Origin of the sequence: Bacillus cereus group sp. BfR-BA-01350 (assembly GCF_022663775.1) — a bacterium.
GTDB classification, from domain to species: Bacteria; Bacillota; Bacilli; order Bacillales; family Bacillaceae_G; genus Bacillus_A; species Bacillus_A paranthracis.
Genome location: NZ_JAKUGD010000004.1, coordinates 173,015 through 403,700 on the forward strand (window position 1 = coordinate 173,015; position 230,686 = coordinate 403,700).

Here is a 230,686-nt window from a genome sequence, read left to right on the forward strand (position 1 = left end):
TCATTCGTGCCAAGAAAAACTGTTACGAAATCTGGTTTATGTGATAATACATCTTCTTTAATCCTTTTTAACGCATCAAACGTATTATCACCTGGAACACCTGCATTCACTACGTTCCAATTCGGAAACATCTCTCGCAAACGTGGTGTTAACCTCGGCGTTCCATTGAAAAACATTTCATCAGCTGTAATACTATCCCCAAAGCATACTAACGTTTTCATAAAACTAACTCTCCTTTTACGTATGAAACAACTTTCCTTCTACCGCCTTAATATATCTTTCAGCAGAACGTTCCACTGCCTCATTTGCATGTTCTTTTACTACTCGATGAAAAGCGTTGTATAAACGATTAAACTGTAACGGCTTCACTCGATTCACCATTTCTTCCACTTTTCTCGCTGGTAATGGAATTAAGTTTGGATAGCTGTACATAAAGCTTACCCATCGTTCATCCGCTACAACTTGAATAATATCACCTGTTAACAAAATTCCTTTCCCATCATCACCTTCTTCCCAATGTAAGACAGATCCACCTTTAAAATGACCACCTAAACGATGAATAACCAATCCATCCGCTAATTGTAAAGACTCACCAGACCAATAAATAATACGACTACTCGGGCGCATCACCCACTCTTTATCATCTTCGTGTATATAAATCGGTACATCAAATGTCTCCGCCCATTCTACTTGTGTTGAATAATAATGAGGATGAGACAATGCAATTGCATCTAGTCCACCAAGCTCTTTTATTTTCGCAATTGTCGTTTCATCTAAATAAGTAATACAGTCCCACAGTAAACGATATGACTCTGTTTTCACTACATATGCCGTTTGACCGATCGCAAATCCTGGTTTTGTCGTAATACTAAAAAGCCCATTTTCCTCTTCGATTATTTCATTTTTATATGTATCACTTGTTTGTAAGCTTTCTAGCGTCGTCCAAGACTGCCCTTTCGGATTCACATATTGTCTCTCTTCATCACAAATATGACAACTCACTGGTTCTTCTACACTCGCTGCATACTGCACGCCACACGTTGTACAAACGAAATTTTTCATCATAATTTCCCCTATCCCTCTATTTTTATTAAGCTGATTTTTGTTGATAATGATCTGCTTTTTTATTTTCAATTAATAAACTGATAAAAGTAAGTAAATAAACAGCTGTAACGGATAATGGAATGACAGTAAATCCTTTTTCCGCAAAAAGAATCCCGCAAACTGACGTTACGAATACAGTCCCTACTGACAATAAACCGTAACTTTTGCTTTCATAAATCCATACGTACGGGATAAAATGAACACCTATTAACATCGCTACTACAAAAGGTAACCATTCTGGAAATTGAAAATAGGCAAGTAATACAAGCGGAATATTCAATACATTTATCCCACCAATTAATCCTGCCAAAACCCCTAACGGATTTCCTTTCGCAAACATATCAATTTTCAATATAGCAGCTATCATTAAGCCGAAAGGAAACACACATCCCATGCCAATTAAATATACCCACACCACTTGTTTTTCAGAAAGAACAAAGCCCATTATACTCATAACTATCCAAAATAAAACACCAGCTAATATAATCGGTAATCCTCGCTTCGTTTTGATTGCTAAATCCTTTTTCGCTTCTGAAACATTCATTTCACGATCCCCCCAAAAATATTTGTACTATAAAGTCACCTCAACCTCGTCCATCCAATAACGCCAAGCTACTAAATAATCTTCTAAATCTTTCGGGTGATGTCTTAAACACGTATCTATACGCAAATATAAGCCTATGACTATTTCTTCATATAAATTACGGTCTTTTTTATGAAACACACACTGTTTCATCGCATAATCAATCGTTTCTTTCGTTACATCTTCCGGGGTTGAACAGAACGCATAAATTAAATCGTATATAGGATCTCCTAACACTGGTAAAGGATCAATTACACCATGCAGCTTATTCTCTTGAAATATAAAATTATGGAATCCAAGATCACCATGTAATAAAAACGGCCGATTTATTCCAGCGTCCCTATTTGCTAACTTAAGAACCGTTCTATACTCTTCTTCACTTATGTAACGTTTTACATTTTCATGAGCTTCCATCACATTTGTCGTTAAAAATTCATTCCAAGATTGAACCGGACTTTCTTTCCATCCCCAGACATCTACATCTGAAACTATTTCATACTTATTAATAACTTCTTTTACGAGTGTACGAAGCGTACTTCGTTTATGCCCTTGTTCGCAAGAAGTACTACCTTCAAGAAAAGAATACACAATATACGTATGGAAAGGTTCCTTATACAAAAGCTTTGAAAACAAAGTATTCCCCTCATAAAAAGAAAGAAAATGAGCTTCTTCCCGTATTACTTCCGCTTCATTCAGCTTTACAACATATTTTCCGTCCAACAAATATACTGTACTTGTCGTTCCTCCGTTCAACACTTTTATGCTATTTGGATAATGTGAAATCACGTTCTCCTTAACTAGTTGTGCAGCAATTATTGAAATGTCCATTCCCTCACCCTTCAATTCCCAAGATTCCCTCAATTCAAAAGACAACTTTACTATCATTTGACACACGAATAGGAAACCCCTTCCAAAATCATAATATAACAAAAATTCATTCATTTTTACATTTCAAAAATAAGGAAATACTAACAACAACGTTACATACATATAGGAGGACAATATGAAACCTGAATTTTTAAAAGCTGTACATGATGCCATCGGAAATGTCGAACACATTCATATAGAGGAAAGCGGTGCTGACAGCTTGCTTATCCATCATGATGATGCACAGCAGTTACAACAAGTCGCTAAAACGCTAGAAAATAACAATTTTCGCTCTGCTTTAAGAACAACTGGAGATGCTTCGTATATTGAAGTATTGAACAGATAATGAAAGTCCGGATGTATGCCGGGCTTTCTTTTTTATATTGAAACTTCAAATTCTTTCACATACACCGCTGTTCCAGCAATATCAATTTGTAAATTCGCATTCCCTTCAACTTTCGTTACATACACCGTTACACGACCATCTTTATGTATTTCCTGTCCTTGTTCAACAATTAACTCCATTTCATGGTCAAAATCTTTTTCCAAATACATCGCATAATACGCCCCCATTACACCTGAAGCTGTTCCTGTCACTGGATCTTCAATCGTTCCAGCATAAGCTGATGAGAAATGACGCCCATGCATATGTACCTTTTCGTCATAAGTTTCTAGACAAATTGGGTGAATAGAAGCGTTAGGTATTTCTTTTAATACCGATGGAAACATCTCATTGTTAGGCTTCATTCTCTCACACGCATCTAGATTTTTAATCGGTACAATTACAGTCCAGTTCCCCGTACTTCCATATACAATCGGTAAACTTACATCTAAATCATTTACTTCTAAACCGATACTATGAGCTAATTCTTCTGTTGAACCTGTAAATTCTTTAAACTGAGGTGCTGCCTGCCTCATTTTAATAAAGGCTTCTCCATTTTCTTTTACACCTATTTGTATCGGTAAAATCCCAGCCTTCGTTTCAATCGTAAGGTTACTTTTCTCTTCTAATAAACCTCTTTCACGCAAAGCAAATATTGTCCCAACTGTCCCATGACCACATAAATCCATTTCAAAACCAGGTGTAAAGTAGCGCATTCTTATATCTCCTACTTCTGAGGAAAGAACAAAAGTTGTTTCGTTAAATCCAACTTTTTCAGCAATACGCTGCATTTCCTCTTCTGTTAATCCATCTGCATCTAATACAATACCTGCTGGATTACCCATATTCGGTTTATTCGTAAATGCGTCATAATGAAATACGTTTATAGTCTTCATTTTCTTTTCTCCTAACCTTCTTTAAAAATTTTATAATAAAGCTCTATCTCCGTTTTCAACGAACAATTATTTCTCCAAAATATTCTCTGCATCTTTTCATTTGAAGTATGTGTGCTTCCGATGTAATAAGTAGCCCCTATTTCCTTTAACATATGTAAAGATTGAAGATGCAGCCGGGAAGCAATTCCTTTCCCGCAATAATAAGGCATTACCCCAAAATAAAATAATCGTCCTTCACTTTCTGTTCCAGTTTCTATATGCGGTATGGACATACCAATCGGCTCATTTTTATCATAAAAAACAATACATGACTTTTCCCAACCCTTACCTAACTCTGTTTGTACAGAATAAAAATGTTCATCGATAGTTAAAATTGAAGTTTGATTCCCTGAACCCGACATACATTGTTCCCAAATATATTTAAAATCTTTTTCCGATAACGTTCCTTCTGCTATTGATCGATATGTATATTGTCTTTCAAGTTCTTCTATATTGTTCAATTCTCTACATACTTCTATCTTTGCTGCGTGCAAAGAAAAACCGGCATCAAGTAACACTCTCACACTTGAGTTATAACTACTAAACCTTTTGTTTAATACAATACTCGCTCTTTTTAACTCCCAATTAAAACAAACCTCTTCAAATCTACTTATCTTTGCTTTATATGTTTGTACGTTATACAAAACGTCTTCTTCGATTTCTTCAATCGTTACTGCATGTGGTAAGCCATTTAATACTTTTTTAGAAGGGCCAAACAGATTCTGAATGATTGCAAGATCGTATATCACCACTTTAATTCACCTACACCTGGCTCAATAAACTTCCCTGAAACATCCTCGTTTGAATCTATTATCCAATCATATATATTTTTTGCTCCTTCAGCCGGGGTCATATTCGCATCAAAAGCACCAATTTCAGTCTTTAATTTTCCAGGATGAATAGCAGTTACACGAATTCCTTTATCCTCAAACTCTTGTTGTAAACAGAGCGTTAACATATTTTGTGCAGCTTTAGCAATTCGATATGAATATGAGAAATGGCCTTGCGGAAACTCTTTGTTGGCCATTTTATGCAATGAACCTAACCGAGAGGACACATTTATGATTCTCGGATAATACGATTTAGCTAAAGCCACATATGTACCTTTTACAGCTCGAATTACACCTAAGCAATGAATATTAAATAAGTCCGTTAACTCTTCTGAATTCGTATGTAAAACCTCAGTCTCCTTTCCAGTAATTCCTGCGTTATTTATAACTAGATCAATATACTCTGTATATTCCTCAAGCTGTTTCTTAATTTGTTCTGTACTCTCATCAGCCGATAAGTCTGCTAATATAGGAAAACATCTACAACTAAACATTTGCTTCAATTGCATTACCGCAACCTCAGTTTTAACTAATGGATAAACAATATGTCCATTTTCATGAAACACTTTTACTAACTGTAACCCTAATCCACGATTTCCACCTGTAATTAGAACTCTCATATATTCATCTCCTTATTTTTAAAATAAATAAGAAAATCCATCCACTTACCATTCTCTAATGAAAACGCCTCTCTCTTGCATTCAAAAGAAAAACCTGCTCTTTCCGCAAGACGAACGGATGGCTCATTATCAACACGTATATGTAATTCGATTCTATGAAAATGAAGACAATTAAAAAATAACGGTAACGCAGCTTTTACGCTTTCTGCCCCATATCCATTTTTCCAATATTGATTATGAATAGAGTAGCCCATCATTGCCCACTGATAATCCATACGTAAAATTTTAATCAGCTCTAGCTTACCAATATTAGCTCCGTCTTCTTTACGAAAAATACCTAATACGTACATTTCATCTCGATGTGCTGCTTCATCAAAACCTCTTATCCATTCCGTGAACCATTCTTTCGTTGATGATGCCATAACTTGATAACCATCGTCATATTTATACTGCGATGGTAACCTCTTATGAAATCCATCTAACCAATTTTCATAATCATCATTTTGGAACGGACGGATCATCAGTCTCTCTGTCTCTACCTGTAATAGCGGTAGCTTCATTTACATCTCTTCCCTTAATTAATATTTGAATATTCTTTATTATCTTACACAAAATACAAAATCTAGTAAATTATTATGTTTTGATAGACAAAAACCCAGTCATGCTTTATACATAACTGGGTTCTTCATCGTTTAATAACATTTTTATTTCACAAGAACTACATCCCTTAATTCTCTCTTCAACACTTTCCCTAAAGCATTTTTCGGTAACTCTTCTAAGAATACCACTTCTGGAATTTTGTAACTTGCTAACTTCTCCTTACAATACTGAATAATACTTTCTTCTGTTACTGTTGTTTCGCCATCCTTCACAATGTAAGCTCTTGGAACCTCTCCCCAAAATTCATCTGGAAGTCCAACTACTGCAACTTCTAAAACACCATGTATTTCATGAATAACATCTTCTACTTGGTCTGGATATACATTGTCACCACCGCGTATAATAACGTCTTTATATCTTCCCATAATATGCAAGAATCCGTCGTCATCTATCATGCCAGCATCGCCCATGTTAAACCAATTATCTTTTACTACCTTCTTTGTCGCCTTTTCATTATTCCAATACCCTTTAAACATATATGGACTTCTTACATGAATCTCTCCAACTTCATTTGCTTTAAGTTCATGTCCTGTTTCTGGATGAACAATTTTCACCTCTACATTTTTCAAGGCTTTTCCAACAGAAGACATCTTTTCTTTTCCCATCATTGGATGCCATGATGTTACAACCCAACCTTCTGTACTACCATAGCCTTGCACCATATAGATTCCTTTTTCCATATATTTTTGGATGAGTGTTTCTGGCACTTTTGTTCCACCGCTTTGTGCTACTTTAAAAGTAGAGATGTTACGTTCTTTTTTATTTAGTTCATCAAGCATATAGCTATAAACAGCTGGGAATGCAAGCATCGTAGTAATTTTCTCTTCTTCAATCTTATCCCAAATAAGAGTAGGATTCGAATCAGCTAAGAAGATCATCGTAACACCATGATAAATACAATTTAAAATAGAAAGCACGCCACTCATATGAAATAATGGATGCACGGATAAAAAGCGTTCACCTGCTGGAATTTCTCTTTGTCCTGCAATCTCAGCAAAATAATGATGTAAGTTTTTATGTCCAATTACGCATGCTTTTGCCTGTCCAGTCGTTCCTGAAGTAAATAAGTAAATGGCATCGTCTTCTTCATGAACTTCTACGTTCGGTTCTGTCATTGGCTGTTTTTGCAACTCTAATTCAAATGAACCAAAGCCTTCTTTTGTCGTTTGAATTACATAAGGAATTTCTTTAACAGCATTAACATTTAATAACACTTCACTAAATTCTTCATCAATAACTAACACTTTTAATTTCGCTTCTTTTACAATCGTTTCTAATTCATATACAGTAAGCTGATGATTTAGCGGAATAAATACCGCTCCAATTCTTAAACTTGCCATCATAACGCTTGGAAATGGGTGATTATTTTTGCATAGTATTCCTATACGATCTCCTCTTTGCACACCATTATGTAATAAATAATGTGCAAGCTGATTTACTCGTTCATTATATTGCTGAAACGAATATCTTTTCTCCCCCCCTACAAGCGCTTCCAAATTTGGTGATTGCATTGCTCTTTTTTGTAGTAATTTTTGCATCGTTCTCAAGTAAAACTCCCCTTTATATATGTTAGGTTTTTTATTTTATCAGATTAACTATTAATTTACTAAAGATTACACTTAGTGAATATAATAAGAATATAAAATAGCCATTTACTTCACAAGTAAATGGCTGTTTCTTCTTATATATTAGAATACTTCTTATTCATTACATATCGCACATACTCAGGTGCACTTTTATCAATCTCTTCATCACTTAGTTTATATTCGGCACCATATAAATAAAATGAAGGTATAAATTCCATACCTGTATATAGGCATGTAGCTTGGAATGGTTTCGTCAACTCATCCATCTTAATTCCGCTATTTTCATAATCTTTTTCTAATCCACCTATAGAAACTGCTACACCAAACTCTTTTCCCTTCACTTTATCCCCTTTTGATCCGTATGCAAATCCATATGTTAATACATCATCAAACCATTTTTTTAATAATGGCGGTGTGCTGTACCAGTATAGCGGGAATTGAAATATATATCTGTCATGTTCTACTAATAACTTTTGCTCTTCTTCAATATTAAACTCCCAGTTTGGTGCCACTTTATATAATTCATGCACCGTAATTTCATCTGAATGTTTCTCAAGTTCTTCTGTCCATCTTTTATTAATTTTTGATTTTTCAATATGAGGGTGTGCTACAATTACAAGTGTTCTCATCATTTTCCATCCCCTTTATAAATGAATCAATCCTTTACATATTAGTATGAATGCATTACATATAATTGAAAAGTACGTACTTTCAGGTGCTATAGGAACCTTGAGGTACCTTTGGAGGTGTTATATGAATCAAAATGATAACTGTCCAATTGCAACGACGCTCGATGTAATCGGTGGAAAATGGAAAGTTCATATTTTATGTGTTTTGATGGATGGAAAAATGCGAACAAATGAAATCCGACGAGAAATCCCAAACATTACGCAAAAAGTTCTGACTCAACAACTTCGGCAACTTGAAGCTGATGGGATTATCCATCGTACTGTATATCAAGAAGTACCACCAAAGGTTGAGTACACAATAAGCGAATACGGGAAATCTTTAATGCAAATTATGAATGAACTATTTGAATGGGGAAAAGATCATCAGCTCAAAAGATTACATGACTAAAAAGGCACTATATACTTTGTTTAATCCTCAATGTTTATATTTTGTGTTTTTATAAATTTTATTTTTATCGTTTTTGGGCTAACTTGTTTTCTTAGATTGATGGACGTGACCCCACATCCATCAATCTAAAAAGATATAATTAGAAACATGAGATTTCTATACAATTTCGCATATAAACACTACTTCTACCTCATTAAACACTTGCCCGACTTTTTCTAATCTCAATTGTACGTAAACTATAAAGGAGCACACCTAAACCGAGAATTTTTTCGTTATTAGACGCATTAGAACCTAAGGTAATAGTAGGCACATTTAAACCCATAAACCTTTCACTCCATTCTATAGGCATATATCCCTGCTTACCAATTACTAATGTACGTCCATCTATTGTACGGAGAGTACTTTGAATAAAATCAAACTCAACTTCTACATCTGACAATTTTGTGGCTTTATCTGTCATCAAAGTACCTCGTATCATAGTAAATCCTTGTATCATTTTTTCTTTAAACATACCAATCTGATTATAATTTGAGTCATAGACTACCCAATCATATCCGTCCACTTCAGTATGAAAATAAGCTAGAATTTCCCCGCTACTCGTTTCTAATCCGTAAACATCTTTATTATGTAAAAAGGGTATTACTGAAAAAAGAATATTTGATGAAACCATCTTTGTTCCTGCTATATACTTACCATCAGGATGATATAAACCAAATTGCTTGTTTCGTTTTGGTAATTCTAATACAACCAAAGTATCAACATCCCAAAATGTTGCATTACTTTTTATCATATTCTTTTGTATCAACTTTCCTTTTCTTAACTGCCAAAATCCAATCCCAAAAAAGATAGAAGCAGCGATAACAAAAAAGATAAACTGCCCCCAATTAATATGTCCCCAATCTTCATATACAGCGCATAAAGCAAGAATAAAAATACCCGTCCCAATTAACAGTTTCAACTTTCCTTTTCGTTTATAGTAATCAAATAATTCCATTTCTATATCTTCACCCCTTATTTGTGGTTCCTAACTATTAATATATCAAAAACATATAATTCCCTCTATTCAAAAATATAAGTTCTTCCACTGTCCACTGCATTGGAAACAAAGTGATAGTCGGCCTTTTGAGCTCAAACTCCTGAGAAAGAATAAAAGCGAAATCAATATTTTTTTATTTTAGAGATAATACCATATCACCATCAAGCTAATAAAAAGATAATCCTTAAAAATGTTAAAAACGCTATTCTCTCTATAAAAACATAGGAAAGAATAGCGTTTCTTATTTTGAAATAGACGTCAGCATTTAAACTAAACATGCTAATATTGATTTTGTACGATTGTCAGTTACTTCATAGTAAATTTCTAATCCTTTCCGAGTACCTGTAACCATTTTAGCAGCTTTTAATTTAGATAAATGTTGACTAATTGTACTTTGAGGCATTTCCAAATCACCATACATTGTTGTTACATTAGTAGGACCTTTTGCAAGCATTATTTTTACTAATGATAAACGAACAGGATGCGCCAATACCTTTAGTACCTCAGAGATTTCTTCAAACATTTCTTTTTGTTCTTTCATCTTATTGCTCCCCTTTTATATACATATTTATGTTATCCATATATATAATTCGAAGGTATATTTGATTTTATGTCCGTCATTTTAAAAAAATATAAAAAAACTTTTTTCCGAAACTAAAGGAGTCTCTTCACATAATGTCTCACTATTAGAACTCTTATAGATACAGATGTATGTACTCTACACTCAGCTCACTACAATCAATGAAAAAGAGAGCAGATAACCTGCTCTCTTAAGATGCCTCCTTATGTTCCGTGGAATGTTTTACACTTCCTATTCTCTTTAGCTTATTCCAACCTACCGCTACTCCTCGAATCGATGAGAATATAGATTTAACGACAACATAAGTCATAAATTGACGATAAATAAACCGTTGTAAAATTAACCATACTAGTGGTTTCGGATTCTCTTCCTCTAATTTAAATGCAAATAGAGATGCGAGAAGATCCATTAAAAAGAATACAAAATAAAATCCTAAAACTTTTAGCGGATCACTACTAAATAACCCCATAATCATTAATATATCTGCAAAAGGAGCAATGAATTGCAGAACATATTGGAATAACCACATGTTAGGAAATGCAATAAACCCTAACGTTTTATGCTTTGAATTACATAACGCTTTTCGATGTTTCCAAAGACATTGAAGTGTACCATATGACCAACGATATCGCTGTTTAATGAGACTTTTCACATCTTCAGGTGACTCCGTAAAAGCATACGCTTTTTCTTCATATACAATTCTATGTCCTTGACGTAAAAATGTAATAGTAAGATCCGTATCTTCTGCTAATGTATCTTCACTTAAATATCCAGATTCAACAACATTCTTCTTACGCCATGCCCCGATAGCTCCTGGAACGACTGTAATACAATTTAACTCATCAAAAGCTCTGCGTTCTAAATTAAACCCTGTAATATATTCAACATGTTGCCAAGTAGTTAACAAGTTTCGTCTATTCCCCACTTTGACATTACCTGAAACTGCTGCTACATTTTGATTTTCAAAGTGTCTAACCATGAGAGAAATGGCGTCTTGCGCAATAATAGTATCCGCATCTAAAGTGACAATGATCTCTCCTCGCGATTGTTGAAACCCTAAGTTCATTGCCGATGATTTCCCGCCGTTTTCTTTCTGAATGAAACGAACTTTAGGATGTTTATAAAATGTTTCTTGCATTACTTTTGACGTACCATCTGTCGATCCGTCATCCACAACAATAACTTCAAATTCTCCATACTTACTATCCAAAATTGAGCGAATCGTCTTAGCTATCACCTTTTCTTCATTATATGCTGCTATGACAACACTAACAAAAGGTTGATAGGACAAATGAATAGAGCGAGATAGCGTTTTTCTTTTCTGCTTCCATGCAAAATAAATTAAGAATAAGAATCGAAAAATCCCTAATCCAATAGCGATATAAAAAATAGTTTTTAATATATGTTTAAAGTATCCCGCCCCTGAAAAGACAGCTTTATTGTAAAGTAAATATTGCTCACCCTCAGAAGAAACTGGGGGCATAATTTCATCACGTTCTTTATTCATTAAATCTGAAATTGTTACAAAACTATATCCATGCTTTTTAAGCTCTTTAATAATGATCGGCAACGCCTCTACCGTATGGGTACGATTCCCTCCCGCATCATGGAGAAGAATAATATTTCCCTCTCCCTTATAAACGGGATTAAGAGCACGCTTTACTAATTCATTTGTTGATGGTGTTGCCCAGTCCTCAGGATCCACTTTTTCTGCTACCATTGTATAGTTCATATTTTGTGCTCGTAAAATAGGCAATATTTCATTTGAGGAATCCGGGTTAGCATCCGCTTCGTATGGTGGCCTAAACAAAACTGTAGAATGCCCAGTTATTTCCTGGATCAGACGTTGCGTCGTATTAAGTTCTACTTTTGTTCGTAGTAAAGACGTATCAGCTACGTTAGGATGCTTGAAAGTATGATTGCCAATTTCATGCCCTTCATCGTATATTCTTTTTACAATACTAGGATTTAGTTGCGCGTTTTCACCAAGTACAAAAAAAGCAGCTTTTATTTTATTCTCTTTTAATATATCTAAGATTTCCGGCGTATATTTCGGGTCTGGTCCATCATCAAATGTTAGTACTACTTGTTTCCCTTTCGGTTTTCCATATCGTTGCACTTCGTATGCAGATGGTAAGGTTTGATATACTTCATCTGTAAGATAACCATCTTTACCTACTTTAAAATCTCTCAATCCATTTTGCTTTTCATTCTCAATCTGTAAAATTTCACCTTGTCCAGAATAATTCACTTCATCTAAACTAGTGATTTTATGTAATACATCAGGATTTTTTTGTGCCTCAATCGGATTTTTTAAAACTTTCCATATTGTAGGATCTTCTGCTCCTAATCTCCATAACGCAAACCCCTTTGCATTGTTGTCCATTGCGATTTTCACTTGATTATAGAGAGTAACACCGTCTAAGAACCAAGCAGTATGTTCTTTATCTCCTGTTTTATATCTAAAATAAGGATTTCCACTCATCTTATCCCATTGAATATTCATATCTGAATTATGAGCCATTGCCATAACTTCTGAAAAAGTTAAAGATTTCGCCGGTTCCTTACTATTCACTTTCCAATCATATCCATAGTTACCGAAAGCAACTATAAGTTTATTAGACGGAATATTCAGTTCTTTTAACGTATGTTGAAACCATTTATTTGAAGCAATTGGTCCTGGCTCTCCCGCTCCATAGTGCTCATCATACATCATTACAATCATTCGATCTATTATTTTTGCTAACACACTATAATCAAAAGCCTTATCATTAGCTGGAACATCTTGTGTAACGAGCAAATCATGTTTATGAAAGACCGTAGTAAGTTCTTTCATAAAATTTGTTAAGTTTTCTCTATCACTTTCAGGTACGGCCTCAAAGTCAATATTAATACCCGCAAATCGATTCTTTTCAACTTGCTTTACTAAATCATTTATAAACTTTGTCTTTACATCATTTGAGGAATTCAGCAACTTATGAATTAGCCCACTATCCGGACCAGAAGCTTCCTCAGTATAGTTAGTTAGTAAAGGCATAATTTTCACTTGATTTTTTTCTGCTAACTTTACTATCTCAGGTTTTATCTCACTTCTAATCGTTAAATCTGCTTTTAAATGATACCACTCTGGTACTAGCGTGGTTAATGAATCGATATTTTCTTTTAAAGAAGCGGTACTATTTTCATCCCAGTTTACATAAAAACCATACACTTCTTTACGTTGTTTACTATCCTTCGGCGAATTCACCAAATTTTTATTATCCTTCGTTTCGGTATTTGGTTTAAACTCTTCCTTCTTTAACTGCTGATCACTAAGTTTTTGATTAATTGGTACAAGTTTATTATCTTGTTGTACAGCGGTATTCATATTTGGAATTTCTGGTGTTGAAAAAATACTTTGAAAGAAAAAATAAAATACAACACTTACGCTAACGATTGAGATACATAGAAACGAAATAAAAGCTATGTTTCTTCTTCCTTTCGGATCATAAAAAACAGGTTTTACTTTATCTTTTTCTTGTTGAATGTTTTTCTCCATTATATTTTTCACATACTCCTTCTTAATAGAACTATAAAATAATAAAGTGCAACTTTAAGCAGCCCAACTCCCACCTAACTTCTTTTCCCTAGCCAAATTTTGAGATGGGAGTTTTACTGCCCGCAATAGTGAGATAACTCCTTTTCACTTTAAAATGAATCTCCCACTTCTATATTTCTATTGATTCTTCTTTTCATTCCCTTGCTGGTGGCCTCTATTCTCTTGTTGAGACCCCCTACCATTGTTTCCTTGCTCGTTTCCAACATTTTCTTTTTGGGACCCTCTTCCATTGTCACCTTGCTGATTCCCATTATTTCCTTGTTGAGATCCCCTACCATTGTCACCTTGTTGATTCCCATTATTTCCTTGGGATCCTCTTCCGTTGTTCTCTTGCTGGTACCCGTTATTTCCTTGGGACCCTCTTCCGTTGTTTCCTTGCTGATTCCCATTATTTCCTTGGGACCCTCTTCCGTTATTTCCTTGCTGATTCCCATTATTCCCTTGCGATCCTCTTCCATTGTTCTCTTGCTGGTGCCCATTATTCCCTTGCGATCCTCTTCCGTTGTTTCCTTGCTGATTTCCATTATTCCCTTGTTGGGATTCTCGACCGTTGTTTCCTTGCTGATTCCCATTATTTCCTTGTTGGGATTCCCTACCGTTATTCTCCTGCTGATTCCCTCTATTTTCTTGCTGAGATCCTCTACCATTGTTTTCTTTTATTTGCTTCGTTGGCTGTTCCTCTATTTTCTTTTGTTCTTTATGCTCTGGCTTCTCATATTTTTTGTCTTTTACAGAAGACAAATCTGGCACTACATCAGGAGATGAATCCAGCTGCGATTGCCTCTCTTCTTCGTTTTCCACCGGATTAGACGGCGTGGCGGGCGGCGTAACCGATTTGTTCTTCTCATTCTCTTGCTTTATATAGACACCTGTGCCCATTCCAGCTTTTCTAGCATTCTCTCGTACTTGCATCGTGCTATTTTGATATTCGACTGTAATATGTTTTAGCTCATATTCTTTCTTTAATTCTTTCATTACCTTTTCCAACTTTGGTTCTAGCAACTTATCCTTTGCAATAGCGGTTAGCATAACTTGCTTATCATTCGTTAAATACTTATCCTCTTGACTCTGCTTTATAATTGTACGTATTACTTCTTGCAATTGTTTATTTTCCCATTCCTTCAATTCTTTTAAAATACGCCTTCCATCATCATTACAAGCTTGTAAATCTATAACGCGAAGATCCTTCGTTACGCTCACTTCTAAACTTGGATTTATATCAACTGAGACGTAAGCGAATACTTTTTCTTCCGGTTGGTTGTAGAAAAATAACAGCGCACATAGAAAACAAGCAACAAGTAATGATGCCGGCTTTAAGAAATAAGGGATTGAAAAACGCGATGCTTTTTGTTCTTGCTCATCAAATGAAATTTCCTCTCCAATCATGCAAGAATCCCCTTTTCTTTTACACGTAATAAACTCTCCATTTGCCGTTAAAACAACTACGCTATGTTTTTTTATATCCATCACAATTCCTTTATTCATCATGCTTCCCTCCCCTTATATAATCAAGAATGTATGTATAGTTGTTTGCGAAGATAATACACATTGCAATGATATATTTTCTATGCCGCTCCAACGTTTTACGACTTACCCTAACACGCGGTTCAATATGTTTAAGCGGTAACTTTTTCTTCCGGAACAGCTCCTCCATCATTTCCTCTTCTTTTATAATCATCTTTACAATTTCTATTAAGTGCTCACGCGTATCACGATGCTTAGGAGATTCTTTAGCAAGCTCTGAAAATGTGATTTTAAACTCAGCTAACACACTTTGAAAATGGAGAATTTCTTCCTTACGGTTACCATTCTCTATTTCTTTCATATACTCCGTAAGCGATACTTGCATTTCTAACATTTCCTCTTGCTCATCTTCTTTTAAAAAGACAAGGTTATGCTTAGACTCCTTGCGTATATAGTCAATTACATCTCTTTTTATAAGAAGATCAGCAAACGCTAGAAAAGATTTCCCTTTTTTATATGAATACTGTTCAATTGCTTCGTTAAACGCAAACAATCCAATACTATATTCATCATCCTGTTCTGTAATATATCGGCGGCAGACAGACGATATCGATTTTCTAATAAACGGCTGATACTGTACGATAAAAGCTTCTTTATCTTCTTCATTATTTTGTATGTTACATACGATATCTTCTATTTTCGGTTTTCTTAAGATCTTCATTACTAAACTCAACACGGGTAATCTCTCTCCCTCCTTCTGCTTGAAATAGAAAAATGGTCACTAAACAAGTGACCATTCAACCACATTTTCTTTAGACTTGTCTTCTTGTTGTTCATATTTTTCAAAGCCAACTTTTCTATCGTTCTTACAGTTAAGCTTACATTTTACTCTACTTTCTTATTTTCTTCCGCTTGTTTTGCTTGCCCTGTTTCTATTTTATCTGCAATCCTTGCATAACTCTTCTCTATATCATTGGTAATTTCACCCTTTTATTTCGGATGCCCCACTTAATCTAGTAATTTTATTAATACGTCAGTATTCTTTCATAATCAGTTTTCTTCTATTTATTTTCTTCACTATACATATTCGGAGGAATACAAAGTTTTATGGGGGTCAAAAAATATTTTTATAAAAAAATAGATATTTATTTCAAAAATAAAAACCATTGATTTGAAAAAGGACTAATCAAATTGATGGTTTTCTTATCATATCTATTAAATTAAGTTAGGCTCTCATTATGTATAAGAAAATCTGCTGTTCTCACTATTTCCTACCGCTTTTCTCCATCGTTATCTTTCTTGATTATCATAATATGTCTTATCTGCATACTTTTGATCATTTCCTTTTAGATACGCTAATATTACTTTTGGATTTTTAAGTAAGGCCCAGTCTCCATATGTATCAAATCTTCTGCATGAAGTTATCATTCCATTTTTAATGGTACCGAATTTCTTATTATTTCGTTTTCCCCATTCTTTTAACCGTTTCGCGAAATCTGCATCTTCTGCCATAAGCATGTTTTCATTAAATCCGTTAATTGCCATAAAATCTTTTCTATAACACCAAAAAATCCCTACAGATATAGCTCCGTACTTAAAAAGTAAGGGAATTATAATTAGAATTGCAGAAAAGAATATTCCAAAAGACATTCTTTCGAACTTCCCATTCACCCCACCACCAATATATTTACCTGAAGATAAATATTTATCTACATTAGATAACAAAGACTCTGTCATTATCGTATCAGCATCTATAGTAACGATTATTTCTCCACTAGCTATTTCTGCCCCTGCATTTCGGATTTTAGATAAGTTTTTATCTTCATTTTTTAATGTAATACAATTATAAGATTTTGCTATTTCCTCTGTTTGATCTGTGCAACGATTTAAAACAACTATAACTTCCGTCTGCTCTTTATATGCCTCTGATGCCTTTGCAATTGAATCTAAACATTTTCTAATGTACTTTTCTTCATTATGTGCAGGGATAATAATAGAAAACTTCACATCTTTTTGTAAATCGCTTCCTGAAGATTCGTTTATTTCAGTCATGATATTCCCCCTTATTTTAGATAAATATATGTTATACATAACATATATTAAAATTGATTAAGTTTTATTATAAAAAGAGTACTTAAAACAATATAGACATATTATTTTAATTGTAATAGGGCTACTATTAAGCTCACAAAACAAAAATTGATGTTGTATGGGCTTAACTTGTTTGCGAAGTGTTGGTCCCCTATAAAAAAAACCACAGTTTACACCCAAACTGTAGTTTTTTGAAGTACAAGGAATTACATGAATCATAAGTCACTGTCTAAATTGTACTCCTCATTTATTAATATCTGTATCTAGTCTTCAACTTCGTAACAGAGCTAAGTTTAATTTCTTACAAAATGAAACCAAGGCAATTATTTAATATATGTATCCCCATGACATATGCAAGGGATCTGTTAGAAATAAGATAAGCTGCAGTAAGTATCACTGCACCAGGTAAATAAATAGCAATATCCGAAAGCTGGTTCGTATGCATAAATGTAAAAATTATAATCGAAATGGTAGATGCAATAGCAGTACCAATATAATGCGAAAAACGATTTAATATTATATAACGAAATATAATTTCTTCAAGTATTGGACCGAGAATACCAAATACAAGCAATGTAAATATAAGAGGTATCTCCGCGCCCGTTTCAAGGAGCTGTTCTTGGTTCTCTGGCTGACCAGTTGCTAGAAAACGCATAACAATCTGTTCTACAATTACAGTAAATAAAACCACCATAGGAATACTTACTATTTTCAAAATTGTCTTCTCTTTAAAATAAGTAAAACTTTCAATAATTTCTTTCCTAAAGAAAATTATTCCCACAATAGCAGGTACAGTCAAACCGATGGCACTAAGAACAAATTCTGATTCAACTAAGTTGCTGTTAGTTAAAAGGGATATGCCAAATAATATGAACAAGCCAATTTGAAGTAGTGCAAACAGTATATAAACTATTAGCATAATAAGTTCTTTTGTATTCGTTTTTATAAAGCTCACTTTATTACCCCCATAATGAAATTACTTAGAATCTTTGATTTTTCTTTCTGCATAACGTTCTCCTTCTAAATATACTTATATAAATTTCAAGACCGGACGGTTCGGTCCGGAAACTAATGATACTATAAGTTTCTAGTTTTTTAAACCCCCTTTATAAATTATTTACAAAATCAAAACGGTAAAAAGCAAATACATTTATATCTCAACTTCTTATTTACAATCAAATTCCAGTACTCATTCAATATTAACGATTTATCTTTTATAGTGTGACGTGATACGGCTTTTAACCGCAAGATCTCCTAATTAAACGAAGTGAAAATGAGAGTAGTTCAAACATTTTAGCTAAACATATTAATTAAAATTATATATAATACTCATATGTCGATACGGTAAAATTAGTTGCATGATATGACTGAATTAACCAACTGGTCATATTGTTTTTGACAGAAAATTCATTCGAATAGTATGGATAATACAGTTTGAGGTTTCCATCCGATAGGAATTGATAAGATATTTTTTGTTCCAAACTTATTTCTACTTACAAAAAAATCAAGAAAATAGAGGGTAAACATTACCTAGAATATTAGGATCGTTTTCATTAGGAGGACAAAGCATGACTAAAGTTGATACAGTAAAAGAAAAGATTATTGAAACATCTTTATATTTATTTAATACTAATGGGATAACTCGCACATCCATTCAGGATATAATGACAGCCACTGAACTACCGAAAGGATCTATTTATCGTAGATTCAAAAATAAAGAAGAAATTGTTCTTGCTGCCTACGACAAAAGTGGTGAGATTATGTGGAGTCATTTTCATAAAGCAATGGAAAATAAAAAGACAGCAATCGATAAAATCCTTGCAATTTTCCTTGTATATCAAGATGCAGCTAATAACCCCCCTATCGCCGGAGGCTGTCCATTGCTTAATAGCGCAATTGAAAGTACTGGCGTATTTCCAGAATTACAAAAAGCAGCAGCAAAAGGCTATGATGATACAGTAATGTTAATGGCTTCTCTCATAAAAGAAGGAATAGAGAAACAAGAACTTAAAGAAGAGATAAACATTATTTCGCTCGCTTCTTTCCTTGCCTCTTCAATGGAGGGCGCTATTATGGCAAGTCGTGTATCTAACGATAATATACACCATCATTATTTTATTGAACAAATAAAACATCATCTTTTCTCTTATTCTAAATAAGTAAGAACTTGCATTTCCTTTTTATAGACTTAAATTGAATACCCTTCCCATAAAAAGTATTTACTGTTTATGAGAAGGGTATTAGTTTTTTTGACGTTGTATATTATACATACTACCAATCTCTTTTTCACATACCTCTTCTTTTTACTTTAAAAAATATCCACTTTGATTTCTCCATTTAAAGCATTACCTATCTCCTTTTCCCTATAGATGGACAAAATATTGGGCACTAAATGAACTTTCCCAGAAGTAAAGTTCTAAAAGTAACCTATCCATAAAGCTACTAAAACTACTACTAACAAAGCAAAACAAAATGTGATATTTCGAATCCACTTTTGTATATCATGAAAATACTTTTCTATAAATGCGGTATAAGTAGAAAGCATAAGAAATAGCACAATGAAAGTAAAGGATCCCAATTTATCGTTAAATTTTTCATTAGTAAATGTGCTTACATGGAGGAAAAGAAAAACAAATGTTACTATGGATAGCTCAAATAATCTTTTTTTATTCACTCCGCCACCACCTTACAATAATTACCTTTCATTCCAGTTTATCAGAACATAATGTGTAGTAGTATATGAATATTATACTCACGTCAAAAAGGCCAACAATTCAAGATTGTTAGCCTCCATATTCCATAATCGTGCATTTTAAAATACTACAAACGACTGGATTCTTCAACTTACACTATATTCTCCTTTAATTACAAAAAACGAACCCCGAATTGTTCCAGCTAATTTAGACTTCTGCCTAGCAAACTTAAATTTCTCTGCCAATTCTGTTGGTACCTCCATTCCATCAGAAAGCTTAAATCCAACAGCCCTCTTCTTCGGGTTATCCAATGTATACATGACGTTAATCACAAGACCATCTTCATAAAAGACGTATGCAAACTTAATATTTTCCACTTGAAAATACGATGTTTCTAAAGGTTTCGCCGCAAATTCAATATCACGTTCTTCCTTCAAAATGCGGTTCACATAATCAAGAGTCTTCTGGCTTGCACTAGCTGGTACAACTATAAATTCATGCTTGTATTTATTCATAAAGTAACGGGCTTCATGAGCACGTAAACCAGCTAGCGCTTCTACTATAGGTGAAGACTCTAAACCAACTGTAGTTACATTTTTAAAATCAACGATACAGGACAATTTCATCTCTCCTTTTAACGATTTACTTCCTAACAACCGGAATCCACATTTCACCAAACACTAAACCGTTTCTTTTCCCCATCTCAACCGTTGTATTTGGTCCACCAACATAAGCAAAATCTGTTGCTTCTCGTAAAGCCTGACCGAAGGCGATACCAGTAAGCTTATTACTTAGCTCTTCAGCTGTCTTATCTTCCCCTTTTACTACTAAGTATTCTCCCTTAGGAAACTGGATCACTCTAGATTCTTCTTCTATTTGTGCTTCTGTCATAACACCCGCATAATACATCATCTTGTTATTCACTGCTTCGCTCACAGAAAAAATGTAATCATTTGTAGCTAGAGCTTTTAAAGTATCCAGCCTTCCATCTTCTTTAACAGCCGACCAAAAGTCTTCCTTTTCTTTTGTTATTCCAACAAAATCTGTATATTCACTCTTAATTTCAGTTCCAATACCTAACACAATAAAGCTATCTTTTTCTTCAATCGTATAATTTTTCATATTCAAAACCTTCCTTCTTTTAAAATGAATCAAATGATTTATCTTTTCATCTGATGAGTTTATAATAACTTTAAATCATGTCAAAAAATGATACTGTTTAGGAGAACCAAATGAAAAAAGTTGAACGGATTAATACAATTATGCGGTATATCAACAACCGCTCCCACTTTACAATTTCAGAAATCATACGAGAATTTAACATATCACGATCAACAGCTATTAGGGACATTAGAGAAATAGAAGCTATGGGCATGCCACTTGTTGCTGAAGTTGGGAGGACTGGGGGATATTTTGTTATGCATAACTCTATCCTGCCCGTTGTTCGCTTTACTGATAACGAAGTGAAAGCTCTTTTTATTGCCTTTATGGCTACAAGAAATCAACAACTTCCCTATTTAAAAAGTCGTCAATCTTTAGCCGAAAAACTGTTAGGACTCATCTCAGAAACCCAGCAAGATGATATCGTTCTTTTAAATCAACTCTTGCTGTTTGAAGGGACCAACCCTCATAATCCTGATTTACTTGAGCTTTCTGACCTCCCTCACCCTATGTTAGAAAAACTCATCCAAATCCTTCTTTTGGATAGACATTTATTGATTTCCATTAAAGAAGAGAAAGAAATCAAGTCTTATTCCATTTATCTATTACACCTGTATCAAGAAAAAAGTCAATGGATCATTGAAGGGTTTGACTTAAAAGAAGAAAAGAAGAGAATGTTTCCTGTCGATCATCTCATCCATATCGAACCATACACGACGAAAAAAAAGCTAAATAAGAAAAAGATTTTAGAAAAACTAAGTAAGAAGGATGAAGTGATTAACCTTATACTTGAACTTGGTCCAAAAGCAATTGCCCAGTTCAAAAAATACCACCCTTTCAAAATTTCAATATCTTATACAAATCCTTACCAATCCACAGCCATTTTAAAAACATTTATCGATGTTCACAATTCTGATGAAGTGACAGAGATGACAAATTGGCTGCTTTTCTTAGGGGATGATATTACAATTAGGGAAATGCCTGAAGAAATACTAGAGAATTTACAAAAGCAATTGTGCTTTTACACTCCATAAGCAGTGAGCCATTGTCACTGGGTAGATATCCTTTTTTTAATATCATTTTATTTACTACAACGAGAGCACAACAAATAATAAAAGCACGGAAAATCTTCCCGTGCTTTTTCAAAGATATATATTATTTCGGAGGATTTGATTTACTTACCCTAACTGACGTTTAAATGCTTTACTAGCGAAAAAGTAAGAGATGATCATGATCCCTACGCACCAAGCGAGCGCAATCCAAATATCGTTTCCAACAGTTCCTTCATATAAAAGAACACGAATCGCATTCACGATTGAAGTTACAGGCTGGTTTTCAGCAAATGCACGAACAATTTTCGGCATCGTTTCGGTAGGTACGAAGGCCGAACTAATAAATGGAAGAAAAACGAGTGGGTACGAATATGCTGTCGCCCCTTCCATAGACTTCGCTTTCAGCCCTGGAATGATAGCCAACCATGTTAGCGCTAACGTAAACATCCCTAGTATCCCAGCTACTCCAAGCCAATCTAGCATATTCGCACTGGAACGGAAACCCATTAAGAGCGCAACAAGAATAACAACTAAGATAGTAAGTACATTCGCAACAAGAGAGGTTAAAACGTGAGCCCACAATATCGATGAGCGCTTAATAGGCATCGTAATGAAACGTGCCATAAGCCCACTCTTTACATCCGTAAATAATCGTACAGAAGTGTAAGCGACACCAGATGCGATAGCCATTAGCAAAATTCCTGGCAATAAATAATTGACGTAGTTATCTGTTCCTGTTTGTATAGCCCCACCAAATACGTATACAAACAATAGCATCATCATAATCGGTGTAATCGCTACCGTAATAATTGTATCTGGACTACGCATAATATTGCGCATTAAGCGCCCAAGTAATACCCCTGTTTTGCTTTTCATTTACATCTCCTCCTTTTTGCCAATGATCGCAAGGAATATTTCTTCCAATGTAGGCTGCTTCTCGATATACTCCACTTTTGCTGGCGGGAACATCTCTTTCAGTTCAGTAAGAGTACCTGTCGTAATAATTTTTCCACCATGTAAAATAGCGATACGGTCAGCTAATTGTTCTGCTTCCTCTAAATACTGGGTTGTTAGTAAGATAGTTGTTCCTCCACCAGCAAGCTCTTTAACTGTATCCCGCACTTCAATGCGCGCTTCAGGATCAAGCCCAGTCGTTGGTTCGTCAAGAAAAATAACTGCTGGCGCCCCGATCAAACTCATCGCGATATCAAGCCGGCGCTTCATCCCGCCTGAATACTGATCTGCCCTTTGGTTGGCCGCATCTGTCAGGCTAAATCTATCAAGCAAATCGTCAGCAACTTGAGCAGGATTGGAAACACCACGTAACTTGGCAATCATGATCAAGTTTTCCCTCCCGGTAAGCATGCCGTCTAAAGCTGCAAACTGTCCTGTCAAACTGATACTTTGACGAACATGATCTGGTTGGCGCTTAATATCAAATCCGCAAATACTTCCTTCACCGCCATCTTGTTTCAGTAGCGTCGAAAGGATGTTAACCGTTGTCGTCTTTCCAGCTCCATTTGAGCCTAGCAGCGCGAAAATTTCTCCACGCTGCACCTCAAAATCCACTCCCTTTAAGACTTCTTTATCTCTAAAAGCTTTTTTTAACCCTTTTACAGAAATCGCTGCATTACTCATACTTTTTCCCCCTTATAAAATTAAATTACCTGCACCCTCTATTTAGTACCACTGATAATCTGTATTACTTAGTAGTGGTTTAAAAATATAACTGAATAGCGATGGCGTTAGTTCACATTTATGACCAGCTAATCAGTCGGTATTACTTGTTGCATTTATTTTTTTCTCAATTTCTTCATAATACTTTCATTCAAATCTTCACGATACTTAGAAACATACGTTTTAGCGTTTGCCACTAGTTCGTCAGCAAAAGATGCCACATCTTCCCCAGTAATATCTAGCACTTGTCTGCCTTCCGCTGCACCAGCTTCAAACAAATCGATTAATTCGTACTGAATGTGCAGCATATCCATCCCGTTTCCGGTCGAAAAATTCCACATGTAGTTTTGAATTTTCTTAAACACAAACTGATAGTCCTCTGGCAGTGCTGCAACACGTGCCATCATCATTCTGTACTCTTTTTTATCACCAATTAATTTTTTGAATATTTCCAACATCTTATTTTCCTCCTTTTTTATAAAGCAGAACCAGAAACTCTCCAAATATGAGCCGAAACATTTTATATTATGAGGCTAGTTTGACTTCAAGACGTTAATTTTTGACGATACAAAATCCCATTTTTTCCAAAACAATTCAAGTTCCTGACGTCCAGCTTCATTTAATGAATAAAACTTACGAGGCGGTCCCATATCTGATGGTTTCTTTTCAATATTCACAAGCTTTTTCTTCTCTAATCGTACGAGGATGGTATAGACCGTTCCTTCCACCACTTCGGTAAACCCAAGATCATTCAGGTGGCGAGTAATCTCATAACCATACGTTTCACGGCGACTAATGATTTCCAGCACACACCCTTCCAGTGAACCTTTCAACATTTCAGTTAAATTTTCCATGTTCTGATCCTCCTTTACCCCCTATTCTGTCTGACTTATATTCAGTATTACAGAGTACTAAGGCGAATTTTTACTGAATAGCTTTTGAGTAAAACTACACTATTCAGTATTACTTATTACAACTAAATTGTATGACTAAGTAGCGATACATGTCAACTGATTTTCAAATTTCTTCTAAAATCCGCTATTACCTATTATTTAGTGAAAAGTTTTTTAAGAAACAACACTACTCAGTATCACCTATTACAACTACATTGTATGACTGAGTAGTTGTAAATGTCAACTCGATTTTTATATTTTTCTAAAATCAACTATTACCTACCCCGCTAAGAAAAGAAAATACCCCAAAACAATAATTCTACATTTTTGTTTTGGGGCGCTATAAGCTAGCTCTTCTTCTGAATAAGACCAATCATCCTCTTGTTACGATAACATCATATCCATATCTTCTGCTGCAGTTGTAATTAATTTTAAACCGAATGTTTCTTGTAATACATCGAGCACGCCAGCTGAAATAAATTCAGGCGCCTTTGGACCGATGCGAATATCTTGAATTCCAAGACTAAATAGCCCAAGCAAAATAGCAACCGCTTTTTGTTCAAACCAAGATAAGACAATGCTTACTGGCAATTCATTCACTTCGCATTGGAAAGCATCAGCTAAAGCAGCCGCTATTTTCACTGTAGAAATGGAATTATTACATTGTCCTAAGTCGATGTAGCGCGGAATCTCGGTACCAGGTACAACGCCGTAATCCACATCATTGAAGCGGAACTTTCCGCAAGAAGTCGTTAAAATCACTGTTTCAGGCGGAAGTGACGTTGCTAATTCACGATAGTATTCCCCGCCTTTTCCTGGTGCATCACAACCTGCGATGACAAAGAAACGCTTAATCTTTCCTTCTTTTACTGCCTCAATAATTTCTGGAGCTAATGATAAGACTGTATTATGATGAAACCCTGTTACTAACTGTTCCTCCGACTCCATATGTACTTCTGGAAGTTCTAGCGCTTTTTGAATCAATGGTGCAAAATTATCATTTTCAATTTTTTGTACACCCTCTAAGCCGGCAATATCATATGAAAAGAATCGATCAGAGTATGATCCTTTAATTGGCATAACACAGTTCGTTGTCGCTAATATGGCACCTGTAAATTTTTCAAAAAGGCGTCTTTGATCATACCATGCCTTACCGATGTTTCCTTTTAAATGTTTATATTTTTTCAGCTGCGGATACCCGTGTGCTGGTAACATTTCCGAATGCGTATAAATATTAATTTCTTTTCCTTCTGTTTGTTTTAATAATTCTTCTAACGCAAATAAATTATGGCCTGTAACTACAATAGCTTTACCTTCTACACGGTTTTGTGTAATTTGAACAGGCTCTGGAACACCAAAATGATTCGTATGTGCCTCATCTAGCAACTCCATTACCCGTAAAGCTGATTTCCCAACTTTCATAGCCATATCAACATGTTCTTGTTCATTAAAGTTAGAATTGGTTAATGTCATATACAATGCTTCTTGCGTTGTAGCATCTACAAATGCATCCGTATACCCTAGCTGAGCAGCATGCGTACGATACGCCGCAATTCCTTTTAACCCAAACACAATCGTATCTTGTAAACTCGCAATCGTTTCATTCTTGCCACAAACACCCATTACTTTACATCCGCCTGTTGGTGTTTGTTCACATTGATAACAAAACATATCATCCCACCCTCTCCCAATCATTAATTACACCCTAAGCATAATATCCATTGAAAAAAAGTGATGTGATATCAATCACAATAATATATAAAGATTTGTGACAGTTCATATTGTTGACATAATATTTTTACTGTATCCTGATATTCATACTTGCACATGATTTATTTGCATCATATATCGGTGCACTTTTAAGGAATACAAATATCATATCCACCTAACATTTCACAAAATTTCCCTTACTGATGGTACAATTAAAGTTATGGAGGGATAATATGATGGTTTACTACGGAACACTGTTTCTTATACTCGGTATTGCAGTATTTCTGTTTATTATGGCTGGGTCACGAAAAATTAGAAATAAAAATCTTTCATTCGTATTGATCGCTTTAGGGATAAATATACTTGTAAGCCCAATGGCACTTTTTATAGGTGGGATGGCAACGGATTCTCCATATAGTACTGCACTTGATTTTTGGAAAGGATTTTTCTTTATTCAAGGAATACCTCTTTTCTTACTACTTATAACTTTCGTTTGGTGGCTTATTCGCCCGCCAAAAGTAATAGCTCCAACGAGTATTGAAAAAGACCTTGAACAAAATAGTAAAAGCACTAAGAAAAAAAGGACACGAGGTCGTCCAATTACTGCCTTACGTATTGTAATTCCAATTATTTTAGTAGTAGGCTGTTTGTCTTACATTTTGTATTTACAGGACATTACACTTAAAAAAAGTCATTCTCCAAATAATAAAAATACGATTAAAGTAGTGAAAATAGATTCAGACTCTTCTCATGGTTCCTCTCCCGTCAGAATTAAATACGGCTTATGGGAACATTTTGACATAAGTATTGCAAATGAGGGAGAACGTCTCGATTCCTCAAACGTTTTCGTAGATTGGAAAAACGATTATGAAGCAACAATAACACTACGAGGCAAAGAATCCGTACCTGAAGTTGTGGAATTTAATGTATCAAATAAATCTAATGGTCCTGTTTTTAAGAAGGTACAAAAAGTGGTCAGTTCCTTTACCTTTCAAAAAAGTGAATCTCCAAATTTAATAAATATTATCGAGCTTAGAGAAACAATAAAATCAAAAGGACCAAGTCCCAGTTCAACTGTAAGAATCTATTATGGGAAAAGAGGTAGCATTTTAGAAAAATATAAAGAGGTCACTCTTAAGGAAATGTATACGACAGACAACTTCAATATCAATTGGAGAAACGATGAACAAGTACAGGTAGAAGTAATAGAGGAAAATGTAGTAACAACTAGCATCGTGATTGATTTGTCAAAATGAATTTATTTTTCACATGTTATAACTGTGTTCTATCCGGCACACGAGAGATACATAGCATTTATAAATGAATAGATTTACAGACATGATGAACCGCCCCTTTCTTTACAATACATTTACATTACCTTAACATTGTTTACATTATTTATATGATATATTTATATAGAATCTACTTAATAAATTTCATGTACATTGTTATCTTTATAATCTCTGATTTAATTGATAAGAGATTATGTTATATTTTTTATACCAGGGGTGAATGAGGATGACTGAAACTTTAAAAACACTTATTATGCTTGATGCTACTTACGTTGTTATCGCAATTATGACGGTACTGGTATTTGTATACTTGGAATTAAAATCTCAGTAACGTATGCGGACTTCGCATTTAAATATAGTTAGAAGAAAGCGAGGAGAAAATTGTTTCTCCTCGCTTTTTTTATTTCAACAAATCCAATGTATGTAAAAGTAATCCTCTATCCCCTACTTCTCCATGACCAGGCACTACTAAATTTATATTTCCATATCGCTTCAGCACATTTTCAATCGATGTGGACCATTCATTTACATAAGCATCAGCAACGTTTCCTAAATCTTTCGAGGACGCAGATTTAACTAAACAGCCTCCAGCTAAAATTTGATATTGTGGCAACCAGACAACAATATTATCTTCTGTATGTCCCTTTCCTGGATAAAATGTTTCTATTTTCATATTTCCAAACTTCAAATTTGTAACGGTTTGTAAGTCTCCAAGTGGTTCTTCATATCCATTTTTCTTTGCTAATTCCGCAGTTAACGCTGTACTATGCGCTTTAATGCCTCTTTCTTTCAATGTTTTCATTCCACCAATTCGATCAGCGTGTGCATGTGTAATAATGACATCTGTTACGCGCTTCTTAAATTTCTTTTCTACTCCTAATGTCAAAATCTTAGTTCCTATCATTATAATTGGACACGTTATAATCGCTGCTTATGTAAACACACGTATGGTGCATTGAAAAAAGATCACCCACATGGATGATCTTTTTTATAATTTATCAACATATTGCTTTGCTTCTAGTAAAGAAAAGCCAAAAGCTTCTCTTACTCTCTTAACTGCTGTAACTGTTTTTCCTTCTTCCATAAGCTGACGCAACTCTTTATTAATCTCAGGTTCTCTATCTATAATTCCCATTTCTTTCGTAATTAGCTGTAATCTATCTTCCATCCTCTTTAAACGTGCATCCGTCTTCTTTTCAATTTTATTTAACTTTTCAACGATATAAATAAACCCAAAGATCGCTATCGGTATGATCATCCAAAATTCCATGACTATTCCTCCTCATTAGCTTTCATTTGTTTTATTTAACTAACTTATGTAAATTTTACCACGAAACACATTTAATGTATAATAGTAATATACAACACTGTTGATAAACCTTTTATTTCAGGGGGACACTTAATGAAAAGATTTTTAAATACGCTACTACAATTTGTAGTTCTTTCAATTGCACTACATGTATTATTTGATATCGTTGGCTGGCTTGTTTTCAATGCTCCAATTCAAAACAAAGTAAGTATTATTTCCTTACTAACAGCCACATGGCTTATGTACATGTACCGAGACAAATTTTTTAAAGCATTCACTTCGAATTAACTAAAAAAACTTCATCGATAAAAGATGAAGTTTTTTCTTTTCTATCATTCTCTCTATTAAATACCATATAATAGAACTAATATTCTGTCTCTTATAAGAAAGGAGTCACTATGAAATTAAAAAGTAACAATATATACGAGAAAATGAACCAATATTCCGTTGCATGTTTAAGTCTTGCCGTTATACGCAACAGCAAACTAGACGAAGCGATTGCTTTCGGAACACTTGAATCCGGAACAACTAGAACGGTAACTACGAATTCTATATTCAATTCTTGCTCAATTAGTAAATTCATCACTACAATGCTCGTAATGACATTGTCAGATCAAGAAATCGTGCATTTAGATGAAGACATAAATGATAGACTCACATCTTGGAACATACCTACCAATCTACTTACCTCACAGAAAAAAGTCACATTGCGAAACTTATTAAGTCATCAATCTGGAATTATTGATCCTCCTAATAGTTTTGAACATTATACACTTGCACATGGGCAACCAAACATGTCTGAACTCCTTGCCGGTAAAACACCATATTGCCCAGTACCGATAGAAGTAACTTATAAACCAGAAAGCGAATTTCACTACTCGGATGCAAACTTTTGTATAATCGAAATACTACTTGAAGATATAACTGGAAAGCCATTCAACCTTTTACTAGAAGAATATATATTTCAACCACTGCAAATGAAGAATAGTACAATCTTCTCTCCTGAAGACATAGATAAAACCGATGCTTTTGCTTGCGGACATAATAAAGATGGCACCGTTACAAATGAGAAGTATCCATTTTATCCATTCGCAGCTGCTTCAGGTATTTGGACAACACCAACTGACTTATCAACTTTAGTAATTGAAATCATTCATTCCTTACAAGGAAAAGGCAAACTAAAACTTTCTCAAAAAACAGTTCAAGATATGATTTCTCCTCAAGGTTGCTCAAAATGGACTGGCTTAGGTGTTTTTCTAGATGATTCGAATGAAGACTTACAAATTTATTCACTCGGATGGGGCGTTGGATTTCAATGTATGATGATATGCTATCCATACCGAGGTAATGGCGCTATTATAATGACGAACGCTGACTTAGGTGTTCATCAAATGGAAGGGATTATTGGTGACGTTTTAAAAACGTTATCCTTATAATGAAAAGAAAGAAGCTGTTCCTTTCAGCTTCTTTCTTATATAACATTTTTCGCAACAATTTTTATCTGTTCCGGTGCGATAATCTCCGTTATACTTTCTTGGAAATCTTCCCGCAACATTTCTTCAATATGTTCTAGCTGCACTTCAACATGTGTGCATTCTAAATTATGTATATTTAATAATGCATAATGATCTTTTTTCTTTATTACTAAATATTGATTTTCTTCTGTTACAAGTACAGAACCTAATCGTACTCCTAGTAGGCGTTGATCATCAAACTTCACAATCGCTTCCCCTTTCTACTTTAAAAATGTAAAGGCTATAAAAACCCAATTAAAGGAAATAATTCCTATATAGACTATATCACACTTTAGTAAAATATAAATATCATATTTCCTTTTACTAAAAACCCTTATTCTTTTATATATTTCGATACAAAAAACTTTCTCAACATAAAATTAGAATTTTCAGTTTTTATTCTTTTGAAAGTCTATTATAATAAAGTTAATAAATGTTTGACCTCTCCTAATTCATGTACATATGGATGATCAGTAGTCGCTGCTACTGATCTATTTTTTTGATTTCAGAAAGTAAATACGCCGCATCCTTTCCTACACCACAAATAAGTGCAGAACCCCTTTGAGATTGCCATGGCAAGCCGATATAATATAATCCTCTTACTGGACTTATTCCCTTTATATGATTAGGCAATCCATTCTCATTTACCGCCTTTTCTATTTCAATCCAATTATAATTCTGAATAAAACCTGTTGACCATATAATACTCCCTGCACTATACGTGCTACCATTTTGAAACATAATGCTATCTTCTGATGCACCCACCACTTTTCCCTCTAGTTTAATTGCTCCACTACGAATAAGTTCCTTACCTTCAAATCCAAAAATGGGATCCTTTCTTTTCTGAAACCATTTTCCCCTCTTTGTATTTACTTCAGCGTACAATAAACCCAATTTGTCTAACCAATTGAAAATACTTTTTCTAAAAAGATGTAATGGTAAAAACGTTAAAGGATGACTAATAGACATTGTAACTTCATGAGTCTTTGCAAATTCTACTGCAATTTGCATACCTGAATTCCCGCCACCTACTACTAGTACTTTCCCCTGTGGAATTTGCGATGGTGATTTATATTGTGATGAATGTATTTGAAAAACATGTGATGATAGATTTGCTGAAACTGAGGGAATAAATGGTTGCTGAAAACCACCTGTTGCGATAATAACTTTTTTCGTTTGTAGAATTTCTGTAGGAGTATGTAATTCGAATATATCTTTTTCTTTATTTATTTTAAAAACTTCGGTTTGCAATTGAATCGGTAATTGAAAATGCCTTGCATATTCTTCTAAATATGTTGCAATTTCATCTTTATATGGAAATTCATTTTTTTCATCTATTAACGCCATACCTGGTAAACTACTGTAAGACCGCGGAGTAAAAAGCTGTAAAGAATCATATCGATTTCTCCATGAATCACCAACTCGGTTTCCTGCCTCAAGTAATAAAAAATTATACCCTTCTTGTTTCAAGTAATATCCCATTGTTAATCCAGCTTGACCCGCTCCAATAATAATTAGGTCTTTCATTCTAATCCCTCCTCTTTTCAAATATATGAATACTTGTTCATATATTCATACGTTTCCATAATCATAACATTTTATTTTTATATAATTCAATATGTACTCAAAATAAAAAAGAGCAGTTTACCATAAAGTAAGCTCCCCTTCATTCTATCTTCCCAGTCTTTATCGCCTGTGCCCAATCATGCCTTTCAAGTTGAGTAGCTAACCGAGCAGCTTCTTCCCAATTATACGGAACTGAAATTTGTTCAATTATCCATTCTCCCAAAACCTCTTCTATCACTACATATTTTGCATGCGGAGTTCCTGATTCCATTTTATGCACAATGGGTAATTCATCTTTGTACGCTGGAAGTCCTACACTCCCCGGATTTATAACGATTTTTTCGTTTGCTAAATACACAACTCTAGGAATATGTGTATGACCACATACTATTATTTTTTGTTCTATATTTTGGAGTTGATCCATTATATTTTTTTCATTCTTTAATATCGCACCATTCTCGTCCATCTCCTCTAGTAAATACACCTCATCTGAAGTTGGTGTACCATGACAGCATAACATATCGTCTACAATAAATTGTGCAGAATGTTGTTTTAACCAATCTATATGATTTTTTGTTAATTGATTTTGTACAAAAGTTAGTGTAGCAGACTGCTGTTGTATAGGTTCCCAGAGCATGCGGTCACAATTGCCCTTAATATGTATCATCTCGTTATTCATTAATAATTCAATTGTCCCTAAAGGATCTAACGGCCCATACACACTATCTCCTAAATTTATTATCATTTCGACCTTGCGACGTTCCAAATCTTTTAATACTGCTTGTAAAGCGTGACTATTTCCATGAACATCTGAAATGATTGCTATTTTCATCTAAACCCCCACTTTACTATATTATTTATAAACATCTGCCGCCAATTCTCTCAAAACTTCCACGTTTACTACTTCAAAACAACCATCATTCTTCTTTATTATCTCTTTATCACAAAAAATATTTAATGTGCGCAATAAATGCCGATAACTTGTCCCTAACAATTCCGCTGTTTCCGTTAAATTCCCACTAAATACAATTCGATTCCCATGCTGCACAGCTCGTTCTCCCGCTGCTAACATGTAACTCGCAAGTCTGTTTTCAAGTGGATATAGCAAATTAATTGTACTATTTTTTGAAAGTCGGTTTAATTTATGAGCTAACGATCCACAAATACATCGTAAAAATTTCGCATCATGAAATAGTTGATTTCTCACTTTTCCTAAAGGCAAACCAACACAATATGAATCTGCCATTACTTGTACGTTTGAAGCCGTCTTTTGAGAATGAATTAACTCCACATCTCCTAACAGCTGCAAACTATCATAAAAGCATAATAATACAGATTTCCCGTTACTTAATGTATTAAACGCTTTTGCTTTTCCTTCAACGAAGAAAAACAAATAATCTATCTCTTCATTTTCTCTACAAATAAACTCATTCTTTTTAAAAAATATAAGTTCCATATACGGTTTCATATCATGACTAAAAAAGGAGTCAATGTTATTTTGTTTCATATACTCTGCTAATTTAATTGAATTACATATTTTCTTCATAGTCCCCCACCTTTACAACTCATCCCCATTGTAATCAAAATTTTCTTCCTCCACTATGACATATGTCATAGTAATACACAATTCCAGCATGATACAGTCATTACAAATATGAAATACAAAGGGGATATTACATTGTATAACTTTCTTTCTGTCTTTATTGGCGTGCTTATCGCCGTTATGCTTCCATTGAATGGGATTTTATCTGAGTTAATTGGCAAGTATACAGCAAGTGTTGTCATTCACTTTGTCGGTTTAATTGCAGTTATTTTCGTTTTAATCATAAACAAACATAAAATCCATTTTGATAAAAGTATTTCACTTTTTTTATATAGCGCTGGAGCGATTGGAGTATTCACTGTTCTTTTTAACAATATAAGCTTCTCCGTCCTTGGTGCCTCTATTACGATCGCATTAAGTTTACTCGGTCAATCCATTGCTTCCATCGTTATTGATCATTTCGGTTTATTAGGAATGAAAGTTGCAAAGTTTGAAAAGAAAAAACTAATTGGATTATGTTTCATCTCTTCTGGAATTATAATCATGACAATTTATTAATGGAGGCAAGAAAATGTTATATGTTACGATCGCTATTTTAGCTGGTGTTTCTATCGTCGTTGCTAGAATTATTAACGCGAATTTAGCAAAGAAAATTGGGAATTGGGAAGGCACGTTTTTTAATTATATTACTGGCTTATTTTTCTCTATGTTATTTTTAATTTTCAGTTCAGATTCAATGTATATTCCAATGCATACGTTACAATCCATACCTATCGCTGTATATTTAGGCGGATTAGTAGGCGTTATCGTTATTTCATTATCGAACTATATCACTCCTAAAATATCAGCATTTTATTTAACGTTACTCATCTTTATCGGACAGTTATTTGCAGGGACTATCATTGATTTCTTCCTGACAAATGAACTCTCAACTGGAAAAATTATCGGCGGTGTTTTCGTATTAATTGGGCTTACTTACAATTTACTCGTTGATCGCCCTCTTAAAACTGTTAAGAATAGCCACGTTCAACTATAATACTTTACGCTTACCTATCATATATTAATAGAAAAACTCTTCATACGAAGTAATAGAGAGGAGAATATTCTATTAAGAAAATTATTTTACTGCTTTGTAGCACATTGATTATTTGTGGAATCGTATGGTTTATAAACTCTGGAAAATCTATTCAAGATCTCTATACAGCAAATAAGCCCAAGAAAAAAGCTACTATTATTTCCACTCAAAGGGATTCAAATGAGCCCCCTGTCTTTTTAGGAAAACAGGAAATAAAAGATATACATGTCGAATCCATTAAAACAAAAAAAGATCTCTTCCTCACAAAAACAGATGAATTAAAAACGTTTATTAATAGTATGGATACCGCAAAAAAAGGAAAATTAACATTAGATGAAGAAGGATCAGATTTAATAGATTGTGATATGTGGATTACTTTCGAAGATGGAACTTATAAAAAATATTTCATATGGGTAGTTGATCATCACAGTAGCGAAGTGATGATTGCTCAGCAAGATACTCCTGATGATGTAAACCTCAAGTACTATCAATTAAATGAAGATAGCTCAAAAAAGGTTTATAACTTATTCAAAAAAATTATTTAACCGAAAAAGTCATGAGCACGTAAGCTCATGACTTTTTGCACTATATATATTCCGGGAACACTTTACAACCCTTTTCCTGCTCTATATCATGGCCAAAGAAAATAATTGGTTTCTCTTTCGCCACAACTTCTTTTAAACGTTTAATTGAAGATAAAGCTAATTCCGAATCAAATCCCGCAAACGGCACTTCATCTTCAAAATTCTCTTTCGTATAAGATGCATCAATCGTTAATAGTACAGGACCGTTTTTTTCCGTCTCAATTAATAATGACTGATGTCCTGGAGAATGTCCTGGTGTATACAATAACCGAACACCAGGTACCACTTCATAATCACCTTCAATAATTTTGTAGTTTAAATTTGGCAGATATGCTATTGTTTTTCCACTGTAATATTTCCGTTATGTGTGTTTAATTTAATTACATTTTCTCCTTTTCCAATAACCGTATTTCCATTATATTTATCAAGGATATTCGCTCTGCCATTGTCAACAGAAACATTAAATTGAACATTAGTTGGTTCTTTTTCAGTTTCAATATTAATTTTTCCATTGTGAGTCGTAAAATTGAGATTTCGATCCAGTTCATTCGTTTTCAGAGTAAGACTTCCATTTTTAGTTTGCCCCTCTATTTCACCTTCAACATGGTCTAGCATTATTCGTCCGTTGTTCGATTTCACATGAATATTTTGTGCCAATACATCTTTGAAATCCATAATTCCATTGTTTGTTTCCGCAATAATTTTTGGCGAATTGATTTCTCTTAATTCAACACGTCCATTGCTTGTATTGATATTAAAATTTGTTGCGTTTAGTTTTTTAGCAGAAACGTAGCCATTATTATTGGAAACTTTTAATGATTCATATTGTTTTTCAGGTAGATACACATTTAATGTTAATGGCGCCAACACTTCAGAAATATTAAAGTTGAACCAACTCTGTTGTTTTTCTTTATAAGAAATAAGAAGCGTTGAATCTTTCTCATCCGTAGCTAATGTTCTTTTTACGTTTGGATTAACCTCACCATCTAATTTTATTTTCACGTTACTACCTGTTGTAGGGTTGATGTTAACACGAACATTATTCGTATCGATAATGACGCTTGACACATTATTATTAATGACCTTTTCTTCTGAAATTGGTACCGCAGCAATTGAACGATAAGTGAATAAACTTCCGATAATACCAATAATGAAAATAATACCTGCAATGATTGAGAAACTCTTCTTATTTATCATGCTTCAAACCACCTTTTACTAGTGCTATATTGAACTTTAAATAACGAACAAATCCTTTCGTTGCTAGCTTCGTTAAAAATAACATAGCAATAACAATGAAATATCCAAGTCCACAAAGTGCTAAAGAAATGAAAAGATTAAATAACAAGAATGTATTTGGATGTATAATCGTATCAACTAAAACAAGTAATGGTGCACCTAAAAATGAGATACCTAGAACCCAACCTGAAAAAATCAATGCCGCTAATGTAATTGCAGGTGCAAGTACGATTAACAAATTGAAAAAACCTAATCCAATTACTGCCCAAATTGCACGAAAAACATTTCCTGTTGTTGCACTTGTTGTTACTTTCTCAATATGATAATCTGCTAATAACTCTTTGGCGATTTGAGCTGGAGAACCTAATGAAGCTACAATTTCTTCTTCACTTTTCCCTTCCTCTAATCCGAAAGTAAAATGTTCTTCATAATCTTTTAAAATATCTGCACGCTCTTTTTCAGATAATCTTTTTAGAGATGCATTTAATTGTTGTAAAAATTCATTTTTCGTCATTACTTACACCTTCTTTTATTAATTGATTGACACCTTGTGAGAACTCATTCCATTCCCTCAAAAGTTGGTACAAATACGTTCTACCTTTATCCGTCAGCGTATAATACTTCCTTGAGGGACCTTCTGAAGACTCCTGTAAATACGTTGTAAAATATTCTTCTTTAGTTAATCTACGCAATAGAGGATAAACAGACCCTTCTGATATTTCAATTCGATTGGAAATACTTCGAACTAATTCATACCCATAACGGTCTTGCTTATCAAGTAAGACAAGAACACAAAGTTCTAAAACTCCTTTTTTAAATTGTACATTCAATATTCATTCACCCTATTCTAATTGATGTTCACTACTATTTATTGTTCAGTACTGTTTTATAATAAGTAACCATAAGTATAATATAACACTTGGTATTGTTCATTGCAAGGTACACTGGAAAAATAAGTATAACTTTCATCCAACGCCTATAAAATCAAAACGATGGCGGATCCTCTCCAGTTACACGGTACTACATGATGCTGAAACAGGCCTTTTACAAAATAGAAGGGACTTAACTTTTTTACATAATGACACTCCACCTACTATAATAAAAGAGTAAATGACTCTTACTTTAATGGAGGGAATACAAATGAAAGCAATTGGTTTACATGAATACTTACCTATTGAAGAAGAAAACAGTTTAATTGATATGGAAGTTGAAAAACCTGTTGCCACAGGAAGAGATATACTCGTTAAAATTAACGCTATTTCCGTTAATCCAGTTGATACAAAAGTTCGATCTCCAAAAGAGAAAAAAGAAGATGTAGCGAAAATACTTGGCTGGGATGCGAGTGGTGTTGTTGTACAAACTGGCGAAAGTTGTACGTTATTTAAAGAAGGCGATGAAGTGTTTTACGCTGGAAGCATTACGAGACAAGGTACATATAGTGAATACCACCTCGTTGATGAAAGAATCGTTGGTAAAAAACCAAAAACGTTAAGTGATGCTGAATCTGCAGCACTTCCGTTAACAGCTATTACAGCTTGGGAAGGTTTATTCGAACGTTTAGGTATTGATTATAATAAGAAAGATACGAACTCCTTTAAAAACATTTTAATTATAGGCGGTGCTGGTGGTGTAGGTTCAATTGCCATTCAACTTGCGAAATGGGCCGGACTAAATGTTATCACAACTGCATCCCGCAATGAAACGATACACTGGGTTGAAAAATTCGGTGCCGATTATATCATTAACCATCACCAACCTTTACAAGAACAAATATTAGAGTTTGGGCTAAAAGATGTAGATTATATTTTCTGCCTAAACAATACAGATCAACATTGGCAAGCAATATGTGACCTCATTAAACCACAAGGAAAAATTTGCTCTATCGTAGAAAATGAACACCCTCTTGAGATGGGCATTTTAAAAAGTAAAAGTGCTACACTCGTTTGGGAATTTATGTTTACAAAAGCGATGTATGAAACTGGAGACATGATTACGCAACACGAACTATTAAATAAAGTAAGCGAACTACTAGATGAAGGCATTTTAAAGACTACTTTAAATGAAACATTCACACCAATTAACGCTGAAAATGTAAAAAAAGCACATGCCCTGCTTGAAAGCGGAAGTACAATTGGGAAGATCGTTTTAGAAAAGTTTTAATAACAAAAAGTCCGATTTCCAAATAAGAAATCGGACTTTTTACTATCTTTATTTACTTGAAATCTCTTGATCATTTTGAACGTCTAACGGAGTTCGCTTCCCTATTCCGAAAGCATAGAAACTAATTGTAACGATAGCTAAGAAAATAATACCTACAACTAGTGAAATGCGCGTATCATCGTTAAACCACATTCCGATTAATACCATAATTAAAAAGGCAATTGTTAAATAGTTTGTAACAGGAGCAAACGGCATTTTGAACGGATGATCTTTCATCTCTGCTCCCTTTTCTTTTCTAAAATTAATTTGGCTAATTAAAATGACAAACCATGGTACCATACCAGGAAGTACACTCGCACTATATACATATACGAATAAGTTTTTTGGTGCAATATAACTTAGAACTACACCGACCGCTAAACCGATAATTACGCCAACTGTACCGAATAAAGGTACACCATTTCCAGAAAGTTTCGTGAAATATTTCGGTGCTTGTCCATTTACACCTAACGTATATAGCATACGACCAGCACTATAAATACCACTATTACAACCAGACATTGCCGCTGTAATAACAACGAAGTTAATCAGTCCAGCTGCTGCCGTAATACCAACCTTCGCAAAAGTTGCTACAAACGGGCTACCAATTGTACTTAATTGATCCCATGGATATACAGTTACAATAACGAAAATCGCACCAATGTAGAAAATTAAAATACGCCAAATTGTACTTTGAATCGCTCTTGTAAGTGTCTTCTTCGGATCTTTCGCTTCACCAGCAGTAATACCAATTAATTCCACACCTTGATAGGCTCCAACTACAAGTGATAATGCAAAGAAGAATCCAGAAAAACCACCTGTAAAGAAACCGCCATTTGACCAAAGATTTGATATGCCAATCGCTTCTCCGCCGTTACCAATTCCAAAGAAAATAAGTCCAAATCCCGCAATAATCATTAATAGAATCGTAACAATTTTAATCATCGCAAACCAAAATTCAAATTCACCAAATGACTTAACAGAAATTAAGTTAGCTGCGCCAAGAATAACCATTGCAATTACACCTGGTATCCAAGCTGGTAAGTCAGGGAACCAATATTGCATATACGCCCCAACCGCGATAATCTCTGACATCCCAACGATAACCCACTGGAACCAGTTACTCCACGCTGTCATATAACCAGCTAGCGGATGAATATACTTATGACCGAATGTCGCAAATGAACCTGTACTTGGCTCCATATACAACATTTCTCCCATGGCACGCATGATGAAGAAGATAAAAATACCTGCAATTGCATAAGCAAGCATAACCGACGGACCTGTCCATTTAATCGTGCTGGCTGACCCCATAAACAAACCAACACCAATTGTTCCGCCTAAAGCTATCATTTGAATATGACGTGCTTCTAAACCTCTTTTCAATTCTTTGTTTGTCACTTCACTTCCCCCTCTTAGATGATTCATAGCCGCATTTTAAAACAAGATGCTTTCCCCTAATTCTTTTCGGCCCTGAAAATGATGAAGCAAACGTCATTTTACACTAGCTTTAAAGCTATCCTAAAATCGTTTTTATTGCTTCTTATAAAATTCTCAAAACCTTTCATCTTCCAATATTCTATAAATCTTAAAATTACTTACCTTATATTAATTCATTAATCTGAAAAATTCAATTATTTTTTCAATAAATTAATATGCATGATTACGTTTGAATTTCAACTGAATTAACAATAAAATACATCTATTCAATATGATTCCGGTATGAATATTATTACAGTATAAATAACCGAGGAGAGCATTTTTTCCTCGGTTTCACATCTCATGTACTTCAATCGTTATAGTTGATAACGTAATTTCCCACGCGTCCGATTCATATACCAACCAGAAATTTAATATATTAATAAACTACTAACTTTTTTAATCTAATTTTGAGGCAGAAATCTTACTGCCTCAAAACAGCGGGATAAAATATAAAAGGGTCTCATTTTTAATGAGACCCTTTTACCATTACATATTTAAATCGTTTTTGAAGTTTGTTTACCTAAAATAAACACTTTAGTAAACACTGTCATGATAACGACTATAGCTAGAAAATAAAGTGGCATCACTAGTAACGAGCCCGTATGCAGCTGACTCATTCCCCAAATTGTCATCGTTACAATTACATAGTACCCTAAGCTAAACAATGCACCTGCTGTACCAATAACATCTTGAAAATCTACTAATGCTAAACTTAAACAGTTAGGTAGCGCTACTCCGATTCCTAATAGCAATATAAACATCGCTACTAAAAATACAACCATATATATTACATTCGGATTTGATCCAACAAACGTAATAACAGATAAAAGGATAGCTCCTCCTGTCATTACGAGACAACCGATATATATAATTTTCTCTGGTTTATAAGTAGCAAGCAATCGTTTTGAAACTTTCGCTCCAATAATAGAAGCAGAAGCAACAACAATTCCTAAAAATCCATACATACTAGGCGATAATTGAAAGTATTCAATAAAGATAAACGGTGCTTCTGCATAATAGCTAAATAAAACACCATTTGCTCCTCCAACTAATAGCCCATACGTTACTACTTTCGGATTTGTAATTAACTTCTTTAAGACTGAAAACACATTTATTTTATTCGTTACTGAGTCCGTCTTTGTTTCTGGAAGAGAAACAAACGTATACAGAAAAATACCGATACTCATAACTACTAAACTTAAAAATACTATTTTAAATCCAAACATTTGATCAAGAAAGCCACCAATTAACGGTCCTATCGCTGGTGTAAAAGCAATAACTGCCGAAATTTGAGCAAACATAACGTGGCGCTTATGCCCTTCTACACTTTCACGTAGAATCGTTTGTGTCACAACTGATCCTGCACTTGCTCCAAACGCTTGAATAAAACGACTTACCAATAAAACTTCAATGGAATTTGCAATAAAGCATAAGAAACTCCCAACGCCATATACAACAATTCCAAATAACATCGCTGGGCGACGACCAATTATATCTGATAGCCATCCAATAAAAAATACACCTAAAGCAAATCCAGCAAAATACACACTAAGTGTTAACTGTACCTCATTATTACTTACATGTAACGCCTTTGAAATATCCGGTAAAGACGGTGTGTAGATTGTTTCACTAATTTGCGGAAATGCGACAAGAATAATCATTAACAAAAGTGATGGTACTGAGACTTTTTTCATTTTTCATACCCTCCTATAACTTTGAAAATCTCAGAAATAAAAAGACTTTCTTTAGCTACGGAACAGGAGGGGCCATTATAGAAATTCGATCATAAAACAACAAAGAAAACACCTCAATTACGTATGTTAATACTTATAGGAGGGTAATATTAACATTGATTTTTAAAATATACTTTTTCAATTATATTACATATTGTGTTTCTTTTTCTAGTACTCGGCCTTGGCAGATTTATTAAAGAGATAACTTGAAGTAACCACCTTTTTTATGGAATAATTAGAAATAGTTTGAATCAATAGATCTAATTATTAAACGATAGACTAGCATATTTCTAATTTCGCCAAGCTTACAAACAGGAGGCCTTTCGTAATGATTGAAATTTTAAGGACAATATTAAACTTCCTAATCTCTCTATTCTCAGGAGAATTACCAATTGTATATTATGTATGGATTATTACCCTATTCCTGATTCAAATAATCCAATCTACTCTGAACTACAACTTCTTTAACAAGAAAGACAATTTCAGCACTTATATATCGGAAGGATTACTTGCTTTTATTATTTTATTGTTTGGAGGAATATTAGTATCTAAGTTACTTGCTTACATAATAGACGACCCTACTATTAGTATGACGAATGTAACACATTATTTTGTTTCTCTTATCATATTAACTATATTTGTCGTAATAACCTGTATTAAAGACTTTATAGAGACATCTATAAAGAATAAAAATATATCTCTTTTTAGCTTGTTAGTAATTTCCTTACTAACAAGTATACTTTCATTCAAGTTTTTATCACCTTTAATTGAAGGTTCTTTTTCTCTTTCTAAATCTTTTATCACCACTTTAATCATTCTTGTAACTATATCAATCCCTCTATTAATTTCCTTAGAGGATAAGTATGCAGATGAAAAAGAAACGGAAAATGTATAGCTTCTTATTTACATAAAAGAAAGAGGGAGCTCCCCTCTTTCTTTTAAATCATCCCTTTTAATATCAATCCTAAAACTGACATTATTATCGTACTAATAATAATACGCAAAATCCAAGTTGTATTTGTACTTATTTTTTCTAATTGCTTATTAATTGTTGCTATGTCTTTCTCATTAATAGTGGTACGCGTTTCTAAAGCACGAATGTCTCTCATCATTTCTTTTTGCTCCGTCTTGAGACTGTCAATTTTAGCATAAACATCTTCCATATATTCACACCCTCTGTTCATCTTAATAGAAAAATCTATATATATTATGAGACAACCCTTTTACCGGTGAATACATTTCGTATATGTGCGCACCAAATTATTTGTACAATCTAATTATGTTTCCATGCTTCTATATTAAAATTAGCGTTAGGATAAATTAAATATAGAAAAGGAATCCCTTGTTTATGTAACAGCAAACAAGGTGCTCTCCAGCATACGAGAGCACCTAAGATAATTTCTATTGTTTTCATCACCATTTTCATGTTTACTAACTCAATATAGTCAGTATGATTTTATGAAGAGTCTACTTTGTTAGCTGCTTACTGTATACTAATAGTAATACGAAATAGTTCCATTGATAAACTCTCTAGAACAATAAATATACTGGCGGAAACAGACCTATACCCAATATTTTTTCCAGTAACATAAATGGTTATTTCTAATAAATGCGTTTGTATACCATTGTTTTCAAAAATTCCATCCTCAACCTTTACAATATCTGCTTCACAATCTACTTCTTTAAAAGTTTTCATTAATTTTCTTTCCAATAAACTACAATCAAAGTTCTCATCTTTTATTACAGCAAATTTAACCTTCATATCGATTTCCCCATTTTAAAAAAACTAAAATCATTAAATCGATATAAATATATATTATTTTATTAATTAATTCAAAATATATGTTTCTTATAAACCATTACTAAATTCCAGTTCTAAGGCTTTATATAAAAAAGAAAACAAATAAAGTGAAATTCTAATCATTAAGAGGGGTATCTATCCCCCACTAATTGTTTAGTTGAACTAACCAGACATTTACAAGATTAAAAAATTACTCTTTCAATCGCTAAACTAATTAATATATAATCCCCCTGTTTTCAGTGGCTCAAATTTTTTCATTTTTAATTCATGGATTCTGAGAACTTTTTGCTTTAATATTAATTAGTCGCTTCTTAAATTCTGTAATATTGGAAATAACTATATAGTGAAACAAATTAACTATTAGGAGTGCTATTGATGTTTGATATACTTCGTCTCTTAATTTTTTTTCTCATTGCTATCTTTTTATTTTTCTCCATAATAATGGAATTTAAAAAACCTCAAAAAAGTGTATTTTGGTTTTCGATTGAAGTCTTATCTCTTCTAGGAATTGTAATGCTTTTTAAAGATTTTTTATCAAAAATATAACTTAACCCACGAATAATCACGTGTTTCAAATACGATATCTTTATCTGTTGAACAACCTTATCTCTCCTTAAAAGCTCTTGTTTTCACCCTATTTCTTAACAAGAGTTCTAACCTTAAGTTGTCTTTTCTTTATAAAAAATAGCCTACCTATTTCTGTAGGCGGGCTATATCTTTATTACACCATACAAAAAGTATACTCTCTTCTCCACTCTAACTTTATGTAATGATATAGATTACAAATACACTATTATCTTTTCTATATTCTTATCATTGATTTTTCGTTCATAAATTCGTAACACATATATATAAGTTTTCATGCTAAAATTAGTTTATTCAAAAGAAATTATTCTTAATGAACCGATAATTTTTAATACCCTGTTTTAAAGCCTCGCCCCCCTGCGAGGCTTTTTCCTATTTAACTTGAATAGTAGTTATCAACCGTTACTATGCTGCTACACATTCCTATCTTTAGTTATTCAGCATCAGCACACGAAAATTTCTTTCCTGCATCATTTGATTTACAAATTTTATTTATCGATTTTTCGGTTATCTTTTCACTTTCACTAGAAACTTGATCTAAATCCATTCGAAATATTTGTTTTGGATTCTCTTTTGAATTCCCTTCAATATGAATTGTACGATCGAACATCTCAGCCGTGAAGCTGCTAGATGTAGTTATCATTTTCACTCCATTATTTTCACCTACATAGCGTTCAACTACTTTTTCAGCTTCTTTAAGTTGCTGAGATGTAGGATACGGGATCGATTCCGCTAAAGTGACTACACCTACTAAATAAGTAATATACAAACCACCTGCAATTAAGATAACTTTCTTTACTGTTTTATGAATCATGCTCTAACTTCCTTTTCTTATTTCATTATTAAAATATATAATTTTACTAATTTCTATCAATTTCTTTTTAATACATAACATTCGTTTTACATTTCATAAAAAGCAACTCTCTTACTAATTTTCAATTTGATAATACCATGTTGTTTATCGTTTTTCAATAAATAATTATTATATTACATTATTTATTTGCTGTTTTTGTTTAAAATAATGATAAAACCAAATAACTTTCTTATAAAATTCTTATTCTAGTAAGAAAGTAGCTAAAGCTCTCCTATCTTTTACAAAGGATGATGCTAATGTTGTTAATGGCACAAAAAAGCACCGTCACAAGTGACGGCGCTTTTTCTATGTAAGAGCTACTAGAAGGTTCCCTTCTAGTCTACTCCCATTTATAAGTCCAAAATTGTTCCAGTTGCAGCCATTTTAATGTTGCTGCATCTTTGTTTTTGATTTTTACATGCGTTTCTTCAAGCATCGCTTCTGTTTGCGAACGGTGCGCACCTAGTGCAGCTAATTTATGCTCGAATACTTCACTAATATTATTTACAACATCCGGCTCACCTAGTACAGCTTCGCGATTTTTCGTAATCGCAACCGCATGAATAACTGGACGTTCTTCTTTTGACATACGTGATACAGCGCGAACGACAGCGCGGCCAAATGCATCATGATCTGGATGTACGCCGTGCTCTGGATAAAATGTAATAATTCGAGATGGATTTACTTCTTGAATGATCGCTTCAATTTTATCTGCTACGAAATCAACATCTTCAAATTCTAACGTTTTATCATGGAAACCAAGCATTCTTAAGTCTTGAATCCCCATCGCTTCACATGCATCTTTCAATTCTTTTTTACGGATATTTGGAATCGTTTCACGGTTAGCGAACACGTTTTTTCCCATGTTACGTCCCATTTGTCCTAAAGTACCACACGCATACGTTACAGGTACTCCTTGATCTGTTAATAAGCGAATTGTTCCTCCCGCCGCAAATGCTTCATCATCTGGATGCGGAAATACAACAAGTACATGTCTCTCCATAAGTTTCCCTCCTTCTTACTTAAATGGCGTTAAGCTTAACTCAAGCGCTACTGCTAAACGGCCTTGATTATCATGCCCTGCTAGTAATAAACGATCTTTATCGTCTACTTCCCAGTGCGTAATACCTTCAGCATATACCCAGCCGTGATCCATCTTTAAACCAACTCGGTATGGGTTTGTTCCAGTTATTTTCCCGCGCTCAAAGCGAATAATTGCATTTCGAATGAATGCTCCAACTGTCATCATCTTTTCATTAAAGTGTGACGCGTACGCTCCGTTCGTCGTTTCTAAATGAATATATACATCTTTATTTACAAAACGTTCAATTTCATTTTGAATAAGAGAACTATCTTTTACTATTTCCATCGGAATTCACCTCTTTAAACCATTTTACGCAAAAATAATGTAAATTGCTATCTCTATATTAGAGGACAACGCCCACTTTTCCTAATAATTTGCACTGTGTTTCTTCATTTTTTTATATCATATTTGACACTCCCACGGCTAAAGCCGCAAGCTGACTAACGTCAATGGGATTCTTGCTACCAAAGGCGACGTCTATTTCTAGTATCGCTGACGTGCAAGATTGCGGTGTGCCATCACCACTCCGTATCCAGTGCATCTAGCAGATACGGCACTCGTTCTATTACCAAACGAGTCAGATTGTGAGTTCTCAAATGTGTTTTAGCGTCTTGTACTTGACGACTCAATACATTTTACGGAGCAGAAGAATTTGTTACTCCAACCTCATATGTATTCTGTTTTCAGAGAACAAGATTGTTTTAGAGACTTTTACTTGTCTGTTATGAAAATTATACCATTTCAAATACTTGATGTACAGAACATACTTTCGGTATTTTATCTGTACATCGCATTTGAACTCACTATCATCCACCCCTAAAGGGGGTACTATCGCACCGTAGTGGGCTTTCCTATTCGGAAAATCTGTAAAATCATCATTTTTTCCTTCACTTTGTTAAATAGTTTTCTTTCTTTTTTGAATTTGCTACAATATAAATTATGCAGAAGGATGCATGTTTACAATTGAATACATACTTTAAAGAAGGTGACATGATTGGAACAATCAGCACATGAAGTAGCAAATTGGCAATATTATTTTGCAATTGCCGTATTTTTAGTCACGTACGGATTTATTATTTCTGAGAAATTGAATCGTGCTGTAATTGCACTATTCGGTGCTGCTATTATGATTATTTTTGGAATTGTAGATTTACACGCTGCTTTCACATCACATATTCAATGGGAAACGATCACCCTCTTAATTGGGATGATGATTCTCGTACATATTACAAGTCAATCAGGCGTATTTGAATTTGTGGCTATTAAAGCAGCTAAGGCAGCTGGCGGCAAACCAATCCGCATTTTACTATTACTATCCCTATTAACCGCTGTCGGTTCTGCATTTTTGGACAACGTAACGACCGTCTTATTAATCGTACCTGTTACGCTATCCATTACACGTATTTTAAAAGTAAATCCTGTTCCTTATTTACTTTCAGAAGTACTATTTTCAAATATAGGCGGAACAGCAACATTAATCGGTGACCCACCGAATATTATGATTGGATCAGCAAATAAGCATTTAGACTTTAATGCCTTTTTACTTAACTTAGCTCCTATCGTAATTATTATTTCTATCGTGACACTTGGCATTATTTACTTCATGTATCGTAACAAACTAAAGACAACACCTGAGCAAATCGAAAAATTAATGGCATTAAATGAAAGAGATTATATTAAAGATCAAAGCCTCCTTTTAAAATCAATCACGATTTTGGGACTAACTATTTTAGGCTTTGTACTTCATTCGATTATTCACGTAGACGCTGCCGTTATCGCGATGACAGGCGCTACACTTCTTATGCTAATCGGCGTGAAAGAACATGATATTGAAGATGTATTTGCCCACGTTGAATGGGTAACTATTTTCTTCTTCGCTGGACTATTCGTTCTCGTTGGCGGATTAATTGATATCGGACTTATTTCTTCACTCGCAAAAGAAGTACTCGACGTAACAAACGGGGATATCGGTTTCGCTGCCGTACTTATATTATGGGTATCAGGCATCGCCTCTGCGACAATTGACAATATCCCATTTGTCGCAACGATGATCCCACTTATTCAAGATTTAGCTACAGGGCTCGGACTATCTGTCGATTCTCCGCAAATCGAAGTACTATGGTGGGCATTATCACTTGGAGCTTGCTTAGGAGGAAACGGAACGTTAATCGGAGCATCAGCAAACGTAGTCGTTGCTGGTATTGCAAAACGTGAAGGACATGCCTTCTCTTATATGGACTTCTTAAAAATTGGTTTGCCGTTAACAATCATTGCATTACTATTATCACATGCTTATATATATTTACGTTATTTAATGTAAAAGCTATAGTGCGTGAAATTATATCGACGATTTTTAAAATATATCGATCGTTTCTTTGAATATATCAACGATTTTCTAAGTATATCGACGATTCGACAGAGAATATCGATTTACCGACAAATAACGACAACAAAAAAGGTATGCAGCGCTAAACTGCATACCTTTTTTCGTTCACCAAAATATACCGATAATTGCTAACCCACCTAATATCATACCGCCAATTTGTCCGATAATTGTTGGTGATAATTGAACACCTTTTCGCACTTCAACAACCGGTCTTTCGTGCCTTAGTTGCTGCACTTCGCTTTGCAATTGATGTACACTTCCGTGCAATTCTTTAATTAACTCCTTTAATTCAGCGACCTCTTCATTTACTGGTTTTGCTTTTTCTAAGTTCATTTTGCATAACTCCTTATAAGTTCAATCAGTACATTGTAAATTTTCGCCAATTACCGTTTTATCTCCTGCATATTACACATATAAGAATGCATTTTTAATCTTGCAGCTCTATCCATTCATCCCGCAATATCCCCATAATGATACGATCAAAACACTTTCCATCTCTTTGAACCGCTTCTCTCATACAGCCTTCCATCTGAAAACCCATTTTTTTATACAACTCAATAGCAGCTTTGTTATAAGAAATAACATCCAGACCGACACGGTGTAAATTCAATTCATAGAAAGCATATTTTAAGATAAGGTGGATCGCTTCTCTTCCATATCCCTTCCCTCTATCATTTGCATTTCCTATACCAATTGCTAATAAACCCGTCCTGTTATTCCACTCTATGCCATGAATTGCAACAAAACCAATTAAGCGATCATCTTGAACTGTCCTCAACATGAAAGATACACTATTCGATCTCCGTCCCTTTAATAGCCCATCACTTACTATTTCTTGTAACGATTGTGGAAACGCTACATCTGTATCGACATTTCTTAAATACTCACTATCTTCTTGCCATTTAGCCATTACTTCAGCATCGTTTTCTCTCATAGCTGTTAATTTCATCGTTTTATTTTGAAAAAGTTTCATTGTCATTTCAAACTCCCCCTTTTTTAATAACGGGGATACTTATTTTAGCCTATTTATCCCCTTGTTCCATAAACTGCGTTATAAACGGGATACATACAATAAGCGCTGACATTGGCACATCTCCTCTACACGAAATTAACTTTATTGTATAATTTCCTGTTTATTCTAACAACAATAAAAAAGCCCTCCAAATTTAGAGGGCCTTTCCTAATAGCAAAACTATATTATTTCGTAAACATTTTCTCCGCTTCATCCATTGCCATTTTGTTACCTAAAGCAGAATAGTCAAGCCATGGCTGGTCATTGATAATATATACGTGTTTGCCTTTAACAGCTTTTAAGTCTTTCCAAATTGGTGTTTCTTGAAGTTGCTTAAATGCAGCTTTTGCCTTATCATCTCTGTTTACAACAACGAAAATAGCATCTGCATCAAAGTCAGGTAATACTTCTTGTGAAATGACTTCGAAAGGACGGTTTCCATCGATTTTCTCTACACCATTTGCAGGTTGTAATCCTAAGTCTTGGAATAAAATTGGTCCCATCGGTCTTTTCGTACTAAATACACGTAATTCTTTTGCAGTAACGCGAATTGCCATTACTTTTTCGTTATTACCTAGCTCTTTATCTATTAAACCTTTTACTCGTTTTGATTGCTCTTCGTAATCTTGAATATATTGATCCGCTTCTTTCTCACGGTTTACAAGTTTACCAACTTGTTTTAAATGGTCTCTCCACGTACCTTCATCTAAATTGAAAGTATGTGTTTTTGCAATTTTTTCGTATTTCGCTACATCTTTACCCGCGTATTTTTCATCCACATAAATGTCAGTAGGCTTTAATTGAAGTAATGCTTCCATATTCGGATCAGTTACAACACCAAGTTTTTTCGTATCTTTCAGTTGTTCTTTTGCATGTGGTAAGAAATCTTTTAAATCTCCACCAATTACAGAACCTACTGGTGTAATTCCTAATGCAAGTAAATCATTTGTTAAATGAATAGACATTGAAGCAATTTTTGGGTCATTACTTTTTTCCGTTTTTTTCGTTGCCTCTTCATTAGATTTCGTTTGACCACATGCTGCTAATACTAAAATACACATGATGCTAAATAAAATAGTAAGTTTCTTTTTCATATGTTCTCCTCTTTGAAGTATTTATTTTGTTTTTGTAAGTAAATAAAGAAAATACGGTGCTCCTAATGCGGCCACTACTACACCAGCTGGAATAGAATTTGGCTCAAATATAGAACGACCTATCGTATCTGCTAGTACTAAAATAATCATTCCGATAATACCAGCCAGTGGAAGGAAATGTTGATAGGTAGTACCTACTAACTTTCTTGCAATATGCGGAGCAACTAAACCGATAAAACCAATCCCTCCTGCCATTGATACACTCGCGCAAGATAATCCTACCGCTGTAGCTAAAAGGAATAACCGTTCTTTTTGAACAGAAACACCAAGTCCTGCTGCCACACTATCACCTAGTGACAATGCATTTAACGTTTTAGATTTTAGCCATGCATACGGAGTTAGTATGAAAATCCAAGGTAATAATGCAAGGACATGAATCCAATCCCTTCCCCACACGTTACCAACTAACCATCTGGAAGCGAATGTATATGTCTCATCATTTAACTTGAGAGAGAAAAATAACGAAATCGCACTAAATCCAGCTGAAATAGCAATACCAACGAGAATAAGTCTAATAGGAAGTAGACCTTGTGACCGATCATTCGCAAGTATAATAATTAAAAATGCAGCTAGCACTCCCCCGCCAAATGTAAATAACGGTATTAAAATCGATGCATTCTCATTAATAGAATGAAAGAAAGTAACGAATATAATTAGCCCGAAAGATGCACCTGAATGCAATCCAAGAATACCAGGATCGGCCAACGCATTCCTTGATAACCCTTGCAAAATTGCACCGGAAATCCCAAGGCCAATACCAGCTAACATTGTGATTATAATTCTTGGCATACGATAATCGTATAGCACGGTTGCACTCTCAAAATCACCATAACCGAAAAGCGTTTGAATTACTTTGAGCGGTGCAATGCTAAGTGTCCCCGTATTTAAGCTAAGCAAAATGACAGCGATACCAATACAACCAAATATTGTAGTTACAGTAATAACTCTCTTCTTATCTGTGTTTAAAATCTTCTTCACTTACAACTCCCTCCCAACTTTACGTGCTATATAGAGGAAAAACGGAACTCCAATGAGAGCTACCATAATCCCTATCGCAAGTTCTTTAGGAGGGTTTACTGTTCTTGCCCCTAGGTCAGCTAAAACTAATAACATAGCTCCTAATAATGCTGACATAGGAATAATGAGTCGATAATTCACACCAACTATTTTTCTAGCAATATGCGGGATAACGAGTCCTACAAATCCAATAGAACCAACAGCTGAAACAGAAACACCTGCTAGAATAACTACTATAATCATTCCAAGTATCCTCGTTCGATTCGTTTTCACACCTAAATTCGTAGCAACATCATCCCCCATTGATATGAGTGAAATAGACCGCCCTAACACTGTCGCAAAAACAATCGTTATAAAAATAATAGGAACTAAAAATTTCAAGTGTTCCCACTTAACTCCTGCAACACCACCAGCGTACCAAAACGCTAAATCTTGACTTAAGTCATAATAAATTGCAACACCTGAACTTAATGAATGTAAAAGTGCTGCCATAACTGCCCCAGCGATCGTTAACCTCATCGGTGTTAATCCGCCTGCTGTTGCTGATCCGATAATAAAAATGAGTACTGTACTTAAAACCGCTCCAATAAAGGAAACAACCATCAAAGAGGAATACGGCATATGCGGGAAAAAGGCAAAACTAAGTGCTACTACAAACATCGCACCTGCATTTATGCCAAGCACACCTGCATCAGCTAAAGGATTTCGTGTTACTCCTTGCATAACAGCGCCAGCTACTGCAAAAGCCGCTCCTACAACTGCTGCGCCAATTACCCTTGGGAGCCTTAATTCGTAAATGATTTGATGCTGTGTTAATTTCGGATTGTAATCAAAAACCGCTGCCCACACCGTTTGCAAATGAATATCCTTTGCACCAAATGCAACGGCCAAAAATATAGATCCAATTAAACATATAATTGTTAAGCTCATAAAACATATAAACTTAAGATGCATCCAGCGGTTATTGCCAGCACGTATAGTAGACTTATGTAACATGTTTCATTTCATCCTTTATATCCAGTTGTTTTTTATAATTATTTTTTATTTATAATTAATATTGATAATAATTATCATTTTCATTTAGATATTATATCCCCACTTTTTTTAAATAGCAAACTATTTTTTACTTTGTTACATATTAAAATATTTATTACAATTCCCCTCTAAAACTTACAAATACATGCAAAATAAACTACTGGTTTATTTTTTAAATTGTAGTATACTTAGTCATTATTTTTCGTTTTCAAACAAAAAACATCGAAGGAGACACAATGTTCTATATAAAACAACTACTACATTTCACTTACGAGCAAGCATTATCTTGCTTATTCCCAGTCGTCATTTTTTTAACACTAGCTCTTTCAAAACTCATAATGATTCCAGGTTTATATCGGTATGATTTCATACTCATCGTATGTCTTCTTATGCAGTGGTTTATGTATAAGACTGGACTTGAGACGAAAGACGAATTAAAAGTAATTACTGTCTTCCATCTCATCGGTCTTTTACTTGAAATATATAAAGTACATTTCGGTTCATGGAGTTATCCTGAAGAGGCGTATTCAAAGGTTTTTGGAGTTCCACTTTACAGCGGTTTTATGTATGCGAGTGTCGCGAGTTACATATGCCAAGCATGGAGAAGAATGCATTTACAAATGTATCATTGGCCGAAAGCTATTTTTGCAATACCTCTAGGAGCAATGATTTACTTCAATTTTTTCACCCACCATTTCATATACGATTTTAGATGGGTATTAACTTTACTTTTATTCATCGTTTTCTTTCGCACATTTGTGGAATTTTCATTACGAGGCGTTACATATAAAATGCCACTCGTTCTCTCCTTTTTCCTTATCGGATTCTTTATTTGGATTGCCGAAAACATCGCAACATTTTTCGGAGCATGGCAATATCCAAATCAACGAGAAGTATGGAATCTCGTTCACTTAAGCAAAATTAGCTCATGGTTTTTACTCGTTGTTATTAGCATTATGATTGTTACACAACTTAAACATTTGAAGCAGTTGAAAAAATAATGCTGATTATGTAAAAACAAAAAAACACTCTCATTATCTGTCGTACTTACTTTCGTCTTTTTTACTTTTAAATCACTTCCTTTTTTTCTTTTTAAGGACTTTTCCAATCATTTTTCTCTATCCTGCTCAACCTCTTCTTGTAAGCTTGTAATTTTCTTCTGTTACATCTGTGCCCTCATATTACAAAGAAAAAAGACAAAGCATCGAATAATCAAATACTTTGTCTACAGTCCGAGGTTGAGAAAGTATTTTCTCAACCTTTTTATTCGTTGTTTTTATTTTCACTCCATATTTTCTACATTTAAACACTTAGTTTCACAGTAATAGCCTTTGCCGCCAACATAAACCTTTTCTATTTCATTCTTGCTATTGGTTGCTAATTTAACTAATATTTCAGAAGGCGATTCCAAAGAATAACCTTGTTCAAATACATAGACTTCTTTTTGCAAGTTGTGCTGTTCATGAAGGTAGCAAGCTAATGCACCATTTGAAGTTCCAGTCGCTGCTTCTTCATTAATGTCGTATAGTGGCGCAAAATTCCTGCATATAATTCGATCGTCATTAAAAGTATATAGATGCATCCCAACAACATTATAATACTTGCTGATTTCTTTAATTTTTTCAAAACTAGGTTGCAGTGCATGTAATCGTGTTTCGCTTTTTATAGGAATTAAAATATCTTTTAAGCCCGTGGAGACAATTTGAATTGGATATTTATTATCTATAGCTTTCATGTCAAAACAGTCGATGAACTCGTTTGGAGATACAACATCATAGAATATCGGATTGTTTTGTTCCATGAATATGCTGTCATCTTTTATGGTAATAGTAAGAACACCGCTGTTTGTTTCAATTGTATAGCGATTCCTGAAGAGTTTATTTAAATGCATCAGTATCGCGAAAGAGCCAATTGTAGCATGACCACATAAATCAACTTCTTCTTTTGGTGTAAAATACTCAAATTTATAATCAGCAATTTCAGATTCTGATATAAATGCGGTTTCCGCATAACCCAGTTGTTTGGCTATTGCCATTTTTTGAGTAGTGGTCAATGAATTCTCAATAAATACCACTCCTGCTTTATTTCCGCCTTTATGATCCTTACTAAATGCACTTGCAACATAAACAGATATTTTCATAAGATACCTTCCTCACTTATAGTAAGTTGTAGCATAGAAAGCACTACGTATAAATCTTGCATAAAGCAAAAGACAAACTATTTTTTAGCATCTGGACTCTCCAAAATAGCTTATCTACAGTCTGAGCCCATCACTCATTAGAAAGTGACGGACTTTTTTTAGTAATATTTTTTAAACCATCCTTATCAAAGGACTTATAATTTACAAAAGCATAAGCAGTTACACATCATGAACTACTACTAGCAGAAGAAGTTGCTACAGATGAAGCGGCAATCGTGGCCACCATAGCTGCCTGTTGTGCTTGTATGAGGACTTCTATCATTGTTTGTAAACCTGTGTTGGTAGCTTTACTTTCCTCACCTTTTTGACTTACGAATAGTTGAATAGCAATAAGAATATTCGTATCTGTATGCCAACGGAACAATTTCTCTCCCTGCAATTTTTCAATCAACGCTTTAACAGAATGAATCTCTTTTTCTCCATCCTCAAGTAACGCTAGTAGCCCGATAGCTGGATAATGCATCTGTTTCACTTTTACCTTCTCTTGCTTTAATAACTTCCATATGTTTGTACATGTTGCAACTAACATTTCTTCACGGACATCCTTCTTTAGTGAAAGGATATGACTTAGAAATTGAAGATCATTCCCTTTACGCAGACCAGCTTCCGCTAGTTTTTTATAAAGACGTTCCACTCGGTCCATAAGCTTGTCTACATTCTCTGATTGTCCTGCTAGTAAAACCGCGAGCGGGTAATCATTTGTACCTGTAAGAAAAAGATGATCCTCTTTCATGCGTTTATATACTTGCATCGAACGCTGAATGTGCGTGCTATGCTGTTCATTTTCTTCTGTTAAAAGCACAGCTGCTGCAAGATAAGTAAATATACTGCGGCTAAAGCCACCAGCGACCAATTGTTCATATAAGTCTAAAAACTCTCGAAAAGCTTTCTTATAATCTGTAAAGTGAATATCTAATGTTGCGGCCACTACAAAGCGATGATAAGACTTTAAGTATGAAAACATCCCTACCTCATTCTTAATATAACTACTAATTTCTAAAAAACGTCCGAGATCAAGCAATTTATCACTACTTGCATACATAGCAGCAATCATCATTCCTGTTCGAGAATCACTCGTTTTCCATTTTAGTTCTCCCTTTAACTGTGAATATGCATGTATATATTGCTCTAGCTTTTGTTCTAATGTAATCATAGTATTCACCCCTATTTCTAGTTCCTCTCTATTATTATACGTATATTCCATATTTAGGAATACTATATTTCATAATCACACCATAAAAATTAGAAGGTTTCTTTATCCTAATAGATTGGTTTCTTGTCCTTCTTCATCAGTAGCACGATGATAATCCCTAATCCTTCAAGAAGTTATACAAAAAAGGTAGATAATAATTTATCTACCTTTTTTGTAAAAAATAAGAGTGTAACTATTTACAACTCAATTTTGACAAAACTACTGTCATTTCGTTTGTTATATGCAATTCAAACTAAAGAGCCTTAATAATACGTTCCATTGCTTTCATCTGACCAATATGATCTGCTTCATGATAAAGCATCATACCGTAAAGCTCTCCTACTGTTTCCAATCCTAGGAATGGCTCTGGCAGTTTATTCTCAAATGCTTCTGCTGGAATTTCGTTAATACGTTTTGCTTGTTCTTGTAATTGGGCTGTTAATACTTCTAATGATGGTCCTTCTGTTTTCCATTTAGATGGTCTTGATCCATATCCAAACATACCTGGATATTCCGTTGGTAATTGTTTGAATTCTTTTCCAAACATGAAAACTTCTGCTGCCGTTAACACATGACCGATATGCCAGCGAATTGTATTGTTAAAACCCTCTGGCTGCGTATCCGCAGTTTTATCATCTAACGTTTCCATAAATTTAAGTAACGCCCCGCGCGTTATTTCAAATTGTTTTAAACCAATTATTCTATTCATTTTATCGTTCCCTTTCTCCATGTTCAATTTATTATGAACTAAAAATGTTCAATTTATTAAACTTTCACCTTGTTTAATCTATCAGAAACAATGAAGAAATACATCTAATATGCTTAGTAAAAATAATAAAAAGGTTCCACCCTCGTAAATATAGAATTACTTACTACACAAATAGTTTAGTAAGTAAAAGAGGAGTGTTAATTTCATGTTACATGTTTTAAAACAGCAATATAATCTTATTAGCGCTACAAGAGAAACTCTATTCACATTTTTAGAAGAAATCCCATTAGAAAAATTACATAGCACTGTTCCGAATTTCGGGAGCGGTAGCATTATAAAGACACATATTCATGTAGCCGATTGCTATCGATACTGGCTTGGATCATTCGCATTTAAACAAAAGCGAGCAGATTTTTCATTCGCTAGTAATTATGAAATTGAGCATGCAGATGTCACGAAAGTACGTGCTAGATTTAAGTTAGTAGATGAAACTGTACAACGTTTTTTAGATGAATACAATGACCGTTGGCTCGAAAATATAGCAAATGAAGTGAAATGGCAAAAAGAACCTTGGAGTACAACACCGCTATGGCTTTTAACTCATACAGAGACGCATGAGTTTCACCATAAAGGACAAATTGTATCTATGGCTAGACACCTTGGATATGTTCCTCCTGATACAGACCTGATTAGTTAATATCAAAAAGCTTAGGATGAATACAAATCGAGCATGTTTTGAAAACCAATCAAAACATGCTCTTAAAATATTCTACCTTACAATCTCCATATCCCCATCAATACCAAATAGTCTCAGCATAATTATATGCATCACTATTCGGAATTGCATGTTTCCCCTGCGCTTGCGCTTTTCTTGGGTCTAAATCATATACCATCGGCGTATAGCATGATGTTTGCCCTTTATTCACAACACCATTTCCTCCAGCACTCCCGCAAGTATATGCTTTTCCATCGGTTTTTCTGACTATCCTTGCATCAGCTTCGTTATTATAAACTGCCGGGCGGGTTACAGTAACTTTTGCCCATGCTGTCTTACACGTCGTGCTAAATTTTAATTCCACATAAGAATTTGAATCAATCCACTTCTTCTCTTTCGTTACTGCTGATTGATCACAACTATTGTAATACGGACTTTTCCCATCATACGTATGGTCTTCCGCATATGCTTTATTATTATTGGTCGTACTAAACACACTAGTTACAACGAGCAACGCCAGACAAAGACATGCACTTACTTTTTTAAAAAGTTTCATAGAATTCCACTCCTTTATTAATAACGTCCAGTTTTCCCATAACCATTATTAAACGTAACCGCTTCAGCATCTGCTGTGTATCCAAAATCTGCAGTTAAATCAAATACCATTCCTGTATACGTGCTCGTTTGACCTGTTTTTATTGTGCCGTTACCCTGATTGGAAGTGACTGATTTTTGGAATACACCATTTTTATATTTATTCACAACAGCGTACGCATACACTCCTCCAGAAACAGCTGGTGCTGGTTGATCTAATACAAACTTAGCCCATGCTGCATGACATCTATTGCTATAACGTAAATACACTGTCCCAACCTTTTTACTCCCTTCATACACCGCTGTAGACTTTGCATTAAATCCATCTGTATCACATGTTGTACTGCCTCCGTATACTTTCGTTGTTGCTGGATTTTTCCCGTCATAATAACTACTCAGATCGGTAGCTGCAAATGTGCTTCCTTGAAAACTAAATAATACCCCTACACTCGCTACACTTAACACACATACTTTCATTAACTTTTTAAACATTTTAAATCTCCTCCCTCAAAATAAGTACATATAATAAAGACAATATCCCCCTATGTACGCCCCTCCTTTCATGCTTCCTAGAGGCATCTTACAGAAACGAAAAAACATTGTAAATTCCCTTATGATTATTGGAATATACGAAGAAATTTACTTATCCTTTTAAGAAAAAAAGTTGAGAAATACACATTTTATAGCATCCTTTATTTCAAACATAAAAGAACCGATACTTGTTACATGCAAGCATCGGTTCTTTATACAAAATTGCTATTTTTTCTTTTATAGAAAACAAATATTTCTCCACTTAATCCGTTGTAAAAAACTCTCTTGTTACATCAATAAATTGCTGCAGTGGCACTGTCATCCATTTGTCTTTATGCCAAGCGATTTGCGTATAAATCGGAGGAATTGTTTCTTTTAAAACTAACTCCTTTATTGTCCCTTCTCGCATATCTTTTTCTACTACTATAGCTGGTAACACAGCAACACCTAAATCTGCAATGACGCATTGTTTAATTGCCTCGACACTAACAAACTCAATCTTATTTGCTGGATATATGTCTTTCGCACGAAATAACTCCTCAAATAAAGTCCGATATGAGCACCCTAGTTCTGTTAATAAAAGTGTTTCCTTCTCTAAATCTTTTATAGAAACGGAAGTTTGCTGGAGTATATGATGGCCTGGAGCAGCTACTACTTTTAATTCTTCTTTCATAAGCGGCTCCACATGTAAAGCATCTTCTGTTTTACATTCATCCAAAATAAATGCAAGATCGACTTTTCCCTTCATCAATTGTTCCTTCGCATCTTTATTAGAATGTGCTGGTTTAAATATAAGTTTTATTTGAGGAAATTGTGCTTTAAATCTCTTTAATATAGATGGAAGCCTATATGTACACTGACTTTCTTGTGCACCAATCGTTAACGTACCAGCTATTTCTTCATCATCTTTCACAGCCATTTTCGCTTCGTTACTAAGCACAATCATCTTATCAGCATATAATTGAAACTTCCTCCCTGCTTCAGTTAAGAAAAGACGTTTTCCTAATCTTTCAAATAACGGCGTACCTAGCTCAGCTTCTAACGTTTTAATTTGCGCCGTTACGCTCGATTGAGCAAAGTTTAATTTCTTCGCAGTTTGTGTAAAGTTCAAAGTATCCGCGGCTATTTTAAAGGTAATTAATTGTTTTATCTCCATTTATCATCCCTCTTTTCAATCGGAATTTCCGATTGATTTCATCAAAATAATCCTCTTTGTCTATTGATATTTGTATTGTATGATAAAGAGCATCGACAAACAATATAAATGGAGGTATTCCATATGAAAGCACTTTGTTTCGAAACATTCGGAAATGCTGATGTACTTCAATATAAAGAAATCCCCGATCCAATCATTAATCCAAATGAAATTCTTGTCCGTACGAAAGCAATTGGCTTAAATTTCGCTGATATTTATAGACGCCGAGGCGATTATCATCTCGCTGGTAACCCGCCTTATATATTAGGTTATGAAGGGGCTGGTATTGTTGAAGAAATAGGAACTAACGTTACTACCATCAAGCCTGGAGACCGTATTGCATTTGCTGACGTTCCATTCGCAAATGCAGAACTAGTTGCTGTTCCATCTGAAAAAACAATTCAGCTTCCAAATTCTATTTCTTTTGAAACAGCCACTTCTGTCTTATTACAAGGTCTAACGGCACATTATTTAACGAAAGATAGCTATCAAATAAAACAAGGTGATATAGCTTTAGTACACGCAGCAGCTGGTGGCGTTGGTCAACTTCTTATTCAAATAATTAAACTACTTGGCGGAACAGCAATTGGTCTTACGTCATCAAACGAGAAAGCAAAAGTTGCCACGTTAGCTGGAGCTGATCACGTATTTTTATATAGTGAAAAATGGCATTCAAAAGTACTTGAAATAACAAACAGCACTGGAGTAAATGTTGTATATGAATCAGTAGGTTCTACATTAGAGGAAAGTTTTAATGCTACTAAAATTAGTGGTACTGTTGTATTTTACGGAATGGCCGGCGGTAATCCTGCTCCCGTTGATCCGCGCATGCTTATGGATACTTCAAAAACTTTAACTGGCGGAGACCTTTGGAACGTGCTTACTACCTTTGAAGAACGTAAGCAGCGCTCTACTCAATTATTTGATTGGATTGCTAGTGGAAAATTAAACATTGCGAGTCCTACTACATTCTCTTTACAAGACGGTGCTCGCGCCCATGAATTATTAGAGAGCAGAAAAAGTACAGGGAAGATTTTATTGATTCCATAATTCATAAAATGAAAAGGAATCTAGGTTAAGTTTTATGAAAACCTATAGTGAAAAAAGTTGATAAATGGAAGGACATAACTAATGTGTTATGTCCTTTCTTTTTCAAATCACTCGGATAATTTTCGATCTTTTTTCTCAATTAAAAGCATATGTTTTTTATTTATATATTGCTAGAAAATTATCATTTTATTTATGAATAAGGCTACATACCCATTTAAGCTAAAAACTAGCTTTCGACCCTATAACAACAGTAGCATCTAATTCCTCATCTCGAGCCACTTTCGTGGTAAGCCCAGCACCAGCAAAGATTTCAAAGGTCTGATCTGCCTGCATTTCGCTCGTCTCTATTAAAAGATGACCTCCAGGTGCTAGCCAGAGAAATGCTTCTTTCGCTACTCTTCGCTGAATGTCAAGTCCATCCTCTCCCCCATCAAGCGCCACCTTTGGTTCATGTAGGCGAGCTTCCTGTGGGAGCAGTTTTATTGCATCAGTAGGAACATAAGGTGCGTTTGCAAGTATGGTCTTCACGTTGCCTTTAAGTGAATGAGGCAACGATTTATACAAATCACCTTCAAAAACATGGCCACCGAAACTCGTTACATTGCGGCTTGCACATCGTACTGCAATAGGGTCAATATCAACACAATATAATTCAACTCTTCCTAAAGCTGCCGCTAGAGCTGCACCGACAGCACCTGAACCACAACAGAGATCAACGACAATATCACCAAAACATGACAGCGCTTCGGCTTGGTGAACAAGAAATTCGGTTCGTTGACGAGGCACGAAAACACCCCGCTCCACTTCTATCCGCATCCCACAAAATTTTGCGTATCCAACAACATATTCAAGTGGTAAACCATCGGCTCGCATTTCCACCATTCTCTTGAGGTCTTCTGGAGTTCGGGCTGCTGAAATAAGTAACCGGGTCTCTTCTTCTGCGAAAACACAACCCGCGCTCTGAAGCCTGTTAATTATACATTTTTCTGTTTTATTGTCCAAAAAGGAATTACATTCTTTTCCTATTTACCTCACCACTTTTCTTATTTATAACCCTGTATTCGCTAAAAATTGGAGATATCCTTTTTCAACAAAATGACCCTATTGTTGAAAAAAGAAACACTCTATATAATTTCATTAAAATATTCCAATACACTATATAAATGACATACTAAAAAATAAAAAGGAGGTTAGATTTCTCTAACCTCCTTTTCTTATCTCTATTTAAGATCTAATTATATTTCCACACTTTCTTTCCCTTTTGCAACATAACTCATATCTCCAACTGACTCGACTGTATATGTTCCGTCTTGATATACAATCTTCGTCACACTAGCATTTTCCACTCCAAGTTTTGTTTTACTACTGTCTAGCATTTCTATTAAGGTTGTAATCAACAGCCCATGAACAACAACTAAAACGTTACCGCCGCCATTTTTAGCTGCTTCTTCACTAATATTATCTATCTCTGCTTTTATACGAGTAGAAAATAATTCCCAATCTTCCGCCTGTTTCGTAGGATCTGCTGCTCTAATAAGATCAATAACTTCTTGAATAGAAAACTTCATAAGTTCTTCTGGTGATGCAACGCCTGCAGCTTTTCCAACCGCATCCCACATATTATCAAGTTTTTCACCTTCAAAAATACCAAAATTTAATTCTCGTAATTTTTTTCTTTGCTCAAGTTTCAATTTTGATTGCTCACTATATTTTAATACTAAATTAGCAGTTTCAATCGCGCGGCCGCTATCACTACTATACGCACTTGTAAAATGAATATCTTTTAATCCCGTTCCTAAATTAGAGGCAACTTCCACACCTTTTTCTACTAACGGAGAGTCTGCCCAACCTTGCGCGCGATGGTTCGTATTTAATATTGTTTTACCATGTCTTGTAACATATAACGTAACTACGTTGCTATCTGTTTCTCGATTCTTCATTCTTTTTTCTCTCCCTTTACATTTCTATCTCAATTTTAACACCTCAATTATTCATTGAGCAAAATATATGTAAGTAGCTTCGCTTAATAAAAAACGCTACCTTTCTGTATATCCATACAAAAAGGTAGCGTCTTTTATGATTATATTTCTTAACCGATACCCTTACTCAGCAAATGCACTCGAATATTGCACAACTCCTTCTATACTTTGCAGAGCGTTCTCACTTAACTCAACCGCCATAAACGCTTCATCTGGCACTTCAAATGGTGCTTTTATATTCCACTCACTTGCTTTCTTAAAACCAAATTTCGGATAGTACTCTGGATGTCCTAATACTATAACTGATCCGTATCCAAGTTCTTTCGCTTTTTCTAACGCAGCTACTATAAGCTTTCCACCAATTCCTTTTTTCTGATAGCCCCTAGCAACTGATACTGGTGCAAGCGCTAATGAATCTACAGAAGCTCCATCTTGTTCTATCGTAATTTTAGATAACATAATATGACCGACTATTTCTTCATCTACTGCAACGATTGATAACTCTGGAATAAATGCGTCACACTCTCTAATACGTTTTACAAGTTCATGTTCCTTTTTATCACTAAATTCTTCGTTTAAAAATGCTTGTTGTACAACTTCTTCCGTTTTTCTATAATCGGTTTGTCGTTCTTGTCTAATCGTTACCACTCTGGATTACCCTCTATTCTTTCTCATTTCTTTTTGAATTTTACGAAGTGCTTTTTTCGATCCCCGCTCAATATCATGTTGCATTTTTCTTTCTTTATAATCGACAAATAGCGTATTTAAATCGTATCCCTCTGGGTATAATTCCTTCGCTGCTACCTCTAACGTAATACGTTTTATATTTACTTCAACAAATTCACCGTTATAATATACAACGACATTACAGAAATTATCTTTTTCCTTATAGATGATACCAAAATCATCATGATCCAATAAATTTACACGGTCGCCAATTTTATACTCGTAATGATTTTCTCTTTTTTCTTGCAGGAATTTCGGCTTTCTAATTTTACTTTCATTCACTTTTTCTAGAGCGTACTCTTTATTTTCCATATACGCTTTCGCTCTTTGCAGTACCCGCTCTCTTACGTTCATTTTATTGGCAATCCAAAGTGCATTACTTTCACCTGATTTACCGATTACTAATTTATAAAGTGGTTCTAGTGTCTCACTATTAAATTGCATCGCTGCGTTCATAAAATCATCATGCATTTCTGAGAATCGTTTAATTTCACCGTAATGCGTACTCGCCACTGTAATACATCCTGCAAGATAAAACTCCTCTAAAATAGAAATTGCAAGTGCTGCTCCTTCATTCGGTTCAGTCCCGCTTCCTATTTCATCAAATAGTAGCAACGTATTATTATTTGACATCCTCATAATTTCAGATAGATTTTTCATATGAGATGAAAATGTACTTAGTGCATTTTCGATACTTTGATTATCGCCAATATCTACAAATACATTTTCGAAAATAGCAATTTCTGTTTCTTTATCTCCGGCAATATGCAAACCTGACATTGTCGCTAATGTTAACAATCCAATCGTCTTTAACACAATTGTCTTCCCGCCCGCATTCGGCCCTGTAATAATTAAACTACGATAGTTTTGACCAATTTCAAAGTTTAATGGTACTACTTTTCCACTTAAAAGCGGATGCTTACAATTTACTAAATGAACGTAGCCATGATCATTTAACTTCGGCTCTATTCCATCAATCGATTTACTAAACTTCGCTTTCGCAAATACCATATCATATTGACTAATTAACTCCACATTAATCTTTATACTATAAATGTTTTCTAACACCATTCCAGATAAAGTCGCTAAAATTTGATATTCTTCCATCGCTTCTTCTGCTTTCAAACTTGCGAGTTCCGTATTTAGCTTTGTAACTGTATGCGGTTCTACAAATACAGTAGAACCTTTAGCAGAAGCTTCAACAATACTTCCGGCAACTTGATTTTTATAGGAAGATTTAATCGGAATCGTATAACGATCATCTTTTTTACTAATAAAGAACTCCTGAATATACTTCTTATTTGCACTGCTATTTAAAAACTTCGTTAAACGCTCTTTTATTTTTCCATCTACCGAATCGATGTTATTTCGAATTCGTTTTAACTCTTTACTAGCGGCAGAATCAATGCTATTTCCTTTTATTGAAAAATTAATTTCCTCTTCAATACTTTTAAATTCAGTCATTGAATTTGCATAAGAAGCTAATACTGGCGCAAAAAATTCTTTATCTAACATAAACTTTTTAATCTTCCTACAGCCACGTAAAAAATCTGAAACACTTACTAACTCTTCTGGATCTAAAATCATCCCTTTTTCTAATTTTTGAATTGTACTAGCAATATTTGAAATACCGAAAAAAGGCACATGCCCTTCCGCATCTAATATAGCTCGCGCTTCGGTTGTTTCATTTAATCGATTCCTTACTACTTTTATACTTGTACTCGGCTCTAATTTATTTATTAATTCTTTTCCTAATCCACTTACACAATAAGATTTCACTATATCCTTTAATTCGTTATATTGTAACTTTTCAAAAGTCATCGTATTCATTTTATTTCTCCTCACTATGATTGATTTCTATCATAAATGAAGATACCTACTCATTAGATTCCAATGAGCCCTACATTATTCAATTACCATTTTTATACATTAAAAACATATACAAAAAAGCTGCGGGGATACCGCAGCTTTTACATTTACAAGGCATGAGTAATAACATATGAGGAAATAAGCCATAAAAACGGATGGCAATCCCCTTATTACACGCTTTATAAAGTATTGTAGGTATCTTCATAGGTATCGAAATAAATCCATGACAAAATTAGGGGTATGGTATACATAAAAATCCCCTGTTCTTATCCGATTTATTTCATTAAATTTTTCCTATTTAGTACCTACCGCACTCACAAAAAGCACCTCTCATTAATTTATATTATAGTCATTGAAATCTAATTTACTGAAATCATCATACTATATGTATAGCAAGAAGTAAAGGTGTCATACTTTAGTCGTACGCACATATGCAGATGTTTTCTTCTTAATGATTCAATATAATTTATTTAGAACAAATTTTGGAGGGATTTCTATGACCGACTTTCAAAAACAATTTTTCGCACGATTACATATAGAAGAAAAAGACAAAGTTTCATTTGAAGATTTACCTAACATTATGTACGCAATGGCACAAACTGTCCCATTTGAAAACTTAAATGTTCTCGAAAAGAATTTTAAGGAAATATCAAAAGAAAATCTAAAAGAAAAAATTTTAGTAAACAACCGTGGCGGTCTTTGTTATGAACTCAATCCTACTATGTATCACTTCCTTAAAGACGCTGGATTTGATGTTCATCTCGTTTCGGGAACAGTGTATAACGCTGCAAACTCCATATGGGCTGTTGATTCTGGCCATATCGCAACCGTTTTAACACATCATAATGAACTTTACTTAATTGAAGTAGGATTCGGATCATACTTACCGCTTGCACCTGTTCCTTTCTCAGGTGAAGTCATTCACTCCGTTACAGGAGATTATCGTATTCGTAAAGAAATGACCGAAAAAGGAAACTACCTGTTAGAGATGCGTAAAAACAATGAGTTTTTGGATCAATCTTCTACTGATGATTGGGCGTTAGGCTATGCATTTTATATAGAAGAAGTGGATGAAGAAAAAGCAAATGCAGCACAAAAAATTATTGTTGAACACGATGGCTCACCATTTAACAAAGTACCTCTTATTGTAAAACTAACTGAAGATGGGCATGCATCTTTAACGAAGGATAGTCTGAAAATAGCGAAAAACGGTAAAAAAACGAAAGAAAAAGTTACAGATATGCAATATAAAAATCTTTTACATTCAAAATTCGGAATTACATTATAATTTTTTTAGCCTTGCCTTTTAGCAAGGCTTTTTAATTTTCAGCAGGGATTTTTTGCAATTTGTTGTATTTCATAGTTATATAGGAATATAACTACATATTTAGAAAGGAAATGATTATGACAGAACTTAAAGATCGACTACAAGTAGCTGATAAAGAAAAATGGGATTTAACGGATATTTACGATACCATTGAAGATTGGGAAAGCGATTTCCATAAAATTGAAGTATTAACGAAAGAATTACACGAGTTTAATGGAAATATTCACGATGGCAATAGTTTATTAGCCTATTTAACAAAGAGTGAAGAAATTTCTAGCATAATAACTTTAATGTTCGCTTATGCACGATTACAATCTGATCTTGATACACGCGATACTGACGCTCAATCTCTTGTCGATAAAGTAACACAATTACAAGTGAAAGTAAGTGCAGCTAAATCTTTCTTTTCTCCATTCTTACTTAGCGTAGATGAAAACACATTACACACTTACATAGAAGAAGCTGAAGGCTTACAATATTATAAAGAAGATTTATTTGAATTATACCGTTATAAAAAACACGTATTGAATAAGGACCAAGAAGAGATTTTATCACAAATGGGCGAAGCACTCTCCTCTCCGCAACATACATACGGCATGTTAAATAATGCAGATATACTATTTGGTGAAGTGACTACTAATGATGGAGAAAAAGTTACTTTAACACGAGGAATGTATGCAAAGTTAATAGAAGATGAGAACCGCGAAAAACGTAAAGAAGCCTATAAAGCTTACTACAAGCCATATGTTCAATTGAAAAATTCTATCGCTTCTACTTTATCTGCTGCTATAAAAAATAATGTTACTGTTTCTAAGCTAAGAAAATATCCATCAGCGTTAGAGAAATCATTATTTGGCGACATGGTTCCAAAAGAAGTATATGAAAATTTAATTGAAACGACGAAAAAAAACATTCAATCTTTACATACATATAATGAACTTCGAAAAGAGAAATTAAATGTCGATGAACTAAGACAATATGACTTAAGTGTCGATTTAGTAAAAGGTGTAAAACAAGATATTCCATATGATAACGCGTTTGACATCATGATTGAATCACTAGCTCCTTTAGGTGAAGAATATATTGAAACATTAAAAAGCTTTAAAGATAAACGTTATATTGACGTAAGAGAAACGCCAGGAAAACGTTCCGGTGCTTATAACTTTGGTGTATACGGCGTTCATCCTTTCATTCTTTTAAATCATCATGATGATTTAAATAGCCTTTTCACTCTTACTCACGAATGTGGGCACGGTATGCATACGCACTACTCACACGGATACCAACCAAGAATTTCTGCACACTATACTATCTTTGTCGCAGAAGTCGCTTCTACAGTAAATGAAGTGCTATTAATTCATCATTTATTAAAAGAAGCAAAAGATGCTAACATACGTAACCATTTAGTAAACCATTTCATTGAGAAATTTAAAGGCACTTTCTTTACACAAATCATGTTCGCTGAATTTGAAAAAATCACGCATGAAATGGCACAGCAAGGTAAACCATTAAATGCCCAAGTCTTTAGCGAGGTTTATGAAAACTTATTTAGAGAGTATAATGGCGACTCCCTCGTATTTGACGAAGAAGTAAAATACGGATGGGCTAGAATACCGCATTTCTACCGTCCATTTTACGTATACAAATACGCAACTGGATTCGCTTCTGCAATCCAAATTGCTGATAAATTATTAAGCGGCGATCCAAATGCACAGAAAAACTATCTCGAATTCCTTAAAGGTGGAAGTTCAGATTATCCATTAAATCTACTCAAAAAAGCTGGCGTTGATTTAACTACGCCAGAACCGATTGAAAGTGCATTACATCGTTTTAGTGAACTTGTTGAAGAGTTTTCAACTTTATAAAAAAGAAGAGCCTCTCGCTAGAGGCTCTTTCTCTTTCATGCTCCCTTTCCTTCTATTAAATCATTCGCCATTTTCCTAAACTCTTGATTAAATGCATCATTCATACCATTTTGGACGTTAGAGAACAATATGACAAACGTTCTTTTATCCCAGTTAAAATTATTAAAAGTATTCCAGCCTGCTAATACCCCGTGGTTATGATAATAATCTGGATACGTATAGAAACTAAATCCATATTTTCTTGCAGGTGATGCAGTAAACATATCTAATACACTTTGTTTAGATAACAGCTTTCCATCCATTATTGCCTCATCTAATCTTTTCATATCTTCAACAGTTGTATACATTTCACCACACCCATACAACCAGTTCATTTTTAAGCGGGGAGCAGCTATTAATTCATTATCTTTTCTCGTATACCCTTCTGCTAAAAAAATATCTTCTGGGAGAGTCGCCCCCATTCCAGATTCATACATGCCAGCAGAAGTAAAAATATTTTCTTTCACGTATTCAGCGAGCGGTTTATTCGTAATTTTTTCTACAATATATGCAAGCACCATATAATTATAGTCTGTATATTTCCAGCCTGTCCCTGCAGGAAATTGCAATTTTTGCCCTCCAATCCACGTTACTAACTTTAAACGTGACCCTGCATCCACCCTACCTTGTCCTTGATCTGGCAAGCCAGATGTGTGTGTTAATAGATTTCGTAACGTAATGTTTTTATCTGCTGGAAACGATGGAATATACTTATTTACATTGTCCTCAATATTTAATTTCCCTTTTTCTTTTAGCTGCATAATAGATATTGCAACGACCGTTTTCGTAATAGAACCAATACGATATTTCGTTCTTGGCGTTGTTACTACTTTATCTTTCACATTCGCATATCCATAACCTTTTCGTAAAATCACATGATCTTTACTAGCTACAAGAACGCTCCCATTAAATCCTTTATCTTTTAAATATTCATCTAATTTACTAGCTACAACTTCATAGCGTTTTTTCTCAGTTGCATCAACTTCTTGCATATCGTCCTTTTGCTTACTATTTACATTAGAAAATGCCTTTATATCATATTTCTTACCTTTATTTGCATGTATTAGTGCAACGACACTCCCACAAAAAATAGCAAAAACAAAGAAAACGATTAACCATTTCTTTAGCATAATAGGAACCCTCTTTTATATAGTTTCACTTAACGTACATCCATTCTGTTCTATATCTTTTAATTTTCAAATATTTTATAATACTACCTATTATTCACCTAAATGAACTAGATTCCTTTTTCTCATATTCAGTTTTTGGCTACTCTCTATTGTATTTCTTTCTTGCAAAATTTCCACCCTACAATCGGATGCACCCTACTATAATTTCAACATATTATGTAACATTTGTTACACAAGATAAGAAACGGAGTTGTTACGATGAAAAACAGAGATAGAAACAATCGTTTAAATGATATGACGTTTCATTATCCTACAATAAAATATAGTTATAATTTAATATTAAGTAAAATAGATTATAACTTTAAAAGGAAATGATACTAAAAATTTTCAAACAAAATAAATCATGTAAATAACGATAAAGAAAAACAAATCATTATAGCTAAAATTACAGGCAATGAACTTCATTGAAAATGAATCTCATTTATACTTTGATTATACAACAAATAAAAAAAGAAATGTCGCTCACTCGGCATTTCTTTATATTTTCTTCATAAAAAATTTACATTGCTAACTTTCTTTTATTTTTTTGTTTTTTCTATATAAACTGACTGCCGAGATACTTAACAATACTACTATACATAACCACGCATACGTATACCCTTTCTCATCCACAATATAACCAAATAAAACAGGGGCAATAATAATTGCAATTTGATTTAATGTAAGTGCTACACTCACTGTTATTCCTACAGATTCTTCACTTGCCAATTCAGCAACTTCGGCTATAAAAAGACTAAACCATCCAATTGAAAAAAATCCTAACAATGCACTTACACTATACAAGATTCCACTCGTTATTGTATGTATATTCATTACTAACAATAAAATCAAGCCGATAGAAGCGCAGACAGCTATAAATAAAGGTATACGCCGATTCCCCTTATACAACACATCACTAATAGTTGCTAATGCAATACGACCAATCATTCCAGAAAAGAACATAACTGAAAATACTGTTCCGGCTACAATAGATGTAATCGATTGTTCCCCTGCTAAAAATTTCATGAAGTGTCCAACTAACACCATTTGTAATGAAATCATGCAAATACCCGTTATATAAATTGGATACAACTCTTTTTTGCATATCACTACTTTTAGCTCCATCCAAAAGGAAATTTTAATATGTCCTTTCCTCGCTTCCTCCTGAACATATGGCTCTTTATAAAACATAAAAAATAATAGCCCTCCAATTATACAAATGCATGCGATACTATTGATCGCGTAAGTCATATTATATTGTACGGTAAGAAACGGGATTAACACTCCCGCTAACGCGCCACCAATCGGTATACCAGCTTGCCTTATTCCCATCGCTAACCCACGATTTTCTTTTCGGAACCATTTTAAAATCACTTTACTTCCTCCTGGCTGGGAAACACTATAAAACATTCCTATTAATAAAAGTACAAATAATAACCCATTAAATCCACTTACTATATTAGTCAGTAAAAGCGAACTCCCTAGCAAAAATGAACTGATAGAAATTAATATTTTTTCATTATATTGATCAAGTAGCCGACCGACAAAAAGCATACAAAATAACGGTCCAACATTTACAACACTTACTAATAATCCACTCTCCGTATTCGTAAGTGCATATTCTTCTTTCCAAAATAAAGCGAAAACCCCGACACCATACGTTATAAGTGTCGCTGTTGTTTGAGCAATCGTCGCAACAATTAACATAACCCATTTATAAGTACTATTCACCCTTTCTTCAATCAACATAATAATCCCTCCCCCTTCCATTGTATGAAAGTTCTGATATCATATAAAATAAAGATTCATCATATAATCCATCAAAAAAATTGATACCTTTTTGGAGGAATGATACGTGGATATAAAAGATTTAACTGTATTTTACGAAGTCGCGAAGGAAAATAATATTTCTCACGCAGCAAAAAATTTGAACTACGTACAATCAGGCGTAACGATGCGTATGAAACAACTAGAAAATGAATTAGGTGTTCCTTTATTTTACAGAAACGGAAAAGGTGTAACTTTAACTTCTAACGGTGAGATTTTATTAACATATGCCAAACAAATTATCCACTTAATGGATCAATCTATAAAAGCGATTCAAAGTAATGGAACTGAACCAAAAGGCACTTTAAAAATTGGGTGTACAGAATCTACAACTGCGGTAAGGCTCCCCTCTATATTAACGGCCTACTATGAGAAGTACCCAGAAGTCGAATTGATTTTAGAAACAAATACGACTGAACAACTAATTAAGCTTGTATTAGAGCGAAAACTAGACGGAGCGTTTATAGCTGGCTCTACTCAGCATAATGAACTTCATACAAATGTATTTCGTAAAGAAGAATTGGTTCTCATTAGTAAAAAACCTCTATCCTCTCTTACAGACATAGAAGATATGAATTTACTCGCTTTTAGTCACGGGTGTTATTATAGAAGTTTATTAGAAGACTGGCTTCAAGAAGTGGGGATCTCCCCTAAACGAGTATTAGAATTCGGAACAATTGAAGCGATACTTGCCTGTGTAAAATCAAGTATGGGCGTAGCGATTATGATGAAATCAATTTTAAAGGAGCATGAACATGACGTATCATTCAATCCTTTACCAAATAGCTTCAAAAAAGTTCCTACTACTTTTATTACTAGAAAAGATATATTTCGCTCAGCTGCATTACAAAAATTTATGGAGATGACTCACAATGCATAAAAAGAAAATACGTGGGATGAAACGAAAAACAAACGCTATGATAAAACAAATTGAGGAACATACAAAAACGTTCCCTTCTACTTTCTATAACGATGAATATTGGTATATGCCTTTACCAGTTTCTCAAGCTTTTATCGAGTCTCATAAGACACCTAGAAAAGTAAAACGATTATGTATACAAACCTTAATAGATCGAGTAAATCATTTAATAAAAATAAAACCGAGTGATACACATACATATCGAGTTGTTACTATAATTTCTATAGAAAATTTATGGAGATCGCAAATTATCGTATTTAAAAACGATGACTACTTTCAAAATTTTTTCAATAGAAATAATGAATTTCAAACATGGATCCCTCTTTCAAATGAAATTAATTTTTGGGAAACATGGGGAATTTCAATTCGCCCTACTGCCCAACTGTTGCACTTTCAAGAAGTCATTTATGATGAAGATGCAATCGAAGAAAAAGAGATTTGGTTTATTGGAGAGTTATCTTAAAAGGGGTACTTTCAAATGAAAAGCTTCCCTTTTTTCACCTAACAAAATCACTATATAATGAATTTATCATTTTACTATATAGGAGGTTTTCACATGGTAATCCCTAAATATCCTGATGTCCCTACTCTTACGAAAAAACAAATCGATCAAATTACAGAAATCGCTTTTCTAAAAGAAATAACACCACAAAAATGTGATGCAATATTCGTTTTCGGCGGTTCTCATCCCGGCAATTGGCAAGCTCCTCTAGAAGCTTATCGACAAGGTTTAGGAAATAAAATTATCGTTACAGGTGGTACTAGTTTGCATGGCATGAAACATCCGAGCTGGAATTACGGGGATTTGTCAGATGCAGAAGTAATTGTAAATAAATTACTTGAACATGGCGTACCAAAAGATGCTATCCTATTCGAGAAAAACTCCCTCCATTCTATCGCTAATGTAATGGAAGCGAAAAAGATTTTTGATTTTACAAAGATTAATCAGCTACTATTTGTTTGCAAAAGTTTAGGCGCTGGTCGGCAATATCGAGTATTAAAAAAACATTTACCTAAAACTATTACGTGTATCCCATATACATTTGATACAAGTTTCGATGGTGAGTTTATCATTAATAGATATAATTGGATAGAAAATGAAAAAAGTCGCTCTATGATTTTTGGAGAATACTTGAGAAATGTTTGCTACGGTAGAAAAGGTGGTATTGAGCCACCTGAAAAAGAAGTTCAAGGCTTAGAAGAATATGTATTCTATTACTATAATCTAGCATAATAGAAAAAGGTATACCTAAAACACCGGTATACCTTTTTCTATTATGCTATCTCACTTATTTTTCTTTTAACACACTATGTAATCGATCAGGATAATTTGTAAACATTCCTGTAGCGCCCCATTTCATTAACAATCTCATATCTGGTTTCTCATTAATTGTATAAGGATGAATTAGCAATCCATTATTTCTAGCCGTTTTCATATATGACTCATCAATAATTAGTTCTCCGTTATCATTACGTAAGTTCGGTCCAATACCAACTGCATACTTTTTAATTTCTTGAAAATCTTCATTTGTTACACTTTTCGGTTCATGTGTAATGCCAGACCATTCAACAATCTCATTGTTTTCATTTGGATAATACCAAAGCAGTTGAACTAACGGAATATTTTCATTCATACTATGAATCTTTGTTAAACTATCTTTACTAAATGATTGAATCATCACACGGCTAGAAGACATGTTTTGACCTATTAAATTATATTTTTCTAATAAAGCTAATAATTTCTCTTCCATTCCTGGATACACATCTGGTGATTTTGTTTCAATGTAATACTTCATGCTTCTTCCGTACTTTTGGAAAATTTCTTCAAGAGTCGGAACTTTTTGACCAACGTACTCTTGCTTAGCCTTTTCTGGATACGCTTTATTGAACCACAATCCTGCATCTAAACTCTTTATTTCGCTTAACGTTTTATCTCGTACTTCACCTGTTCCATTTGTCGTGCGATCAACTGCTGTATCATGCATTGCAATTAATTGGCCATCCTTAGTTAATTGAATATCTAACTCCAAATAATCCGCTTTCATTTTTTTCACTAAATCATAAGAAGCAAAAGTATGCTCAGGTGCATGTCCACTTGCTCCGCGATGTGCAATATTTAAAAACTTATTCTTATTCCATTCATGCTTCCCTTCTGCTTTCGCATGAACAGCTCCCCCAGCAAAGATACTTCCCGTCATAAAGAAAATAACTAACATGCTAATAATTTTTCTCATCCTTCTAACCCTTCCTACGCTGCAAATTTCAACAAGTTAATGAGATTTACACGAAATAGAAGATATACTTTCATCATTTTTATAAGTTTATATTAAAATTCCAATCTTACAAATATAATTCCCCTATGTTATTACTATACTATTTATTTTCCATATCCCCCCTATTCACATGTAACTTCCTATTGATTACATTTCATCAATAAAAAAAGCCATAAATTATTTAGAGGACACTTCTATATCCCTAAATAAATTTATGGCTTATCTCAAATATCTCCGGCCTCGATTAACTTGTCGAAATTAATCATACCAAACCTATTAATATTTGTGAATATTATTTTTTCAGTAAAGTGAAGCATATAAAACAATATACTTCCATAGCTACTTAAAAACTACATAATAAATTACTCATTACCTTCTCCAGTATTACATCTGGATTTACCACTGCTTTTTCCGAACGCCATCCAATAAAGCCGTCTGGTCTAATTAATACAGTTCCTTCATTTTCTATCCCATATAATTCACGAAAAACATTTTCTTGAGCAATAAAATCTCCGCTTCCCCCTACTCGATACACATTAATATTTATCCCTAATTTAGATGAAACATCATATACAGCTTCAGCCCAAGAACTATTGTCTACTCCAGTAAGTAATACAAAATTGTTACCAAATAAGTCTAATATAGAAACTTCTTTCCCTTTATACATCCCCCAAAAATGCGGTGCTCGTGTTCCAGGTCTTCCATTCAAATCTACAATATCCATTCTATGTGGAGTGCCTGATTCATCTATTATTGCATCTGAACTATAATGATACCCAACAGTCACAGCTAAACCGTCCATATTATTCAGACTGCCTTCCTCTCTATTCGCAGCACGAAACAGTAAACTACTCGCATAATCTGTCGTTAATTTTGCAACAGGGTATCTCTCTTCATGATATGTTTCTAACAATTTCGGGTTTGCTTTTCCTTTTATAACAGCCGCTAATTTCCAAGCCAGATTGTGCGCATCTTGTATTCCTGTATTGGAACCAAACCCTCCAGTTGGCGGCATAATATGCGCTGAGTCGCCAACTAAAAAGATTCGATTATCTTGAAATTTTGCAGCAGTACTTTCAGTCGCTTCCCACGGTAAAACACTTACTATTGCTGACTTAACATTTGTGCTTCCAATTGCGGTTTGAATAATTTGTTTACAACGTTCTATAGTGAAATCCTCTGGTCGCTCTCCTTTTAATGGATCATAGGATACATGGTAAATCCATCTTCTTTCGTTATCAACTGGAATAAGCGCACCAATAACGTCTGGATGGAGTACCATAGAAAAACCAAATGCATCTCCTTGTATAAATTCACTTAAATCCGCTTCAAAATAAATATTCATATAATAACCACCAATTGTTCCACGGCCCTCGGTACTAATCCCTAAGTGCTCACGTATTTTACTTTTTGCCCCATCTGCTGCAATTACATAGTCACAATGTATGACACTTTCTTTTTCTGTTTCACGATTTCGAATCGTTGCGATTACTCCTTGCTCATTTTGTTCATAAGAAACCAATTCATGATAAAAAGATAATTCTCCGCCTAATGTTCTCGCTTCTTGTAACATCATCTCTTCTAAAGTAATTTGATAACAAGCAGTTTGTTTTGATGGACTAATCTCTTTTACTTTTCGAAGTAATTTTTCATCGTTTCCATACTGAGTCACCCTCAATTGTGCGAATTCTTCCTGATTCGCCTCAGCTATTGTATGAACAGCTATTCTTCCTCGGCAATTTTCTAATGTTTTACCCGCTGATCTAATTCTTTGTTCTAAACCTAATTCTCGAAATAACTCCATCGTACGAAAAGTGATTCCACCTGCTTTCGGATGAATGGCAGTAGACGGATGCCTTTCAATAAGCAAGTATTCAATATTATGTTTTGCAAGGAATAACGCAGACGCTAATCCTGATAATCCCCCTCCAACAATTAAAACTGGTACATAATTCAATTCCATATACTTATCCTCCACATCATTGTTCTGAGCTCAGTGACATAAATATAATCAAAAAAACAACAAAGATATAGACTTATATTTCATTTTAAATTATCATATAGATAGATTACGCCCCAAATTACTTTTACTTTTTCATACATCTATAATCTGCTTGAATTATGCATGTATGAAAGAGTAAAACAAAACAACTCACTTCAAAATAATAAAAACATGATAAGCGGTCGTAACCCAATAAATTATATAGGGTTACGACCGCTTAATTTTTTGTGCAATGACTTAACCATCCTCATCTGTAAACAACGTATTATTAAGCCTTTTCTATCTCCTACCATTTTCAACTCATAAAATTTCATTCGTCTCGATTTTCTTTCCCAATATTGCAGCTCATACAACAATCATGTAGCATTACCTTATCGAAGTAATGGTCCATCATCTTAAACCTTTCGACTAATTTCCAGGAGGTAAAGTGATTGAAATGAATAAACAAGAACAATTAAATGTTATAAAAAAAGATTTTATTGATTCTCAAAAAGTATTATTAGCAATTGGCGATGAAACACGTCAAGCTATTTTGTTAGTTCTCATGGAAACGGAATGTCAAACAGGATTACGTGTAGGTGAAATTACGAAACAAACACACCTTTCTCGACCAGCGGTATCACATCACCTTAGAATTTTACGAGAAGCCGGTATTATTTTAATGCGAAAAGAAGGTACAAAAAACTTTTATTATATTGATATACGTACAAAATTAAGTTTATTAAAAAATCTTGTATTAGATATCGAAAAGCTATTGCACAACTTTTATTGAAATGTGGAGGTATAAGAAATGAAAGCGATGATAATTGATAAGTACGGAAAAGTCCCAATGCGTATGGCCGAGGTACCTATTCCTGAAATAAATGAGCATGAAGTGCTCGCAGAAATTCATGCAGCTAGTATTAACCCAATTGATTTTAAAATACGCGATGGAAAAGTAAAGGTGTTACTTAAATATGAAATGCCCCTAATCCTTGGGAATGACTTTGCTGGTGTCATCATAAAGGTTGGATCAAAAGTAACTCGTTTTAAAGTCGGCGATGAAATATATGCACGTCCAAGAAAAAATAAGATTGGTACTTTTGCGGAGTATATAGCCATTCATGAAGATGACATAGCTTTAAAACCGAAAAATTTAAGTTTTGAAGAAGCTGCTTCAATTCCACTTGTTGGCTTAACATCCTATCAAGCATTACATGACATTATGCAATTACAAAAAGATCAAAAGATTTTAATTCACGCTGGATCTGGTGGTGTTGGTACTTTCGCAATTCAGTTAGCAAAAATAATGGGCGCTACCGTTACAACAACTGCTAGTGAAGCTGGTTCCGATTTAGTAAAGTCTCTTGGAGCAGATCAAATTATTAATTACAAAACAGAAAAATTTGAAGAAATACTAAAAGATTATGATGCAGTATTTGATACCATTGGTGGTACAACACTTGAAAAATCATTCAATATTATAAAAAGCGGCGGCAACATTGTTTCCGTTTCAGGAATGCCAAATGCTCAATTCGGTAAAGAATTCGGTTCAGGATTTTTCAAAACACTCTTATTTTCATTAGCAAGCAAAAAACTTACTGCACTTGAAAAAAAGCATAATGCTCAATATTCATTTTTATTTATGAAGCCAAGCGGCGATCAATTACGCACTATTGCAAACTATATTGAAGCTGGCAAAATCAAACCGGTAATCGATCGCGTTTTTCCTTTTGAGGATGCTCAAAAAGCAATGGAATATTCAGAGGCTGGAAGAGCAAAGGGGAAAATAATTGTAAAAATGAAATAATAATAAAACCTCCATTTTCTTAAAATGGAGGTTTTAAATTTGCTGTTAAATAGACATAGTGTACTGAAGTCCTTACAATAGATTGCAAGGGGAAATATCATATTATACTTTTAGCTAATTTTACAAAGAATACATACGTACAAATACATAATAAAAAAATAAACAAGGAGGAGATAAAATGACTAAAAATAATGAAGCTGGTTGGAATTTAGACCATAGTTATACGACTTTACCACAATCATTTTATACAGAAATGCCCCCTACTCCCGTAAGTTCACCGGAGCTAGTTAAGCTAAACCATTCACTTGCGATATCTCTTGGCTTTAATCCTGAAGAATTGAAGAAAGAAGCCGAAATCGCTATTTTCGCTGGTAATGCACTCCCAGAAGGAGCTCGTCCATTAGCTCAAGCATATGCCGGTCATCAATTCGGACATTTTAATATGTTAGGCGACGGTCGTGCTCTTTTAATTGGTGAACAAATGACTCCTTCAGGTAAACGCTTTGACATTCAACTAAAAGGTTCTGGTCCTACTCCGTATTCACGCCGCGGTGATGGTCGTGCTGCACTCGGTCCGATGCTACGTGAATATATTATTAGCGAAGCTATGTATGCACTTGATATTCCAACTACCCGCAGTTTAGCAGTTGTCACAACAGGTGAACCAACCTATCGTGAAACAAAGTTACCTGGAGCTATTTTAACTAGAGTAGCAAGCAGCCATATACGCGTCGGCACATTTCAATATGCTGCAGCTCGCGGTTCTATCGAGGATCTTCAATCACTAGCTGACTATACAATAAAAAGGCATTATCCAGAAATTGAAGATCATGAAAACCGATATACTGCATTGCTACAAGAAGTCATTAAAAGACAAGCAAGTCTTATCGCAAAATGGCAACTTGTTGGATTTATTCACGGCGTAATGAACACTGACAATATAACGATTAGCGGTGAAACGATTGATTACGGCCCTTGTGCATTTATGGACAATTACGACCAAGGAACTGTATTTAGCTCCATTGATACACAAGGTCGCTACGCATATGGAAATCAACCATATATGGCCGCATGGGATCTCGCGCGACTAGCTGAATCTTTAATACCAATCCTACACGAAGATGAAGAAGAAGCATTAAAGATTGCTCAAGACGAAATTTCAAAATTTAGCGTACAGTATGAAAACCAGTGGTTCCTTGGAATGAAAAAGAAATTAGGACTATTTAGCAGTGAGGAACAAGATCAATCACTTATTGAGCAACTTTTAAAAATGATGGAGAAATTTAAAGCGGATTACACAAATACATTCCGTTCATTAACTCTTAATACGTTAGAAAATACCCCTCTATTCGATAGCCCTGAATTTAAAGAATGGTACAAACTGTGGCAATCTCGATTAGAAAAACAAGATGAATCGCAAGAAAATGCCTACGAAATGATGAAAAATAATAACCCATCAATCATCCCAAGAAACCATCGCGTAGAAGAAGCACTAGAAGCCGCTGTCACAAATGGCGACTATAGCGTAATGGAAAAACTTCTTGAGGCTCTAGCAAATCCTTATGCGTATACTACAGATCAAGAAGAATACTGCGTTCCACCTGCGCCTACGAATCGTCCTTATCGTACTTTTTGTGGGACTTGATGGTTTAATATGTAAAAAAGGTGTGTTCATACAAATTGTATGAACACACCCTTTTTTATATTTTCACCTCTCAACTAGAAATTTAAAATGCCCCCTCCCCCGACACCTTTTCTTTACTCCAAAACAAATTAATACTATTCCAATCGGCTTACTGAAAAGTTTGTTAAACAAATATTGAGAAATAAAAATCTTATTTCTAAATATTGTTATTTTTGATACTATATTTTATAAGAATATTCAAAAAGCGAGGGGATTTCATGAACGTTCAACTACAAGGTAATGAACAAATTACAAAATTATTTAATGATTGGTATAGAGTAATATCGCAACATCAAACTATTCAAGCAACAAAGATTAAAAATGATATTGAGGATAAAATCTCTAGTTCTGAAAAAGATACTAATCTACTATTGTATTATTCACTTTTTAATTTTAGATATGAAGTTTTAACGGATGGTTTAAATATTACTAAAGATGCTTTTAATAAAATTGATATTTATCCAATACCCGAAAATAATTGTCTTGCTTATTATTATCACTTCTTCAAAGCCATTCATAACACCATTCTTGCAGACTATAATGAAGCTAAAAATCACTTCGAGAAAGCAGAAAAACTTTTAAAATATGTACCTGAAGAATTAGAACTTGCTGAATTCAATTATCGTATCGCCTCTTTTTATTACCAAATATACAACCCATTATTAGCAATCAACTATATACAAAAAGCTAAAAAAGTTTTCTCTACACACTCAGGATATGAAGTTAATTTAGCTGCATGTGACAATGTTTTCGGGCTATCTTGTCTAGATTTAAGACAATATGAACAAGCTGAAGAAAGTTTTAACTCCGCTATCGATATTCTTAAAAAGAAAGGCGAAAAATCATTACTTTTACGTACAAGAAATAACATTGGTTTACTGTACGCAAATCAAAATCTTTCTTCTTTAGCAATTCGTCATCTATCCGAAGTTACTGAAAGTATGCCGAATCATTTTAAAGCTCTTTATCTACAAGCAGATGAATATTTGAAATTAGGTGAAAAAGAATCTGCATCTCAATTTATTGAAAGAGGTTTATTCGTCTGTAACAAACTAGAAATTAAAGAATATCAATATCGATTTAAAATCTTAGACGAGCTTTGTAAAGAATCAAATACAATTGAAATAGAAAAAGTAGTTTTAGCAGGAGTTTCTTATTTCGAAACAGAAGAGTTATGGGAATGCATCGAAGAGTATACAGAAAGAATAGCAAATAAGTTTTATGCAGAAGAAAATCACTTCAAAGCAAGTAAATATTTTTATTTAAGCAATCAAGCACGTAAAAAATCATTAGCTAAAGGGGCGTTAAAATAATGAAAAAAATTGGTTTAACACTATCGGCAGTAGCATTGACATTAATTTTGAGTTTTGGATTTAGTCATAATTCCAAAGATGTGTCCTTAAATAAAGGCGATACATGGTCTCCAGCATACGGGCTTAAACAAGCATAACAAAAATTCGTGCTAATAATTAGCACGAATTTTTAATTTATATAAATTTAACGCGCACATCCTTTATATAATCGTTAATCTTTCATCAACCCTGCAATCGCCCTACTCTCCTCACTACCAACTTTCTCAAGTTTCTCCACAACTAATTTTCTTCTTTCCACAGAATGATTTTGACTTAACTTCGCTTTTCCTTCTATTTTATTTATCTTTACTTTGAACCCAACTATTCCCTTACTTAATCCTGCTATATAATTCGGGTCTACATCATTAAGTGAGTAGGCGCTCTCTGGATCTTCATACTTATGTACTAACTCTTGAAGAGAATCTATTAATTCCTGTTCATCTTCAACAATTTCTAATTCACCATATACATGCACTGCAACGTAATTCCATGTTGGTACTGCATTGTTTGTTTCATACCATGACGGAGAGATGTAACTATGTGGTCCTTGAAATATAGCTAGTACTTGCTGATTCCCAATATCTTTCCACTGTTCATTCGGCCGTGCGAAGTGACCATGTAAAGTAAGGGTCTCCCTATTTAATAACAAGGGTAAATGCGTTGCATATGGTTCCCCATTATGTTGAGAAAATAACGTTGCAAAGCTATTTTGTTCCATTATTTCGTACTTCATTTCTTCATCTTGTATTGCGAAATATTTTGGTATATACATAAACTCCCTCTTTTCCGGTCTTTTATTTCTCATTATATTTAAGTCTTGTGGCATTCAACAGGGCCAGTTTGTATTTGTTTTATAATGGCAGCGTTCTATTTCAAAAGAATAGGCAGCATGTATTCCATGCCGCCTTAGTTTATCTTTTCTAATATATTTGTAATAAATGCTGTCTTACCTTCACTATAGCTCGTTCTACTTTTTGTCTCTCTTGCTAACTCTTCCTTTAAATGTCCATATTCAACAGCAACATCTTCATGTTCACGAAGATAATCCCGAAACGCTATATGTCTTCTTAGCTCTTCACTTTCTTTATCACACACATACAAATGATGTTCCATCCAATCTGTACTTTCTCCGTCCCACGGAACGAAAGCGTCCTTTCTGCCAAACGCCTCTCTCCCTTTGTAGCTCCATTCTGCCTGATGATAGTATCCTATCGCTTCAAGCTTTGTTACTACTTCAGGAAAAAAAACATAATCTTCTATTACGATATCAATATCTAATATTGGTTTTGCTGCAAGCCCTTTAATAGATGTACTCCCAACATGTTCAATGGATAAAATACTGTCTTCCATTACATCGTTAATGAGAGTTTGTAACTTATTAAATTCACTTTCCCATTTGATGTTATACTCTTTGATAGTAATTCTCTGTTTCAAAGTATCCCTCTCCTCAAAAGCAACTATAACCTCTGAATATGAGTATCCTTAAAATCCGTCTCATATTTCAACCCATATCCAAACATTCGATCCATTCCAATATGTGCTGTCCATATTAGGCCTATCATAATAACGGTATCTATCTTAAAATAAACACCAATGATAACAATTAATATCGATATGATATATGTGTGAAATAAATTATAAATGTTAGCCCCAACATGATTATTTATACCATACGCTAACATTGATAAATCCGGAGCTAAAAGGAACAGAAAAAATATTATCCAACTAAATTCATATAATGAATACGCATAAATCGCAGCTATGAAAACAACTAGCCCTTCAAAATGTACAATACGTTTTTGCATTCTTTATCATTCCTATTTTTCTATATTTACCGATAAAGTTTCATCACTGAAAGTATCCTTTGCATTTTTTGACCAGATGGTTGCTAAAATCGGTCCTGCAATGTTATGCCATACTGCTGCTAACACACTTGGGAGGGCGGCAGCTGGTCCAAAATGTGCTGTTGCTAGCGCAACACCTAAACCTGAATTTTGCATTCCTACTTCTATTGAAATAGCTCTTCTTGTCCCTTCGTCTAGTCTAAGTATGAATGCTGTTATATATCCGAGTAAAAAACCGAAAGCATTATGGAGCATAACGGCAATAAAGATAAGAAGGCCTGAAGAAGTAATACTACTTACATTCGCTGAAACAACTGCAGAAACGATAATGATAATTGCTAAGACCGATATTAAAGGGATAACGGTCATTCCTTTCGTAACAGTTTTAGGGAATAACTTCTTCACTACTAACCCTAAAATAATAGGTATGATAATGACTTGTACGATAGAAAGAAACATAGACATAGGATTAACCGGCATCCATTGTCCTGCAAGTAATAGTAAAATAAGAGGTGTAGCAATTGGTGCTAGTAACGTTGATAATGATGTCATTGCAATAGACAGCGCTAAGTTCCCTTTCGCTAAATAAACCATAACATTTGATGCAGTGCCACCCGGTACTGAACCGAGCAACACTAATCCAGCTGCTAATTCGGCTGGCAGATTCATAACGTAGGCTAGTACGTATGCGACAAGTGGCATAATAATAAACTGAGCACATACACCGATAATAACTGGCAATGGTTTTGTAGCAATAATTTTAAAATCAACAGCCTTTAATGTTAACCCCATCCCAAACATGACAACCCCGAGTAAAATCGTTATGTAACTATTTAACCCGAGAAATGGAGCGGGAATAAAATACGCAATAGTTGCAATACAAATAACCCAAAATGCAAAATACTTTCCAGCTATATTACTTATCGCTTCTAGTACTTTCACCCCATCATCCCCTATCCTTTAACTGAAAAACTTTATTCGGATTCAAAATATTTTGCGGATCAAGAGCTTTCTTTATTTTTTCCATTACGAGTAATGCCGCCCCATGTTCTTCTTCCTGATACTTCCGTTTTCCAATACCAACGCCATGTTCCCCTGTACATGTTCCTCCTCGTTTAAGAGCATATAGAACGATACTTTCATTTATTTCATCTGCTTTTTCCACTTCTTCTTTATCGTTTGGATCAACCATTAAGAGCACGTGGAAATTCCCGTCTCCTACATGACCAAGAATACCACCAACAAGCCCAACCTTATCTAATGTATCTTTCGCATGTTGAATTGCCCCAGCCAATTCTGAAATAGGTACACATACGTCTGTACTCATAAGCTTTTTACCAGGATAGCTATGAACGTAAGCGTATGCTAGGTTATGCCGTGCATCCCATAATTTATTTCTCGCTGCAGTTTCCGTTTCAAAAGCAACTTCTTTACATTTATGATCAAAAACAATTTCTTTCGTAAACTCAACATCTTGCTTTAACCCTGCTTCATTACCGTGAAACTCTAAAAACAATGTAGGTTCTTCTCTGTAACTTGTTTCACTATAATGATTGACTTGTTTCATAGATAGTTCATCAACGAGTTCAATTCTCGCAATCGGAATACCCGCTTGCAATATGTTAATAACAGCTTCTACTGCATCATTTATAGTTGGAAACGATGCTCTCGCGGCCATAACATGCTCTGGTATGCCGTATACTTTTAATGTTAACTCTGTAAAGCATCCAAGCGTACCTTCTGATCCTACGAAAACACCATTTAAATGGTAACCTGATGACGACTTCACAGCTAAATTCCCAGTATGTATTACTTCTCCATTAGCAAGAACGACTTCTAAATCACGAACTTGATCACGCATAACGCCATATTTCACGGCTGTCGTTCCACTCGCATTTGTAGCGGCCATTCCACCTAACGTTGCATCTGCTCCTGGATCTACACTAAAAAACAAACCGTATTTCTTCAATTCTTTATTGAGCTGAGAACGAGTCACTCCTGGCTGTACTTTCACCAGAAAATCTTTCTCTCTTATTTCAAGAATTTTGTTCATTAATGAAAAATCAACCGTAATTCCTTTTTCATAAGGAATTACATGTCCTTCTAAACTAGAACCTACCCCAAACGGAACGACGGGTGTCCCGTGCTCACTCGCTATTTTCATTATCGCGCTAACCTCTTCTGTCGTTTTCGGAAAAACTACTACATCAGGTAAACTACTGGCATGATAAGATTCATCTTTACTATGTAACTCTCTTACTGTCGTATTGATTACTACTCGATCTTCGGGAAGCACACCCTTTAATTCATTTACTAAACGCTCTACTGTTATTTCCATCGTACACTCTCCTACTTTCTATAAATTTGAATTACAAAATATGTTAAGTATTTTATACATAATAATCCGAAAAATTAAATAATTCAAGTTTTATACATATGCAATTCGTTTCATACTGTCGAATAAACGAAAAGAACTTGCAATACCTATCGCAAGTTCTTTTCTATAAAACTACATTTTAAACGACTTCTTTATTAACAACATAAACCAAATTAAAGTAAATGCCATCAGCGAATGAGAAAAACCAACAATATAAGTTAATCCTTTAAAGTCCGCTCCATTTAACTGAAGAAGCCCTCTTGCTGCTAGCGAACCTAACATTAAAATTAATGCGATATTATGTACAACAAACCACTTATTAAAACTTTTCGCTTCATGAAACGCGAATACTTTTGCTAATCCTAAAGCAATTAAAAAGAAGAAAAAGCCGAGTACAAGTGTATGTGTATGTAAAAGGTTTAACAAAGTAGATCCTACAATCCCTTTATACTTTCCATACTCCCTAGCGAAAATCCCTGATAATAAACCGATAATCAAATACGTAAACGATGCATTATATAATTTCTTCATTATGTACCTCCTTGAGTAGAATGTGTAGTGTGTCATATTTAGTAATAATGATAGTTATATAGTAAAAACTCCTAGTCACCTAGGAGTCATTGTATAAGCATCTCACTCTTTACAATCAATTCTAATTATAAAATATCCCTTTATACAAAACAAACGAACTTTATGTGAACAATCCAGGCTCTTTTAAAATATGTTGCGATTTTGTATTACACAATCCATACTAATGATTATAAATGTTAAAGGTGGTGCAGTAGATTGTGATAGTTCTTGAAACGGAACGACTCGTTCTTCGCTGGTTTCATATAAAAGATGCTCCATTTATTCTCGAGTTAGTAAACGATTCTGCATGGATTCAGTATATCGGTGATAAAAGGATTAAAAACTTAGAAGATGCAAAAAAATACATCTTAAACGGACCCGTTGATATGTATAATAAAATGGGCTTCGGCCTTTACTTAGTAGAACGAAAAGAAGATCTCACTCCGCTCGGTATGTGTGGCCTTATTAAAAGAGATTCATTAGAAGATGTTGATATCGGCTTTGCCTTTTTAGAGAAATTCCGTTCGAAAGAATATGGCTACGAGTCAGCTTCTGCTGTAATCGAATACGGAGTACAAAAACTAGGTCTGAAACGAATTGTAGCCATTACTACTACTGATAACATCCAGTCAGGAAAGCTTTTAGAAAAAGTAGGATTGAAGTTCGAAGAGATCATTTCGAACTCAGGGGAAGATTTAAAATTATTCGGCTATAACGCGTAAAAAGATTTCGAAAGAAAAACCCTTGATTTATCTACGCTAAGCAGAAAATCAAGGGTTTTATTTATGTTCTAAGAGGCGTAATGATCAAATAGCATGCTCTTCAATATGTAAATCTGTTTCGTGATGTAGTAAACCATCAATGACATGAACGGCATCCCTAGCATTCGGATTAATCACTTTTGTATGAAAGCTAGAGAATTGATCACTCATAAAGCGATAAAGTGAAACTTTAATTAGTGGGGGTTTTCTTCATCCCCCACTGATTATTAGCCTTCACCAATCGGACTTTAATGGTAGCACCTTTACCTGTTCCGTACTGTGGATTTGCGTCTGCATGTAAAGATGAACCCCCCATTTGCATGCCCATCCCATCTGAAGACGAAGTGGTACCATCTCCCCAATAAGAAGCTAAATCTAGTTGGTGCTGGTAATTTACTAATGTTGCTTGTGCCTTATTCATTGAATCTTCACCACTCGTTTTTTATCGGACTTCTTTTTACTGTACTTTTATTTTCTTTATGAGTTATTAGAAAAATAATTGTCTATATAAGTCTTTATTTTTTCAAAATCCTTTTCCATAAATAAGTTTGCTGGTACTTCAATTATTGGAAGATTATTTTCATTATCAAAAGGTGGACACGGTTTGGGAACTACCAAATAGTCAACTGAGTTTTTATCCCTAATATAATTAATCGAAACATCATAATACTCAGAAAAATATCCCTTCAAATCATCCTGATTCCTTAAAAATGGTAGAGAAAATATTGAACCATAATTTATACCAGCGTCGACAATTAATACAAAGCATATTTTTTTCATGATACACCCTCCTCGTATAATAAGTTTTAAGTTAATAACTGTTCCTTGAAAATTAAATAGTTTTTATCTTCAAGAGCTACATCAAAAAATGATGTATGGGTAAAATTTAGTCTTGGATACCAGGGGGTTTCCCTAAATAATGGAAGTACAGAAATGGATCCATCGGGAATATGCTTACTCCTCCTGTAGTTCGAGCACGTTAAAAGACTGCGACCTAGACCAAAATGCACTGCATACGCACAAGCTGTATCGGTTTCCTTTTTCTTTATATTCAATTAAATTATATCATTATTTTACATAAATTTACAGACTTTGTTTTTTATTTTATTGGCAAACTTATGCTTAGCGTGAATTGGAGTGCTTTGGATTGAATTAGCGGTGCCTCGTCAACGTTGTACACAGTGCAATTATACATTTACTTTTGATTACGGGTTAGGGCTGATTCACTCTTCAACAGCCTCATTTCGTCGTGAAATTGTACAGCGTTGTAAGGGGCGCGCTTTGTCAGATGTTGCCTGCGAATATAACTTGCCTTACACCACGGTAGAGCGCTGGTTTTATTGGTATGCACCTGAAGATGAAATAGCTACTCGAATTTGTGTAGATGAGTTTGCGATTCGTAAAGGGCACACGTATGCAACAAGTGTGCTAAATGCAGATACAGGGCGTGTTTTAACTGTCGTTCCAAATCGTAATCAAGAGGCAATCGAAACAGGCAAAAAGACAATTAGCTGATTGGATAAAACGCTATCAATTCCATGTTTGCGGTGCGGTTGCGAAAATTGTGAAAAGCTTCGTATTACGTGAGAAAGCGATGCTCGATACAATTGTGTCACCTTTATCCAATGGAATCATGGAGGGAACAAACAATAAGATTAAACTTATCAAACGGCGTGGGTTTGGCTACAGAAATGATGACCATCTTTTCTTGCGCATTCGCTTAGAAACAGAACGTTGATTTTATCAACCCCATCTTTTGGTGATGATCCTTTCATATCGCATTTTTGGTACTTTATAGAAATAATTCTTCCGTTTATAAATTTATTATATTAATATATCAAATAAAGAGGTGAGAATAAATGGGACAACCACTATTTTTATTAGTTCTTCAATTCATTGCATTTATATTAATCATTTGTATCTTATATGGAATCTTGTACAATACCGTATTGAAATTAAATATGCCTAAATGGACTGCACATATGGTAGCTACATTATTTTCTCTTGGTAGTGCCTATCAAGCTTTTGTAAATTTTTTTGTATAACACGCAACAAAAAGGTCGCCACTCACGGCGACCTTTTTACTATTTCACTTCTACCGTATAATTCCCTGTTCCCCCGCCATACTGATACACATGTAAATAATATTTCCCTGGATACGTGTAGTAACTTCCTACTAACTTATTCCCTTCTTGCTGGGCATACGTAACATAATTATTTAAATCTGCTTCCGAATAAAGAACCCAGTTTACTCCAATATTATTTTCCTTCGTTACATTAATTTGCAGGTTTTTCGCCGTTTCCACATTTATTTCAAAGTAATCACTCGTATCACCGTTTCCTAAACTAGCACGTAAAACTTGATTGAATTGCAGTTTATTTGCTGTCTGGAATGAGTTATTCGGCTCTTTTTCCACATTGTTATCTTCTTTCTTTTGAACCGTTACATTCGTTGTAGCAGTATTCGTTAATCCTTTGTCATCTGTTACTGTTAATTTCGCTGTATATGTTCCTTCTTTTGTATACACGTGAGTCGGATTTTGCTCATTACTTACTGCTCCATCACCAAACTCCCATTTATACGAAGTAATTTTCCCATCTTCATCTTTTGATCCATCGCTTTTAAACGAAATTGCTTCATTTACATTTCCACTATAGGGCCCATTTATAACCGCAACTGGCGCTTTATTCACAGCACCTTCTTCTGTATTAATCCCATGGAATACAACATCATACTCAAATTGTCCTGCTGCATTCACACGGTAATTTACGAAATAAGCTGTTACTGTTTTATAGCCTGTCCATTCTTTTGCACTTAAACGTTTTAACGTATCATTTACGTTTTGTGTAATTGATTTCCAGTCTTCATATTCTCCTTTTGCAGTCGTACCTGTATATGTTCCTTGTAGTGTAAATGTATGAAAGAACTGTGATTTGTTTTTCTTAACTGATACATTACTTAATTTTGCTTCTGCTGTAATTTCTGCTGCAATATCTGAAACTGGTTTCGGTGCATGAGTTGCTAAATAATCATCTGATACTAATGGAACATTATATTTCTCACGGTTATCTACTAACATTTGCATATAGTCTTGATACTCTTTATTTAAATTCGCATCTTTACTTAAAGCAGAGCGGTATGCATCATATGCTGTTACATCATTTTTCCTAATAAGATCATGAATTTTGTCAAACATATCATATCTCTTATTGTACATGTACGATTGTAAAGCGAAGGAATAATTATAGAAATCCCACGTTCCATATTTTGCGTTTAACGTTCTCTCTGCTGTATAACGTTCTGCTGGATTTGAAGATATGCCTCCTATAATACTCTTTCTCGGTACAACATTATCTGTTCTCGTTGCACCTGCAAAAAACTCCGCATTCCCTTCTTCAAACCAAGATAATCTCTCATTCTCATACATCTTCCCTTGTCCCCAAAGTCCTGGCACTTCATATCTACCTTGTAAATAATGCGTGAACTCATGTCGGAACAATTCTTCCAAACTATAAATGCTTTCTTCTGGCGTACGTTCATAAGTAAAGAACGTACCTGTTCCTTCTATATAAAGACCGCCGTTATTCGTTTCATACCCGTATAATTGACGGTTAAATTGATATTCAGCTGGGCTATTATAAATAACCATCGTTAATACATCATCAGGATTGCCTTTTTCTAACGGCTGGTCACTTTCAACCGTACGATGGAATTGTGCCTTCACTTCTTTTGCCGCCCAATATAGACGTTTTACTTTTTCCTCAGTCACCTTATCTCCAGCTTTTAACACAATTGCTCCATCATCGAACGTATACGTTTTCGGTAAATATTTTTTCTTACCATCTTCTCTTATTTGATCTAGATCAACCACTTTACCATTCGCATCTTTCCCGCCATAATTCGTCGCAATTTGCTCAGCAGCTACGAAATATTGCTCACCTAAATACGGATAGATTTTCATGGCATCTGTTACAACCTGTAATCCTTTCGTTTCTGTACTATGGAACGTACCAAGTCTACCTGTATAATAAATACCATTATTAATTAACCAACCATTTTTCGCTGTCACCGTTCCAATTAAGGCAGAACGACTTAATTCATTAATATAGCTATCAATTTTTTGATACCATATTGTATCTTTCGGTGCTTTTCTCGTATCGTACAAATACGATTGAATATCGTAATCAACACCTTGCATAATATCGTAAATCGCATTTCCAGCTGAAAGATTATCTACCAATGTAGAAAAATTATCATTATATTGTTTAAAAATCTTTGCAGCTGATGTGATCGTTTCCACATCACTTGAAGCATTTCCAATTAATTTTCCATATGATGAGACAACTCTATTTTGTTCTAACGTACCTAGTTTAAAATTCGGGTTATTCGCAATCGTTTTTAGTGCAGGTAAGCATTTATCATGATAGCTTCGCTCATTTAGTTTACTTAATTCTGTATGATAAAATCCTAAATAAAAACCAGATCGTAACACCTCTACTAAAGTCTCAATCCCTTTTGAATCATCTTTCGTATAAGCTTGTCCTTGCTGGTTCAATTTATCAATAATTGCCTGCATTCTACTATCATTTTGATAGAATGCAAGACTATCCTTATTAAACTGAAATAGCCCAGTAATTTGCTCCCAATCAATTGTTACAAGTAAGTCCACTAACTGCTGATTGCTCAATTGATTTAATTCAGCAATTGTATACGTTTTCGCTACAGCTAATTGCTTACTTTCCTTTTTCACTTCAGGCGGTCTTTGTGACAAATCAGCAAATTGTAGCCTTTTCTCAAAAGACTTATTTTCCAACACTTTTGATGAATGAGCTAATTCTTGCACTGGTAATTGTAAACCAATCGGCTCCATTTTGAGCACATTCCGATATGAAACTTGCTCTCCCTTTGTACCTTCTGCCAATGCGTCCCCTTGAAAACTCCCTAACATGAAACTAGCAAAACTTACCCCTACTAACACTTTTTTTGAATAGCCTTTCATGCTCTCCCCTACCTTACATTTTTTAGTGTACCGCACCATTATTTTACTATTTTTACTTTTTATACTGTATTGAGAAAAAATAAGGTAACGTTCACACATGTATCCATACCATGCAAAATTAACACTTGACTTTATGTGCGTTTTATATCAAAAAAAGATAGATAATAGCGAAATTCCCGCTACATCTATCCTCGTTTTCAAAACTATGATTTTAACTTTATGAATGTAACTTCTGGTAATGTTTGCATATGCTGAATAAACTCATTCTTTTCTTCTGACGATATGTTTTTCAGTTGCATCCCTACCTTATAAACAATTTCTATCCCTTGCTGTGAAGCTTCCACTTCATATGAAAGTATTGGAATGCCTTTCATATGAAGTGTTTCTAATATTTGTTGTACTGCTTCACGTTTATTTATACACATTTGCACCATTATATTTTGCGGAAATAAAAATTGCACCTTAAAAATACGACTTACAATCTCTAAACCAATTAAAACAAGAATCGTCGCTCCAATTCCTACTACATACATACCAGCACCAATTGCTAATCCAATTCCTGCTGTAGCCCATAAACCAGCTGCTGTCGTTAATCCTTTCACCGCCTGCTTTTGAATAATAATTGTACCTGCACCTAAAAAACCTACTCCACTAACAACTTGCGCTGCAATACGACTCGGATCTAGTGCCATATGTTCTTCATTCATAATATCTGAAAAAGCATATTTCGAAACGACCATTATTAAAGCACTCCCTACCGCTACTAGGAAATGTGTTTTTAAGCCCGCTTCTTTTGATCGAATTTCCCTTTCAATACCGATTATTGCTCCTAACAAACCAGCAACACCGATTCGTATAATGAAATCAATATTTACACTCACGAGCCCTTCCTCCTTTCATTCATTATAGATAGATAAAATAAAAATTATCACATACATCCATTTATCGATATGAAGGAATTTTACTAAAATACACTTAATACCTAGGCCGTTTTATGTTAATATTTTAAATATTGACATAAAATAAATAACTTCTAATTTTAAACATCCAATCATTTTCTTGAAAAAACAAAGGTGGATAACATGAAATGAGGTTGAGAAAATTAAGAAAACGCTTTCATTTTGTGTCGTAATTTTTTTATACATACTACATAAATAAAGGAGCTTACTCACAATGAACGTCTCTTTGCTTACACCTACTACCGATTTACAAGACGAATACTTAGATTTTTATAACGAATGGAAAGATGGCGGTGAAACGATGATTCCGTGGGTTATTTCAAAAGACCCTTCTAACTTCCCCGCTATGGTGCAAGAACTACTCGATGCACATAACGGAGTAAACCTTCCTGAATCTTGGGTACCAGACTCTACATATTGGCTCGTTACAGATAATAATAGAATTGTAGGAGCTGTTAATATACGCCATAGTTTAACCGAACATTTATTTAACGCTGGCGGCCATATCGGTTATGGCATTCGCCCTTCTGAAAGAAGAAAAGGTTATGCTACGAAGTTATTAGAATTATCCCTAGAAAAAACTAAGAAATTAAACATCACGAGAGCACTTGTCGTGTGCGATGAAGTAAATACTGCTTCAGAAAAAACAATTTTACATAACGGCGGGGTTCGTGATGATGATTTCATTGAGGAAGATGGGAATGTAGTAAGACGTTTTTGGATTGAGCTATGATGAAGTCCTCCAATGAAAATAATCTCGTTATAGAGAAGGATAGTAAAAATAATGAGCTACAAGTAAAACAACTTATTGATTTATACAATGAAGAATCGTACGTATTTCACTTATTACGAGATAATAAAACAAAATGTGCGTATGTTGCCTACTATAAAAAAGATGTAGTAGGCATCTTTTTCACCTGGGGCAGTAACTTCCATCCATACTGCACATACTTTCGAATATATACGAATCCTTTCTATGCAGAGCTACACATTGAAGAATTTTTATTAAACGAGATTCAAAAGCGAGAAAACTTTAAACTCCCATTACAAACCTCTATATGGGAAACATCAGCTCATTTAAAAACGTTTTTTGAAGAACATAATTTTACGGAAATTCGAAGAACATATATGCCGATATTAGACTTACAAAAAATAGTTTCTATCGATATAGTCCCTAATTCAAATTATCATGTACAAACTTTATCGAACATCGTATCAAATAATAATTTATTAGAAAAACTAGCCTACTTAGTAAAAGAAAATTATGAGCAAACCCACCTAGCAAATCCCGTTGCCTCATTCCCACTACAAACTTGGCAAGAGATGGTTTTAGCTGATGACGTACTACTAGATAGGAGCTTTCTCATTATAAATGAAGAGCATCAAATTATGGCATACTCTTTCCTCCATACATCAGAAAAGGATAATACGGTAGAACTAGGATGGTGCGGAACTCACACGAAAGACGATTTATCCTTACTGAAACTGCTCGTTTTCGAACAATTTATGTATGCAAATAAACACGGCTATTCTTTCATTCAAGGTGAATTCGATTCAACTAGTATATATGCAATGGAAATCTTAAAATCCTTTCCTTTTAACCCTTGTCCTACTTGGATTACGTATCAAAAAGAAGCGAGAAAGTGATTATACACTTTCTCGCTTTTCTTATGCTACTTCTATTTCAAACTGTACTGTAATACCACTCGGATCGACTACAGTAAATCCATTTGTAATTTCGTGTATTTCATGCTGTTTTTCTATTAATCTTTCTTTTACTTCATCTAATGCTTCTTTATGCGGTAATACAATCGTATATACCTTAAGTCCAGTTGCATGTGCTGGTGGATGCGGGTTATTTACTCCGTTCCACGTATTTGCGCCTATATGGTGATGATATCCTCCTGCAGAAATGAATAAGCAGTCATCTTCACGTTGCTGCACTTCCAAGCCTACTGTATCTACATAAAAGTCATGTGACTCTTCTACATTAGCTATTCGTAAATGTACATGCCCAACGACAGTATTAGCAGGTAATCCATCGAACTCATAATCAACAAGCGTTGCTAGTTCTTTTAAATCCAGCGGGGTACTTCCTCCTGGCCCTTCCCCCCATTGATCGCGCGGACGATCCGCATAAATTTCAATACCATTTCCCTCTAAGTCTTGTAAATAAAACGCTTCGCTATACGTATGATCACTCGCGCTATTAAACCTTGAAATTGGTAAAATTTCATTTGAATATGTATAACGTCCCTCTTGCTCAGCCGGACTATCAATTACATTCTTATTACGAATCACACCAAATAATGCCGACGCAAAAGCCTCACGAGTCGGAACCAAAAAGGCTACATGATATATACCAGTCGTACGCGGCTCTTGCAGCACCCCGTCCTCTAACTTTTCAAGAACAAGTAATGTATTCTTTCCACCTTTTCCAGATAAATATGCTTTATTCCCCTCTTGCTTAATTACTTCTAAGCCTACAACATTCTCATAAAAGGAAATTTGACGTTCTAAATCTATCACCTTAAATTCAACATGACCAATACGTGTTTTCGGATGAATTTGTACCATAAATAACTCCATCTCCTTATCCCAATATTCTTCCATTACATATAACCGTTACTATGAAGGATACAACTAAAATCATCCTATGTAAATAAGAAAAGTCAGAATTTACACTTATTTTTATATTCATAATAAAAAGTCACCTCTTCTAACTTTCAGAAAAGGTGACTTTACAAAAATAGTCTGTTCTAATTCTTATCGCATTTTATGTACTTCAGCAACTAACTTTCCGCCCTGAATGCCCATATAAAGCTTCACAGGTGCATCATTCGTATTTTCAAACACTAAGTCTAAGTATGGATATGCAATTGTAGCATCTCTTCCTTGTGGGACGTAACCTACCGTTTTAGAATGTGTTGTTCTCTCTACCATTTTCAAACCAGCTTGATCTGCCGCATTGTATAATGTTGATGATGTTTGACAAACACCACCGCCATATCCATCTACTAATTTACCATCTACAATTTCTTTTCCTAATTGATATCCTTTATCTGGCGTTGTATCACCAATTAATGCATTGAAAGAGAAACGGTCTCCTTTTGCTAATACAACTCCATTTATGCTCGCTGCTGACAAACGAATATTTTCAATACGGCCACCTGTTGAGCCACCTAAATTCGTTTCATATCTACCAATTACCGTACCACTTCCTTGCGCATCACTTAATGTTGCAGTAGGCTTCTTCTCAACAATAGGTAATTGATAGGAAGAATCCCACATACCTACGTTTAATAGTTTATCTACTAATTCTTTTTCCATTAATTCATAAGAAGGTTTCCCTTCTTGCCAACTTCCATCAGATCCTAGACGTGAAGGGACCATCTTTTTGTCAACATTTTTTCCAACTTCCCTAGCAACCTTCTCAACTGATTTTTTAAATTTCGCTTCATCTTCAAAATAACCTAGACTCGACAAATCTAACTTTTTTACTTCCGTACCTGTACGACCATCTACTAAACTAATAGAATCCTGTACTTCTGCTTTAGCCTCTACCGTGTGGCCACCAATATCACTTACTAATGCAACATCACTTACTTTTGTACCACAGCCACTCACTACAGCTACACATAAAACCCCAACTAATATACCCTTTACTTTACGGAACAATATACTCTCCCCTTTTCCCCAATACTACTTTTATGTATTATTTCATTTTTATGTATGTTTTGTTACAATCATTTTACAATATATTTATAAATTGTTACAAGTTATTTTTTACTCTATATAAATTACTCTTTTCTTTTCCAAATGTCTATATATATTTACATAAAAGTTTGAGTTTGATAGAATTGTAACCTTTACGTAACCTCTCCCTATTATCCAGTATATACCATAAAACGAACGAAATACAAATGTAAAACTCCATATTCGTATTTATAAAAAACATCCTGTGAACATAAATAGGTATTTGCCGTGCCACACTCCGCTTTTACACATACATTATGGTGAATTAACCTATTTTAAAGAAATGGAGGATGTTTTTATGTACCCCTACAATCCATACGATCCATATAACCAAACTGGTTATCAACCTCAATATGATTTACAAGCACAATACCAACAATATATAGATCCAGTAGAACAAGTTAATCCATATGATCAAACTCGACAATTCCAACTTCCAATCTCTTTTCCTGGTGCTGGAAACCGTCAATTAGAAAGACGAGTAAATGAGCTTGAACAAAGAGTACGTCAATTAGAAAACACGGTTGAACGTCATACACGTAGATTAAACCGCTTAAACCAACGTTTACGTACAGTAGAAAACAGACTGAACATTCCATTTTCAGCATTAGAAGACGGATTTTAATTTCGGAAATAAAAAATATATGAAGGAAGGGGGCTTCCCCTTCCTTATATAAATTGACGAAAGTTTTTTCCATCTCTATACTGATAAGAGTTAATGAAATGAAACAAGGTGATAAATATGGATTTTGAAATAAATTATCTTTCCTTTTATGTTGTACAAGTAGAAGGAAAAGGTGAAGCTGTTGATAAACGCTACAAACATTTTCAAACATTAGACGCTGAAGAGTATGAAGATAGCTCCTTAAAAGAATTTTTGAATGGTGAATTATTAAAAATTTCAAAGCGAAAAGTAGAACGTCATGCGAAAACAGAACAAGCTCCGACAAAGATCGGTCGCTTTATTGTAGAAGAAGGGCACGAACTTGACTCAAACCCTCATTACAACTTATTTAATCGCATCCGCTTTGCAGAAACGAAGGAAAACTTCAAAGATATGAGCGAACCTCTCGTTTATACATATCTTGACACAAGTGCTGTGCGCGGTGGTGTATTTTTAATTGCGCAAGCAAAACTACGCAAATACTTTGATGATCCATTCGTCTTCGTTATGAAATGTGACTTCGAGCCAAAAGTCGCTTCTATTTCCGATGAATCCACACTAATTCGTAACGTTGAAATGGCCATCACAACAAAAAATATGAAATCTATCCAATATCCGTACATGCCCGAAGAAGGTATGGTCGAAGTGGGCGAGCTAAAAATTCACCAAGCATCACACGCCCGTTACTTTGAAGACTTCTTAAAATTCGTCGAATACGAACGCTCTATGCCTGAAATTATGAAAACACAAGTAATGGACATGGTATACGACCAAATTGAAGATGTATTTGAAGAAGGTACGGAAGAGCGCGAACAGTTCGACCAAGCGATGGAAGTATGGGCTGCCAGTCCGAAACGCGAAATTATGGAACAATTTTCAACCGAAGAAGTAATGGAAGCTACCGCTCAAATCGTCGAGCACGCGCCTGAAGTGGAATTAAAGCTAAAAGCAGACCATATCTCTGTAAAGGCCCTACTTGCTGATTTCGGGGATCAAATACATATCGCAAAGGTAAATGACCGATACGTATTAATGATTGAGGCTGATACACTTACATTTGAGAAAGGCTTCTCTCCAATTGAGTTTCTGAAGCCAGACGAGTTGCAAGATGTGATTGAGCGGATTGAGAATAAGCAGCAGTATTCTTATGATCCGAACGGGATTGAATAAATTCTTCCATTTAACTGTTTTTACTGGGCGCTTTTAATAAGCGCTCTTTTATTTGGGGCATAGTTTTCATTTATATTAAAAACCGATTCTACTAAGAATCGGTTTTTCTGCTTTATAACAAAATATGTTTATGTTTAAAAATAATTTTGATCCAAGATGACTTTTGTTGCAGAATCAAGTCCATCCCTTTCTGGTTATACAAACGTATTTCCATTAGAAATATCGGCTTCAATATTCCTTATAGACCAAACCCTTCTATAAGTTTTTGGTGTTTTTCCTTTTAGTCACTATGTATGTTCTCAAAATTAAAATTTCATTTCACTACCTCAAACTTATTGTACTCGTAAAAAGATAACTGAAAACGATATTCCGGATGCTCTCTCACCCAATCATAGGCTTCTTCTAAAATTCCCATTTTATTTTGCAAGTCATTAAGTTCACTACATTCATTCCTTTTCTGTTTGCACAGAGGACAGAATCCATTCACTATTTCAGCACTCGTCGCCCTAATCGTTTTCCTTTCTAAATCAACTACTAGACGAAGAATAAGAGAATGTTTTTCTTTCGTAGTCACCATCATTTCAGCAGTCCCATCCTCATTCCAAAAGACTCCATTTAATTCCATCTGTACGTTGACATCTTTAATATCCAAGTCTATCACTATTACACCTCCCATATATAAGACTCTTAACCTACTCTTCTATTTTAATCTTTAATACACCACGATTTAAAGATATATTAAGCCTTTTCCAATTCTTCTTCTTTGCTATGAAAGGAAGTGTAATAAACGCTAATAGTGCGGTAAATATTATCCCAAAAGCTAAAACGGTTAAAATGTTAAAGATTGCTTCCATTAAACTACACTCTTTTCTATGTATATTCATACTAAAAACAATAAAATACTCCATTACTAATACGGGACAAGCCGTGAATTTTCCAACTAGACTTCAGCAACTTAATCCTGAAGTCTAGTTGTACATATGAATAAAATAGACTATGTCATTAATTTTCTTCTACTACTTTCTCCATCTCAGCCAAATACCTAATCTGCCTTTCCGCTTTTCTAACCGCCGTACGAAAATGTTTTTTCAGAAGTTCTATTGTAGGTTCACTTATATAATATCTTTCCGTTATACTTTCCCACGTGTCACTACTTTCAAATGTACTCCAAGCGAAAGGACGCTCTGTATTTTTTCTCATTTCTTTAAATACCCATTTTCGCATCTTTTTTTTCGCTTTTTCTGTTAATTTTCCGTCCTTTACAAGCTCGAGTTCACCATGTCTTTTATACCTTTTAGTAATATCTCTCTCGCTATATGCTTTAAGAAGTATGTTCGCTGTATTCTCAGCATCCGCTAAAGCTCGGTGCTGCTTCCCTTCCCATATTAAACCGAGCTGTTCTACTGCAGATTGTAAACTTGGTGTATGCTCAAACAATTCTTCATACGCTTGAAAAACAAATTTTTGTAAATCAATTCTTCTTTCTTTTTCCATACAAGGGCATTCTACACTATGTAACGTACAATCATGAGATAGAAATCGATAATCTTCTTTTCCCCATGTAACAAATATAGAGTCTTCTCCAATAAACCGAATAAATTTTTCTATAATTTGCGGGAATTTCTCGACACCAATTAAATCTTTCTTTGTAATTCCCGTTAATTTTGTCGTATGACGAGTAAGTCGTGCCCCCGGTTTTACTAACTCCGAAAATTCTCCAATTACCTTCATTGTACTTGCTTCTATTTTTACAGCTCCGATATCAACTATCTCTGACGGATCTTCTGATTTATATGGCCTAAAATTTCTCTCTATATCAAACACAATAAAATGTGTAGCGTTTTCCAATTTATTTACCTCTTTCTACATTCCTTTTCACACACATACTTTATTTTCAGTATTTATTTATTCATACACTTTATGCATGTAATACCTTATCTAAAAAACAAATTCAATCTCATTATTATATGTACATAGGGGGTTATTCAGTAAAAACGCAAAAAAAAAGAAGGGCAAGCCCTTCTTTTTTCCACAATTACTTCTTGTTAACGTTTGTAGCTTGAGGTCCACGGTTACCTTGTTCTACTTCGAAAGTAACTTCTTGACCTTCTTCTAAAGTTTTGAAACCTTCGCCTTGGATAGCTGAGAAATGAACGAATACGTCTTCTCCGCCTTCAACTTCGATGAATCCGAAACCTTTTTCTGAGTTAAACCATTTTACTTTACCGTTTTGCATGTAAAAAATCCTCCTACAATGTACCTATATGTACATATTCATTTTCAACCACTTTACAAAAATAAGTCAGACATTAAAAAAACTGCAACTCTGAGGAGATTTAACATTGCTATCCTCCTCGGAAGTTACAGCTCATTTAAATCTCTATATTATTAAAAGTAAAATGGTTTAAATATAATATATCATATCAATATAATAAAAGCAAAGTTTTTTTGCTATACAACTTTTTTCTTCCACTGCATCGCTTTTGATTCACCTGATCCCGCTACAAAATAGGCTTCTTTTTGGTTTACAATGCGCCAGCCATGCCCTTTAACTGAATCACATACTGTTACAATTCCTTCTTCTAAAAGTACACGACAAACAGTACTAATCCCAGCCTTATTTTGCGTTGACGTTGTATATAACACATGTTGATCTACACTTAAGTCTAAATAGCTACTTGCTTTCTGCTCACTTTGACATGTGTGCCAATATGTTTTTTCACTCTCAATACTTTCATTTATTTTACAAAAAGAAATATTCCCGCTAATGCCTTTGCATGATCCACTGGCTGCTACTAAATAAGAGTTGTGTAACGTCAACGCTGAGATCATTTGATTCATCACGATTTTAATCCTCTTTAATTTACGTGTCTCCAAATTAAAGAGCCAAACACCACCATATTTAGCATGTATTTTCGTACCGATAAATAAGTAATGTTTATATAAAAACAACGATCGAATAGATGGTGCTCCGCCACCATATTCAAGAAATGGATGAATGGTTTCCCATGTCGAACCAAAATCATTCGAATGATACAACGTTTTATCTCCATGAGCAATGACAGTTCCTTCTATATTACTACACACATTCCAACTCGTTGCCTTTGTTGGAAAACGTTGAACCGTCCAATTCTCTCCACCATTCATACTACGAATAAAAATTCCTTCGTCACCTACACCATACACTACATTATCTTCGCTATGTAAATCCCTAATTCGTTTTTGAAAACCATTTAAAATTTGTTTCCATTCTCCGTCTTGTTCAATAAATAAACCATTATATGTAGTAGCTAACATAAGCTTCCCATCTCTTAACTTTGTAATAGCGGTCGCACTTAACATTGTCTCCACGTTGACACTCCCATTCTTAGAACTTCTCAGCAAATGCAATTGCAAAATTACTGCATTTTTCAACATCCTCTTCATCTTCTGGAGCTAGTTCGATTTTCAATCCTTCTTGTACAAGCTCTGCACCGCGTTCTACAAGCCTTTCTTCAAATATCGTTACCGCTTCACAAAACAGTTCATACGCCGTATCACCTGATCCAAATACCGCTACTTTCTTCCCTGATAAATCTATATTTTCTAAGTCCTCATGGAAATCTTCCGCTTCAAATGGCAATTCACCATCGCCCCACGTATAAGATCCTAAAATGATTCCATCATAAGCTAATAATTCTTCAGCATCCATGCCTTCCATTTCTTGCAATACCACTTCATGATCAAAAGCATCTAAACTAACTTTAATTAAATCAGCAATACTCTCTGTATTTCCTGACATACTTGCATAAGCTATTAAAATTTTCGCCACTTTGGCATCCCCCTCTAACAATAAATGATTCTCATTCTCATTATATTAATAATGATAATCAATTTCAATTATATTTTTTATTATTTCTGTTTACTTCATAAAAAAAAAGCACAGATGACTATACAATCATCTGTGCTTTTTTTTTACTTTTTAAAAATACCAAACGGCTTTCCAACTGGTAAAACAACTTTTCCGAAGTGTGTGTTTAACACTGCTGCTGCTGAACCATAGAAAGATAATAATGAAATAAGAAGTTCAGAATATGCTGCTAAATTATGCATTGCATGCGGCATAACACCTAAAGTACTTAATGAAAGACCGATAAATAAGAAATCAATAAGGACGAAAATCATAAATAATACTTTATGTGTTTCCATTGCACCAATTGTCATAAAGATTGTGAAAATTAAATATCCGATAAAGGCTACACCAAGCTGTTTTGAATCTGCAGCTTGTGCTAATTTTTCGCCAAATACTCCAAGTTGAATTAACCAAGTCATTCCAACACCTAGCCAAAATAGACCGTATGCACCGAATGCTGTTGTACCGAATGTATTGTTATGCTTTGCATCGTGAATGCAAGCAAAGATTTGTGCAAATCCTCCTAAAAAGATTGCCCATGGTAATACTAGTGAAACGCCATCTGTTAAGCCTAACTTTTGAGATGATGCTACAAGTGTTACCATCGCTAATCCAAATAGACCAATTCCAGATGGATCTGCTGTTGTCATTTTCACATGATGTGTAGTTGTTTGATTGCTCATATAAACCTCCTGATTATAAACATACTCGAATACAATACTTAAATCAGAAGACTATGTCAATGGTTTTTTTTGTATGTTGTCAGACCTTATATTTTATAATGTTCTAATATACTTTCAACCACTTCATACGGTTTTATATTCACTTTTTCCAACTCATATATCGGCAACCATAACGGAATATAAATCCCTCTATCTTTCATTTCGAATTCTTCAGCTTTACCACTTCCAAAAACTCCACCTACAATATCGGCATTAAAATAATACTCCGTACCCTTATACTCCACCTTTGCAATTAGATGCTCCACTTTTATATGTACCCCTAATTCTTCAAAAATTTCTCGCTTTGTTGCTTCTTCAGGTGTTTCTCCTTCTTCAATTCCTCCACCTGGAAAAACATAGTACGTTTCATCTTCTCGGATACGTTTTATAAGAGCAATTTTCCCTTCCTGCACAATGATAGCCGCGCCGCGATTTCTTGTCATTTTATTACCTCAATACCGATCGCAACTGTTCCCCACTTTTGTTCTTGTTCTTTCGTATATATTTTGTATGTACTTTCTAACATTTCCTCTAAACTATCATTTTCACAATCCAATAATTTTTTATCAATTTGTTCGTACATTGCTTCAAAGTTTTCATATCGTTTTATCTCCGTTACTTTTACAGCCATCGTTGCTGCTGTCGTAAGGTTCGTAAATACAATATGATCGCCTTGTTTTATGAGTTGACGCTTTTTATCGTATAAGCGCACTTCATACACTTTTTTTCCTGATTGAATTGACTGAAAAGGTTTATTATATAATCCCATTTCATATCTCATACATTCCACTCCCATTTATTCATTTTACCTATTAACACTGGTCACCTTACTACACCTTGCATATAATATTCCACGCTTATTTCTTGATTGAGAAAGAAGGTTGAAGAATCATGTTATATTTAAATCAAAAACCTGAATATAGTAAGTATGATATCGGTGATTATACTTATAGTAAAGTAGGTCCAACTATTTTTTCTTGGAATGATGAAACGAAATTAAAAATAGGTAAGTTTTGTTCATTAGGAGAAGAAGTTGTTTTCATACTTGGCGGAGAACATCGCGCGGACTGGATAACGACTTATCCATTTAACGCTCTTTTCAGCGAAGGAGCCCATATTACTGGTCACCCCTCTTCAAAAGGTGATATTGTAGTCGGCAATGATGTATGGATTGGTTATCAATCCTGCATTTTATCTGGTGTTACGATTGGTAACGGTGCCATTATTGGCGCAAAGAGTGTTGTTACAAAGGATGTACCGCCATATGCAATTGTAGCTGGTAATCCTGCAAAATTTGTTCGATATCGTTTCCCTCAAGAAACAATTGACAAACTAGAAAATATCGCATGGTGGGACTGGGACATTTCTGTTATAAAAGGAGCTATTCCATTTCTACTCTCCGACAAAATTGATGAATTTTTCAGCTCACCCGAAAAAGAATCTACATGATTCATACAGAAAGAGCACCCTTCTCTTACAGGATGCTCTTTCTGTATTTATTTTCTCTTTATTTGCAAGTGATCACACGGAGAACATTGAAAAGAAATTTTCCCTAAACAATTAAGATTCGTTTCGCAAATTTGTTCTATCGTTGGAACAAATGGAATAACAACTATATTACTTTCTACTATTTGTGTAACAGGTGGTAAAACTGTGCCTACTTGATGTTCGAAACGAATACTTGCTTGATTTATATAATTCCCCGAACCACTTGGGGCACTCTGCACTACTACTTGGAACGAAACTGTTCGTGCTTCACCTGGATTTAAATTCCCTATAAGAAACCCTGATACTGGGCTTACATTTGGTACTGGTGTATTATCAACCGTTACACTTCCAAGGACAAATCGAACACTACTATCTAACATATCTTGAAAACGAATATTTTGTATGACAGTATCACCCGTATTTGTAATAACTGTCGTAAAGATAATAACATCTCCAATCGTTGCTGCCTGTAAATCTGCCGTTTTTACGACTGTCGTTGAGACATTTTGAGGAATAAACGGGATAACAACTGTATTGCTATCACCCTCCACTACTACTGGCAGCTCATTCGGATTTACAATTGCGAGCCCATTTGCTATAGCAGTATTTGTGACTAAATTATTTATTTGCCCTCCTGTTATTACAACTTGGAAATTAATAATTGCCGCATCATTTGGCTGAAAATCACCTAATGGAATACCGGTATTTGGATTAGCAAATGGAAGAGCTACATCGTTTACCGTTACCGTGCCATTTATAAATAACGTATTTGGATCAATGATATCTGTTAACACAATGTTGGTCACAGGAACTGTACTATCATTTATAACGGCAATTCCGTAAGTGACAACATCCCCTACCATCGCTACTTCAAAGTTTGCTCCTTTTGCAACAAATAAGATTGCAGTATTTACCGTTACAATAACTGTATTGCTCGTGTCCATCACTGTAACTGGAGGCTCTCCTGGTACTAAAATATATTCTGCTAACGCTCCAGCAACGTTTACTACTGTTCCACCATCCGGAAAACTTGTAATCGTAGCTTTATATGTTACAAGTGCCGTCTCACCAACTGGAATATCTGGTATCGTAAATCCAATTTGCGGATTTACCCCCGGTTGCAGAACCCCATTTATCGTTACACTATTTGGAACGAAATCAGCTTCCTGAGATAGCACATCGATAAATTGAACATTCATCGCATCAGCAGTACCAGTATTTAATATACGAACCGTATACGTTACCGTTTCTCCTACGCCAACAATTGAATGGTCTACTTCTTTTAGCATATCTAAGCTACCTCTATTTACCGGCGTAACCGTCGTATTACTTGAATTTGTAATTGTAGACGGAGGTTCTCCTGGAATCAATTCGAAATCACCCGTTACTCTCGCTGTATTCATAATGCTACTAGAAGACGGAACCGAGATTACATTTACTTCAAATGTAATTAATACGCTATCCCCTACAGCAAGATCCGGTAATGAAAAGCCTACAAATGGATCTAATCCTACTTGCGGAATCCCATTTATTTGTACACTTCCAGGAACGAATTCTAAACTAGGTGACGGAACATCGATAAACTGAACATTTGTCGCTGTTACCGTTCCCGTATTTGTAACTTGCACGCTATACGTTAACGTATCTCCTAAACGTGTCGCTTCTTTATTTACAGATTTTATAACGCTAAATCGTCCTCTATTCACTCTAGTTATCGTCGTATTACTCGGCTCTGTTACTACAACTGGTGGTTCTCCTGGCACTAAAGTAAAGCTTCCTGTTATATTTGCAACGTTCGTAATTGTTCCTGATGACGGGATGTTTGTAACTGTCGCTTGAAACGTCACTATAACCGTTTCACTAACTGGTATATCTCCAACTCCAAATCCAGTAATCGGATTTAAGTTTGGTTGCGGGGCTCCATTTATCGTTACACTATTTGGTACAAATGACGCTCCTGCTGAAATGGTATCAATAAACTGAACATCATTAGCTGTTACTGTTCCTGTATTCGTTATTTGCACTGTATACGTCAATACATCTCCAACTAGAGTAGCAGCTCTATTTACTTGTTTAATAACATTAAAGCGTCCTCTATTTACAGTTGTGAGTGTTGTATTACTTGGCTGATTTACTATAACTGGTGGTTCTCCTGGTACTAATACAAAACTTCCAGTTACATTTGCCGTATTGGCAATTGTTCCGTTTGACGGAACACTAACAACAGTTACTTGGAATGTGACTTCTACACTTTCACCTGGATTTATATCTGGAAGCGGGAATCCATTATTCGGATTGAATCCAGGTTGTAACACACCGTCTATCGTTACACTGTTCGGCACGAATGCTATAGAGGAAGGTAGTACATCACTATATTGAATATTCGTTGCTGGCACTGTCCCTGTATTTTGAACTACTGTTGTATATGTGATTGTATCGCCTACTGCAACAACCGGCTGACTTACTGATTTTAAAACATTCAAACCAGGCTCATTGATTTCTGTTAATGTCGTATTACTTGTCGTCGTCTCCGTAATCGGTGGTTCTGTTTCACTTACAGCGAATGTAGCTGTAACATCTACAAAGTTAACAATTGTACCACCTTCTGGTATGCTCGTTACCATCTCTTGATAGGTGACACGTACAAAATTATCTACAGGTATATCTGGAACTGTAAAACCGATGAAAGGATCTAATCCTGGTGCTGGTACCCCGTTGATGCTCACACTTCCTGGTACAAATGCTACACCAGCAGAAGTTGTATCAATAAATTGAACATTGGTCGCTGGTACTGTTCCGAAATTAAAAATCAATACATCATACGTTAATATTTCTCCTACAGTCGCTACTTCTTTATCTACTAGTTTTAACGGAAAAATAAACGCTATATTAATTGTCGTAACGACCAAATTCGTTAATATCGTTTCCGTAATCGGTGGTTCCTGCGGATTTGGTTGTGAAGTAAATGTAACGTCTGCATCATTTAATATAACTTCATTATCTGGAATTTCTGTAATCGTCACTTGGAACGTAACCTCAATACTTCCACCAGCGATTAATAATGGCGTAACTGTAAATCCTATTTCTGGATTTAAACCAAGTTGCTGCACTCCACCTATCGTTACACTACCTTCTACAAATGTCGTTCCTTCTGGGATGACATCTTGGAAGAACACATCTGTAACTGGTATAATTCCTACATTTGATATGAGCACAGTGTACGTTAATACATCCCCAACCGCTCCAGCTGCAACGTCAACTGTTTTTGTTGCTGTTACTTCACCAGGAGGAGGTAACGGTATTGTAACTACCGTTGTATTACTTGAGTTCGTTGTTGTTACAGGTGGTTGTAAAGGATTTAATAAGAAAGTGGCTGTAGCAGATGCTGTATTTAATACTGCTCCACGTGTAGATGGTGCAACCACAGTAACTTGGAACGTTACGGTCAATGATGTTCCAGCTGCAATATTAGGAAGCGGGAATCCAGCATTTGGATCAAATCCAGGTTGTGGTGTTCCATTTATCGTTACACTATTTGCTACAAATGTTGTTTCTGGAGCAATTGGATCAATGAAAGAAACGTTCGTTGCTGTTACTGTACCATTATTACGAATGACAACAGAATACGTGTAAGTTTCTCCAAGTGCTGCTTGTTGTACAGATGAAGTTTTTTGTATATTTAACTGCGCTGTGTTTACTTGCGTCACAACGAAATTACTATTCGTAACAGTCGTTATTGGAGGGTTTGCTGGGTTTATAAGAAAACTTGCAGTAACGTTAGATTGGTTTCTTATATTTCCACCGCTCGGAACACTCGTCACGGTAACTTGAAACGTAACCGTGGCCGTTTGCCCAACCGGAATATTTGGTACCGGGAATCCTGCCATAGGATCCGCGCCTTGCTGAACGACTCCGTTTATCGTCACACTATTTGCTACAAACGTTGTTCCAGACGGAATTGGATCTTGAAAAATATTATTTGTTGCAGGAACAGTTCCTGTATTTTGAATAAGAATCGTATACGTTAACGTATCTCCCACACCGGCTTGTAGTGTATTTACACTCTTCATTACATTAAGTGACCCTACATTCACTCGCGTCACAACAATATTACTAATCGTTACAATTGTAATTGGTGGCTGGAGAGGACTTACTTGGAAATCAGCAGTTACATTCGCATTATTCGGAAGAACTCTATTTGGCGGTACACTCGTAATCGTTACTTGAAAAGTAACTGTTACTATCCCTCCTACTGGAATATTAGCAAGTGGAAATCCAGTTGTTGAGTTTAAACCGGGTTGAGGTAGCCCGTTTATTGTTACACTATTCGCTACAAAAGTGGTTCCAACTGGAATCGGATCAAGGAACGATACATTAGTTGCTGCTACTGTCCCACTATTTTGTATACGAACTGTATACGTTAACGTATCTCCTACACCAGCTTCAGTAGCGCTTACACTTTTTATTACATTTAATCCTGAAGAATTTACGACCGTCATAACAGTATTACTTGGTTCTGTTACAGTAATCGGTGGCTCTGTTGGATTTACAAGGAAATCTCCTGTAACATTCGCACTGTTTACAACATTATTTCCAAGTGGAACTTCATCAATTAATACTTCAAATGTAACAATTACACTCGCACCAGCGGGCAAATTATTTAATGGGAATCCGAATTCTGGATCTGCCCCTTCTTGTAAGATCCCATTCACAAAGACACTGTTTTCAATAAATAATGTACCTTGTGGAATTGAATCTTGGAAAAATACATTTGTAGCTGGTACACTACCTGCGTTTATGATTTCTATTGTATATACTAAAATATCCCCTACCGTTGCAACATCCGTATTTACTGATTTCACAACTTCAAAGTTACCTGATTGTACAGTTGTATTCACAATGTTACTCGGAACATTGATTGTTACGGGTGGTTCACTCGGATTCACTTGAAAACTTGCTGTTACATTTGCTTGATTTAAAATATCTTCATTTTCTGGATCCTGTATAATTAATACATCAAATGTGACTACAACGGTTTGAGCCGCAGGAATATTCGGAAGAGAAAATCCTGTATTCGGATTCAATCCACTTTGCGGTACTCCATTAATTGTTACAGAATTTGCAACAAATGAAACAGCGGAAGAAATAGCGTCTTGGAAAAACACATTTGTTAACGGAACATTCCCCGTATTTTGAACGGCAATTGTGTACGTTAAAGTGTCTCCTACTGCCGCTTGCGTTGTATTCACTTCTTTTATTACATTTAAACCGCCTGTATTAACTTGTGTCACAACTGTATTCGTTTGTCTATTAATCGTTATTGGTGGCTGATTTGGAATAACGACGAAATTAGCAGTTACATTTCCGCGATTCGCAATCGTGCCTCCTGATGGCGTCGATGTCACTCGTACTTGAAAAGTAACCCTCCTACTTCCGCCGGGAGATATATTTGCTACTGTAAACCCAGTAGCTGGATTGGCCCCAGGTTGCGAAACACCATCCACAGTTACACTATTTGTGATAAAAGTCGTTCCAATTGGGATCGGATCTTGAAAAACAACATTCGTTGCAAGTACATTTCCTGTATTTTGAATTGTTACCGTATACGTAAGAACGTCGTTAACCGTTGCAAAAGCTTTATCCACTGTTTTTCTCGTTGTTATATCAGCTATATTAATTGTCGTAACTACAGTATTACTTGTCGCTTGCCCTGAAACTGGTTGTTGACCAGGCACTGGAGTAAAGGTAAATGTTGCACTTGCACGGTTCGGAATTGGATTGACAAGAGGGTTCGATGTTACTCGAACTTGAAAGCGCACTACGGTCGTTTGCGAAGCATTAATACTTCCTAGATTAATACTACTTGCTGGATTCGCTCCTGGACGTGCTACTCCGTTTACCGTAACGCTGTTTGCTACAAATGTTGTTCCTGCAGGAATACTATCAACAAAAATAACATTGTTTGCAGTAACGTTTCCATTATTCGTCACATTAATCGTGTACGTTAATACATCATTAAGCGTTGCCGTCTGTAGATCTACAGATTTTTGCATACTTATAGTTGCTTGATTCACTGTCGTTTGTACTGTATTCGAAGAAGACATACTAGTAATAAGTGGACTACCGACGAAAGGACGGAATTGATATGATACCATTGCACGATTTGGAATAGGATTTGGGTTCGGAAACGATGTTATTCGCACTTGAAAGGTAACAATTCTTTGCGTATTATTTGGGATTGTACCTAAATTAATTCCAGTAGCAGGGTTCGCATTCGGCTGTGTTACCCCTCCTACCGTTACACTACCAGCAACAAACGTCGTTCCATTCGGAATACTATCACGTAATACAACGTTTTCTGCACTTCCTGTTCCTGTATTTGGAACCGTAATCGTATAGGTAAGAGTATCCCCTACCCCTGCGACTGTTCTATTAACCGATTTAACAGGATTAATAATCGGACCTGTTGCATCAATTTGAACACCAAAACCAGCTGCAGCATATCCATCCCCATTTGTCACGAAGCGAACAGTTGCTGACGTTTGGTTGTTTACTAAAGATGAGGAGGCATCTACATTCGTAATATCCCACCCTTGCCTTCGGACGGCCAAAGCTACTCCTAACGGCTGATTCAAATCTCCAAATGTACCGCTCGTATCTAAATTTCCACTGTCATTACAAATTTGTGACTGAAAGAAATTATTCGCGGGATTTCTCGGTCCAAATAAAGCAACTGTAGTATTCGCATTCGGTCCAAAACGAAGTTGATCTCCAGAAATGTTAGAATCACCTTCTTGTGCAGTTACAAGTACCCTTCCTGTTACAGCTCCTGTTGCGGGAGTTGCAAATCCTGAAATAGTGGCATCAACCGGTGGTGATGAAGCATCGATAATTTCTTGCCCTGCATATACTGACAAATTCCGAAGTGGTAAACTTGCATTTTGATACACAACCTCAAGCGTCCAGCCAGCTGAACGACTAATTGTTGGATCAGCTGAAGTTCTTGTAGCTGGCACGGCACCTGTTGTATATGTGCCCGCCCCACCTGCACTAACAAGATTCGTTACATTAGCAGAGCGTGCATAATAAAACTGATTCCCTACTGAACCTTGCTGCGCGGTAGCAGGATCTGGCGTAACAGAAAACGTCCCTGCTGGCGTTGTAAATGTAATGTTATCATTTAAAAATGGTAAAACATCTTCCGTATCAGTCCGGAAAGTTCCTGCCCAAACTAACTCTGCATACAAAATACTACTCCCTGCCGGAAGATTTAAAATTGCACTTGAAGAATTCAAGCGCCAGTCATCCGTTGTACCTGCTGGGAACCCTGGTACTTGCAGCGCTGTATTTACCGTTGTAAAAACAGCAAGTGTACCAAAAATATTACCTGGTGCAGGTGATGTAGGGCTAAGTCCCAGCGTATTCCCAGTAAACGTGACGGCACCAGGTACTGTTGTCGTAAAACGATTTATAAAAGGCACGCAATCATCTCATTTCAATTATAGTAAAAATTGCTCTATACTATAAAATGTAGACAAACTATACAATGTACGTTGTCCAACAAAATTCCGCACATATGAGAGGAGTTTATAAAACTATGCGCTACGTTATTATAACAGGAACTTCACAAGGTTTAGGTGAGGCTATTGCCACACAATTGTTAGAAAAAAATACAACTGTCATCTCTATTTCTAGAAGAGAAAATAAAGAGCTTACGAAACTCGCAGAACAATATAATAGCAATTGTGTTTTCCACTCCTTAGATCTTCAAGATGTACATAATTTAGAAACGAACTTTAACAAAATCATTTCATCTATTCAAGAAGACAGTGTATCTTCTATTCATTTAATTAATAATGCGGGTACGGTTGCTCCTATGAAGCCAATTGAAAAAGCAGAAAGTGAACAATTCATTACGAACGTTCACATTAATTTACTTGCACCTATGATTCTCACCTCCACTTTCATGAAACATACGAAAGAATGGAAAGTAGATAAACGTGTTATAAACATTTCATCTGGTGCAGGAAAAAATCCTTACTTCGGATGGGGCGCTTATTGTACAACGAAAGCTGGCGTAAATATGTTTACACAGTGCGTAGCAACGGAAGAAGCAGCAAAAGAATTCCCAGTAAAAATCGTCGCTTTTGCACCTGGTGTTGTTGATACAAATATGCAAGCACAAATTCGGGAAACAAATAAAGAAGACTTCACAAATTTAGATCGATTCATCGCATTAAAAGAAGAAGGAAAGCTATTATCACCTGAATACGTTGCAAAAGCTATTCGTAACTTACTAGAAACCGAAGACTTCCCTCAAGGCGAGGTTATTAGAATTGATGAATAACAAAAAGGCGTGCTATTTTAGCACGCCTTTTTGTTCTACTTCTCTAAAAATATAAGCACAGACTCCGCAATTTGTTCATAACCAATTTCTTGATAAATTTTATTCGATGTTGGATTTGCCAGGTCCGTATATAATGTCGTTGTTTTGTAACCTTCATCTAACATACGTTGACTAAGTGCCGCTACACAATTAGATGCGTATCCCTTTTTCCTTTCTTCTTTCGGCGTATATACGAAATTAACTGTTATATTATTTTTAGTTGGACGTGTTTTTGCTGCTACAGAAACAAGTTTTCCATCTACTTCTAGACCAAATAAACGATGATTAGTAATTAATGTATGTGCCGTTTGTTTTGCTTCCTCTTTCGTAGTAGGAAGATTCACATCTTCGCAAAATTGGTATATCCACTGTTCTATTAATGTTAGCTCATCACTATTTACTTCTCGAAAGATTTCATCTCCGTTCCACTTTTTCTTCACTTGTTTTAATTCATATATACCTTGCTCCATCGCAACAGTAGTTTTCTTATTTTCTAACACTGCAATCTCTTCGGCTAATCTCTGTACAATTTTCTTATTACCGATTAATCCAGGAACATCTGGATATACTTCCGCTAATTTTTGGCAAGTTCCACGATGTCCTCTTCCACCATTTCAGACGTAGCAACAATAATTTGTTTCTTCTCTTCTGTTTGAAGAAATACAACCGCAATTTCTTCTCCTTGTTTCGCTATCCCCATAAATATCGGTTGGTGGACCATTTGTAATACGCCTAATATGAGATTATTTTCCTGCTCATTCTTTTCTAGAAATGGTGTAACCTCTTCTTTAAAATTAACAATCTCTTCATATACATGCAATTGAATCATCGACAATCTCTTCTCTCTATTTATAGTTTTATTAAGGTATTGGCGATTAATTCACTAAATTCCTCTTTTACGATTCAATAATATTCGAAGCTAACGTATTCAAATTATTTTCAGCTTGTAAAATTCTCTGTTTTTCCTTTTCAAATACCTCTTCTTGTCGAAATGACTCTTTTCGATTGTTAATCATGCGCTCCATTTCTTTTTTACTCGGCCCACCGTATACATTTCTTTTTTGTATAAAAGCTTCTGGCGATATAATTTCTTTCCACTCTTTTTCTAATAAAGTTATATTAAATTTTTCTTGTAAGTACATATTCACATCTTTCAAATGTAATTCATGAAGCTCCTTTTTCTGCTCCAATAACATATTTGCAATAGCACTCGCTGCATGATGCGCATGCCGAAATGGAATGTCATAGTTTTTTGTTAAAGCATCTGCGAAATCAGTTATCGTAATTGCATGTTTATAGGAACGATTTTTCAACGTTTCTTCCTCTACCTTCATCGTTCGAATAACTGCATTCATAATAGAAAAAACACGAATAGTCTTTTCAATCCCTTTATATAAGTATGGCTGCAAGTCATCCTCTGTATCAACAATATCACCAAATGGTGTATTATGAATCATTTGAAATACTGTAAATGCTTCTCCTAAAGCACTACTCGTAATTGCACGGGCGTGTTCAATCGAAACTGGATTTCGCTTTTGCGGCATAATACTACTAATTTGCACATATGGCTTCGCCACAGTAATACCATCATATTCTTTCGTCGCTAATAGTAAGAAGTCATGGATCCATCTGCTCGTATTCGTCATCATTACCATAAGTAAAGAGCTAACTTCTAATAAATAATCCGCTCCAGCAACAGCATCATATGAGTTCTCAATTACATTTGTAAACCCAAGTAACTCGGCAACTCGCTCTCGTTTAATTGGGAAACTTGTTGTAGAAAGCGCAGCCGCTCCCATTGGGGAATGATTTAAAAGTTTGTACGTTTTTTTCATGCGTTCTAAATCTCTCTGCATCGTATCATAAATCGCTAACGTATAATGACCAAATGTTGTTGGCTGCGCTGGTTGTGTATGTGTATAAGCTGGCATAATCGTTTCCTTATGATCAGCAGCAAATTGCAGTATACTTTCTTGCAATAACAAATGATGTTCCATTAATCGTAGCACATATCGCCTTAAACTCATGCGATACATCGTAACACCCATATCATTTCTACTTCTACCAATATGCATATTACTTACAAAATCGCTTTTCGCTTCTTGAGAAATTAAATGTTCCACTAAAAAAAAGAGATCTTCATGCTGCTCTGTATAGAGCAATTGCTCTTTTGGAATTTCCTCAACCTTTTTTAGTGCTTGTAATATAAATTTAGCTTCTTCCTTTTTCATTAAATTTTCTTCCATCAGCATCACAATATGCGCTTTATGCACTTGAAACATATCTTTCAATAAGTAATTTCGTTGAAACTCAAATACATGTTGTAATACGCAATTCACGTATGTTTTCCCAGGGAAATCAGCGCCTTCACTCTTTATAAACTCTTCTTTACTTTGTTTCATCACCTTTTCCCCTTTCACCTAAGTATTACTACCCATCATACCCAGAGATAGGAAAAAAGTGCTTGTACACAAAAATAAACTCGGTGCTCTTTGCACCGAGTTTATTTAATAAAAGTCGCATCATACTTATCACTTTGCAACACTTGGAAATGTAAGTTTGCTAAATGTTTCCGTATTTCTGCACTGTCATCTTCATTTAAATTATTTGCTAAGAACACTATTTCTGTACAGTTCCCGCGTTTGTCCATCGCATAAACTGCTTTTGTAACTGTCCATGGCGTATAGCCATTTTTTTGCCCTGCATGTCTAAATGTTTTACGGTATTTCTTAGCGCTCATATCTGTTTCAACGATATTGGCCCATACTTTTTCTTCTGCTTCTGTCAGGCCACCTTTATGATTCGCCTTTTGAAGTAGTACCATATAATCGTTTGCAGAAGCAGCTGGCAATCGATCTGACCAAATTTTATCGTAACGTTCCTCTAAATAAAGAGGAATTTCCTTCTGTAATAATGGTCCCTTCTTTTTTAAACGCTCATGAATAATCATCGCATATTCACGATATTGCTCTTGAGACATTTCTTTTAACTTTTTCTCTATTTTATATTTCGGAACGTGTAGTTCTTTATGCAAATATCCAGGGATGTATAAAGATGAAACGATTGGAAATATTGGTTGATGTGCAGGAAGCGATAAACTTTGTAAATTCCGATTAATATTATCTAATCCTAACACTTCCATTAAGTACTCAGCATTTGCATTCGAGCTAAACCTAACCATTCCTCTTGCAACTTCTTCTAAAGAAACCGCTCCTTCAGTTATCTTGCCTTTCTTCTCCAAATAGCTTTGCCATCTATCTTGCGCTCCACCATCTGTATTCGGCACATAATAACGATTCACATCATTAATTGAAACAAAATGAGACGAATCAATCTTCCCTTCTGTAACTTGTTTCGTATATTCAAGCGCCACAATTAATTTCATCGTACTAGCAACCGGCAATACAACATCTGGATTTACAGAATAAACAATTTTATCATTTCTCTTTACTAAAAGTGCACTATTTTTTTCATCTTTATGTTCTTCAATAAAGGATGCGATATACTGCGCATCATCATTATTTGAACTCCAAACTTTTTTCACTAAAAAATTACCCGATATTAGCAAAACGAAAATACCCACAATCACTGCGCATACTATAGTTTTTTTCAAGTAAAATTCCTCTCCTATTGTGTAACTCTTTCTCTCTATCTAAAAAAACAAAATAATGGAGATGGTTATTTGAATAACCATCTCCATTATTTTAACTTGTATACTCCCATTATGTCTACGTCATAATTTTCACAAAATCCTCAAGGAATTTTTTATAATGTAATGACCAACCAATTCGCACCCAATTTTTTAAGGCTTTTGCATCAGGTTGAGGACGGAAATCTGCAATACTTTCTCCTTTTGCAATCCCCACTGTATCTACATCGACACGACGATACACATAATCCAATATTGAAGGATTTGCCGCGACCATCATTGTAACAACGTCATGTACCGGACTTCCTGTTATTTTCGGATTTAACTTTCTATAAGCTTTATAATAATACGTAAAAATCGGTTCAATTAATTTATTAAAACTCGTTTTAGAATGTTTCGTAATGTACTTTACCATCTCTGGCGTGATTATAGCTTCAGATGTAACATTAAGCGGCACCAACGTCACATTCTTGGCATTTTGCATGACTAATTGTGACGCAATAGGATCACCATGAAAATTCGCTTCTGCGACTGGTGTAACATTTCCAGGCATTAAAAAAGCACCGCCCATTATATAATATTCTTTCACATACTTCATCAATGGTTTTTCTAAAATAAATGCTGTTGCAAGTGTCGTTGACCTCCCAGCATCAACTATAATTAATTCTCCTTTATATTTTTCAAGAATGTCAAAAAACTCACAAAAAGGCCTTATATTTGGAGAAAGATTTTTTGGCGGTCGAATTGGTCCTAAACCTTCCGCCCCATGAATTTCTGGATAGTATGTTGTAATATCTCCAGATAAAGGGATTTTCGCACCATTAATAATAGGTATATCTTCCCGCCCTGCCAGTTGCAATAAATATGCCGCATTACTTGTCGCCTTTTCTTGCGTTACATTTCCATATCCAGTTACTACACCAACAATATCAATATCAGGATGCAACAATCCATACATAATTGCTAAAGAGTCATCAATTCCTGGGTCTCCTAAAAATAATACTTTTTTCATCGCCCTCAACTCCATCCCCTCAATTGTTATTAATTTATGAATATTCACAGGATTACAGAATAAAAAGAACAAATTTATACGAAAAAACGCAGTCCTGTAAGGACTACGTTTTTCATCTAACCTATACTGTTTTTCTTCACAGCAACCATGCTTCCTAAGATATAAGCGATAAACGCAAAACAAATCGGGAAGACAACTGTATGTATACCGAACGGATTTGGATAGAAAAGATGAATGCACATATATGAGCTTACTCCAACTAAAATGGAGGCAAGCGCTCCTGTTGCATTTCCTTTCCTCCAATATAACCCTAATACAATCGGCCAAATGAATGCTGCTTCTAATCCACCGAAAGAAAATAAATTTAACCATATTAAAAAATCTGGTGGTTTAATTGCTGCTGCATAAACGAGCAATCCTACGATAGCAGTAATCCATAAACTTCCTTTTCTAATCGTACTGTCTGCCGCATCTTTATTTATGTAATTTACGTATATATCTTTAATGATTGATGAACTTACAAGTAATAATAGGGAGTTTACTGTAGACATAATCGCCGCCATCGGTGCAGCTAAGAAAACTCCAGCTAACCAAGGAGGTAACACTTCCATTGCAAGTAGCGGCATTACTTTGTCTGGTACCGTTATACCTGGAAGTACAACTCGTGCGAACACACCCGTTAAATGCATACCAATCATAATGGTACCGACAACAATCGTACCAATTATTAACGCTTGATGCATCGCTTTTGAATTTTTATAAGACATGGCACGCACACTAATTTGCGGTAAACCGACAACGCCAATTCCAATTAAAATCCAAAATGATGTCACATATGATTTTGTTAAACTACCATCTGCTCCGAATGGTGTAATTAAATTCGGATTGATTTGAACAAGTTCCTGCATAATCTTTTCAATTCCACCACCGGCAACGACAGTAGCAATTAAGATGATTGTCGTTCCAACTAACATAATGATACCTAATAACGTATCTGATAAAGCAACTGCACGAAAACCACCAATTAATACGTACACAAGTACAGAAAAAGTAAATAAAAATAGTGCTGTTGTATAAGAGAGACCCGTTAGCGACTCAATTAATCGGCCACCGCCGACCCACTGAGCTACTGTTGCTGAAAATAAAAAGATAATAATACATAACGCAGAAAGTATGACAACTGCTTTATTATTATATCTTCCCTTTAAATAATCGATAAGAGTAATGGCTTCCATCTTCCTAGCGATAATTGCAAACTTTTTACCGATAACTGTTAAAACGATATACCCTGTTACAACTTGAATCGCAGATAACAATACCCATCCAAGCCCCATATTGTATGCTATACCAGGGCCACCAATGAAGCTACTAGCACTACCGTACGTAGCAATCATTGTCATTGCTAATAATAAACCACCGAGCTCACGCCCACCTAAAAAATATTCTTGCAAAAATTTATTATGGGCAGTCGCTTGTACACGTCTTGAAGCATATACACCAATTAAAAATACAACGATAAACGAAATTATCATTGGAATGATTACATACCAATTCATCTATTATTCCTCACTTTTTTCTTCCTCATCGAGTGAAATATCTTGAAATACAAAACGAACAACTAAACTAAGTAAAATAACCATAACGATAAATCCAACGATACAGCTATAAAAAAACCATGCTGGAAAACCGAATACATATGTATATTCACTTGGATTTTTACTACCAAGCCCATAAGCAAATCCGTACCATATTATAAAATTAATAATTGCAAGTCCAAGACCAATTAACGCTTCTCTATGGGCGATTCGAAAGCGTGGATCATCATGATAATTCTTCATTTTTCTCCCTCCTCTCACGATGTATTATTGTACCACTGTTCCTCTAGTTTTTCCTACTAGAAAGCAAAAACAAGCAGGATTTTTTATAATTATATAGAAGATTCTCTTACATTACATATTTTTTACAATTGTAACACAAATGAAATTTGAATTTTCAGTATTTGTTAATTATGATTTAAATTAGAGGCTTTCCATCTAGTTCCTACATCCTTGATTTCGGAATAAACGCTGTCTCGTACTGCGTTTACATTATATTTTCAAGGGGGTTATACAATGAGTCAACTAGCTGTAAATCTTCATGAAAAGGTAGAAAAGTTTCTTCAAGGTACAAAAAAGTTATATGTGAATGGATCATTCATTGAAAGCGCTTCCGGAAAAACGTTTAACACACCTAACCCAGCAACTGGCGAAACACTTGCCGTCGTTTCTGAAGCTGGTCGCGAAGATATTCATAAAGCTGTCGTTGCAGCTCGCATGGCTTTTGACGAAGGTCCTTGGTCTCGCATGAGCACTGCTGAGCGAAGCCGGCTTATGTACAAGTTAGCTGATTTAATGGAAGAACATAAAGAAGAGCTTGCACAGCTTGAAACGTTAGATAACGGAAAGCCAATCCGTGAAACAATGGCAGCAGACATACCACTTGCAATTGAGCATATGCGCTATTATGCTGGCTGGGCGACGAAAATCGTTGGTCAAACAATCCCTGTTTCCGGTGATTACTTTAACTATACACGTCATGAAGCTGTTGGTGTCGTTGGTCAAATTATCCCTTGGAACTTTCCACTTCTTATGGCAATGTGGAAAATGGGAGCAGCGCTTGCTACAGGATGTACAATCGTTTTAAAACCTGCAGAACAAACTCCACTATCTGCCTTATACTTAGCTGAATTAATTGAAGAAGCTGGATTCCCGAAAGGTGTTATTAATATCGTTCCTGGATTCGGTGAATCAGCTGGACAAGCTCTTGTTAATCATCCACTCGTTGATAAAATTGCATTTACTGGTTCTACTCCAGTCGGTAAGCAAATTATGCGCCAAGCATCTGAAACATTAAAGCGCGTTACACTTGAGTTAGGCGGTAAATCACCAAATATCATCTTGCCAGATGCTGATTTATCTCGCGCGATTCCTGGTGCACTTTCTGGTGTTATGTTTAACCAAGGACAAGTATGCTCTGCTGGATCACGTTTATTTGTTCCGAAGAAAATGTATGATAATGTCATGGCTGACCTTGTCCTTTACTCTAAAAAATTAAATCAAGGTGCTGGCTTAAGTCCAGAAACTACAATCGGTCCTCTCGTTTCCGAAGAACAACAAAAACGTGTAATGGGCTACATCGAAAAAGGGATTGAAGAAGGTGCTGAAGTACTTTGCGGAGGAAGTAATCCATTTGATCAAGGCTACTTCGTTTCTCCTACAGTATTCGCTGACGTAAATGATGAAATGACGATTGCAAAAGAAGAAATTTTCGGTCCAGTTATTTCTGCTATACCGTTTAACGATATTGATGAAGTAATTGACCGTGCAAATAAATCACAATTCGGCTTAGCAGCTGGTGTGTGGACAGAAAATGTTAAAACAGCACACTACGTTGCAAGTAAAGTACGTGCTGGTACAGTATGGGTAAACTGTTATAACGTCTTTGATGCAGCATCTCCATTTGGAGGATTTAAACAATCCGGTCTTGGTCGTGAAATGGGATCTTATGCATTAAATAACTATACAGAAGTGAAGAGCGTTTGGCTTAACTTAAATTAAAGAGAAAGAACCTGACCTATCCGGTCAGGTTCTTTTCATTATGTATGTCTTTAAACTTGCAGTCCCCCGCTCACATTTAATACTTCTCCTGTAATATAGGATGCGTATTCTGATGCTAAGAAGGCAGCTGCGTTCGCAATATCTTCTGGCGTTCCAATTCTACCAACCGGAATCGCGCCGACCATCTTTTCTTTCACTTTATCTGGTATCGTTTTTGTCATATCTGTATCCATAAATCCTGGGCAAATCGCATTACACGTAATACCGAAATTTCCAACTTCTTTCGCTGCCGTTTTCGTTAAACCTACAACGCCTGCCTTCGTAGCTGCATAGTTTGCTTGACCTATGTTTCCTTCTCTACTAATTGAAGATATATTAATAATACGTCCATATCCTTGTTGTCTCATGTAAAGCAGCGCTGGTTGCATACAATAAAAAACTCCAGTTAAGTTCACTTGTAATACTTGTTCCCAAGCAGACTTCTCCATTTTATGTAACATTGCATCTCTTGTAATCCCAGCGTTATTCACCAAAATATGTAATGTTCCGAATTTTTGAACCGCATATTCAATTAACGACTTTGCTTCATTTTGATTACTCACATCACATCGATATAAGCTCACTTCATATCCTTCATCCAAGAACTCACGTGTCGTTTTTTGTAATTTCTCTTCATTTACATCGCTAATTAATACTTTCGCCCCTAGTTTTGCATACACCCTTGCAATCTCTTTTCCAATTCCCTGTGCAGCTCCTGTTACAACAGCTGTTTTCCCGTTTAAAAACTCCATACCTATCCCCCATTTCTATTACTTATACTGTATATTTCGGCTTTTTACTTTCCAATTCCTCTTTGTATAAAAAAGTCTATTTGTGTCAAACTAACTTTGCAACGTCGCATAAAGTGAAACTTTAATCAGTGGGGATTTTCTTCATCCTCACTGATTATTAGCCCTCACCAATCGGACTTTTATGGGCAGCCCGCCCCCCACCTAACTTCTTTGCTTTCACTGAATTTTAAGGTGGGGGTCTTACTGCCCATTAAAGCGGGATAAAGTGCAAGGAGATTGTGTCGAATGAACAAAAAAAATTTCAAACAAAACAAAGCTACTGATGGCATTGATGTAGAGTTCTCTCGTGAACTTGCTGACCACAATGACTTAGAAGCAAACGCACGTGCAAATGCCGCTGATGCACGTCAAAAACGCCAGTCAACTGAAAAATAAGGAAAGCACAACCTTATTCTTTTCAACAGGGACCTACTACCCAACAAAATAAACCGAGAAACATCTCTCGGTTTATTTTCTATATTTTTTTGTATAATGTGCCAAAGTAAGTAGCGGATAAATTTGGGCATAGCTATGATAACGAATATAAAACCCACCAGGTAAACCTGTTCCAGTAGGATATTTTTCATTCACATAAGGATTCGTAAGCAAATATGAAATGCCTTTTCGAATAGCTGGCGTTTCTGTATCATAGTAAGAAATGAGAGCATCTAACGCCCATGCTGTTTGAGATGGTGTACTAAATGGTAAAGTAATGAATCTTTTCTCCATACTACTTTGGCATGATTCCCCCCATCCACCATCTTCATGCTGTATATGTTCAAGCCATAAAGCTGCTCGTTTCAATGATGGATTGTTAGATGGAATTCCGAGTGACCGTAAACCTGTCATAACAGCCCACGTACCATATATATAACAAATCCCCCATTTCCCATACCATGATCCATTTTCCTCTTGTGCATTCATTAACCAATTTATCGCACTTTGTTTTTGTTTCTCAGGTAATTCATTTTGCGTATATGTCCCGAAAAGCTCTAACACTCTTCCTGTAATATCTGGTGTGGAAGGATCTGTAATCATATCACTTGCATTTTCGATTGGTAAATTTGCTAATAATTTGCTCGTCACACCTTTTTCAAACGCTCCCCAGCCCCCATCATTATTTTGTAATCCTTTAACCCAATCAATCCCTTTCTGCCAAGCATTATTTACCTTTTCATTCTCTCTACTTCTTGCCAACACTCTTAGTACAGCGGTTGTATCATCAACATCTGGAACTGTCATATTTACATCCGAAAAACCCCAACCGCCAGGAGTAAGTGCGGGAGCATGTACGCTCCAATCAGCTTTTTTTGTATGCTGTTTTTTTAATAAATATGTTATTGTCTGTTGAATCATCTTGTGATCTTTCGGAACGTGTGCCTCTTGTAACGCATAGCTGAGTAAAGCCGTATCCCATACAGTTGAAGGAGAGTTTTGCAAGTGACTCCCTCTTTCCATCTTCCATATATAAGATGTTATACCAGCTATAGCCTTTTGAATCAGTGATGATTGAAGAGAATGCCCTAACGCAAGTAAAGCATAAATCATATAAAACGAGGCAGTTGCGTAACTATATAACGTTCCATTTTCATCAATACGCTCTTTCATGAAACGTTCGACTTCCTCATATCCTTTATGATGTAACGAAAGTGGATACGAGATAATTTGTTTTACATCACTTAATAACGTTTGAAACAAAGGAGACCGATCCTCCCGAAACCATTCTCCACCCCCGCCCGCAATGTGATTTAAATTTGGCAATAACTTTTTCCCTACTCGAAATCTTTTATTTAAACACACCATCATCGGAATTAAATGGATACGTGCTGAGCTACTCAATTCAAATATACTGAGGGGGGAATCATTCTGTAGAAACATGATTGGTGTTGGTAAATGAAAGAGTGAAGGATATTCATATTCTCCATGAATTGCTAATAAAAACTTGGTCATAAAATGAGCACGCGCCACGCCTCCGCGTTCCTTAATAAAATTTTCCGCTCGCTTCATATTCGCATCTTCTTTTGTATATTTTTGCGAAGCAAGTAAGGCAGCATAAGATTGAATGGTAGCTGATAAATTACCTCCCACTTCATCTTCATACAATTTCCACGTTCCTTCATTTGTTTGAAGTGATGCTAACCTTTTTACAAACGGTTCTATCTCTTTATCTCTACCTAATAATTTTAATAAAAAAATCATATGGCAATCTGTTAATGGAGCTCCTTCAAAACAAAATCGCCACGTACCATCTTGCCGTTGCATCGTTTGAAGTGCAGTTGCTCTTCTCGCTATTTCTTCATGCACTTTTTCATATAATAACAAATTACTCACCCACCCTTTCGAAATCCGTATAACGATATTCAAGAAAGTAGCTGAATATGTATGAATACAAAGAAAAGCAGAACATATAAGATGCTCTGCTTATAAACAATATCCTACTCCGACAATAATCCCTAATAAAGCACCAACTACTACTTCATACGGCGTATGCCCGACAAGTTCATTTAACTTCTTATATTCTGTTTGTCTACCGTGAAAAAACTCATTCAATATTTTCGCCTGTTTACTTACTGCAAGCCTTACTCCTGAAGCGTCATACATAACTATAATGGCAAAAATAGCAGCAATTGCAAATAAAGTACTTTCCACACCTTCCACAACGCCAACACCTGTCGCCAGTGCTGTAACAGTTGAAGCATGAGAACTTGGCATCCCACCTGAAGCGAAAAACTTTGCAAAATCAAATTCACCCGTTTTAAATAATTTAAAGACTACTTTCGTTAATTGTGCTAAAAACCATGAAATTACAGCGGCCATAAGCGGATCGTTATGTAAAATCGTTTCCACGTTCTCAGCTCCCTACTAGCTATAATGGAAATCCTATAGTATCAGTATAAAGAAAAATGCGTAGAAAATACTACGCATTACGATACTTTTGCTGATTTATTTTTTATAAATTTCGGTTGTTTCTGCACCAAGAACTTTGTTTTCGCTACCGAGAATACAACTAATGCAACCCATATACAGAAAAATGCAATCATATGAGTAGATGTGAAATGTTCACCAAATACGAATACACCTAAAATCAAACTAATTGTTGGTGCAATATATTGTAAAAACCCTACCATATAAAGCGGAATAAGTTGGGCTCCTTTTGCAAAATAAAAAAGTGGCAATGCTGTAACAATGCCCGCCCCTATTAATAGTAATGTCGATGACATTGAGATCGAGCCAAATGAGCCGAAACCATGTACTCCTGTCATTACTAAATAAATAATCGCAAACGGCGTTACTAACATCGTTTCCATCGTAAGTCCAATTGTCGCATCATAGTTTAACAATTTTTTTGTTAATCCATATAATCCAAATGAAAGGGCAAGTGATAAAGAAACCCACGGAATAGCCCCGAAACGTACTGTTAAAATGATAACCCCTACTCCAGCTAAACCAACTGCAACGTATTGCCAAAAGTTTAACTTTTCCTTTAAAACGACTGTACCAAGTAAAATACTGATAAGCGGATTAATATAATAGCCAAGACTTGCTTCAATGACATGATTATGATTAACGGCCCATATGTAGACAAACCAGTTTCCGCTAATCAAGACTGAAGCTATTGTTAATGACATTAATAATTTAGGTCGTTTAAAAAGATTCACGAACTCTCCAATAAACTGACGAAATCTCTTCGTAACACCTAATACGATTAACATAAACACGAACGCCCAAACGATGCGGTGTGCTAATATTTCATCTGCTGGAACTTCCTCCACCCATTTCCAATAGATTGGTAGTATTCCCCACATCGTATACGCACCAGCCGCATATATAATCCCTTTTTTTTGCTCTGCTGATTGACTCCCCATCTTCCTTTTCTCCTCTTCTCGTTTTTCTCCATTATACGGCCCCACGTGCTCACTTTACCAATAATCAATCTTCAATTCTTTCGACATTTCTCATACAACAAAAAGTAAACATATTGTGATAACGACAAGTAACGGTATACCGAAAACAAATTTCTTTTTATGAGTTTTATGGTGAAACATATACATACCGATCCAAGCACCAACTGCGCCCCCAGCTGCCGCTGATAAAAACAACGTACTTTCTGGCGTTCTCCACTGTTTCTTCTTCGCTTTCCGTTTATCAAGCCCCATAAGGCTAAAAGCTATAACGTTAATAAGAATAAAATAAATCCATTTCATCGCTTTCTCTCCCTATGAAAAATTCGCTTAATCGTAACATGAAAAAACGATGGAAACAACTGAAGAACACTTTTTATCAAACTAGTTTAATTCATTACTTGCATATTTATATAACCAATTAAAATCGCAGTTATAGCAATTAAATAGAAGAATGTTATGAGCAAAATCTTATACTTCATTTCCTTCACCCACGACCATATCATCGAAAAAACTTCTCCCAATCACTTTTTCATCAAAGTGAAGAACTACAATTAGCCCTACATATAAAGAAACGAAATTTAAAAACCATTCCCCATTATCGTCCTTATTAGCTAAACATTTAAATATCTCTTGAAATTGCATACGCTCGTCTATAGCAACAACCGGTCGCACACCAAAATATTTCAATACGAAATGTAAATCAAGCTGCACGGATAAGGATAAAATATATTTTAATAACTCCGTATAATGAGCAACATTTTTTTGACTATATAACTTCACGAGCTTTTGATGTAAATGAGCAATCGATAATTCTTCATCAGTCATTTTTGTTGCTTCTATCGTTTCAATCATCTTCTTCATATTCATTACATTTACCCCTCCTGTTACAAAACAAAAGCCAAAGCGTATTTATTTTATAATCAGCAATAATTGAGTATTTCTCGTCTCTCTCTCTTCTTCACTAACTAAGTCATACTTTTTTAGAAGATGAAAGACATCATTTAATATTTCCTGTGAATGATTACCTTGCAAAAATCCCTTTACCTCTTTAAAAATCACTTCCGGTAAAAAACTCTTTTGGCTTTCAAGCTTACTCATTACATCTTCAATAGAATGATCGATATTACACCCCATAATAAAATTCCTCCTCTATCCTTTATAAATAATATCTTCTGCTAACGATGTAAACACTTCTCCAACAAGAGAATCTTCATCATATACAGATGAACCGTTATTTTCTTCACGTTTTGCAAAAGGTACTTGTGCGATTACTTCTGTTTGCAATTGTTCTGCTAACATTTCACCGCCGCCTTTTCCGAAGAGGTAATTTTTCGATCCATCTTGTTCTTCATAATAAGCCATGTTTTCCACAATACCTAAAATCTCGTGTTTCGTATGTTTTGCCATTACCCCTACTCTAGATGCTACGAATGAAGCTACATTATGTGGTGTTGTAACGATAATTTCTTTCGCCTGCGGAATCATTGCTGCAACATCAATGGCAACATCTCCTGTACCAGGTGGTAAATCAAGCAGTAAATAATCTAATTCTCCCCAGTGCGTATTCGCAAGGAAATTTTGAATCCATTTATTTAACATCGGTCCGCGCCACATAACCGGATTATTTCCTTCTGTAAAAAATCCCATAGACATGATTTTAATACCATGACTAATAACTGGAATTGCTGTTTGATCAATCATCGTTGGTTTTTGATTCGTTTCCATCATAGCAGGAATGCTAAAACCATATATATCTGCATCTAATATCCCCACTTTTTTGCCCATACGAGCTAAAGCAGTTGCAAGATTAATTGTTACAGTTGATTTTCCGACTCCACCTTTTCCGCTCGTTACAGTAAGAAATTGTACTCCTGAATCAGGACGAAGCATGCTTGGCATACCAGTTTCTGTTCTAGTATTTTTCTTTAACTTCTCTGTTAAGACTGCACGTTCTTCTTTTGTCATAGAACTAAATGTTACAGCCACTTTAGAGGCACCAATTGCGTGAAGCGATTCTTCAATATCTTGTTGAATTTTTGATTTTAACGGACACCCTTGAATCGTTAGCACTACTTCAAGTTTAACCTCTGTGCCATTCATTTGTATATTTCTAACCATGTTTAACTCTACAATACTTTTGTGTAATTCTGGATCCTCTACATGTTTTAACGCATTCATTATTTGTTCTTGAGTAAGCATAGAACTCATCCCTTCTCGTATTCGAATTTATATATAGCATCTTCTTATCGTTTCAAGAAACGCTTATTATCCACCACTAACAGGCGGGATGAATACGACAATATCTCCAGCTTGTATCATCTCGTCATTCGTTACAAACTCTTCATTAACAGCCACCATCACTCTATCAAGCGATTGTAAACTATAGTTTGCTTTGAGCCATTCTTTTAATTGCTGCACAGTCATTTCTTGTTTTTCGGAAATTACGAATCGATCTAACCCGACTTCCTCACGCAAATTTGCAAACAGTAAAATTGTAATCATTTTCTCATTCTTCCTTCTTCGGTTTTCCTTCTGGATAAGGTGTATTTTCAAGCTGATCGCCAATCCACATCGTCCCATCTTCCCAAAATTCTTTTTTCCATATTGGAACGATTCGCTTTATCCGTTCAATTGCGTATTCATTCGCTTCATAAGCTACTTTACGATGCGGTGATGAAACTGCAATGACTACCGCAATATCCATTATTTCTAGCCGCCCTACACGGTGCGTAATTGCTACTTTTGCGTCCGGCCATCTTTCACTAATTTCTTCACCAATTCTCATAAGTTGCTTTACTGCCATCGGTTTATATGCTTCATACTCTAAATGTAGCGTTCGTTTTCCCTTTGTTAATTCTCTCACTGTACCAATAAAAGTTGTAATCGCACCTGCGTCTCTTCTTGCAACCTTATTTGTTACTTCTTCAACTACAATCGGTATATCTACAATTTCAAATAGCACTTGTCCCATTAGAATCACCTCTCACTTTATAAAATGTCCAAGGCCATTCACTACCTTCGTTATCTTCCAACAAGAGAACATCTACGAACATATCTTTTTTATACCCTCTCGTACCACCTGGAAGTACAATAAATATATTTGTCTCTGCTAGAGAAGAAACTGAGCTAGATTTATCAAACCCTGACGGATAAGCGATTAACTGCCCTTCGTTATATGTTAGTTTTCCTCGTACAAATCTTGTAAATGGATTTGGCTTTAAAAAGTCTTCTCCTAATAACGCTTTTTCTCTTTTTACATGTGCTTTTTCACTAAACATATACGTTCGAATACAAGGTCTTACAAACAATTCAAATCCTACGTAACAAGCAGATGGATTTCCTGATAATCCAAATAATAACTTGCCATTTAATTGCGCTATAGTCGTAACACTTCCTGGCCTCATTGCAACTTTATTGAAAAGAACTGATGCACCTAATTTTTCATATATAGCTGGCAAATAATCGTAATCCCCTACTGATACACCACCTGTTGTAATGAGCATATCTACTTGGCTTAATGCTTCTTTTACAGCCGTAAAACACGTATAAAAATCATCGCTAAACTTCCCAAAATATTTTACTCTTCCGCCTGCTCTTCGGATTTGAGACAATATCATATACGTATTACTATTTCGGATTTTCCCTGGTTGTAATGAATCGTTTACATCCAGTAATTCACTGCCAGTCGCTAATAGTCCAACTACAGGCTTTCTCGCAACTGGCACCTCGCTATACCCGAACGTAGCAAGAAGAGCTGAAATACCTGGATGAATGTATGTTCCTTTCTTTGCAAGAACCGTTCCTTTACGAGCATCTTCACCTTGAAAAGAAATATTATCGCCCGTTTTGAATGACCGTTTCAATTCCATATACTTACTGCCAGCCTCCTCATATTGACGAGTCAGCTCTAGCATAACAACTGCATCACATCCACTCGGAATCTGTGCTCCCGTCATAATTCGAACTGCTTGAAACGGACCTACTTTCTCATCGAATAGCGATCCTGCACCAATTTCACCCACTACTTCAAATACAATTGGCGTTTCATAACTTGCTAAATTCGTATCTTCTGCTCTAATAGCAAATCCGTCATACGGGGAACGATTGAATGAAGGTACGTCATGGTCAGCTACTAAATCCTCCGCTAATACACGTCCATAAGCTAATTCAATAGGTAGTAGCTCCTTTAAACCCCCATTAGCAAATTCCATTACTTTACGAACAGCTTCTTCAACCGTAATTGGCACTCTTCTTTCCATTATTGACACCCCTTTCTATTAACCGAATACGTGATAATATAACTGTTTTGCTTTTAAAATATCATTTGTACCATGAATGAAAACACGACCATCTCGAAAAATAACGACGCGGTACTCATCTAATTGGCAAGATAGTAAATACGGATTCCGATCTACTTTCCCCAGTTTATTTAATACTTTTTCTATATCATCAAAATTGTACTGTCTATTTTCTACCGGTCTAATTTGAACTGTATTTCTTCCGCACAAAACAGCTACCTTCGTTTGGTTTTCGTATGATAAATAAGGATAAGTTCGATTCAAACCACATGAGAGACAAGCGTCTGTTTTTATTTTCCCTAATTTTATAAAATGGTTTTGATTACTCCATATATCAAATATGAAAAATGTTTTTCTAATTGCTGCAAAATCTTCTACTAAAATTTTGAGTGCTTCCGCCACTTGATATGCTGCGACGATTTGTACAGTCGGGCTAATAATTCCAGCTGTATCACACGTCACACCTGTAACTGGAACGTTCTTCAGCACACAATGTAAACACGGTGTCTCTTGCGGAATAATTGTACAACTCATACCGTACGAGCCAACGCAAGAACCATATACCCACGGGATATTATGTTTTTGTGATAAGTCATTTATTATAAATCGGATATCGAAATTATCTGTTGCATCAATAATTACATCGACATTTTCTAATAGCCCTTCCAAGTTTTCTACACACGCATCCATTACGAAAGCATGTATTTGTACTTCCGAATTAAGTTTTTCTAGCCGATTTTTAGCAGCGATTGCTTTTGGCAATTTCTCTCTTACATCTTGTTCAGAGTACAATTGTTGCCTTTGTAAATTACTCCATTCAACGTAATCACGATCTATGATCGTCAACTTGCCAATACCTGCACGTACGAAACTTTCGGCACTTGCACTTCCTAATGCGCCTACTCCTACAATTAACACATGTTTATTTCGAATTTTTTCTTGCCCTCTACTCCCAATTGCTTTAAACAAATGTTGTCGTGAATACCGCTCAGCCATTGCATACCCTTCCTCTCACGCACTCTATTTCATATTAGAATGTTGTTTTTGATAACAAGCAAAGTACGCAAATCCAACAAAACCAGCTCCGCCAATTACATTTCCGATAAAGACAGGAACAAAATTTTTAGCAAGATCCATCCATGTGAGATGACCTGCAAAAATAACTGCTGAGATGACAAACATATTTGCTACCACTTGCTGAAATCCAATCACTACAAATGCCATAATGGGAATCCAAATTCCGATTATTTTTCCGACAAAATCACTCGTCCCATAAGCGAGCCAAAGCGCTAAACAAACGAGCCAATTACACCCAATTGCTAAAATTAAAGTTCTTCCAAAAGATTCATGTAACTTGCCTTCTGCTATCGCTACCGTTTTATTTAAATAATCCCCCTCTGTTAATCCGCCAAGATGACCGAAACAATACGCTACGAAAATAGCTCCTACAAAATTCATGAAAGTAATCCAAATCCAGTTATTTAGCACACTAACCAATGTAATTTTCTTTGCATATAGCGCCATAGACAGTGACATCATATTTCCGGTAATTAATTCTCCTCCCGCTAATACAACGAGCATGAGTCCAACAGGAAAAACCGCTCCTCCTAAAACATTTACTAAACTCCCCCAGCGCTCAGGCAAATTACCTAAAACGCGAATGTTAAGTAAAAAACCTAGCGAAATAAACGCTCCTCCTAAAAAACCGAGAATAAGCATTGCTGGCAAGGTCTGACTTACTTTTTGAACACCGGCCTCAATGACAAGCTCAGCAATTTGTTCCGGTTTATGAAATGCCATTACTAATTCCTCCATTTTCTCCAAATAAAAAAGCAGCTTCAAAAAACCTCCTCAAAATAAAGGTTTTTGAATGCTGCTTAATTTCTCTGCACATCTTTTACAGAGAGATCAACCATCACTTTTACTATAAAATAGAAAATCTACAACCGTTGCACATCTTCCATTTTGTATATACTTCATCATATTGTCACTTATATATATCAACCACCAATATGTGACATTTCAATTTTAGGTGCTCTTTTTTTACTTGTATGACTTAAGCGTTCATCTGAATAACGATCTTCTCGTTTGTTCCATATATCGCGTACGACATCTGTTATTTCCTCGTCAGTGTATTCTGATCGAAGCAGTTCTCTCAAATCATTTCCTTTAGAAGCGAACAAACAAGTATATAATTTTCCTTCTGCAGAAATACGAGCTCTCGTACATGAGGAGCAGAAGGAGTCTGTTACTGATGAAATAATACCTATTTCTTCATCACTTCCAATATAACGATAGCGAGTCGCAACCTCTCCTGCATAATTCGCTTCTATTCGTTCTAATGGCATAACTTGATGAATCGTATCTACTATTTCTTGTTTAGAGATAACCTCTTTTAAATCCCAACCGTTATAATTTCCAACGTCCATATACTCAATAAAACGAAGAATATGTTTATTTTCCTTAAAGTATTGCGCCATCTGCAAGATATCCTGTTCGTTTTTCCCCTTTTGAACGACCATGTTTATTTTAATTTTCATACCGACTTCAGCTGCAGCTTGTATTCCTTCCAGAACCCTTTCTACTTTGCTTCTATTACCATTCAAATAGAAAAACCGCTCTTCTTCTAAGGAATCTAAACTAACTGTCACACGTGATAAACCCGCCTTATATAAATCAGGAGCAAACTTTTTAAGTAACGATCCATTAGTTGTTAAACCGATATCCTCCACACCATCTATTTTATTCAGGCGCTCGATAAGCTGCGGAAGACCTCTTCGAAGTAACGGTTCTCCGCCTGTAATCCGTAATTTTCTAACACCTAAAGAAACGAAAATACGCGTTATCCTTTCAATTTCATCAAAAGATAAAATTTTATCATTAGACAAAAACGAGTAATCAGGACCAAATATTTCTTCTGGCATACAATATCGACAGCGAAAATTACAGCGATCAGTAACTGAAATACGTAAATCCTTTAACGGACGTTGTAGTTTGTCTAATGTGACAGATTTCATATTTATTGCCTCGCTTTTACTTATTTTATATTTAAAACACGCTCCGGATGCGTATATACATTTAAGGATTCATTCCGAATAAATCCTATCGTAGTAATACCTAATTCTTCAGCTAGCTGTAAAGCCAACTCAGTTGGAGCTGATTTTGACAGTATAATTTCACAACCAATTTTTGCAACTTTCAATAATATTTCCGAAGAAATACGACCGCTAAAAACAATGATTTTATCTCTTATAGAAATATTATTTTTTAAACAATAACCGTAAATTTTATCTAACGCATTATGCCTTCCGATATCCATTCGACTTAAAATAATACCATTCACATTGCACAAAGATGCATTATGAACGCCGCCTGTATGACGAAATGTCTCCGCAGATTGTTGCATTTCTTTCATTAATCGAAAACAGTCTTCTGCAGTAACCTGTACATGGACGCCATTCATTTTCTTTGCGCTTAGTGCATCATTTGCAAAAACAAATCCTTGTCTACTCATACCACAGCATGAAGTAATATAACGTTTATTTTGCATTTGTTCGTAATACGGATTTACTTTTGCCGTCGTGACATGTACAAATCCTTCTTTCTCTTGTACCCATATGTCATCAATATCTTCATACTTCCGAATGATTCCTTCAGATGCTAAGAAGCCTATTACCATATCTTCTATATATTCTGGAGTACTAACCATTGTAACAAACTCCTGTCCGTTCATTTTAATCGTGACTGGAAACTCTGTTACAATGCTGTCCTCTATATGTTTAAACGCCCCTTGTTCATAACGAAAGATTTCTCTTTCTACCTGTATCGGTTTCACGATCAGTATCCTTCTCTCACGTTATATTTTTATCAAAAACAAATACCGAAACTGCAATATCTTCTTCTACTTTCATATCTGAAAACAAATTCACTAATTTCGCTCCAACAAGTTCCTCCAAATGTTCACGGGAATTTGCAGCATACACTTCTTGAATCATTTTCGTTCTAGCCATATGAACCATTTCCGCACCGTCCATCGTACTTGAAATGAATTTTTCAGTAGGTGTTAAGTTTCCGTAAAGAGTCGCAATCGCCATATTTTCAGCGAAAACAGTATGAATTCGTTCTGGCCCTTTTCCGAAAAGTTCCTTTCGAAGTTTTCGAATCATATCATTAAATTCATGTACTTTTTTTGACATACAATTATACCTCCCAAAAAACCTCATTTTACTTTATTATATATTTTACCAAAATGAGCCTTCCGCCCAAACTATTTCGTACAAACATTTGGGCGAAAAGGTTCACTTCATGAAGTTTATTCTTCTTTTAATCCTTTTCCCATACCTTTTAAGAAATGAAGCCCAAACCCGATAGCACGGTTAATGTCTGGATCTTTCAATACTTTCATAAGATCGAATACCCCTACTTTTTTATTACTCTCTAGATGTTCATTACCTTTTTCTAGCCCTACTAATAAGCTACCTATAAGCTTTTTCGTAAGCTCCGGATCAAGTTCTGTTAAAGCACCCGCAGCCCCCATCATATTATTAATTAAATTTGTAACGGGCTCACGAGTCACTTGACCAAGAACAATCTTTGCGATTGGTTCTTTCGCCTTTAGCATAGAATTTGCTGCTTCTAGCATGCCAATATCATTCAATTCCCCTACTATATTAAACATTTGATTTAGAGCGTCTTCATTATTAGCTAGAAGCTCTTTTAAATCATCTAATTTTTGCTGTTTTACTTCTTCCTCAGTTAATTCTTGTTTTTGAATCATTTTTATAGGTGCAGCCATATTTTTCTCCTCCTACTTATCCGTTAAATGCACATACCCTGGACGTGCCCACTTACGATGTACCTCAATACCGGATTGAGGATGACGTTTTTTATTACGCGGGTTCGCTTTTGGCATCGGATTTTCGCCATCAACTTCCAGCACTTCCATACGCACTTTCGTCTGTTTATAAGCAGGTGTGTTCGTACGCGTATCAACGGCAGGACCTGTTAAGAAATTAATTGCTGTTTCATTATCTGTAGAGTTCATCGGTAAATATAACTCATTCGCTTTTACACGATCTGTTACAAGTGCACGTAATTTTAACGCTCCAAACGGAGAGACAAGACGGACTAATGAACCAGTTTTTACTCCACGTTCTTTTGCAAGTGCTGGAGAAACTTCAACGAAAACGCCAGGCACTTTCGTTTGAATACCTGTTGATTTATTTGTCATATTCCCTTCATGGAAGTGCTCAAGCATACGACCATTGTTAATATGAAGGTCGAACTCAGCTGGGAATTCAGCTGGGCGCACCCAGTCAGCAATCGCAAAACGAGCTTTTTTATCCGGGAAGTTAAATCCATCTTGGAAAAGAAGCGGTGTATTCGTTCCATCAAAACTTCCCCAATGGAAACTATTCCATCCTTCCAATACTTCATAGTTTGCTTGTGAAAATAGTGGTGATAAACTTGCCATTTCAGCAAAAATTTCACTTGGATGACTATAACGCCAGTTTGCACCTAATTTATTCGCAACTTCCTGCACAATCCACCAGTCTGGCTTCGCATCTCCAAGCGTAGGAAGAACTTGATATAGTCTTTGAACACGACGCTCTGTATTTGTAAAAGTACCTTCTTTTTCAAGAGATGGCGCTGCTGGTAATACAACATCTGCATATTGAGCCGTTTTAGATAAGAAAACATCTTGCACAACGAAGAAATCAAGGCTTGATAATACTTCATGTACATGATTCGCATTAGAGTCTACAAGAGCCATGTCTTCTCCGACAAGATACATAGCTTTCATTTTCCCTTTATCAATCGCGTGAAGCATTTCAATATTATTCAGACCTGGTTCGCTATTAATTTTCACTCCATAAGCCATTTCAAATTTCGCACGTTCTATATCGTTCGTAACGTGTTGATATCCAGGAAGCCATCCTGGTAAAGTACCCATATCACAAGCACCTTGTACGTTATTATGACCTCGAAGCGGATATGCACCAGCGCCTGGACGACGATAATTACCTGTTGCAAGTAGTAAGTTTGAAATCGCAGCGGAAGTATCAGATCCACCTGTATTTTGCGTTACCCCCATTCCCCAAAGGATACATGTACCGTCTGCATCACGAATCATTTCAGCCATTTGAATCAGTGTTTCTTTTGAAATACCAGTCATTTCTTCTGCATATTCAAGTGTATATGCTGTAAGGCTCTCTTTGAAATCTTCAAAGAAATTTACATTCTCATCAATAAATCGTTGATCGTGCCAGCCTTGATCAATCATATATTTCGTAACAGCCATTAACCATACTTGATCTGTTCCTTGTTTTGGACTAATAAAGACATCTGAACGCTCTGCCATTTCTGTTTTACGAAGATCAGCCACAATTAATTTTTGTCCGTGTAATTTATGTGCACGTTTAATACGTGTAGCTAAAACAGGATGACCTTCTGTCGGATTACAACCTACAATAATAACAAGACCAGATTGTGCAATATCTTTAATCGTTCCAGCATCTCCGCCCATACCAATTGTACGGAATAATCCGTCTGTCGCTGGTGATTGACAATAACGTGAGCAGTTATCAATATTATTCGTTTCAAATACTTGTCGAGCTAATTTTTGAATCACATAATTATCTTCATTCGTAATTTTAGATGAAGAAATAAAACCGATAGCATCTTTACCGTACTCTTCTTTAATCGATCCTAATTTACTTGCAACTACATTCAACGCTTCTTCCCATGTTGATTCAACAAACGTTCCATTTTTACGAATTAAAGGTTTCGTAATTCGTTCTTTAGAATTTACGAAATCCCAACCAAATTTTCCTTTTACACAAGTAGAAATTGCGTTAACTGGCGCATCAGAAGAAGGTTGTACTTTAAGAATTTTACGCCCTTTCGTCCACACTTCAAATGAACAACCTACACCACAAAATGTACATACTGTTTTCGTTTTCTTCGTACGAGTATCACGCATGGCCGCTTCCACTTCTGATACCGCAAAAATACCGCTATATCCAGGCTCTACTTCTTTAATTAAATCTACCATCGGTTCAAGAATATCTGGCTTTAGTCCCGTCATAAATCCAGCTTCACCAAGCATCGTTTTCTCCATTAAAGCGTTACAAGGACAAATGGTTACACATTGACCACAACTAACGCATGAAGAATCATTAATATTTACTCCTTCATCCCAAATCACTCGTGGGCGTTCCGCTTCCCAGTCTATCGATAATGTTTCATTTACTTGTAAGTTTTGACACACCTCTACACATTGACCACATGCAATACATTGATTCGGGTCATAACGATAAAACGGATGCGTCATATCAACTTCACTTACATCTACTTTCGGTTCATAAGGATATTTTTGATGTTCAATTTCCATTAATTCTGCTGTATTATGCAGTTTACAGTTCCCATTGTTGTTGTCACATACTGTACAGTATAATAAATGATTTTCTAATAACCGATCCATCGCCTCTGTTTGTGCTTCCTTCGCACGAGTAGAGTTACGTTCAATGTTCATACCTTCTGTCGCTACTGTCGAACAAGAGCGCATTAACTTTCCGTCAACTTCTACAATACAAGTGTCACATGTTTGAATAGGATCTACTTCTGGTACGTAACAAATTTGCGGATGTTCAATCCCGTTCTCATTTATAACACCCAATATCGTTGAACCGGGCTCCGCTGTATACTTTTTTCCGTCAATTGTAATATGAACCATGTTGTTATTCATGGTCTTTCCCCCTTTTTGAGAATAAAAAAACTCCACCACGAAAATATACGCACCACATTTCGGCACGTTATTATCATGGTGGAGTAGTTTATTAGCACATCTTGCTAAAATACCAATCCATTTATTCATAAATAAAACGATAGAGTCATAACAGGTCATATCACGATTCCATCTTTAACACTATAATTATAGCGTTAAAGTTAAAAATATACAATATAAAATTTAAACTACGCATATGTCCGTATGGAACTATCCATAATAACCCATATAAAGTGAAACTTTAATCAGCCCTCACCAATCGGGATAAAACATAACAAGGAGTAAGCAAACAAATGGGGTCTTTTAATAAATGGATTCGTGGTGAAAAATCTTTTTCTAACCAAGAGCAAGCTGATCACACATTAAATAAATCTATTTCTTCTTCCCTTTCCCTTAATTTAAAGCACTTGTCCAAACTGTTTAGCGGTATTCCAGAATTAATAACACGCAATTTTCCATTAAAAAACGGACAGGAAGCTGCACTTATATATATGGAAGGACTTGTAGACAAAACTGTTATTAACGTAAACATCCTTCGTCCTCTCTTATTTAAAGAGTGGAATGAAGACGATTTTTGGGAAGCCTCTGTTTCTATCGGAAATATTAAAAAGATTGAGCAGTGGACAGACATTGAACAATCTCTTTTACACGGCAAAAGTATTTTATTTATAAACGGGCAATTATCCGCTTTAGAGCTTGATACGCAAGCGGCACCAAAAAGGAGCATTGAAGAGCCTACAACAGAGAGCTCCATAAAAAGCTCACACGAAGGATTTAATGAAGTAGCGAGCGACAGCCTTGCACTTATTCGTCGATATATTCCAAATCGCGAATTGAAAGTGAAGGAATTCACTGTTGGTGAACGAGCTACTTCAAAGGTTTTTTTGCTTTATCTAGCAGATGTTGCGGACGAAGATGTCGTAAAAGAAATGGCATCCCGTATCGAATCAGTAAAAGTGGATGCGATTCTTACTACTGGTGAATTAGAGGGGTTTGTTGAAGATAATTCCTTTACTCTCTTTCCGCAATTATCAATAACTGAACGCCCTGACACAACAGCACATCATATTCTAGATGGGCGAATTGCTGTTGTTGTAGATCGTTCACCAGGCGTATTAATTGGACCCATGACCTTTTCAGCTTTTTTTCAGACGATAGATGATTACAGCTTCAGGCCAATGATTCCATCTTTTATACGATTACTTCGTTTCACTGGATTATTTATTGCAATTTTTGCTCCTGCTCTTTATATTGCTATGATTTCCTTTCATTATGAAGTGATTCCACTTAAATTATTGTTAACGATTGGAGAATCTCGAGCTAAAATTCCTTTTCCTCCTATATTAGAAGCACTTTTGATGGAATTAGTACTTGAAATGCTCCGCGAAGCTGCAGTTCGGCTTCCGGGTCCCGTTGGACAAACCATTGGCGTCGTAGGAGGGATTGTCATCGGACAAGCTGCAGTTCAAGCAGGAATAGTAAGTAATGTCATGGTTATCGTCGTATCTATTACTGCAGTCGCTTCTTTCATCATCCCTAATCTAGAAATGTCTGCAGGAATTCGACTTCTTCGCTTCCCAATGATGATAATTGCCTCTTTATTTGGTGTCATTGGCATTATGGTTGGGATGGCAATCATTATTATTCATATACTTTCTATGGAATCTCTCGGTGTTCCTTATGGTAGTCCTTTTTCTCCGTTATTTGCTTCGGATTTAAAAGATATTCTTATACGTTTACCATGGAAAATAATGAAGAAGCGCCCACTATCCCTTAACTTAAAACAAGAGAATCGACAACGCGATATAGAAGGAACGGAGGAAGAGAAGTGACAAAGCGTGCAAAGAGGGAGATTAGTTTATTTCAATACACTTTAACAATTAGTGGTGTTCAAGTAGGATTCGGTGTCCTTACACTTCCTCGTGAAGTTGCACAAGGGGCGAATACAGATGGATGGATTTCTATTATTATTGGATGCGCTATCACTACTTTAGTCAGTCTATGTATTGTGAAAATCATGGAAAAGCACCCTGGGTATACTTTACTCAATGTGCTAACTCGTTATCTTGGGAAGTGGCTAGGAAGAGCAGGAATGATTTTTTGGATTTTATATGCTGTCCTTGCAGCTATTTCCTTAATTTTTTCCCTCTTATACGTTATTCACATTTGGATTTTACCTAGAACTCCAATGTTTTTAATTATGATTTTACTATCTATTCCCATGCTTATGCTCGCATGTAAAGGCGTTCTTATTATAAGTCGTTACGCTGTTTTCACTGTGTTTTTCACACTGTGGATGCCTTTGCTATTGTTTATCCCTCTTAAAGATGGGCATTGGATATACCTTCTCCCTCTTCTTAAAGAGGGCTGGATACCAGTTTTAAACACCGTAAAATCAACTATTATTGCATTTCTTGGATTTGAGTTTGCATTTATCCTTTATCCTTATTTGAATAACAAATCCTCTGCCAAAAAAGGGATTGTTATCGCAAATTTAATTACACTATTTCTCTATCTTCAAGTCACGTTCGTTTCTTTCGTTTATTTTAGTCCAGATGGTATAACAAAGTTTTTATGGCCCACCCTTTCTCTTGTTACACCATTTCACTTTTCATTTCTTGAACGGTTTGAAATTATCTTTTTATCTTTTTATCTCTTCATTATTTTTGATTCTTGCATTCCTTACATATTTACTGCTTCAGATGGAATCAATCAATTACTTAACAAAAAAGGGAGTTCCTTGCCTATTTGGTTTTTATTATTCGGGTGTATTGTTGTCTTATTCTTTTATATCCCTTCCTCTTACCAAATAAGTGCTTTGCGAGACTTTTGGGGAACTGCCAGTTATTTTATCGCTTTTCTATTTCCAGTCGTATTTCTCTTATACATGACACTTTATCAGCATTGGAAAAGGAGAAAAATTTAAATGAGACGCTTTATTCATTTCACTATACTTTACTTTCTCATAACCTTTTTAACAGGATGTGGAGATCGACTCGACTTAGAAAAACAATCAATTTCATTAATTTACGGCTTTGACGCAAAAGCAAAAGGAAAATTAATTGTGTACCACGTAAACCCTATTTTTAATGAAGACGTAGAAAAAAAGTACGAAACACATGAAGCGAAAGTACGTACACCTCGAGAAGCAAAAGCAACGTTTAATAGTTCAAGTGGCGGTTTAGTATCTACAGAAAAGTTACAGCTCATTTTATTTAGCACAAATTTTTTAAAACAAGAAGGGGCTATGCCTTACCTTGATGTTTGGTATCGTGATCCTAAAAACACTGGAAACATGCGTATGGTTGCAGTAGACGGTCCAATTTCTTCAGTTATATATAATAACTTTAAAGATAAGCCTGCCCTTCCCGAGTATTTAACAGATTTAATTAATACAAATAAATTATACAATCGGACAGTTTTCACACCATTTCATGAATTTCATAGGCAAACGTTTAATAAAGGTATAACACCTGCTATTTCAGAAATAAAAAAAGGAAAAAAAGATGTTATCGTTACAGGCTCTGCACTTTTAACTTCTCGCGGAATTTATAAGATGTCTTTAAATCGCTATGAAAGTGCCCTTCTGCTCATGTTGCAAAAAAAAGCTAATATACCTGTTGCACTTACAATGAAAATCCCTTCGCATTCAGTTGAAAGTAATAGTCATCTAAAAGATACAGAAGGTGAAGATTTCGTATCAATAAATGTTCTTAGCATGAATCGTGATATCCGTACAGGCTATAGCGATAACCACTTCAAATTTAATGTTAAAATGGATTTAAAAATCGCTGTATCTGAACTTACATTCAATATGGATATAGACAAAGATAGAAAGAAATTAACTTCTCTTATTACAAAACAACTAAACAAAGATTTGAACGATTTAATCCACAACATTCAAAAACAGCAGCTTGATCCATTCGGATTTGGTGATTATGCGAGAGCGTTTCAATATGAAGAATGGAAAAAAGTTGAAGACGATTGGCCGAGTGCCTTTTCAAAAGCTAACGTAAAAGTAGTACCTACTATTAAAATTTTAGAAAATGGGATTATTAAATAGCAAAAACACGCTACTTGTTCTTATACGTTTAAAGAATAAGTAGCGTGTTATCATTTTATTTTGAAACTTCCTATATAATTACGCTTCTGTTTCTGATTCTTCGTTTTCCGCTTGTTCCAACCTTTGCTGCTCCGCAATTTCAGCTGAAATCATCCCATAATAAATTTCTGGATACAATCCAAATATTTGATATACACTTCCTAAAAACGGCATCGGAATCCCTCTTTTCTAAAGTTGTATTGCCACTTTTAAGGATTCCCTTTTCATTCATTATACATTCGTTTTTGGCGTTTCTTCTTCATCATGAACGCTTAATAAATTTTGCCATTTTTTATAAGGCGCACTATTTGGATCTACGTATCCTTTCGCGTACGAACGATCCCACAATTGTTTAATAAACATTTCTTTCTCTTTCTTGGCAACCATATCGGCACCTGTACCGTAATAGTTTTGGAAATATAACTCAATTTCATCAAGGAATAACCTTAATAATTCATCAGAAGTTTCTTCTAACGTGGGATCATATTTCGCTTCACGGTCATACATTAAAATCATATCTAAAATATTATGGACATGCTCTTTACGTAGCCATCTAATATCTTGAGCACCTAATACAAATGGATGCGTATATAAATGTCCACCTTGTATCATCGCCTTTTCTTGTTCTTCTTCAAATCTGGATAAGATGTTTTCATAAATGAACGGATTATGAAGTAATGCTCTGTGCAATTTATAACTTTCGCTTGAAATATTTTTCCCCATCGACTGAATTAAGAAACTACGTCCAACGCCGTTATATTGATACACGAATTGACCATCAACAGCAACTAAACTAATCCAGCGATACATATACGCGTATAGAAGAGCTCGATTACATTTATCATAATCTAACTTCGTTTGCGTTGCATTTAAGTCTGGCATGAATGCTGGTAAGTGCCAATACTTATCTAAATGCGGTGTTAAACTAGATTTTTTACTATTCAACTTGTTTACACGGCGATAGTACGACTGAAAATAATCACCTTTATCATTCATAAATCCATTTGCAATATGTCCAGACGAAAGCTTAGGAAAGTCTTGTAGTGATAAACCGTAATGTGCACGATAACAAATGACTTCAAATGGCGAGAAAGCTTCATTTACTGTATCTTTTTCTTTAAACATTTCTTGCATTAATTCCTCTTGCAGTTCTTTCTTTAAAGATGGATGTATGCCCCAATATTGTAATTCCCTATGATGAGAAACTTTCGGCACGAATGGACTTGCTAAATGGAACAAGTCTTCAATTTTTTCACGAACATATTCATCACGATCACGATTCTTATAATCCGCTTCTTTTCGTAATGCTTCAACGATGTTCAGCTCTAATTTATCGCGATAGCGTATTTGTAATTCATCATAGCAATAACTTAGTATGTGCTCACGATAAAAGTCTTCTACCTTTTTCGATTGAATCTCTTCTGTTTTTGCATCCCGGCAATATTCCCCGTATAAGCTCATATAAATTTCCGCGCATATATCTTTCGGTAATACACCTAAATTTAAATGTTGTTGCATATCTTGCCATATCTTTTCTTGCAACTTCTCTTCAGCTAATACGTATACATTCGTTGGGTTTGTTTTTCCTTCAAATTCCTTGCTTCGTTTTTGAATTTCGAACAATAAATTTTCACGTGTTTCATGTAAATTATCAAAAAACCTTTCCCAATATTGAATCATTTTATTAACTGCTTGATATAGCGATTGATAAACGAGTTCTAATAGCATTTCTTTACGGTATTCGTTTAATTTGTGTACGTACTGCGTTACAATATCTTCAAATTCCTTTTTAAATAAACGCTGCTGGTTATTAATCATTTTTCCAAACCAGCCTTGTTGCTGCGCAATTTCTACTCGGCGTACAGCTGTTACCGTTCCATCAATATTACTCACATTAAATTTCTTATCGTAGTTTTGAATTAAATTACGCTTTTGTTCATTATTTTCATGTAGTCGATTCATTTTTTCGACTAACTGCTTTCGAATTTCATACAACATAAAACGAGCTGCTACTGGATGAACAGAATCTGTTTTCTTTAAAAACCATGTATTTAGTTGATATGACTGTCCTTCAGAACCACTTGGTGAAAAACGATCTGATTCAATCATGTCATATAAAAGTGTCGTTACATGTTCATGTACGCGGCTCGGAATCGCATACGCATATAAACGAACCGCATGGTCTACCCTTGCTACTTCACCTTTCATTTGTTCCGTCATTTTTAGCTTCGCAGCTGAAATTTTACACTCATGCTGCAGACGATTTAATTCCTCGTCTTTTTGTACCGTACGCTGTACATAACTTTCTACAGCTTCTAAAAACAGTTTAGATTTCGCAACACCAACCTTGCCGCCTTCTGCTCCTTCACGCGTTTCATTGTACATTTGTCTATAGAAAATATGAGCCTGCTCTGGACGAGTAGCAAGATGTTCTAAATCTTCTAAATAACTTTTCCCGCGCTCTGGCTTTTCACGCTGCATACCACGTTTTACATCTTGGTCATATCTATGCTTCTTCTCTTGAAACAATTGATCTAAATGAAGCCACGATTCATCTAAACCTTGCACGGCCCATTTTAAAGCACAATATTTTAACACATGCTCATATGGATAAATAATCTTTGCCGTTCCGGCCCCGCAATATCGCCCTTTCCCACTTGATTCTGCTAATTGCTGAATTTGATTATCTTCCTGTGCAAAATGATTTGCAGACATCGGACTAAATAACTGTAAATAAATCGTATTTGCCATTTGCTCCATATAATCTGATAAATTATGCAAATGGTGTCCATGTAAATTTTCATAATCGTATAAGAAACAATAATTGTACGGTAAATGGTGTTGTTTAATCGTGTGATTTGTTCTCCCATCCTCATCTACTTGATCCGGTCGATACTCTAATTCAATCGTAACCCCGCCGCGTTTTGATAACTCTCCAGTAGAACCGAGCGTAATGGCATGTAATTCTTTTAACGAAGCATAGCCATTTGCTTGCACCGTTTCAAACTCTTTCGCACTAACCGTTCTCGTCTTCACTAACACGTCCGGCATTAGAAACGCACCACGTATTAAAATGTTGTGATGTTGCAGTTTTTTCCGAAGCATTTCGCGTAAATATAGTGCAATTTGTAGAAACATTCCTGAACCTGTTCCGCCCGCTAGTGATGTTACGATAATGACACGCACTCCATATTCTGTTTGATCGCTCGTAACCGGAAAAATCTTCTCGATTTCTTGCCAAAAGGACGTGAGTTTATCTTCTTTCATTGCAGCACGTAACGCTAAACGGGAAATAACGCGTAACTGTCCTGCCCCTTCTGTCAGTGGTTTATCAAGTATAGTCGGGTCCATTGGAAACCATTCTGGAATCGTTGGATCTCCTGCAATATACTCCCTAGGCGTTTTGCTCGAACTCGTTTGCGTCTTAAACTTTCGAATATGATCAAATTTACTCAATGTATTCACATCTGTATCAAATACGTGCATTGCTACTTTTTTTCGGCGCTCCTCAGGCAGCCTTTCATATATTTGATGTGTCACAGTACTACCGATTCCACCTAAACCAATTAATATCGTTGGAACTTGTAACGTCATGTGAACCACCTTCCTATTCTTGCTTGTTTGAAAAAAGGAGGGAAAAATAATACTCTCCTCTTTTCCCCATCTACTATTCACACTCGTATTTGTAAATTTCCTTACCATATCCTCTATCAATTACTAAAAGTTCATTTGGATATAGTGTCTTATGTTCCATTCCAACCTCATCCTCTGTTATAAACATCCCATCAATAATCATTCCTACTACTTGTGACTCTTTCGCTACAAATATCGATTTCGATCCTTTCTTTGCTATAAACGTAACGGATTGCACAGTCTTTCTTTCTGCTCTAAACGGAATGCCAAAATAATGTTTCCACCATTTATTTTTAAGTAATTCTGGCTCAGATTGATATAACCAATCTTTCGCTACTTCTTGATCCCATTCGTAATACAATAGTGCTTTCCGGTGAAATCTCGGACGGACAATCCATCCTAAAACGATTATTCCTACTATTAACAGTAATAAAGTGATAGGAATAACAAACTTAAAAATAAGCGCATACTTTTCATAAAACGGTGCATTTTGAATATGGAGTGTTATTTTTTTCTTTACTTCTTGTAATTTTGAATCCTGCACTACGATGGTAGCTTCTACGGTGCCGGTATCTGTAAAATTGAACGTGTCGGAGTAATGAGGGCGAGGATAAATATAAATTTGATTACCATGCTGTTTTATTTCATAGTTGATTGATTGTTTAGATGTGACACCAGTAGATTTTAATAGTTTTTTTACAGCCTCTTCTGTCATCGGCTTATCATCTAACTGTGGTTGTATAATAAATGGTTTACTATTCTCTAAATTTGTTACTTTTTCTTCATAATCTTTCGTGACAGTTTGAAGTGATAATTTAGGCTTTTTCGTTGTTTCGATTTTAAATTCTTTCGTCTGTCTGTAAAACCCCTTTATGTTCATATGAACTTTCCCGCGTACTAATCCTTTAGTAAGCTTCGTTTCGTAATAAAATACATGTCTTTTATCGTCCCACTTCATCGCATGTTGCTTCCCGTCTATTTCTACTTCTGCCTGAAAGTAAGAAGACTGAACTGGCAACTCAGTAGGTTTTGCTTCAATAACAGCTGTCACATCTTCATACATTTCCTCAACATTTTTTCTATCCTTATCCTCTTTGTCATAAGTAGAAACAGTATAATTAAGTGCCGGTTCGACTAGTACTTGTAATCCTTCTTTCTCAATATCTCGGTCCACTTCTATCGTATACGTTCCTGGTTTAATAACTTCCTTATTTTCCGTACTTATATGAACTATATTTCCGAACAATTTCGCTTCGCCTGGTGCATGTATGGAAAAAGAAGATTGTAATTGTAATGGTTTAGAAATTTGTGTGACCTGATAATTAGACAAAGAAGGCGATTGTCGCACAAGCGTCATACGCTTTAATGGAAATGGTGTTGTAATCTCTACTTTCTTTCCTACCACTTTCGTTTTTACAATCGATTCCACAGAGGAGAACGGATCACGATTTGCAACTAATGCCGCCACTTGATTGACGCTTTTTACAATACCATCCTCTCCACTAGATGGCATCGTAACTCCATTTATCTCTTTCTTCCATATTTCTTTAAACGTATTTAGTTGTGCCTTTTCTTGCTGTCCTAAATCCTCTTCCATCGTAATTAAAATTGGATGTAACGATATCTTTTTTGCATCCATTTCTTTCTTAAACTGTGCTAACTTCTGTGTAATTTGTTCTTTTCCGCCAATCTTATCTTTCTCTAAATCATTAAATGCCCCGTCAGTTAAGACAATAAGCCAAAATTCACGTTTCCCATCTATATCTGCTTCCTTTTTTATAGATTGCATCGCCGTTTCTACTGCGCTAAACGGAGTATTTAAATACGTTTTCCACGCTCCAATTCCCTCAATTTCCGTTTGTCTCTTATCCTTCGCTAACGAAATGTTTAATGGATCATTCGGCTTGCTCATTGGAACGTAAGAAAATGTATCTTTTTCATCTAATAGCGCAACTAAACTTTGCAAAGCATAATTGGCATATTTCCAGCGATCGTTATTTCTCATGCTGCCCGAATCATCATATACAAGTGAAACGACCCTTTCCTTTGCCTCCTCTCCTTTTGCAAAAGTCCAAAAAGGATGTAACCATATACATAGAAACAACATGAATGTGGCACAAATTCGAATTTTCATGATGAGGCTTCGCCACCTTTGTAGACAAATTCCTATGTTTAAATTTATGAGAGGATACAAGATATATGACTTGTATTTTAGGACAACTAGCGCAGCATAACTTTATTATGTAAACAGTTATAAAAACTGAATATGATTCCTTCTAGCGTTTTCTATCCGATCATATAAGTAAAAAAGCCTGTTTAAGCTCTACACTTAAAACAGACTTTTCCTACTTTTTATTTTAAAAACACATAACAAAAAGTTTGATTTATTGCTTCACATACACTTCAACAATCGGATTATCTTTATGATCCGCATGCAAGCGTATATTCTCCTCACTTGTACTATATATGCTAGCTAATAACATAATTGTTAACACGTTAGGAGTTTTTGCATCACTCCCGTATTTTCTTTCCAGCGCTTCCTTATATTCAAAATCCAAGTCCCCTTGCACATATGTATACACTTCAAAACCATCTTCTAAATTGCAAACTACTGTATCAATAATATCTGCCCCTACTTGCTTTTTCATTTCCTCTCGCAATGCTTCAATAAATTCTTCCCACGGTACTTCGTATGTCTGAAACTGATCTGTAGATTTCATGCCTTTTCCTCCTTATATATCCTCTTCCTATATTTCCCCTTTCCTATAACAATTATGATAGTTAGGGCATTCGTACAAGCCGCACTTGTCCCCCTTACATATCGTATTACTGTAATGGGGAAGGAGGAATGAATATGCATAGACAAAAATGTTATGATACGTGCCGACGTTACTTCGGAAAAGTTGTTCGGATTGAAGACCGTGATGGCCGTATACATTTAGGTAAAATAATCGATGTGACACAAAGCTCTGTATGGATTGAACCGGTGCAACAGCGCTCATCTTTTGATTCAGGATTCGGATACTATGACGCTTATGCAAATGGTGGTTGCGACCTTTGCGGCGGCCTTAGCAGATGTGATAGTTGCGGATTTGGTTGTGGTGGTGGATTCAGCGGCTGTGGATGTGGCGGTCGTGGTTGCAATAATTGTGGTTGCGGCGGCTGGGGCGGTGGCGGTTGTGGCTGGGGTGTTGAACTCGGATTTGGTTTCATCTTCGGAATTACATTAGCTGCATTATTTTTCATTTAACATAGTAAAGAGTTGACTACCTTTAGCCAACTCTTTTCCTTTATTTTTCACATATAAAAATACGATGACCTAAAATATGTTGGTACATAAGCCTTATATTTTCATGCTGCACCCATGCCTCATATAACTCATTCGGAATAAATTGTGATACATTCCATTCCGGCTCTTCTATATAGCTAGAGATTGTTTCTGCAATTGTACCACCGCCAGCAATAGTAACCCGCCGAAAATTTGCTTTCTGAAATAATTGTACCCACTCGCTCTCAGTTAATAGTTCTTTCATCCCGTATAATTGAGCGATTTTTTCTTCCTCTCCCTTATCAATGTGCCTATCAATAATCATTTCAATGACAACAAGCTTACCGTCTTTCTGTAATACACGATAGCACTCTGAAATAACCTTTTCTTTTTCTGTAAAAGCGAGTATCGATTCTCCGAGTACGAACACAAATGAGTCATGTAAACAAGGTAATTGCTCTACATTCCCTTCAATTAATTGAATGTCTAGTCCTTCAAACGACCATCTATCTTTCGCCTTTTGAATCATAATTTCATTCTTTTCCACCGCTGTTACTTTATAACCACACTCTTTTGTCATATACGCTGCTGTTTTCCCCGTACCGCAGCCGAGTTCAAGGACATTTGCTCCATATCTAAAAGGCAATTGTGCTAACAGTTGTTTTGTTAACGTAAAACCACCAGGATGAGCACTCCCTATTCCATAATAAGCTAGGAAATCAATGTATGTGTTTCGTTTCATAAAATTCTCCTTTAAATTTTCTATAATACATATATTCACCCATCCATAATTAGTGCACATAAAAAAGCATTCCCAAGTGCGATACCGCAACTTGAAAATGCTCTTCTCTTTTTTATTTCTCTTCAATATACGCCCATTTAAAGCTATATTCCGGACTAATATTATGTTTCACAATTCCCTTTACATTCGGTTTCATAACATATGATTTAGCACTTTGATATAAAGGTACGAGCGCTACATCTTCCTCAAGTAATAATTTCTCTGCCTTACCTAACTCTGTCCAACGTTTTTTTGCATCAGCCATCCATTCTGTCTTACTTTTAGTAATAATGTCATCATATTTTGAATTTGAGTAGCTCATCTGGTTTTGCGAATTTTTTGTTTCAAACATATCAAGATATGTCATTGGATCCGCATAATCTGGATTCCAGCCACCATATGAAAAATCATAATCTTGGTCTGATTCTAATTTTAGTTTTTGTTTAAATGGTTGCAACTTAATATTTACTGTCACGCCTTTCAAATTCTTTTCAACTTGATCTTTTACATACTCCCCAACTTTTTTCGCATTACCAGTATCATAATTTAACAGTTCAATTGTTACTTGATCTTTTCCAAGTTCTTTTTTCGCTTCTTCCCATGCTGCTGCTGCCTTTTTAGAATCTTGTTTTAAACCATTCTTGAACGTTTCTGCGAAATCTTTACCGTCTGGTCCACTTGCTAAACCTTTTGGTACTAAGTAATCGACTGGTTTTGAACCATCATTTAAAATGACATTCGTTAAAGCTTTCTTATCAATTGATAATGCGATTGCTTCACGTAATTTTTTACTCTTTAGAGGTGTATCTTGCCCACCACGTTTTTGATTTAGACGTAAGTAAAACGTACTTGTTTCCGAATAGGCCCCAAACTCTTCTTTATTGTTTCTATACTTATCCACGAATTCACCTGATAATAGTGCGAAATCAATTGCACCTGTATCAAATAAGTTTACTCTTGTAGCTACTTCTTTTACTACACTATAGTTGATTTCATCTAGTTTTACAGTCTTTTTATCCCAATATTGATCATTTTTCTTTAATTTCCAGCCTTGCTCATGTTTCCAGTCTGTAAGCACAAATGGACCATTATACAGTGTTGTATCAGACTCTAAACCGAATTTATTTCCTTTTTCTTTTACGAACTTTTCATTTAATGGATAGTATGACGCAAATGCCATTAAGTTCAAGAAATATGGTACAGGTCTTTCTAGTTCTACTTCAAGCGTATAATCATCTACCGCTTTTACACCTAATGTCGAAACTTCTCCTTTTCCTTGATTAATCGCTTCTGCATTTTTAAGATAGTAAGCAATAAATGCATACTCAGCAGCTGTTTTTGGATCTACTAGACGTTGCCATGCAAATACGAAATCTTTCGCTGTTACAGGATCACCATTTGACCATTTTGCATCTTTCCGTAATTTAAATGTATATTTTTTGCCATCCTCGCTTTTTGTGCTAGATTCCGCTACAGCTGGGATTGGCTTATTATCTTTATCTAATCGATATAAACCTTCCATTGTATTCCCTAAAATTTGTGAGCCAAGTGTATCTGTATTTTTTGAAGTATCCATCGTCGGAATTTCATTCGTTTCTGTACGATTTAGCACTTGCTTTGCCGCATATTTAATATCAGATTTCTTCTCTTCTCCACCATTATTAGACGTTGTAGTCGGTTTCTTCTCCCCACCAGAAGATCCAGAACACGCTGTTAACGCCATACTCATCACTAAAACTGGTGCTACAACCGCCGTAAACTTTTTCATCTTTTTCTTCATTTTTGTACCCTCCCCAATTATATGTACGAAACTAACTTTGAGAGATGTTCTATGAACTTAGTTATTAATACCTTTTCACTAATTAACATCCTGTTAATTATCCTCATTTTTGAAGTTTCACTTATTTTATTTTTATAGTAACTAAGTATTTTACTATTACTACTATACGAATTCTCCCCCATCTACTATATGTCAGTACCACTTTTCTTATTCTTCTCTATTTAATTTAATAGAAAAAGAGCGTGTTAAAGGTAATTATCTTTTAACACGCTCCTTTTTATTATTTGCCTTCCGTTACATAAGCCCACTTAAAGCTATACTCTGGACTAATGTTATGTTTCACAATTCCTTTTACATTCGGTTTCATTACATATGCTCTACCTGTTTGATATAAAGGTACCATCCCTGCATCTTCTTCAAGTAATAATTTTTCTGCTTTACCTAACGTTTCCCAACGTTTCTTCGCATCAGACATTAACTCATTACCTGCTTTTTTCACCATTTCATCATATTTCGGATTCGAATAACTCATTTGGTTATATGGGCTCTTCGATTCGAACATATCAATAAATGTCATTGGATCCGAATAATCTGGGCTCCAACCAGCAAATGAAATTTCATAATCTTGTGCTGATTCTAATTTTAGTTTTTGTTTGAACGGCTGAATTTTCGTATTAACCGTTACACCTTTTAAATTTTTCTCAATTTGATCTTTAAAGTAGTCAGCAATTTTTTTCGCTGTTCCATCATCATAGCTTAGTAATTCAATTGTCACTTGATCTTTTCCAAGTTCTTTTTTCGCTGCTTCCCAAGCTGCTGCTCCTTTTTTCGGATCATATTTCAAACCATTTTTAAATGTATCTTGGTAATCTTTACCGTCTGGTCCTGTCGCAAGCCCTTTTGGTACTAATTGATCTGTTGCTTTTGAACCGTTATTTAAAATAACGTTTGCTAAACCTTTTTTATCAATTGATAATGCGATTGCTTCACGTAGTTTTTTGCTCTTTAACGGTGTATCTTGTCCGTTACGTTTTTGATTTAAACGTAAGAAGAATGTACTTGCTTCTGAATATTCACCATACTCTTCTTTATTCGATTTATATTTATCAACGAACTCCCCTGATAATAGTGTGAAATCAATTGATCCTGTATCATATAAGTTTACTTTCGTCGCAACTTCTTTTACTACACTATAGTTAATTTCTTCTAATTTCACAGTTTTATTATCCCAGTACTTATCATTTTTCTTTAGCTGCCATCCTTGTTCATGTTTCCATGAAGCCATAACGAACGGTCCGTTATACAACGTTGTATCTGCTTCTAAACCGAACTTATCTCCTTTTTCTTTTACGAACTTTTCATTTAAAGGATAGTACGATGGGAATGCCATTAAATTCAAGAAATATGGCACTGGTTTTTCTAATTCTACTTCTAGCGTATAATCATCTACCGCTTTTGCCCCTAAATCTGTTAGTGGCTTTTCACCTTTATTAATCGCCTCTGCGTTTTTAATATAGTAAGCGATAAACGCATATTCTGCCGCTGTATTTTTATCAAGTAAGCGTTGCCATGCGTATACGAAATCTTTCGCTGTTACAGGCTCACCGTTTGACCATTTTGCATCTTTACGTAGTTTAAATGTATATTTTTTGCCATCCTCGCTTTTCGTACTAGATTCTGCTGCAGCTGGGATTGGCTTATTATCTTTATCTAATCGATATAAACCTTCCATTGTGTTCCCTAAAATTTGAGAACCTAATGTATCAGTAGATTTCGAAACATCCATCGTCGGAATCTCTTGATTCTCTGTACGATTTAACACTTGTTTCGCTGCGTATTTAATTTCAGATTTTTTCTCTTCCCCACCACCGCTAGACGTCGTAGTTGATTTCTTCTCCCCACCAGATCCAGAACAAGCTGTCAACGCCATACTCATCGCTAAAACTGGCGCTACAACCGCCGTGAACTTTTTCATCTTTTTCTTCATTTTTGTACCCTCCCCAATTATATGTACGAAACTATTTTTGAGAGATTTTCTAATAACTAGTTATCAGAAAATTCTTATTAATTAATATTCTACTAATTTTTCCGGTTTTGTAAAGTTATTTTTAAAATATTCTAAAAATTATTTTTTTGTAATAGTAACGAGTATTCTTTACAATTATCACGATACAAGTTCTTTCCTACATCTATCTATTTATTCGCATGTATTCTCATAATAAAAGAGCATTCCAAAAGTAAATAGTCTACTTTTAGAATGCTCTATCATTTTATCTTTCTATTGTGGACAATGAGATTCTCACTACAAAATAAGCTAAGAAACCTATATACATCCACTTAAATATAGCCTCACTACTTAAAAATTATTTTCCATCTTTTTCAGTCATGTACGCCCACTTGAAGCTATACTCTGGGCTAATGTTATGGTGAACGATGCCTTTTGCGTTTGGTTTTTGAACGTATGCATCACCACGTTGGTATAAAGGTACAAGCGCTACATCTTGCTCAAGAAGTAATTTCTCAGCTTTTCCTAGCTCTTCCCAACGTTTCTTCGCGTCACCCATTAATTCTCCGCCAGCTTTTTTGATCATATCATCATACTTCGGATCAGCGAAGCTCATTTGGTTATGAGAATGATTAGACTGGAACATATCTAAGAATGTCATTGGGTCAGCGTAGTCAGGTCCCCAACCAGCATATGATAAATCATAATCTTGCTCTGTTTCTAATTTCAGTTTTTGTTTGAATGGTTGAAGTTTAATATTAACAGTTACACCTTTTAAGTTTTTCTCAATTTGATCTTTTACATATTCCCCAACTTTTTTCGCATTACCAGTGTCATAGTTTAATAGCTCAATTGTAACTTGGTCTTTTCCAAGCTCTTTTTTCGCTTCATCCCATGCAGCTGCTGCTTTTTTCGCATCTGGTTTAATACCATTTTTAAATGTTTCTTGGAAGTCTTTACCGTCTGGTCCAGTTGCTAATCCTTTCGGTACTAAGAAGTCCGCAGGTTTAGATCCATCATTTAGAATAACGTTTGATAGATTTTTCTTATCGATTGAAAGTGCGATAGCTTCACGTAATTTCTGGCTCTTTAACGGTGTATCTTGCCCGCCACGTTTTTGGTTCATACGTAAGAAGTAAGTACTTACTTGTGAGTATGTGCCAAACTCTTCTTTATTGTTTCTATACTTATCAACGAATTCACCCGATAGAAGTGCAAAATCAATTGCATTTGTATCATATAAGTTTACTCTTGTCGCTACTTCTTTTACTACACTATAGTTAATTTCGTCTAGTTTTACAGTCTTTTTATCCCAATATTGATCGTTTTTCTTTAGTTTCCAGCCTTGCTCATGCTTCCAATCAGTAAGAACGAACGGTCCGTTATATACTGTCGTATCAGACTCTAAACCGAATTTATCCCCTTTTTCTGTTACAAATTTCTCATTTAACGGATAGTACGATGGGAATGCTACTAAGTTTAAGAAGTATGGTACTGCTTGTTCTAATTCAACTTCTAAAGTAAGGTCGTCTACTGCCTTTACTCCTAGTTCCGTTACAGGTTTTTCACCTTTATTAACAGCTTCTGCATTTTTAATTGGGAATGCGATAAATGCATACTCAGCAGCTGTTTTTGGATCTAATAGACGTTGCCAAGCATATACGAAATCTTTCGCTGTTACAGGATCACCATTTGACCATTTTGCATCTTTACGTAATTTGAATGTATATTTTTTACCATCCTCACTCTTCGTGCTTGATTCTGCCGCAGCTGGGATTGGTTTGTTATCTTTATCTAATCGATATAAACCTTCCATCGTGTTCCCTAAAATTTGAGAACCTAATGTATCTGTATTTTTAGAAGTATCCATTGTTGGAATCTCATTTGTTTCAGTACGATTTAGTACTTGTTTCGCTGCTAATTTTTCTTCTGATTTGCTATCTCCGCCTGAGCTAGAATTTGTGCTTGTCTTCTTATCTCCACCTGATGTAGAACATGCTGTTAATGCCATACTCATTGCTAAAACTGGTGCTACAACTGCTGTTAGTTTTTTCATTTTTTTCTTTTTCACTTTCTGTACCCTCCCTAATTCTAAACGCTCTCATTTAAGAATTTTCTGATAATTCTGTTTTTCTTTATATATTTATCAGAAGATTCTTATTAACTATTATTCTACTAATTTTTTGAGTTTTGTAAAGTGTTATTATTGAAAATTTTTAAAAAATTATTTTATTACAGTAATATTCATAAAAATTCCATAATCTTTCGAAACACTATATCTTATTGAATCTTATGTATTGATTTAATAGTCTTTATATCCTTCCACTATAAAACGCCTGTAAAGTATTGTTAATAAATAATGTATATCATAACAAACCTCTTTTCTACAAAAATAAAAAAGTCAGCAAAGCTGACTTTTTACCCGGCCATTTTTTCTCTTTTCATTTCCTCTACTACTTTCATATACTTCTCGTTATCAAATTCATTTTCACTTTTTGCAACTACTACAGTCGCAATACCGTTACCAATTAAATTAACGATAGCACGTGCTTCTGACATGAAACGATCTACACCAAGTAATAGTGCTAACCCTTCTAACGGAATAACATTCATCACAGATAAAGTAGACGCTAGTACAATAAAGCCTCCACCTGTTACTGCGGCTGCTCCTTTAGATGTAACTAACAAAATAGCTATTATCGTTAATTGTTGACCTAGTGAAAGATCGACGTGAAAGACTTGCGCTAAAAATATAGTGGCCATCGATAAATAAATTGTTGTTCCATCTAAATTAAAAGAGTACCCCGTCGGAATGACTAAACCTACTACCGGCTTCGAACATCCGAAGTCTTCCATCTTTGTCATCATTCGCGGTAATACTGATTCTGATGATGATGTCCCAAGAACAATAAGTAATTCTTCTTTAATATGCGCTAAATATTTCCACAAACTAAATTTATAAAATTTACAAATGAAATTTAAAACAATAAAAACAAATAATGCCATTGTTGCATATACACAAATCATTAATTTACCAAGTGGAATAAGTGTACTTAAACCATATTTTCCAATTGTAAATGCCATTCCACCGAATGCTCCAACCGGTGCTAATTTCATTACAATTGATAAAATGTTAAAAAATACTTTCGATAATCTTTCAAAAAAGTCGATTACCGGCTGTCCATTTTTCCCTAACATCGTTAACCCTGCGCCAAATAAAATAGAGAAAAATAACACTTGTAAAATATCACCTTTTGCAAATGCTTCAAACATGTTAGACGGCACAATATGTAAAAAGAAATCCATCCATTTCATTTCTTGCCCGCTTTGTACATATTGTGAAACATCTCCGCCCTTTAGTTTTGAAGGGTCTAATCCGTCTCCTGGACGCACAACATTCGCTACAATGATACCAATTATTAAAGCCGCTGTTGTAACAATTTCAAAATATAATAGTGCCTTTCCACCAACACGACCTACCTTTTTCATACTTCCCATACTTGCAATACCAAGCACAATTGTTAAAAAGATAATTGGTGCAATAACCATTTTAATCATATTGATGAACGTTTCACCAATTGGCTTCATCTCTTGTCCAACACTCGGCCAAATTGCTCCTACTGCAATACCACAAATAATGGCCACAATAACTTGGAATGTTAAATTTTTTACAATTCTCATTTTTAATACTCCCCTGTTTCTTTCATTTCTCCCATACTATTTCAATAATTGCTAATGATATATTCTATGTAATAGCCCCCCTGTTATGTAACTTAAACTATAACTTTATGTTACACTATTATGTTTATTTTGAAAATAGTATATAACATTTCTATATAAACGACATACTATTTAACGTAATAAAAAAGCAGACATTACATCTGCTTTAATTCTCCTCAATCTGCTTTTCACTTAATCCTAAATGTGTTCTAAGCATATTACTCAAACTCTGCAAATCTTTTTTATTAGGATTATAATAATATACACGTTGCCCATTTGGACCATTAGGTAAATATAAATCATCACCAGCTAATTGTATTTTTTCAACTGAACTATTTAAACCGTATTTATAAAAAGATAAAATATCATCCATTGCTAAATTTGTTTTAAAATCACCATCAACCGCCTCAACTATTTTTTCTAGCTTCGTAATCGATCCTACACTTTTTAATTTACTTAAAATCGCTTCCATAACAAGTTGTTGGCGCTGTCCTCTCATTGCATCACTATCAATATGACGCGTTCTTGCTAAGGCAAGTGCCTCTTCCCCTGTTAATTTTTGTAGTCCTTTTTTCAAATGGATCGCGTCAGGTTCATCTTTACTATTTTGCTCCGTAAATTCAACTGGGACATCTACTTCAATCCCATCTAATCCATCAACAATTTTAGTAAATGAATTAAAATTAAACTTTACAAAATAATCAACAGGCACTTGTAATAACTTTTCTACCGCTTCCACTGAAGCTTGCGGCCCTCCATCTTTACCATTTTTAACGAAACCACTTCCATATGCATGCGTTATTTTATCTTTTTTCTTTTCAACCGGAACATATGTGTATGTATCACGTGGTATACTCGTTAATTTCACAGTCTTATCATCTTTATTAAAAGTAGCTAACAGTAGTGCATCTGTATGAAATGCACCATTATACTCCTTTTGTCGTTCTTGATTTTCATCAATTCCCATAATTAAAAGTGAAACATTATTCGTAATCGGTTTTACAGTTTCCTCACGTAAATTTGATTTTTCACCACGTACTAAATTAACATTTGATTTTTGTACGAGATTAGAAGTTTTCTTATATACGTAAGTACCATATCCAAATCCGCAAAATAGTAATATTGCTAACAATACACTTATTATCGTTGTCTTTTTATATTTTCGTTTATTTTTCTGTTCTCTTGAAGAAGAATGATTCTCCATATTGTTTCCTCCGTTTTCTATTCATCTAATATATTTTTCACTTTTTCATACTTAGCTCTATCCTTTTGAAATGTATTCTCTTTCAATCCTTTGTTTATTTGTATCCATTCTGTTGTAATCGAATATTGAATCATACCTTCGTGGAAACTAAGGAATTTTAGCATAATCCCTGTATTTTTCTCTACAACCATTTCAAATTTCCCTCTTAAATCTTCAGATGTACTTACAGGCATTTCTATATTTATTGTCCCTTCTATTTTGTAGCAATCAAGTCCAAGATACTTCGTTTCTTTATAATTCCAATCTTTATATCGGATTAATAGATCAGCAAATTCGGATTGAATACTATACTTCGCGAATCCCACATATTCATCATCATATCTTTTTTTCTCACCTGATTTTCTCAATAACCTTTCCGTAGGATTTAATTTTAATAGTTCATAGTTTCTTTCTTTCGGGCTCCATTTTGTTTCTTTGTACGTATACTTCTCATCATCAAATTCTTTTTTCTTGCCTTCGTTATATATAATGGTTCGTTTTTTCGTTAGCTTGTCTTCTTTTGAAGAGATTCCTCTTTGTTGCTCCGTATCAATCGCATATTTGTATGTTGTAGCAATTCTTGACGAACTAGAATATTCCTCAAATTGTCCTGAAATATTATTAAAATGATCAATGGAATCTAGCATCTTTTCATGAATCTTTTCTTTATCTGGATAATTTGCATTCGCTTTTATTTCCTCTTCATTTTCGTAATCAGAAAATGCCTTTTTCTTTACATATTCAAACACTCCGCCGTTTTGAGCAAAAATTTGATCAGAAAACTCCGACATAGACACAATTGAAAGTGCTAGAACCGCAGCACTTATAGCCATCATATAAACTCTGTAACCTTTCTTTTTTACCGGGAGATTATGTAGTGTACGATTAATCTTTTCATTTAACTCTGGTGGCACTATAACACTCTCTTCTTTTATTCTCTTTTTTAATTTCTCATCAAATAATTTGTCATCAGCCATCCTTTGCACCTCCTATTCCATCTTTAATCGTTTCTGTAGTTGTTCCCTCGCACGTGCCAATCTCGATTTCACTGTTCCTTTTGGTATTTCTAAAAGCTTCGCTATACTCTCTTGATTCATATCTTCATAATAATAAAGTACCGTAACAGCTCTTAACTCTTCATGTAACGATTGAATCGCATTACACAAATCTATATCTTCATACTGATCGCACGCACTCATATTGTAATCATTCTCTTCTGTCACAATTATCTTTTTATACGTTCTAATAATGTTATTACATTCATTCATTAAAATTCGAATTAACCAAGTTTGAAAAAACTCTTCCTTCTTTAATTTTTTTATATTTTCATAGGCTTTTAAAATTGTTGTTTGTATCGCATCCTCTATATTTGTCTCATCACGTAACATAGCCTTTGCAATGCGATACATCTTCACTTTTTCCGTATGTATAAGCGCCATAAACGCTTCATGATCACCTTTTTTCGCTAAAGAAACATCAGTTTCTTCTTTTACAATCATTTTATATAAAGGGATTACTTTCACAATTGCTCCTCCTGTTTCATCCTCGCTTCAAATTTAACTTTACATGTATTAGACGTATGAGCCTAGAAAAAGGTTCATTTTTTTGAATATTTCCATAAAAAAAGGTAAACATTTTTCATGTTTACCTTTTTTTATACGTAACTCTGAGGAGATATCCATTTGGATCGACAACTTTAAAGCAATTATTTTTTTATAAAACAATAATGACTTTTCTACATCATTTACATATAGCTGCAACTCATTCGTTTCCTCCTTATCAAAAAAAGTCCACTCATATAGTGGACTTTCTACCCTACAACGGTAAATCTCTCTTCTTAAACAATACAATCGCTACTATAAAAATACAAAGCGCTCCCGCAGCTAAACCTATACTTACCGGCCATATATTATACGTTCCTTCCGCAATTTCTTTTGGACGAAACAGTGTAAATAACGATAGACTTTTCATCCACTCTAACTTATCACTTAATTTCCCTACCATATTTAGTACAAAAAATAAAATAGTTAAACTTGCTGAATAACTAAGTGCCTTTCTTTCGTCATTACATATACAAGAAAAGAAAAATGAATAAGCACTAACGATTAAAAATATGAGCCCTCCGACTATATTTATCTTCAGGAATAATTCTTTATTTAAATTATTATCTTGTAAAAACCATTCCGCACCTACTATGCCCGCTACATACGTAACAACTACAATAATTAGTAGTCCTAATATGAGAACAGAGGCTTGCGTGATTGCAATTTTCACTCTAGATACAGGTGTCGCTAATAAATATGCCATCGCCCCTTTATCTACATGCCGGGCAATTAAATGTGTTGCAACTGTAACGCAAAAAATTGTTAATATGATAATAAACAATAGACTATAGTACTCACCAGCTAAAAAATCCATTACGTTTTGAATCGGACTTTCCATGCCAACAATTTTTTTCACACTATCAGGCATAGCGCTTATTAATTCATTTAAACCTTTCGCTGATACCATGGAAGGGAATATCCAAATTAACAACCATAAATATAGAGCTGCACCAGTTGCGTAACTCAAAATACTTTTTTGCGTCTCTTTCAAACTAGCTAAAAACAATTGCTTATTCATGCTTTACCCCTTCTTTCTTATCGTAATAATGCATAAATAAATGTTCTAAATCCATCGCTCGCGTTTGAAGCGCCGTTACATTATAGTTTGAAAGTATTTGTAAAACAGTTTGATAGTTTCCTTGTACAATAATCGATGCCTCTCTACCTTTTACCGCTTCAAATTGCAAATTACATTGCGTAAGAGATTTAATCTCTTCCTCTGATGATACGGTTACATCTATCACTTGTCGTCTCATACTTTGTAAATCATGAATATTTTCAACCGTTACAAGGCGCCCATCTTTAATAATCGCTACTCGGTCACATGTACGCTCAATTTCAGTGAAAATATGTGAAGACATAAGAATCGTTTTTCCCCTTTGCTTTTCCTCTACTATTAAATCTATAAATACTTGCTGCATAAGTGGATCGAGTCCAGATGTTGGTTCATCTAAAATTAGCACTTCTGGATCGTGCATAAATGCAGCAATAATTCCTACTTTTTGTTTCATTCCTTTAGACATTTTGCGAATTGGTGTTTTCACATCAAATTGCAGACGTTCTATTAGTTCATCTCGTCTTTTCGTATCCTTTAGCCCACGCATTCCTTGCATTAACTTTAGAAATTCTAATCCGTTCATTCCTTCAATAAAAGAAATTTCACCTGGCAAATAACCAACTTCCCTTTGAATTTTCGCTGCTTCATTCCAACAATCCAATCCAAAAATTGAAGATTTTCCAGATGTCGATTTTATAAATCCCATTAAATTACGAATCGTCGTTGATTTACCTGCACCATTCGGTCCTAAGTAACCGAACACTTCTCCTTCTTTTACATCAAATGTAATATGAAACAAACCTTTTCCGTTCGAAAATTGTTTTGTAACATTTTGAACTGAAATCATAAATCCACCTCATTTTTTGAAATATTTAATATGTGATATTTCAAAATTATTGTACTCCTCATCTTTCATATTCGCAACAACTTTTTGAAATATTTATATGTCTATATTTCAAAATTATTGTTTTTCATTATTTTTTCTTGTATATTTTAATTGAGGTGATTGCATTGAACGGCTTTGAAAAAGTGAAAGAAAAGAAAAAACGTGCTATTAAAGAGGCAGCCTTCTTATTATTTTCAGAACGCGGATTTAATGAAGTGAAAATAGAACATATTGCAAAAGAAGCAAACGTTTCTCAAGTTACCATTTATAATCATTTCGGAAGTAAAGATGCGTTATTTCGAGAGCTTATACAAGAATTTATTATATCTGAATTTCAATATTATAAAGATCTTGCAGCGGAAAAATTACCTTTTCATGATATGATGCAAAAAATGATTGTAAGAAAAATGAATACTGGTGGGTTATTTCAGCCGGATATGTTACTACAAATGATGCAAAGAGATGAAGAGCTCCGAAAGTTTATTTATAGTTATCAAAACGAAAAAATCTTGCCTTGGTATTTAGAAATATTAGAACAAGCACAGCAAAAAAATGAAATTAACCCTCACCTTACTAAAGAAATGATGTTACTTTACATTCAAATGTTTACAAAATTAGGTGATGATTTTGGGGCACAGCTTCTTGAAGGAGATCGCGAAAAACATATTCAAGATATTGTCACTATGTTTTTCTATGGTCTTTCTGTTCCACAAAAATAAAAAGACACGAAATTCGTGTCTTTTTATTTTACAGTGATAACTCTACCTGTTTCACTACTTTCAACCGCTAATTGAATCAGCTTAATAACTTCTAAACCTTCTTGTGCTGTTACAGGTAATTTCTCACCACTTATAATACTATCTCTTACACCTTTATAGTACATGTCATAACAGCCGACTTCTGTTGGAATACGTACTGACTCTTCTTCTGTTTCTAGAGTAGCAAAATTAGCTTCAGTATCTACTCCGTAACCGTTATCCCCTGGCTTCATTCCATTTTTTAATTGTTCTTCCTGTGAATCCATACCGTATTTCACGATAGAACCTTTATCTCCATGCAGTGTAAAGTGTGGACCTGCCTTTTTCACATAACTGCTACTACGTAAAATGACACGTTTAACTCCGTAATGAAGTACTATGTGGAAATAATCATCCACCTCTGCACCTGGGCGTTGTTTAATTATATCTGCACGTATCGCGTCTGGTTTCCCAAATAATGATAATGCTTGGTCAATTAAATGCGAGCCTAAGTCATATAATATACCTGATCCTGGTAAGTTCTTTTCTCTCCAGCGATCACGTACATGTGGACGGAAGCGATCGAAATGCGCCTCATATGCGTATACATTTCCTATTCTATCCTCTTCTAATAATTTCTTTATCGTTAAGAAATCATTATCAAAACGGCGATTATGATATACACTTAATACCACATTATGTTTCTTTGCTAATGAAATAAGCTCTTCTCCTTCTTCAATTGAAACAACAAATGGTTTCTCTACAACAACATGCTTACCGTTTAATATTGCTTCTTTTACATATGGAAAATGAGTTGTATTTGGTGAAGTAATAACAACTAAGTCAATATCAGCTCGCTTCACCAATTCATCAATTGTACTCACGACGTTAGCATTCGGTAATGTTTCTTTTACTACCTCTTCTTTTGAAGATAATACGGCACGAATATCGTATTCTTCTATCGTTTGTAATAATGGGATGTGAAATGTTGTACTAGAAAATCCAAACCCTACAATCCCTACACCTATTTTTTTCATGTTGCCCCTCCATTTATCCCGCTATTTGTGGGTAGTAAGTCCACTTCATGAGAACGATTTCATTCAGTTATTATAACAAGATTATTATTATTTACATAATAAGTTGCCTAGAAAAAAGCATCTTGCCATTATTCATGGCAAGATGCTTTTTTTATTCCGGTCTTTTTTTCGTCCACGTTTCAATAACTTCACCAGTATCATTAACATCTAGCACTAAACTACCGTTACTATACCGGTCTTTATTTCGATACGCTTTCGGATCAATTTCTTCTACAATATGTTTCTCTGTCTTCATGTAAACTAATTCATCGTCTCTAACGATTTCAATACCGACAATGCGGTATGGATTACGTTTTAACTCTTTGAAAATAACAAGACCTCGCTTCGCCCTCGTTGATTTCTCAATTTCTGACGCTTTTAGGCGTTTTATAGCACCGCGCTGCGTTACGAGAATAAGTTGATCTTTATCAGCATTTAATGGTTTACCAGAAGCGACATAGTCATCTTCTTTTAAATTAATTGCTTTCACACCAGCGGCTCTTACACCGACTGGACTTACTTCATCTTCATGGAAAATAAGTGCATATGCACCGTGTGTAGCAAGAACGATATCACTCGTTCCATCTGTCGCAAATATATCAACAACTTCATCATCTTTTTTCAAGTTTACAGCAACGAATGCTCTTGAGTAACGCTGTACTTTATATTGGTTTAATTCTGTTTTCTTAATCATACCGTTCTTCGTTACAAATACGATAAATCGCTTTTCTTCCTCAAAGTTCGGTACGACAGTTGCCCAAATAATCGTTTCATCCCGATCGAGTGAAACGATATTAGCAACGTGCTGTCCCAAATCTTTCCAACGAATATCTGGCATTTCGTATACTGGCAGATATATATAGTTTCCTTTATTCGTAAATAAGAGGACTGTCTCTGTCGTATTCGTATCGAATCGTTCAAGTAAGATGTCACCCTCTTTCATACCGAAGTCTTTGCCATTTGAGGCATTATGTGAGCGCCATCCAGTACGTTTCACATATCCTTCTTTCGTTACAGTAACGATGACATCTTCTTGTGGGATCATCACTTCTACATCGATTTTAATTTCCTCGATTTGATCTTCAATAATCGCGCGTCGATCATCACTATATGTTTTCTTAACTCTCTTTAAATCTGTTTTAATTACTTGAAGTAATCTTTTTTCACTTTGTAAAATTGCCTGTAGCTCAATAATTTTCTTATTAAGCTCATCTGCCTCTTGTTGTAGCGCTGTAATATCTGTATTCGTTAAACGATATAATTGCAAGGATACAATTGCTTCCGCTTGCGCTTCTGTAAAACCAAATTTCGCACTTAAATTATCTTTTGCATTACGCTTATCTTTTGAAGCACGAATCGTTTCAATAACTTGGTCTAAAATCGATAATGCTTTCTTTAAACCTTCTACAATATGTTGACGATTTTCTGCCTTTCGTAATTCATATTGTGAACGTCTCGTAACAACTTCTTTTTGATGGCTAATATAAGCATCTAAAATTTTAGGTAATGTCATAAGCGTTGGACGACGATTATTAATCGCTACCATATTAAAGTTATATGGAATTTGTAAATCTGTATTTTTATATAAATAATTTAAAATACCTTCAGAATTTGCTTCTTTTTTTAATTCTACGACAATGCGAAGACCTGTACGATCTGTCTCATCACGTACTTCAGCAATGCCATCTAATTTTTTATCTAGGCGTAACTCATCCATTTTCTTAACAAGGTTTGCTTTATTTACTTCGTATGGAATTTCAGTAATTACGATTTGCTGTTTCCCGCCACGAACCGTTTCAACTTCTGCTTTCCCGCGAATAATAATTTTACCTTTACCTGTTTCATACGCCTTTTTAATACCATCAATCCCTTGAATAATACCACCTGTTGGGAAATCTGGACCTTTCATAACTGTTAATAAATCATCAACAGTACTATTCGGTTTATCAATACGCATCATTGTAGCGTCAATAACTTCTCCAAGATGATGCGGAGGAATTTCTGTTGCATAACCAGCGGAAATTCCTGTAGATCCGTTCACTAATAAGTTCGGGAACGCTGCTGGTAAAACAACCGGTTCTTCACTCGTATCATCAAAATTAGATACGAATTCTACTGTTTCTTTATCAAGATCACGTAATAACTCAGATGCAATTGGTGATAATCGGGCTTCCGTATAACGCATTGCTGCTGCCGGATCCCCGTCAACACTACCATTATTACCATGCATCTCAACTAAAACATTACGTACTTTCCAAGTTTGACTTAAACGTACCATCGCTTCATATACAGAGGAATCACCGTGCGGGTGATAGTTACCAATAACGTTACCGACTGTTTTAGCCGACTTACGGAACGCTTTATCATGTACGTTTCCTTCTACATACATAGAATATAAAATACGTCTTTGTACTGGTTTTAAGCCGTCACGCGCATCTGGAAGTGCGCGATCTTGAATAATATATTTACTATAACGTGCAAAGCGGTCACCTAACACGTCTTCAAGCGGGAGGTCATGAAACTTCTCTGCTTGCATGTTATTCCACCTCCGTCTCCATAATCATTTCATTTTCTAAAATATTTCCTTCTTCTTGCATACCGAACTGTACATTGCGCTCAATCCATTTACGACGCGGTTCTACTTTATCACCCATTAATGTTGTTACGCGGCGCTCTGCCCTAGCTGCATCATCAATTTTCACGCGAATTAATGTACGCGTTTCAGGATTCATTGTTGTTTCCCATAATTGATCTGCATTCATTTCACCAAGTCCTTTATAGCGCTGTAACATATAGCCTTTTCCAACTTTTTTCGTTACACTATCTAACTCTTCATCTGACCATGCATATTCAATTACTTCACTTTTCCCTTTTCCTTTACTTACTTTGTATAAAGGAGGAAGTGCGATAAACACTTTACCAGCTTCGATAAGTGGTTTCATATATCTGTAGAAGAATGTTAATAACAATACTTGAATATGCGCTCCGTCTGTATCGGCATCGGTCATAATGACAACTTTATCGTAGTTAATATCTTCCACATCGAATTCATTGCCTACACCGCCGCCAATTGCATAAATGATTGTATTAATCTCTTCATTTTTGAAAATATCAGCAAGCTTTGCTTTTTCTGTATTAATTACTTTACCACGTAACGGTAATACCGCTTGGAAACGTCGATCTCGCCCTTGTTTTGCAGAACCACCGGCAGAGTCACCCTCTACTAGGTATAGTTCATTTTTCTGCGGGTTACGTGATTGTGCAGGTGTTAACTTACCACTTAATGTACCTTCTGATTTCTTTTTCTTTTTACCAGTACGCGCTTCCTCTCTCGCTTTACGAGCGGCTTCACGTGCTTGCGCTGCTTTAATTGCTTTTCTCACAAGAAGTGTGGCTACGTCCGGGTTTTCTTCTAAAAAGTAAGCCAAATGCTCTGATACAATGGCATCAATTGAAGAACGAGCTTCACTTGTACCTAGTTTCCCTTTTGTTTGTCCTTCAAACTGAAGTACTTCTTCTGGTACACGTACAGAAACGATAGCCGCTACACCTTCACGAATATCTGTACCTTCTAAGTTTTTATCTTTTTCTTTTAATAGTGAAACTTTGCGAGCATACTCATTGAACACACGCGTCATTGCTGTCTTAAATCCAGCTTCATGTGTTCCACCATCTTTTGTACGTACATTATTTACAAACGAAAGAATATTTTCTGAGTAGCCATCGTTAAATTGAAATGCTAGTTCTGCTTCAATCCCATTTTGTTCACCAGTGAAGTATACAACTGGGTGAATTGAATCTTTTTCTTCGTTTAAATAGGAAACGAAAGCTTCAATTCCTGTTTCATAATGAAAGACATCTTCTAAATCATTTCTTTCATCTTTTATTGAGATTTTCATCCCTTTTAATAAGAATGCAGATTCGCGTAATCTCTCACATAATGTTTCATAATTGTAATTTGTTGTACTGAAAATCGTTGTATCTGGTTTGAAATGCATTGTTGTACCAGATTCTTTCGTCTTTCCGATTTTCTCAAGCGTCGTTACAGGAACACCGCCATTTTCAAAGCGTTGTTCATAAATATTTCCGTCACGCTTAATCGTTACGACTAACCATTCAGATAAGGCGTTTACAACTGATGCCCCAACACCGTGTAAACCACCACTCGTTTTGTAACCACCTTGACCAAACTTACCACCGGCATGGAGTACAGTTAAAATAACTTCTGGTGTAGGTTTTCCAAGCTTATGCATTCCCGTAGGCATTCCTCGCCCTTTATCTATAACGCTAATACTATTATCTTTATGTATTACGACAGAAATTTCGTCGCCAAATCCCGCTAACGCTTCATCAACGGAGTTATCTACTATTTCGTATACTAAATGATGCAATCCACGGCTGTCCGTGCTCCCGATATACATACCCGGGCGTTTTCGAACGGCTTCAAGTCCTTCTAACACTTGAATCGCATCTTCATTATATTGGAACTGATGCTTCGCCAAACTCCTTGCCCCTTTCCTAATCCAAAATCAGAACATATGTTTCTATTATAGAATAACGCCTCGACTATAGTTTTGGCAAGTTATCTTATCTCTTTTATATACCATTTTCAATAGAAAAATCCTTGTTTTTTCACAAGGATTCCTCTAGGCTACTATTTCAGAAAAATAATCGTTTGTCAACGAGAAATGGATATGTATTCCAAGATTACACATTCCAAACCTTTATTATGATCCAAATGATCAAGATCCAAAACGGGATTACAAGTAACAATCCCCAAAAACAGCCTTTAAAAAATCTCATGATGAACACCTCGTTCATCGGCCCTACTTATTATCATGAGGGCTGAAGCAATCTTCCTACCTTTACAATCTATACTATTTTGTCATCGCATGTTCTACTTTTATACAACGATCCATTATTACAGTATAGTCTTTTTCTTTTAAAAGTTTGTATGTATCTTCATCTTGTACTCCTAATTGTGCCCAAAAAACATCTGCATCAATCTCTACAAATTCTTTTGCAACATCCATTAAAAACTCTGAGCGACGAAATACATTTACAATGTCAACGTGTTCCTTAATATCCTTTAGTGAAGCAACTGCCTTTTCTCCAAGCACCTCATCTACTGTTGGGTTAACTGGAATAATGCGGTATCCAGCATCTTGCATTGCTTTTGAAACCATATACGATGTACGTTCTGGCTTATCCGATAAACCAACAACTGCAATCGTTTTACTTTTCTTTAATACTTCACCAATTTCCGTACGAGTTGGGTTTTCAATTGTCATAAATTATCCCTCCTATTCCTTTAGTATAGCCGATAAAGAAAGTCTCTTTCAATATGAAAGAGACTTTCTTTTATTCCGATTATTGATTCTTTGTAGCTGAGTTATCTGCTAAAGTAGCTGTTTTCGTCATTTTTTGACCGTTACGATAGAATGTAACTTCTACTTTCTCTCCTACTTTTTTCTTTTCATATAAATATTTACGGAATTGAAGTGAATTTTCTACTTTTTGATTATCTAATGCTACTACAATATCATATTGTTCTAAACCAACTTTTTCAGCAGGTGATATTGGGTAAATTTTACCTAATACAACACCGTTTGTTACGTCTTTCGGTACTTTCAATTGATTTACTGCGTAGGCTTGCACATCTTCTAATGAAACGACACCTACTCCAAGAGCTGGACGTTTCACTACTCCGTCTTTTTCAAGTGATTCAATAACTGGTTTTGCGATGTTAATTGGAATAGCAAATCCAATTCCTTCAACTTCTTGTTGTGCAATTTTACTTGAATTAATCCCAATTATTTCTCCGTTTTGGTTAAATAACGCACCACCACTGTTACCAGGGTTAATTGCTGCATCTGTTTGAATAACTTGAGCATTCCAATCTGCACGCTTATCACCATCGATATCTACTGGAATTTCACGTTCTTTACTACTAATAATACCTTCCGTTACACTTCCATCAAATCCTAGTGGGTTACCGATTGCAATTGCTTTTTCACCCGCACGGATTTTACTAGAATCACCTAAAGTGGCAACTTTATTTACATTAGCACCATCAATTTCAACAACAGCTAAATCTAACCAAGGGTCTTTCCCTACAAGCTTCGCATCTACCTTCTTGCCATCACTCAGTTTTACAGCAAGTTTATTTGCACCATCTACTACATGATTGTTCGTTACAATATATGCTTTATTTCCTGCCTTTTTATAAATAACACCTGATCCTGAACCAGCTTGTTGTTCTTGACCTGTCGGTTGCATTGCAAATGGATCAATACTTTGTTGCATATTAATAACACCTACAACAACATCTTTCGCGCCTTCAATCATACCAGGTAAGTCCGTTTCATTTTTTGCTTTATTGACAACAGGAACTACAGTACCTTCAACTTTTGAATCTGAACTAAAAGATGATACAGTCGCTCCATTATTTTGAGCCCATGGCATATATGGTGCCGCAAAACTAATTGAAACAGCCCCAACTACAGCTCCGACTAAACCTGTGAAAAAATAGCCTTTTTTACTGCCCGATTTTCTCACTTCTCTCGTTTCACTATGCTCTTCATTTAAATTTGGTCCGTCGTAATATCCCATGTTTACTTCCCCTCTCTGGTGAATTCGTATTTTTAGTATAGTCACGTTTTGTGTCCTTCTTGTGAACTCATCGTGAAATCCAATTAAAAAAATACACTTATTTAACATTGTAGACAAAAAAAGCATTTTTTGTACATTCCACCTGCAAAAGAGGATATAAAATTGTTATTTTCCTAGAGTGAAGCACACAATACGTTCCAAGTTATTCTTCAAATTTATAACCAACACGAATAACAGTACCGATATGCTTCGCTTTATCTCCTAGCTTATTTCGTAGTTTTTTAATATGAGTATCAACAGTTCGGTCATCACCGTAATAGTCATATCCCCATAACTGATCTAATAAATGTTGACGTGACAACACAATTCCTTTGTTCTCCATTAAATAAACGAGAAGTTCAAATTCTTTATGTGTTAATATAATTTCTTCTCCATCGACTAAAACAGTTCTAGATAGACGATTCACTTCTATTCCAGCTAAAGACATAGCATTTTCTTCTGCTACCCCTACCACGCCATCCGCACGTTTCAGTAACGTCTTCGCGCGAGCTACTAACACTTTCGGGCTGAAAGGTTTCGTTACATATTCATCTGCACCTAATTCGAACCCTAGTAATGTATCATCCTCATCCGAACGTGCTGTTAGCATAATAATTGGTACTGCTGATTCTTTTCTAATTCGTCTACAAACAGACCATCCATCTATTTCTGGTAACATAATATCTAACATAATTAAATCAATTTCATGCTCTGCAAATAATTCTAACGCTTTTTTTCCGTCTTCTGCTTCGATTACTTCAAAGCCTTCATTGCGAAAATAATCGCTGACAATTTCACGTAATCTTCTTTCATCTTCAACAAGTAATACTGTTTTATTCATAATAATCTATCCCGCCTTTTTACTCTTTCAATCGAATAATACGTTGATTGGAGCTTCCGCGAAATGGAAGTGTTAAATCTTTTTTCTCGATTTCAAATCTTCCATCGACTAAAACATCCCCATAATGTAACAACTCTATCATATCATTATTTTGAGAACTCTGTATCTCTTCTAACGTATAACCTGTATACATCCATAAATTTTTTTTCAAATCTTTCACGATTTTTGCTACTTTTTTCACTTCAGCAGCTTGGAAAAATGGATCTCCACCTGAAAATGTTACATCAGTTAATGGATTACTTGCAATCTCTTTCACAATTTCTTCTACTGTCATTTCAGTTCCATTACAAATATTCCACGATTTCGGATTATGACAACCGAAACAACGATGCGGACAGCCCGCAAAAAATACGACTGTCCGCAACCCTTCTCCATCTACTACACTATCATGAATGATGTTCATCACTTTCATTTATGTTTCACCCGATCCATCTCTTCACTACGTTTCGCACTATTCCACTTCGACATATCTCCTACAAGATAACCTGTTATACGGCGAATTCTTTCTATTTTAGCCTCATCTTCATTTCCGCAGCTTGGACATTCATTTCCAATAACTCCGTGATAACTACAGCACTTACAACGGTCAACAGGATGATTAATTGAACCGTATCCAACGCCATGTTCTGCCATCGCTTGTACAATTTGTTTTAATGCCTTTTTGTTATGCATTGCTGCTCCATCTAGTTCAATATACGTAATATGTCCCCCGTTACATAGAGCGTGGAACGGGCCTTCTAAACGAATTTTATTTATCGCTTGCATGTTATAATAAACTGGAATATGGAATGAATTCGTATAATAATTATGATTTGTTATACCGCTAATCACGCCAAATTCTTCTCTATCTTTTTTCACAAACTTTCCTGATAACCCTTCTGCAGGAGTTGCAATTACCGAGAAATTCAGTTCATGTTCTTCTGTCGCTTTATCCATTCTATCTCTCATAAAGGAAATGATTTCATACCCGAGTTTCCATGATTCTTCATCTTCTCCATGATGCTTTCCTGTTAAAGCTACTAAACACTCCGCAAGACCGATAAAGCCAAGACTTAACGTCCCTTGCTTTAAAATGGATGCTACAGAATCTTCAGGCTGTAACTTTTCTCCACCGCGCCATACACCTTGTGAGTATAAAAATCGAAAATCTCTTGCTCGTTTCGTACATTGATACTCAAATCGCTCTAATAATTGCTTAATTCCTAAATCTAAATAATAATTTAACGCTTCAAAAAACGCTTCTTTTGAACCACTAATTAATGCTAATTTCACTAAATTAATAGATGTAAATGATAAATTCCCTCTTCCAATCGCCGTTTCTTCTCCATGTATGTTCGACATAACACGAGTACGACATCCCATGTAACATACTTCACTTTCCGGTCGTCCATCATAATGCACAGCATTAAATGGCGCATCTAAAAATGAAAAGTTAGGGAATAATCTTTCAGCCGTTGTCTCTAACGCTAATTCAAATAAATCATAGTTCGGATCACTTTCTTCAAAGTTCACACCTTTTTTCATTTTAAAAATTTGAATAGGAAAAATTGGTGTTTCCCCTTTACCAAGACCTGCTTGTGTCGCTTTTAAAAGTTGTTTAATTAAAAGTCTTCCTTCTTTTGATGTGTCTGTTCCATAATTAATAGAAATAAACGGTACTTGTCCTCCGCCCCGACTATGCATACTATTTGAATTATGAATGAAAGCTTCACAAGCCTGATACGTATCATTTTCTGTTTCTTTCCACGCAAATTCTTCTATTTGTTCTTTCGTAAGCGGATATGACTGTAATCGTTTCTTATGTCTCTCTACTGTTTTTCTCACATATGGAGCTAAATCAACATCAAAGAGTGCAAACGATTGACCACCGTGCTGCATATTTTGATTCGCTTGAAAAATAATAGACGAAAGAGCCAATGCACTTTTAATGTCTTGCGGTTGTCTCATATGTCCATGTCCGGTATGAAAACCGTTCGCAAGCATTTGCGCTAACGGAATTTGTGAACAAGTCGTCGTTCCCGTCACATAAAAGTCTAAGTCATGAGGATATAATATATTTTCATTTATCGCCTTTTTCACTTGATCTGATAATAAATTTTCAACAGCATAATATTTCGCACTCTCAGATGCGAACGTTCCCATTACTCCCATTGGAGAGCGGCCATCTACATTTGCATTTTCTTGCATTAAATCTTGTTCATTGCCGTGGACAATCGTCTCAAACACTCTCATTAATTCTTCTCCACGTGTATTTTTTTGTAACATTTATAACCCTCCACCAATATGTTGTTGTCTTTTGATTAAAATGTTACTACATATAGTCTTATTGTTTCTGTGAGAAATGTAACATTCCTGTGAAATTTTTTGCACGAAATAATGAATTTTTCATTTACAAAAAAGAAATGTGCTCTTTACAAATGTATGGTACAATATACGGGAAAAACTCTTTTTACCCTTTATCAACACATTTGAATAAAGGAGACTGAACTTATGGTTACTACATATCTTTTATTTATCGTTGCCTACTTACTTGGCTCGATTCCATTTGCACTAGTCGTTGGAAAGATTGGTTATGGAATTGACATTCGTGAGCATGGAAGCGGTAATTTAGGCGGAACAAACACATTCCGCACATTAGGGAAAAAAGCAGGTTTTACCGTTACAATTGCTGACATTTTAAAAGGGACATTAGCAACAAGTCTACCAATGGTTTTCGGATTAGATATTCACCCACTATGGTTCGGGTTAGCGGCTGTTCTTGGACATGTCTATCCAATCTTCGCGAAATTCCGTGGTGGTAAAGCAGTTGCTACTTCTGCTGGGGTGCTATTATGCTACTCACCAGTTGTTTTTGCAATATTAGCTGTTGTCTTTTTCACCCTTTTATTTACAACAAGATACGTATCACTTTCTTCTATGGTAACAGCAGTTGTTGCTGTTATTGCATCCATTGTTAGCGGGGATAAAATCTTCATTATTGCGATGTGTTTATTAGCAGGTATGGTTATTTATAAACACCGTGCAAATATTGGACGAATTATAAATAAAACTGAACCGAAAGCAAACTTTTCAAAAAAGCAAAAATAAGATCGTAACCCACATAACGCAAAAAGAAAACGTGAAGCATATTAATAGCGTCTTTTTGCGTTATTTTTTATACTAAAGAAAAAGCAACATAATTTGGAGGAACTATACATGAATCTTTCCGTAACAAAAGAAGCAGCACAATGGTATAAAAACGAATTAAACTTACAATCAGGTGAAACACTACGCTTTTTCGTACAATACGGTGGTTGCAGTACTGTGCAAAAAGGACTTTCTTTAGGTATTCGTAAAGATGATCCTGCACATCCTGCTGTGCAAATTCAAGAAGAAGATATTAACTTCTTTATTGAAAGCGATGATGAGTGGTTCTTCGATGGACATAATTTAGTTGTTACATTTAACGACGGTGATGATTTCCCGCAATTTAATTATGAAAAATAAAAAAACGTGGCTTCCGCCACGCTTTTTTATTTTTTCTTGATTTCCTCATATTTCGCATACCACTCTGGATAGAACTTTTTAAATGATACAGGGCGGAACCCTTCTTTTTTTGCACAAATATTCGTTGTACTTGCAGTAATACAAAGTTCGCCATCACCATTATAAATTTCATATCCATATACAACGCGAAGCGGGCTCACTGTATCAACCCACGTTTTTACAATTGCTTTTTCACCGTAACGCATCGCTTTACGATAAGAAATTTGCAAATCTAAAACAGGAGAAATGATTCCTTCCTTCTCCATTTCAACATATGAAAACCCTAAATCTTGTATAAGTTTCGTGCGACCTAGTTCAAGCCACACTAAATAGTTTGAATGGTAAACAACACCCATTTGATCTGTTTCCGCATAACGGATTTCAACTTCATGTTCTGCTACAAACATATGTATTCGCCTTCTTTCACTTCTGCTACCTTGCATACATTTAATCATAATACAGTGACATCAAAAATAAAATAAAAATAGTGAATCTTTTACCGAAAGGAGCAAGCATATGATTCAAATTGTAACGGTTCGTAGCGGTGATAGCGTATATAGCTTGGCATCAAAATATGGATCAACACCTGACGAGATAGTAAAAGACAATGGATTAAATCCAGCTGAAACACTCGTTGTTGGTCAGGCACTAATTGTGAATACGAAAGGAAATAATTATTATGTACAGCCTGGCGATAGCTTATATCGAATCTCTCAAACATATAACGTTCCTCTCGCCAGTTTAGCTAAAGTGAATAATTTATCTTTAAAATCCATTCTCCATGTTGGCCAGCAATTATATATTCCAAAAGGGACGAAACGAGCAGTAGAATCCATCGCTTATTTACAACCTTCAACTATCCCCATTAAAGAAAGTTTAGTTAATTCTACACGTGCTATTAATCCATTTTTAACATACTTAGCCTACTTCAGTTTCGAGGCAAAAAGAGATGGTACGTTAAAAGAACCAACTGAAACAGCTAAAATTGCTAATATTGCAACGCAAGGAAACACCATTCCTATGCTCGTTATTACAAATATTGAAAATGGAAACTTTAGTGCCGATCTAACATCCGTTATTTTACGTGATGCAACGATTCAAAATAAATTTATTACAAACATTTTGCAAACAGCTGAGAAGTACGGTATGCGAGACATTCATTTTGATTTCGAGAGCGTGGCACCTGAAGATCGCGAAGCGTATAATCGTTTTTTACGAAATGTGAAAACACGCTTACCTAATGGGTACACACTAAGTACAACACTTGTACCGAAAACAAGTTCAAATCAAAAGGGAAAATTTTTCGAAGCTCATGATTATAAAGCACAAGGTCAAATTGTTGATTTCGTCGTCATTATGACATATGACTGGGGTTGGCAAGGCGGACCACCGATGGCTATTTCTCCTATCGGTCCTGTAAAAGAAGTACTTCAATACGCAAAATCTCAAATGCCTCCACAAAAAATTATGATGGGGCAAAATTTGTACGGATTCGATTGGAAACTACCGTTTAAACAAGGAAATCCGCCTGCAAAAGCAATTAGCTCTGTTGCAGCTGTTGCACTAGCTCGTAAATACAATGTCCCTATCCGCTATGACTTCACAGCCCAAGCCCCTCATTTTAATTATTTCGATGAAAATGGTGTACAACACGAAGTTTGGTTTGAAGATTCACGTTCTGTTCAAAGTAAATTCAATTTAATGAAAGAACAAGGTATAGGCGGTATTAGCTACTGGAAGATCGGCTTGCCATTTCCACAAAATTGGCGTTTACTCGTTGAAAACTTTACGATTACGAAAAAGGGCTGACAAAAGTCAGCCCTTTCTGTACATTCTGTTAAGATTCATCTTTGATTTCACTTTTTAATGAGTCAATACTTTCTAAACGTCTTTGATTTTTTGCTTCAATAGCAGAACGGTCTTTTTCATTAGAAAGCTCCGCTGTTTCTTTTGCTTCATTAAAGTTATCAATTGTATTTTGCACCATTTCTTGTAACTTTTCAGCGTTATCACTTCGATTATCTGGATTTGGCATGTACTTTCCTCCTAATATTGTATATACACACCATCTTAAATTACCTATCTTCCCTCAAATTTATACATAAAAAAGGAGAATGCAATATTCTCCTTTTCTTTAACCGTTATCAACAATCGGTTGTTTACCCGTTTGGTCTTGCATTTGCTTCCCTTTATTGCCACCAGCTTTTTTTGATTGTGTTCCAATATGATTCGGTGCAAAGTCTTTTGAATTCTTTTTCGGATTACCCATTACTATCGCCTCCTTAACACTAGTATCGTACTAGTGTTAAGAATTATTCAGCTTGCTTAAAAAGTTTCATTTCATAACGTTTTTCAATACGCTCTTCAATACGATCGATTGCATCGCGATCGCTTAATAATTGTTGTTTATTTTCTTTCACAAGTTCGTCAAATGATTTACGGCGACTTCTTCTCATGCTGTTCACCCTCTCTCCATTACTTTCTTATTACATAGTATGAGCAAAGGAAAAACTCTTTAATCAGATTTGTAAGAAAATTTTATGTTTTAATACTCCTAAAAAAACTCCGTGTACAATAAAACGTACACGGAGTTTTTCATACCATAATATTCAAATACTCTTTTAACTTTTCATCTGCATTCATTTCACTTTGTTTATAATCATGCAGCGCTTGCAGTACGAAATCATACTGTTCTAAAATATAACTTTCTAATTTCAAGACATCCTCTAAGCTATTCAGCATAATTCTCGTATTACCAACTTCACTTTTTAATGCCGGTTCACATGCTAAACTCGTACATATTTCTTTCACATCATCTTCTAATATGTCTGTTAATACGTATTTCTTTCGCCCTTTTACCTTTAATCTCATAACTGGATAAAAAGCTTTTATATCTAAATAGCTTCCTACATTCATGCAACGAATCCATGCGATATCACGTTTATTTCGTACAAGTATCTCTTTTACCGCTTCATATACTGCTGTCTCATCAAGTACTTCTGTATTCGATTTCCTTTTCGCCTCTTCTTCAATAGAGGCACATTTTTGATAAACTGCTGCACAAGTAATACAATCATCAAATGCATTATGAGAACTTAAACGAATTCCAAGCATTCGCTTTAACGTTTCAAGTTTATGATTAGGAGCGTGCTTCATATATTTCTTCGCTAAAAATACAGTATCAATCACTTTATTTTTCGGTTCCGGCAACCCCAGCATATTCACATTACTTTTCAAAAAGCGCATATCAAAAGATGCATTATGAGCGACAATTACATTCGTATGTAAAAATGCTAAAAATAAAGGTAACACTTCTTCAATCGTCGGTGCATCTGAAACACGATAATTTGTAATACCCGTTAAACTCGTTATTCGGTCTGGAATTGGACGCTCTGGATTCACATAGGAAACAAATTGATCTACTAGTTCATGATTACGATATTTCACTGCTGCCACTTGAATGATTTTATCATTATAAGGGTTAAATCCTGTTGTTTCAAAGTCAATTACAACATAATCTAACGGTAAGGATATATTCCCCACTCCAAATACACTCCTTTATCTCTCAACGTTTATATTTCTTTTATCATATCATGAAGCTTTCACTACGTGAAAAAGAAAAGGCAGAAATGATTATATTCCATCTCTACCTTTTCACTGTTATTTTAATTTAGCAATTCGTTTCTCCATCTCTTTTTGCGTCATCGGCCCAATAAACTTATCTCGAATGACACCTTTTGTATCTATAAAATACGAAGTTGGGATCGTAATGACTTTATAGGCTGTTGTTACATCAATGTTCTTGTCCAATAAGATAGGAAATGTAATTCCTTTTTCCTTCGCAAAATTACTTACCTTTTCTACTCCTCCACCTTTTTCGGAAGGCGTATAATTTATTGCTAAAATTTCTACGTTATCTTTATGTTTTTTATAGAAAGCTTCCATATCCGGCATTTCTTGCTGGCAAGGTCCACACCACGTTGCCCAAAAGTTTAAAATCACTTTCTTTCCTTTTAAATCTGATAACTTTACATTCGTTCCATCTAACTTCGTTAATGCAAAGTCTGGTGCACTCTTCCCTATTTCAATACCATTACTTGCAATCATCTCTTTCATAGCAGCTTCACTTTTTTCTTGTTCCCCTTGTACCGCCTGATCGTTTTTACCAAACTGTTCATAAGCTGCATATCCCGCTAAACAAAGTAACACTACAATAATCGTAAGCTTCCGCCACATTTTATATCACCCTAACGTGTTTATCTTCTTTTAATATATTCATTCAAATGCTATATACCTTATTTTAGCTTATACGGACAAGCTTGGAAATATTCACAGTCGAAATAATCAGATTTTTACAACCGAGATGAAATATTTACCTTTTTATCATATAATTAGAAATATATGTAATGTTTCATAATGAAAGGAGCTCCTATGAATTTATTTGAAAAAGTACTTCTATATATTCTTAGTTTTATATTTTCCCCAATCGGTATTATCACATGGATCATCTCACTATTCAGTAAAGACCCTGAGAAAAAACAAGTTGGTCGTATTTGTCTCTATATCGCTTTAATTTCATTTATCCTGTTAGCAGGCCTCGGTGTTCTTACTTTCTTCACGACGACCACCATCACTACTACAGAATAATTATAGAAAGGATGACTGTTTTGGGAGAACATCCAATTTGCAAAGAACTTCGATATATACGAATATATTTAGTTGTTTTAGTGATTGTTCTTTTATTTTTTAACGGCAAACAAGTCGTTGAAATTTCTACAAATCACGATTCTATAGAAAATGTTTCGACCAGTAATATGACACAGATTGCTGAAAATACATTTGCCATTCAAGAATATAATCCATCTCTAAGTAGCGAACATACGGTCAAAATTTTCAAATATAATCCAGATACAAACCAACTGACTCTAATGAAAGAGTTTAGTACTAACGATACTGAATCTTATACGTATCAACTTAATAAGAATGAATAAAGATAAGAGCATTATGTCGCTCTTATCTTTTTATTAACATCTTTTTGAAAAATGATTTATATGTTAATAACTCTCTAGGATCCCCACATTCCACAACAATTCCATTATTCATAACAACAACCCAATCCGCTATCATCGCCCTCTCGACATCATGTGTCGCCACAATTCTCGTTACATCGCTTCCTAGTCCTTCTATCATATTCCAAACAAATTCTTGATTGCCCGGATCTAATCCCGCAGTCGGTTCATCTAAAATAATAAAATTCGGATTTGAACCAATTGCTCGCAATAATGCAAGCCGTTTTCTTTCTCCTCCCGAAAACTCTTCACCGCTTTTATGTAGTACAGTTTGAATTCCTTCAGGTAACCCCCTAATAATCGGCGTTACATTTACAAGTTCAGCACTTTTTTCTACCTCGTTTTCTAAGCCCACTTCCCCGAAATACATATTCTCTTTTACTGTCGTCCGAAAGAATCGAGGTTCTTGCCACACTGTAGTCAATCGAGCCTCATTTCCATAATAAGCAATGCTACCGTTAGATGGTTTATACAAACCTGTCATTAATTTTAAAAGCGTTGTTTTTCCTGCACCACTTTCTCCGACAATCATAACGAGTTCACCAGGATTAATTTGCAAATCAATATTATGAATTCTGCATGTCTCTTCACCATTTTCCTGAAATGAGACATTTGTTATTGTCATCCCCATCGCTCTTTCTACATTACTATTTGCCACTCGTTTATCTAAAAAGAAAAACACTCTACTTGCCGAAGCAACTGCAACTTGTGACATCATTAATAAATCTCCCACATAACGGACAGGGAAAAAGAGCATCTCTATTGTCGCTAAAACTGCAACAAGTGAACCAACTTCCATTTCGCCCTGCATTATTTTTTGCGCACCGATAATAAGAACAACGATATATGCTCCTGTTTCAATCACTGTTCCAACTACCCCAATGCAGTGCTGCATCATCGTCTTCTTTACTTCCAATTTATAAGATTGTGCCGTTACTCCCTTAAATAAGCGAATGGCCCACTTTTCTTTTTGTAAACTACGTAAATCTTGTGCTCCTTTTACAAACTGTGACATCATCTCTACAACAGTTGATTGATTTTTTTGAGCAATACTGGCAATATTTCTTATCTTTTTCCCTAAAAGCATTGGAACCATTGCACTTAAAAATAAAAATGGAGTTACCCACAATATAAACTGTATATCTATATGTTGTAGTGCTATGATCGCACCGATAAATTGCGCAATGGCGTGTATATATTCTATTAATATAGAACCATATAGCCTGACCCAGTTCGGAATATCAGATACGACTAACGTTTCTAGCTCTCCTTGTTTGATTTTCTCACTCTCTTCAAACGGTAATAGGAAAAAATGGCGCAATACATCTATACGCTTCTCTCGTAATATTCGCTGGCTCGCTTTTGAGCTTACATAATCAAATGAAAGATTGTTCACCCACATCAATAAGCGGGTAACTGTAAACAAAGTAATGTAAAAATACGCTCCCTTCAGCTCTCGTTGAATTAGGTTATCTACAATTAGTCCCATGAATAGTGGACGGGATAGATTTAAAATAGCTGCAAAAATCCCACTGCATACAGCTGCTATTACTAATATTTTTTCTTTCTGTAACGGTAACAAAATTCTTTTATATTCTTTCATGACGTTTCCTCCATTTTTTATAGTAAAAAGAAAGGGATGAAACCATTTGGTTTCATCCCTTTCCATAAAATAAGGAAGCTAACAGTTGTTAGCTTCCTTATCATTCATTTCAATTGTTTAGTTCGACACTTTAGACTCTTCAATTTTCTCACGAAGAACCATTTGTAAGATACCACCGTGACGGTAGTAGTCAATTTCAACTTCACTATCGAAACGAGCTACTACTTCAAATTGTTTTTCATTGCCATCTGCATCAGTTGCAACTACTTTTACAAGATCGCGCGGTCTAACTGTTTTGTCAATTTGAATTTCAAATGACTCGTTACCAACAAGACCTAACGTTTCAGCGCTTTCGCCATCTTTAAATTGAAGTGGTAATACGCCCATTAATACTAAGTTACTGCGGTGAATACGTTCGAAGCTTTCTGCGATTACTGCTTTAATACCTAATAAGTTTGTACCTTTTGCAGCCCAGTCACGAGAACTTCCCATACCGTAATCTTTACCAGCAACAACTAAAAGACCTGTGCCATCTTCTTTATATTTCATAGCAGCATCATAGATAGATGTTACTTCACCAGTTGGCCAGTATGTTGTATATCCGCCTTCTGTTCCTGGTGCGATTTGGTTTTTAATACGGATGTTCGCGAATGTACCACGCATCATAACTTCATGGTTACCACGACGAGAACCGTAAGAGTTAAAGTCAACTGGTTGTACGCCGTTTTCTAATAAATAGCGTCCAGCTGGTGTGTGCTTACCGATTGAACCTGCTGGTGAAATGTGGTCTGTCGTTACAGAGTCACCAAATTTACCAACTACGCGTAAGCCTGATAACGTTTCAACTTCACCTGGCTCTTTAGATAAACCTTCAAAGAATGGTGGGTTTTGAATGTACGTTGAATCATTATCCCAAGTATATAAAGCTTCGTTTGAAGTTTGGATTTCATTCCAACGCTCATTGCTGTTAAATACTTGTGCATATTCTTTCTTGAACAGCTCAGATGTAACAACGCTTTGAACTACATCTTCAATTTCTTTAGCTGATGGCCAAATGTCATTGAAGTAAACAGCATTGCCATTTGCATCTTTACCGATTTCATCATTTTTCAGGTCAATATCAACAGTACCTGCAAGTGCATATGCCACAACAAGTGGTGGTGATGCTAAGTAGTTCGCTTTTACAAGCGGGTGAATACGACCTTCAAAGTTACGGTTACCAGATAAAACAGATGTTACTAATAAATCGTTTGCTGCGATTGCTTCTTCTAATTCCGGTGCTAATGGACCAGAGTTACCGATACAAGTCGTACAGCCGTAACCAACTGTTTGGAAACCTAATTGGTCTAAATACGTTGTTAAACCTGATTTATCTAAGTACTCTGTAACAACTTTAGATCCTGGTGCTAATGATGTTTTTACGTACTCAGGTACTTTAAGTCCTTTTTCAATTGCTTTCTTCGCAACTAAACCTGCCCCAATTAATACGTATGGGTTTGATGTATTTGTACAGCTTGTAATTGCAGCAATTGCAATTGCACCTGTTTTCATCGTTACTTCTTTATCTTCTAATGTAACCTTCACTTCTTTATCGAACTCTTGCTCATTAAATCCAAGTCCTTGTGTTCCAACTGGTGCTACAACAGCTTTGTGGAACGCATCTTTCATATCTGAAAGTGGAATTAAATCTTGTGGGCGTTTCGGTCCAGAAAGGTTAGATTCGATTGTATTTAAATCAATTTCAACAAGATCAGTGTAAATTGGATCTTTGCTGTCTGCTGTATAGAATAAGCCGTTCGCTTTACAATATTCTTCAACAACGCGAATTTGCTCTTCATCTCTACCTGTTAAACGTAAGTATTCTAATGAAATTTCGTCGATTGGGAAGAATCCACAAGTTGCGCCGTATTCTGGTGCCATGTTTGAAATTGTTGCACGGTCAGCTAAAGGCATGCTCTTTAAGCCATTACCGAAGAACTCAACAAATTTACCAACTACACCTTTTTGACGTAATACTTGTGTTACTTTTAATGCAACGTCTGTTGCTGTAGTACCACTTGGAAGTGTACCCGTTAATTTCACACCGATTACTTCAGGTACTGGGAAGTATGAAGGCTGTCCAAGCATTCCTGCTTCTGCTTCAATACCACCAACGCCCCATCCAAGAACGCCGATACCGTTAATCATTGTTGTATGTGAGTCTGTTCCAACTAATGAATCTGGGTATGCAACTAAGTCACCTTCAGCATTTTTTACCGCGTGAACAACTGGTGCTAAATATTCAAGGTTTACTTGGTGTACAATACCTGTAGCTGGTGGAACTGCACGGTAGTTATCAAATGACTTTTGTGCCCAGCTTAAAAATTTATAACGTTCTTCATTACGTTTAAACTCTAAGTCCATGTTGAATGCAAGCGCGTCTGCTGTACCCGCTCTATCAACCTGTACAGAGTGATCAATTACAAGGTCTACAGTAATTTCCGGATTAATTTTATCAGGATCCCCACCCATGTCTGCCATTGCTTTACGAAGCGAAGCCAAATCAACAACAGCTGGAACACCAGTGAAATCTTGTAAAATTACACGAGATGGTTTAAATGGAACATCGATATCTTGCACATCTTTCGTTCCCCATTTCGCTAAATTTGTAACATGCTCTTCTGTGATTACACGTCCGTCTACTTGACGAAGTACTGATTCAAGTAAAACTTTCACGGAATATGGTAATTGAGATACGTTGCCAACCCCTGCATTTTCAAGCGCTTTCAAATCATAATAATGATACGTTTTTCCATCTACTTCAAAAGTTGCACGTGATTGAAATGGATTATGTTTGACCATTATGTTTCCCCCCTGTTAAACGTGACTAAGTTGTCTGAATATAAAATGTAGACAAACTTTTCAATACCTTACGATAATATCTTATTACAACTTTCTAAATAAGTAAATAATAAGAAACTTATAGATTATCATAAGTTTTCTTTATGTTTCTAAATTTGAATAGTGTTCATGTTCCTTATGAATACTATTACCATAAAGTAAAGTGCTCTATTAGCGCTTTCTTTACAGTTCATACATACTATGAACTGCTCATCATGCAACTTACAAAAAAAGTTATAGAGGTGAAATAAAATGGGTAAAAGAAAAGCAAATCATACTATTTCAGGAATGAATGCAGCATCTGCACAAGGACAAGGTGCTGGTTATAACGAAGAGTTTGCAAATGAAAACTTAACTGCTGCAGAACGACAAAATAATAAGAAACGCAAAAAGAACCAGTAACGAAAAATCCCAAAAGGAGCATTCACCTTTTGGGATTTTTTCTAATGTTTATAACGTAACAATTCCGAAACCGTTACAAATCGATAGCCCTGCTTTTTCAGTTCAGGTAATATTTTTGCTAGCGCCGCTACTGTTTGACTACGATTATTTCCCCCATCATGTAACAATACAATATCGCCACTTTTAGCATGTTTCACTACATGATTTACAATAGATTCAACCCCTGGATTTGCCCAATCACGCGGATCTTGATGCCACGACCATAGAACAGTTTGATAACCAGCTTCTTTCGCTGTTTTAAATACAGCATCGTTAATATATCCACCAGGAGGACGGAATAGCAAAGGCTCTTTCACCCATTTTTCGAAAAATTTCTTTCCATCTAAAATATCATTTTCTAATTTTTCATCCGATGAATTACTTGCATACAAATGGTTCATCGTATGATTTCCAATTTCATGCCCCTCTTTTAACACTTGTTTCACTAAATATGGATTACGCTGCACTCGAAATCCAATCATAAAAAATGTCGCTTCTGCTTTATATTGGCGCAATAAATTTAAAATTTGTGGTGTATAAGTTGGATCCGGTCCATCATCAAATGTAATAGCAATAATCTTTTCATTATTAGGTACTTCCCATGTTACATAGCCAGTTGGTTCTAGCTCTTTTCTGAGCAACATTTTCGCTTCCACTTTTTCAACTTGAAATATATGTACTGCGCATAATAAAGAAAAAATGAGTAGAAAAACTTTCTGTTTTCGCATAATATTCGTTAAAGTAAGAGGTTGTCGAATACACAACAACCTCATTTACTTTTCTAATTGATCTACATGCTGCATAATATTTTGAAGATTATTTTCGTATTGCTCAAGTTGTGGGCGTTGTGTTTCCGAAGCTACTTCTAGTGCATTTTGAATCTGTTCATAGGCTTCCTGAACCTCTTGGCGTAATTCTTTTAAATCATGACCGTAGTTTGGATCATTTTTTACAATGTTGTTAAATGCATTTTCTGCTTGTGTAACACCTTGCTGAGCCGCTTGAAAAGCTTGTTGTTTATCTTTATGATATGGCATTATACAATCCCCTTTCCATAATAGTTAGTCCCAATTATCTTTACCTTTTTTTCTAAAAACATTCTCGTATAAATTTGCAAACTTCTCTCATTCTAAAGAGAAAGAGGAGGTGTCACATACAATGGGAAAAAACAATCGTGAAGCGAAAGAGAAAAAGGGACAACCTGAACCGTTAAGCGGATCTCATAAAGTAAAAAACCGTAACCATTCACGCCAAAAACATCATGCGCATCATGATATGTAACACAAAAAGTGCACACTAGCTACCTTTTCCACATACAATATTTATATTTTTCCATTTATTCTTCACCCCTACTTCATTCATGCATAACATAGTATGAATTGAGATTTTACGGAGGGTGTCTTACATGGGCAAGAAAAAGAAGGATTGTCTTTTTCATGTTGATGGTTTCGAAGAATGGATGGATCAGTTTTGTTCTGATTCTTGTAGCAACTTTAGTTTCCCAAATCAAATTCATATTGACCTTTGTGAAACGGAACAAGAATACATTTTGGAAACAGATGTACCAAATGTGACAGAACAAAATGTAGTCATTAAAAAGATGAAGACAGGCCTAAACATTTGCATACTTCATAAAAATATTTCTTTGCAGAGGATCATTCCTTTACCCGATAATATTATTTATAAAAAGATGCTAGCCTGCTTAGAGAATGGATATTTAGCTATTCATATTTCCAAAAACGAAGTAGCTCATAAACATGAGGAAAAAGTTCTTTTTCAAATTGAGAATTAAAATAAATACAAAAATAAGCCCCAGTCGTCTACTGGGGCTTATTTTATTTCGCATGTACTTCCATATTAGAATTTCTATCATATCTTTTTTTCAATAAACCTTTTGTAACTAAAAGTACAGGAAATGCTACAGTTGAAAATATAGCTAGCGCTGAAAAGACACTAAATCCATTTTGGTACCCGTAGTAATCGAGAAGTACGCCCCCAAACCATGGACCAATTACTGCTCCAATTCCTGAAAAGCCCATTGCTCCAAAGTACGTTCCTTTTAGATGCGTAACAGCTATATCATCAATAAATACATCCGTCATCGAAAACATTAAGACTTCTCCAATTGTAAAAACAATTGTGCAAATAGCAGCACCTAGCATAGATTCTACTATTCCAAATCCAAATAATCCCCCGCTCACAAATAAAGTTCCAACCATAATGGATGCTAATGGTGTATACTTTTTACACATTTGAATAACAGGATATTGAATTACGACTACAACAATCGCATTTAATGCTAACATATATGAAAATAATTTCACTCCATCCTGGAATATATGTGCATTTGCAAAATATTGTGATACTGTCGTCGTTAAGTGAGAAAAACCACAATTACTCAAAATAATACCAACTAACGCAACTAAAAATACGACATCCTTTCGTAATATACGCAGCGCATTTAGCATTGTAACAGGCTTTTCTTTATTGATTTTCTTTTGTTCCACTGGATATTTCTTGAATTGAAACGCTAGTATAACTGTATATAGAATATATACCCCAGCTGCTACTAAAAAAGGAATTGTTGATTTTGCGCTTCCAATCTGTAATCCGACAAGTGGCCCAATTGCTACTCCAACATTGATTGCACCGTAACGCAAATTATATACGAGTAAACGATACTCTGGTTTCGTTAAATCTGATAATAACGCTCTTGACGTCGGTTCAAAAAAGGACCTACATAATCCATTTAAAGCATTTAATAAAAAGAAACTTAAAACATGATCTGCAAGTGAAAATCCTATGAATACAAATACCCAAACGATCATGGACCATATTAGAATCATATTTCGACCGAATCGATCAGATAAATTCCCTCCGATAAAACTAGCAAACACTCCAACAAGTGCACTCGTTCCAATAATAGCACCCGTCATTCCAGCTGATACGCCTTTAACAGTCGTTAAATAAATTGCTAAAAAAGGAATACTCATTGACGTGGCGAACCTCGCAAATAAAGTCCCTATTATAATTATCATTCCTAACGGATGAATATTTTGTAACTTCCCCTTCATCTTAAAAACCTACTCTCCCTGTTATCACATAAAAAAAGAAAGCAAAGGATCTGCTTTCTTTTCCCTTTTTATACTTGAGCTGTTGATACTCGAGTTGTTCTCGTTATATCCATATCTATGCCATATGTAAACTGTAATTCTTTACAAACGTCTTTAATTAAAATTGCGACATTATACTTTTCATTAAATTGTAAAACGATGTTTTCTACTTCTTCATATGTATACTTATATTCCCCTGTAATGACACTTTTTAAATCAAAGCATTCATTTATACAAAGTTGCACAAGTAGCTGGTCATATTTCTCTATTACATCTTCTTTTTTCCACAGTAACTCTTTTACATATAACCGATCAAACTTCACACTTTCGCGGTTACAATCCGTTAAAATCCGGGTCATTTCGTTTAACTCTCGATACAATTCAGAAATATTTTTGCTTAAACTAAGCAGTTTATCTACGCCGTTTTCATACAACATATTCATTCCACCCCCGCATTTTCTTTTTCTTATTATAGCAAGAAAATTCTAAAAAAAGCTTCTTTCTTCTGAAATATTAGGAAACGAATTTCAATTGCTTTACAATGAAACTAGTTAATGCGAGAGGAGAAAGAAAATTGGAGCAAAAATTATATTACACTGACGCTTATAAGCAAGACTTTACTACTAAAGTTATAAAGCAAGATTATGATAAAGACGGTAACTTATATGTTGTTTTAAACGAAACGGCATTTTACCCAACAGGTGGCGGGCAGCCCCATGATACTGGAACTTTAAATGGCATTACTGTATTTGGTGTTGAAGAAGTCAACGAAGAAATCCGCCACTTCATTACAAAACAATTACATACAGAAGAAGTAGAAGGTAAAATTAATTGGGAGCGCCGTTTTGATCATATGCAACAACATGCGGCTCAGCACATTTTATCTGCTGCTTTTTGGGACTACTTTCACATACCTACGATTGGATTCCATCTTGGTAAAGAAACGGTAACAATTGATTTAGAAACAGAAAATTTACATGCAGAAACGGTTGAAAAAGCAGTACAAATTGCGAACAAAATTGTTTTTGAAAATCATCCAATTCTTATTAAATGGATGAACTTAGAAGAAGCGAAAACATTACCACTCCGTAAAGAACCGAATATGACAGAAAATATACGCGTTGTTATGATCGAAAACTTTGATTATAACGGCTGTGGTGGAACGCATCCGAAACGTACAGGTGAAGTAGGGCCTATTCACGTACTAGGATGGGAACGTAATAAAGGCAGCATACGATTAACATTTATCGCTGGTTGGCGCACACTTAAATTAATGGGACAACAGCAACAAATTATAAAGGATGTTTCTAAACAATTAAACAGTAGCGAAGCTGATATTCCAGTAAAGGTAGCACAGCTTCTAACTTCTCAAAAAGAAGTTGAAAAAGCAATGCAAACAATGAATGAAAAATTATTATATACAGAAGCAAATGAACTACTTCAACACCCTGCCGAAATACATGCTGGCATACTTATTTCTAAAGTATTTACAAATCGTTCTATGCAAGAAATCGCAAAGCTTTCTGCTATTATTACAGAACAACAAGAACATGCCATTACATATTTCATTATTGAAAACGAGGACAAATTACAATGTATTCTTGCTTGTGGAAAAACAGTCACGCTTGATATGAGTGCTCTTTTAAAAGATGCACTTCCTGCAATTGAAGGAAAAGGTGGCGGAAATAAAAAAAGTGCTCGTGGCGGTGGGAAAGCGATTATGACTGGGGATGAGTTTTTAAATCAACTTGTTTCTTCTTTACAGTCAGCAGTGTAAAACATGTTATGAAGGATAGCGAACGGCTATCCTTCAACTATATTTACAGGCCAATATTTTGTTTCAATCCTTGGTAACTCCCTGCATTTGCAAACCCTTCATTTACAAGCTTTATAAAGGTTTCCGAAAAACCATGCTGACTTAATTCGTCTATTGGCATCATTTGTACATCATGAATCGGATTATGATCAAATTCATTTGATGGTAACATAATTTCCCCTGTAATCTTTTCAAGTAGAAATGTAATATGTAATAAAGATGGACTGGCATCTGGTTTATCACAAACATAGAGTAGCTTCTTAATTTTAACTTCTAATCCCGTTTCTTCTCTCATTTCTCTAACCATCGCCTCTTCTAACATTTCACCATTCTCCACTCTTCCTCCAGGTAAAGACCAATTCCGATTAGCAATTTTTTGCTTTACTAGCAATACTTTTTCATCTTCAATTAAAATTCCAGTAACACGAACTTGCATTACATTTTCCATATGTAATCTCCTCTTCCCATTATATTTACAAATTAATCCTTCCATAAAAAGAACGTACGTTTTATAATTAAAGAAAAATATGGAAGAAAGAAGTTGTTACATTCATGCGTCCACCTTTAACAAAGTCTATATCACTTGAAGATTTCCAAAACTATTATTGGTTAAAAGAAGAACTGCAAACATTTTGTCATGAGCATGGGTTGCCAGCTAGTGGCTCTAAGATTGAAATAGCCAATCGTATCTCCCATTATTTACATACTGGTAAAATATTAAAAAACAGCTCTGATCCAAAAGCGAGTAAAACTTCCCTCTCTTATAAAGACCTTTCTCTTCAAACGATTATTACTAACAATCACCGCTGTAGCGAAGATGTTCGTGCTTTTTTTAAAGAAAAAATCGGAACAAAATTCCGCTTTACAGTAGCTCTTCAAAAGTTTTTTAAAGAGAATATTGGAAAAACATATGAAGATGCGATAACGTTTTGGTATGAAGAAAACGAACGAAAAAAAGACCCTACATATAAAACAACTATCAGCGCGCATTTTGAATACAATCGCTTTACTCGTGACTTTTTCGAAGATCCAAATAACAAAGGAAAATCAAAAGCTGATGCTATCGCTGCTTGGAACGAAATAAAAGCAAAGCCTGGTAGCAATGCTTATGTTCCTCAAAAAGTAGAGAACTAGTTCCTTGCTAGTCTTCTACTTTCTCAAATAATAGTGCAAGCCCTATTCCGCCCCCTATTCCTAACGTCGCGATTCCGTATTTCATACGCTCTCGTTTCGCCTGATAAAACAAGCGCGTTACAAGCATAGCCCCAGATGCACCGTATGGATGACCAAGCGCAATTGCTCCACCATTGACATTCAATTTTTTATATGGAATTTGTAACTCCTTTGCACAAGCAACAACTTTTGAAGCAAACGCTTCATTTATTTCAAAATAATCGATGTCCTCTACTTTCATATTCATTTCGTTTAATAATTTGTTCACCGCAAATATCGGACCAGTCCCCGGAAGATTTGGATCCACTCCAACTACAGCACTACAAACAAAACGAAGAATAGGCTTGTATCCTAATTTTCGAGCTTGCCGCTCTTCCATTACAAGAACTGCACACGCCCCGTCGTTTACACCACATGAATTCCCTGCCGTTACTGTACCATTTTGTAGAAATGCGGGTTTAGTTCTTTTAATCATTCGTTCATAATTCATTTCTGGCTTTATAGACTCATCTAACAATCCATTAAAAGACAATATTTCATCATGTATATATCCTTTTTCTAACGCTTGCAGTGTTCGTTTGTAGCTGAGGCAAGCATATTCGTCTTGCATTTCTCTCGTGATGTTATAACGTTCTGCAACATATTCAGCCGCTACTCCCATATCAGGATCGCCTATTGTTTCTGGTGAAAATCGTGCTCTATTTTGAAAAGGTGACGTACTTGTACTCTCTACTCCTCCTGCAATATAACAATTACCTGCTCCACCTTGAATAAAATGACATGCGGTGCGAATCGCTTCCAATCCGGCACCACATTGCCGGTCAATCGTTACTCCCGGAATATGATAACCAAGTCCTACCTCTAACGCAGATAATCTCGCAACATTTCCTCCTGGCCCAACAACATTCCCTAATATGACATCATCTATTTCTCTCTCAATTCCTTTACTTAAAAATGTAAGAAGTGGCGTTGCTAATTGCTGAACTTCATATTCTTTTAACATCCCATTCTTCTTACCGATAGGAGTTCTTTTCGCCTCTACAATAACCGCTCTATTCATATATCTTCTCCCGGTTTTCAATCATACTTTTTGCTGTAATACGGGCAATCTTCCCGCTATTTGTATACGGTATTTCATTAACGAAATACCATTCTTTCGGTATTTTAAAAGAGGATAATCGTTGTAAGCAAAAACTTTTTAATTGTTGCTTCGTAACACTTCCTTTTACGATGGCGACAGGTTTTTCACCCCAGTAACTATCTTCCACACCAATTACAACTATTTCATCAACAGCTGGATGTTCATGTAATACGCTTTCTATTTCTTCTGGGAAAATATTAATTCCTCCAAATAAAATCATATTCTTCTCTCTACCGACAATATAAATAAATCCTTCTTCATCTTCATAACCTACATCTCGCACTGTCATCCAGCCATCTGCATTCAACTCCCGTGCTAAAACCCCATCTATTATGTATCCCATAAAAAACTGATCACTTTTCACATAAACAGTTCCTATCTCACCTTTCTGTACTTCTTTTCCTGCCTCATTACATACTCGAACTTGCACATTGTGACAAGGTTTCCCTACTGAATTTGGCCTTCTTTCGCTCTCTTCATCAACTAATGCTGTTACAAAACTCAGTTCCGATGCACCGTAAAATTCATATCTTTTCGCATAAGGAAATATACTCTTTATTTTTTCTTTCGCTTCAGCTTCCCACTTCGCTCCTGACGAAATTATTTTCATTTCATTTTCTATTACTCTATTTTCTTTATATAAAGATTCCAGCATTGTTGGTACGGTATACATGACCGAAATATTTTCAGTTTCTAACTTATCTAACACTTGATTTGGAATAAACTTCCTCATAATATGTACGGTTTGTCCTATATATAATGCACTTATTGCACCGTATAAGAAAAGAGAGTGAACGAGCGTTCCAGCTATTAAAATAGATTCTTCTTTTTTCATATGAAAGTCATGTATATTACAATTAAAACTATGAACCCACGATTGTTGCGCACGTAAAAATGCCTTTGCCTTTCCTGTTGATCCTGATGTAAATCCCATATAAAAAGGAGCATCTTGTAAACTTTCTACAATGTGCTCTGTAGGAAGATAGTTCTCTATTATTTGTTTCCATTTATCAATTTCAATTATTCTTCCTTCTTCATCGGAAATATCATTTAATTTATATCGTTCCGCAATAATCATATCTGAATTACTGATTGCTAGTCTTTCCTTTAGCTCATCCTTTTTCCATTTTATATCTAATGGCACACAAACCCATCCGGCCATAGCGGCACCAGCGAATAGTTCTAAAAACTCTATACGATTTTCTAATACAATCGCTATCGTTTTATTCTTCGATTCTTTTTCATTCAACCAGTTTGCTACTTTATACACTGACTCAAACCACTCTTTGTATGTTAAAACTCGATCATTTTCCTTAATTGCTATTTTATTTGGTTGTAAAGAGGCATGTTTTTTATATTCTTTTGTAATACCCATATGAGACGTCCTTTCTTTCCAAAATAATAAAAAGAAACACGCAACGAACGTGTTTCTTCTCTTTCTTATCCCGCATTTGTATATTTGCTTCTCTTTAGAGCAGGCGTAATAATATGTTTCAATGAACGATGTAATTTCGTTACAAGAATTGCTGCTATAATCGCTTTTATGCAATCACCTGGTAAAAACACAACACTCACTTTCATCGTTTCCCATACAGAAATATCCATTACGAAAGCTTGCACAAGGATACCAAATACATAAACTACGAAAATACCACCAATTATATTAATACATAATACTTTTATAATAGAAACTTCACGTAAACGCTCAATTAAGTAACCAATGACAAATGCTCCAACGATATAACCAAGTAAATATCCTGCACTTGGCCCAACAAATACGCCAAAGCCACCACGTCCACCAGCAAGTAATGGCGCTCCAACTCCTACAATAAGTAAGAAAATAAGCTGGCTTAATGCACCTAGACGTGATCCTAACAACCCACCAGCAAGCATAACACCGAGTGATTGTAATGTAATTGGAACTGGTGTAATAGAAAGAGCAATTGGAGGTATTAACCCTAACACTCCCATAATAGAACTAAATAAAGCGACGAAAACTAAGTTTTTTGTATTCATATTTGCTTCTCCTATTTGTAAACTCAAAATGATTTTTAGATAACATATTATAGGAGTTATATTATCTTTCTATTTAGCGTTTGTCAACTTATTTTTAAATTAGGTTTACAAATATAAATTCCATTATTTCTCTTTATGCAAATGCTCAAGTTCTTTCCGAAGCGCCTGTTTTAAAAACTTCCCAACAGATGTTTTCGGTATTTCTTCCATAAATACAATATCGTCTGGTAACCACCACTTCGCAAACTGTGGTTTTAAAAACTCATATATTTCCTCTTTCGTAACTGTACTATTTTTCTTTTGAACGACGCAGGCAACAGGGCGCTCTTGCCACTGCGGATGAGGAACAGCAACGACAGCCGCTTCAAATATAGCATCATGTGCCATTAAAGCATTTTCAAGGTCTACTGAAGAAATCCACTCGCCTCCGCTTTTAATCACATCTTTCGTACGGTCGACAATTTTTACGCAGCCTTCCTCATCGACTGTGACAACATCTCCTGTATATAACCATCCATCGCGAAAGCCTTCAACAGTACGATCATCGTTATAATAGCTTTCAGCGATCCATGGCGCTCGTAAACATAGTTCTCCCATCTCCGTACTATCCCACTTCACTTCACCATTTGTACCGACTACTTTCATTTCTACACCAGGGACAAGATACCCTTGCTTTGATCTAATTTCTAATTGCTCTTCATACGATAATTCTGTTTCATAACTTTTTAAACGTGCAAGTGTTACGAGTGGGCTTGTTTCGGTCATACCATATGCATGGATGAAAGGAACATTGTGTTTCTGTTCAAATGCTTTAATAACACTCTTCGGTGCAGCTGCACCACCGCATAGTATTCTCGTCATACTAGATAAATCGTAACTATTATTTTCTAACTCTTGTAATACACCAAGCCAAATTGTCGGCACACCAGCAGCTAACGTCACTTTTTCAGCTTGAATCATTTCTAATAAAATTTTTGGCGTAAACATCGGTCCTGGAAGCACTTGTTTTGATCCAAACCAAGTAGCTGCGAAAGGTAGTCCCCAAGCATTCACATGGAACATCGGTACAATAGCCATTGCCGCATCACTTTCCGATAAAGCAGCTGTATCTGCTAAACCGAGTGCCATACAATGCAGTACAGTACTACGATGCGTATATACAACACCTTTTGGATTTCCTGTAGTCGCTGACGTATAACACATACCAGCAGGTGTATTTTCATCAATATCTTTTACAAATTGGAAATTTGGATCGCCTTCTTCTAATAGTTTTTCATAATGATATACAGGTTCTAGCGTAGTATTTGGAATTTCATCTTTATCAGTCATAATAATGTAAGCTTGTACAGTTGATAATTGTGATTGAATATTTTCAATGAGCGGTACGAGATCTTCATCAATAAGTAGAATTCGATCTTCTGCATGCTGAATAATGTATGAAATATGTTGAGGAGATAAACGAATATTAATTGTGTGCAAAACGGAAGCAATACCAGGAATAGCAAAATACGCTTCCACATGTCGATGATGATTCCACGCTAACGTTCCTATACGCTCGCCTTCTTTAATTCCTAATTTTTTTAACGCACTGGAAAGCCTTCTCGTTCTTTCACCTAACTGCTTATACGTTAATGTCGTAACTGTGTCATGTGTCCGTGAAACAATTTCTTTCTTCGAAAACAGTTTTTCTGCTCTTTCCATCATAGAACTAATTGTTAGCGGTACATTCATCATCATATTGGTTACATCCCCCTTTAAAGCGTTTTCATTTTTTGTTTATTATAACAGACTTCTACAAATAATCACGACATTTTTCTGTATTTTCTGAATTATTTCTTTGGAAATAATTCAGAAAATACTAAGAGAAAACACATTAAAACTCCTTCTTACGATATATAAATACCGAAATAACAAAAGAAAAGATATATATGATAACGCCCAATATTGTATATAGAATTGAAACGTATACAGATAAATTTAAATTTGATATTGGAAATTGTTCTATTAGATAGCCAATTACACTTTGTAATCCAAAATAAGTTACAAGTCCCCCGCATGCGCCTCCAATTGTAATAGCATCAGATTTTTCTGCTCCAAAAACATAGAGAAGTGGGTAAGCTATTGCTCCGGCATTAAGGATGATAAACGTCCCTAAAGAAACACTCTTAAATATCCCATCATCAATTGGTGTATCTGAAACGAAACTATGTATATAAAATATGCCATACGACAATAAAGTACCAATAATTACAACTAAAAAATAGAAAAGGTAATGACTTTGTACAATGTTATTTCTAGTAATCGGTAAAGTAAGTACATATTTTTCATAACCTGACTTACTCTCATATTTAATAACTTCAAGTGCAGGAATTGCAGCAAATAAGATAATGAATGTAGCAATTAAACGGTACATTGAAGCATTACCAAAATAAAAAACAAATCCCGATCCTAATATCGCTATTCCCATGAACGTAAAGAAAGTTCGATACACTAGATAATAGTTTGTCAATAATAAACCTCTCATTTATTTTTCACTCCTCGTTAATAAGACACTCATTTCTTCTATCGAAATGGTTCTATGAGCAATCCCATTTGGTAGTTTATGCACATCTGATACAAGTACATTGAAATAAGAGCCATTATTCCTTTTCACCACAACTATATCTTTGTTAATTAAAGTTAGTTGTTCCTCATCAACATCTACAATGGCATAATTGTTCAAAACCTTATTCTTTTCTTCATTCAATAAAATTTCTCCATCTTTTATAATGATAAGATGGCTAGCTATTTTTTCTACATCACTCATAATATGAGAAGAAAGTAGTATACCACCATTACTTTTACTCACAAAACTTTTTAACTCCTCTAATACCTGCTCCCTAGATGAAGGATCGAGACCTCCCGTCGCTTCATCTAGGATTAATAATTTTGCATTATGTGACAGCGCAACAGCTATAGTTAGTTTCATTGACATTCCACGCGAGAATTTACCTACTTTCTCATTAGTAGGTAAAGAGAAAGAATGAACTAATCGATAAAAATTTTCTCTATCCCAAGATTCAAACATCTTTTCAAAAACTTTATTTAGTTGTTTTATTGTAAGATGAGCCGGGAGATTCATAGCATCAAATACGACTCCTATCTTTTCCTTAATCTTGGCATCTTTATTTATATTTTCTTTACCAAATATTTTTACTGTACCATTATCTTTAGAAATTAATTGTAATACTGTTTTAAAGGTTGTTGATTTCCCAGCTCCATTGTTACCAATGAATCCAACAATTGATCCAGACGGCACATTGAAAGAAACATCTCTTAAAACAACTTTATTTCCAAATGATTTACTTAGATTTTCAATTTCTAGAAGATTTGACATCATTACACTCCTATCTTAACTTTTCATAAAAATATGTTTTCTCCTATTAAAAATTATCCACCTTTTCTCTCACTTTCTTTTTCAGTTTAAAAATAAGACGATTACTATACTCTTTATTTTCTACTAAAATTCGATACGCCTCTAATACTCCTAACACACGAACAAAAAGATAAACTCCAATAGCAATAAGTACAACACAATAAGGGTGATACTGGACTAATTCTCCTGAAGTGATATGCTTTTTCTCAAATAAAAAAGGTAGCGCTCCTGCTGCTATAAAACAAAATCCAACGATTATTACTACAGCATACTTTTTCTTAATAATTGCATATCTTGTTGTCAATTCTTTTAGAAAGTTTTGATCAAATAATAATTCTTCCTTTTTTAATACATTGTATCGACTCTCTTCTATCATTACAGGTACCATCATTGCTCCAATACCAAGGACAGCAATAATGATGACAAGGAACATAGACATTGTTACATTTTCTTTAAATAATAAATACGGTATTGTAGATAAAATGAGCAAACTAAACCCTAGCGCTATATATTTAGAAATTTTTTGTCCGTACACTATATACCCTTCTGCCATTTCCTGACTTACGTAATAGCCATCCACATTTTCATTACTTTTCTCTGCAGTTTCTTTTAATAAATAGTCGAGTGATACTTCAAAAACATTTCCAATCATTATTAACTTTTCAGTTTCAGGAAAACCTTGACCGTTTTCCCATTTACTAACCGCTTGCCTTGTTGTATTTAATTTTTCAGCTAATGCTTCTTGAGAAAGGCCCTTTCCCTTTCTTAATTTAAAAAGCTTTTCACCAAATCCCATATGTGTGTGTCCCCCTTTGTTTTCTTACCTAAATTGTATGTAAACATTGCCCTTGTCTCTATCTTCCTGCGGTTGCACTTTGTCAACTTACGGTTGCGAATGTGTTATATAGCGGTTTTCTATACAATTTAGCTAGTTTTCTTTTATGATTATGGTGTGAATAAAAACCTCCCATCTCAATAACCAATTATAACAATTAAAGGTAATTATTGTTACCCAAAAATAAAAACTCCTTTATTTATTTAAAGGAGTTTTCGATATGAAATATTTCTAGAATGGCTAATTTTCTATCTCAATTAATTCACAATTTCTTCTATACATTTTTGTACGTTGTGCAACGATTCATAAGCATCCCACACAGTATATGTTGTTATCTCTTTATATAAGGCATATTCATATATATGTAAAATATTTCTCCTATTAACTTCCCTAATAAAAACACTTTTTAATAATCATAACGGCTTCTGCTTAAACTTTTCATAATGTCGTACTTTTAATAAAAGGACATTCCCGCAATCTGTACAAATATAAGCATCTACTGGTGAAGATGTGAACATCGTCTCCTTTTTCCGTATTTGTGCATAACCGACAAACTCACCTTCTCCTATGTTATGAGAACCACAATTAGAGCATGTCTGCACGTCTTTCTGTTTCATGAGAGCACCACCTTTAATCTGTTTCCACTCCCTTCGACAGTCCACTTCCATTTCCCTTCCAAAAAACTTCATATTCTCTTACATTTCAACAGGAATATCAGAACAAACATCGTATATGTACTATGAAATATATTTACTGACGGAGGAATTATATGAGTACAATTATGACGCCCAATACAGCACAAGAAATAGAAAACGCAGAAATACATATGCTTTCTTCTAGATTAGAGGCACTACAAGCGATAAAAGAAAATCCAATGCAAGTACAAATAGAACAATTCGGAAGTGCCACCGCCTTTTCATCAAAAGTAATTGCTGGTCCTGCTTTTAATACGATAAAAGGTATTACAAATACAACTCAGATAGATGAAATCATCTCTTATTATCAATTACTACAAATCCCTTGTCGTTTTGAAATTACGCCAGCGCAAGGTACAGCTGAACTATTTCAATACTTATCTGAAAAAGGTTTTTATCAATCTAGCTTCCATACCGCTTTATATAGTACACCGCGAGAAGATCCGTCCCTTCTTCCTTCTAACATTTCAGTACGCAAATTAAAAGAAAATGAGTTTAATGTTTTTGCAGACATATATGTACGTGGATTTAACATGCCATCCTTTACAAAAGATGGTGTGCGCCAAAATAACGAAATTCTCCACAATAAACCAGGATGGCATTTTTTCATAGCTGAAGTTCAAAACATTCCTGCGGGCATTGGTGTCCTGTATATAAATAAGGGTGTCGCATCATTAGCTGCTTCTGCTACTTTGCCAGAATTTCAGCGTAAAGGTTGTCACACTGCATTAATTCAAAAACGAATTGAGACAGCTATTGAATCCAATTGTCATTTAATAGTCGGACAAGCAAGATTCGGTAGCAGCAGTCAAAATAATATGGAACGTGCCCATATGAAGATCGCTTATACAAAATCAATCTGGACCGCCAAAAACATATAATTAATATTCTTTCTCTTCTCATTACAACTTTATACACTTTATGACAATTCCTTTTCAACTCTATTAATCATTTGAATATTCAAACTAAATCTGTTACGCTATTGCTAGATACATCATTCAACTTGCAATATGAAAAGAGAATTCTAATCAAACTACAAGGAGGAGAAATGTATGACTAAACATGATCATGGTTTAAAAGAAAAAGTAGAAGGTGCTATTGATAAAGTAAAAGGCGAAGTAAAAGAAGTTGTCGGGAAAGTAACTGACAATAAGAAATTACAAGCTGAAGGAAAATGGGATAAGGTAAAAGGCACTGCTAAAGATACTGTCAGTAATGTAAAAAAGAAAGTTAATGAATATAAAGAAAATAAATAAAAAAACGAAAATGTATGGTTGTGCAAGTAGTAAGTTACTAGATTTGAGAAAAGAGAAATTGCACCCATAAAAAATCATTATAAACGACAAATAGATGCCTCAAGGCATCTATTTGTCTATAAATAACTATTTTAATTACCCAACCCTTAAGCTTTTCCTTACTAACATTTTCTAACATAATGCCTTTGCTACAGTAAAGGCTTACTTTGTGAAATTTGGTTTTAGGTCACCTGTATAGGGTTCGTGCTCAACAAAGATTTTTATATCTTTTCCATTCGCATCTTTCCCCATTCTTGTATACGTAAATTTCGCTTTATTTAATTCTGTAAGTTCAAGAACTGCACCGTATTTATTATTTCCTAACGAAGCGTGGGCTCTTATTTTATTACTATGTACAACATCAAAGAAACCATAGTCTCCACGGCTTTCTCCTGTATTCACATTGAAAAACTCATATTTATTTGTATTTTCATCATATTTTGCTAGACTGATTAAGTTTGAATTGTATTTTGTTACATTATTACCTTGTTCGTCTAATACCACCGTTCCATTCCATAGTGTACTAGATAATATTTTATCTCCATCAACATCCGTAACTATTTTACCCGTCGAGCTCTCTAAATTTTTATCAGGTCGCGTGAAAGATAGCTCTTTTTCATGATAAGGAACATGTTCAACAAATACTTCTACATCGTTCCCTTTTGCATCTTTCCCCATTCTTTTATATGTAAATTTCTCCTTATCTAATTGCGTTAATTCAACAACTGCTTGATAATTTTGCGTCTCAGAAATTAGTACTCTTTTCTTTCCATCATTCGTTATAAAAAAGGTACCGCTATCATTACGACTCTCTCCTGTACTGGCATTAAAAAATTCATACCTTGCCGTTTTAGCATCATACTTTGCAAGCCCGATGAAATTTTGATTTTCTTTCGTTACATCATTATGATCTTTGTCATAGACTTTTGTCCCTTGCCAATTCGTTTCACCAAGTATGCTAGCTAATAGTTGCCCTTTTGTTTCTTGAGTTTGCTCAGTTTCTTGTATTGCATTGTATAAAAATTGTGCGTACTGTTCACGCGTCACATCCATATTTGGAGCAAAATTCCCTCCGCCTACTCCTTTTGCAATATTATTTGTTTGAACAGCACTAATTGCATTGCTTGCCCATGAGTTCGTTGAAACGTCATTAAAAGTATGATCACTCTTTGCCTTTAAATGAAAAGCATTTGTAAGAACCTGTGCCATTTCTGCACGCGTTAAGGAAGCCTTCGGTCTAAAGTTCCCATGCTCGTCACCCTTAAAAACGCCCATTTCTGTTAAAGACAAGATTTCCTTTATATAGCTTGTCGACTCTTTACTTATGTCCCCATATGGGTTCTCATAATTTTTGCCTTCTGCCAAATTAAAATAACGATATAGTAAAGCTGCAACTTGTTCACGTGTCACGTTATCTCCAAAACCAAATCTCCCATCATCATAGCCGAAAATGATTTTCTCACCTGTTAATTGCTGAATCGCCTCATATGCCCAGTGCCCCTTTGGAACATCTTTGAATACACCAGTATGATTCGTGTTTGGTGTAACTACTTCTGCTTTCACCTCTCCAGTCGTTTCACTTAATAGACTTCCACCTAAAACTGCTGATATGATACATGTTTTTAAAATTGTTTTATTCATAGCTTCCCAATCCCTTCCTTCATTTAACAAATAATTACACCGCTTTTCTTTCAAAAGAAGATTCTATATGCGCAATTTATGTTATAAATTTTGATTACAGCTAATGGAATACAAAGTGTTACAAATCCAAATTTCTTATTTGTAGTATCAATAGCTGCTATATATAGGAATTATAAATAGCAACTATAAATTGCCCATAAACAAATTATTAAAAAAAGATAAAATTAAGATTATATATTTTTAATCTCAATCTTTTTATAAAAAAACGTTCCTTTTGGCAAAAAGATGGCTTGAAATTAAATGTTCATTCCATTTTTTTGTTTATGCTATTATGATAAAAGAAAGAATATTTCGAAATAACAAACCTGAATTTGGGCAGAAATGAGGAAAAGAAATTGAATATTGAGCAACAATTATATGATGTGGTGAAACAGTTAATTGAACAAAGATATCCAAACGATTGGGGTGGAGCCGCAGCGATTCGTGTAGAAGATGGAACAATTTATACAAGTGTTGCTCCAGGCGTAATAAATGCTTCAACAGAACTTTGTATGGAAACAGGTGCAATTTTAGAAGCTCATAAATTTCAAAAGAAAGTTACACATTCTATTTGTCTTGCGAGAGAAAATGAGCATTCTGAATTAAAGGTACTCTCGCCTTGTGGTGTATGCCAAGAACGTTTATTTTATTGGGGACCAGAAGTACAGTGTGCGATTACAAATGCTAAACAAGATATTATTTTTAAACCTTTAAAAGAGTTGCAACCATATCATTGGACAGAAGCATATCATGATGAAATGGCAAAAGAATGGAGTACGAGATAGAGGAATAAGTTTCATTATTTTCCTGATGACAATAAAAAAATGTCACGGCCTTTTCCAAATAAAACATCGGAAAAGGCCGTGACATAACACTTATTTTATAATTGACGGAAGTTTACTTCCCTTCACTTTTTTCTAACACATACAAATCTTCTTCAATATTAGATAGTTTCTCTGTTACAAGCTTTCTAGCATCTCCAATTGCTTGATTGTATGCAAAAGGTCCTACTAATTTAATCATTTCTTCTATTAAACGTTCTGCTTGAAAACGCCCAATTTCATCTAAATCTTCTTCAACGAAAAATTGCTGAATTTGTGCTACAAGCTCTTCTTTTTTATCATTTGGTATTTTTATATTCATCATCATTTATTACTCCTCTATATGTAAGATAGTATGTTTCTTAACTCTACCATAGAAAAACGCTTTCCAGGACAACTTTTTGTAACGCCTTCTAGCTCCCTATGACCGAGTATATTTTCTTTCTTTATAGCAAACCGATTCATAAACATTTTACATAAAGAATATAATGCATTCATTTGTGCGGTAGTTGGATCATATTTATCAAAATTACCCGTCATACATATTCCAATTGTATCTCTATTATTATCTTTCGCATGCGCTCCAATATGTAAACCACGTCCTTCGACTACAGTTCCATCTGCTTCGATAAAATAATTATAACCAATCCCGCTCCACCCTCTTACTTTTTGATGAAATTCATGTGTTTTATACACATCCCATCCATCTTCGGATGTGTGGTGGATAATCAGTTTATTTACTTTTTCTAAAGGAACTAATTCATCTTGAAATGTTAAATTAACACATTTAATTTCCATTTGAACATCCTCCCTTAAAAATCAATCATCATCATTGTTTTATCATCTGGTCTTATTCTCTTTTCCCCTTCTAGTTCTTCAATAATTGCTACATATTCATTTATACTATTCTTTCTTATATATGCAACAGTTTGTTCGAGTGGCCAATCTGGGTGGAATAATCCGTCTGAACAAATAAAAATCCCGCTTACTTCATCTATATGTAATTCCCCATGCTGTAAATAATGAATCGCTTCTTTCATTCCATTTGCAACAGAATACCCCCCCTGCATATTTGCAAGATAACGATTATATTTTAACTGTTCCCGCACATCTTGAAAAACATGTTCTTCTGGTACAGATACCCCTTTTTTACGATCTTCTTCTCTTTTCTTTTTTGCTCGTTTACTAATTCCTTCGACCGTGTCTTTCGTTAATACTTGCATCGTTCCATTTTGAAGTATTGCAACAATCATACAGTCCCCTAATTGTGCATATTCAATTTTCTCACCAACTATTTGGACTGCCGCGATACATGTGCACCACAAATGCTCTTTCTTTCTCGTATCTACTCCATATGCTAACATTTTTCTTTGCAATGCTTCATTTGCTTTTGCAACTGCAACTTGTAAACTATGATTTTCGCGGAATGAATTAAAATAACTTGCAAATAAATGTGAAGCGATGTATGCTCCATTATGTCCCTTTTCATCACGAAACGGGACAAGTGGTGTTGCACCGTCACATACACCATAAATCTTTTTTTCTTCATTACAAAAATAAGAATCCTCACATTCTTGCTTCAACGGGCTTTTCTGTTGATATGTTTTTATCTTCACAACTGTATCCCCTTTCAAATGGTAAAATACTCAAATTCTTTTGATTAATCTAATTTTCCAAAATAAACTGTTTTTACCCAAAACTTTCAATATCATATATAATCTTGAAATAATATGAATTTTTCAGTGAAGGACGGGAAAGAGATGGTCAGATTTCTTGGTGTTATTATTGGTTCTATTATTATCGCGATTGCCTTTAATCTTTTCCTTATCCCCCACAAAATTTTAAGTAGTGGAATTGGCGGAATTGCTATTATTTTAGGGATTGTAACTCCTGTAAACACAGGTATTATTAACTTTGTATTAAACTTACCTATCCTTATTTTAGGATACATAGGTCTTGGAAAAAAAGTCATTTTTAACACGATTGTCTCTGTTATTGTATTATCTGTTGCATTATACTATGTTCCAGTGAAAGTCGTAGCAACAGATCCACTTTTATCCTCTATCTTTGGTGGTGTTATTGCCGGAGCTGGTATCGGTCTTGTTTTTAACTGTAATGGATCAACTGGTGGATTTGATATTATCGGTATGTTGTTGTCTCGCAAAAGAGATATTAAACTTGGCGGATTCCTTATTGTTTTAAATGCAGTCGTTGTAATCATTGCAGGATTCTTCTTCACTTGGGATGTTGCTCTTACAAGCTTACTTTCGATTTATGTAACTGGTAAAGTTATTGATGCTATTCATACGAAACATCGGAAGGTTACACTTATGATTGTAACAAATGAAGCAGAAAAAATGAAAAAACAACTTCTTTCAACTGTTGTACGTGGCATTACATTACTTGATGGCGAAGGTGCTTATTCTAGCGAAAAGAAACGTGTACTTATGACAGTCGTTTCTCGTGAAGAATTAGCAAGTATGAAATTAACAATTTCTGAAATTGACCCTCATGCATTCGTTAACATTACAGAAACAGTTGAAGTATTAGGATTGTTTAGAAAAGGTTAAAAAACTAGGTGGATTTCCACCTAGTTTTTATTTTCCATAAATTCAATTCGATTTCCGAACGGATCTGACACATAAAATCGAATTACATCTGGTCGTGCATGATCATCTATTACTTCAATGCCTTGCTGTATTAACGCTTGTTTAAATTCATCTATTTTTAAAACATAAAAAGCTGGATGCGCCTTTTTAGCTGGATTGAAGTTTTGCTCAACTCCGATATGAATCTCTTGATTTCCACACTTAAACCAGCACCCACCGCGCTTCTTTAATTCCTCTGGCTTTTGGATTTCCTCCATACCAATTTTATTACTATAAAACTCTCGTGCTTCTTCTTCACACCCTACAGGCGCGGCTACTTGTACATGATCGATACCTTGAATATAATTTCTCATTTTCTCTCCCCCTCTTCTACCCTAATGTTATAAGGAAAACCTACTCCTGTAACTTACAAATGATTTATAAAACAATATAAGCTCCCCTTATTACCACCCTATACGCACTTTTCAAAAATAAAGAAAACAAAATTTATTATATAACTTCCATTTTTTATAGAAATACACATTACATCTATATTATAGTTATGAATAGACAAATCTTTTTAGATGCTATTTGTACGGAGGAACTATTATGAGTCGTAAAAAATATTCATCAACTCAAAGAAAACGTCATCCGAACATTTCTAGACGTTTACGGAACCATATACAAGATTGTTCATTAACAGAAATGTACGCATCTCTGTTCGAACACAACCCTGATGGTATTATTTCATTAAATTTAGAGGGAATTATTATACACACTAACCCTTCTGCCGAAAGAATACTAGGTTACACTTCTTCAGAATTAGAGCGAAAAAGCATTACCTCGATTTTAGAAGCTCATATTTCTGAGCAAGTATTACAAAATATAAAGAATACGGAAGCGGATAATCAACAAGAGTATATTTTATCTATTTATCATAAAGATGGATTCTTATTAGATGTCGTGACAAAACTAGTTCCTATTTTTGTCCAAAATCGTCTAACTGGCGTATATGCCATTATGAAGCCTCTTGAAAAATCAGAAAGAATTGAGAAAAAGCTGAAAGAAAGTGAGAAGAGATTACGCACATTAGTAAACTCCATGCCTGCGTTTGTTATATTTAAAGATCATGAAGGGCGCTGGCTTGAGGCAAATGACTACGCACTTTCTTGCTTCAATTTCCATCATGTACCTTACCACGGAAAAAAAGATAGTGAACTCATTCAATATAATGAAGCGTACCGAGAAGCTTTTTTACATTGTGAAGAAGTCGATGAATTAGCATGGCAACAAAGACAAATTCTTCATGGTGAAGAATTTATTATTCATAGAGATGATTTCGACCTAATCTTAAGTATATCGAAAGTTCCTCTCTATCACCCTGACGGCTCCCGTAAAGGTCTTATCGTAATGGGAAGAGATATTACTGAGCTAAAGGAAACGGAAAAGTTATTACGAAAATCTGAAAAGCTCGCAGTAGTCGGACAACTGACAGCTGGAATTGCTCATGAAATTCGAAATCCACTCACTTCTCTAAAAGGTTTTCTAACATTGCTACTCCCTGAAATAAATGAGGAGCAGAAGTGGTATATCGATGTTATGTTAAGTGAAATTTCACAGATGGAATCTATCACGAGTCAATTTATGGCGATGTCTAAACCACAAGTATTAGCAATCCAAACTTGTAACATACAAACTTTAATTGAAGAGGTAGTTACATTTATTTTACCAACCGCAATTATGCATAGCGTTCATATCATTATGGATCATTTTGATTACGTATATGACATTCAATGTGACGGTAACCAATTAAAACAAGTTTTTATAAATATATTAAAAAATGCGATTGAAGCAATGCCAAATGGCGGAAATATTTTCATCCAAACAAAACCATTAGAGGGTAATTTCATCTTAATACGGATCATCGATGAAGGTTGCGGTATCCCAGAAGATCGTATCTCCCGTTTAGGCGAACCGTTTTATAGTTTAAAAGAAAAAGGCACAGGGCTAGGATTAATGATGTGTTACAAAATAATTGAAGAACATCATGGTAAATTACACATTTCAAGTGAATTAAATAAAGGTACGGTCGTTGATATTCACCTACCACTTTCTTCACCTCACCTTGCAATCCAGTCTTAAATAATAAAAGAAGCATCTGCTAACGATTAGCAGATGCTTCTTTTATTATTTATACTTATAGAACTGTTTTTCCATACCATTCTTTTGCTTTTTCTACTTCACCCATCGTTAATTGATGTCCTCTATTTTCCCAATGCATTGTTACATTAGCGTTTGCATTTTCTAATAGTAGCTTCAATTCCTCTGACTCAGAAGATGAACAAATTGGATCATTTGTCCCAGCAGCAATAAACACGGATTTCCCAGCTAAATTAGGCAATTGTGTTCCTCTTCTAGGCACCATTGGGTGATGAAGCACAGCACCTTTTAACGCATTTTCGTAGTGGAATAATAAGCTTGCCGCAATGTTTGCTCCATTTGAATAACCGATAGCTACAATGTTGTTTCTATCAAATTCATATGTTTTGGCAGCTTCGTCTAAAAACTCATTTAATTCCTTCGTACGGAAAATAAGATCCTCTTCATCAAAAATACCTTCTGCTAATCGACGGAAGAAACGTGGCATCCCATTCTCTAATACATTTCCACGGACACTTAATACTGAAGCTTCCGGATCAATTATTTCTGCAAGTGGTAATAAATCTAATTCATTACCTCCTGTACCATGAAGTAATAGCAATACTGGTTTTGACGTATCTTTTCCTTTTTGAAAAACATGTTTCATCATAATCCTTTTCCCCTTTCAATCACTTTAATCTAAATTTCTCACTTCAAATGGTAAAAGCGTTTGTTCAATCTGTTTTCTATGTTTTTCATATTGTTCCGGTAACTTTAATTCCTCACCCATCGTCTCTAACGATTCATCATGAGCGAAACCAGGGGGATCTGTTGCAATTTCAAATAAAATTTCACCGTGTTCTCTAAAATAAATTGCGTTAAAATAATTTCGATCTTGTACAGGAGTTACGTGGTATCCAAAACGGGACACATGCTCTTTCCAGTCTAGCTGATCAGCATCGTCACTCGCTCTCCAAGCAATATGATGCACTGTACCAACGCCCATTTGGCCACGACCAATTGTCGATAATCTCAAATCAATAATATTTCCAATATTAGCAGAAGAACGGAATCGAACAAATTCGCCCTCTTCCCCAATTTTCTCAAGACCCATAACGTGCTCTAACAGTTCGGCTGTTTTTTGAGGCTGCGTTGATAAAAGAACTGCACCACCAAATCCTTTAATTGCTACTTCTGGCGTAACTTCTCCAAAAGTCCAATTATTTAATTCACCTTCTTCTCTTTCTACTAATTCTATATGCAAACCATGTGGATCATCAAATTCTAAGTACTGTTCTCCAAATCGAGTCATTTTTGTATACGAAATATCGAATTTTTCTAATCTATTTTCCCAAAACTCCATTGCCCCTTTTGGTACAACATAAGAAGTGATTCCTACTTGACCGTCACCAATAACTCCTTGACGAGCACCTGCCCATGGGAAAAACGTAATAATTGTTCCCGGTTTTCCTCCTTCATTACCAAAATAAAGATGGTACGTACCTGGATCATCAAAATTCACTGTTTGTTTCACTAAACGTAAACCTAACACACCAGCGTAAAAATCTACATTTTCTTGTGGGTGTCCTACAATTGCTGTAATGTGATGTATACCCATTGTTTTCTTTTCCATTTCGTCCACTCCTTTTTTATTCCATTATAAAAATTGCTTTACATTAAAATTCATTATTCATTTTGTCCATACTGACTAGTAAAATCCGTCATGATAATTTTATCTCGAATTCGAGATATTAATTATAAAATTACACATTAACTTCCAGTTTATCAATTTATCTCAAATTCGAGATAATTATTAAAAAAATATTTAATCCATTTGAAACCTTTATTAAAATTACAAATTAACTTGAACTCAAACTTATTATAAGCTACTTACTTTTAGTTGTCAATAAGTTCCTTATTTTCATTTTAAATAAAAAGAGAGTAAACGCCAGTTTCGTTTACTCTCTTCGCTAATCATTTCGTTTCTTCTTCCAGCACTGCTTCCATCTCATTAAATTCACGATGAATCGCTTTAACTGGTTCTTTCGTTAATAAACTTATAACAATCACAGCTAATAAGCTACAGAAGAATCCAGGTACCATCTCATACATAGTCGCTTTTAAACTTGGAATTTGTACCCAAGTAATTACAACTACTGCACCAACAATCATCCCAGCAAGAACGCCCCATTTGTTTGTTCTTTTCCAATATAAGCTTAATAAAATGGCAGGTCCGAATGCTGAACCAAATCCTGCCCAAGCATATCCAACAAGCGTTAAAATTGTATCACTCGGATGATACGCTAAAACAACTGCAATCATCGCTACTACTAAAACTGACAGTCTACCGATAAATACAAGTTCTTTATCACTTGCGTTACGACGGAAAAATGTTTTATAGAAATCTTCCGTTACTGCACTTGAAATAACAAGTAATTGCGAGGAAATACTACTCATTATAGAAGCTAATATAGCTGACAATAAAAACCCGGTAATATACGGATGGAATAAAATGTTTGAGAATGTTACAAAGACCATTTCTGGGTCTTGTAATGTCCCATTATTTTTAGCATAATAGGCGATACCAACCAAGCCAGTAAGCATTGCACCTATAATGGAAATCGCCATCCAACCGATACCGATTCTACGAGAAGTTTTCAAATCTTTAATAGAGGTAATTGCCATAAAGCGGACAATAATATGTGGTTGACCAAAATATCCAAGACCCCATGCTAAAAAGGAAATAATACCAAGAATTGTGGTCCCTTTAAACATATCTAAATGCGATGCATCAACTTGCTTAATCGTATTGAATGTTTCTGTTACACCACCGACATCTGTAAAAGCAACAATTGGTACTAATACGAGAGCAATAAACATAATACACCCTTGCACAAAGTCGGTCCAACTTACTGCTAAAAAACCACCGAATAGTGTATAAGCAACTACGACACCAACAGTTACAAATAAACCAATTTTATAATCAAGGTTGAAAGAATTTTCAAACAAACGTCCACCTGATACTAAACCAGCCGACGCATAAAATGTGAAAAATACTAAAATGACGATAGCGGAGACAAAACGAAGTATTTTCGTACGATCTTTAAATCGATTCTCTAAAAAGTCTGGAATCGTAATTGAATCATTAGCCACTTCTGTATACGTTCGCAAACGCGGGGCAAGAATTAAATAGTTTACATAAGCACCTATTAATAAGCCTATCGCAATCCACACACTTGATAACCCTGTCGCATACATCGCACCAGGTAATCCCATTAGCATCCAACCACTCATGTCAGAAGCACCAGCTGATAAAGCTGTAACTGCTGGACCGAGTCCCCTTCCGCCTAACATATAATCTGATAAATCGGATGTCTTCTTATAAGACCAATAACCGATATACAACATACCTGCCATATAAATAGCAAGCGAAACCATAATCTCAATCTTCACCAAATCTCTCCCTTAGTTACATAAGCCATTCAAAATTTCGAAAAATGACTTTTTCTATTTTCTTGTTTTCGCTTATGGTTCCCTACCTTAACAAACATTTTTTGTTCTTTCAAGTGAACAGGTGTTTTTTACTGCATGTGAAAACCTTCATAAACGCCTTTATCCCAGTGGATTACCCGGTTTTTAAAAGAAATTAAAGTAAAAATATTCAGAAAATAAAATACCTATTTTTTTAATAAAAATAAGCCATACAAATGTATGACTTTTAATCTATTAAACATAGCTTACTTCTATTTACTAGTAGGAAACAATTCTGAGAGAGGAACTATCCGCCCCATCTCATCTTTAAATACAATATGATCTCTCTTTAAATGACGCGGACTCTTTACTCCCGCTGCTGCTGCAAGTGAGAACAAACTATATCTCATACTTATTATATAATTCATGACTCGCCACTTCTTCTCATACGGATCTAGTGCTTTTTGATAGTGCGGATTCGTCGTGGCAACACCAGATGGACATTGGCCAGAATTACATTGAAGCGCCATAATACAACCGCTTGCCATCATAAAACCACGTGCCGAGTTTACAGCATCTGCACCAATCGCTAAAGCAATTGCCACTTTATCTGGTGTAATTAATTTCCCCGAGGCAAACACTTTGAATTTATCACGAACACCATACTGATTCGCTGTATCAATACATGTCAGTAACGCTGGAATAAGCGGCATCCCCATACTATCTGCCATCGATTTATATGTTGCTCCTGATCCACCTTCTGAACCGTCAATTGTAATAAAATCCGGATAGATATTTAACTCTTTCATCGTTTTAAATAAATCTTCCAACGGCTCCTGCTGTCCAATTACAATTTTCATACCGATTGGTTTCCCGCCAGTTTCTTGCAAACGCTGAATAAAATAAAGTGTATCTGCCGCATTGTTCAAAAATGAAAATCGATTCGGAGAATTAATCGTCTCTCCTACTCGTACATTCCGAACAGAAGCAATTTTCTCATTTACTTTTTGCCCCTCTAAATGACCACCACGTATTTTCGCACCTTGCCCAAATTTCAATTCAAATGCTTTAATATTACTTTCTTTCACTTTCTCCATAAATTTCTCTATTGAAAAATTCCCGTCCTCATCACGGTATCCAAATAGTCCTGGACCAATTTGCGCAACGATATTCGCCCCTGTATGTAAATGTTCTGGAATAACGCCACCTTCACCAGTATTAATCCACGATCCGCCTGCCATTTTCGCTCCAAAGCCGCTCGCTAAAATATAATTTTCGCCAATCGCACCGTAAGAAGTTGCTGATGCCCCAAACATGCCATACAGTTTCCACGGATATTTACGATTTTCGCCGACGATAATTGCATCGTCTTCTTCGTATAACCAAAGATTCGTTGTATCCGCTGTCAATTTTTCTCTCCGTGAAAATAATCCTTCTTTATGAATCACATACTTTTTCCCTTCACGTTCTTGCGTTACGTTCACACTTAATTCTTCTGTTAATACCGGAAACAACGTATTAGCAATATAATAACCAGATGCTTCAAAATCTCGTTTCGACCCAAAACCAAGTATTTCAGAGCGATACTTCGCTAAAAACATAACACTTTGAAAATCGTAACGTGAAAAAGGTTTTCCATCTGTATCGTGATCAAACCAATATTGTCGGAATTCCGGCCCTATCTTTTCCAGTAAGTAACGCATTCTTCCTAAGTATGGATGTAATTTTAAAATAGAATGATGCGTCCGTTTTTTTATAAAAAATGTGATAATAAAAAAGACGATTAAAAGCAACATTAATAATAGTAATATACTAATAATAACGAGTAGCGTTTCACTCATCTCGCTTCCCCCTATAAAATTCCATAATAAAAGGAGAACACTCCATGTGTTCTCCTTTTATCTTTATTCAAATTAATGTAGCAAGATGCTCTTTCGCGTCATATTCAACTAAACTTTCAGCATGTTTAATTCGATGAACAAAATCTGGATTAGCAATTAACGGTCTTCCGAATGCAGCTACGTCAATTGTTCCTTCTTGCAACGCTTCTTCAGCCTCTTTCGGATTCAAATTACCAACCCCAACAATCGTACCATCCCAATATTTTCTTACTAATTGATGAAAATTCTTTCCGTCAGCAATCACTTGCGTATAATTCATCGTTGAAGGATGAATCATCGTTAATCCAACTTCTTTAAACATATTTACAAATGTTTCAATTGCCAGCTCAGGGTTTTCCCACATATAAGTAGGATTATCCCCTTTAAAAGCAGAGAAACGAAGAAGTGTTTTATCAGCTCCAACTGCTTCTATTACAGCCTCAGTTACTTCTTTCATAAACGTTAATCTTTGCTTTAAGTCACCGCCATATTTATCAGTACGCTTATTTGCAAACTCATAAGTAAATTGATCAATTAAATATCCGTGTGCACCGTGAATTTCTACCCCATCAAACCCAGCTTCGATCGCGTTTTTCGCAGCTTGTGCGTATTGACTGATAACTTCTTGTATTTCTTGTAACGTCATTGCTTCTGGTGTATCAAATGGTTTACGAAAACGCGGAACATTCCCTTCTGCAGCGATTGCAGAAGGCGCTTGCGGCATTTGCCCACCAATTATTTCGTGATGACTCATACGTCCAACATGCCATATTTGAGCAATAATCGTCCCGCCTTCTTTATGTACTGCCTCTGTAACAGGTTTCCAAGAGTCGATTTGTTCTTGCGTATAAATCCCTGGTACTCCTGGATTGCCTTTCGCTCTCGGACTAATGACAATTCCTTCTGTAATAATTAATCCAACTCCGTCAGCAGCACGCTTTCTATAGTACTCCACTACATCAGCACCAACTACTCCAGTTTCATTGTCTGCAAAGCATCTCGTCATCGGTGCCATCGCTATGCGATTACGAAGAGACCAAGCTCCGACTTGAATCTGATCAAACAACTTCGTTTCTTCAATATTTTCAAAAGATCCCCAAGCGTTTACATTTGTTCCTTCATAAATACTTGCCGCTTTCTTGTTCGAACTTGTCATGTTTCTTCCCCCTAAAAAAATTCTTACTACAATCGCATCATACTTACTTTTAGATAGTAACGTCAATTTATACGCTTTAACCAGAGGTTATTCGAATATTAAACAAATGGGATGCTATAAATAAAAAAGGTTTCCTGAGTAGGAAACCTTTTTTATTTACCATATGTGAATGTCAATTTATCTCTTTTATATAAAGGATATACACATATAAGAAAATCCCTTAACAATAGAAGTGAGAGCGGTTCAATATTCTTATGAAAATAATAACTTATATATACCTAAAACAATGAAAGCCCTACCTCTCTTTCATCCTTACGGCTCCTCGTCCGTGCCAGTGTGAATCAGGATTGCAAAAATCAAGTAATTATTTTATCGAAGTATTTAATTAAACTTCGAACATTCGTAAAAGAAATTTAAAAAATAAAAATGGATTTGATTGTAGTAATAACAAAAGAGGTTAATGCTCTAAAAGTGGTTTGAAAGAGTTGAATGTCTTTGAAATGATTAATTCTCTATAATTATACTCCCAAAAAATTCAAGATCTTTTTTGGGATGCCATATATTATTTGTAATGAACCTTAACAAAAGCTTTTTATTTGATTTTCTGTGATACCTTCAATTAATCCCAGTTCACTAATCAAAAATTCATGTGCGTTATCTAACATTTTCTTTTCGCTTGCATTAAGTGCCTTTTCTTTCTGTATACGCATTAAATCACGCACAACCTCAGCACCTTCTTGCATTTTACCCGTTTTTATTTTATCAGTGTTCACTTTATACCTTTGTTTCCATGTAAGTAATCTATCTGATTCTCCATGCTGAAAAATATCTATTATGTGTATTAATGCCTTGATATCTGTAACTGGTCGTATATTTGAATTCAATATTTTCCCTTCAGGAATCATTATTTCCATATTACTAGCCGACATTTTTATAACATAATACTGTTGTTTTTCCCCTGCGATTTCCTTCTCTTCTATGGCTTTAATTATACCTGCTCCTTGCATTGGATAAACAATGTTATCGCCAATTTGAAACAAATAATCCACCTCCATATATGGTAACCTTCTCAAGCTTAACACAACTTTAGTTTTTTAGCAAAATTTTTATTTTATCATAAAATTATTTTACACGTCAATACTTCAAAAGCAAGAAATTAAATTCACACGATACACTATAAAAAACCGCAATTTTATTAACGGTTCCACACACATTCATTCTCTTTTAACATAAAAAACACATCACTACATTTGAGTAGTAATGTGTTTTTGATAAGGCATAAATAAAAATCTACTTTTCTGTCTATATACTAACCTGCTTATTAACTGTTTCCCTCGCTAAAAGAAAACTCATAATCACTTGCGCTGCTACTCTACTCGTCATATCCCTAAAATCAAGAGTTGGATCAATCTCTACTATATCCATACCTTGAACGAGCGGTTCTTTACCAAGGAATTCAATCGCATCTAGTAAAGTCGTACTGTCCATCCCACCAGGACCAATTGCTGGACAACCTGGTGCAAATGCTTGATCTAGTACATCCATATCAAGAGAAATATAAATAGAAGTCACACCTTGCCTTCTTAATACTTCAATACTTTCCGCCATAATATCTTTTATTTCTCGCTCTCGTACATCCTTCATTGTATACACTGTCACGCCTTGTTCTTTTGCATATTCATGGTACGCACGCGCGTTTGAAAAATTACGAATACCGATTTGAACGAGTTGTTTTCCTGTAATGACACCATTTTCTAATAAACTACGGAACGGCGTACCATTTGACGGACCACCATCATCTAAATTACGTAAATCATGATGGGCATCAAATTGAATAATACCGACCTTCCCTTTACTGTTTGCAAATCCTGTTATACTCGGAAAACTAATCGAGTGGTCACCACCAAGAACGATTGGTATCATGTTTGGATTTACTTTCGTTACATGACCTACTGTTTTCGCAATTCGGTTATGACTTTCTTTTATATCTGTTACATGCATCGTAATATCACCGCAATCATATAGAACACTTTCTTTCATATCGTGTTCTTCTGTAATTGCGTATGTGCTATATGCATCTAACATCGCACGAATTGTTTTTGGTGCAAAACTTGCTCCTGAATGACTAATAGACGGTTTAGAAAGGGGTGCTCCAATTAAGGCAGCACCGAATATTTCCACACCTTCCTCCCAATCTTTAATCATCTCACTCCATTTCGTTACTTCACGATCAATAAACTTTGCATTTTTCTTTAAATAGTGGCCGTGCTCCACGATTGTTCACCTCTTGTATATGCGATATTACCATTCTTCCAGACTGTATTTACATGACTTACGCCGTAATGATACGGTACGTAAGCATAGTTGTAAGCATCCCATAACACTAAATCTGCCTTGCGACCAACTCTAATTTTCCCAGCTACCTCACCACGATTAATCGCGTAAGAAGAGTTAACTGTTACAGCATTCCAAACTTCCTCTGGTGTCATTTTCAATTTCAACATTGCGATGCTCATAATAAGCTGAATGTTTTCAGTTGGGCAGCTGCCTGGGTTAAAGTCTGTAGCTAAAGCTACCGCAACACCTTCATCGATCATTTTACGACCGCGAGCAAAGCTTTCTTTATTTAAATAGAAGGTTGTTCCTGGTAATAAAGTGGCTACTGTATTAGAATTTGCAAGCATTTCAATTCCTTTATCAGAAGCACCAACCAAATGGTCCGCTGATGCTGCACCAATTTCAGCTGCTGCTTCCGCACCACCAAGAGGATCAATTTCATCCGCATGAATTTTCACATCAAAGCCAAGCTCTTTCGCTTTTAATAAAAACTCTTTTGATTCTTCGACAGAGAACACACCTGTTTCGCAGAAAATATCAACGAATTCTGCTAATTTCTTCTCTTTCATTTCTGGTAGTAGGTCTAACATCCATTGTAAAAATTCTTTTGATCTACCTTTGTACTCCTTCGGAACTGCATGAGCACCTAAAAACGTTGACACTAAATCGATTGGATGTTCTTTTTGTAATTGTGCAGTTGCCTCTAATTGTTTCCATTCCGTCTCATCATCTAATCCATAACCACTCTTCGCTTCTACAGTTGTAACTCCGAAAGATAGCATACGGTCTAAATGGAATTTCGCTTTTTGAACAAGCTCTTCTTTCGACGCCTGTTTCGTTGCATTTACAGTTGAAAGAATACCTCCGCCTTGTTCTAAAATTTCTAAGTACGGAACTCCTTGTAATTTTAGTGCGATTTCATTTTCGCGAGATCCACCAAATACAAGATGAGTATGCGGATCAACAAGGCCAGGAGAAACCATTTTCCCACCGCAATCAATAACCTCTTTCGCTTGTAATCCTTTCGCTTCTTCCGCTGTTCCAACGAAAGTGATTACACCATTTTCAATTCCAACCGCACCATTTTCGATAACAGGAAGCGTGTTCATCGCTTCCCGTCTTAACAAGCCATCTTCTTGATCCATTGTTAGTAATTGACCGATATTGATTAGTAAAGTGTCCAGCATGTTTTCTCCTCCTTATTTCATCATTGGAATGTTAACGCCTTTTTCTTTCGCAGTTTCCACAGCTAATTCATATCCTGCATCAACGTGACGAACAACACCCATACCAGGGTCAGAAGTTAATACGCGCTCAATACGTTTTGCTGCTGCTTCTGTTCCATCTGCAACGATAACCATTCCTGCATGAAGTGAATACCCCATACCAACGCCACCACCGTGGTGAACAGATACCCAGCTTGCACCGTTTACACTATTAATTAATGCATTTAAGATTGGCCAGTCAGCTACTGCATCACTACCATCTTTCATCGCTTCTGTTTCACGGTTTGGAGATGCTACTGATCCGCAATCTAAATGGTCACGGCCGATAACGATTGGTGCTGATAATTCACCATTTGCAACCATTTCATTAATGATGCGACCAAATTTCGCGCGCTCACCGTAACCAAGCCAACAAATACGTGACGGAAGACCTTGGAACTCAACTTGCTGACGAGCCATACGAATCCAGTTACATAAATGCTCATTATCAGCAAACTCACGTAAAATTACTTCGTCTGTTTTATAAATATCTTCTGGGTCACCAGAAAGTGCTACCCAGCGGAATGGTCCTTTTCCTTCGCAGAATAATGGACGGATAAATGCTGGAACGAATCCTGGGAAATCGAATGCATTTTTCAAACCTTCATCAAAAGCAACTTGGCGAATGTTATTTCCGTAATCAAATGTAATTGCGCCTTTTGCTTGCATAGCAAGCATGGCTTCTACATGTTTTGTCATGCTTTCTTTTGATAATTGTACGTAGCGCTCCGGATCTTCTTCACGAAGTTTTGCTGCTTCTTCTAACGTGTAGCCTACTGGAATATAACCGTTTAATGGATCATGAGCAGATGTTTGATCTGTAACCAAGTCTGGCGTAATATTGCGCTTCACTAGTTCTGGTAAAATTTCTGCCGCATTTCCTAATAAACCAATAGAAATTGGTTCTTTCTTCTCTTTATACTCGTTCGCAACCGCTAACGCTTCTTCTAATGATTCTGTATACATATCACAGTATCTCTTTTCAATACGACGATCGATGCTGCGCTTATCAACATCAATAGCAATAACAACACCGCCGTTCATCGTTACAGCAAGAGGTTGTGCACCACCCATACCACCTAAACCAGCAGTAAGTGTTAATGTACCTTTTAATGAACCACCGAAATGTTGACGTGCCGCTTCACCAAACGTTTCATACGTTCCTTGTAAAATACCTTGTGTTCCAATATAAATCCAGCTACCTGCTGTCATTTGTCCATACATCATAAGACCTTTTTTCTCTAGTTCACGGAAGTGATCCCAGTTCGCCCACTTCGGTACTAAGTTTGAGTTCGCTAAAAGAACGCGAGGTGCATCTTCATGTGATTTAAAGATTGCAACTGGTTTTCCTGATTGAACAAGTAATGTTTCATCGCTTTCTAACGTTTTTAATGAATCTACAATTGCATTGTAGCTTTCCCAGTTACGAGCTGCACGGCCGATTCCACCATATACAACTAATTCTTCTGGCTTTTCAGCAACTTCCGGATCTAAATTATTCATTAACATACGAAGTGCAGCTTCTTGTACCCACCCTTTCGTTTGTAACTCAGTACCTCTTGGCGCGCGAATTGTTTGTTTAACTTTTTCCATTTCAATCTCTCCCTTTTCTCATTTTATAGTGCTGCGTTTACATCTAATCTTTCTTTTATCGAATAATTCGTTTTTAACCAATACGCAATATTTTCAATATCCGTTGAGAATATACGGTCATTAGTAATAGAAGGTACTTGTTGACGACCTTGATGATAGAAGCTCTTCGTCACTGTACTCATGTTTTCAATACCGCGATATTCTGCTGCTTGCATCGCACAAATCATCTCAATTGAAAGAACACGTCTTACATTTTGAATAATTTGATGTGCATGGCGTGAAGCAATTGTTCCCATACTTACGTGATCTTCTTGGTTAGCTGATGACGGGATTGAATCAACACTCGCCGGATGTGCTAACGTTTTATTTTCAGAAACTAGTGACGCTGCAGCATATTGCATAATCATCGCACCAGACTGAAGTCCTGGTTCTGGACTTAAAAATGGTGGTAAATCGTTTAACTGTGGATTTACTAAGCGTTCAATACGGCGCTCTGAAATATTTGCAAGTTCTGCCATTCCAACTTTTAAGAAGTCCATCGCAAATGCAATTGGTTGACCGTGGAAATTACCACCTGAAATTACTTTTTCCCCGCCATCAAAAATAAGTGGATTATCTGTCGCGGCATTCATTTCAATTTCTAATTTTTCTTTCACATAATTTAAAACTTGCCAAGAAGCACCGTGTACTTGCGGAATACAGCGAAGTGAATAGGCATCCTGCACACGTAGTTCTCCTTGTTTCGTTGTTAATTTACTATCATGAAGGATGTCACGAATTCTGCTTGCTACTTCCACTTGCTCTTTATAACCACGTGCTTTATGAACATTTTCATCAAATGCATCAATAATGCCTTGTAGACCTTCAATTGTCATAGATGCAATTAATTCAGCTTGATAAGCCGTTGCTTCTGCTTCTATATAAGAAAGAACTCCTTGCGCTGCCATCGCCTGCGTACCATTAATTAACGCCAGACCTTCTTTCGCTTCAAGTTCAATTGGCTCAAGACCTTCTTCTGTAAGAGCGACCATTGCATGAACGCGTTTTCCTTTATAGAACACTTCACCTTCGCCTAATAATACGAGCGCAAGATGAGATAAAGGTGCTAAATCGCCACTCGCACCAAGTGAGCCTTGTTGTGGAACAACTGGGTGAATTTTACGATTTACAAACTCAAGAAGCATATTTACAACGAGCGGTCTAACACCAGATACTCCTTTAAGCATCGTGTTTGCTCGTAAAATTAACATACCGCGTGATACTTCTTCAGGGAATGGCTCGCCTATCCCACATGCATGTGACTGAATTAAATTATGTTGAAGTGCCTTTACATCATCTTTTTGAATTAGCACATCACTAAACTTTCCAAATCCAGTTGTAATACCGTAAACAACTTTTCCGTCCTCTACAATTTTCTCAACTACTTCGCGGCACTCCGCCACCTTTTGCATACTAGTTGGACAAGCTGTTACACCTTCTCCTTCAAGTAACAACCTCTTCATTTCTTCAATTGTCAATGTGTGTCCTGTTAACGTAATCATTGTTTTTCCTCCTTAAAAAGGCAAAAGGGGACCTTATCTTTTTTAAGACAGACTTCTGTCCTAAAAAAGTAAGACCCCCTTCTAACTAATAGACTATGGGCAAATCATATGTGATTAATTCCTAAACCAATCGCCTCATGCTCAGATCCTTTTACAGGTGCACCAATCGTTCCATATAATGCAACAGCAACCCATTCGCCTTCTTTTTTTCCGTCGTATGGTGTACCGCGCACAATCGCAAAGCGAAGTCCTACTGTACGAAGAACGTCTGCTAACTGAATTTGACCTCTCGTCACTCCGTACAAAGCTTCCATAATTGCATGATAAAGTGCATGTGTTTCTCTGTAAACGTCTGTTTCAATAACTTGGTTGCTCTTAGCCGCTGTTTCCATTGCTGCGACAACCTTTTGCGAATTCATAGAACCCACTTTCCCCGTACAATACTTCCAACCTTTTGGGATAGATAATACAGGGCTTTCATTCTCATCCGCAAGTGCCAACAGCATGGCCATACGACCAATTCGATGTGTTCCTTGAAGAAGCATGTGACTCTCTCATTTCTTTTAATTATTTGAATATTTCTTAATTTAAGAATATATGAAAACGGTTAAATCGTCAATAGTTTAAACTCACATTCAAATAATTTTTTCATCTCCTCCATTTGTGTACACAAATGATTTACACAATTTTTTCAGGCATGCTATAGTCTCACTAACAGATGCAAAGGAGCGAATTTTCAATGACAAAGCGAAAAGATATTCATTTTCGAATTGAAGAAAAATTACTTGAAAGGTTTGAAGCGGCACTCCATTACGAAGGCTTAAAGAAAACCGACGTATTAACACATGCGATTCAGCAATTTTGCACGAAGGTGGAATGTGAAAAAATGAATGATGTAAAACGCCAATATAACGTAAGTAACCATTTACAAACACGTATTGATACGCATAAACATTACGAAGAAAAACAAGTGAATTTAGATAAAGTCGTCATGGAACATTTACAACTTCAAGGAGACGAAAAAATATTAGAGGTTGGGTGCGCTAATGGAAATTTCCTTTCCCTTTTACAAACTAACGGTCATAAAGGACAACTAACCGGTTTTGATCAATCGAAAACGATGCTTTCTGAGGCAGCAATAAAGAATAGCATAATTGAATGGAGACTAGGTGACGCTGGTAAACTTCCTTTCAAAGCTAATAGCTACGACTGGATCATCGCAAGACACATGTTATATCACATGAAAGATGTCGTAAAAACAATCCAAGGATTCCATAAAGTAATTCGTCCTGGTGGCTCACTTTTAGCTACAACAAATTCTAACGTTACATTACCTCGTATAGTTGAAATGTGTAACCGCATGTTAGACGCATTTGATTTGCCAAAAACAACATCATCAGTCACTCCATTTTGTTTAGAAAATGGTAAAGAGATATTACAGTCTGTTTTTCCAACTGTTGAAGAAGCAGTTATTCATAATGCTCTCGTTTTTCATCATGCTACTCCGATTTTAAACTATATTTCTAGCATGTTTCCATCGCTAAATATACCTGATAATACAATTCTTCACGCGGAAATGAAGGAATGGCTAAAAGAAGAAGTAGAAAATGAATTGTCACTTCATAACGGTATATGGCGCGATCCGAAAACGTTAGCCATTTATCGATGTCAAAAAGAAAAAAGCTAGCATTCGCTAGCTTTTTCGAGTTTTCTCATAACAAATTCTCCATCATTACATTACCCTTACCACCATAAAAATTTGTATTATGTTCATTCGCTACTCCAAAATAAGAGGCAATCGCTATTCCAAAGGGTACAAATGCATGCCCCTGTGCTGTAATAACATTCGAATGTTGCACAATTTCTTTATACACAAAATTTTCTACTGGAAAACACTCTAATTGTTTATAATCCATAGTCACTGTATACGAGACTTCTTTGAATAAGCCTGCTTTTGCTAGTGCATACGGTCCCGCACAAATAGCAGCTACTAATTTTTCCTGTTCGTGAAACTGACGGATGACTGAAAAGAGTCCTTCTGCATCCTTCATATGTATCGCGTCTCCACCGGGAATAATAATCCCCTCATATTCTTCTACACGTACTTCACTTAATTCTATATGCGGTTGCACTTGCAAACCTGTTTCACTTATAATCAATTCTTTCGTTAAACTCGCTGTAATGATTTCATATTTATTTTTCAACAATGCCGTTGCTACCGTAATTTCAAACTCCGCAAATGTTGGATATACGAATAATAGTATTTTTTTCATAGCCCTCTCCCCTTTAACCACTTCATAAAATATACCCCTAATGCGTCTGCTGATAATCTATTCGTGTCCACATAATTTACAGGAAATTGTTTATACCAGTCTTTTTCAGTTTCTACTAATTTAAATTGCTCCTCAAATGTACTTCTGTTTCTTGTTCTATCATTATTTTTTCTATTATATAAATTACTTTCCGAGCTATCTAAATAAAAAATAGCATCTGAACGACATTCTCTTAATTTATATAATTCATCTTTTAATTCAGTTTCTATATCCCACTCTTTTCCTATAATTGTAGGATAAAAGATGGTATAGAATTCAATATCTTCTGGTCCACGATCAAAAATTACGACTGAACCTTTCGCATTTTGAAACTCTTTTATTTTAGCTTCTATAAACATTTTTTGATTTGCTATAAACCCTTCTTTTGAATTCATATCCAAATTTAATTGTTTTCGCTTTTCTACAATTGGGTATGGATTTTCATATATCACCGATAACCCATGTAGCTCTAACCTTTTAGCTAAGGTGGTTTTTCCACTTGCCATCGGTCCTTGAAGTGAAATTACATATGCCATGCCGCTCATTCCCTTACATTTTAGTATACCTATAATATGCGGAATTTTGAAAACTATCAACAAAATATATATCATCTTGTTTCTTATTCTTATCTAACTTATAATAAAAAATAGAGATTATGACGGACGCATCAATAATGTAAGCTTGGAAATCCAAGCTTACATTATTTTTTGCTTTCCCTTTTCTAATAAAAAGAGTATACTAGATTAGAACGTATGTTCTTAATGATTACATACAGTAAGGAGATAGAACAATGGTATACGACACAAAAGCAATTTCTTGGAATGAGTCTTTAAAACAACTTCAACGCCGCTATACAAACAAACAAGTTGACCGAAAAGAATTTGAGGATATTGAACTGATGGAATTCTTCCGCGATAACGACTACATTTCTTTACCTACACATATAAGCGGCCTATCAACAGCACGTTTTACTTCTTACTCTATTTTCACAACTGAAGATAAAGATCGTAAAGTTGGCACATTAATCATTGAATATGTAGAAGATGATAATAATAATTTATGTGTGGAACAACTATACTTTGTTTAAATGATAACGCTTGGTCAAAATGACCAAGCGTTCTTGCTTTCTATGAATCTCACTGTTTATAATATAAATAAAAGAAAACCGCAATCATTAAGGGGGGATACTCTTGCTCGAAGGATGGTTCAGTTGGTTTATTGTACTGTGGACTGTTATTTTATTAGGACTTATGTCTATCGGTGGATACTTTATGTTCAGAAAATTTTTAAAACGACTACCAAAAGAAGATGGTATGTCTATATTAGATTGGGAAGAGCACTATATTAATAAAACGAGGCATTTATGGGATGACGAACAAAAACAATTGTTAGAAGAGCTCGTAAGTCCTGTTCCAGAACTATTTCGCGATGTTGCTAAATCAAAAATTGCCGGAAAAATCGGAGAACTTGCCTTACAAGAAAAAGCCTCTCAAATTACACAAGATTTAATTATTAAAGGGTATATTATTGCTACACCAAAGCGTGATCATAAATTTTTAGTAAAAAAACTACAAGAAAAAAAGATTGATTATTCTCATTATCAATCTTTACTAACAAAACCTACCTCATAAAAAAGATTGCTAGCTTATAGCAATCTTTTTTAACTTACAGTTACTGATTTTGTAGCAGTTAAACGTGCCTCCGCTAAATCTATTTGTAAACCGACAGCACCAGCGTAAAGATAATCAAATGTATTTGGGATATTTACGGTAGTAGAAGTAGAGCCGGCTGTTAACACGCCATTTGCAGGTACATTTGTCACATCAAACTCTGCACGCCGATTAGTCGCAGAAGTACCAATTGGCATATTTCTATCCCCAAAACTTCCGACTGTATTTAAATTTCCCAAATAATTATTTACTTGTGAAGCAAAAAAGTTATTTATTAAATTATTAGGTCCTGAAAGTCCCGTACCGTTTAAGTTAAATCTATCACCTGTCGCATCAGTATCACCATTAATTGCCATTGTAAATACACGAGCATTAACCGGCGCTACAGCTGGAGTGATAAAATTTGAAATCGTTGCTGTCTCACCCAATGTAGAAATGAGTAAACCAGTATATAAACTAACATTCCTAATAGGATATGAATTATCGCGATATACAACAACCAATGCCCATCCTACACCTGTCCCTTGCGTCGGAGGATTTGCCGTGGGAACTCTTTCTACAAAATAATCCCCCGCTGCTCGATTTGAAAGCCCTTGTAGAATATTTGTTACATTTGCAGCACGTGTATAAATGGTACCTTGAAATGTTCCGCTTGATCTCGTCTCTCCCCATGCAGGAACACTCGTAATTGTATGAGTGACCCCATCCGGTGTTTGTAAAGTAGGTATATTGTTATTTACCACCGTTTCTGTTACAGTTGCACTCAATGTTCCTTGCCATACTAGCATTGCAAAGTCTACAGTTGCTGTTGCTGGTACATCTGTTACTGAAGGATTAAGCCTTGCCCAAGAACCATTTAATGTCCAATCATTTGTCGTTCCCGCAAAAGTTAATGGATCTACCGAAGAAGGAACTCCTGCAAAACTTAAATTTGTATCTCTTGTTATTAATGCATTGTATTGATACGCCGTAGCTGTTGTAATACCACGCATGCCAACTGTATTCCCTGTGTGTACCATAAATAAAGAGTCCGTTTTCGTATATGTTTGTACAAAAGCCAACATTTCCACTCCCCTTCCATATAAGATAAATATTTATTCGCTATTTCATTTAATGCAAACGAGTAAAAAAAGTTCCATTTGTATATGCACAGACTAACTTGGGCAAAAAAAAAGCCTTTGCCTATTCCTATTCATTTAAATTTGAATAGGATGCAATGACGAGCTCATTTTATACCAATATTTATAAATCATATTATTTCTAAATCATTATATAATACTAGTTGTAAATATTTAATCCCTTGACCGGATTTAAATTTATACAGAAAGGACGAATCTAATGGCAATAGCAACAATAGGAAGTCGTTTAACCTATACAATCGTTGTCCAAAATACCGGAACACTTCCTGCCCAAAACGTTACATTTACAGACCCCATACCCGCTGGCACTACTTTCGTTCCAAACAGCGTTACAGTTGATGGCGTTGCAACAGCTGGAAATCCTGCTACTGGTATTCCCATTAGCAACATTCCTGCTGGTGGCTCTGTTACAATTACTTTTCAAGTAGATGTAACAAGTATTCCTACCCCACCTGTCGCCAGTAACGTAGCATCATTTGGATACGAATTTCAACCTGCACCTAACGCACCCACTATCACACGTACAACAACAAGCAATATAGTTAATACAGACATTTTCACAGCTAATGTCGCATTAACAAAAGCAGTAGATAAAACAATTGCTACTATCGGTGATACGATTACGTATACAATTACGGCCACAAATCAAGCCACATTAGCTGCTAATAATGTTATCATTACAGACACGCCTCCTGCCGGCACATCGTTCGTACCGGGTAGCGTTACAGTTAATGGTACTTCTACTACAGATAATCCTGCTACTGGAATAAATGTAGGAACGATTGCTGCAAACGGGAATGCTACAATTACGTTTCAAGTTCAAGTTAATACTCTCCCTACACCAAACCCTATTCCAAATAGTGCAACTTCAAGCTTTCAATATAATCCACCGAACCAACCACCAATTAACAGAAACTCTACAAGTAATATAGTTGAAACACAAATTAATGCTACTATCATAAATCCAACTAAAAGTGCAAACCAACAAATTGTGAATATTGGTGACATCATTACGTATACGATTACTGTTCCAAATAACGGTAATATTTCAGCAACAAATGTTTCCATCACCGATCCTATCCCTACTGGCACTACTTTTATTCCAAACAGTGTTACAGTTAATGGAACGGCACAATCTGGCGTAACTCCAACAAATATTCCGCTAGGTACAATTCCTGCTGGTCAAACTACAACTGTCACATTTCAAGTCCAAGTCACTTCCCTCCCAGCTAACGGAACGATTACTAACGAAGCAAATGTAACATTTACGTCGCAACCGAATCCGACTGAACCCTCAACAACCACTACGATAACACCACCTCCAACAACTACTTCTGTACGAACTGCAATTGTAAATCCAACAAAAACTGCTAGTCCACAAATTGCTGATATCGGTGATATTATTACGTATACGATTACTGTACCAAATACAGGAAACATCGCTGCAACGAACGTTATTGTAACTGATCCAATTCCAAGTAGCACTACATTTATTCCGAATAGCGTCACAATTAACGGTACTTCACAACCTGGCGTAAACCCTTCTGGTGGTATACAAATTGGAACAATCGCAGCTGGTAATACTGTCACTGTCACTTTCCAAGTTCAAGTTACCTCTCTCCCAGAGAATGGCCTAATCCGAAATATCGGAACCACAACATTTACGTATCAACCAGATCCTACAAAACCAGCTATTACAACAACAAACCCTACACCACCTACTACTACTCCTGTTAACACCGCTATTACAAACCCTGTTAAAACGGCGGATAAAACTACTGTTGATATTGGTGATGTTATTACGTATACGATTACTTTCACTAATGATGGTACGATCCCTGCTACAAATGTAGTTTTTACTGATACCATTCCTACTGGTACAACATTCATTCCGAATAGCGTAATCTTAAATAATGTACCGGTTCCAAATTCAAATCCCGCACTAGGAATCCTGGTTGGAACAATTAATCCGGGTGAAACCAAAACACTATCTTTCCAAGTTCTTGTTACACAAATTCCAGCTGGCGGTGTTATTGCAAACGAAGCTTCAACGACATATACGTACCAGCCAGATCCAACAAGACCGCCGGTTACCACAACCGAACCGACAGCACCTACTACAGTCTCTGTTAATACCGCTACAGTTAACCCTACAAAATCTGCTAATCGTACTTTCGTTGATATTGGTGATGTTATTACGTATACAATTAGTTTACAAAATAACGGCACTGTTCCCTCAACAAATATTGTACTAACAGATCCAATTCCAAACGGTACAACATTTATTCCAAATAGCGTCACGATTGATGGTGTCTCACAACCTAACAGTAATCCTGAAAACGGTATATCGATTGGTACTTTAAATCCAAATCAAGCAAAAACAATTACATTCCAAGTTCAAGTTACAAGTGTCCCGCCAAATGGAATTATAGAAAACCAAGGCAGTGTATCATTTAATTATATTGTTAATCCAAATGAGCCTCCTGTTACAACAACTACCCCAACTCCTAAAACAGAAACTCAAGTTGGGACCGTTATTACAGCGCCTACAAAATCTGCCGACAAACAAGTTGCTGATTTAGGAGATACGATTACCTACACGGTCACATTTACAAATAATGGGACCGTTCCGGCTACAAATGTAGTCGTTACAGACCCTACACCTAACGGAACTATTTTCGTTCCAAATAGTGTTACAATCGATGGCATTACAACGCCAGGAGCAGCCCCATCACTTGGTATACCACTTGGTACCATTTCTGTCGGAGAAACGAAAACAATCACGTATCAAGTTGTCGTTACAAACTTACCACCTGATGGAATAATTAGAAACCAAGCATCCTTCACTTACCAATATCAACCGAACCCAAGTGAGCCTCCTGTCACAACAACTACCACCACTCCAAGTGTAAACATTTCAATTAATAATCCTAATCCAACGACTACAAAATCTGCTGATCGACAAGTTGCTGATATAGGGGATACGATTACTTTTACTGTTACATTCCAAAATAGAGGGACCGTCCCCGCTACAAATGTTATTATAAAAGATGTACTTCCATCTGGTGTTTCTTTCGTTCCAGGTAGCGTTGTCGTAAATGGCACATCACAACTTGGAGAAAACCCTGAAATTGGTATACCCGTCGGCACTGTAAATCCCGGTCAAAGTATTACAGTTACGTTCCAAGGTGTAGTAAATAGTATCCCGCCCGGAGGAGTTATTAGAAATCAAGCAAATATTACATTCACATACGAGCCAAATCCAAATGAACCTCCCGTTACGACAACTATTACAACTCCTGAAACAGAAACAGCAGTTAATACCGCTACACTAAATCCACAAAAAACAGCAGATCGCTCCTTCGTTGCATTAAATGATGTCATTACCTATACTCTCTCATTTCAAAACACCGGTACTGTTCCTGCTACGAATATAACAGTAATAGATTCTATCCCTGCCGGTACTGTATTTATTCCAGATAGTGTTACGATTAATGGGATTCCTCAAGCAGGAACAAATCCATCATCAGGAATTTCACTTGGAACTTTAGCGCCATCCGAACGCGCAACGATTACTTTCCAAGTACGAGTAATAAACATCCCTGCTAGCGGCGAAATCCGAAATCAAGGTAGTGCAACATTTAATTATCAACCGGATCCAAATTTACCTCCAGTCACAAAAACAGAAACAACTCCTGAAACAACGACTCCTATCCAAACTGTAGTCATAAGTCCAACAAAAACAGCAAACCTTACGTTTGCAGAAATTGGCGATATTGTAACTTATACTGTCACATTTACAAACCAAGGAACTATACCTGCTACTGGTGTAACAATTACAGATTCTTTGCCACCGGGTACAACTTTTATTACGAATAGTGTTACTGTAAACAATGTCGCTCA

General features: G+C 35.3%; 227 protein-coding genes and 7 pseudogenes (2 of these 234 cut by a window edge). 64 read left to right on the forward strand and 170 right to left on the reverse strand.

All coding sequences use genetic code 11. The features are described 5' to 3' along the window. The 4 genes in view from MR147_RS11485 to MR147_RS11500 are tightly spaced (at most 27 nt apart) and all read right to left on the reverse strand, a layout consistent with a single transcriptional unit that may run on beyond the window. Window positions 1–221: the 5' portion of an SGNH/GDSL hydrolase family protein gene (locus tag MR147_RS11485; RefSeq protein WP_074606732.1), read on the reverse strand. It extends 346 nt beyond the left edge of the window; 221 of the gene's 567 nt are visible here — the first part of the coding sequence; it begins with the start codon at window positions 219–221; its stop codon lies beyond the left edge, outside the window. Window positions 222–237: 16 nt separating this feature from the next. Then, window positions 238–1,065: an MBL fold metallo-hydrolase gene (locus MR147_RS11490; RefSeq protein WP_242304222.1), complete on the reverse strand. Its 828-nt coding sequence runs from the start codon at window positions 1,063–1,065 to the stop codon at window positions 238–240. A gap of 25 nt (window positions 1,066–1,090) precedes the next feature. Further along, a complete protein-coding gene (locus tag MR147_RS11495; protein ID WP_001102936.1) occupies window positions 1,091–1,648 on the reverse strand; it encodes a DUF7010 family protein in 558 nt (185 codons plus the stop codon). A gap of 27 nt (window positions 1,649–1,675) precedes the next feature. Then, window positions 1,676–2,515 (reverse strand): aminoglycoside phosphotransferase family protein, encoded by an 840-nt coding sequence (locus MR147_RS11500; protein ID WP_242304223.1) that lies wholly within the window; start codon window positions 2,513–2,515, stop codon window positions 1,676–1,678. A 175-nt stretch (window positions 2,516–2,690) separates the two neighbouring features. Between MR147_RS11500 and MR147_RS11505 the strand changes: the two genes are divergently transcribed. Beyond that, entirely contained in the window at window positions 2,691–2,900 is a 210-nt protein-coding gene (locus tag MR147_RS11505) for a hypothetical protein (protein WP_000801653.1), read from the forward strand. A gap of 32 nt (window positions 2,901–2,932) precedes the next feature. Here the strand turns inward: MR147_RS11505 and MR147_RS11510 are convergent, their stop codons facing one another. The 6 genes from MR147_RS11510 to MR147_RS11535 form a co-directional block, all read right to left on the reverse strand. Beyond that, on the reverse strand, window positions 2,933–3,832 hold the full coding sequence (locus tag MR147_RS11510) for a PhzF family phenazine biosynthesis isomerase (RefSeq protein WP_242304224.1): 900 nt from the start codon (window positions 3,830–3,832) through the stop codon (window positions 2,933–2,935). 11 nt (window positions 3,833–3,843) lie between these two features. After that, on the reverse strand, window positions 3,844–4,620 hold the full coding sequence (locus tag MR147_RS11515; protein WP_242304366.1) for a GNAT family N-acetyltransferase: 777 nt from the start codon (window positions 4,618–4,620) through the stop codon (window positions 3,844–3,846). Continuing rightward, on the reverse strand, window positions 4,617–5,321 hold the full coding sequence (locus MR147_RS11520; RefSeq protein WP_242304225.1) for an SDR family NAD(P)-dependent oxidoreductase: 705 nt from the start codon (window positions 5,319–5,321) through the stop codon (window positions 4,617–4,619). Before MR147_RS11520 ends, MR147_RS11515 begins: the two co-directional genes overlap by 4 nt. Then, complete coding sequence (locus MR147_RS11525; RefSeq protein ID WP_074606743.1) at window positions 5,318–5,881, reverse strand: GNAT family N-acetyltransferase; 564 nt, start codon at window positions 5,879–5,881, stop codon at window positions 5,318–5,320. The genes MR147_RS11520 and MR147_RS11525 overlap by 4 nt, the downstream gene beginning before the upstream one ends. 144 nt (window positions 5,882–6,025) lie before the next feature. Further along, window positions 6,026–7,519 carry a class I adenylate-forming enzyme family protein gene (locus tag MR147_RS11530; RefSeq protein WP_242304368.1) on the reverse strand — a complete coding sequence of 498 codons (1,494 nt, stop codon included), beginning with the start codon at window positions 7,517–7,519 and terminating at the stop codon, window positions 6,026–6,028. 143 nt (window positions 7,520–7,662) lie between these two features. Beyond that, the gene (locus MR147_RS11535; RefSeq protein WP_242304370.1) at window positions 7,663–8,196 is read right to left on the reverse strand and encodes an NAD(P)H-dependent oxidoreductase; all 534 of its coding nucleotides are present in this window, start codon (window positions 8,194–8,196) and stop codon (window positions 7,663–7,665) included. 124 nt (window positions 8,197–8,320) lie between these two features. Between MR147_RS11535 and MR147_RS11540 the strand changes: the two genes are divergently transcribed. After that, entirely contained in the window at window positions 8,321–8,644 is a 324-nt protein-coding gene (locus tag MR147_RS11540; RefSeq protein WP_001072984.1) for a winged helix-turn-helix transcriptional regulator, read from the forward strand. 193 nt (window positions 8,645–8,837) lie between these two features. On the opposite strand, the gene MR147_RS11545 is transcribed toward MR147_RS11540, so the two are convergent. The 7 genes from MR147_RS11545 to MR147_RS11575 form a co-directional block, all read right to left on the reverse strand. Next, entirely contained in the window at window positions 8,838–9,638 is an 801-nt protein-coding gene (locus MR147_RS11545; RefSeq protein ID WP_000418468.1) for a hypothetical protein, read from the reverse strand. Between the two features lie 307 nt (window positions 9,639–9,945). Beyond that, on the reverse strand, window positions 9,946–10,221 hold the full coding sequence (locus MR147_RS11550; RefSeq protein WP_000662957.1) for an ArsR/SmtB family transcription factor: 276 nt from the start codon (window positions 10,219–10,221) through the stop codon (window positions 9,946–9,948). Between the two features lie 229 nt (window positions 10,222–10,450). Next, window positions 10,451–13,798 (reverse strand): trifunctional glycoside hydrolase family 18/polysaccharide deacetylase/glycosyltransferase family 2 protein, encoded by a 3,348-nt coding sequence (locus MR147_RS11555; protein ID WP_242304371.1) that lies wholly within the window; start codon window positions 13,796–13,798, stop codon window positions 10,451–10,453. A gap of 177 nt (window positions 13,799–13,975) precedes the next feature. After that, window positions 13,976–15,346, reverse strand: a complete 1,371-nt coding sequence (gene rsgI / locus MR147_RS11560; protein WP_242304227.1) for an anti-sigma-I factor RsgI — start codon at window positions 15,344–15,346, stop codon at window positions 13,976–13,978. After that, window positions 15,336–16,058, reverse strand: coding sequence for an RNA polymerase sigma factor SigI (gene sigI / locus MR147_RS11565; RefSeq protein WP_013246469.1), 723 nt, complete (start codon window positions 16,056–16,058; stop codon window positions 15,336–15,338). Before sigI ends, rsgI begins: the two co-directional genes overlap by 11 nt. Window positions 16,059–16,612: 554 nt before the next feature. Continuing rightward, complete coding sequence (locus tag MR147_RS11570) at window positions 16,613–17,374, reverse strand: glycosyltransferase family 2 protein (protein WP_000136097.1); 762 nt, start codon at window positions 17,372–17,374, stop codon at window positions 16,613–16,615. Window positions 17,375–17,714: 340 nt separating this feature from the next. Then, a complete protein-coding gene (locus tag MR147_RS11575) occupies window positions 17,715–18,368 on the reverse strand; it encodes a CPBP family intramembrane glutamic endopeptidase (protein WP_242304229.1) in 654 nt (217 codons plus the stop codon). 613 nt (window positions 18,369–18,981) lie between these two features. Between MR147_RS11575 and MR147_RS11580 the strand changes: the two genes are divergently transcribed. Beyond that, a complete protein-coding gene (locus MR147_RS11580; protein WP_000169674.1) occupies window positions 18,982–19,572 on the forward strand; it encodes a TetR/AcrR family transcriptional regulator in 591 nt (196 codons plus the stop codon). A 257-nt stretch (window positions 19,573–19,829) separates the two neighbouring features. Here MR147_RS11580 and MR147_RS11585 read toward each other — a convergent pair whose 3' ends face one another. From MR147_RS11585 to MR147_RS11595, 3 genes are all read right to left on the reverse strand, one after another. Next, complete coding sequence (locus MR147_RS11585; RefSeq protein ID WP_001036219.1) at window positions 19,830–20,087, reverse strand: DUF3963 domain-containing protein; 258 nt, start codon at window positions 20,085–20,087, stop codon at window positions 19,830–19,832. A gap of 165 nt (window positions 20,088–20,252) precedes the next feature. After that, window positions 20,253–20,732, reverse strand: coding sequence for a hypothetical protein (locus MR147_RS11590; protein WP_025991629.1), 480 nt, complete (start codon window positions 20,730–20,732; stop codon window positions 20,253–20,255). 16 nt (window positions 20,733–20,748) lie between these two features. Then, window positions 20,749–21,228 carry a GyrI-like domain-containing protein gene (locus MR147_RS11595; protein WP_071727679.1) on the reverse strand — a complete coding sequence of 160 codons (480 nt, stop codon included), beginning with the start codon at window positions 21,226–21,228 and terminating at the stop codon, window positions 20,749–20,751. 110 nt (window positions 21,229–21,338) lie between these two features. Between MR147_RS11595 and MR147_RS11600 the strand changes: the two genes are divergently transcribed. Further along, on the forward strand, window positions 21,339–22,301 hold the full coding sequence (locus tag MR147_RS11600) for a helix-turn-helix transcriptional regulator (protein ID WP_074606754.1): 963 nt from the start codon (window positions 21,339–21,341) through the stop codon (window positions 22,299–22,301). Window positions 22,302–22,445: 144 nt separating this feature from the next. Here the strand turns inward: MR147_RS11600 and MR147_RS11605 are convergent, their stop codons facing one another. The 5 genes from MR147_RS11605 to hcp all read right to left on the reverse strand — a co-directional run bounded on the left by MR147_RS11605 (window position 22,446) and on the right by hcp (window position 26,560). Continuing rightward, on the reverse strand, window positions 22,446–23,195 hold the full coding sequence (locus MR147_RS11605) for an ABC transporter permease (RefSeq protein ID WP_098946532.1): 750 nt from the start codon (window positions 23,193–23,195) through the stop codon (window positions 22,446–22,448). After that, entirely contained in the window at window positions 23,196–23,957 is a 762-nt protein-coding gene (locus MR147_RS11610) for an ABC transporter ATP-binding protein (protein ID WP_242304231.1), read from the reverse strand. Window positions 23,958–24,112: 155 nt separating this feature from the next. Further along, on the reverse strand, window positions 24,113–24,454 hold the full coding sequence (locus MR147_RS11615; protein ID WP_000889650.1) for a DUF1048 domain-containing protein: 342 nt from the start codon (window positions 24,452–24,454) through the stop codon (window positions 24,113–24,115). Window positions 24,455–24,529: 75 nt separating this feature from the next. Then, the gene (locus tag MR147_RS11620) at window positions 24,530–24,850 is read right to left on the reverse strand and encodes a PadR family transcriptional regulator (RefSeq protein WP_000429483.1); all 321 of its coding nucleotides are present in this window, start codon (window positions 24,848–24,850) and stop codon (window positions 24,530–24,532) included. Window positions 24,851–25,273: 423 nt separating this feature from the next. Next, the gene (hcp, locus tag MR147_RS11625; protein ID WP_242304233.1) at window positions 25,274–26,560 is read right to left on the reverse strand and encodes a hydroxylamine reductase; all 1,287 of its coding nucleotides are present in this window, start codon (window positions 26,558–26,560) and stop codon (window positions 25,274–25,276) included. 242 nt (window positions 26,561–26,802) lie between these two features. Between hcp and MR147_RS11630 the strand changes: the two genes are divergently transcribed. Next, on the forward strand, window positions 26,803–27,855 hold the full coding sequence (locus MR147_RS11630; RefSeq protein ID WP_242304235.1) for an MFS transporter: 1,053 nt from the start codon (window positions 26,803–26,805) through the stop codon (window positions 27,853–27,855). 436 nt (window positions 27,856–28,291) lie between these two features. Here MR147_RS11630 and bla read toward each other — a convergent pair. Beyond that, window positions 28,292–28,768, reverse strand: a pseudogene (gene bla / locus MR147_RS11635) (subclass B1 metallo-beta-lactamase); the annotation flags it as partial. Between bla and MR147_RS11640 the strand changes: the two are divergent. After that, window positions 28,758–28,850 (forward strand): annotated as a pseudogene (locus MR147_RS11640) (DUF3784 domain-containing protein); the annotation flags it as partial. The pseudogenes bla and MR147_RS11640 overlap by 11 nt on opposite strands. 29 nt (window positions 28,851–28,879) lie before the next feature. Here the strand turns inward: MR147_RS11640 and MR147_RS11645 are convergent. Next, complete coding sequence (locus tag MR147_RS11645) at window positions 28,880–29,161, reverse strand: hypothetical protein (protein ID WP_000397699.1); 282 nt, start codon at window positions 29,159–29,161, stop codon at window positions 28,880–28,882. Window positions 29,162–29,293: 132 nt separating this feature from the next. Between MR147_RS11645 and MR147_RS11650 the strand changes: the two genes are divergently transcribed. Further along, window positions 29,294–29,488 (forward strand): hypothetical protein, encoded by a 195-nt coding sequence (locus MR147_RS11650; protein ID WP_242304237.1) that lies wholly within the window; start codon window positions 29,294–29,296, stop codon window positions 29,486–29,488. Window positions 29,489–29,598: 110 nt separating this feature from the next. Further along, window positions 29,599–30,636 (forward strand): serine hydrolase domain-containing protein, encoded by a 1,038-nt coding sequence (locus MR147_RS11655; RefSeq protein WP_242304238.1) that lies wholly within the window; start codon window positions 29,599–29,601, stop codon window positions 30,634–30,636. A 35-nt stretch (window positions 30,637–30,671) separates the two neighbouring features. On the opposite strand, the gene MR147_RS11660 is transcribed toward MR147_RS11655, so the two are convergent. From MR147_RS11660 to yeiL, 4 genes are all read right to left on the reverse strand, one after another. Further along, entirely contained in the window at window positions 30,672–30,920 is a 249-nt protein-coding gene (locus tag MR147_RS11660) for a hypothetical protein (protein WP_074606768.1), read from the reverse strand. A 277-nt stretch (window positions 30,921–31,197) separates the two neighbouring features. Beyond that, a complete protein-coding gene (locus MR147_RS11665) occupies window positions 31,198–32,241 on the reverse strand; it encodes a flavin-containing monooxygenase (protein ID WP_242304240.1) in 1,044 nt (347 codons plus the stop codon). A gap of 139 nt (window positions 32,242–32,380) precedes the next feature. After that, the gene (locus MR147_RS11670; RefSeq protein WP_074606772.1) at window positions 32,381–33,112 is read right to left on the reverse strand and encodes a metallophosphoesterase family protein; all 732 of its coding nucleotides are present in this window, start codon (window positions 33,110–33,112) and stop codon (window positions 32,381–32,383) included. Window positions 33,113–33,133: 21 nt separating this feature from the next. Continuing rightward, window positions 33,134–33,826 (reverse strand): transcriptional regulator YeiL, encoded by a 693-nt coding sequence (gene yeiL, locus MR147_RS11675; RefSeq protein WP_242304242.1) that lies wholly within the window; start codon window positions 33,824–33,826, stop codon window positions 33,134–33,136. Window positions 33,827–33,934: 108 nt separating this feature from the next. Between yeiL and MR147_RS11680 the strand changes: the two genes are divergently transcribed. From MR147_RS11680 to MR147_RS11690, 3 genes are all read left to right on the forward strand, one after another. Beyond that, window positions 33,935–34,381, forward strand: a complete 447-nt coding sequence (locus MR147_RS11680; protein WP_061130361.1) for a DMT family transporter — start codon at window positions 33,935–33,937, stop codon at window positions 34,379–34,381. A 13-nt stretch (window positions 34,382–34,394) separates the two neighbouring features. After that, window positions 34,395–34,859, forward strand: coding sequence for a DMT family transporter (locus tag MR147_RS11685; RefSeq protein WP_070806591.1), 465 nt, complete (start codon window positions 34,395–34,397; stop codon window positions 34,857–34,859). Between the two features lie 89 nt (window positions 34,860–34,948). Then, the gene (locus MR147_RS11690) at window positions 34,949–35,443 is read left to right on the forward strand and encodes a hypothetical protein (protein WP_242304372.1); all 495 of its coding nucleotides are present in this window, start codon (window positions 34,949–34,951) and stop codon (window positions 35,441–35,443) included. A 40-nt stretch (window positions 35,444–35,483) separates the two neighbouring features. Here MR147_RS11690 and MR147_RS11695 read toward each other — a convergent pair. The 4 genes and pseudogenes from MR147_RS11695 to MR147_RS11710 all read right to left on the reverse strand — a co-directional run. Further along, window positions 35,484–35,810 (reverse strand): annotated as a pseudogene (locus tag MR147_RS11695) (MBL fold metallo-hydrolase); the annotation flags it as partial. Between the two features lie 5 nt (window positions 35,811–35,815). After that, window positions 35,816–36,679, reverse strand: coding sequence for a DUF4097 family beta strand repeat-containing protein (locus tag MR147_RS11700; RefSeq protein ID WP_074606779.1), 864 nt, complete (start codon window positions 36,677–36,679; stop codon window positions 35,816–35,818). Beyond that, window positions 36,669–37,232 carry an HAAS signaling domain-containing protein gene (locus MR147_RS11705; protein WP_242304244.1) on the reverse strand — a complete coding sequence of 188 codons (564 nt, stop codon included), beginning with the start codon at window positions 37,230–37,232 and terminating at the stop codon, window positions 36,669–36,671. Before MR147_RS11705 ends, MR147_RS11700 begins: the two co-directional genes overlap by 11 nt. Beyond that, window positions 37,219–37,548, reverse strand: coding sequence for a PadR family transcriptional regulator (locus MR147_RS11710; protein WP_001102641.1), 330 nt, complete (start codon window positions 37,546–37,548; stop codon window positions 37,219–37,221). The genes MR147_RS11705 and MR147_RS11710 overlap by 14 nt, the downstream gene beginning before the upstream one ends. A gap of 310 nt (window positions 37,549–37,858) precedes the next feature. On the opposite strand from MR147_RS11710, the gene MR147_RS11715 reads away from it, so the two are divergent. Beyond that, window positions 37,859–38,878 carry a zinc-binding alcohol dehydrogenase family protein gene (locus MR147_RS11715; RefSeq protein WP_242304246.1) on the forward strand — a complete coding sequence of 340 codons (1,020 nt, stop codon included), beginning with the start codon at window positions 37,859–37,861 and terminating at the stop codon, window positions 38,876–38,878. A 48-nt stretch (window positions 38,879–38,926) separates the two neighbouring features. Here the strand turns inward: MR147_RS11715 and MR147_RS11720 are convergent, their stop codons facing one another. Then, window positions 38,927–40,318, reverse strand: a complete 1,392-nt coding sequence (locus MR147_RS11720; RefSeq protein ID WP_242304248.1) for an amino acid permease — start codon at window positions 40,316–40,318, stop codon at window positions 38,927–38,929. Between the two features lie 575 nt (window positions 40,319–40,893). Then, window positions 40,894–42,093 carry a multidrug effflux MFS transporter gene (locus tag MR147_RS11725; RefSeq protein ID WP_242304250.1) on the reverse strand — a complete coding sequence of 400 codons (1,200 nt, stop codon included), beginning with the start codon at window positions 42,091–42,093 and terminating at the stop codon, window positions 40,894–40,896. A 367-nt stretch (window positions 42,094–42,460) separates the two neighbouring features. On the opposite strand from MR147_RS11725, the gene MR147_RS11730 reads away from it, so the two are divergent. Then, window positions 42,461–43,027: a DUF5823 family protein gene (locus MR147_RS11730; RefSeq protein WP_074606789.1), complete on the forward strand. Its 567-nt coding sequence runs from the start codon at window positions 42,461–42,463 to the stop codon at window positions 43,025–43,027. Window positions 43,028–43,070: 43 nt separating this feature from the next. On the opposite strand, the gene MR147_RS11735 is transcribed toward MR147_RS11730, so the two are convergent. The 5 genes from MR147_RS11735 to MR147_RS11755 all read right to left on the reverse strand — a co-directional run bounded on the left by MR147_RS11735 (window position 43,071) and on the right by MR147_RS11755 (window position 46,740). After that, entirely contained in the window at window positions 43,071–43,295 is a 225-nt protein-coding gene (locus MR147_RS11735) for a hemolysin XhlA family protein (protein WP_074606791.1), read from the reverse strand. Between the two features lie 320 nt (window positions 43,296–43,615). After that, entirely contained in the window at window positions 43,616–43,894 is a 279-nt protein-coding gene (locus tag MR147_RS11740) for a hypothetical protein (protein WP_242304252.1), read from the reverse strand. Between the two features lie 1,057 nt (window positions 43,895–44,951). Next, window positions 44,952–45,332, reverse strand: coding sequence for a hypothetical protein (locus MR147_RS11745; RefSeq protein ID WP_074610837.1), 381 nt, complete (start codon window positions 45,330–45,332; stop codon window positions 44,952–44,954). A gap of 379 nt (window positions 45,333–45,711) precedes the next feature. Next, window positions 45,712–46,374, reverse strand: a complete 663-nt coding sequence (bshB2, locus tag MR147_RS11750) for a bacillithiol biosynthesis deacetylase BshB2 (RefSeq protein ID WP_000439477.1) — start codon at window positions 46,372–46,374, stop codon at window positions 45,712–45,714. A gap of 15 nt (window positions 46,375–46,389) precedes the next feature. Next, the gene (locus MR147_RS11755) at window positions 46,390–46,740 is read right to left on the reverse strand and encodes a YojF family protein (protein WP_000407038.1); all 351 of its coding nucleotides are present in this window, start codon (window positions 46,738–46,740) and stop codon (window positions 46,390–46,392) included. A gap of 709 nt (window positions 46,741–47,449) precedes the next feature. On the opposite strand from MR147_RS11755, the gene MR147_RS11760 reads away from it, so the two are divergent. Further along, window positions 47,450–48,775, forward strand: a complete 1,326-nt coding sequence (locus MR147_RS11760) for an ArsB/NhaD family transporter (protein WP_074610836.1) — start codon at window positions 47,450–47,452, stop codon at window positions 48,773–48,775. A 171-nt stretch (window positions 48,776–48,946) separates the two neighbouring features. On the opposite strand, the gene MR147_RS11765 is transcribed toward MR147_RS11760, so the two are convergent. From MR147_RS11765 to MR147_RS11785, 5 genes are all read right to left on the reverse strand, one after another. Further along, window positions 48,947–49,174: a coiled-coil domain-containing protein gene (locus MR147_RS11765; protein WP_001047303.1), complete on the reverse strand. Its 228-nt coding sequence runs from the start codon at window positions 49,172–49,174 to the stop codon at window positions 48,947–48,949. Between the two features lie 94 nt (window positions 49,175–49,268). After that, window positions 49,269–49,820 (reverse strand): GNAT family N-acetyltransferase, encoded by a 552-nt coding sequence (locus MR147_RS11770; RefSeq protein WP_074610833.1) that lies wholly within the window; start codon window positions 49,818–49,820, stop codon window positions 49,269–49,271. Between the two features lie 218 nt (window positions 49,821–50,038). Next, entirely contained in the window at window positions 50,039–50,947 is a 909-nt protein-coding gene (locus tag MR147_RS11775; RefSeq protein ID WP_000728195.1) for an iron-hydroxamate ABC transporter substrate-binding protein, read from the reverse strand. Between the two features lie 21 nt (window positions 50,948–50,968). After that, window positions 50,969–51,985, reverse strand: a complete 1,017-nt coding sequence (locus tag MR147_RS11780; protein WP_074610831.1) for a FecCD family ABC transporter permease — start codon at window positions 51,983–51,985, stop codon at window positions 50,969–50,971. Beyond that, window positions 51,986–53,020 carry a FecCD family ABC transporter permease gene (locus MR147_RS11785; protein WP_074610829.1) on the reverse strand — a complete coding sequence of 345 codons (1,035 nt, stop codon included), beginning with the start codon at window positions 53,018–53,020 and terminating at the stop codon, window positions 51,986–51,988. A 275-nt stretch (window positions 53,021–53,295) separates the two neighbouring features. On the opposite strand from MR147_RS11785, the gene MR147_RS11790 reads away from it, so the two are divergent. Beyond that, entirely contained in the window at window positions 53,296–54,060 is a 765-nt protein-coding gene (locus tag MR147_RS11790) for a DUF817 domain-containing protein (protein WP_074607071.1), read from the forward strand. Window positions 54,061–54,341: 281 nt separating this feature from the next. Here MR147_RS11790 and MR147_RS11795 read toward each other — a convergent pair whose 3' ends face one another. The 3 genes from MR147_RS11795 to MR147_RS11805 all read right to left on the reverse strand — a co-directional run bounded on the left by MR147_RS11795 (window position 54,342) and on the right by MR147_RS11805 (window position 57,181). Further along, window positions 54,342–55,199 carry a PhzF family phenazine biosynthesis protein gene (locus MR147_RS11795; protein ID WP_074607073.1) on the reverse strand — a complete coding sequence of 286 codons (858 nt, stop codon included), beginning with the start codon at window positions 55,197–55,199 and terminating at the stop codon, window positions 54,342–54,344. Between the two features lie 226 nt (window positions 55,200–55,425). Further along, the gene (locus tag MR147_RS11800) at window positions 55,426–56,463 is read right to left on the reverse strand and encodes a DUF4003 domain-containing protein (protein WP_139302734.1); all 1,038 of its coding nucleotides are present in this window, start codon (window positions 56,461–56,463) and stop codon (window positions 55,426–55,428) included. Between the two features lie 241 nt (window positions 56,464–56,704). Continuing rightward, complete coding sequence (locus tag MR147_RS11805; protein ID WP_139302735.1) at window positions 56,705–57,181, reverse strand: DinB family protein; 477 nt, start codon at window positions 57,179–57,181, stop codon at window positions 56,705–56,707. Between the two features lie 184 nt (window positions 57,182–57,365). On the opposite strand from MR147_RS11805, the gene MR147_RS11810 reads away from it, so the two are divergent. After that, window positions 57,366–57,857, forward strand: a complete 492-nt coding sequence (locus tag MR147_RS11810; RefSeq protein WP_074607079.1) for a DinB family protein — start codon at window positions 57,366–57,368, stop codon at window positions 57,855–57,857. A gap of 97 nt (window positions 57,858–57,954) precedes the next feature. Here the strand turns inward: MR147_RS11810 and MR147_RS11815 are convergent, their stop codons facing one another. The 3 genes from MR147_RS11815 to MR147_RS11825 form a co-directional block, all read right to left on the reverse strand. Beyond that, window positions 57,955–58,431: a DUF2690 domain-containing protein gene (locus tag MR147_RS11815; protein WP_000765227.1), complete on the reverse strand. Its 477-nt coding sequence runs from the start codon at window positions 58,429–58,431 to the stop codon at window positions 57,955–57,957. A 17-nt stretch (window positions 58,432–58,448) separates the two neighbouring features. After that, the gene (locus MR147_RS11820) at window positions 58,449–58,961 is read right to left on the reverse strand and encodes a DUF2690 domain-containing protein (protein WP_071727718.1); all 513 of its coding nucleotides are present in this window, start codon (window positions 58,959–58,961) and stop codon (window positions 58,449–58,451) included. Between the two features lie 301 nt (window positions 58,962–59,262). Further along, on the reverse strand, window positions 59,263–60,156 hold the full coding sequence (locus MR147_RS11825) for a LysR family transcriptional regulator (protein ID WP_242304254.1): 894 nt from the start codon (window positions 60,154–60,156) through the stop codon (window positions 59,263–59,265). Window positions 60,157–60,279: 123 nt separating this feature from the next. Here MR147_RS11825 and MR147_RS11830 point away from each other — a divergent pair, with 123 nt between their 5' ends. Further along, the gene (locus MR147_RS11830) at window positions 60,280–61,245 is read left to right on the forward strand and encodes a quinone oxidoreductase family protein (RefSeq protein ID WP_242304257.1); all 966 of its coding nucleotides are present in this window, start codon (window positions 60,280–60,282) and stop codon (window positions 61,243–61,245) included. A 219-nt stretch (window positions 61,246–61,464) separates the two neighbouring features. Here the strand turns inward: MR147_RS11830 and MR147_RS11835 are convergent, their stop codons facing one another. From MR147_RS11835 to MR147_RS11850, 4 genes are all read right to left on the reverse strand, one after another. Then, window positions 61,465–62,247: a putative protein N(5)-glutamine methyltransferase gene (locus tag MR147_RS11835; RefSeq protein ID WP_061402611.1), complete on the reverse strand. Its 783-nt coding sequence runs from the start codon at window positions 62,245–62,247 to the stop codon at window positions 61,465–61,467. Between the two features lie 233 nt (window positions 62,248–62,480). Further along, window positions 62,481–63,185: a histidine phosphatase family protein gene (locus MR147_RS11840; RefSeq protein ID WP_242304260.1), complete on the reverse strand. Its 705-nt coding sequence runs from the start codon at window positions 63,183–63,185 to the stop codon at window positions 62,481–62,483. A 162-nt stretch (window positions 63,186–63,347) separates the two neighbouring features. Then, the gene (locus MR147_RS11845) at window positions 63,348–63,872 is read right to left on the reverse strand and encodes a GNAT family N-acetyltransferase (protein WP_074607086.1); all 525 of its coding nucleotides are present in this window, start codon (window positions 63,870–63,872) and stop codon (window positions 63,348–63,350) included. Window positions 63,873–63,878: 6 nt separating this feature from the next. Next, window positions 63,879–65,780: an endonuclease MutS2 gene (locus tag MR147_RS11850; RefSeq protein ID WP_242304263.1), complete on the reverse strand. Its 1,902-nt coding sequence runs from the start codon at window positions 65,778–65,780 to the stop codon at window positions 63,879–63,881. A gap of 535 nt (window positions 65,781–66,315) precedes the next feature. Here MR147_RS11850 and MR147_RS11855 point away from each other — a divergent pair. Continuing rightward, the gene (locus MR147_RS11855; protein WP_242304265.1) at window positions 66,316–67,107 is read left to right on the forward strand and encodes an arylamine N-acetyltransferase family protein; all 792 of its coding nucleotides are present in this window, start codon (window positions 66,316–66,318) and stop codon (window positions 67,105–67,107) included. A gap of 116 nt (window positions 67,108–67,223) precedes the next feature. Next, the gene (gene pepF, locus MR147_RS11860) at window positions 67,224–69,011 is read left to right on the forward strand and encodes an oligoendopeptidase F (protein ID WP_242304268.1); all 1,788 of its coding nucleotides are present in this window, start codon (window positions 67,224–67,226) and stop codon (window positions 69,009–69,011) included. Between the two features lie 35 nt (window positions 69,012–69,046). Here pepF and MR147_RS11865 read toward each other — a convergent pair whose 3' ends face one another. Further along, on the reverse strand, window positions 69,047–70,180 hold the full coding sequence (locus MR147_RS11865) for a serine hydrolase domain-containing protein (protein ID WP_242304269.1): 1,134 nt from the start codon (window positions 70,178–70,180) through the stop codon (window positions 69,047–69,049). A gap of 355 nt (window positions 70,181–70,535) precedes the next feature. Between MR147_RS11865 and MR147_RS27250 the strand changes: the two are divergent. Then, window positions 70,536–70,648: pseudogene (locus MR147_RS27250) on the forward strand (ABC transporter ATP-binding protein). A 99-nt stretch (window positions 70,649–70,747) separates the two neighbouring features. On the opposite strand, the gene MR147_RS11870 reads toward MR147_RS27250, so the two are convergent. Next, window positions 70,748–71,968 (reverse strand): MFS transporter, encoded by a 1,221-nt coding sequence (locus tag MR147_RS11870; protein WP_139302736.1) that lies wholly within the window; start codon window positions 71,966–71,968, stop codon window positions 70,748–70,750. Between the two features lie 106 nt (window positions 71,969–72,074). On the opposite strand from MR147_RS11870, the gene MR147_RS11875 reads away from it, so the two are divergent. From MR147_RS11875 to MR147_RS11885, 3 genes are all read left to right on the forward strand, one after another. Further along, window positions 72,075–72,926 (forward strand): LysR family transcriptional regulator, encoded by an 852-nt coding sequence (locus MR147_RS11875; protein ID WP_242304271.1) that lies wholly within the window; start codon window positions 72,075–72,077, stop codon window positions 72,924–72,926. Beyond that, the gene (locus MR147_RS11880) at window positions 72,919–73,428 is read left to right on the forward strand and encodes a DUF3916 domain-containing protein (protein ID WP_242304273.1); all 510 of its coding nucleotides are present in this window, start codon (window positions 72,919–72,921) and stop codon (window positions 73,426–73,428) included. The genes MR147_RS11875 and MR147_RS11880 overlap by 8 nt, the downstream gene beginning before the upstream one ends. A gap of 93 nt (window positions 73,429–73,521) precedes the next feature. Beyond that, on the forward strand, window positions 73,522–74,199 hold the full coding sequence (locus tag MR147_RS11885; protein ID WP_242304275.1) for a YdcF family protein: 678 nt from the start codon (window positions 73,522–73,524) through the stop codon (window positions 74,197–74,199). Between the two features lie 55 nt (window positions 74,200–74,254). Here MR147_RS11885 and MR147_RS11890 read toward each other — a convergent pair whose 3' ends face one another. Both MR147_RS11890 and MR147_RS11895 read right to left on the reverse strand, forming a co-directional pair. Next, window positions 74,255–75,199 carry a glycerophosphodiester phosphodiesterase gene (locus tag MR147_RS11890; protein ID WP_242304277.1) on the reverse strand — a complete coding sequence of 315 codons (945 nt, stop codon included), beginning with the start codon at window positions 75,197–75,199 and terminating at the stop codon, window positions 74,255–74,257. A gap of 382 nt (window positions 75,200–75,581) precedes the next feature. Further along, window positions 75,582–77,201, reverse strand: a complete 1,620-nt coding sequence (locus MR147_RS11895) for an FAD-dependent oxidoreductase (protein WP_242304279.1) — start codon at window positions 77,199–77,201, stop codon at window positions 75,582–75,584. A gap of 466 nt (window positions 77,202–77,667) precedes the next feature. Between MR147_RS11895 and MR147_RS11900 the strand changes: the two genes are divergently transcribed. The 5 genes from MR147_RS11900 to MR147_RS11920 all read left to right on the forward strand — a co-directional run bounded on the left by MR147_RS11900 (window position 77,668) and on the right by MR147_RS11920 (window position 82,163). After that, the gene (locus MR147_RS11900) at window positions 77,668–78,012 is read left to right on the forward strand and encodes an ArsR/SmtB family transcription factor (RefSeq protein ID WP_000571881.1); all 345 of its coding nucleotides are present in this window, start codon (window positions 77,668–77,670) and stop codon (window positions 78,010–78,012) included. A gap of 18 nt (window positions 78,013–78,030) precedes the next feature. Continuing rightward, window positions 78,031–79,029, forward strand: a complete 999-nt coding sequence (locus MR147_RS11905; protein ID WP_242304281.1) for an NADP-dependent oxidoreductase — start codon at window positions 78,031–78,033, stop codon at window positions 79,027–79,029. 178 nt (window positions 79,030–79,207) lie between these two features. Further along, window positions 79,208–80,674: a protein adenylyltransferase SelO gene (locus MR147_RS11910; RefSeq protein WP_242304283.1), complete on the forward strand. Its 1,467-nt coding sequence runs from the start codon at window positions 79,208–79,210 to the stop codon at window positions 80,672–80,674. Between the two features lie 257 nt (window positions 80,675–80,931). Beyond that, on the forward strand, window positions 80,932–82,026 hold the full coding sequence (locus tag MR147_RS11915) for a response regulator aspartate phosphatase (protein ID WP_242304286.1): 1,095 nt from the start codon (window positions 80,932–80,934) through the stop codon (window positions 82,024–82,026). Next, the gene (locus tag MR147_RS11920) at window positions 82,026–82,163 is read left to right on the forward strand and encodes a Phr family secreted Rap phosphatase inhibitor (RefSeq protein WP_242304288.1); all 138 of its coding nucleotides are present in this window, start codon (window positions 82,026–82,028) and stop codon (window positions 82,161–82,163) included. The genes MR147_RS11915 and MR147_RS11920 overlap by 1 nt, the downstream gene beginning before the upstream one ends. Before the next feature lie 74 nt (window positions 82,164–82,237). Here the strand turns inward: MR147_RS11920 and MR147_RS11925 are convergent, their stop codons facing one another. The 6 genes from MR147_RS11925 to MR147_RS11950 form a co-directional block, all read right to left on the reverse strand. Continuing rightward, window positions 82,238–82,837, reverse strand: coding sequence for an FMN-binding negative transcriptional regulator (locus tag MR147_RS11925; protein ID WP_242304291.1), 600 nt, complete (start codon window positions 82,835–82,837; stop codon window positions 82,238–82,240). A 134-nt stretch (window positions 82,838–82,971) separates the two neighbouring features. Then, the gene (locus MR147_RS11930) at window positions 82,972–83,499 is read right to left on the reverse strand and encodes a GrpB family protein (RefSeq protein WP_074609580.1); all 528 of its coding nucleotides are present in this window, start codon (window positions 83,497–83,499) and stop codon (window positions 82,972–82,974) included. A 23-nt stretch (window positions 83,500–83,522) separates the two neighbouring features. Next, complete coding sequence (locus MR147_RS11935) at window positions 83,523–83,870, reverse strand: DUF4260 domain-containing protein (RefSeq protein ID WP_074609582.1); 348 nt, start codon at window positions 83,868–83,870, stop codon at window positions 83,523–83,525. Between the two features lie 12 nt (window positions 83,871–83,882). After that, the gene (locus MR147_RS11940; RefSeq protein WP_098946505.1) at window positions 83,883–84,851 is read right to left on the reverse strand and encodes a bile acid:sodium symporter family protein; all 969 of its coding nucleotides are present in this window, start codon (window positions 84,849–84,851) and stop codon (window positions 83,883–83,885) included. 4 nt (window positions 84,852–84,855) lie between these two features. Then, the gene (locus MR147_RS11945) at window positions 84,856–86,247 is read right to left on the reverse strand and encodes an FAD-binding oxidoreductase (protein ID WP_242304294.1); all 1,392 of its coding nucleotides are present in this window, start codon (window positions 86,245–86,247) and stop codon (window positions 84,856–84,858) included. Between the two features lie 171 nt (window positions 86,248–86,418). Further along, window positions 86,419–86,817: a DUF2871 family protein gene (locus tag MR147_RS11950; RefSeq protein ID WP_044793331.1), complete on the reverse strand. Its 399-nt coding sequence runs from the start codon at window positions 86,815–86,817 to the stop codon at window positions 86,419–86,421. Between the two features lie 257 nt (window positions 86,818–87,074). On the opposite strand from MR147_RS11950, the gene MR147_RS11955 reads away from it, so the two are divergent. Beyond that, window positions 87,075–87,578, forward strand: a complete 504-nt coding sequence (locus MR147_RS11955) for a GNAT family N-acetyltransferase (protein ID WP_242304295.1) — start codon at window positions 87,075–87,077, stop codon at window positions 87,576–87,578. 93 nt (window positions 87,579–87,671) lie between these two features. Here MR147_RS11955 and MR147_RS11960 read toward each other — a convergent pair. Then, window positions 87,672–88,047: pseudogene (locus MR147_RS11960) on the reverse strand (Tn3 family transposase); the annotation flags it as partial. Window positions 88,048–88,094: 47 nt separating this feature from the next. Further along, a complete protein-coding gene (locus MR147_RS11965; RefSeq protein ID WP_000717617.1) occupies window positions 88,095–88,397 on the reverse strand; it encodes a hypothetical protein in 303 nt (100 codons plus the stop codon). Between the two features lie 357 nt (window positions 88,398–88,754). Here MR147_RS11965 and MR147_RS27165 point away from each other — a divergent pair, with 357 nt between their 5' ends. The 3 genes from MR147_RS27165 (at window position 88,755) to MR147_RS11980 (ending at window position 89,662) form a co-directional block, all read left to right on the forward strand. Continuing rightward, window positions 88,755–89,132 (forward strand): transposase, encoded by a 378-nt coding sequence (locus MR147_RS27165; protein ID WP_242304297.1) that lies wholly within the window; start codon window positions 88,755–88,757, stop codon window positions 89,130–89,132. A gap of 4 nt (window positions 89,133–89,136) precedes the next feature. Continuing rightward, on the forward strand, window positions 89,137–89,355 hold the full coding sequence (locus MR147_RS11975; protein ID WP_396022888.1) for a transposase: 219 nt from the start codon (window positions 89,137–89,139) through the stop codon (window positions 89,353–89,355). 121 nt (window positions 89,356–89,476) lie between these two features. Continuing rightward, a complete protein-coding gene (locus MR147_RS11980) occupies window positions 89,477–89,662 on the forward strand; it encodes a hypothetical protein (protein ID WP_242304300.1) in 186 nt (61 codons plus the stop codon). A 39-nt stretch (window positions 89,663–89,701) separates the two neighbouring features. Here MR147_RS11980 and colA read toward each other — a convergent pair whose 3' ends face one another. Together colA and MR147_RS11990 are read right to left on the reverse strand one after the other, a co-directional pair. Continuing rightward, window positions 89,702–92,617: a collagenase ColA gene (colA, locus tag MR147_RS11985; protein ID WP_242304301.1), complete on the reverse strand. Its 2,916-nt coding sequence runs from the start codon at window positions 92,615–92,617 to the stop codon at window positions 89,702–89,704. Window positions 92,618–92,820: 203 nt separating this feature from the next. After that, window positions 92,821–93,498, reverse strand: a complete 678-nt coding sequence (locus MR147_RS11990; RefSeq protein ID WP_074540689.1) for an MgtC/SapB family protein — start codon at window positions 93,496–93,498, stop codon at window positions 92,821–92,823. A 292-nt stretch (window positions 93,499–93,790) separates the two neighbouring features. Between MR147_RS11990 and MR147_RS11995 the strand changes: the two genes are divergently transcribed. Both MR147_RS11995 and MR147_RS12000 read left to right on the forward strand, forming a co-directional pair. Further along, complete coding sequence (locus tag MR147_RS11995) at window positions 93,791–94,309, forward strand: GNAT family N-acetyltransferase (protein ID WP_242304303.1); 519 nt, start codon at window positions 93,791–93,793, stop codon at window positions 94,307–94,309. Continuing rightward, window positions 94,306–95,223, forward strand: coding sequence for a GNAT family acetyltransferase (locus MR147_RS12000; protein ID WP_242304305.1), 918 nt, complete (start codon window positions 94,306–94,308; stop codon window positions 95,221–95,223). Before MR147_RS11995 ends, MR147_RS12000 begins: the two co-directional genes overlap by 4 nt. Window positions 95,224–95,244: 21 nt before the next feature. Here the strand turns inward: MR147_RS12000 and MR147_RS12005 are convergent, their stop codons facing one another. Further along, entirely contained in the window at window positions 95,245–96,153 is a 909-nt protein-coding gene (locus MR147_RS12005) for a VOC family protein (RefSeq protein ID WP_074609602.1), read from the reverse strand. A gap of 189 nt (window positions 96,154–96,342) precedes the next feature. After that, window positions 96,343–97,254, reverse strand: coding sequence for a VanW family protein (locus tag MR147_RS12010; RefSeq protein WP_000488988.1), 912 nt, complete (start codon window positions 97,252–97,254; stop codon window positions 96,343–96,345). A 361-nt stretch (window positions 97,255–97,615) separates the two neighbouring features. Here MR147_RS12010 and MR147_RS12015 point away from each other — a divergent pair, with 361 nt between their 5' ends. Both MR147_RS12015 and MR147_RS12020 read left to right on the forward strand, forming a co-directional pair. Then, window positions 97,616–97,957 carry a hypothetical protein gene (locus MR147_RS12015; protein WP_001997954.1) on the forward strand — a complete coding sequence of 114 codons (342 nt, stop codon included), beginning with the start codon at window positions 97,616–97,618 and terminating at the stop codon, window positions 97,955–97,957. Window positions 97,958–98,074: 117 nt separating this feature from the next. Then, entirely contained in the window at window positions 98,075–99,166 is a 1,092-nt protein-coding gene (locus MR147_RS12020) for a DUF3900 domain-containing protein (protein WP_000345047.1), read from the forward strand. 313 nt (window positions 99,167–99,479) lie between these two features. On the opposite strand, the gene MR147_RS12025 is transcribed toward MR147_RS12020, so the two are convergent. The 9 genes from MR147_RS12025 to MR147_RS12065 all read right to left on the reverse strand — a co-directional run bounded on the left by MR147_RS12025 (window position 99,480) and on the right by MR147_RS12065 (window position 104,561). Continuing rightward, entirely contained in the window at window positions 99,480–99,827 is a 348-nt protein-coding gene (locus MR147_RS12025) for a hypothetical protein (RefSeq protein WP_139302869.1), read from the reverse strand. Between the two features lie 31 nt (window positions 99,828–99,858). Further along, entirely contained in the window at window positions 99,859–100,020 is a 162-nt protein-coding gene (locus MR147_RS12030) for a hypothetical protein (protein ID WP_000387285.1), read from the reverse strand. Window positions 100,021–100,168: 148 nt separating this feature from the next. Next, window positions 100,169–101,014, reverse strand: a complete 846-nt coding sequence (locus MR147_RS12035; RefSeq protein ID WP_074609606.1) for an exonuclease — start codon at window positions 101,012–101,014, stop codon at window positions 100,169–100,171. 187 nt (window positions 101,015–101,201) lie between these two features. Continuing rightward, window positions 101,202–101,402: a cold shock-like protein CspB gene (gene cspB / locus MR147_RS12040; RefSeq protein WP_001179150.1), complete on the reverse strand. Its 201-nt coding sequence runs from the start codon at window positions 101,400–101,402 to the stop codon at window positions 101,202–101,204. A gap of 215 nt (window positions 101,403–101,617) precedes the next feature. Beyond that, window positions 101,618–102,517 carry a WD40/YVTN/BNR-like repeat-containing protein gene (locus tag MR147_RS12045; protein WP_074609608.1) on the reverse strand — a complete coding sequence of 300 codons (900 nt, stop codon included), beginning with the start codon at window positions 102,515–102,517 and terminating at the stop codon, window positions 101,618–101,620. A 16-nt stretch (window positions 102,518–102,533) separates the two neighbouring features. Next, the gene (locus MR147_RS12050; RefSeq protein ID WP_001062763.1) at window positions 102,534–102,977 is read right to left on the reverse strand and encodes a flavodoxin; all 444 of its coding nucleotides are present in this window, start codon (window positions 102,975–102,977) and stop codon (window positions 102,534–102,536) included. A 143-nt stretch (window positions 102,978–103,120) separates the two neighbouring features. Beyond that, complete coding sequence (locus MR147_RS12055; protein ID WP_000070938.1) at window positions 103,121–103,741, reverse strand: acetate uptake transporter; 621 nt, start codon at window positions 103,739–103,741, stop codon at window positions 103,121–103,123. Window positions 103,742–103,827: 86 nt separating this feature from the next. Next, window positions 103,828–104,223, reverse strand: coding sequence for an NUDIX hydrolase (locus MR147_RS12060; RefSeq protein WP_000197781.1), 396 nt, complete (start codon window positions 104,221–104,223; stop codon window positions 103,828–103,830). Then, complete coding sequence (locus tag MR147_RS12065) at window positions 104,220–104,561, reverse strand: ASCH domain-containing protein (protein ID WP_074609610.1); 342 nt, start codon at window positions 104,559–104,561, stop codon at window positions 104,220–104,222. The genes MR147_RS12060 and MR147_RS12065 overlap by 4 nt, the downstream gene beginning before the upstream one ends. Window positions 104,562–104,671: 110 nt before the next feature. Here MR147_RS12065 and MR147_RS12070 point away from each other — a divergent pair, with 110 nt between their 5' ends. Then, a complete protein-coding gene (locus MR147_RS12070; RefSeq protein WP_074609612.1) occupies window positions 104,672–105,229 on the forward strand; it encodes a CatB-related O-acetyltransferase in 558 nt (185 codons plus the stop codon). Between the two features lie 47 nt (window positions 105,230–105,276). Here MR147_RS12070 and MR147_RS12075 read toward each other — a convergent pair whose 3' ends face one another. Continuing rightward, window positions 105,277–112,749, reverse strand: a complete 7,473-nt coding sequence (locus tag MR147_RS12075; protein WP_242304306.1) for a DUF7507 domain-containing protein — start codon at window positions 112,747–112,749, stop codon at window positions 105,277–105,279. A gap of 116 nt (window positions 112,750–112,865) precedes the next feature. Here MR147_RS12075 and MR147_RS12080 point away from each other — a divergent pair, with 116 nt between their 5' ends. Continuing rightward, window positions 112,866–113,615 carry a (S)-benzoin forming benzil reductase gene (locus tag MR147_RS12080; protein ID WP_001271062.1) on the forward strand — a complete coding sequence of 250 codons (750 nt, stop codon included), beginning with the start codon at window positions 112,866–112,868 and terminating at the stop codon, window positions 113,613–113,615. Between the two features lie 35 nt (window positions 113,616–113,650). Here the strand turns inward: MR147_RS12080 and MR147_RS12085 are convergent. The 6 genes and pseudogenes from MR147_RS12085 to MR147_RS12110 all read right to left on the reverse strand — a co-directional run bounded on the left by MR147_RS12085 (window position 113,651) and on the right by MR147_RS12110 (window position 120,153). Next, a pseudogene (locus tag MR147_RS12085) lies at window positions 113,651–114,483 on the reverse strand (GNAT family N-acetyltransferase). A gap of 67 nt (window positions 114,484–114,550) precedes the next feature. Then, window positions 114,551–116,056 carry an argininosuccinate lyase gene (gene argH / locus MR147_RS12090; protein ID WP_074609615.1) on the reverse strand — a complete coding sequence of 502 codons (1,506 nt, stop codon included), beginning with the start codon at window positions 116,054–116,056 and terminating at the stop codon, window positions 114,551–114,553. A gap of 101 nt (window positions 116,057–116,157) precedes the next feature. Then, window positions 116,158–117,267 carry a serine hydrolase gene (locus MR147_RS12095; protein ID WP_074609616.1) on the reverse strand — a complete coding sequence of 370 codons (1,110 nt, stop codon included), beginning with the start codon at window positions 117,265–117,267 and terminating at the stop codon, window positions 116,158–116,160. A gap of 115 nt (window positions 117,268–117,382) precedes the next feature. Further along, window positions 117,383–118,330 carry a nucleoside hydrolase gene (locus MR147_RS12100; RefSeq protein WP_009879443.1) on the reverse strand — a complete coding sequence of 316 codons (948 nt, stop codon included), beginning with the start codon at window positions 118,328–118,330 and terminating at the stop codon, window positions 117,383–117,385. A 101-nt stretch (window positions 118,331–118,431) separates the two neighbouring features. Continuing rightward, complete coding sequence (gene panF / locus MR147_RS12105) at window positions 118,432–119,871, reverse strand: sodium/pantothenate symporter (RefSeq protein ID WP_074609143.1); 1,440 nt, start codon at window positions 119,869–119,871, stop codon at window positions 118,432–118,434. Between the two features lie 3 nt (window positions 119,872–119,874). Next, on the reverse strand, window positions 119,875–120,153 hold the full coding sequence (locus MR147_RS12110) for a YhdT family protein (RefSeq protein ID WP_000800722.1): 279 nt from the start codon (window positions 120,151–120,153) through the stop codon (window positions 119,875–119,877). 273 nt (window positions 120,154–120,426) lie between these two features. On the opposite strand from MR147_RS12110, the gene dhaS reads away from it, so the two are divergent. Further along, window positions 120,427–121,911 carry an aldehyde dehydrogenase DhaS gene (gene dhaS / locus MR147_RS12115; RefSeq protein WP_074609141.1) on the forward strand — a complete coding sequence of 495 codons (1,485 nt, stop codon included), beginning with the start codon at window positions 120,427–120,429 and terminating at the stop codon, window positions 121,909–121,911. Between the two features lie 50 nt (window positions 121,912–121,961). Here dhaS and fabG read toward each other — a convergent pair whose 3' ends face one another. Further along, entirely contained in the window at window positions 121,962–122,702 is a 741-nt protein-coding gene (gene fabG / locus MR147_RS12120; RefSeq protein WP_000395021.1) for a 3-oxoacyl-ACP reductase FabG, read from the reverse strand. Between the two features lie 285 nt (window positions 122,703–122,987). On the opposite strand from fabG, the gene MR147_RS12125 reads away from it, so the two are divergent. Next, window positions 122,988–123,137, forward strand: coding sequence for a YfhD family protein (locus tag MR147_RS12125; RefSeq protein ID WP_001035808.1), 150 nt, complete (start codon window positions 122,988–122,990; stop codon window positions 123,135–123,137). 72 nt (window positions 123,138–123,209) lie between these two features. Here the strand turns inward: MR147_RS12125 and MR147_RS12130 are convergent, their stop codons facing one another. The 17 genes from MR147_RS12130 to fdhF form a co-directional block, all read right to left on the reverse strand. Continuing rightward, on the reverse strand, window positions 123,210–125,063 hold the full coding sequence (locus MR147_RS12130; protein WP_242304308.1) for a terpene cyclase/mutase family protein: 1,854 nt from the start codon (window positions 125,061–125,063) through the stop codon (window positions 123,210–123,212). Between the two features lie 99 nt (window positions 125,064–125,162). After that, the gene (locus MR147_RS12135) at window positions 125,163–125,588 is read right to left on the reverse strand and encodes a divergent PAP2 family protein (protein WP_000447815.1); all 426 of its coding nucleotides are present in this window, start codon (window positions 125,586–125,588) and stop codon (window positions 125,163–125,165) included. 77 nt (window positions 125,589–125,665) lie between these two features. Next, window positions 125,666–126,607 carry an EamA family transporter RarD gene (gene rarD / locus MR147_RS12140; RefSeq protein ID WP_074609138.1) on the reverse strand — a complete coding sequence of 314 codons (942 nt, stop codon included), beginning with the start codon at window positions 126,605–126,607 and terminating at the stop codon, window positions 125,666–125,668. Between the two features lie 90 nt (window positions 126,608–126,697). Next, window positions 126,698–126,946, reverse strand: coding sequence for a DUF1294 domain-containing protein (locus tag MR147_RS12145; protein ID WP_074609136.1), 249 nt, complete (start codon window positions 126,944–126,946; stop codon window positions 126,698–126,700). A 168-nt stretch (window positions 126,947–127,114) separates the two neighbouring features. Further along, window positions 127,115–127,513 carry a hypothetical protein gene (locus tag MR147_RS12150; RefSeq protein ID WP_074609134.1) on the reverse strand — a complete coding sequence of 133 codons (399 nt, stop codon included), beginning with the start codon at window positions 127,511–127,513 and terminating at the stop codon, window positions 127,115–127,117. A 42-nt stretch (window positions 127,514–127,555) separates the two neighbouring features. After that, window positions 127,556–127,780 carry a hypothetical protein gene (locus tag MR147_RS12155; protein WP_000501867.1) on the reverse strand — a complete coding sequence of 75 codons (225 nt, stop codon included), beginning with the start codon at window positions 127,778–127,780 and terminating at the stop codon, window positions 127,556–127,558. 15 nt (window positions 127,781–127,795) lie between these two features. Beyond that, entirely contained in the window at window positions 127,796–128,845 is a 1,050-nt protein-coding gene (locus MR147_RS12160) for a P-loop NTPase (protein ID WP_074609133.1), read from the reverse strand. A 66-nt stretch (window positions 128,846–128,911) separates the two neighbouring features. Beyond that, complete coding sequence (gene moaD / locus MR147_RS12165; RefSeq protein WP_074609131.1) at window positions 128,912–129,148, reverse strand: molybdopterin converting factor subunit 1; 237 nt, start codon at window positions 129,146–129,148, stop codon at window positions 128,912–128,914. A gap of 4 nt (window positions 129,149–129,152) precedes the next feature. After that, complete coding sequence (gene moaE / locus MR147_RS12170) at window positions 129,153–129,617, reverse strand: molybdopterin synthase catalytic subunit MoaE (RefSeq protein ID WP_074609129.1); 465 nt, start codon at window positions 129,615–129,617, stop codon at window positions 129,153–129,155. After that, window positions 129,598–130,905 (reverse strand): molybdopterin molybdotransferase MoeA, encoded by a 1,308-nt coding sequence (gene moeA / locus MR147_RS12175; RefSeq protein WP_242304310.1) that lies wholly within the window; start codon window positions 130,903–130,905, stop codon window positions 129,598–129,600. The genes moaE and moeA overlap by 20 nt, the downstream gene beginning before the upstream one ends. 18 nt (window positions 130,906–130,923) lie before the next feature. Continuing rightward, the gene (locus MR147_RS12180) at window positions 130,924–131,940 is read right to left on the reverse strand and encodes a molybdopterin-synthase adenylyltransferase MoeB (protein ID WP_074609125.1); all 1,017 of its coding nucleotides are present in this window, start codon (window positions 131,938–131,940) and stop codon (window positions 130,924–130,926) included. 24 nt (window positions 131,941–131,964) lie between these two features. After that, window positions 131,965–132,744, reverse strand: a complete 780-nt coding sequence (locus MR147_RS12185) for a formate channel (RefSeq protein ID WP_000864003.1) — start codon at window positions 132,742–132,744, stop codon at window positions 131,965–131,967. 200 nt (window positions 132,745–132,944) lie between these two features. Further along, the gene (gene moaA, locus MR147_RS12190) at window positions 132,945–133,961 is read right to left on the reverse strand and encodes a GTP 3',8-cyclase MoaA (protein ID WP_074609123.1); all 1,017 of its coding nucleotides are present in this window, start codon (window positions 133,959–133,961) and stop codon (window positions 132,945–132,947) included. A gap of 20 nt (window positions 133,962–133,981) precedes the next feature. Continuing rightward, window positions 133,982–134,779, reverse strand: coding sequence for a formate dehydrogenase accessory sulfurtransferase FdhD (fdhD, locus tag MR147_RS12195; protein WP_000802674.1), 798 nt, complete (start codon window positions 134,777–134,779; stop codon window positions 133,982–133,984). A gap of 16 nt (window positions 134,780–134,795) precedes the next feature. Beyond that, window positions 134,796–135,140, reverse strand: coding sequence for a Na-translocating system protein MpsC family protein (locus MR147_RS12200; protein WP_000039582.1), 345 nt, complete (start codon window positions 135,138–135,140; stop codon window positions 134,796–134,798). Window positions 135,141–135,256: 116 nt separating this feature from the next. Continuing rightward, on the reverse strand, window positions 135,257–135,739 hold the full coding sequence (locus MR147_RS12205) for a helical membrane plugin domain-containing protein (protein WP_000729904.1): 483 nt from the start codon (window positions 135,737–135,739) through the stop codon (window positions 135,257–135,259). A 12-nt stretch (window positions 135,740–135,751) separates the two neighbouring features. Then, window positions 135,752–138,691, reverse strand: coding sequence for a formate dehydrogenase subunit alpha (gene fdhF, locus MR147_RS12210; protein WP_074609121.1), 2,940 nt, complete (start codon window positions 138,689–138,691; stop codon window positions 135,752–135,754). Between the two features lie 332 nt (window positions 138,692–139,023). Here fdhF and gerSA point away from each other — a divergent pair, with 332 nt between their 5' ends. The 3 genes from gerSA to gerSC are packed head-to-tail and all read left to right on the forward strand — an operon-like array spanning window position 139,024 to window position 142,793. Then, window positions 139,024–140,562 carry a spore germination protein GerSA gene (gerSA, locus tag MR147_RS12215; RefSeq protein ID WP_000534503.1) on the forward strand — a complete coding sequence of 513 codons (1,539 nt, stop codon included), beginning with the start codon at window positions 139,024–139,026 and terminating at the stop codon, window positions 140,560–140,562. Then, entirely contained in the window at window positions 140,559–141,656 is a 1,098-nt protein-coding gene (locus tag MR147_RS12220; protein WP_074609117.1) for an endospore germination permease, read from the forward strand. Before gerSA ends, MR147_RS12220 begins: the two co-directional genes overlap by 4 nt. Further along, on the forward strand, window positions 141,657–142,793 hold the full coding sequence (gene gerSC, locus MR147_RS12225) for a spore germination protein GerSC (RefSeq protein ID WP_074609115.1): 1,137 nt from the start codon (window positions 141,657–141,659) through the stop codon (window positions 142,791–142,793). Between the two features lie 78 nt (window positions 142,794–142,871). Here the strand turns inward: gerSC and MR147_RS12230 are convergent, their stop codons facing one another. The 4 genes from MR147_RS12230 to MR147_RS12245 form a co-directional block, all read right to left on the reverse strand. Continuing rightward, the gene (locus MR147_RS12230) at window positions 142,872–143,006 is read right to left on the reverse strand and encodes a phosphonate ABC transporter permease (protein ID WP_074609113.1); all 135 of its coding nucleotides are present in this window, start codon (window positions 143,004–143,006) and stop codon (window positions 142,872–142,874) included. A 57-nt stretch (window positions 143,007–143,063) separates the two neighbouring features. Continuing rightward, the gene (locus tag MR147_RS12235; protein WP_074609111.1) at window positions 143,064–146,426 is read right to left on the reverse strand and encodes a tubulin-like doman-containing protein; all 3,363 of its coding nucleotides are present in this window, start codon (window positions 146,424–146,426) and stop codon (window positions 143,064–143,066) included. Window positions 146,427–146,499: 73 nt separating this feature from the next. Continuing rightward, entirely contained in the window at window positions 146,500–148,599 is a 2,100-nt protein-coding gene (locus tag MR147_RS12240; protein ID WP_074609109.1) for a vWA domain-containing protein, read from the reverse strand. Between the two features lie 250 nt (window positions 148,600–148,849). Next, complete coding sequence (locus MR147_RS12245) at window positions 148,850–149,185, reverse strand: hypothetical protein (RefSeq protein WP_000842904.1); 336 nt, start codon at window positions 149,183–149,185, stop codon at window positions 148,850–148,852. Window positions 149,186–149,319: 134 nt separating this feature from the next. Between MR147_RS12245 and MR147_RS12250 the strand changes: the two genes are divergently transcribed. Then, entirely contained in the window at window positions 149,320–149,715 is a 396-nt protein-coding gene (locus tag MR147_RS12250; protein ID WP_074609107.1) for a hypothetical protein, read from the forward strand. Window positions 149,716–149,755: 40 nt separating this feature from the next. Here the strand turns inward: MR147_RS12250 and MR147_RS12255 are convergent, their stop codons facing one another. From MR147_RS12255 to MR147_RS12300, 10 genes are all read right to left on the reverse strand, one after another. Continuing rightward, window positions 149,756–150,475, reverse strand: coding sequence for a class I SAM-dependent methyltransferase (locus MR147_RS12255; RefSeq protein WP_074609105.1), 720 nt, complete (start codon window positions 150,473–150,475; stop codon window positions 149,756–149,758). A gap of 112 nt (window positions 150,476–150,587) precedes the next feature. After that, window positions 150,588–152,294: a peptide ABC transporter substrate-binding protein gene (locus MR147_RS12260; RefSeq protein WP_074609103.1), complete on the reverse strand. Its 1,707-nt coding sequence runs from the start codon at window positions 152,292–152,294 to the stop codon at window positions 150,588–150,590. Between the two features lie 280 nt (window positions 152,295–152,574). Then, the gene (locus MR147_RS12265) at window positions 152,575–154,281 is read right to left on the reverse strand and encodes a peptide ABC transporter substrate-binding protein (protein ID WP_074609101.1); all 1,707 of its coding nucleotides are present in this window, start codon (window positions 154,279–154,281) and stop codon (window positions 152,575–152,577) included. Between the two features lie 376 nt (window positions 154,282–154,657). Then, on the reverse strand, window positions 154,658–156,370 hold the full coding sequence (locus tag MR147_RS12270) for a peptide ABC transporter substrate-binding protein (protein ID WP_139302844.1): 1,713 nt from the start codon (window positions 156,368–156,370) through the stop codon (window positions 154,658–154,660). Between the two features lie 347 nt (window positions 156,371–156,717). Further along, window positions 156,718–157,980, reverse strand: coding sequence for a dicarboxylate/amino acid:cation symporter (locus MR147_RS12275; RefSeq protein ID WP_074609099.1), 1,263 nt, complete (start codon window positions 157,978–157,980; stop codon window positions 156,718–156,720). Between the two features lie 205 nt (window positions 157,981–158,185). Next, window positions 158,186–159,223, reverse strand: a complete 1,038-nt coding sequence (locus tag MR147_RS12280; RefSeq protein WP_074609097.1) for an LCP family protein — start codon at window positions 159,221–159,223, stop codon at window positions 158,186–158,188. 17 nt (window positions 159,224–159,240) lie between these two features. Further along, on the reverse strand, window positions 159,241–160,239 hold the full coding sequence (locus MR147_RS12285; protein ID WP_074609095.1) for an anti-sigma factor: 999 nt from the start codon (window positions 160,237–160,239) through the stop codon (window positions 159,241–159,243). A gap of 12 nt (window positions 160,240–160,251) precedes the next feature. Further along, window positions 160,252–160,785: a sigma-70 family RNA polymerase sigma factor gene (locus MR147_RS12290; RefSeq protein ID WP_074609093.1), complete on the reverse strand. Its 534-nt coding sequence runs from the start codon at window positions 160,783–160,785 to the stop codon at window positions 160,252–160,254. A gap of 292 nt (window positions 160,786–161,077) precedes the next feature. Further along, the gene (locus MR147_RS12295) at window positions 161,078–161,884 is read right to left on the reverse strand and encodes an ABC transporter permease subunit (RefSeq protein WP_242304311.1); all 807 of its coding nucleotides are present in this window, start codon (window positions 161,882–161,884) and stop codon (window positions 161,078–161,080) included. Then, window positions 161,877–162,770: an ABC transporter ATP-binding protein gene (locus tag MR147_RS12300; protein WP_242304315.1), complete on the reverse strand. Its 894-nt coding sequence runs from the start codon at window positions 162,768–162,770 to the stop codon at window positions 161,877–161,879. Before MR147_RS12300 ends, MR147_RS12295 begins: the two co-directional genes overlap by 8 nt. Window positions 162,771–162,925: 155 nt before the next feature. On the opposite strand from MR147_RS12300, the gene MR147_RS12305 reads away from it, so the two are divergent. Next, on the forward strand, window positions 162,926–163,528 hold the full coding sequence (locus MR147_RS12305; protein WP_141491289.1) for a TetR/AcrR family transcriptional regulator: 603 nt from the start codon (window positions 162,926–162,928) through the stop codon (window positions 163,526–163,528). Window positions 163,529–163,551: 23 nt separating this feature from the next. Here the strand turns inward: MR147_RS12305 and MR147_RS12310 are convergent, their stop codons facing one another. From MR147_RS12310 to MR147_RS12345, 8 genes are all read right to left on the reverse strand, one after another. Then, window positions 163,552–164,583, reverse strand: a complete 1,032-nt coding sequence (locus MR147_RS12310) for an oxidoreductase (RefSeq protein WP_242304317.1) — start codon at window positions 164,581–164,583, stop codon at window positions 163,552–163,554. Between the two features lie 151 nt (window positions 164,584–164,734). Further along, on the reverse strand, window positions 164,735–167,158 hold the full coding sequence (gene parC / locus MR147_RS12315; RefSeq protein WP_042875377.1) for a DNA topoisomerase IV subunit A: 2,424 nt from the start codon (window positions 167,156–167,158) through the stop codon (window positions 164,735–164,737). Window position 167,159: 1 nt separating this feature from the next. Then, window positions 167,160–169,124 carry a DNA topoisomerase IV subunit B gene (gene parE / locus MR147_RS12320; RefSeq protein ID WP_001062207.1) on the reverse strand — a complete coding sequence of 655 codons (1,965 nt, stop codon included), beginning with the start codon at window positions 169,122–169,124 and terminating at the stop codon, window positions 167,160–167,162. 375 nt (window positions 169,125–169,499) lie between these two features. Next, window positions 169,500–169,913, reverse strand: a complete 414-nt coding sequence (locus tag MR147_RS12325) for a CoA-binding protein (RefSeq protein WP_000151382.1) — start codon at window positions 169,911–169,913, stop codon at window positions 169,500–169,502. A gap of 79 nt (window positions 169,914–169,992) precedes the next feature. Next, window positions 169,993–171,234, reverse strand: coding sequence for a S1C family serine protease (locus MR147_RS12330; RefSeq protein ID WP_242304319.1), 1,242 nt, complete (start codon window positions 171,232–171,234; stop codon window positions 169,993–169,995). A 202-nt stretch (window positions 171,235–171,436) separates the two neighbouring features. Then, entirely contained in the window at window positions 171,437–172,114 is a 678-nt protein-coding gene (locus MR147_RS12335) for a response regulator transcription factor (protein WP_001044683.1), read from the reverse strand. 19 nt (window positions 172,115–172,133) lie between these two features. Next, the gene (gene nrdG / locus MR147_RS12340; RefSeq protein WP_000867063.1) at window positions 172,134–172,586 is read right to left on the reverse strand and encodes an anaerobic ribonucleoside-triphosphate reductase activating protein; all 453 of its coding nucleotides are present in this window, start codon (window positions 172,584–172,586) and stop codon (window positions 172,134–172,136) included. Further along, window positions 172,583–174,439, reverse strand: a complete 1,857-nt coding sequence (locus MR147_RS12345) for an anaerobic ribonucleoside triphosphate reductase (protein WP_242304323.1) — start codon at window positions 174,437–174,439, stop codon at window positions 172,583–172,585. The genes nrdG and MR147_RS12345 overlap by 4 nt, the downstream gene beginning before the upstream one ends. A 225-nt stretch (window positions 174,440–174,664) precedes the next feature. Between MR147_RS12345 and plsY the strand changes: the two genes are divergently transcribed. Then, on the forward strand, window positions 174,665–175,261 hold the full coding sequence (gene plsY / locus MR147_RS12350) for a glycerol-3-phosphate 1-O-acyltransferase PlsY (protein WP_000258977.1): 597 nt from the start codon (window positions 174,665–174,667) through the stop codon (window positions 175,259–175,261). 108 nt (window positions 175,262–175,369) lie between these two features. Next, the gene (locus MR147_RS12355; protein ID WP_001054442.1) at window positions 175,370–175,660 is read left to right on the forward strand and encodes a HesB/YadR/YfhF family protein; all 291 of its coding nucleotides are present in this window, start codon (window positions 175,370–175,372) and stop codon (window positions 175,658–175,660) included. A 26-nt stretch (window positions 175,661–175,686) separates the two neighbouring features. On the opposite strand, the gene MR147_RS12360 is transcribed toward MR147_RS12355, so the two are convergent. Next, the gene (locus MR147_RS12360) at window positions 175,687–176,106 is read right to left on the reverse strand and encodes an acyl-CoA thioesterase (protein ID WP_000495810.1); all 420 of its coding nucleotides are present in this window, start codon (window positions 176,104–176,106) and stop codon (window positions 175,687–175,689) included. A gap of 109 nt (window positions 176,107–176,215) precedes the next feature. Between MR147_RS12360 and MR147_RS12365 the strand changes: the two genes are divergently transcribed. After that, the gene (locus tag MR147_RS12365; RefSeq protein WP_044793403.1) at window positions 176,216–177,508 is read left to right on the forward strand and encodes a glycoside hydrolase family 18 protein; all 1,293 of its coding nucleotides are present in this window, start codon (window positions 176,216–176,218) and stop codon (window positions 177,506–177,508) included. A gap of 28 nt (window positions 177,509–177,536) precedes the next feature. Here the strand turns inward: MR147_RS12365 and tlp are convergent, their stop codons facing one another. The 5 genes from tlp to MR147_RS12390 all read right to left on the reverse strand — a co-directional run bounded on the left by tlp (window position 177,537) and on the right by MR147_RS12390 (window position 179,935). Next, window positions 177,537–177,734, reverse strand: a complete 198-nt coding sequence (gene tlp / locus MR147_RS12370) for a small acid-soluble spore protein Tlp (protein ID WP_001133509.1) — start codon at window positions 177,732–177,734, stop codon at window positions 177,537–177,539. Window positions 177,735–177,833: 99 nt separating this feature from the next. Continuing rightward, a complete protein-coding gene (gene sspN / locus MR147_RS12375; protein WP_000527987.1) occupies window positions 177,834–177,968 on the reverse strand; it encodes an acid-soluble spore protein SspN in 135 nt (44 codons plus the stop codon). A 43-nt stretch (window positions 177,969–178,011) separates the two neighbouring features. Further along, on the reverse strand, window positions 178,012–178,155 hold the full coding sequence (locus tag MR147_RS12380; RefSeq protein WP_001254697.1) for an FbpB family small basic protein: 144 nt from the start codon (window positions 178,153–178,155) through the stop codon (window positions 178,012–178,014). Between the two features lie 139 nt (window positions 178,156–178,294). Then, window positions 178,295–179,242, reverse strand: coding sequence for a 3'-5' exonuclease (locus tag MR147_RS12385; RefSeq protein WP_074609085.1), 948 nt, complete (start codon window positions 179,240–179,242; stop codon window positions 178,295–178,297). Between the two features lie 117 nt (window positions 179,243–179,359). Then, entirely contained in the window at window positions 179,360–179,935 is a 576-nt protein-coding gene (locus MR147_RS12390; protein WP_074609084.1) for a TlpA family protein disulfide reductase, read from the reverse strand. Window positions 179,936–180,130: 195 nt separating this feature from the next. Here MR147_RS12390 and MR147_RS12395 point away from each other — a divergent pair, with 195 nt between their 5' ends. Continuing rightward, entirely contained in the window at window positions 180,131–180,346 is a 216-nt protein-coding gene (locus MR147_RS12395) for a hypothetical protein (protein WP_016125104.1), read from the forward strand. Between the two features lie 11 nt (window positions 180,347–180,357). Next, on the forward strand, window positions 180,358–180,690 hold the full coding sequence (locus tag MR147_RS12400) for a YmzC family protein (protein ID WP_074609083.1): 333 nt from the start codon (window positions 180,358–180,360) through the stop codon (window positions 180,688–180,690). Window positions 180,691–180,712: 22 nt separating this feature from the next. Here MR147_RS12400 and MR147_RS12405 read toward each other — a convergent pair whose 3' ends face one another. Both MR147_RS12405 and acnA read right to left on the reverse strand, forming a co-directional pair. Next, window positions 180,713–182,437 (reverse strand): ABC transporter ATP-binding protein, encoded by a 1,725-nt coding sequence (locus MR147_RS12405; RefSeq protein WP_139302843.1) that lies wholly within the window; start codon window positions 182,435–182,437, stop codon window positions 180,713–180,715. Between the two features lie 51 nt (window positions 182,438–182,488). Beyond that, window positions 182,489–185,212, reverse strand: a complete 2,724-nt coding sequence (gene acnA / locus MR147_RS12410; protein WP_000238572.1) for an aconitate hydratase AcnA — start codon at window positions 185,210–185,212, stop codon at window positions 182,489–182,491. A 291-nt stretch (window positions 185,213–185,503) separates the two neighbouring features. Between acnA and sspO the strand changes: the two genes are divergently transcribed. Further along, window positions 185,504–185,653 (forward strand): acid-soluble spore protein SspO, encoded by a 150-nt coding sequence (gene sspO / locus MR147_RS12415; RefSeq protein WP_000518051.1) that lies wholly within the window; start codon window positions 185,504–185,506, stop codon window positions 185,651–185,653. A 41-nt stretch (window positions 185,654–185,694) separates the two neighbouring features. Here sspO and pdaB read toward each other — a convergent pair whose 3' ends face one another. Further along, window positions 185,695–186,420, reverse strand: a complete 726-nt coding sequence (gene pdaB, locus MR147_RS12420) for a polysaccharide deacetylase family sporulation protein PdaB (RefSeq protein WP_046199008.1) — start codon at window positions 186,418–186,420, stop codon at window positions 185,695–185,697. A gap of 45 nt (window positions 186,421–186,465) precedes the next feature. Further along, window positions 186,466–186,729, reverse strand: a complete 264-nt coding sequence (locus MR147_RS12425) for a hypothetical protein (RefSeq protein ID WP_001146294.1) — start codon at window positions 186,727–186,729, stop codon at window positions 186,466–186,468. 121 nt (window positions 186,730–186,850) lie between these two features. On the opposite strand from MR147_RS12425, the gene MR147_RS12430 reads away from it, so the two are divergent. Both MR147_RS12430 and MR147_RS12435 read left to right on the forward strand, forming a co-directional pair. Continuing rightward, entirely contained in the window at window positions 186,851–186,973 is a 123-nt protein-coding gene (locus MR147_RS12430; protein ID WP_000517649.1) for a small acid-soluble spore protein P, read from the forward strand. 124 nt (window positions 186,974–187,097) lie between these two features. After that, window positions 187,098–187,484 carry an Hsp20/alpha crystallin family protein gene (locus tag MR147_RS12435; protein ID WP_000516745.1) on the forward strand — a complete coding sequence of 129 codons (387 nt, stop codon included), beginning with the start codon at window positions 187,098–187,100 and terminating at the stop codon, window positions 187,482–187,484. Between the two features lie 43 nt (window positions 187,485–187,527). Here the strand turns inward: MR147_RS12435 and MR147_RS12440 are convergent, their stop codons facing one another. Together MR147_RS12440 and MR147_RS12445 are read right to left on the reverse strand one after the other, a co-directional pair. Next, window positions 187,528–188,766, reverse strand: coding sequence for an MDR family MFS transporter (locus MR147_RS12440; protein WP_074609077.1), 1,239 nt, complete (start codon window positions 188,764–188,766; stop codon window positions 187,528–187,530). A gap of 68 nt (window positions 188,767–188,834) precedes the next feature. After that, the gene (locus MR147_RS12445) at window positions 188,835–189,242 is read right to left on the reverse strand and encodes a hypothetical protein (protein WP_000965134.1); all 408 of its coding nucleotides are present in this window, start codon (window positions 189,240–189,242) and stop codon (window positions 188,835–188,837) included. Between the two features lie 137 nt (window positions 189,243–189,379). Here MR147_RS12445 and MR147_RS12450 point away from each other — a divergent pair, with 137 nt between their 5' ends. Then, complete coding sequence (locus tag MR147_RS12450; protein ID WP_175574537.1) at window positions 189,380–190,582, forward strand: alanyl-tRNA editing protein; 1,203 nt, start codon at window positions 189,380–189,382, stop codon at window positions 190,580–190,582. 43 nt (window positions 190,583–190,625) lie between these two features. Here the strand turns inward: MR147_RS12450 and MR147_RS12455 are convergent, their stop codons facing one another. After that, on the reverse strand, window positions 190,626–191,069 hold the full coding sequence (locus tag MR147_RS12455) for an NUDIX hydrolase (RefSeq protein WP_000432558.1): 444 nt from the start codon (window positions 191,067–191,069) through the stop codon (window positions 190,626–190,628). A gap of 104 nt (window positions 191,070–191,173) precedes the next feature. Here MR147_RS12455 and MR147_RS12460 point away from each other — a divergent pair, with 104 nt between their 5' ends. After that, the gene (locus tag MR147_RS12460) at window positions 191,174–191,755 is read left to right on the forward strand and encodes a DUF6434 domain-containing protein (protein WP_074609073.1); all 582 of its coding nucleotides are present in this window, start codon (window positions 191,174–191,176) and stop codon (window positions 191,753–191,755) included. A gap of 7 nt (window positions 191,756–191,762) precedes the next feature. Here the strand turns inward: MR147_RS12460 and MR147_RS12465 are convergent, their stop codons facing one another. The 9 genes and pseudogenes from MR147_RS12465 to MR147_RS12500 all read right to left on the reverse strand — a co-directional run bounded on the left by MR147_RS12465 (window position 191,763) and on the right by MR147_RS12500 (window position 199,818). After that, window positions 191,763–192,854: an acetyl-CoA C-acyltransferase gene (locus MR147_RS12465; RefSeq protein ID WP_073541352.1), complete on the reverse strand. Its 1,092-nt coding sequence runs from the start codon at window positions 192,852–192,854 to the stop codon at window positions 191,763–191,765. Continuing rightward, window positions 192,847–194,310 carry an acyl-CoA synthetase gene (locus MR147_RS12470; protein WP_074609072.1) on the reverse strand — a complete coding sequence of 488 codons (1,464 nt, stop codon included), beginning with the start codon at window positions 194,308–194,310 and terminating at the stop codon, window positions 192,847–192,849. Before MR147_RS12470 ends, MR147_RS12465 begins: the two co-directional genes overlap by 8 nt. Before the next feature lie 65 nt (window positions 194,311–194,375). Beyond that, window positions 194,376–194,951: a biotin transporter BioY gene (locus MR147_RS12475; RefSeq protein ID WP_074609070.1), complete on the reverse strand. Its 576-nt coding sequence runs from the start codon at window positions 194,949–194,951 to the stop codon at window positions 194,376–194,378. A gap of 123 nt (window positions 194,952–195,074) precedes the next feature. Then, on the reverse strand, window positions 195,075–196,688 hold the full coding sequence (locus MR147_RS12480; RefSeq protein ID WP_000980184.1) for a long-chain fatty acid--CoA ligase: 1,614 nt from the start codon (window positions 196,686–196,688) through the stop codon (window positions 195,075–195,077). Between the two features lie 136 nt (window positions 196,689–196,824). Then, window positions 196,825–197,475, reverse strand: a complete 651-nt coding sequence (locus MR147_RS12485; protein WP_074609069.1) for an ABC-2 transporter permease — start codon at window positions 197,473–197,475, stop codon at window positions 196,825–196,827. Beyond that, window positions 197,476–198,327: an ABC transporter ATP-binding protein gene (locus tag MR147_RS12490; RefSeq protein ID WP_074609067.1), complete on the reverse strand. Its 852-nt coding sequence runs from the start codon at window positions 198,325–198,327 to the stop codon at window positions 197,476–197,478. Between the two features lie 46 nt (window positions 198,328–198,373). Further along, window positions 198,374–199,162 carry a helix-turn-helix domain-containing protein gene (locus MR147_RS12495; RefSeq protein ID WP_000505634.1) on the reverse strand — a complete coding sequence of 263 codons (789 nt, stop codon included), beginning with the start codon at window positions 199,160–199,162 and terminating at the stop codon, window positions 198,374–198,376. 299 nt (window positions 199,163–199,461) lie between these two features. Continuing rightward, window positions 199,462–199,596: pseudogene (locus MR147_RS27170) on the reverse strand (GNAT family N-acetyltransferase); the annotation flags it as partial. An 18-nt stretch (window positions 199,597–199,614) separates the two neighbouring features. Beyond that, window positions 199,615–199,818, reverse strand: a complete 204-nt coding sequence (locus MR147_RS12500; RefSeq protein WP_000810208.1) for a hypothetical protein — start codon at window positions 199,816–199,818, stop codon at window positions 199,615–199,617. A 152-nt stretch (window positions 199,819–199,970) separates the two neighbouring features. Between MR147_RS12500 and MR147_RS12505 the strand changes: the two genes are divergently transcribed. Further along, window positions 199,971–200,777: a GNAT family N-acetyltransferase gene (locus MR147_RS12505; RefSeq protein ID WP_074609065.1), complete on the forward strand. Its 807-nt coding sequence runs from the start codon at window positions 199,971–199,973 to the stop codon at window positions 200,775–200,777. A gap of 171 nt (window positions 200,778–200,948) precedes the next feature. After that, window positions 200,949–201,152: a CsbD family protein gene (locus MR147_RS12510; RefSeq protein ID WP_074609063.1), complete on the forward strand. Its 204-nt coding sequence runs from the start codon at window positions 200,949–200,951 to the stop codon at window positions 201,150–201,152. Window positions 201,153–201,353: 201 nt separating this feature from the next. On the opposite strand, the gene MR147_RS12515 is transcribed toward MR147_RS12510, so the two are convergent. Beyond that, a complete protein-coding gene (locus tag MR147_RS12515) occupies window positions 201,354–202,832 on the reverse strand; it encodes a DUF4822 domain-containing protein (RefSeq protein WP_139302842.1) in 1,479 nt (492 codons plus the stop codon). Between the two features lie 395 nt (window positions 202,833–203,227). Between MR147_RS12515 and MR147_RS12520 the strand changes: the two genes are divergently transcribed. Continuing rightward, complete coding sequence (locus MR147_RS12520; RefSeq protein ID WP_001019674.1) at window positions 203,228–203,656, forward strand: cytidine deaminase; 429 nt, start codon at window positions 203,228–203,230, stop codon at window positions 203,654–203,656. A 112-nt stretch (window positions 203,657–203,768) separates the two neighbouring features. Here the strand turns inward: MR147_RS12520 and MR147_RS12525 are convergent, their stop codons facing one another. The 3 genes from MR147_RS12525 to MR147_RS12535 are packed head-to-tail and all read right to left on the reverse strand — an operon-like array spanning window position 203,769 to window position 205,326. Then, on the reverse strand, window positions 203,769–204,020 hold the full coding sequence (locus tag MR147_RS12525) for a DUF2164 domain-containing protein (protein WP_001983516.1): 252 nt from the start codon (window positions 204,018–204,020) through the stop codon (window positions 203,769–203,771). 11 nt (window positions 204,021–204,031) lie between these two features. Then, window positions 204,032–204,490 carry a peptidoglycan recognition protein family protein gene (locus MR147_RS12530; RefSeq protein ID WP_000402965.1) on the reverse strand — a complete coding sequence of 153 codons (459 nt, stop codon included), beginning with the start codon at window positions 204,488–204,490 and terminating at the stop codon, window positions 204,032–204,034. Window positions 204,491–204,504: 14 nt separating this feature from the next. Further along, window positions 204,505–205,326 carry a protein phosphatase 2C domain-containing protein gene (locus MR147_RS12535; RefSeq protein WP_139302841.1) on the reverse strand — a complete coding sequence of 274 codons (822 nt, stop codon included), beginning with the start codon at window positions 205,324–205,326 and terminating at the stop codon, window positions 204,505–204,507. Window positions 205,327–205,452: 126 nt separating this feature from the next. Between MR147_RS12535 and MR147_RS12540 the strand changes: the two genes are divergently transcribed. Beyond that, window positions 205,453–206,262 carry a YitT family protein gene (locus MR147_RS12540; protein ID WP_000251338.1) on the forward strand — a complete coding sequence of 270 codons (810 nt, stop codon included), beginning with the start codon at window positions 205,453–205,455 and terminating at the stop codon, window positions 206,260–206,262. Window positions 206,263–206,282: 20 nt separating this feature from the next. Here MR147_RS12540 and MR147_RS12545 read toward each other — a convergent pair whose 3' ends face one another. After that, window positions 206,283–206,654 carry a VOC family protein gene (locus MR147_RS12545; protein WP_074609058.1) on the reverse strand — a complete coding sequence of 124 codons (372 nt, stop codon included), beginning with the start codon at window positions 206,652–206,654 and terminating at the stop codon, window positions 206,283–206,285. A 235-nt stretch (window positions 206,655–206,889) separates the two neighbouring features. Here MR147_RS12545 and MR147_RS12550 point away from each other — a divergent pair, with 235 nt between their 5' ends. Continuing rightward, entirely contained in the window at window positions 206,890–208,422 is a 1,533-nt protein-coding gene (locus MR147_RS12550) for a BA3702 family sensor histidine kinase (protein WP_000087685.1), read from the forward strand. A 55-nt stretch (window positions 208,423–208,477) separates the two neighbouring features. Here MR147_RS12550 and MR147_RS12555 read toward each other — a convergent pair whose 3' ends face one another. The 11 genes from MR147_RS12555 to hutP all read right to left on the reverse strand — a co-directional run bounded on the left by MR147_RS12555 (window position 208,478) and on the right by hutP (window position 222,207). Further along, entirely contained in the window at window positions 208,478–209,089 is a 612-nt protein-coding gene (locus MR147_RS12555; protein ID WP_061131655.1) for an alpha/beta hydrolase, read from the reverse strand. Window positions 209,090–209,113: 24 nt separating this feature from the next. Continuing rightward, entirely contained in the window at window positions 209,114–210,052 is a 939-nt protein-coding gene (locus MR147_RS12560; protein WP_074606665.1) for a ring-cleaving dioxygenase, read from the reverse strand. A 341-nt stretch (window positions 210,053–210,393) separates the two neighbouring features. Continuing rightward, window positions 210,394–211,872, reverse strand: coding sequence for a sodium/proline symporter PutP (gene putP / locus MR147_RS12565; RefSeq protein WP_139302714.1), 1,479 nt, complete (start codon window positions 211,870–211,872; stop codon window positions 210,394–210,396). A gap of 290 nt (window positions 211,873–212,162) precedes the next feature. Then, window positions 212,163–213,731, reverse strand: coding sequence for an FMN-binding glutamate synthase family protein (locus tag MR147_RS12570; protein WP_074606669.1), 1,569 nt, complete (start codon window positions 213,729–213,731; stop codon window positions 212,163–212,165). Between the two features lie 67 nt (window positions 213,732–213,798). Then, window positions 213,799–214,926: an alkene reductase gene (locus MR147_RS12575; protein WP_074606671.1), complete on the reverse strand. Its 1,128-nt coding sequence runs from the start codon at window positions 214,924–214,926 to the stop codon at window positions 213,799–213,801. A 578-nt stretch (window positions 214,927–215,504) separates the two neighbouring features. Continuing rightward, window positions 215,505–215,966, reverse strand: coding sequence for a CarD family transcriptional regulator (locus MR147_RS12580; RefSeq protein WP_003160944.1), 462 nt, complete (start codon window positions 215,964–215,966; stop codon window positions 215,505–215,507). Between the two features lie 262 nt (window positions 215,967–216,228). Beyond that, window positions 216,229–217,200: a formimidoylglutamase gene (hutG, locus tag MR147_RS12585; protein WP_074606672.1), complete on the reverse strand. Its 972-nt coding sequence runs from the start codon at window positions 217,198–217,200 to the stop codon at window positions 216,229–216,231. Next, window positions 217,179–218,450, reverse strand: a complete 1,272-nt coding sequence (gene hutI, locus MR147_RS12590) for an imidazolonepropionase (protein WP_000887527.1) — start codon at window positions 218,448–218,450, stop codon at window positions 217,179–217,181. Before hutI ends, hutG begins: the two co-directional genes overlap by 22 nt. 12 nt (window positions 218,451–218,462) lie before the next feature. Further along, window positions 218,463–220,121 carry a urocanate hydratase gene (hutU, locus tag MR147_RS12595; RefSeq protein ID WP_074606675.1) on the reverse strand — a complete coding sequence of 553 codons (1,659 nt, stop codon included), beginning with the start codon at window positions 220,119–220,121 and terminating at the stop codon, window positions 218,463–218,465. Between the two features lie 23 nt (window positions 220,122–220,144). Then, window positions 220,145–221,662 (reverse strand): histidine ammonia-lyase, encoded by a 1,518-nt coding sequence (hutH, locus tag MR147_RS12600; RefSeq protein WP_074606677.1) that lies wholly within the window; start codon window positions 221,660–221,662, stop codon window positions 220,145–220,147. 104 nt (window positions 221,663–221,766) lie between these two features. Further along, window positions 221,767–222,207, reverse strand: coding sequence for a hut operon transcriptional regulator HutP (hutP, locus tag MR147_RS12605; RefSeq protein ID WP_000926516.1), 441 nt, complete (start codon window positions 222,205–222,207; stop codon window positions 221,767–221,769). Window positions 222,208–222,401: 194 nt separating this feature from the next. On the opposite strand from hutP, the gene MR147_RS12610 reads away from it, so the two are divergent. Further along, window positions 222,402–223,349 carry a class I SAM-dependent methyltransferase gene (locus tag MR147_RS12610; protein WP_139302715.1) on the forward strand — a complete coding sequence of 316 codons (948 nt, stop codon included), beginning with the start codon at window positions 222,402–222,404 and terminating at the stop codon, window positions 223,347–223,349. Between the two features lie 25 nt (window positions 223,350–223,374). Here MR147_RS12610 and MR147_RS12615 read toward each other — a convergent pair whose 3' ends face one another. Together MR147_RS12615 and MR147_RS12620 are read right to left on the reverse strand one after the other, a co-directional pair. Further along, entirely contained in the window at window positions 223,375–223,935 is a 561-nt protein-coding gene (locus MR147_RS12615; RefSeq protein ID WP_074606680.1) for a DJ-1/PfpI family protein, read from the reverse strand. Beyond that, complete coding sequence (locus tag MR147_RS12620; RefSeq protein WP_074606682.1) at window positions 223,932–224,510, reverse strand: AAA family ATPase; 579 nt, start codon at window positions 224,508–224,510, stop codon at window positions 223,932–223,934. Before MR147_RS12620 ends, MR147_RS12615 begins: the two co-directional genes overlap by 4 nt. A 254-nt stretch (window positions 224,511–224,764) precedes the next feature. Here MR147_RS12620 and MR147_RS12625 point away from each other — a divergent pair, with 254 nt between their 5' ends. Continuing rightward, window positions 224,765–225,061 (forward strand): hypothetical protein, encoded by a 297-nt coding sequence (locus MR147_RS12625; RefSeq protein ID WP_000262403.1) that lies wholly within the window; start codon window positions 224,765–224,767, stop codon window positions 225,059–225,061. A 103-nt stretch (window positions 225,062–225,164) separates the two neighbouring features. Next, window positions 225,165–225,605 (forward strand): DUF2621 domain-containing protein, encoded by a 441-nt coding sequence (locus tag MR147_RS12630; protein WP_070806700.1) that lies wholly within the window; start codon window positions 225,165–225,167, stop codon window positions 225,603–225,605. 29 nt (window positions 225,606–225,634) lie between these two features. On the opposite strand, the gene MR147_RS12635 is transcribed toward MR147_RS12630, so the two are convergent. After that, entirely contained in the window at window positions 225,635–226,705 is a 1,071-nt protein-coding gene (locus MR147_RS12635; RefSeq protein ID WP_000896248.1) for a hypothetical protein, read from the reverse strand. A 277-nt stretch (window positions 226,706–226,982) separates the two neighbouring features. On the opposite strand from MR147_RS12635, the gene MR147_RS12640 reads away from it, so the two are divergent. Then, window positions 226,983–230,686 carry the start of a DUF7507 domain-containing protein gene (locus tag MR147_RS12640; protein WP_242304325.1) on the forward strand. It continues 3,859 nt past the right edge of the window, so the window shows 3,704 of its 7,563 coding nt (coding positions 1–3,704); its start codon is at window positions 226,983–226,985; the stop codon falls past the right edge of the window.

Bases quoted from the DNA above. Each gene is read 5' to 3' on its own strand.
- MR147_RS11500 (WP_242304223.1), bottom strand. From the start codon at position 2,515: ATGGACATTTCAATAATTGCTGCACAACTAGTTAAGGAGAACGTGATT.
- MR147_RS12425 (WP_001146294.1), bottom strand. From the start codon at position 186,729: ATGCCATATCATAAAGATAAACAACAAGCTTTTCAAGCGGCTCAGCAA.
- MR147_RS12080 (WP_001271062.1), top strand. From the start codon at position 112,866: ATGCGCTACGTTATTATAACAGGAACTTCACAAGGTTTAGGTGAGGCT.
- MR147_RS12380 (WP_001254697.1), bottom strand. From the start codon at position 178,155: ATGAGAAGAAGTCGCCGTAAATCATTTGACGAACTTGTGAAAGAAAAT.
- MR147_RS12155 (WP_000501867.1), bottom strand. From the start codon at position 127,780: ATGGGGTGTAATATCGATCATTCTATTGAAGATGTAATGAGTAAGCTT.
- MR147_RS11530 (WP_242304368.1), bottom strand. From the start codon at position 7,519: ATGCAAAAATTACTACAAAAAAGAGCAATGCAATCACCAAATTTGGAA.
- MR147_RS11540 (WP_001072984.1), top strand. From the start codon at position 8,321: ATGAATCAAAATGATAACTGTCCAATTGCAACGACGCTCGATGTAATC.
- MR147_RS12505 (WP_074609065.1), top strand. From the start codon at position 199,971: ATGAGTACAATTATGACGCCCAATACAGCACAAGAAATAGAAAACGCA.
- MR147_RS11570 (WP_000136097.1), bottom strand. From the start codon at position 17,374: ATGACTGAAATAAACGAATCTTCAGGAAGCGATTTACAAAAAGATGTG.
- MR147_RS11865 (WP_242304269.1), bottom strand. From the start codon at position 70,180: ATGCTAAAGAAATGGTTAATCGTTTTCTTTGTTTTTGCTATTTTTTGT.
- MR147_RS11925 (WP_242304291.1), bottom strand. From the start codon at position 82,837: ATGTATATACCAAAATATTTCGCAATACAAGATGAAGAAATGAAGTAC.
- MR147_RS12205 (WP_000729904.1), bottom strand. From the start codon at position 135,739: ATGGCTGCACCTATAAAAATGATTCAAAAACAAGAATTAACTGAGGAA.
- MR147_RS11945 (WP_242304294.1), bottom strand. From the start codon at position 86,247: ATGGAAATAACAGTAGAGCGTTTAGTAAATGAATTAAAGGGTGTGCTT.
- MR147_RS11805 (WP_139302735.1), bottom strand. From the start codon at position 57,181: ATGGAGAAAGGGAACGATAAAATGAATAGAATAATTGGTTTAAAACAA.
- MR147_RS11610 (WP_242304231.1), bottom strand. From the start codon at position 23,957: ATGAGTAATGCAGCGATTTCTGTAAAAGGGTTAAAAAAAGCTTTTAGA.
- MR147_RS11510 (WP_242304224.1), bottom strand. From the start codon at position 3,832: ATGAAGACTATAAACGTATTTCATTATGACGCATTTACGAATAAACCG.
- MR147_RS11785 (WP_074610829.1), bottom strand. From the start codon at position 53,020: ATGTTACATAAGTCTACTATACGTGCTGGCAATAACCGCTGGATGCAT.
- MR147_RS12345 (WP_242304323.1), bottom strand. From the start codon at position 174,439: ATGTTACAAAAAAATACACGTGGAGAAGAATTAATGAGAGTGTTTGAG.
- fabG (WP_000395021.1), bottom strand. From the start codon at position 122,702: ATGGAGTTTTTAAACGGGAAAACAGCTGTTGTAACAGGAGCTGCACAG.
- sspO (WP_000518051.1), top strand. From the start codon at position 185,504: ATGGGTAAAAGAAAAGCAAATCATACTATTTCAGGAATGAATGCAGCA.
- MR147_RS12250 (WP_074609107.1), top strand. From the start codon at position 149,320: ATGCATAGACAAAAATGTTATGATACGTGCCGACGTTACTTCGGAAAA.
- MR147_RS12355 (WP_001054442.1), top strand. From the start codon at position 175,370: ATGAATCTTTCCGTAACAAAAGAAGCAGCACAATGGTATAAAAACGAA.
- MR147_RS12400 (WP_074609083.1), top strand. From the start codon at position 180,358: ATGACTGTTTTGGGAGAACATCCAATTTGCAAAGAACTTCGATATATA.
- MR147_RS11800 (WP_139302734.1), bottom strand. From the start codon at position 56,463: ATGGAATATACGTATAATAATAGAGAGGAACTAGAAATAGGGGTGAAT.
- MR147_RS11915 (WP_242304286.1), top strand. From the start codon at position 80,932: ATGAACGTTCAACTACAAGGTAATGAACAAATTACAAAATTATTTAAT.
- MR147_RS11700 (WP_074606779.1), bottom strand. From the start codon at position 36,679: ATGATAAATAAGAAGAGTTTCTCAATCATTGCAGGTATTATTTTCATT.
- MR147_RS11890 (WP_242304277.1), bottom strand. From the start codon at position 75,199: ATGAGAAAAATTATTAGCATGTTAGTTATTTTCTTTATGACGGGAAGT.
- MR147_RS12005 (WP_074609602.1), bottom strand. From the start codon at position 96,153: ATGGTACAAATTCATCCGAAAACACGTATTGGTCATGTTGAATTTAAG.
- MR147_RS11655 (WP_242304238.1), top strand. From the start codon at position 29,599: ATGAAATTAAAAAGTAACAATATATACGAGAAAATGAACCAATATTCC.
- MR147_RS12200 (WP_000039582.1), bottom strand. From the start codon at position 135,140: ATGTCAAAAAAAGTACATGAATTTAATGATATGATTCGAAAACTTCGA.
- plsY (WP_000258977.1), top strand. From the start codon at position 174,665: ATGGTTACTACATATCTTTTATTTATCGTTGCCTACTTACTTGGCTCG.
- MR147_RS12575 (WP_074606671.1), bottom strand. From the start codon at position 214,926: ATGACAAGTTCGAACAAGAAAGCGGCAAGTATTTATGAAGGAACAAAT.
- MR147_RS11830 (WP_242304257.1), top strand. From the start codon at position 60,280: ATGAAAGCACTTTGTTTCGAAACATTCGGAAATGCTGATGTACTTCAA.
- panF (WP_074609143.1), bottom strand. From the start codon at position 119,871: ATGAATTGGTATGTAATCATTCCAATGATAATTTCGTTTATCGTTGTA.
- MR147_RS11680 (WP_061130361.1), top strand. From the start codon at position 33,935: ATGAAATACAAAGGGGATATTACATTGTATAACTTTCTTTCTGTCTTT.
- MR147_RS11590 (WP_025991629.1), bottom strand. From the start codon at position 20,732: ATGAAATTGTCCTGTATCGTTGATTTTAAAAATGTAACTACAGTTGGT.
- MR147_RS11665 (WP_242304240.1), bottom strand. From the start codon at position 32,241: ATGAAAGACCTAATTATTATTGGAGCGGGTCAAGCTGGATTAACAATG.
- MR147_RS12490 (WP_074609067.1), bottom strand. From the start codon at position 198,327: ATGTCAAATCTTCTAGAAATTGAAAATCTAAGTAAATCATTTGGAAAT.
- MR147_RS12260 (WP_074609103.1), bottom strand. From the start codon at position 152,294: ATGAAGAAAAAGATGAAAAAGTTTACGGCGGTTGTAGCACCAGTTTTA.
- pdaB (WP_046199008.1), bottom strand. From the start codon at position 186,420: ATGCGAAAACAGAAAGTTTTTCTACTCATTTTTTCTTTATTATGCGCA.
- MR147_RS11850 (WP_242304263.1), bottom strand. From the start codon at position 65,780: ATGAATACGATGACTTTTGAAAAGTTACAATATAACGAATTAAAGGAT.
- moaA (WP_074609123.1), bottom strand. From the start codon at position 133,961: ATGAAATCTGTCACATTAGACAAACTACAACGTCCGTTAAAGGATTTA.
- MR147_RS11745 (WP_074610837.1), bottom strand. From the start codon at position 45,332: ATGATTCATAAAACAGTAAAGAAAGTTATCTTAATTGCAGGTGGTTTG.
- MR147_RS12360 (WP_000495810.1), bottom strand. From the start codon at position 176,106: ATGTTTGTAGCAGAACATGAAGTTGAAATCCGTTATGCGGAAACAGAT.
- MR147_RS11755 (WP_000407038.1), bottom strand. From the start codon at position 46,740: ATGGAAATAGTAAAAGATAGTTCTCTTATTCAAAATGAAATTGAACGT.
- MR147_RS12555 (WP_061131655.1), bottom strand. From the start codon at position 209,089: ATGATGAAACATGTTTTTCAAAAAGGAAAAGATACGTCAAAACCAGTA.
- MR147_RS11535 (WP_242304370.1), bottom strand. From the start codon at position 8,196: ATGAGAACACTTGTAATTGTAGCACACCCTCATATTGAAAAATCAAAA.
- MR147_RS12230 (WP_074609113.1), bottom strand. From the start codon at position 143,006: ATGCCGTTTTTAGGAAGTGTATATCAAATATTTGGATTGTATCCAGAA.
- MR147_RS12150 (WP_074609134.1), bottom strand. From the start codon at position 127,513: ATGAATATGAAGAAGATGATTGAAACGATAGAAGCAACAAAAATGACT.
- MR147_RS12445 (WP_000965134.1), bottom strand. From the start codon at position 189,242: ATGTTGTATGAAAACGGCGTAGATAAACTGCTTAGTTTAAGCAAAAAT.
- MR147_RS11670 (WP_074606772.1), bottom strand. From the start codon at position 33,112: ATGAAAATAGCAATCATTTCAGATGTTCATGGAAATAGTCACGCTTTA.
- MR147_RS11645 (WP_000397699.1), bottom strand. From the start codon at position 29,161: ATGGAATTTTGGATGATCATACCGATAGCGATCTTTGGGTTTATTTAT.
- MR147_RS11790 (WP_074607071.1), top strand. From the start codon at position 53,296: ATGTTCTATATAAAACAACTACTACATTTCACTTACGAGCAAGCATTA.
- MR147_RS11820 (WP_071727718.1), bottom strand. From the start codon at position 58,961: ATGTTTAAAAAGTTAATGAAAGTATGTGTGTTAAGTGTAGCGAGTGTA.
- MR147_RS11980 (WP_242304300.1), top strand. From the start codon at position 89,477: ATGGGACAACCACTATTTTTATTAGTTCTTCAATTCATTGCATTTATA.
- MR147_RS11490 (WP_242304222.1), bottom strand. From the start codon at position 1,065: ATGATGAAAAATTTCGTTTGTACAACGTGTGGCGTGCAGTATGCAGCG.
- hutI (WP_000887527.1), bottom strand. From the start codon at position 218,450: ATGCTGGACACTTTACTAATCAATATCGGTCAATTACTAACAATGGAT.
- gerSA (WP_000534503.1), top strand. From the start codon at position 139,024: ATGGGGTCTTTTAATAAATGGATTCGTGGTGAAAAATCTTTTTCTAAC.
- MR147_RS11965 (WP_000717617.1), bottom strand. From the start codon at position 88,397: ATGAAAAAAATATGCTTTGTATTAATTGTCGACGCTGGTATAAATTAT.
- MR147_RS12185 (WP_000864003.1), bottom strand. From the start codon at position 132,744: ATGGCATTTCATAAACCGGAACAAATTGCTGAGCTTGTCATTGAGGCC.
- MR147_RS12145 (WP_074609136.1), bottom strand. From the start codon at position 126,946: ATGAAATGGATTTATTTTATTCTTATTAACGTTATAGCTTTTAGCCTT.
- MR147_RS11520 (WP_242304225.1), bottom strand. From the start codon at position 5,321: ATGAGAGTTCTAATTACAGGTGGAAATCGTGGATTAGGGTTACAGTTA.
- moeA (WP_242304310.1), bottom strand. From the start codon at position 130,905: ATGGAAAGAAGAGTGCCAATTACGGTTGAAGAAGCTGTTCGTAAAGTA.
- MR147_RS11935 (WP_074609582.1), bottom strand. From the start codon at position 83,870: ATGCAAAAACGTATTGTACATTTTGAAGGGCTAGTTGTTTTCATAGCT.
- MR147_RS12560 (WP_074606665.1), bottom strand. From the start codon at position 210,052: ATGGAAAAGAAAACAATGGGTATACATCACATTACAGCAATTGTAGGA.
- MR147_RS12325 (WP_000151382.1), bottom strand. From the start codon at position 169,913: ATGACAATTGAAAACCCAACTCGTACGGAAATTGGTGAAGTATTAAAG.
- MR147_RS12550 (WP_000087685.1), top strand. From the start codon at position 206,890: ATGAGTCGTAAAAAATATTCATCAACTCAAAGAAAACGTCATCCGAAC.
- MR147_RS12335 (WP_001044683.1), bottom strand. From the start codon at position 172,114: ATGAATAAAACAGTATTACTTGTTGAAGATGAAAGAAGATTACGTGAA.
- MR147_RS11950 (WP_044793331.1), bottom strand. From the start codon at position 86,817: ATGAAGAAATTATATAATGCATCGTTTACGTATTTGATTATCGGTTTA.
- MR147_RS11600 (WP_074606754.1), top strand. From the start codon at position 21,339: ATGAAAAAAGTTGAACGGATTAATACAATTATGCGGTATATCAACAAC.
- fdhF (WP_074609121.1), bottom strand. From the start codon at position 138,691: ATGAATAACAACATGGTTCATATTACAATTGACGGAAAAAAGTATACA.
- MR147_RS12300 (WP_242304315.1), bottom strand. From the start codon at position 162,770: ATGATTTCAGTTCAAAATGTTACAAAACAATTTTCGAACGGAAAAGGT.
- parC (WP_042875377.1), bottom strand. From the start codon at position 167,158: ATGCAAGCAGAGAAGTTTCATGACCTCCCGCTTGAAGACGTGTTAGGT.
- MR147_RS11505 (WP_000801653.1), top strand. From the start codon at position 2,691: ATGAAACCTGAATTTTTAAAAGCTGTACATGATGCCATCGGAAATGTC.
- MR147_RS11825 (WP_242304254.1), bottom strand. From the start codon at position 60,156: ATGGAGATAAAACAATTAATTACCTTTAAAATAGCCGCGGATACTTTG.
- MR147_RS11885 (WP_242304275.1), top strand. From the start codon at position 73,522: ATGGTAATCCCTAAATATCCTGATGTCCCTACTCTTACGAAAAAACAA.
- MR147_RS12525 (WP_001983516.1), bottom strand. From the start codon at position 204,020: ATGATGATGAATATAAAAATACCAAATGATAAAAAAGAAGAGCTTGTA.
- MR147_RS11880 (WP_242304273.1), top strand. From the start codon at position 72,919: ATGCATAAAAAGAAAATACGTGGGATGAAACGAAAAACAAACGCTATG.
- MR147_RS12240 (WP_074609109.1), bottom strand. From the start codon at position 148,599: ATGAAAATTCGAATTTGTGCCACATTCATGTTGTTTCTATGTATATGG.
- moaD (WP_074609131.1), bottom strand. From the start codon at position 129,148: ATGATTACAATTTTACTGTTTGCAAATTTGCGTGAGGAAGTCGGGTTA.
- MR147_RS12310 (WP_242304317.1), bottom strand. From the start codon at position 164,583: ATGAAAAAAATAGGTGTAGGGATTGTAGGGTTTGGATTTTCTAGTACA.
- MR147_RS12545 (WP_074609058.1), bottom strand. From the start codon at position 206,654: ATGAGAAATTATATTCAAGGTATCGATCATGTACAAGTAGCCGCGCCT.
- MR147_RS12245 (WP_000842904.1), bottom strand. From the start codon at position 149,185: ATGAAATCTACAGATCAGTTTCAGACATACGAAGTACCGTGGGAAGAA.
- MR147_RS11615 (WP_000889650.1), bottom strand. From the start codon at position 24,454: ATGTTGGAAATATTCAAAAAATTAATTGGTGATAAAAAAGAGTACAGA.
- MR147_RS11525 (WP_074606743.1), bottom strand. From the start codon at position 5,881: ATGAAGCTACCGCTATTACAGGTAGAGACAGAGAGACTGATGATCCGT.
- MR147_RS12465 (WP_073541352.1), bottom strand. From the start codon at position 192,854: ATGAATAGAGCGGTTATTGTAGAGGCGAAAAGAACTCCTATCGGTAAG.
- MR147_RS12100 (WP_009879443.1), bottom strand. From the start codon at position 118,330: ATGGAGTTGAGGGCGATGAAAAAAGTATTATTTTTAGGAGACCCAGGA.
- MR147_RS11630 (WP_242304235.1), top strand. From the start codon at position 26,803: ATGGTACAATTAAAGTTATGGAGGGATAATATGATGGTTTACTACGGA.
- MR147_RS11815 (WP_000765227.1), bottom strand. From the start codon at position 58,431: ATGAAACTTTTTAAAAAAGTAAGTGCATGTCTTTGTCTGGCGTTGCTC.
- cspB (WP_001179150.1), bottom strand. From the start codon at position 101,402: ATGCAAAACGGTAAAGTAAAATGGTTTAACTCAGAAAAAGGTTTCGGA.
- MR147_RS11545 (WP_000418468.1), bottom strand. From the start codon at position 9,638: ATGGAATTATTTGATTACTATAAACGAAAAGGAAAGTTGAAACTGTTA.
- MR147_RS12625 (WP_000262403.1), top strand. From the start codon at position 224,765: ATGGTATACGACACAAAAGCAATTTCTTGGAATGAGTCTTTAAAACAA.
- MR147_RS11650 (WP_242304237.1), top strand. From the start codon at position 29,294: ATGAAAAGATTTTTAAATACGCTACTACAATTTGTAGTTCTTTCAATT.
- MR147_RS12365 (WP_044793403.1), top strand. From the start codon at position 176,216: ATGATTCAAATTGTAACGGTTCGTAGCGGTGATAGCGTATATAGCTTG.
- MR147_RS12265 (WP_074609101.1), bottom strand. From the start codon at position 154,281: ATGAAGAAAAAGATGAAAAAGTTCACGGCGGTTGTAGCGCCAGTTTTA.
- colA (WP_242304301.1), bottom strand. From the start codon at position 92,617: ATGAAAGGCTATTCAAAAAAAGTGTTAGTAGGGGTAAGTTTTGCTAGT.
- MR147_RS11795 (WP_074607073.1), bottom strand. From the start codon at position 55,199: ATGAAAATATCTGTTTATGTTGCAAGTGCATTTAGTAAGGATCATAAA.
- MR147_RS12515 (WP_139302842.1), bottom strand. From the start codon at position 202,832: ATGAATAAAACAATTTTAAAAACATGTATCATATCAGCAGTTTTAGGT.
- acnA (WP_000238572.1), bottom strand. From the start codon at position 185,212: ATGGTCAAACATAATCCATTTCAATCACGTGCAACTTTTGAAGTAGAT.
- argH (WP_074609615.1), bottom strand. From the start codon at position 116,056: ATGAAACAAAGTAAAGAAGAGTTTATAAAGAGTGAAGGCGCTGATTTC.
- MR147_RS11775 (WP_000728195.1), bottom strand. From the start codon at position 50,947: ATGAAAAAGAAACTTACTATTTTATTTAGCATCATGTGTATTTTAGTA.
- rarD (WP_074609138.1), bottom strand. From the start codon at position 126,607: ATGGGGAGTCAATCAGCAGAGCAAAAAAAAGGGATTATATATGCGGCT.
- MR147_RS12065 (WP_074609610.1), bottom strand. From the start codon at position 104,561: ATGAGATATGAAATGGGATTATATAATAAACCTTTTCAGTCAATTCAA.
- MR147_RS11995 (WP_242304303.1), top strand. From the start codon at position 93,791: ATGAACGTCTCTTTGCTTACACCTACTACCGATTTACAAGACGAATAC.
- MR147_RS12295 (WP_242304311.1), bottom strand. From the start codon at position 161,884: ATGAATAAGCAATTGTTTTTAGCTAGTTTGAAAGAGACGCAAAAAAGT.
- MR147_RS12495 (WP_000505634.1), bottom strand. From the start codon at position 199,162: ATGGGATTTGGTGAAAAGCTTTTTAAATTAAGAAAGGGAAAGGGCCTT.
- MR147_RS11595 (WP_071727679.1), bottom strand. From the start codon at position 21,228: ATGAAAAATTATACGATTGAAGAAAAAGATAGCTTTATTGTGTTAGGT.
- rsgI (WP_242304227.1), bottom strand. From the start codon at position 15,346: ATGATGAATAAAGGAATTGTGATGGATATAAAAAAACATAGCGTAGTT.
- MR147_RS12570 (WP_074606669.1), bottom strand. From the start codon at position 213,731: ATGAGTGAAACGCTACTCGTTATTATTAGTATATTACTATTATTAATG.
- hutP (WP_000926516.1), bottom strand. From the start codon at position 222,207: ATGCTTCTTCAAGGAACACATCGAATTGGTCGTATGGCCATGCTGTTG.
- MR147_RS11870 (WP_139302736.1), bottom strand. From the start codon at position 71,968: ATGTTGATTGAAGAAAGGGTGAATAGTACTTATAAATGGGTTATGTTA.
- MR147_RS11725 (WP_242304250.1), bottom strand. From the start codon at position 42,093: ATGAAAAAAGTCTCAGTACCATCACTTTTGTTAATGATTATTCTTGTC.
- yeiL (WP_242304242.1), bottom strand. From the start codon at position 33,826: ATGAAGAAAATATGTAATTCAATTAAATTAGCAGAGTATATGAAACAA.
- MR147_RS11735 (WP_074606791.1), bottom strand. From the start codon at position 43,295: ATGGAAGATGTTTATGCTAAAATTGACAGTCTCAAGACGGAGCAAAAA.
- hcp (WP_242304233.1), bottom strand. From the start codon at position 26,560: ATGTTTTGTTATCAATGTGAACAAACACCAACAGGCGGATGTAAAGTA.
- bshB2 (WP_000439477.1), bottom strand. From the start codon at position 46,374: ATGGAGAGACATGTACTTGTTGTATTTCCGCATCCAGATGATGAAGCA.
- MR147_RS12030 (WP_000387285.1), bottom strand. From the start codon at position 100,020: ATGGAAGCAATCTTTAACATTTTAACCGTTTTAGCTTTTGGGATAATA.
- MR147_RS12275 (WP_074609099.1), bottom strand. From the start codon at position 157,980: ATGAGAATTGTAAAAAATTTAACATTCCAAGTTATTGTGGCCATTATT.
- MR147_RS12125 (WP_001035808.1), top strand. From the start codon at position 122,988: ATGAACAAAAAAAATTTCAAACAAAACAAAGCTACTGATGGCATTGAT.
- MR147_RS11555 (WP_242304371.1), bottom strand. From the start codon at position 13,798: ATGGAGAAAAACATTCAACAAGAAAAAGATAAAGTAAAACCTGTTTTT.
- MR147_RS11765 (WP_001047303.1), bottom strand. From the start codon at position 49,174: ATGAACTTAGAAAAAGCAAAACCAGTAAATGAAGAGGTCGCTGAATTA.
- MR147_RS12510 (WP_074609063.1), top strand. From the start codon at position 200,949: ATGACTAAACATGATCATGGTTTAAAAGAAAAAGTAGAAGGTGCTATT.
- MR147_RS11705 (WP_242304244.1), bottom strand. From the start codon at position 37,232: ATGACGAAAAATGAATTTTTACAACAATTAAATGCATCTCTAAAAAGA.
- MR147_RS12455 (WP_000432558.1), bottom strand. From the start codon at position 191,069: ATGGAAAATGTAATGCAAGTTCGTGTTACTGGAATTTTAATTGAAGAT.
- MR147_RS12530 (WP_000402965.1), bottom strand. From the start codon at position 204,490: ATGGAAATTAAATGTGTTAATTTAACATTTCAAGATGAATTAGTTCCT.
- MR147_RS12430 (WP_000517649.1), top strand. From the start codon at position 186,851: ATGGGAAAAAACAATCGTGAAGCGAAAGAGAAAAAGGGACAACCTGAA.
- MR147_RS12180 (WP_074609125.1), bottom strand. From the start codon at position 131,940: ATGGCTGAGCGGTATTCACGACAACATTTGTTTAAAGCAATTGGGAGT.
- MR147_RS12330 (WP_242304319.1), bottom strand. From the start codon at position 171,234: ATGGGATATTACGACGGACCAAATTTAAATGAAGAGCATAGTGAAACG.
- MR147_RS11580 (WP_000169674.1), top strand. From the start codon at position 18,982: ATGACTAAAGTTGATACAGTAAAAGAAAAGATTATTGAAACATCTTTA.
- MR147_RS12060 (WP_000197781.1), bottom strand. From the start codon at position 104,223: ATGACAAGAAATCGCGGCGCGGCTATCATTGTGCAGGAAGGGAAAATT.
- MR147_RS12015 (WP_001997954.1), top strand. From the start codon at position 97,616: ATGGAGGATGTTTTTATGTACCCCTACAATCCATACGATCCATATAAC.
- MR147_RS12470 (WP_074609072.1), bottom strand. From the start codon at position 194,310: ATGGGTATTACAAAAGAATATAAAAAACATGCCTCTTTACAACCAAAT.
- MR147_RS11715 (WP_242304246.1), top strand. From the start codon at position 37,859: ATGAAAGCAATTGGTTTACATGAATACTTACCTATTGAAGAAGAAAAC.
- MR147_RS12235 (WP_074609111.1), bottom strand. From the start codon at position 146,426: ATGACGTTACAAGTTCCAACGATATTAATTGGTTTAGGTGGAATCGGT.
- gerSC (WP_074609115.1), top strand. From the start codon at position 141,657: ATGAGACGCTTTATTCATTTCACTATACTTTACTTTCTCATAACCTTT.
- MR147_RS11905 (WP_242304281.1), top strand. From the start codon at position 78,031: ATGAAAGCGATGATAATTGATAAGTACGGAAAAGTCCCAATGCGTATG.
- MR147_RS11495 (WP_001102936.1), bottom strand. From the start codon at position 1,648: ATGAATGTTTCAGAAGCGAAAAAGGATTTAGCAATCAAAACGAAGCGA.
- MR147_RS12615 (WP_074606680.1), bottom strand. From the start codon at position 223,935: ATGAAAAAAATACTATTATTCGTATATCCAACATTTGCGGAGTTTGAA.
- MR147_RS12460 (WP_074609073.1), top strand. From the start codon at position 191,174: ATGCGTCCACCTTTAACAAAGTCTATATCACTTGAAGATTTCCAAAAC.
- MR147_RS12485 (WP_074609069.1), bottom strand. From the start codon at position 197,475: ATGAGAGGTTTATTATTGACAAACTATTATCTAGTGTATCGAACTTTC.
- hutH (WP_074606677.1), bottom strand. From the start codon at position 221,662: ATGATTACGTTAACAGGACACACATTGACAATTGAAGAAATGAAGAGG.
- MR147_RS12610 (WP_139302715.1), top strand. From the start codon at position 222,402: ATGACAAAGCGAAAAGATATTCATTTTCGAATTGAAGAAAAATTACTT.
- hutU (WP_074606675.1), bottom strand. From the start codon at position 220,121: ATGGAAAAAGTTAAACAAACAATTCGCGCGCCAAGAGGTACTGAGTTA.
- dhaS (WP_074609141.1), top strand. From the start codon at position 120,427: ATGAGTCAACTAGCTGTAAATCTTCATGAAAAGGTAGAAAAGTTTCTT.
- pepF (WP_242304268.1), top strand. From the start codon at position 67,224: ATGACAGAACTTAAAGATCGACTACAAGTAGCTGATAAAGAAAAATGG.
- MR147_RS11840 (WP_242304260.1), bottom strand. From the start codon at position 63,185: ATGAAGAATCGAGAAACAGATAGCAACGTAGTTACGTTATATGTTACA.
- MR147_RS12280 (WP_074609097.1), bottom strand. From the start codon at position 159,223: ATGGAGAATCATTCTTCTTCAAGAGAACAGAAAAATAAACGAAAATAT.
- MR147_RS12255 (WP_074609105.1), bottom strand. From the start codon at position 150,475: ATGAAACGAAACACATACATTGATTTCCTAGCTTATTATGGAATAGGG.
- MR147_RS11730 (WP_074606789.1), top strand. From the start codon at position 42,461: ATGATTGAAATTTTAAGGACAATATTAAACTTCCTAATCTCTCTATTC.
- tlp (WP_001133509.1), bottom strand. From the start codon at position 177,734: ATGCCAAATCCAGATAATCGAAGTGATAACGCTGAAAAGTTACAAGAA.
- MR147_RS11620 (WP_000429483.1), bottom strand. From the start codon at position 24,850: ATGGAAAATTTAACTGAAATGTTGAAAGGTTCACTGGAAGGGTGTGTG.
- MR147_RS12475 (WP_074609070.1), bottom strand. From the start codon at position 194,951: ATGAATACAAAAAACTTAGTTTTCGTCGCTTTATTTAGTTCTATTATG.
- MR147_RS12405 (WP_139302843.1), bottom strand. From the start codon at position 182,437: ATGGAAAGGGATGAAACCAAATGGTTTCATCCCTTTCTTTTTACTATA.
- MR147_RS11810 (WP_074607079.1), top strand. From the start codon at position 57,366: ATGTTACATGTTTTAAAACAGCAATATAATCTTATTAGCGCTACAAGA.
- sspN (WP_000527987.1), bottom strand. From the start codon at position 177,968: ATGGGTAATCCGAAAAAGAATTCAAAAGACTTTGCACCGAATCATATT.
- MR147_RS12055 (WP_000070938.1), bottom strand. From the start codon at position 103,741: ATGAGCAATCAAACAACTACACATCATGTGAAAATGACAACAGCAGAT.
- MR147_RS11685 (WP_070806591.1), top strand. From the start codon at position 34,395: ATGTTATATGTTACGATCGCTATTTTAGCTGGTGTTTCTATCGTCGTT.
- MR147_RS11895 (WP_242304279.1), bottom strand. From the start codon at position 77,201: ATGGAATTGAATTATGTACCAGTTTTAATTGTTGGAGGGGGATTATCA.
- MR147_RS12540 (WP_000251338.1), top strand. From the start codon at position 205,453: ATGGTCAGATTTCTTGGTGTTATTATTGGTTCTATTATTATCGCGATT.
- nrdG (WP_000867063.1), bottom strand. From the start codon at position 172,586: ATGAAAGTGATGAACATCATTCATGATAGTGTAGTAGATGGAGAAGGG.
- MR147_RS12110 (WP_000800722.1), bottom strand. From the start codon at position 120,153: ATGAAGAATTATCATGATGATCCACGCTTTCGAATCGCCCATAGAGAA.
- MR147_RS12160 (WP_074609133.1), bottom strand. From the start codon at position 128,845: ATGCTTACTCAAGAACAAATAATGAATGCGTTAAAACATGTAGAGGAT.
- MR147_RS12395 (WP_016125104.1), top strand. From the start codon at position 180,131: ATGAATTTATTTGAAAAAGTACTTCTATATATTCTTAGTTTTATATTT.
- MR147_RS12390 (WP_074609084.1), bottom strand. From the start codon at position 179,935: ATGTGGCGGAAGCTTACGATTATTGTAGTGTTACTTTGTTTAGCGGGA.
- MR147_RS12500 (WP_000810208.1), bottom strand. From the start codon at position 199,818: ATGAAACAGAAAGACGTGCAGACATGCTCTAATTGTGGTTCTCATAAC.
- MR147_RS11550 (WP_000662957.1), bottom strand. From the start codon at position 10,221: ATGAAAGAACAAAAAGAAATGTTTGAAGAAATCTCTGAGGTACTAAAG.
- MR147_RS11910 (WP_242304283.1), top strand. From the start codon at position 79,208: ATGACTAAAAATAATGAAGCTGGTTGGAATTTAGACCATAGTTATACG.
- MR147_RS12435 (WP_000516745.1), top strand. From the start codon at position 187,098: ATGGGCAAGAAAAAGAAGGATTGTCTTTTTCATGTTGATGGTTTCGAA.
- MR147_RS12020 (WP_000345047.1), top strand. From the start codon at position 98,075: ATGGATTTTGAAATAAATTATCTTTCCTTTTATGTTGTACAAGTAGAA.
- MR147_RS12000 (WP_242304305.1), top strand. From the start codon at position 94,306: ATGATGAAGTCCTCCAATGAAAATAATCTCGTTATAGAGAAGGATAGT.
- MR147_RS11770 (WP_074610833.1), bottom strand. From the start codon at position 49,820: ATGACAATGAAACTTTTTCAAAATAAAACGATGAAATTAACAGCTATG.
- MR147_RS11920 (WP_242304288.1), top strand. From the start codon at position 82,026: ATGAAAAAAATTGGTTTAACACTATCGGCAGTAGCATTGACATTAATT.
- MR147_RS11740 (WP_242304252.1), bottom strand. From the start codon at position 43,894: ATGAAGGTTAAATTTGCTGTAATAAAAGATGAGAACTTTGATTGTAGT.
- MR147_RS12440 (WP_074609077.1), bottom strand. From the start codon at position 188,766: ATGAAGGGGAAGTTACAAAATATTCATCCGTTAGGAATGATAATTATA.
- moaE (WP_074609129.1), bottom strand. From the start codon at position 129,617: ATGGGACAAGTGCTATTTGAAATTGTAGATATACCGATTGTAGTTGAA.
- MR147_RS12285 (WP_074609095.1), bottom strand. From the start codon at position 160,239: ATGGCTGATGACAAATTATTTGATGAGAAATTAAAAAAGAGAATAAAA.
- MR147_RS12620 (WP_074606682.1), bottom strand. From the start codon at position 224,510: ATGGCATATGTAATTTCACTTCAAGGACCGATGGCAAGTGGAAAAACC.
- MR147_RS12480 (WP_000980184.1), bottom strand. From the start codon at position 196,688: ATGATGATGAATGTACCGCTAACAATTAGTTCTATGATGGAAAGAGCA.
- MR147_RS11605 (WP_098946532.1), bottom strand. From the start codon at position 23,195: ATGAAAAGCAAAACAGGGGTATTACTTGGGCGCTTAATGCGCAATATT.
- MR147_RS11855 (WP_242304265.1), top strand. From the start codon at position 66,316: ATGACCGACTTTCAAAAACAATTTTTCGCACGATTACATATAGAAGAA.
- MR147_RS12070 (WP_074609612.1), top strand. From the start codon at position 104,672: ATGTTATATTTAAATCAAAAACCTGAATATAGTAAGTATGATATCGGT.